We start from the raw sequence: 196,246 nt of genomic DNA, 5'->3' as shown, positions 1-196,246 counted from the left end.
AAAATATCCGGCGACATTGGGCGATAGAAAACAAGCTGCATTGGACGCTTGACGTTGTCTTTCACGAAGATGCCGACAGAAAAAGGAACAAACACGCAGCCCAAAACTTTTCCCTGATCAATAAGGTAGCTTTAAATATACTTAAAAATGATCAAACGAAGAACATCAGTATCCGAAGAAAAAAGAACATTGCCGCATGGGATCTTAAATATTTACTTATGCTACTGAAATTTTAATGCGTTTGCCCTGATAAACTCTTCCAGTTTATCTGATGGGACTTTAATAGTCATATCTTCGTTGGTATTGAATGCAGATACCCTGCGTACGGAGTCATCGCTAATACGGTAATCCTGGCTGCCCTGGGCCGATGACTCCATTTGATGATGCATTACCATGCCATTGTTTTTAACAGTAAGCGCCGTTATTTTTTCGGCCGTTTGCTGTACATTTTTTACTTTGAAGCGCATGTCGGCCGATTTTACAAGCTTGGGCTGTACAGATAGGGAAGTATCGGCCATCGTTTCTTTATCTAACTTAGCCGAATCGGCGCTGCTGCTGTTGTTAACTGCCTCGTAATTTCCCGACCTGCCTCCCTTACAAGCGCCCAGCAGCAAGACCCCCGCCGCAAGGGCAGTAAAAATTTTTGTTTTCATGATGTTAATTTGTTTTTTGGTTACTATTGATACCGGGAATGGCATTTAGGTAACCCTATAGGTGGGATAATCAGGGGATTAAAGTTGGAGTTGGTACGTGCCAGATGGAAGTACTGTAGAATATAGCTATAGTGGATATCGCAACCGCCACTAAGCACCGACCACTGGCGACCCACCAAACCTTAATGCTTCTTTTTAACCAGGAATTCTTTTTTTTCGTAGATCAGTCCATTGGACGACACACCCTGCACTATGATCGAGAAGTTCCCGGTTATGTCGCTGGTGTAAAACTCAAACACGGTTTCTTTTGAGCCGATTAAAGCGGCATGCTTCCAATAAATTGTTGATTGATATTCAGGTTCCGGAGGATTGAATACAGTATAGTCTGATCCATAAAACTCTTTGGGATAATTTAGGCCATAGAAGGCTATCGCTGTAGGTCCTTTAGGAATAGCGGTACAGCCTCTATAAACAATCCGTCTTTTGGATGATTCGCTGTAATATGCTTCACCAACCACCGGCGGCCGGTTTCTGGAATCATTTTTATCCTGGGTACAATTAAGAAAGTTAGCATGGCACACATAATCCCCGCATTCGTTTTTCCCGTTGAAGGGTTGTTGCTGAAGATTATAAGTATCATCCTTTCTTCCTGTAATTTTAACTTCCTTCAACCTGATTACATGGTCTAATCCCTTAATTGTGGAAGAGTCTGAACTTATTAACGGAACGGGTGTCAAGGTATAATTAACTGGTTTTAATCCGGTTATTAATGCTCTGGTAACCGCTTTAAAAGGGTCTTTCATTTTTATCTGGTAGTTATCACCGGATCCATCGCTCAGCCTTAAGTGAATTTTCCTTCCTTCGGTTGTAATGGCACTGCCATTGTTCAGCTCAAAGCCGCCACTTGCACCTGTAGTAATAATTTTTGTAGCAGAATCTGTACTTAATATTATTTTGATAGGTTTTTTTAATGGTTTTCCGTTTTTAGTTAACGAACCGCTGATAATCATTTGGTTTTCATCAGCAATACTGTCCCTGGCATTGTTTCGGGCCATATCCTGCCAGCTATATTTTCGCCAGCCTTTGATAAGCAATACATTTTCTAAATAATCCTTGTCATCGGCACTTTGCCCCATATAAACCTCTTTTACCGGGAGCGCCGCGAGATCCTGCTTCAGGTAGCGATAGCTTTCAATATCATTGTTTTTATTTACTTCGATTTTGCTGCTCTGTACACACGCTACAGTTACAACTCCCTTTAAAGAATCTGCCATGGCCGGCAGCATTTTTAATTTTATCTGTACCTTTTGCCGCGTGGTATATTCCGCCCGGTCGGTAGTTATCTCTAACGGACTGCGCCGGTTATAATGGGCAAAAAATATTCTTTCGGCGCATGGCCGCTGCAAACTGTCTAATATGGTAACGGCGCTTAACCCCTTGGGCAGATTGGCCAGGTTTACCAGCACCTTTTTCCCTGCCTGTGTTACCTCAACAGGAAGAGAATAAAATACCTGGCGGAAATTGTGAACCACAACCATGAATTTTCCGGGATTGTTGTTGGTTAACTTAAATTGGAGCGAATCATCAGCAATTGTCTTATTGGCAGTGATGGCAACACCTTTTGCCAATATGCGGGGGAATGTATAACTGAAGCTTTTGGAATAACCCATAAGCTTCAGCTCATATTTACTGTTTAAACGCGGCAGCAGCTTAAACCGGCCCATACCATAGCGGTCGGTGTGGATGGTATCAACAATCTGATTGTCCTGGTACAACACCCCGTTAACAGTTAGCGGGCGGCCATATGCGCTTTTTGCTTCCCAGCCAACAGTGCTCACCAGCCCGTCTGTCAGGTTACCGCCTTCGGGATAAAATCCAATGTTGGGTTTTTCGTCTTTAACCGGTAATAACATCTTAACATTCCTCACCTCATTTTTATAGGTTACCTGTACATTCAAAAAGTTACGGCCTGCCACAATTTGGTCGCGCGGGACCGATAACAGGTATTTTCCTTCGGCATCGGTTTTTATCCGCCCCGACGAAAGTTGACCGTTAAGGACCCCGATATCCCATGTAGCCGTTGCGCCTTTTATCGGCACATGGGCTTTCGTTTCAACGGTGAGTACTATCTGCTGGCTGTTATCGGCTTGTGCTTTAGCGGAATCGACCAGGCTCAGCGAAGCAAAAAAGGCTGTCTCCGATGCTGTTTTAATTGATATGGGCTGCAAAAACACATCTTTAGGAATTCCGTTCGTAAGGATGTTGGTATAAGTTATGAATGTGTAATCTCCCGGTGCGATAGAGTCGGGGATTATGGCATGCCCAAATGATAAACCGTTTGCCATATCATATTTTTGATCCAATGCGATTGAACCGGTTTGATCATTGACCAATATTGCAGAAAGTATTGTTGGTTCATGTTTCAGGCTGCTGTAATTTAACAGGTAAACAGTAAACCATACGTTCTCATTATTTACATAAGCGGTTTTATCAAAACAGGTAAACAAAGTAGCGGACGTGTTTTTGTTGCCGTATAAACCGATTTTTGCTATCAGTGAATCGATTGGTTTTTTAACGCCCTGCGCAAAAAGAGTGGTAAAATTGATAACACACGGCAGAAACAGAAATAAAAATCGGGTTATTTTGGGCATACTGACGGGTTCATTCATAAATCCTGGTCGTAATTGGCGCTTTATCGTTACCTTTTTAAGATGGACAGATTTGGTCTTTGGTGTTTTTTGCCAGTTTTTTTTTTGTGTGCTGAGCTATGCAGTCAGATAACAGCAGCAATAAGGGAAGGGAAAATTTGTATTTCATAAAGCAGGTTTAGCGATTAAATTTAACGCTTATAGTTAGTATATACAATCAAAATCGTATTTAAAAGCCTGTGTTTTTACCCTTTAATTAGGATTTTTTTTACTTATAGTTAGCGTTATCACCGGATTAGCAAAAGCCGTGCTTTACATTATATGTTATCGGAAACTTACACGGTAAGTGCATTGGCTCTCGCTATCCCAATTTGAAGTTGTGCTGTGAAGACATCGGCCGTTGAAATTACTACACAACTACGATTTTCTTCTCCCCTTAGGGTCCTTTTTCAAAGAGACCCAGAGGGGACAAAAAAACATTATATTGTACCAGAGGGATATTTACTGTATTTATGAATCCAACCATGCTCGGTATACAGCTCTCCTGAAATCCCATCGCTCAATTCAATTAAATCATCGTCTGGGTTAACCAAATTTTTATCTGTAATGGTGAACCGGGAGCTTTATTGTAACATCCATAACGCATTATGCAAAACCCGGTCGATTATATTAAACACAATTGTATCCGCCGATTCACGACTTTTATCGTCTAATGAGGAGTAAATTTTATGAATATTTTGGGCATCCAGAGAATTCATTTTTCCATTTTTTATGCTTAGATATTCTTCAATTGAAGCATCCCTTAAATTTTCTATTATTTCTTTTCCAAGTAATTCTAATTGTTCCATATAAATATTTCTTAGAGTTATTTCGTCGGATATGAGTGGGCGCTTACATCTTAGTCCCACAGATTTTCTAATAACCATTAACCAATTTGGCGTATACTTAAATACTTGCGATAACCGGATCTGCCAACAAACTCTTATTATTTCTTCTTAACCAGGAACTCTTTTTTTTCGTAAATCAGGCCATTGGACGACACTCCCTGCACTATGATCGAGAAGTTCCCGGTTATATCGCTGGTATAAAACTCAAACATGGTTTCTTTCGAGCCAATTAAAGCGGCATGCTTCCAATAAATTGTTGATTGATATTCAGGTTCCGGAGGATTGAATACAGTATAATCTGACCCATAAAACTCTTTGGGATAATTGAGGCCATAAAAAGCTATGACTGCGGGGCCCTTAGGAATGGCGGTACACCCTCTGTAAATAGCGGGTCCGTTGGGTCCGGCGTATGTGGTACCAATCACTGGTAACCGGCTTGCTGGTCCACTTGGATGATTTGGACAATTAAGAACACCGTAGATACACACCCAATCCCCGCATTCATTTTTTCCGCTTCTGCTCAGTTGAAGATTATAAGTATCATCCTTTCTGCCGGTAATTTTAACTTCCTTCAACCTGATTACATGGTCTAATCCCTTAATTGTGGAAGAGTCTGAACTTATTAACGGAACCGGTGTCAAAGTATAATTAACTGGCTTTAGTCCGGTTATTAGTCTGCTGATAACCGCTTTAAAAGGGTCTTTCATTTTTATCTGGTAATTATCGCCGGTTCCATCGCTCAGCCTTAAATGAATTTTCCTTCCTTCGGTTGTAATGGCACTGCCGTTGTCCAGCTCAAAACTGCCATTTGCACCTGTGGTAATAATTTTTGTAGCAGAATCCGTAGACAATATTATTTTGATCGTTTTTTTTAATGGTTTTCCGTTTTTAGTTACCGAACCGCTGATAATCAATTGGTTTTCATCAGCAATACTGTCCCTGGCATTGTTCCGGGCCATATCCTGCCAGCTATATTTTCGCCAGCCTTTTATAAGCAATACATTTTCTAAATAATCCTTGTCATCGGCACTTTGCCCCATATAAACTTCTTTTACCGGCAGCGCCGCGAGATCCTGCTTCAGATAGTGATAGCTTTCAATATCATTGTTTTTATTTACTTCGATTTTGCTACTCTGAATACAGGCTATGGTTACAACTCCCTTTAGGGAATCTGCCATAGCCGGCAGCATTTTTAGTTTTATCTGTACCTTTTGCCGCGTGGTATATTGTGGCCGGTCGGTAGTTATAGCTAAGGGGCTGCGCCGGTTATAATGGGCAAAAAATATTCTTTCGGCGCATGGCCGCAGCAGGCTGTCTGCTATGGTAACGGCGCTTAGCCCTTTGGGCAGACCGGCCAGGTTAACCAATACCTTTTTCCCTGCCAGTGTTACCTCAACCGGGAAAGAATAAAATACCTGCCGGAAATTGTGGACCACAACCCAGAATTTTCCGGGATTGTAGCTGGTTAACTTCAATTGGAGCGAATCATCAGCAATTGCCTTATGGACATTAATGGCGATACCTTTTGCCAATATGCGGGGGAATGTATAACTGATGCTTTTGGAATAACCTATAAGCTTCAGCTCATATTTGCTATTTAACCGCGGCAGTAGCTTAAACCGGCCCATGCCATAGCGGTCGGTGTGGATGGTATCAACAATCTGATTGTCCTGGTACAAGACGCCGTTAACAGTTAGCGGGCGGCCATATGCGCTTTTTGCTTCCCAGCCAACGGTGCTTACCAGTCCGTTTGTCAGGTTACCGCCTTCGGGATAAAAGCCAATGTTGGGTTTTTCGTCTTTAACCGGCAGTAACATCTTAACATTCCTTACTTCGTTTTTGTAGGTTACCTGTACATTCAAAAAGTTGCTGCCTGCCACAATTTGGTCGCGTGGGACCGATAACAGGTATTTTCCTTCCACGTCGGTTTTTATGCGGCCCGACGAAGTTTGATTGTTAAGTACCCCGACGTCCCATGTCGCCGTTGCGCCTTTTATCGGCACATGGGCTTTCGTTTCAACGGTGAGTACTATCTGCTGTTTGTTATCGGCCTGTGTCTTAATTGAATCGACCAGGGCCAGCGAAGCAAAAAAAGGTGTCTCCGATGCTGTTTTGATGGATATGGGCTGAAAAAAAACATCTTTAGGGCGTCCGTTAGCCAGGATGTTGGTATAAGTTATAAATGTGTAATCTCCGGGTGGGATTGAGTCGGGGATTATGGCATGTCCAAATGATAAACCGTTTGCCATATCATATTTTTGATCCAATGCGATTGAACCGGTTTGGTCATTGACCAGTATTGCCGAAAGTATTGTTGGTTCATGTTTCAGGCTGCTGTAGTTTAACAGGTAAGTCGTAAACCATACATTCTCATTATTTACATAGGCAGTTTTATCGAAACAGGTAAACAAAGTAGCGGAAGTGTTTTTGTTGCCGTATAAACCGATTTTTGCTATCAGTGAATCGATTGGTTTTTTACCGCCCTGCGCAAAAAGAGTGGTAAAATTGATAGCGAAAGGCAGAAACAGAAATAAAAATCGGGTTATTTTGAGCATACTGACGGGTTCATTCATAAATCCTGGTCGTAATTGGCGCTTTATCATTACCTTTTTAAGATGGACAGATTTGGTCTTTGGTGTTTTTTGCCAGTTTTTGTTTTTTGTGCTGAGCTATGCAGTCAGATAACATCAGCAATAAGGGAAGGGAAAATTTGTATTTCATAAAGCAGGTTTAGCGATTAAATTTAACGCTTATAGTTAGTATATACAATCAAAATCGTATTTAAAAGCCTGTGTTTTTACCCTTTAATTAGGATTTTTTTTACTTATAGTTAGCGTTATCACCGGCTTTAGCCAAAGCCGTGCTTTACATTATATATGTTATCGGGAACTTACACGGTAAGTGCATTGGCTCTCGCGATCCAATTTGAAGTTGTGCTGTGAAGACATCGGCCGGGTTGAAATTACTACACAACTACGATTTTCTTCTCCCTCAGGGTCCTTTTTCAAAGAGACCCTGAGGGGACAAAAAAACATTATATTGTTCCAGAGGGATATTTACTGTATTTATGAATCCAGCCATGCTCGGTATACAGTTCTCCTGAAATCCCATCACTCAATTCGATTAAATCATCGTCGGGATTAACCAAATTTTTATCTGTAATAGTGAACCGGGAGCTTTGTTGTAACATCCATAACGCATTATGCAAAACCCGGTCGATTATATTAAACACAATTGTATCCGCCGATTCACGACTTTTATCGTCCAACAAGGAGTAAATTTTATGAATATTTTGAGCATCAAGAGAATTCATTTTTCCATTTTTTATGCTTAGATATTCTTCAATCGAAGCATCCCTTAAATTTTCTATTATTTCTTTTCCAAGTAATTCTAATTGTTCCATATAAATATTTCTTAGGGTTATTTCGTCGGATATTGGTAGAAGTACTTACATTTTAGTCCAGCAGATTTTCTAATAACCATTAACCAATTTGGCGTATACTTAAATACTTTCGATATCCGGATCTACCAACAAACCTTATTATTTCTTTTTAACCAGGAATTCTTTTTTTTCGTAAATCAGGCCATTGGATGATACTCCCTGCACTATGATCGAGAAGTTCCCTGTTATATCACTGGTATAAAACTCAAACACGGTTTCTTTCGAACTGATTAAAGCGGCATGCTTCCAATAAATTGTTGATTGATATTCAGGCTCTGGCGGATTAAACATAGCATAGTCAGATCCATAAAACTCTTTGGGATAATTGAGGCCATAAAAAGCTATGACTGCCGGTCCCTTAGGAATAGTGGAACAGCCTTTGTAAATAACGAGTCCGTTGGGTCCGGCGTATGTAGTACCAACCACTGGTGGCCGGCTTGCTTGTCCACTTGGATGATTTGGACAATTAAGAACACCGTGGCTACACACATAATCCCCGCATTCATTTTTCCCGTTGAAGGGTTGTTGTTGCAGATTATAAGTATCATCCTTTCTTCCTGTAATTTTAACTTCCTTCAACCTGATTACATGGTCTAACCCCTTAATTGTGGAAGAGTCTGAACTTATTAACGGAACGGGTGTCAAGGTATAATTAACTGGTTTTAATCCGGTTATTAATGCTCTGGTAACCGCTTTAAAAGGGTCTTTCATTTTTATCTGGTAGTTATCACCGGATCCATCGATCAGCCTTAAGTGAATTTTCCTTCCTTCGGTTGTAATGGCACTGCCATTGTCCAGCTCAAAGCCGCCACTTGCACCTGTAGTAATAATTTTTGTAGCAGAATCTGTACTTAATATTATTTTGATCGGTTTTTTTAATGGTCTTCCATTTTTAGTTACCGAACCGCTGATAATCATTTGGTTTTCATCAGCAATACTGTCCCTGGCATTGTTTCGGGCCATATCCTGCCAGCTATATTTTCGCCAGCCTTTGATAAGCAATACATTTTCTAAATAATCCTTGTCATCGGCACTTTGACCCATATAAACCTCTTTTACGGGGAGCGCCGCGAGATCCTGCTTCAGATAGTGATAGCTTTCAATATCATTGTTTTTATTTACTTCCATTTTGCTACTCTGAACACAGGCTACTGTTACAATTCCTTTTAATGAATCGGCTAGGGCCGGCAGCATTTTTAGTTTTATCTGTACCTTTTGCCGCGTGGTATATTCTGGCCGGTCGGTAGTTATAGCTAAGGGACTGCGCCGGTTATAATGGGCAAAAAATATTCTTTCGGCGCATGGCCGCAGCAAGCTGTCTACTATGGTAACGGCGCTTAACCCTTTGGGCATATCTGCCAGGTTTACCAGTACCTTTTTTTCTGCCGGTGGTACCTCAACAGGAAAAGAATAAAATACCTGGCGAAAATTGTGGACTATAACCAGGAATTTTCCGGGGGCGTTGCTGGTTAACTTAAATTGGAGCGAATCATCAGTAATTGCCTTATTGGAAGCGATGGCAACACCTTTTGCCAATATGCGGGGGAATGTATAATTGATGCTTTTGGAATAGCCTATAAGCTTCAGCTCATATTTACTGTTTAACCGCGGTAGCAGCTTAAACCGGCCCATACCATAGCGGTCGGTGTGGATGGTATCAACAATCTGATTGTCCTGGTACAACACCCCGTTAACAGTTAGCGGGCGGCCATATGCGCTTTTTGCTTCCCAGCCAACGGTGCTCACCAGTCCGTTTGTCAGGTTACCGCCTTCGGGATAAAAGCCAATATTGGGGTTTTCGTCTTTAACCGGTAATAACAGCTTAACATTCCTTACTTCGTTTTTGTAGGTTACCTGTACATTCAAAAAGTTGCTGCCTGCCACAATTTGGTCGCGCGGGACCGATAACAGGTATTTTCCTTCCACGTCGGTTTTTATGCGGCCCGACGAAATTTGACCGTTAAGAACCCCGACATCCCATGTCGCGGTTGCGCCTTTTATCGGCACATGGGCTTTCGTTTCAACTGTAAGCACTACCCGCTGGCTGTTATCGGCTTGCGCTTTAGCGGAATCGAGCAGGCTCAGTGAAGCAAAAAAGGCTGTCTCCGATGCTGTTTTGATTGATATGGGCTGAAAAAACACATCTTTGGGAATTCCGTTCGTCAGGATGTTGGTATAAGTTATGAATGTGTAATCTCCGGGTGGGATAGAGTCTGGGATTATGGCATGCCCGAATGATAAACCGTTTGCCATATCATATTTTTGATCCAATGCGATTGAACCGGTTTGGTCGTTAACCAGTATTGCAGAAAGTATTGTCGGTTCACGTTTCAGGCTGCTGTAGTTTAACAGGTAAGACGTAAACCACACATTTTCGTTATTTACATAGGCAGTTTTATCGAAACAGGTAAACAAAGTAGCAGGCGTGTTTCTGTTGCCGTATAAACCGATTTTTGCTATCAGTGAATCGATTGGTCTTTTACCGCTCTGCGCAAAAAGGCTGTGAAAATTTATAACACATGGTAGAAACAGTAAGAAAAACCTGGTTATTTTGAGCCTACTGACGGTTGCTTTCATATAATTACTATTCGTAATTGGTGCTTGTTATTACCTTTTTAAGATGGGCAGGCTTGGTCTTTGCTGTTTTTTGCCAGTTGTTGTTTTTTGTGCATGGATCATGCAAGCAGACAACATCAGCAATAAGAGGAGGGATAATTTGTATTTCATAAAACAGGTTTAGCGATTAAATTTAATGCTTATTATTAGTGTTTGCAATTGCAATCATATTCAAAAGCTTTTTTTGCCCTTTGGTTATGATATTTTTCATTAATTATCATTCATTTGCAGTATAAAAACACACACTATGTCATTACAACCAGGCCAGGCGGCACCACAATTTACATTAGTATCATCAGCATTGAAATCTGTATCACTGTCCGATTTTAAGGGGCGCAAAGTGGTATTGCACTTTTTTCCTTTGGCATTTACCGGCGTTTGTACCACGCAACTGTGCACCATGCGCGATAGCTTTGGCTATTACGATGGTTTAAACGCCACCATCCTGGGCATCTCTGTTGATTCGCCATTCGCGCTGGCTAAGTTTAAAGAAGAGAATGGTTACCAGTTTGATTTGTTGTCGGACTTTAACAAGGAGGTATCTACCGCTTATGAAGCCATTTATGCCGATTTTGTGATGGGCTTAAAAGGCGTTTCAAAACGCGCCGCTTTTGTTATCGACGAAGAGCAAAACATCATCTACGCCGAAGTACTGGAAGTAGCTACCGACCTGCCAAACTTTGAGGCCATTGCCGAAGTTGTGAAATAAGGTTTTAAGACTACAGCACACCATGCCTGTCAAGCCGAAATGCCCGACAGGCTTTTTTATGCTTTTTTATCTTTGGCGAAACGTTTCTTAAACTTCAAAAAAAACTTTTCGTAATAAAAGTACGACAATACCGGCACCAGTGCCAGGAGCAGGAGGTTGATGGGATATTTGGTAAGCGGAAACCGGGTATCGTTAGATAAGAACAATTGCTGCCAGATGTAGATACTGTACGACAGTACCCCGATAAAACTCAATGCCTTTAAGTTCAAAAATTTATATATCAAATTGGTTTTAAGGCCGATATTATTGACAATGATAACGCCCACAAAAATGGATATCAACAAATTGATAAAGCAGGATTGCAGCGTAAAAAAAGCATCAAACTTTAGGTAAAAGATCATAAAAATGGATACCAGGGTTGCCGGCAGGCCCCATTTGCCAAAGTTTAGATAACCTTTAAATAACAAAACCGAAAACAGGCAGCCCACAGCGATGCCCTGGAATTTAACCAGGTAGCGTAAAGCGGCAGATAGCACGCCGTTATTTAAAATAGTAATTATTGTTTGAAGGTAAACCAGTACCGGCACCAGCAGAATGATTACCAACAAAATAGTTACGTATAGCTGAAACTTCTTTTTGATAAAAACCGGGAACAGCAGGTAAAACTGTTCTTCAACCGATAGCGACCAGTAATGGGCCAGGCTCCAGTCAAACTGTAACCGTCTGAAGTAGGAGAGGTTGGCGATGAACAGCGCCGACGAAATAAAGCTAAGCGCGCCTACCTGCAATTTGAAAAAATAATTAAGTATGGCAATTACCACTATGTACAGGTAGGCAACCGGAAGGATTCTTAATGCACGCCGGATGTAAAAGTTTTTGAGTGATAAATCGCCGGTTGTTATTTTCTCCTTAATGCATAAGGTGGTAATCAAAAAGCCGCTTATCACAAAAAATACATCAACACCCAGGGGGCCGATAAATACAAAGCCTTGAAAATAAGGGTTATAATTGAGGATGAAATGGTGGATGAGCACCATTATAATAGAAACGGCCCTCAACCCGTTCAGCGATGGATAGGTTTTTTGATCTAAAATAGCAGGCACTTCTTTTATCTCCGAAAAAAGATTGGTGCTTGTGTTAAACTTCACTTTTGGCTTGCTGTACAATTGAAAAATTTAAAGATATATAAAACAAACAAGTAAAACCGGGATGGCCTACAATGATTTATACGTTTTTTGAAAAAAAATGTGACAGATTAAAAAGAAATTCTATCTTTGCATTCCGTTTCAAAAAGCACTCGTAGCTCAATTGGATAGAGCGTCTGACTACGGATCAGAAGGTTAGGGGTTCGACTCCCTTCGAGTGCACACAAATACCCTTGATGGTTGCTATTCCATTCAGGTAGAAAATTAATCCCAAGCCTTTCTGTGTAGTACCGAAAGGCTTTTAATTTATAACGAGCATGCTAAACCTGGTATTGTTTGGTCCTCCCGGAGCCGGGAAAGGGACTCAGTCACATAAGCTTATTGAAAAATATGGATTGATCCATTTATCAACCGGCGATCTTTTACGTGGCGAAATTGCGCAAGGAACAACACTTGGGTTAGAGGCCAAAAAACTGATGGATGATGGCAAACTGGTTCCTGATGCGGTTGTTATCGGCATGATCAGCAATAAGCTGGACGGCAATAAAGACGGTAAGGGTTTCATTTTTGACGGTTTCCCCCGCACGGTTGCACAGGCCGAAGCTTTGGATAGCCTGTTAACCAGCAAGCATTCGGCAATAACCGGCATGATAGCCCTTGAGGTTGACGATGATGAATTATTACGTCGCTTATTGCTACGTGGTAAAGATTCGGGCAGGCCTGATGATGCCAACCCGGAAGTGATTAGCAAACGCATCCATGAATACAATGATAAAACGGCACCAGTGGCCGGTTTTTATAAAAACCAAGGTAAATTTAAAAGCATTAATGGCATAGGCTCGGTAGATGAGATTTTTGCCCAGATATATGCCATTATCGAAGCCTGGTTAAAAGATTAATGTTAAAGTCCGGAAGACGGGAAGTCAGTAAAGTCCGAAAGTTAGGAACGTCAAAACTCTTAAACTTTCGGACTTTACTGACTTTCGGACTTTCGGTCTCCAAGAAAAAAAGAAAAAATTATGTCGCAAGGTTCCAATTTTGTTGATTATGTGAAAATCTGTTGCCGCAGTGGCCACGGAGGGGCGGGCTCTGCGCATTTGCACCGTGATATATTAACCTCAAAAGGTGGCCCTGATGGTGGCGACGGCGGTCGTGGCGGCCATGTTATTGTTAAAGGCAATGCCCAGCTATGGACCATGCTGCACCTTAAATACCGCAAACACGTTATTGCCGGGGATGGCGATTCGGGCGGTAGCTCGTTGCGCAGCGGCAAAACCGGAAGAGATGAGATTTTGGAAGTACCCCTGGGTACCACCGTTAAAAATGCCGAAACCGGCGAGGTGATCTTCGAGATAACCCAGGATGGCGAAACCCGTATTTTAACACCCGGCGGTCGTGGCGGCCTGGGCAACTGGCACTTTAAAACCCCAACCCAGCAAACCCCGCGCTTTGCCCAGCCCGGTGAAGACGGCAAGGAAGACTGGAATATACTGGAGCTAAAGATCCTGGCCGATGTTGGTTTGGTAGGTTTCCCTAATGCCGGAAAATCTACCCTGCTTTCGGTAGTATCTGCTGCTAAGCCCGAAATTGCTGACTATGCTTTTACTACCCTGGTACCTAACCTGGGCATCGTATCATACCGCGACAACCGCTCATTTGTAATGGCCGATATCCCGGGCATCATTGAGGGGGCATCGCAGGGCAAGGGTTTAGGCTTTAGGTTTCTGAGGCATATCGAGCGCAACTCGGTATTGTTATTTATGGTACCAGCTGATACGCCGCGCACCATTAAAGAAGAGTATGAAATATTGTTGAACGAGCTGCAGGAATACAACGCCGAACTGATGCACAAGCCCCGCGTTTTAGCCGTAACAAAAATGGATTTACTGGATGACGAACTTCAGGCCGAAATGAAAAAGGAACTGCCGGAGGGTGTGCCTTCAATTTTCATCTCGTCTGTAGCGCAAAAAAACCTTACCGGGCTGAAAGATTTGCTTTGGACCGAGATCAATAAAGCGAGTGTTTAAAAGCTGAAAGTTTAAAGCAGCCTAAAGCAGAAGGCTGGTTTTCCAAAGAAGTTGTACACTCAACTAAAGCTTTAGGCTTTCAGCTTTCCGCTTTCCGCCTTTAGCTTTACTTAGCAGAATATAGCACATATTTGTCACTCAGCATATCCATATGGAAACCCTTATAGCCTGGGAAACATTTACGGATGATGTTTGATTTTGGCCCCATGTAACTTGCCGGAAGCATGATGAAAATTGGCCCGGCATGGCCGTAGTGCACGTAGTCATCAAACTCAATTTTTACGTCGGGGCCAATGGGGTCTAAAATGATATAACGGTTGTGGTTTATCTCCAGGCCCAGGTCGGGGCTTAAAAATACAAAGATGGCATTGGTGTTTTTCCGGTCGAGCTCCATGATCTGGTCTAACGAAGGCTGATCAATAAACAGGTGGGCAATGCCCGATGTTCCCCTGGCATTTTTTGTTGTATTTTGATAATAACTCGGAATAAAGTAGAAAAGGCTTAAAATGCTAATAAACAGGCATATAAAACCAAATGCAATTTTAACCGGCTGCTTACTTAAACTTACCAGGTATACAATCCCCGGTGTTATCAGTAACCCAATCATCCGCAAATGCCTTCCCTCGTAGGAGATATTGGCCTGCTTTAAAAAGCTATAACCAAAAAACAATATCGAAACCGAATAAAAAACGGTAAGCAGGAGGGTATAATTCTTATTTGGAACGATGCGAATAACCCGTATTACTAAAATTACACTCAATACCGCGGCTAACAACAGAACAACTAACGACCAAAGCGGATTAAGTACAGTGGCGTTGCTATGCGTTATCAGGCCATTAAATACATCATCTAAAGAGAAGCCCGTCAGTATTGGCGAAGCCAAAGGAAAGCTTAATGCCTCCCAGCTAAATTTAAAACCAAATGATATGCCGGCGGGGTTTGCCCCTTTAGATATGTATTGAAAATAAATTACAGCAAATGACAGCACAGCGGGAATACCAATCCAGGTACCATTTTTAACCCAATCAAGTACTGCTGTTTTATTTTTAGAAAGGCTGATCCACAGGTAGATACACCCGGCGCCGTACATCCATAAAAAGGATGATTTACAAAAAAAACCTATCCAGCCCGATAGTAGCAAAAATAAGGCAAGCTTCCAGTTGGCCCTGTCAAAGCTAACACAACCATACAGAAACCATCCTGAGAAACCGAAAAGTAAAACCTCGCCACCATTATAAAATATATAAGGTACAAAAAAAGCCCGCTGAGTAACAATAATCAGCACGCTTATAGCTGCCAATAGCTTTGTAAAGCCCACCTTTTTAAAAAAGGCATACAGCCCGGCTATGCCTAACAAACCACATGCAGCAGTAGTAATGGCCGCTGCACGCCCATCGTTAATACCAGGCAAGGATTTAAAAAAGTACGGAGCCCAATATTGCCCCGGCGACCACCACGATAAAAATTCGCTATAGTTTTTGCTGATGTCAGCAGGGTCTGGCTTATTTGTCATGTTAAAAGCCCCGCCGGCCTGCATTTTATGCATTACCTGCAAACCCCAGGCCGGATCTGGAAAGATGGCAGCCGGGGCTATAAATATCATTATTCCCAGGACGACAGTAAACAGGCTTAAAGCTATTAATATAATTTTGTGTGTATGTGAGTCTTGTTTGATCATGGTTAAGGTATGCGCTTATAGTTACAGGCTGATTTCGCGTTCGCGGACTTTTACCGCCGGGTTCCCCTGGTAAATACTGTAGGGTTCCATGTTTTTTGTGGCTACTGAGCCGGCGGTTAGTACAGCGTGGCTGCCAGCGGTTATACCCAGGTTTACCATAGCGCCGGCGCCTATCCAAACCCCATCCTCCAAAACAACGCTTTTGGTTATCAGGTTAAAGGATGCCGTTTTATAGTTGTGGCTGCCGGTTAGTAATATAGCTCCCTGCGATAAGCATACGTTTGCGCCAATGGTAATCATCACCAGGCTATCTATCCAAACGTTTTCGCCAACCCAGGTTTGGTCGCCAATTTGTAAAAACCAGGGGTACTTGATATTTACGCAGGGCTTTATAGTTACGTTTTTGCCTATCCTGGCACCAAATAGCCGCAATAAAAATACTTTAAAACCACTTGAAGGTATAAAGCTGGTTTTAAAGAAAACCGCGTTCACATAAAACCATAGCAGTCTTTTTAACGCATTGCCGCCCGGGTGAAAAGGATGGTTGTTATAAGTTGACAGGTTGGTTTTGTGCATGTTTGTTGGAGCGCTTATCATTTTGTTTAACCCAAAAATACAGGCTTGCCATTATAATGATGTACAAAATGATATTAAATACAGTATGATGATCAACTATCCGGCTTGAATTTTTATTCCAGAATAATGCCAACAGCACAAAACGTAAAATGTTTAAAAACTGGATAGCTAAAATCCCAGTGATTAAAAAGACAACTTTTTGCTTTGTTTTTTTAGGATAGGCAATAACAAATGCTGCAAAAAAACTCATCAGCCCAAGCCCGAGGCAGGAGTATACCAGCACAATAGCCCCTTTGCCTGCTACCAATAATTCGGTGCCATTATGAATAGCCGAAAAGCCAAACCAGCTAAGTACCTGGGCGCTGATACTCAGCAACAGCCAACGGAGGCCCTGTATGTAATTTAAGTGATTGGCCAAAAACGGGTAGTAGTGTTTGCCCGGATTGGTTATTCCAAAAAACAAAATGTTAAAGTAATAGAACATCAAAAACAGTGCAAGAAACTTGAAAATAAATTTCAAGGGCGAGAGCTGACCTGCGTCTGCCGGCCTGGTTTGTTGCCCGCTTTTCAGGATTTCGTCAATTTTAACATCTACTATCAGCCTGAACCAGAAACCTTGTAAAAAGTGAAAGATTACGCCTGTACGCCCCTCTAACACGCCCAATTGAAATATCATACGATAGGTAAAGTAAAGCATTGGCCTTACATAGCGGGGCAATTGCCACCACAACTGCTTAAGCCAGGCGGTACGCTCATCCGGCGAGCCAAATAATGATGGTTTAAGGGTTTGTTGCCGCGTTTTTTGCATGCGTTCCACCTCTTCCTGCGCCAGTAAATCGCTGTACCGGTTATGTTTGGCTATCCAGAAACTGATGCGGTTCTCTTTCAGGTTTTCTTCCAGGATATGCCCGTCTTTCCATACTTCGGTTTTACCGGGTACTATGAACCTATGATCCATGTTTTCATTCAAATCGGAATAACCTACACCAAAGCGGATCATTTTAAGCAGGTAAAAGGGATAATAACCGCCATGTTTTATCCAGCTGCCTTTAAAAAAATTCTTCCGGTTAAAGTAAATGCCGTTAACGCCCCGGTAATCCTGGTCTCTGAAATTTTCCAGTTTTTCTTTCAGTTCAGGGGTAACAACCTGGTCGGCATCTAAACAAATAATCCAGGGAGTTTTGATATCGAAGTTTTTAAGCGCGAAGTCCCATTGTTTAGGATGATTTTCAAAAGCGTGCTGCAAAACAGTTGCCCCGGCTTTTTGCGCTATGGCTATAGTATCATCATCGCTGCCCGAATCTAAAATAAAAACAGGCGCATCAAGCCCGTCGACGGATTCCAGCAAACGGGGCAGGTGCTGCCCTTCATTGTAGGTAATGATGATAAATGAATATGCCGTGTTCAATGCTGTGTGCTAATTTTAGTATACAAACCTATATATTTTTCAACTATGCTACCCGCGTTAAAATCGGTATAAATAATATTAGGCGCTTGTTGCCTGATGCGTTCCAGTTCATGCGGCCGGGCCACTATTTGGTCAATCATTCCGGCGACAGATATCGCGCTTGTTTCGCACAGCCAGCCAAGCCTGTTTTTATTGACATAATCAGCAAGGCCCACTTCCCGGCTAATGAGTACCGGCGTGCCAACACTTAAGCTTTCAATTACGGCGTTGCCAAAGTTTTCGTCATAGGATGGCAGTACAAAAAGATCATGTTTTTGTAATAGCTCAAACTTATCCTCATTTATAAAGCCCGCCCATGTTATTTTATCACTAACGCTTTTATCGGCAGCTAACTGTTTCAAGCTATCAACATAGCCTTCATTGCCGTTGCCTGCAATGGTAAGATGGAAGGCGGCTTTGACTAAAGACAGTGCGTTGATCAATATATCCAGCCCTTTTTTTTCTTCTATCCTGGAAAAGAATATGAGCTTAATTGAAGCTGTTGTTGCGTTTTGCACCGATGGATGATAAACAGGCAGCTTTACAAAGTTAGGTATGATAGCCGAACTTTTGGGGCTGATAATACTGTTGACAGCTTCATTTTCCCGTTGCGAAGTGGCATGGATATGGCAGCGTTTCAGTACGGGTTTACTCAGTAGGTTATGAATGAGTGATTTGATTGCCCGGTTTTTATTTTGAAAAGAGTAGGGGCTTAAAGTGCCCCTGGCCGATACCACCACCGGTACCCCACGTATTACCGCGATAAGGCAGGATAATACCGAAACCAAATTCCACCAAGCATGGATATGTACAGCGTCATAAGTTTTAGCGTTTTTCCAAACGGCTTTTAATAAGGCCGGCGATAAATGGCTATGGTCTTTAGTGATGCGCTTAAAATAAGTAACATTTACGCCATCAACCATTACGGTTCCATTGGGTTTTACATCCAGCTCGGTTACGCCGTTGGCGGTGGTTGTAAATACGCTAACGGTGCAGCCGGCATATACCAATTGTTCGCAAAGCATGGCTACAGACATGGTTGGCCCGCCATAAACGTAGGCGGGTTTGTACGCTGCCGAAATTTGTAAAATCCTCAAACCTCCTTTAAAATGTTAGATGCCGTGAGTATTTTATGGATGACCAGCATGCTGATATAGCTCCAGAATACCGTATTGATAAGGAACTCAAAACTAAGGCCGCGCCACATGATCTGGAACAAGCCGCTAAATACAAGCGCGGTTCCTAAAATATATCCGCCAAAAAGTTTTTCGGCTTTTACAGAGATAATTTGTGCCACTGCCCCATAAATAAGCATCATGACAAAAACTCCCCAGCCGCCGAGTGTAAGGTAGGCATCTACTATAAAAGCGGGTTTTGCCGATACCGACGAGGCCCTGTTAACTACGCCAGCATCATACACCCGTTCCATAATCAAATCTTCGGTGCTTGGTTTGCCCGGCCAAAAAATACGTGGAATGATAGCCATACCCGATTGGGCAAGCAACTTGGTGCGGTAAAAATCAACAGTCTTGGGCGTTGATTGAGTGAATTTGATGAACATATCAATTTCGCTTAACCTGTAAACCAAGAAACCCCAGTTTGAATCATCTTCATCGCCCGAATCACTATTCAGTGCGGCATCAAGCGCCAATTGTGTGGCTTCATCTGCCGAGGCATCGCCCGACCATGCGTTTTGCCTGAAAATGCGGTTATAAGTTGGCAAAAACATAAATAAAAGAAGCAGGGCAGGTATAAAGATGCCCGCCACCAGCTTTTTGTAATTGGGGTACAGGAAAACCCCCAAAACCAGCACACTAATGATAATAGGCTCCTTAAACCCCGATGTTAAGGCGGTGTAAAAGTTAAAAAAGTAAAAGGCGAGGCAAATAAGCGTATTGCCAATTTTTTTCAGCGGGATAGCGAAGGCAAGAGCCAGGGTACCGGCTATAAAACTCAATGAGCTAAACTGGTTGGCAAACTGTGATAAGCCCGGAATACGAATGAAAAATATAGAGGCGGGGAAACTGACAACTGCAAACATCATCAATAAATTGGCCAGCTTATCTTTGGAGATGTAGTATTTTGATTTGGCACCATAATCCATAAAAATCAAAATACCCGATACGAAAGCAGCATGCCCTAAGCAATAATAGCGCTGACATTGCGCGGTATACTGCAAGCGGTTTTGATCAACCAACGTGGTGCTCACTTTTGCAAAGTTTTGATAGCCCAATACATCCAAAAAGTAAAATATGGAGGTACAGGCCATGTACCCGGCGAAAATGATCTGTACCAAAAAAATCGGGCGCATCAATTGTTCGGCTACGCTCATATCATTTGGTATAGGCTTAACCCAGCCCGTTAGCGTCAGAAAAAATATCAGGAATGATCCAAGCCAGGCTATGATGTATGATAGCTGGGCATCGCTGCTTAACAAAGCAGCCAATGCCCAGGGGACATATAACATAATAATGCGTTCCATCGGGGCCTGTTTAGTTTGCATTGCTGTTATTAATTACGTTTAACATGGCATCTGCCTGTTTACTAAAACTCCAGGCGGCTATTTTAGCTTTGGCATTGCGGCCTGAAATTATTAGCTCATTTTTATCCCCGATGAGCAGATGCAGCTTTTTTGTTAGCGATGATACATTACCGGCTTCACATATTTCGCCGGTAATGCCCGGGTTTACCAGGTCGGCAGCGCAACCGCATTTGTTTGATACCAATACTGGTTTACCAGCCGCCATGGCCTCATTTACTGCAAGCCCCCAAGTTTCACCTGGGCCTTGTGAGGGCAGGCAAAACAGGTTGCAGGCCTGGTATATAGCCGGCATTGCCAATTGATTTTGAAAGTTTATAAAATGAACATTGCTGTTTTTACCGGCAGTTGTTTTTAAAGCTGTCTCCAAAATACCGTTACCAACAAATAATAAATGCGTGTTTGGCATGTTCAAAGTTAAAAAAGCATCCAGCAATAAATCGGGCGATTTCTTTTCTTCGAATTTACCGGCAAACAATATCAAAATATCGGCCGGCTTAATCCCTAAATCCGACCTGATTTTGGAAGCTTCCTCACCTCTTTCGGCAGCAAACCTGTCGTTATCTATAGCGTGCGGCGCAAAAGTGAGCTGCTTATCTTTCATCCCGTATTTTTTAAAGTAAGCGCCATTATCGCTGCCCACATAAAACGCATGATCAACGTGGCCATAAATCCATCTTAAAAAAATAGTCCGCAATAGCTGTTTAGCGCCTGGTTTAGCATCCAGCAGCGTCGAGTCGCCACGAAAATAAACCGGCATTTTGTTTTTAAAATGCCTCATGGCTTTTAAATGGCTATCATATGCCCAACCGTAAACCAAAACCGCATCGGCCTGCCATGATTTTATTTGGCTGATAAGACCGGGGTTTACAATGCCTTTAAAATGATGTGACCCCGGATGAGTAGATGTGTTTTTAACCCACTCGTAACTGTAGCCGTCAAGCAATGGGATATCCCATGAAATGGTTTTGCCAAAGCCGGGATCAAATTTTTCCTGTGCCTCATCGCCCCAGGTATAAAACACCTTAACATCGATTTTATCTGCCAGTAATTTAAATACCGGTGCGTAATACTGGATGGGGTGTGTAGTGATAATGGCTAAGCGCATTTTAAATCGTTTCGCCCATGATTTTAAATCCCCTTGCTGCTTTTACGCGTGCTTTTATAAATTCCACATCGCGGCAATAAATGGTATTATAACTGCCAAATGAATCCATCAAATGTAGTTCCCGTTTAAAAGGGTCATATTGGTAAGGCCTAAAACTATTTGATAAAAGTGTTTGGTGTATATCACCTTCATTAAAGCCATAGCGCAAACCACTACCATTCAGTTCAATAATGATTGCTTTGAGTGTGGGCTGCTTTAGGGTGTCATTCATCCCTTTCAGTACTTCGGTTTCAAAGCCCTCCACATCAATTTTTATGAGGGCCGGTTTATCATTAAGGCTGATAGAATCAACGCTGATCACATTTACCGTTTCTACATCCGTTGCCGGGCTTTCATCGGCACTGATAATGTGGTTAGTGGTATCTTCGTTTTTCGAAAAAGTTAATATGCCTGCCTTGGCGCCCGCGGCCGCGTTTATTAAAGTCGCTTTGTTTTCCAATTGATTCAGGCTGATGTTTTTTGCGGTTATGGCCGCAGTATTTGCCGATGCCTCAATGGCAAAAGTTTTGGCGTTACATACTCCCGAAGCCAATAAGGTGTACGAGCCCGCATTGGCGCCTATGTCGAAAAAAACATCGCCTGGCTTTAAAAAATGCAGCAAAAAAGCCATATCATTAAACTCATGCAAACCCGTATAAATATTGCCTGTAATACCTGTAAGGCCCTTGCGTGCATAAAAATTGATACCGGCAATATAGGGTTTCACTATAAATTTCGCCGGCTGCATGCTGCTTTGAAGCTGCCAGGTTAAAAAACGGATAAAGGCTTTAAGCGGATGCCTTTTACCTAAAGGATGGTTTAATATAAAACCAAATGTTCTTTTAATTTTCCCCACCGGTAACGCTGTCAAAAAGTTTGCATTGGTTTATAGTCATTTGCCTTGCCGAATATCTTTTTACAGCTTCGGCATGATATTGGGGCGGTTCCGGGCTGCCGTTGATAAGGGAAGATAAAAATGTGCTGATGTTGGCCTCGGTAACAGTTTCATAATCATACACCTGTTTAACGCCATATTCCTTCATTATGTTTATTGCCGAGCTTGCCTTGTTAAATATAGCTAATAATGGCTTTTGGGTAAGTAAATACGGATAAATTTTTGAAGCCGTGTATTTGGGATCATCCGAGCCCGGAATAAACAAAGCATCGGCCTGTTGTAGGGTAATTAAGGTGTGATAGTAGCTTATCCTATCGGTAATTTCAACTACACTATCTGCTACGCCCAATTGCAGGGCAAGTGGTAAAATGCTTGGCTTGCCTTGTCCGTTGGCTGCATAACTTGTGCCTATAAAGTAAAACCGCAATGATTTTAAGGCTTGGTTACCATTATTCAATCCTGATTTGAGCGCTTTAAACAGGGGAGTTATCGCCTGATGCATATCCGCACCGCCACGACCAACATATACCATATTGATGTATTTGGAATTGAGCAGGCTATTGAAGGTATCCTTGTTCTGTTCGGCTATCTGCATATCCGGCTCAAATGCCCCGAAGGTTATAGTTGCTGATGGAATGTGTTTAATTAACGGATAACGGTTTTTAAGATCGCTGATGTAATTATCAGATACACTGATGAGGCCATCCACACTATTCATAGCAATGGGTTCCAGGTATTTGTTCAGACGATAAGAGAACCAGTATTTGGGTGGCCTTTGTGCTTTGGGCTTATCCTCGTAATAATCAGAAAACCAGGGGTCCTGCATGTCAATTACGTAAGGAATGCCATAGCGCCTTTTAAAATAGGCCCCCAAAATGCAAACCGGGAATTGGGTGGTCGAAAAATAGATCAGATCGTAGGATTGTGTTTTTAAAAGCTCCTTTATTTTTTGCCTGTAAAACCACAGCGAACGTAAAGCAATACTGCCCAACCCGAGTTTGGATGTTACGCTTTTTTTTAACGCTTTAACTTTATGGATCCTGATGTGATCAGGAATGCTTTGCAAAAGCAGGTAGTCGGTAGGCAGGTCGGTGTATTGTTCATCAACCATCATCACCTCCGCTTCCCAGCCGTTAGCTGCAAAATAGGGCAGGCTCATGCGGATGCGCTGCATATCGGCCCCGTTTACGGGTGGGAAATAGGGAGATATGATAAGCAGTTTTTTCACAGGGTTATTTTATAGCCTTTTCCACCAGCGATTGTTAGCTATTTTTTCGCGCGCTGCCGACCAATCACACACTTCGTCGATGATATCATAAAAACCCTGCTGTTTTTCGGGCAGGTCATTGGATACAATCCTTTGGATAAGTTGCGGCAGCCCATCATAAAATGCTTTTGTGCGATAGGGCGGATGTAGCGACCATAACCCTTTGCCGCTGCCTAAAAAATCAATCCGTTTTAAATGATGGCAGTCTGTATAGGCCGATACCAGATGTTCGGGCAAATCGGCATTGGCGTTGCCTTCAATTATTGCCTTTACCTGGCCTCGTATCGGCGGTTTGGTTAAAACTAACTTATCGGTTTTAAACCGGCTTTTATCAAGCATGAAAATCCTGGTGCTCATGCCAGCCAGCTGCCAGGTGTACGGGGCAATTTTATTAATCACTTGTTGCCCGGTCAATATATCCGAATTATTAGGGGGGCCGGGTAAAGGGGCCGTAACAAAGCAAGCCGGATCTGTTTCAAAAAAGTGTGCTGCTTCGGTAATCCATTCGCCGCTTCCTCCACCTAAAAACATATCCGAATCTAAATGAAAAACAAGGTCATTAACGGCGGTATATATCCCAAAAAAATAAGCATAAAAAGGGCCGCCCCTGAAATCTTTATCAGGCATATCGTTTTTGCCAAAAAAATAGCCTGCAACCTTTTGTTTGGCTGCTGCGGTATAATCAACCGGAATAACTTTAACGCTGTACAGGCTTTCAATTTCTGCCGATAGGAATTGGTTTAACAACTCTTTATTTTCTTCCCACCCATCGGCAAAACGGCCTTTGCTGGGGCGGGTATCAACCGTTAATATAATCTCATCTACCTGCGTACTTAAAATAGCTAACTGATGTTTGAGGATATACCTAACATGCGGATAATCGCCGGGCGCCAGGTTTATTTGCAGGCTTACTTTATTCTTCAATGGCGTTTTTTACTAATGCAAGCAATTTTTTCGACTCATTTTCCCAATTATAAAATGCAGCTGCTTCAATAGCTTGTTTTCGGGCAATTTGTAATTCGCCGGGATTGTTAAGCCACGTTTCCAGTTTGCTTATCTCAACGGCTGTTGGACGTTGCGGTAATTTGAAACCCGGTTTAAAGTTATCAAAGGCTTCATTTTGGCCTTCTGTTTCGCTGGCGATAACAGGCAGGCCCGATTGGATATATTGGAAAAATTTATTGGTGATGGTATAGTTGCGGCTTGGTGGCATGTCCATTTCGAGGGCCAAACCAATATCAAAACCGGCTATTTTTGCGGCCAGTTTACTTTCATCAACAAGGGAATGAAAGTATAACCGGTGGTGTTTGGGTATTAAATCGGTTAGTGTTTCCCTATAATCTGTAGTAACGTTGCCAAGCAGGTGTAATTCAATGTCGTTTTTTATTCCGCCTAATACATTCATAAACTGCTCCAGCCCCCTGCCCGGGCCAATAGTTTGCGAAAACCAAAATAGCTTCAACTGTTTAGTAAACTGTTTTGTTTTATTGTGAATAATGCCGGTAGATGGGAAAACATTATAGATGACCTTTGGCTGCGGGCACAAATAAACGTGCGCTAATTGTTTAGCCAGTGCATTTGAAGTGGTAATACAATATATGCCCTTATTTAAAGCGATAGCCTCTATCCGCCGAAGCAGGTTGATTGGCCTTTCGGCACGGGCTTCGGGCAGCAGGTCCTGGGAGTACCAGTCTTCAAGGTCAAAAGCTACTTTGCACCCCGTATTTAACAGCTTGGTACCTATATGGGTGGCCAGTTCCTGGTGACAGATATACAGATCGGCTTTTACAGCTTGTGCTTTATTATAATAACGGATGGCGCCATAGCCAAGCGCCAGGCTGTTTTCTATTTTGAAATTACCGGCGAGCAGGCGGCCGATTTTATAAAAAAACTTATCGGTAAATGAATTAAAGCCTGGCGCCGAAAGATCAGATACTGCCCGTAAGTTAATATTGGGAAAGTTTTTTATAGCCAACAAATCCTGCTGGTAAAGGTCTTCAGAAATAATGTTTGTTAGGATGTGAACATCGTAACCCGCTGCGGCCAGGGTAGTAGCCTCTTTTAAAACCCTGGGGTTTCGGCAAAGGTGCGATTGGGTGATGATACAGATCTTTTTTGGCAATGGCCTTACTTATTTAACGAAATAACCGGGTTTTTATGAGTTGTAGCGATTGAGGGATGGAATGGGTGCCAAGCGCCCGTTGCTGCCCTTTTATCCTCAATTCTTTACGCCTGTTTTTGGATGCAACCAGTTCCTTGCTTTTGTAAACCAATTCATCGGCATTGGCATAGGTTTCTATATCGGTACCCAAATCATATAACTGCGGGAGCCCGGCGGTATATTCCGTTAGATAACAGGCCCCCAGCATAGGTGCTTCCAGATCGCGGAGCCGGCTATAGGTTATGACATCTTTGCCGAACGTATTGAATGTTGGCACCCGGTTGATGCCAAGTGTTACCATGCTTTCACGGCTAAGGCGGATGTATTCGTCGAAACCAGGTTTTTCAAATATGTTTTCAACAGGTATGTTCGCGGGTATTGCTTTTTTATTACGTTGAAAATGGTACGCTACAAACCCCTTGATCCCCGCATTACGCAGCAGGTTGAATTGATTTTTAATTTTGGACGAAGGTTTTGGCGACAGTTGCTGTACTGCAGGCTCGTTTGTATCATTCCAGCCATTTCCCCTGATCTGTATCGGGAGACCCACTGTAATCGCATCTGCCAAAAGCTGCGCGCGTAAATCATCTTTTGACCCGATGAAGGAGATGATGTCAGTTTCCTGCTCATTAAAATGGCGGTACTGCGGATCGACCCACATAGGCATAGGCAGATTAATGTACTGAACCCCCGCATTTTGATAAAGGTGCAGGGCTTCAAACTCAGGAACCCATACCAGGTCGAATACCTTAAATTGGTGTGGCAGTTTGGTAAACGAGCGCACATTATCGCAATAAAAGTTAACGCATGGTATTCCCATCGCTTTAATTCGTTTTATCGCCCCGGTATCTATTTGTTTGGGATATAAATAACACAAAAAAACATCTATTTGCCCGCGGTTTGCTTCAGTGTGCTTTATCGTTTTTTCCCATGCCTGCTGTTGCCATTGTTGCAGGGCCGGATCGTTCTCGTAGGGTACCAGGCCTGCTGCCCAGTCGAGGCCTGGTATTTCAGTCCATTGCATTCCGGCTTCTTGTATGCCGTTTTTGATATAGTATGTCCAAAAACGGTAAGCTGGTATGGGATGTGGCTGGCCGCCGTTATCCTGCAAAAATGAAAGGAGGATTCTCAATTAACGGATGTTAAATACTTGTTTAAAGCGCTTTGTGGTTTTCCAGCCAATTAAACCGGCAATTATTTTGGTAATGCCACCGGCCATAAATTTTAGTGTAGAGCCGCCAAGCTCGTTTACACGTTTTTGCGCTTCATTTGCCAGCTTGGAATGTTTTGGATAAGCAATATATACATAATGCTGCCAGGTGTTGGCGCAGGCCAGTTTGGCTTCGGGGCTTGCTTTTACGGCCAGCAGTTTTTTTGTGGCTTTATCAATAGCTGTAAATGCCGATTGCATAGCTTCCTGTTGTTTGCGATCGGACAGGCTACCGCTATTGCCCGAACGGTAGTATAATATAGAATTGGGATCAAACACCACCGATTTGCACTCCAGTATTACCTTGGTAAAAAAGTCCAGATCGTCAATTAAGGTAAGTTGTTCGTCCCAAAGTCCGGCGTTTTCAATAATTTGTCTTGGCAATAAAAAAATGCCTGATTGTGTCATAGAATGCCCGTTTTTCCATGATGAGCAGATCCAGTCATAGGCAGGCAGTGTCTGCCAGCAATCTTCGGGGCTCAGCTTAAAAGTATCCAGGTTGTTATCGTAAAACCGGCCCCATTTGGCCGAAACTATGCAATCCGGGTTTTCGACAGCCAGCTTAACCTGGCTTTCAATCATTTGGGGATTGATAAGATCGTCACCATCTAAAAATTTGATATACTGACCCTTTGATTTGCTGTACGCCAAATTACGGGCCGCCGCAGCACCACAGTTTTGCTGATAATAAATGCTAACATTTTGATGCGGCAGGTTTTTTAATACGGTTTTAGTATTATCAGTTGAACCATCGTCGACAATAATTATTTCAATGTTCTTGTAGGTTTGATTAATTACGGCTTCAATGGTTTGGTTGATATAGTTTTCACCATTATAAACCGGGATGCACACAGAAACCAAGGGAGCAGAAGCAGACATTTTATTTGATACCGTGTTTATGCTTTAACTTTTCGAACAACGAGCCCCTGTCGTATTGGCCATTTTTATCAAGTTTACCGGTATTCCATATTTCGTTCCAAAAATGTACAGTGTACGATTCCTGGCCTATTTTTCTGCCGGGCATGGTACCAGGCTTCAACAGAGGCCTGAACATCTCTTTGATTTTATTACTTGGACTCATTTTTCCTAAAATCAGTTCGCTTACATTTTTCCAGGCTATGGGGTTAAAGTAATGGTAGGGGAGTACGAGTTTTTCCAGTTTCAGCTCTTTTACTGCTTTTTGAAATAAAAACGGGCCGGCTAAACCGAACGACATCGTTTTAAGATCTATTAACGCAATCTGGTCGAGGCAGTATTGTACAAATTCGCTATCCTTTGGCGCTTTAAAAACGCAATTATTTACCAGCTGATCGTATTCACCTTCGTAGCTTGAGCAGAAAACGGTATCAGCTTTAAAATCGAATTTTTTGAGGCAAATAATATCCATATCAACCCACCAACCCCCATTTTTTTGAATCATCAGTAAGCGGAACAAATCGGCAAAACCCGAGACGGAGCCTGCGCCCCAACCTGTTTTGTATTTAAAAATAGCTTCTTCGCCAATAATACTTCGCGCATCGTGGATTTGGGTGTCCTTAGGTGCGTTGGTTATTTCTTCGTAAGCATATAGGTGGAATTCGTGCCCATGATCTATAAACGATTGGATGCATAATTGTTCAACCTTTGATAGCTGGCCGCCTATCCATAATGATTGGATATGTTTATTTATATCGCTTTCCATGCTTTTTTAAAGTATCCTTCTTTTGATAAATCTACGTAATGATGAAGTGCCCCAATATGATGGTCAATCTTGTTTGCATCCGGGTTCACAATGTATTCATCTGCCGGTAAAACTACTGCATCAACATTGGTTAATAACATAGCTGTTAAAGCTTGTTCAAGATAATATGAGGTGCCTTCTTTTTCCTCCAGCCCTTTTGTCCAGCTTTCTAAATTGTCCCAATTGATGATGGAGCTGTTAAGGCCGATTGCTCCTACGTTCAAGAGCGTTGGGATTTTGTTTTTGCAAAGCTGTTCCATCAATTGCCTGCTATAGCCGTATGATTCCTGGCAATCCTGCATATATATGGGCTTTTGAGGTTCTTTTAGCCAGTTAACCAGGGCCGATGGATTGTCCCAAAACATCATATCCGAATCCAAAACCAGTTTCCAATCTTTACCGGGGATGGTGTGTACATCTGTCAGTTTCTTAATATGCGGATAAACCTCGCGTTTGTGGTGTAAAACCGGGTATTGATGTTTTGGCAATATTTTATTAATGTTTTGATCTATCATTTGCCTGTCTATTATACCGGCCCCAGGCAATTGGGTGTTTATTTGTTTTATTAGCTGTTCGTCAAAACTGCCATCATCAATCAATATAAATTTAAAGGGAGTTTGGCTGACTTTTATTAACGATTGGATGCAAAACAGCGTTTGGTACAGGTACTTTTTCCCGGTTAAAAAGTAAACCTCCAGGCCATCCGCCGCCGATTGAACAGGAGGTAAATGAGCGGATGCCTGCTGCATCAGTTTTTGGCCGTGCAGCATTTTGCGGTAATTGAAATATCCCCCAAAACGCTTAAAGTGCTTTAGCCGGGCTTTTGGGTAACGATATAAAACGTTAATTACAGACTGTAACACTTATAAAACGCCGATTTAAGTAGGATAAAAGAAAATTTTTACTGCCTGGCCAGGCCATCAAAAGTGCCGCAGGCTCCCTGCCACCTGATGTAGTTTACATCGTTTTTCCAGGCTTTATAAGTAAACCACGCTTTTACTTTGCGCGGGAAAACTGTCCAGGCTGCAATTTGCGGCCATGGGTTTATTTCGTGGCTTTGCAGAAGCCGCACCCATGAATTGCTGCTGTTATTGATTAGCCGGGCCATGTAACCGGCTTCCATTCTTTGAGCCGGGATAATATGATGCAATACCAGGCCTGGCAAATAGGCCACATGCCAACCTGCTTTCAGTATTTCTAAAACAATATCATTATCACCACCCGAGCTTAGGGAGCCGCCTTTTCTATCGGTAATGACATTTTTTTGTGTTTCAATTTTTTTGATATAAGTGTTCAACGCCGCTTTCCTGATAGCTATCCCAGCACCAATTGGCGCGCAAGCGGGATATTTATGATCCCATGAAGCGGTTAACACTTCGTCGCCAAGGTCGCGCAAAGCTAAACTGGAATAGAACTCTGGTAGCCAATCCGGAGGCCTGCCTTCAAATACAGGAAGCGATTTACCTCCAATAGCACCAAGTTTGGGTTGATCCTGAAATGCGTTTAATACGTTTTGCAGATAGTTCTCTTTCAGTATATTATCGTCGTCAACTAATATTAGTACTTGTCCGTTGGCTTCATTAAAACCTTTTAGCCGGGCATAGGTTAAACCTTGTGCTGTTTCCCGGATGATTTTATGATTTGGGTGCCACGTAAGGTCTGCATTTATAGATTGGCTTGAGTTATTATCAACCAATATTAATTCCCATGCTTGTAATGGAAGGCTTTGCTTTTGTAAGCCGGCTAAAGTTTTGGCAAGCCGGTTTGCATCCGGGTTATAGGTAGGGATTATAACGCTGAGCATATCAGCCATTCCTGTAGCTAACTATTTTTGCAGGTACCCCCATGGCTATGGCATAAGGCGGCAGGCTTTTGGTAACCACCGCACCTGCACCAACAACGCAGCCATCGCCAATGGTAACGCCGCCTAAAATTTTAACCCCGGCGCCTATCCAAACGTCGTTGCCAATTTTAACCGGTAGTAAAATGTCGCCCTGCGAGCGGATTAGTGTGTCCCTATTAGGGATAGTATGGTTGGCGCTTACAATGCATGTATGCATGGCAATTAAGGTATTTTCGCCTATTTCTACACCTCCGTGGCCGTAAATGCATACATACTCGCCTAAAAAAGTGTTTTTATGTATGTTGACAGTGCCGCCGTATGCCTTGATAATTACGCCGCGCAACAGCTCGCATTGCGGGGCAATTGTGATAGTGCCCTTTTGGCCGTTCAGAAAACCCCGTGACAAAAAGGTATTGGGTTTTATGATTACAGGTTGATGAATAATTATGCCTAATAACCTAAAAAATATGGTATACAGGCTACTTATTAGTTTTGACATACAAAGTCATTCAATAATGTTTTCAAAAAGGCCAGGCCCTGTTTACTGTCGCTTTCATCTTCAAAATTGAGCCAAGCTACATGATGTTTCAGCTGGCATACCGACGACAGCCTGTGATAACAAGGCTTAAAAGACATCCCTTCGGGGTATAGCTCCAAAATGTGTGTATCCTTCTTGCATAGATAAATGTTACTTAAGCCTGCGCCATGGGGCGCAATAATGTGTGTGGCAGACTGCATCTTTTCAATAGTTTCGATAGTGCTCAGGCCCGAAAGATCGATGGTTTCGATTGACGGGAAATGCTCCAGCAATTTGCGGTCCCACACAACATCTCGTGACCCGGCCCCTTTCCGGCTGATCCAGAGAATTTTGCATGGAGCAGGGTGTTCTGTTGGGGTGATATCGAACAGCGCTTTTAGCGCGCCAATACTCCAGGGGTTTATCTGCTGATCGTTAACCAGCTTGCCGGTAAATAGCAGCTGTTCGCATTCGTAATGGGCGGTGTTATTGGTCCAGATTATTTTTGAGGTATCGATGTTTGCCCTTTGCAGCCACTTTAATTTCCAGGCGGTTGCCGGTCCGTTAAACAGGATATGGTCAACATGCTTTATTATCGGGATGGCAAAATGGATTTTCACTATCGATTCAAATAAAAAATGATAAAAACCACCGTCGGCGCCATTTGTCAGGCAGGAAAGGGCGGTGCCCTCCAGGAATGTTTTTTGCGGGAAATGGACAACATTGGTTAAAGCAGAATTGTTTAAATCAACCGTCCATTCCTTAGCAGATTCATCTATAAAACATCTCCGTTTGCCATCATATACTAACCCGATTGAACCCCAAACTGTACCATTTGATATACTATACAAGCACCTCTCGGGCTCCTTAAACACGCCATTGGTTTTAAACCTGGGTTGCCTGCCAGCAGTTTGCCGTGGCACGGTTTGGTCGTAAGTGATAAGCGGTAAATCGTAAACCACCGATTGACCCGCCTCATGCAGCAGAATGCCGGTAAGCGATTCTGGACGGTCAATAGCTTCGCCGGTTTTGGGGCGATACAGATCAGTAAAACTTTTAATTTGATATGGGTTGCCGGTGAAGCACCTGATCCATATTTTTTTTAAAAGTTTTGCGATCATTTTATAAACTGGCGTTTTTTAATTGTATTATCAAAGTTAACCTTTACCGATGAGAAGTTTTTTTACCCGTGGTTGAATAACGAGTTCGGCAATTGTTGCCAGGGCGCCGGTGATTAACACCGATGCCGATAAGCCTACTATTAATAAAGTAACACCCGAAAAATATTTTGTAAGGCAGCTATTTAAAAAATAAAGCACCGGGAAATGGAAAACATACAGGGCATATGAGATGCGCCCTAATTTACTTAACCGCCCTAAAAAGTCAATTTTAAAATTGATGGGCAGTGTGATAATTGCAAGGGCAAAATAAAATATGCCATAAATCCAATTAGTCTGCGAAAACAAGGGATGTTTGAAGTAAAGTAATAAAAATAAGTGGAATGCCGGAATGGAGTAAGCCAAAAGCTTTATCCAATTCATGTATTTTACCGACCTGTTGGTTAGTTCCATAATTATGATGAAGCAGACAGGTAAATAGATCAAATCCCCAAAGGAAACTTTAAAAGCAAAGTCAAGTTTTAAATGTACAAAGTGAGGGATAAGATCGCGGGTATCAAAACAATGGATTGCCAGGATAAGAGCGAAATAGCTGATCAATGAACGCCATTTTCTTTTGGTTGTGGCTATAATTATAGTTTTAGTTTGGGCTATGTAAAGGCCAAGCATCCAAAAAATTGCGCCAACCAACAGTGATTTTAAAATTGTAGCATCCGGATTTCTTAATACAAATGCAACTGATAAAATACTAACAGCTAAACACAAATGAACGTTGTATTTGCCTGCTTTCCATAACCCTAAAAAAAGTAAATAAAACACTACCTCATAGCTAAGCGACCATAAAGGTCTATTTGACGAAATGGTTGTTACAAGGAATTCCTGCGTAAAAAAAAGATGTCCTAACAGTTGCTGTACCGAAAAAGTTCCGCCTGTATAAACCAGGAACGAGATGATGATTGCTAAAATATATATAGGGTATAAACGGACGGCCCTTTTTTTTAGATAAGCAATAACATTTCTTTTATTAAAGGGCGTGTGGATATGATTTAAGCCGATTACGTAACCCGAAAGCACAAAAAATATGAGCACCGCTTCATGCGCAAATTCAAGGTGCACAAAAAAATCATAATACGGAATTTGGAATGAATGAAAAAAATCGAAGGTCAGGAAGTGGGATATAGCGACAACCAACGCGCATAGCCCTCTCAACCCTTCCAACTTATGGTCATAATCCGATTGCTGTTGTTTAGTCATCCGCGCTGTTTTTAAATACAATTTTGAGTTGGGTCATCCGCAGGTTGATCCTTAACCATGATGGTAATATAGCATTTATTATACCCCAAACCGGGTTTTTGCTATCCGGCACCTTTAATCCGCATAGCTCGCTTAGCCTTAAGGCAGATTTGGCAGCAGGGTATTGGCGCGAAAGAATAAGCTTACTGGCTGTCAGCTGGGCTTGTTTTCCTATCATGTGCATCACGTTTTTATCAGTATACTGTTTTTGATATGTTTTTAAAAGCGTAAGCCTGGTTAGCCAGCCAGATGTTTGATCTGCACTTGCAGAGTTTGAATATCGGATAGAAATAGAAAGTACCTCCTCAATAACATAAAACCTTGAGCCCGCGCCAGCCAGTCTGACATGTAAATCTGCATCTTCCCAAATGCGTAAGCTGGTATTAAAGCCACCTGCCGCTGTGAATTTTTCTTTTCGGTACAGACCGTTAATGCCGCCAATAGGGTGGCCAATGGTATATGAAACAGGGTCCTGATTTATTTGCTCATTCGAGTATTTCCAGCTAAGCAAAATGGTTTTTTGATCAGTGCTGTACCAGTCAACATTACAAAGTACAACATCGTAATTGCTGGTTTGCGCAATGGCCGCAGTCTTTACCAGGTAATCGGGATCTAAAAAGTCATCAATATCATGAAAGTGAAACCAATTGCCTTTTGCCGTCGATGCAAGGGTATTACGCGCAAAGCCGGGACCCTGGTTGGTTTCTCCTTTTATTACTGTGCAACCCCTTGCCTGCAGTACCGAAACTGTATGATCGGTGCTTGCATCGTCATAAAACAAAATTTCGTCAAATGCTTTGTTCAAATTATTGATGTTGGCTAAAAAGCCGTCAATAAATCGTTCTGAATTATAACAGGGGACTAATAAGCTATACACTGTTTAGTTGTGCAAAATTCGTTTTAATTTTTTGTAAGCCTTAACCAGCAGTGGCGGTTCTCTTCTGTCGAGCCCGGCAAAGTAGGGGTGGGCCGGGGGCAGGTTTAACCTGGACGGTATTGCGATTGTTTTTTTTTGCGTGCCTGCTAAATCGTTAAACAGCTCAAGCCAGCTGGCCAGGTTTTTATCTGACGAGAATTGGTCGGTTATTAATTTTTGACAGTTTAAAGATAGCTCTTCCCATTTGCCGGCATTGTGCTTTAGGTATTCAATTTTCGACAGCAGGCCTTCTGGCCCATTTGTAAACAGGCCGGTAAAGCCATCGTGTACCAATTCCGGTATTCCCGAATTGATCAATTTACAAACCGGTACCACACCACAACCCATCGCTTCCATTAAAGCTACGGGGATGCCCTCATAATCAGACATCAATACAAACACGTGACTGGAAAGCAGCACCTCTTGAACATCCTCAGGCAAGATACTGCCTACAAAAAAAACGTTTTCAGGGTTGTTATGTGCTTTTATAATGTTGTTCACCAACGCTGCGTCGGGGCCCGAGCCATAAATGTAAAAAACTACATCAGGCGAGTGTTGTGCGCAGTCGCAAAAGCAGGTTGCTATTTCATCTATCCGTTTTTGTTCCTTAACTATCCTGCCAATGTATACTACTTTAAAAGTTGTGTCGGGCTTTAATACAGCCTTCTGTTTGGGTACGGGGGCGCCGCAGGGTATCTTATATAGTTTGATGTTTTTGTTGCGCTCCCGTACATTTTTGTACAATGTTTCTGATACCGTTACAACTACACTGACATTGGTGCCGTTACCTTCGGTAACAAACTGGTCAATTATCGCTGCATATTCGGCGTCGTCATTGTGAAGTACTGCAATAGTTGGTACTCCCGCCTCTTTTGCCCATTTGGCGGCGTGCAGGGCTGGTACCATGTTTCCGGGTACAAATACATCAGCGTTTTCGGCCTTTAAATATTTCAGTATCCAGTTAACCTGCTTCCCGGTATAGTGCGGGGTGGGTATTATTGTGCATTTTATACCTTTTGCCCTTAGCTGAGGAATTGTGGTACAATCTCCCTCGGCCGCCCAGGCTATAAAAATTACGCTTATTTCAATATCGTTTTTTTGTAAAGCCGGCAATAATCTTATTAGCCAGGTGTTTATCCCGTTAATGATATCTTTTCCGTCGTAAGCGCAAAAAACAATTTTCACTTGGTTTATTTAAGGCTAATCTTGTCTAAAATGTTAATGATCCTGTTGTACGCCCGGTAAAGCATCATTTTCTTATCCCAATCATAAACCGGGCCATGGCCATCCTGGCCGCAAATGATCTGGTGGTCTTTTTCTCGCGCCACATCCAGGTAGGGGCTCGATGTTTTGGCATCTTCATGCACGTTGGCCACCGATAATGGTTGCTTAATTAAACGCCGTGTATTGCCTTTAACAATGCGAAGCCAAAGCTCATAGTCTAATGAGCATTGTAAGGCCTCGTTAATTGGCTGATGGATGCGGGCAGCCCAGAAGCACGAGGGCTGTGGCAGCGCAGGGATGCGGATAAAATAATCTAATAACGGATTAACTTTTAAAAGTTCAAATTGCGCTGTTTTAACGTGAAAATTATAGGCGTAGCCATATATAAAATCAACCTTGCCGGCAATAAAGCTGCGGGTTACTAACCAAAATACATCCTTCAGATAATAGTCATCACTGTTTATCCAGGCCATGTAATCGCCCGATGCCAGGCTAAAACCTAAATTGATGGCATGGCTTTGGCCCTTATCTTTTTCGCTTTGCCGGTAACTGAGCCAGGGCGAATATTTTTCGATGATATCTTTTGAGTTGTCTGTGCTGCCGCCATCAATTACAATATACTCCTGGTTAGGGTAGTTTTGTAACAGTACCGACCGGATGGTTTGCTCTAAAAACAGGCCCTGGTTATAGGATGGCGTAACAATAGTTAGCTTAGGCCATTTTGTTTTATCGTTGTAAATAGCCGGGCTGCTTTCTTCTGTCCAGGGCCAGCCGGTTTTACCGGCGGGCGGGGCAGGCAATAATTTTAATAAACCATTTTTTGCTGATGGCACCACGGGCACAGGATAGGTAACGCCTTTTTTTTGGAATGACGACCGGTATGCGGCAAGATCAGGAAGCGGGAGGTTCAATTTAGTGTTTGATGATGTTTTATTATCAGCGGCTTCCAGGTTTCCCATTCATGTTTTTCAAAAGCATGGCAGCCAAAGGGCAGTTCGCCATTTAGTTTTTTTAATGACAGCAGGGGAGATTCTTCTATCGAAAACCTTAAAGCCACTCCGTCGGCCGGTAATTTAAAAAATGGGTAAAAAACGTTTCCCCAATATTTAAAAAAGCCATCTTCGTTATGGGCCCCCCAGGCTTTAACTTTTCCTTTTAATATTTTAAGCAGCCAATAACAGGCTTTGGTTTTCCGTAACGAAAAGCCGCCGTTGCCAACATTGCTTATTTGGTGGTTTGTTTTAAAAAGGCGGTTAATAAAATTTATAAACTTTGTATAACCTTTCAAAAGTTGCATATCCCCGTCTCTGTTTTCATGTGGCATATGCGGCGCGCCAATGAAATCGTAATTTTTATTGCACCAGTAAGCTAGTTCATCTTTAAAAACATAGGCATCCAGCTGGTAAATAAGGATGAATTTATAGGCAAAAAATGATTTATAAAAGCTGGGTGACAACATCAATTGGTTATACCCGGCTATGCTTTCAAAATAACAATCATCAAAAGTTAACAGGTTAAACCTGGTATCAGCACAAATGCTTTTATATGCATCCGGATTTAGCTTGTTTGGGCCTACAAATATTATAGGATGTTTTTTTAACACCGATAAACATTGCTTTAACGAAATGGCCTCATTATCAGAAAGCTGCTGTTTGTATATTGGGATAACTACCGCGGCGAGCTTATCTGCCATTTTTTTGAACCCAAAGTTTACTAAACCTGCTGATAACAGATTTTAATTTATTGGTGTAATACCGCGCGTTTGAGCCTATCAATATATTGTATCGCTCATAATTGTCGGCTTGTTTATTAGCGATGATTTTTTTGGGATGATGAATAGCCATAATTGTATGCTGTTCCATCTGGCTTTGGTGCGAGTTGCTGTCAAAGGTATGCGTTGCGTGTGGGCCAAAGCCTATATTTGAAACCATGTTTTTCCATGGCACGGCACATAAGCCGTTGTTTTTCCAAATCCAGTACATCCACTGATAATCCCAGGCATCAAGCCCGTTGACGATCATTTTCAAACTGCCTTCCCAAAGCCGGCGCTCCCTGCTGTTGGTAAATGTGTTGTGTATCACATTGGCCCTTACTGCTTCGGTTTCGCCATCCAGCTTAAAGTTATAATTGGCCCAGGCCCGTTTCCAGGTGGCCCAACCCCAGGCATGCGGATATCGTGAAAAATAGTATGTATCGGCATTTAACGGTTTGGGCTGATAGCTGGTGCCACAAATCATCATAACGCTGGCATCATTATGATGTTTTTTTAACAGATCTTCGCAAAACTCAAAAAAACTCTGATTCGGAATACAGTCATCTTCCAGTATTATACCCTCATCCACCTGCGAAAAAAACCAGGTAATGGCTGTTGCCGGGGCTAACCCACAGCCAAGGTTTTTAGATTGATATAGTGTTTTTACCTCGCAGTTCCAATCTATTTGTGCTACTATTTGCTTGCACTCGTTACCCAGTTCGATGTCGCCTGGTTTATGTTCCCTTGGCCCATCGGCAGCAATGAACAAGTATTTTGGCTGTTGCTTTCGGATCTCAGCAAAAACCTTCTCCGTGGTGTCCGGGCGGTTAAATATCAGGAACAAAATAGGCGTACTTAACACGTTAGGTGAGGGCAGATTGAAGTTTTAATTTTGTATAGGCAATTAAACATATGGCCCGTTTCCAAATGTTTAGCGGCGAGTTGGCCGATAAGGCCGCTCTTTGTAAGTAAAGCCGCGAGTTGATAAATTCCTTGCCAAAAATCTTTTTACCAAAGTATTTCAAAAATAGTGCGCCGCGGTCTTTATGAAATTCATTGTCAGGAAAATTGGTGCTTTGGCCACCAACAAAAAAGTTTGCTATAATAATGTTTACATATTGAAATGCCGTTGCGGCATAGCATCGTAAATTAAAATCATAATCGGCATTGGTTTTATATTTTAAATTGTAAAAGCCGCACTTTTCAAACACTGTCTTATTGTAAAACATGGCCTGGTGGTTTATGGTAAGGTCGAGTAATTTTTCAAGATTGTATTCGCCGTTGAAAATTACATTGTCAAGGTTCCACTGATTTTGCCCCCGCATTTTTACGTTGCCATAAATAACACCGGCCGCAGTAGTTTTAGAAACATTTGCCACTGACGTAATTACGTTATCATTGTATAATGTATCATCGGCGCCCAAAAAATAAATCCATTGGCCCGTACATCGTTTAATACCCTTATTCATGGCATCATAAATACCGGCGTCTTTTTCGGATACGATATTTAAATTGGGGTACTTTGATTGATAATCCCTGGCTATATGCAACGTGCCATCTGTAGATAGTCCATCCATTAGCCATATTTCAGTATTGGCGTAGTCCTGGTTAACAATGCTATCCAGGCAGTTGGCTAAAGTGCCGGCTGCATTGTAGGTTGGAATAATAATGGAAAATTTTGGATTGTCAACAGACTTAAGCGCCATTAAACATGGTTGTTACGTAAAAGCAAATCAGCCTAAGCTTATTAACGGGTCTTAGCCTCCGGAAGGATCTTTTGCCCAGGGGCAGTAATACACTTTTTTGTTTATATGGATAGTAGGCCTCAAATATCCTGTTGTCCAGGTCGGCAGCGGTATTATTTAACAAGTAAAACTCCCGGTGATCTTCCATAAGCTTAACCATATCAAGCCGGTTAAAGTTCATATTCATGCCCGTTGCCGATTTATTCCAGGTGTAAATTGGCTTGTTTAAGTAAAAACCCTGGCTGCCACTTGTTATCACCCTGATCCAAAAATCAACATCCTGTACCGAGTAGGAGTATTTAAGGTTATAGCCGCCAACTTTTTCCCAGGCAGCTTTTTTGCATGGGCTTGTACCCAATAGTTTCCAATCTATCCCCAGTTTTTTAATGTCGACTGTTCCTGCCGTTGTTATACCGCTGCAATCCACAACCTGGGTTTGTCTGGCTTGTACATCATTGAGGTAGTAATTTCCAACTATAAAGTCGAACCCCGGGTTTTGGGTAAAGGTTTTATAAATATCATCTATGGCGTGTTCGGGGAAAATATCGTCGGCATCAAGTGGTAATATATACGGCGTAGTAGCGTTTGCAAAACCAAGGTTACGTGAGTTGGATAGGCCAAGGTTTTGCCGGCTGTAAATCACTTGGTATCTGGTAAGTTTTTCCAGCAAATGTAAAAGCCTTAATGTTACGGGGTTTGTTGAGCAGTCGTCGATAATAATTACCTCGGTTTGTTTATAAATATCGTTGTGGTGTAGTGATCTTAATGCCTCAATTAAGCACATTTCTTCATTAAACACGCAAATTATAACTGATAATTTATACATGATTTAATGATTAGGAATAGGGCCGGCTTGAACATAAAAATCACCCAAAAACAGAAACGAGTTTAAACACTGCCCTTTGCGATACAGGTTTGGGCTTTGCAAAAAGTTTTTTAATAATAAAGGCCACCATCTTCTTCCCTTTGTAATTAAGATGGGATATGATAAGCTTCAGACATTCAGCATGGAAGTCTTGATTGAAGATGTACCATTTTAATTTATCTATAAGTACCTGGCTGAATTTATCCCGTGCGTGTTCTTTTAGTAAATTACCATAAACGTGAAAGATAGGTGCAGCGATACCTATATTTTGAAAGGTTGATTGGTTGCTATGTACCCGGTAATAAAAAAGCCTGTCGGGAATTGATTTAAATATTTTATTGGCAATAAGCAATTTTAACCACAGGTGGTAATCTTCTGCGTTTTGGATATCAGCATCCTCTGTAAAGCCGCCCACCTGTAGTAAAGCTTCTTTTTTTACCAATACACCAAGAATAGGGATGCGGTTTTGTTGAACAAAATCGGCGAAATTATCGCTGTTCCAAACCGTTTTTACTTCTACATTATACTCTTCAACCTGGCTGCCGGTAAGGTTATAGCCTTGTGTAAAAAGCAGGTCGGTATTTTTTTCTGCGGATAGCAATTTAGTTTGGATGATCAGTTTATCTGTTGTCCATTTATCATCAGCATCTAAAAACGCTATGTATTTGCCCTTGCTGTTTGTTAACCCCAGGTTACGGGCTTTCCCCTGCCTGCCGTTTGGCTGATGCAGATATTTAACCCTTTGGTCGGTAACCTCAAACCGTTTTACTATCGCGGCCGTGTCATCTGTCGAGCCATCGTCAACAACAAGCAATTCCCAGTGAGGATATGATTGGTTGATGACGCTTTCAATACTTTCGGCAATATAAAGGGCCGCGTTGTAGGCGGGCATTATTACAGAAACTAAATCTTTATCCAATTTGACGGAACAATGTCTGCTTCAGCCGATACAAACCAGTTATCAGGTGCAATAACCACCTTATGGGGGTTGGTATTTAACCAGGCGCCCCACCAGCTGTAGCTGCTGTTGGCAATAATGTTGTGGCTGCACAGGCTCATCAAGTACATGTCTTCCCAGGTGTTGGCCGAAGCTTCTGAAACAATGGTAACCTTATCACCCAGGAAACCAAAGTTTAACCTGCACCATCCCGGGTCATCCGAAAAAACAAAATAATGAGGGTTGCTTACCTGTATTTCTAATTTATCTTTTGCCTGTTGATAGTAAGATAAAGGCAGTACGCCATGAAATGCGTTTACCTCGGGCCTCAAATAATCTCCGCGGCGTACGTGAATGCCTACCGGGTTCTTTGCCGCAAGTATGGCGTCCTTTTTTTCGATGTTTCCTGCCGGAAATTTAAAATCGTGTAAAAGCTGTTTCCTTATCGGTTTAAAATAATCTTCATTTTGAAAATAGCCATCTAAATAAATTGCAGGCGCGATTATTGCCTGAAGATTGATAAACTCATTATTTTCTGTTTGACAGACGAACACTGCCCGGGGCATCAGGATCCGTTTAAGATACCTGTAAAAAGCTTTCCTGCTTTCTATTAAAGGTTTCATAAACCTGTTTACCGTTTTAAAACGGATATTGTTAAAAACAGCCAGTTCAAAATGCCTTGCGGTAAGTGTATTTGTGCTTGTGGTATTGCTGCTTAAAAAATTCAGATCAAAATATACCGGTTTGTTGCCGTATATGCTCCTGGCGGCGGCATATTGAAACATTTGGTTACCAAGGCCGCCCTGTAGTTTTATAATGATCATTATTTTAGAAATACTTTGATCATCTCATCAGCCATGTATTATAGCGAAGAAATTTCCACCTGCATGGGATTGAGGAGGAACCCAACATTAGTCGTTCTGACAATGGAGCTATCTATGAACGTATCTGTTGCTTCTGATATGACAAATGAGGCCACATTTTCAAGGTAATGAACCGACCGTTCAAAGTTAGAAAGCCCAACTGTTAAGTTATAGTTGCCGGGCGCAAGTATTAAGTGCGTTTCTTTAAAAACGGCTTCATAATAGCCTTCATCCAAATCCGTTTTCGTACTCCAGGAGGTACTAATGTTAACGTCGATAAAGCTATTGATCCCTAATCCAATAATAAAATGTTGTGCCTTTTTATTGATTTTAAAAAATACGCGTATTTGCCAATTTTGGCCAACCGGTATCTCCTGGATAACATCGCCATAGCTATTTTCAATTTGTATTTTTGAGGTATAGCCAATCATTTCGTCGGCGTTATGGGGCAACGGGATTTCGAACACGGCCTTTTTTACCTTCGAATCCTGTAGGTACTGGTCAATAACGCTTTCTGTTTTTCCGATACACATCAGCTTCCCGTTTTCCAGCAACATGCCATGTTTACAAAGCTTTTGTATAGCTGCCATGTTGTGGCTTACAAATAATATTGTCCGTCCTTCGCCTTTGCTTACATCGCCCATTTTACCCAGGCATTTTTTCTGGAATTCTGCATCGCCAACAGCCAACACTTCATCAACTATCAAAATTTCCGATTCCAGGTGGGCGGCCACCGCAAAGGCCAGGCGCACATACATGCCCGACGAGTAGCGTTTTACCGGCGTATCAACATACCGTTCAACACCCGAAAAATCAACTATTTCATCAAACTTCCGTTTTATTTCGGCTTTTCGCATTCCCAGGATGGCGCCGTTGAGGTAAATGTTTTCGCGGCCGCTTAACTCGGGATGAAAGCCCGTCCCAACTTCTAACAGGCTGGCTATACGGCCCCTTATTTTTACCGATCCGGTTGTTGGGGCAGTAACCCGGCTTAATATTTTCAAAAGTGTGCTTTTGCCCGCTCCATTCCGTCCTATTATACCAATTGCGTCGCCTTGATAAATATCGAAGTTGATATCTTTTAAACTCCAGACAACATCACTATCGCCTTTTTTTGAGCGATCATTAACCTCTCCTATTTTTAAAAAAGGGTCTTCTTTACCACGGATCCTGGCCCAATAGCGTTCCAGATCGCGAGACAGCGTCCCGGTACCTATTTCGCCCAGCTGGTAAGCTTTTGAAAGATTTTCGACTTTAATTACCGGTGGCATATTTATACAGTATCAACAAAGGTGCGTTCAACACGATTAAAAATTATTATTCCAGCTAAAAGTATGACAGTAGTTATCAGGGTTGTTATACCCAGCGATAACATGGTAAATGTCCCCCTGCCCAAAAAGCCATACCTGAAAGCTTCTATTATGGGCGTCATCGGGTTGTACTCTACCAGCCAGGCATACTTGGGATACTTCTCTTTTACAGCAGATAAAGGATATATAACCGTTGTTAAATACATCATAAGCTGGATGCCGAAAGTGATTAAAAAACTAAGGTCGCGGTACTTTGTGGTTAACGCGGATATGATCATACCAAGCGCTAAACCCAGCATAGCCATTAACACAAGCAAAAACGGAAATAGCAACAGGTAAGCATTAGGATGAACGTTTGAACCTTTTATAGAATAAAATATCATGGTTAGCACAAAAAGCGCCATCTGCACCGCAAAACGGATGAGGTTAGAAACAACAATACTTAACGGAACAATTAATCTGGGGAAATAAACTTTACCAAATAAGCCGGCATTTGTTACAAACACTGCCGAGGTCTTGGTAAGGCAATCTGCAAAATAATTCCATGCGGTAATGCCGGCCATATAAAACAAAGGTTTGTCTAAATTATCGGCAGATATGTTGGCCAGGTTACCAAATACAAAAGTATATATGATGGTAGTAAATATCGGCTGGATAAAAAACCACAAAGGCCCAAGGATGGTTTGTTTATAAAAAGAAACAAAATCGCGCCGCACCAGCAGCATCAGCAAATCGCGGTAATGCCATATATCCTTCAGCTTTAAATCAAGCAGGCTGCCGTTGGGGCTTAATTCAATATCCCATTCTTTTTCTATAGGCATACTCATTCGTTTAATAGCAGGTGTAATTTTTGCATATAATCTGTTTCATTAAAATACATCAAACATTTTTTTTGTAAATTTTCTCGTTTTGCCGGTGTTAATGGGGTCTCTAAGTACCCGGTAATACAATTGTATAGCTGGACAGGATCATCGGCATTGATAGCTTTGCCCAATTCACCATTTCTGATGGCATCAATGCTACCATCGGCATTGCCGCAAATAACAGGCAGGCCGCAGGCCAGCGCTTCAATAAACACAATGCCAAATCCTTCTTTTTTGCTTGGCAGTACAAACATATCGGCCAGTAAAAAGTGATCAGATAGTTCATCTTCCTCAATAAAACCTGTTAAAATTACCTGGCCGGCTACGTCATGTTCTGCTATCAGCTTTTTTATTCTGACCTCTTCTTTGGCATCGTACTTTCCTGCCAGTATATACTTGATATCGGGATAGTTGCTTTTTATTTTACTCACGGCCTGTATAACATGCTCGTAACCTTTGTATTGCTCGGTAGATGCAAGGCGGGTGAGGGTGAAAATTACAGGCTGTGCCGGGTTTAATTTGTAGCGGGCCAATAAATACCGCGGTTTTTGAAAATTAACCGGCAATTTCATAAAAGGGTCAATAGCATTATTCAACACGTTACAAATGGCGGGGTTAAGGTTATGCCTTATTATCATTTGCCCACGGGTAAAATTGCTTACACATATAACCTTATCGCAGCGTTTTAACATGTATACTTTAACCAGCGACAGCGGCCGCCAAACCTCGATGCCGTGCGCAATAACCCATACTTTGCATTTGGGGTTAACTAATTTTATAAATAAACCGATAACTGCCAGGTTGATGTGGCTTAAAATAACTATATCGGGTTTTACAGATCTGCTTATGGCCTTTAAAACGAAGCCTATCCTATTTACACCGAAACCTTTAAATGCGCCGGGAGGCAGGTATTGCGGCATCAGGTCGTTGTTTTTATCGTAGGCCGACCATAATTCAAAATGCCAGTTAATGTTTTGCGAGAGCTGATATAGGGAGTGCCCCAATGTACGGGTCATTTTTTGAATGCCCCCTGTGCTGCTAAACGTTTGCAAGGTAAAAAGAATTACTTTTTTACACATAGGGTTGTATCTGGTAAAGTGCAAATGCTTTTGACCAGTGAATTTGATTGTTGGTGAATTTTTTGATGGTTTTTTTTGCCAGTTTGCCTTTATATAAATCACTATCGCTTATTGGTTTATATTGGCTCATCCAACGCTGTAAAGGAAAGCTAAAGCCCATTTTTGGCCGGTTCCAAACAGCCTTGGGCAACAGGCCGTTAAAACTATCGATAAGTACTTTTTTGGGTTGTTGCCGGTTAAAGCGTATTGCGGGCGAAATACGTTCGGCAAGGCTTGTAAAATCTTCGTCTAAAAAAGGTACTCTTACTTCCAGGCCGTGGTTCATACTCATTACATCAGTGTCTCTTAATAACTGATTTTTCATATAAAGGTTTGCCTCAAACCATGAAGCTTGTTCGGCGTCATAAGCGCACTTTTTTTGCACCTCCTGCCCGTCGAAAAGCACTTCTCGTACCTCTCCCTCGCCGATGTCGAGTACGCGTGCGATGTCGCCCGGCGAAAATAACCCACGTAGTAAAAGATAATCGGCTATGGGGTTGTCATTTGCCAAAAAAGTAAGCTTTTTGTACGGATCAGGCAATAATTCCTGAACGGCAGAGAGCAGAAAAGGAGGGATTTTTTTTAAATATTTTAAGTACCGGATCCTGTTAAATGAGGGGTAGCCGCCAAAGTATTCATCGGCCCCTATGCCAGACAATACCGCTTTTAAGCCATCCTCATGTGCATATTTACTGATAAACCAACTATTGATGCCATCGGTGGTTGGCATATCCATAGCGCTGATAACCTGCGGCAGGTGGTTTTCAAAATCCTGTTGCTTTACTAAATGCGAGAAGTTTTGGCCACTTACTTTATCCAGTACCAGGCGCTGAAAGGCCTGCTCGTCGTAGCTCTTTTCATTAAAAAAAATGGATATAGTTTTAAGCTGCTCTTTTTTTTGCTTATCGGCCAGTAAAGTAATCAGGCTTGAATCGGTACCGCCGCTTAAAAATACACCTAAGGGTGCATCGGCTATTAGCTGGCGCCCTACTCCATTTATCAAAGCTTGTTTAACCAGGTGCCGTGCTTCCTCAGGATCTGTTATCTGATTTTTGTACCCCCCTGTTATTTTGTAGGCATCTATAAAATGGGTGGATGATGCATGGTTCCAGCATAAATAATGGCCTTTGGCAAGGCTGAATACGTTTTTTAATGTAGTATAAGGTTCTGGTATATGTCCAAAAGCTAAAAAACGTATAGGCCATGCAGCATCGTTACCGTTGGTTATGCCGGCAGCAATGAAGGCCCTTGTTTCAGACGCGAAACTTAGCTGGCCGGCCTGGGCAAAATAATACAAGGGCTTTATGCCGGCTGTATCACGTACCAGGTAGGTGAGTTTTTTAATGCTGTCAAACAATGCAAAAGCAAACATGCCCCTAAACCTGGAGAAGGCATCAGTACCCCATTGCATATATGCGGCAATAATAACTTCGGTATCAGTAACCGAAGTGAACTGCACCCCAAGGTTTAAAAGCTCACTCCTCAGTTCCAGGTAGTTATAAATTTCGCCGTTAAAAGTTATCCATGTTTTTTGCCTTTGATCTGCCATTGGCTGGTGCCCGTTTGCGCTTAAATCGATAATAGATAGCCGGCGGTGGCCAAAAGCAAGGCTGTTTTGTTCATCAACAAACATGCCTTCATCATCAGGACCGCCGTGTTGCAGCGCCTGGCACATGGCCTTAACTTGTCCTCTGATTAGTTGAGGTTGTAAGTTGTTATTAATTACACCTGCTATCCGGCACATTTTATTTAGGTTTGTTCATAGCTTCGCCCCGTAAGTCACATGGTATGTTTGTAACTTATTATGCAACAGCTTATTGTATTTTTATTTCAGCTGCTGTTATTATGTTATCAGCCCGAAAATGGCCCTGATTTCACCTTTATTTTAAAATAAATAACTTTAGTTAAAACCTTTCAATGTATGAGGCGGCAACATGTACTATTATGGAGCAGCCAATACTTTCAAGCCTCAATATCAATTGCTTCTGTGATCGTTGTGATATTATTTCACCCGTCATCCCTTTTAACGGCCCGGCTTTTATCATGATTTTTTCCCCGGGTTGCAGGTCCTCTTCGGTTACCTCTAATTCATAAGGGCTGGCCATTAATAACTTCAGCTCGGTTATTTGGCGGTTGGGCATTGATGCAGGCTTTCCCATGAAATATAAAAATCTTGATATACCTTTTGTCATTAATATATCAGCCTGCTCATGTTGGGCAATGTTAACAAATATGTACGATTTAATAAAGGGTTCTTCAACCCATTTTTTGCGGTCGCTCCATTGTTTTAGCTGGCGGTGCAAAGGGAGGTAAGCTTCAAACCCTTTATCGGTAAGTGCCTGGTATGCTTTTTTTTCGGCACGTGGCTGAGTATAAACCGGATACCAGCTTTTTGTTGAACGTGCATTTAAATCCATTTTATAAGTAAGCAAATTTTATTTAAACCATCGCCGTATGTCCCACCATTTATTTTTGTCGTCTTCCAGGTAATATCCAGATCCTGAATAACCGTTATAATCCGAGTAATAGTAATACCGGGTTCCGGCGTTATCGCCGCTAAATTTGGTAGTGTAGTATCTTGAATGCAAAAGGTCCTCTTCAAAAGCGTTGAGCACTATAACTGTATTATCAAGATGATATTCCTGCGCAATACGCTGCGGTACACTGGCCGCATAAAATTTTGATTTGCCCGACCTGATTACAAAAACATTAATATCACTGATCCTGATCAACGGAATGGCGTCAGATACCAGGCCAATGGGGGCGGTATCAATCATTACGATATCATATTTTAATTTTAACTGGCTTATCAATGCCAGCATCCTGTCGCTATGCAGTAATTCAGATGGGTTAGGGGGTACTGGTCCCGAAACAATAAAATCGAGGTTCTGCTGGTCAGAATGTAGTATAATGTCTTCCATCTCGTTTTGGTGGGCAAGGTAATTGCTTAGCCCCAGGTCATTGGGCACATGGAAGGTTTTATGTAGTTTTGAGCGCCTTAAATCTGCGCCTATAAGTATTACTTTTTTGTCGATAAGCGATAAGGTGCTCGATAAATTTACAGCTACAAACGATTTGCCTTCACCGGCAACCTCGGATGTAATGCAAATTACCTTACTCAATTTTTCTGAGGCCAGGAAACTAAGGTTTGTGCGTACCGAACGTACGGACTCGGCAAAAATAGACCGAGGTTTGCTCAGCGCCAAAACCTGCTTGCTGTTTTCATCAATTATGTCGGGATATTTTCTTATAATACCCAGGATAGGTATGGCAGTAAGGCTTTCAATGGTCTCTTTATCGTAAATATAGGGGTTTAGCACGCGTATTAAAACAATAAGCCCCAGGCCAATAGCCAGGCCAAAAATAATTGCCGACCTGTGAATATCATGCTCATTTGGTGATACCGCGTTAAAGTTGGGCTGTGCAAATTCAATTACTGTAGCGCCCGGCAATATCCCCGCGCGACTTATTTGCGCCTCCAGCTTTTTTTCGGATAAGAAAGAGTATACTTTATCGTTAATTTCGAAGTCGCGTTGCAAGCTCACCAGGTCGCGCTGTGCGGCGGGTAATGCCATTATAGTTTGGTTTACCTGCGATAGCTGGCTATCTAAATAAGCTATATTTTTTTCGATACTGCTGCGAATGCCTTTTATATTATTTAAAGCGCTAAGCTTGGCTTGTAAAATTTGTTGGTTAACTTCCTGTAAAGGTTGCGAGTTGGGTGTAAATGTTTTTAATAGCCCCGATCGTTCAGATATCAGCGCATCTAACTTACTAATCAGGGCATTTAGCGCAGGTAAATCAGTTCCGCCGGCGCTGAAGTTCAATGTCACGTTATCTTTTTCTTTGGTAATTTGATCTTTAAGCTGATCGAGCGAAATAAGTTGAATTTTTAATAATGACTTGTTTGATTCAATTTCGGCAGCTTTTGATGCCGATGAGGTTGATGCCGAGTTTACATCAAGTATCTTATTTTTGTTTTTATATTTTTCTATTGAGCTTTCGGAACCTTTTACCTCATTTGACAGGAATGATAGCTGACTATCAATAAAATCGATCATTTGCGAGGCCGACTGTGCTTTTTGATTACGGTCGAATATCACGTATTCTTTCATGATATTGTTGAGTACATCGGCCGCAAATTGTGGGTTCGAGTCGGTTTCCTGGATGGAGATGATATTGGTGTTTTTTCCTGTTTCTCCTGCCCTCAGGCCACCCTGTACCCTGCCTATATAATCTTCGGGGATGTTGAAATTGAAAAGGTAGATAGTACTATTATCAATAGCTCCGGGGTATTTTATATTGAAGCTTGTATTGCCAATAGTTACAGGGCTGTTATACCCGTAATTATTTTTTATTTCTTTGTCGCCGGCTTTATAGCTTAGGCTAAACGTTTGCCTGTCAATCGGCCTGTAGCTAATTTGTTCATGAAAAAAATTTAAGCTGTCAAATTTTATTAGTTGAATGTTTAATGGTTTCGACGGATAGGTTTCTGTAGTACGCACGCGGCCCGAGAGGTAAAAACTTACCCGGTAATCCATGTCTTTAATAGCGCTAAGTATAACGTTGCGGCTTTGCAGCACCGATGTGATGCTTTGTATTTTTGAGGGGCCGCGCTCGGGCACCGCCATAACAGTAATCAGGTCAGATACTTCAGATTTTTTTTCTTCTATTTTAAGCGTACCGGATGTTGCGTAGGTTTTTGGGGTGTACCATAAATAGGCATATGAAATGATTACGGCAATACCTACAGATGTTGCTATCCAGTACCATCGGCTCAACAATATTTTACCTAACTTAAAATAATCAATTTCTTGATTGGGCAGTTTTCTTTGAAATTTTTCTGTCTCTTCCATTAGCGGCGTGAAAGCGATAAAACTAATAAGGCCGTATTCAATAAAAGTAATATGGGCTGTACAAGGGTTGATATATTTTGTAAATTATCGTTACGTATTGAGCGTTTGTTGGGCGATGCATAAACAATATCACCGTTTTGAAGTATGGCCCTCGGGTCGTTTATGGATTGTATATCCCTGAGGTTAATATAGGTTACCTGCGGGTTTTTTTGATCGCCGCGTATAATTTTTATGTTTGTTTCGTTTGCCTTATCTGAAAGGCCTCCGGCCTGCCCAATCATTTCAACCAATGTAGTCCTGTCTTTTACTAAGGGGAAGTTTCCCTGTCCTCTAAATTCTCCAAGTAGCGTCACTTTTAAATTTGTAATCTTTAATTCAATTATGGGATCTTTAAGGAGGTTTTTACGGTAAAGGTCTTCAATAAGTTTTGCCGCCTGTACACGTGTAAGCCCCGATACAGTTATATGGCCAATAACAGGGAGCGCTATGGTGCCATCTTCTTCTACCTGGTAAACCTGGCCTGTGCCGGCAACTCCGCCACCACCCGTGCCCGAAGGTGACGGACTTTCATCAACTACATACTTGATATTTTGCAGGTTTCTTATCTGTAGTATATCCTGTGGCTTTATATGGTAGTTGGTCAAATCATTATTGCTCCTTTGCGATGTATCAATATTGATATTAGTTGCCTTTTGCTCAAAAAGTATTTGGTATTGTTTACCCGAACACGAGGTTAAAACAAGAATTATTAAAAAGAAGGAAAAAAAGTAGATTATTATACGCATAGGGACGATAACTTATGCTTAATGTGTTTATAATTGTGCAATATCTCCAAAAATACATAATTTGCGGCTATTACTACGGTGTATTTTTTCAATTTTAGGGTTTGAAGGTATCGTTAATTACAGTTGTTTATAATGCCCAGGATACAATTGCCAGATGTATCGAATCTGTCATCAGCCAAAAATATCCCGATGTTGAACACATAATCATCGATGGCGGATCAACCGATAACACCCTTCAGGTCATCAATCAGTACCGTTCATCAATCAGTCATTTTGTTTCCGAACCTGATAAGGGCATATATGATGCCATGAACAAAGGCATTAAGTTGGCCACCGGCCAAATTATAGGAACGCTGAATGCCGATGATCGTTTGGCCGATGCTGAGGTTTTATCAGCAATAGTCAGGACGTTTACCGAAAATGACGCAGAGGCGGTTTACGGAAACCTGCTGATTGTGAGCCCCGGCGGCAAAATTATACGCAAATGGAATTCGAAACAATGCGGTGCCGGTTCCTTTAATCGGGGCTTTATGCCGCCGCATCCCACTTTTTACTGCAAACGGCAATTGTTTCAAAAACTGGGTTTTTACAGTCTTCAATATGGCTCTGCCGCCGATTACGAATTAATGGTGAGGTTTATGCACCGGCATAAGATCAAAAACTTTTATTTAAATAAAGTAATAGTAATTATGCAGGGTGGCGGAGTTAGCAACAGTAGTTTAAAAAACAGGTTTAAAGCCTGGGGCTTTGATTTAAAAGCGATGCATCAAAATAACGTCATGATTCCCCTACTGGCACTTGTATTAAAACCGTTGCGGAAAATTTATCAATATATTTAATTTCAAATTAAACTTTTGTTAGGCGCTTGCGTATAACGGTTTAATAATAAAAATGAACTGATCTAAATACCCCCCCAAAATGCTTGAACTTTTACATTCGTCTCATTTAACTTACAATATTTTAATAGTAGTGTTTTCAGCATTGATTACGCTGCTATGTATCCCTTCAATTTTACATGTTGCGCGTTCAAGGCACCTGTATGATGATGTTGGCCATTTCAGGAAACAACATGACCATGGCATTCCGCGTTTGGGCGGCGTGGCCATTTTTGTAAGCTTTACCATTACTACACTGTTATTCAGTATAATTGAAAAGGCGCTCCCTATTAGTTACCTGCTTATTTCGTGTATTATACTTTTTGCAATGGGGTTAAAGGATGATCTTTCCGGCGTAAATTCAAGCACTAAGTTTTTAATCCAGTTTGTGGTTGCGTTAATATTGGTATTGCTTGGCGATATTCGTATAACCAGCATGTATGGTGTGTTTGGCATTACGCAATTGCCTTACATACCAAGCGCAGCGTTTTCTGTATTGCTTATTATGCTTATCGTTAATTCCTTTAATTTGATAGATGGCATTGATGGTTTGGCTGCTATAACCGGCATTATTGTAAACGGTGCTTTTGCTTTTTTATTTATGTATATCAGTCAATATGAGCTTGCAGCTATTTCGCTGGCTATGGTGGGCGCTATCATTGGGTTTTTAAGATACAATATTACGCCCGCCAAAATATTCATGGGCGATACCGGCGCGTTACTTATTGGCCTGATATCGGCAGTAATGGCTGTTAAATTTATCGAGGTAACAAAAATCGAGCATGTAAATGTCCCAACTATAACCTGCGCCCCCGCATTAACCATCGCCATATTAATAGGCCCTGTATTTGATACTTTAAGGGTATTTACCTTGAGAATAGTAAGCGGCAAATCGCCTTTTGAGGCCGACAGAAACCATATTCATCATCGTATTTTGAGGTTAGGGCTTAATCACCTGCAGGCAACCCTGTGCTTATCAATAATAAATTTATTATCAATAGGCATGGTGTTTATGTTTGATGGCTTAAGTAATTCATTGCTTATCGTACTTATCCTGTTTATTTCGATAATAACTAACTGGATTATTACATTTAGCCTGCGCTCAAAAGAACGCGAACATTTTGCCCTTCGTAATTTCCTGGCTTAATCACATTTATTTTGCCATCTTTTGTAAAGTAGTTTTAGCGTCACTAAGTCAGCGCAGTTATAAATACCCGTTCATCTTCATTAACTTTGCGCCCTTTATAAAACACAAAAGAAGATGAAGATCGCTATAAATGGTTTTGGCCGGATAGGACGCATATTTTTGCGAAATATCCTAAACCGGCCAGGTATTGAGGTAATTGCCATTAATGACCTTACCGATACCCAAACCCTTGCCCACTTATTTAAATATGATTCGGTTCATCGCGGTTTTAAAGGGGAGGTAAGTTTTGATGCCGGTAATCTTTATATTGATGGTAAAACAATAAAGGTTTTGGCCGAAAGTAATCCTTTGGCATTGCCGTGGCAAAACCTGGATATAGATCTTGTGATCGAATCGACAGGTAAATTTACATCAAGGGAAGGTGCGCAAATGCACTTAACCGCCGGTGCAAAACAGGTAATCATCTCGGCGCCGGCAACAGATAAAAGTGTGCCAACAGTGGTGCTGACTGTTAACGACGGGGAGGTTGATTTATCGTCGCCCATATTATCAAATGCTTCATGCACCACCAACAATGTAGCGGCAATGGTAAAAATTCTTGATGAAAACTGGGGTATTATTGACGGCTATATTACTACTGTACACTCCATGACCGGCGATCAGAATTTACACGATGCGCCACATAAAGATTTAAGGCGGGCCCGTGCGGCTTCGGCTTCCATCATTCCAACTACCACAGGCGCCGCTAAAGCTATAACCGCCATATTTCCGCATTTAACCGGCCGTTTAGGAGGCGCAGGCATCCGGGTGCCGGTGCTTAATGGGTCGCTAACCGATTTTACCTGCAGTTTAAAAAAACAGCCAACTATAAGTGAAATTAATCTGGCATTTAAACAGGCGGCTGACGGGGATATGAAAAACGTGCTGGAATACACAGAAGACCCGATAGTATCTACTGATATTTTAGATAACCCGCACAGTTGTATTTTTGATGCCCAGCTTACATCAATAGTTGGCGGGCTGGTAAAGGTTGTTGGCTGGTACGATAACGAAATGGGTTACAGCAGCCGCCTTGCCGACCTGGTTGAAAAAATAGCTGGCCTTAAAAAATGATAACCTAACCTGTTTTTGGGTATACCGGGCTACAGTAGTTGTTTTAACAGCAATAACATCCGGCAAAAAAAATACCCGTCTGCATTTACTTTTAAAATGTTAGTTTTTTAAACATGATAAAATTTATTGAGGTTGAAGCATTATTGCCTATCAGGAATGAAATACTGCGCGAGGGGCGGCTTACCCCGGACGAATGCCGCTTTCCGACTGATAAAATGGCCGGAGCTTTTCATTTAGGGTACTACAAAAATGATGAGTTGGCCTGTATCGTATCTTTCCATCCCCAAAACTATGGCGAATTTGCAGGCACAGGCTACCAGTTACGCGGAATGGCCACTATCGAAAAATACAGGGGCCAGGGGTTGGGCAACCAGCTTGTTAATTTTGCGCTTACCTACCTGCGGGGCCAAAAGGTAAATTATGTTTGGTGTAATGCCCGCAAAAAGGCTGTACCGTTTTATCATAACACTGGTTTCGAGGTTGTTTCGGCCGAGTTTGAGGTTCCCGGAATAGGGCCGCATTTTGTGATGTATGTTAAGTTAACGTGAAATATTGGGCAGATTAGAACAGCTTTTTACTTTTTTAGTTAAGAATTAGGAATAAAATGCTGAATTTGCGCGCCTTACCATTAAACGACCCATATTTTATATGAAAACCGTAGATCAAATTAGTTTTGCAGGCAAAAAAGCTCTTATCAGGGTTGATTTTAACGTGCCTTTGGATAAAGATTACACTATTACCGACGATAACCGGATGACGGCTGCGTTGCCTACTATAAAAAAGATTTTGAAAGATGGTGGCAGGGTTATCCTGATGTCGCACCTGGGCAGGCCAAAAGATGGCCCTAATGAAAAGGATTCTTTAATACACGTAGTAGCTCATCTTTCGGATCTGCTGGGCCAGCAGGTACAGTTTGCTGATGACTGCATTGGCGAAGAGGCCGTTGAAAAATCAAAAAACTTAGGTAATGGCGAGGTGTTGTTATTGGAAAACCTTCGTTTTTATAAAGAAGAAGAAAAAGGCGACGTTGCCTTTGCCGAAAAGCTTTCAAAATTAGGCGATATATACGTAAACGATGCTTTTGGTACAGCTCATCGTGCGCATGCCTCAACATCAATCATCGCGCAGTTTTTTCCCGATGCAAAATATTTTGGTTACCTGATGGCAGGCGAATTGGCCAATGCCGAAAAAATCCTGAACGGTGCGGCCAAACCATTTACGGCTATTATGGGCGGATCAAAGGTTTCTGATAAAATTCAACTGATAGAAAAATTGTTGGATAAGGTGGATAACCTGATTATTGGTGGTGGTATGGCCTATACTTTTGCCAAGGCAGATGGCGGCAACATTGGCACATCATTGGTGGAAGCTGATAAACTTGACCTTGCAATAAGCCTGAGGCAAAAAGCCAAAGATAAAGGTGTAAACCTTTACTTACCGGTAGATAATGTTATTGCCGATGCTTTTTCAAATGAAGCCAAAACCGGTGTTGCCAAAACCGGCGAAATTCCGGATAACTGGATGGGACTGGATATTGGCCCCGAAACGGTAAAAATATTCAGCAAGGTAGTTGAAGAATCAAAAACCATTTTATGGAATGGCCCGATGGGCGTATTTGAAATGGAAACATTTTTGGTAGGTACCAAGGCTATTGCCGAGGCTGTAGTTAAAGCAACCGAAAACGGCGCATTTTCCTTAATAGGAGGGGGTGATTCTGCAGCAGCAGTTGCTAAATTTAACCTTACCGACGAGGTGAGTTATGTATCTACAGGAGGGGGCGCCTTGCTGGAGTATATGGAAGGTAAGGAGTTACCCGGCGTAAAAGCAATTAACGAATAACATTATAACTATAAGCTATTGGCGCCAACCCTAAACGGCCGGCACCAATAGTCTTATCTCCCCGAATTAACTTGCAGCAGATTGGGGTAAATCCCCGATGTCATAACGCTCAGGAAAAAAATGCAGAGGCGTGGCTGTTTTGCATAACCTTATCTGCACATCAGCATTCTGTAATAATTCTTACAACCTGCGCTTAACCTTATAATTGATTAAGCGGTTTTTAACTACATTTGTACCATGATTGAATTGCCGGTAGTTCCTGCAGCGGGCCAGATCCAACGTAAGCCCGATTGGCTTAGGGTGAAGCTCCCCATCGGAAAAGAATACGCTCACGTGCGCGGCCTGGTTGACGAGCACAAACTACACACCATTTGCGAAAGTGGCAACTGCCCCAACATGGGCGAGTGCTGGGGTGCCGGCACGGCCACCTTCATGATACTGGGCAACATTTGTACCCGCTCATGTTCATTTTGTGCGGTAGCAACCGGCAGGCCCCTGGCTGTTGATGTTGATGAGCCAAACCGTGTAGCCACGTCGGTAAAACTGATGCAGGTAAAGCATTGTGTAATAACTTCGGTAGATCGTGACGACCTTAAGGATGGCGGTTCCATCATCTGGGCCGAAACCATTAATGCCATCCGTCGCGAAAGTCCTGAAACTACTTTAGAAACCCTGCTGCCCGATTTTAGGGGCAACTGGGATAACCTGGCCCGCGTTTTGGAAACCCGCCCCGAGGTGGTATCCCACAACCTGGAAACCGTAAGGCGCCTCACCAAGGAAGTGCGCATACAGGCCAAATATGACCGTAGTTTAGAGGCCTTGAAACATGTATCGGCTGCTGGTTTGCGTACCAAATCGGGCATTATGCTTGGCCTGGGCGAAACTGAGGACGATTTACTGGAAGCAATGGATGACCTTTTGGCGGCAGGTGTGCATATATTAACCCTGGGACAGTACCTGCAGCCAACCCGCAACCACCACCCGGTTCTGGATTGGATCCACCCGGATCAGTTTGCCCGTTTAAAACAAATTGGCCTGGATAAAGGTTTTAAATATGTAGAAAGCGGCCCGCTGGTAAGGTCATCTTACCATGCTGAAAAACACTTATTTGAATTATAACATTTCCTTTATATATTCAACTCGTTGAGCAAGAAACACAAAATATCGCTTTCGGAAGATGAGTTGGTGCTTGCATTGAGGAACCATGAAAAAATTGCTGTCGAGGCACTTTATGACATGTATTCGGCATCGTTATATGGTGTAATATCCCGCATTGTTATTGATACCGCTATAGCTGAAGATGTTTTGCAGGAAACTTTCGTAAAAATCTGGCATTCCTTTTCGGGTTATAGTGCCGAAAAAGGCCGTTTATTTACCTGGATGGTTAACATAGCCCGCAACCTGGCAATTGACAAAATCAGATCAAAGGACTTTAAAAATCAAAATAAAAACCAGGATATTGAAAATAACGTAACTTTTATTGACGAACAAAGAAACACAGTTTATAGGCCTGATTTGGTGGGTGTTAAAGATTTGGTTCAAGCCCTGAAGCCCGACCAGAAATCAATTATCGACCTGGTTTATTTTAAAGGGTACACGCACATAGAAGCCGCCGAAGAGTTGGGTATCCCGCTGGGCACAATTAAAACCAGGTTGAGAATGGGGATCCAGGAACTCAGAAAACATTTTAATTGAAAGTGGAAGATTTAAAAGCATATATAGAAACAGGGATACTGGAACTTTACGTTTTGGGGGATGTAACCCCCGGCGAAAAGCGCCAGGTGGAAGAGATGGCTTCAAAACATCCGGAGATAAAGGCCGAACTGGATGCAATAGAGCGCTCGATGGAATTATATGCACAGGAAAATGCAGTTGAACCATCGGAAAATTTACGCGGCCGGGTATTAGGCAGCCTGCTCACCAACTTAGGCGATGACAGGAGTTTCAGCAAAGCACACCCGCAAAAGGACAATGAAACCGATGATGAGGATGAAGATAATATTGTAACCCTGCCTGTTCAAAAAAAGGAAAGCGATTTTTATAAATATGCTTTCGCGGCCAGCCTGGCGCTTTTGGTAGCAAGTACCATTGCACTGGTGAATGTTTACAGCAAGCTACAAGCCTCAAACGAGCAATTGGTTGCACTACAAGCCGATAAACAACATTTTGCCAACCAGGTTAAACTAATGGATGGCGAGCTGACTGTGTACCGCGATACTACCTACAAGCTGCTAAGGTTAAAAGGCACCGCCAAAACGCCCCAGTCGGCGTTAACCGTGGCGTTTAGCCCGGTTCATAAAAGGGTTATGATTGATATGGCAAACATGAAAATGCCAGTGAATGATAAGGCGCACCAATACCAGCTTTGGGCCCTTGTAGGCGGCAAACCTGTCAATCTGGGGGTATTTGATTCGCGGGCGGATACGCTAACCCATATTAAAGAGATGAAGTCGCTGGCCTCGGCAGATGCCTTTGCCGTGACGCTTGAGCCGCGGGGCGGCAGTATTAATCCAACCATGGATCAGATGATGGTTATTGGCAAATTCTGATAACAAGGTGCCGTTTCCCCGCCGTTTTTTATAAAAAGCGTCAGTTATGCCGCCAAGACGTGCTTTTTATGTTTAATTACTGTCATTTTTTACTGTTTTTTGGACGGGTTTGTTAAGGGAACGCCCGGCTTTTAAATTATTTAATGGTTATTTAACAATAAGCCAAACCATTTATTCGTTTTTTTGTAACTATTAAGATGTCACCGACGTCTTATAACCAGTTAGATTAAAACAGAGCCTGTGAAGTAACGAAAATGAAAGTGATAGATCTAACTCATAAACATGAGTATTTAGTTCTTTATAAGATCAGTTAATAGTTAATAAAAAAGGATGTATGATACTTGCATCCTTTTTTTATGCCATCAACTTTGCCATGGTAACCGGCAATTGCGCGGTAAGCTTGCCCGGCAGTACCACATGAAGCCGTTTTGGTAAAGCAAGCTCATCACCAGCCTTGCCGTGTATGTAAGTTCCAGTTAAACACGCTTCTAACGATGTGTATTTTTGGGCCAATAAAGCGGCAATAATACCCGTAAGCACATCGCCCATGCCCCCTGAGGCCATTGCCGCATTGCTTGTAGGGTTAAAATAACATTTACCATCCGGGCTTATGGTAATAGTATAATCGTTTTTCAATACTATATAAATATTCAGTTCCCTGGCTTGCTCCATGCCGGTTTGCAGCCGTTTCCACCAGCTTTTATGCTCGCCAAACAGGCGGTCAAACTCCTTCATGTGTGGCGTTAAAATGCTGCCCGCCGGCAGTTCCTTCAATAATTTTTTATCATCGCTCAATAAATTAAGGGCGTCGGCGTCTAAAACCAGCGGTTTTTTATAATTTTTTATAACGGCCGATAATAATTTTACAGCGTCATCGCCCTTCCCTAAACCCGGCCCCACGGCTATGGCGTTAAATTTTTCCCATGCTATCTCCGGCAGTTCATTTTTGTTACGCAGTATCGCCATAATTTCGGGCATGTAACTATTTAAAGCAGTTAATCCGCTTTCGGGTACGCAGGCAGTTGTTAAGCCTGCGCCGGCATATGCCGCGGCCGATGCGCTGAGTAACGCCGCCCCCATGGTTTTGGCCTGCCCGGCTACAATGAGTACATGGCCGTAAGTACCCTTATTGCTAAAGCGATGGCGTGGTTTTAGTATTTTGCGGATATCTTTCTCTTCGGTAAACTGGTATGCCGAGTTTAATGATTGTACAAAACTTTCGTTGATGCCAATATTTACCGCCTCCCAGCAATCAATATAAGTTGCAGATTCGGGCAGCAGGAAATTGATTTTGGGCTGCTGAAACGTAATCACCAGGTCGGCTTTTATAGCTGTTGCGCCCGGCAATATTTCACCTTCGGCAAAAAAGCCGGTTGGCACGTCAACGGCAACCACAGTTGTGCCCAGGTTATTAATATGGTCCACCAGGCGCTCATAGTCGCCGGTAAGCGGTTTATTTAGCCCGCTGCCGAGCAAGGCGTCAATTAATATTGTCCCTTCGTCTGGCGGCAGCGCAGCGCCTTTATTTATTTGAATGATGTTTATGCCGGCTTGTTTTAACCTTTGAAGGTTACTGCTAAAATCGCCGGTCTGCTTTTCGCTAAAGCAGGCTATTTTAACACTCAACTTTTTATATTGATGATCTTTAAGTAAGCGTGCAATAGCTAAACCATCGCCGCCGTTGTTGCCCGTACCGCAATAAAAGGATATAGCCTGGTTTTTATCCGGAAAATGGTTGATGAACCAGCCAACAAATGCCTTCGAAGCCCGTTCCATCAGATCAATAGAAGCTATAGGCTCGTTGGCGATGGTAAAAGCATCGGCCTGTCGTATCTGATCGGAGAGGAGTAAAGGCAGCATATAATTCTAAAGTTAGGAATTATATGTTTTGTTTGGATTGAAATGATAATTGAAAATTAGTTGCCTCAAAATAATCCTTTGGGCCAGCCTGAAAATAAAACCCGATGCCAATAAACGAAATGCCGACCGAACCAGAAGGCAAGCCGCCGCCGGGCACTGAAAACCGGGTTCAATTGATTTATAAATGCATAGCCCAACGGCCCGAGATTGACCGAATATATCTCGCTTAAGCAACGGGTTACATAGGCACAGCGGAGTAAATAGTTCTCACTTAAATCTCTTACCACTCTTTTGGCTTTTTGTACTAATTTTACCGCCGCAAAATATCGCCCCTTTATGATCCAGGTTTTCCGGTCTTTTAATCCTTTGAATGTTTTGTGGCTGGTGGTTGTGTTATTCATTACCCGGGTGGGCTATATTCTTCACGTGCCCGATAAACTGGAATTTGTATTTGTTGAGCCATTTGCACGCCTGCTGGTACCTGTTGCTTACGAGTATGCTTTATCGCCGGGGTTGAATATATTATTTGCCGGCATGTTGATACTGATACAGGCCTTACTGCTTAACTATTTAATAAACCACTATAATTTATTAAGCAAGCCCTCGTTTTTACCGGCTTTGATGTATGTAACGCTTTCGGGATTGTTTTCGCCTTTTTTGATACTAAGCGCGCCGCTTATATGTAACTTTTTGCTGATCTGGATGTTGTTTAAGCTGTTTAGCCTGTACAAAGGGGATAATGCCAAATCAATATCCTATGATGCAGGTATGATAGTAGCCCTTGGCTCGCTTATTTACTTCCCTTTTATTTATTTGTTTTTGGCTATTTGGATAGCGCTTATATTATTTAAACCGTTTAACTGGCGCGATTGGGTATCGGGCGTTTTAGGGTACATTACCATCTTTTTCTTTTTAGCGGTATTTTATTACCTTAACGATAAAATTTCTGTCTTCTATAAAATCTGGCTGCCGCTGGGTAAAAAGTTTCCGGATCACATCAGCATTAACTCTTATAATTACCTGCTGCTGATACCTGTTTTCATGATATTGGTGCTCTGTTTCTTTAAATTGCAGCAAAATTTCTTTAAAAGTTACGTGCAAACCCGTAAGTCTTTTCAACTTTTATTTTTTATTTTTTTAATTGCAGGTTTTTCATTTTATGTAAACGCCTCTTTCCACCTCAATCATTTTTTGTTATGTATTGCGCCCTCCGCGGTGTTTTTTGCCTATTATTTTTTATATGCAACCAAAAAATGGTTTTACGAAAGCCTGTTTTTATTGCTGTTAATCAGCATTATCTACTTTCAGTTTAACAATTTTTAACTTTTACATTCGTCCAAATTTCAGCGGTTATATTAGTTTTGTAGCGTGAAACTATTATTTGCTGTTGTTTAAACAAACAATGTGCCTATTGTAGCACCACAAAAACTTACACAAAAAACAAATCAGATGAAATTTGGCGTAGTTATATTCCCCGGCTCTAACTGTGATGAAGATATCATATATGTATTAGAAAAAATAATGGGCCAGCAGGTTGTAAGGTTATGGCATAAAGACCATGACCTGCAAGGTGTCGACTTTGTTGTTTTACCCGGCGGCTTTTCATTTGGCGATTATCTTCGTTCAGGTGCTATTTCGCGTTTTTCGCCAATTATGCAGGAGGTTATTCAATTTGCTGCAAAAGGCGGGTATGTAATGGGTATTTGCAATGGCTTCCAAATATTGGCCGAAGCAGGTTTGCTGGATGGCGCCTTATTGCATAACGAAAACCGTAAATTTATTTGCCGTAACATTTATCTTAAACCACAAACAACCCAATCATTACTTACTGTGGGGTTAGAGCAGGAACAGGCATACAAAATCCCTATTGCCCATGGCGAAGGTAACTTTTTTGCCAGTGCCGATGTGATTAAGCGCCTGAATGATAACGACCAGGTAATGTTCCGTTATTGCGATGAGGCTGGTAATATTACTGCTGATGCCAATCCGAACGGATCATTGGAAAACATTGCCGGCATTACCAATGCTACCCGTAATGTATTTGGTTTAATGCCTCACCCGGAGCGTGCAGCCGATGCATTGTTGGCTAACGAAGACGGACTGGCCATTTTTGAGTCAATACTATCAGTAGTTAGGGCCTGATGACCAACCTGGTTATCGATATTGGTAACACATTTACAAAAATTGCCGTTTTTGAGTTGGACGAGTTGCTCGCGGTTGAACAATTTGAAGATGTACCCTTAACCAGGCCTGATGAACTGATTAATAAGTATAACGTTAAGAGGGCAATAGTATCGTCGGTAAAAAAAAATGTGGAGCCCTGGCAAGCCGGTTTAACAGCAAAAATACCCCTGGTTACTTTTAATAACACCATGACCAGTGGAGTACAGAACCATTACCTAACCCCCGAAACGCTTGGTACTGATAGAATGGCCGCTGTAATTGGTGCAAGCCATATATACCCTGGGCAAAACAGCCTGGTTATAGCGGGCGGCACCTGCATAACTTACGACTATGTTGATGCCGGCCGGAATTATTTTGGAGGCAGTATATCACCGGGTTTAAATATGCGTTATAAGGCTGTAAACTATTATACAGCCGGTTTGCCGTTAATAAATGCCGATGCCGGGTTTACGCCAGGCTACGGAAACACTACCGAAACCGCCATACGATCGGGTGTGCAAAACGGTATAAAATATGAGTTAACGGGGTTTATTGAAAGCTATAAAGCCATTGATAACCAACTAAATATTGTACTAAGCGGGGGCGACAGTATTTTTTTTGATACGCTGTTAAAAAATAGCATCTTTGCCCCCTATATAAAAATTGAACCTTATTTGGTTTTAAAAGGATTAAACGCAGCTATACAAAAGCATAATGATTAAATATACCAGGTTTCTTTTAACACTTCTATTTTCTGCAGTATTTGTATTTGCAGCAAACGCGCAATCTACCACCAGTTCTCCATATTCAAGGTTCGGTTTGGGCGATATCAGCCCACAATCAACAGCTCAGAGCGCTGGTATAGGCGGTATTGGCGTTGCTACCAACAGGATCAGCTTGTTTAATAACATCAACTTCCTTAACCCGGCATCGTACGCGGCCATGAGTTTAACTACTATTGATGTTGGTATTTACAGTAATTTTTCAACCCTGAGCCAAACCGGGCAAACCAGCCAAAGCAACAAAAACTTCAGGTTAAGCCACATCGCCTTTGGTATTCCGGTTAGTAAGCACTCCGCACTAAGCTTTGGTTTATTGCCATATAGCGAACGAGGGTATAATTATAAAAAATCGGTTAGCAATTTAGGCACTTCATCGCCTGCTGATACCAATGTAACCAATTATAGTTATAATGGCGATGGCGGCTTATCAAAAGCCTATATAGGGTATGGTTTTACAATAGCCAAGCACCTGTTAATAGGGGCTAATGTGTCGTATATATTTGGTAACCTTAAGGATAACACTACCACCGAAACACCTGATCTGGCCGGATTTTTAAACACCAAAATTGAACAAACCAATTCAATCGGCGGTTTAAATTACGACTATGGCCTGCAATATTCCATCGACCTTTCTCAAACAAAACACGTTATTTTGGGCTACTCGGCTTCAGCAGGGTCAAAGCTTAACTCACAATCCAGTTTTATTGTAAGCCACTATACCAACGATGCTAATGGTAACCCTAACATAGCTGTTGATAGTGTTATTAACAGGCAGGGCGCATCGGTAAAACTGAAGCTGCCGCAAATAAACAGGTTTGGGGTATCGTTCCAAAATGATGGTAAATTTTTAGTTGGCGCCGATTATTCGATGGGCCAATGGTCAAATTACAGCATAAATGGTCAAAATCAGGGTTTGGTAAATAGCCGCACCATTAATGTTGGCGCGCAAATTACCCCAAACATTGGTACCATTCGCAACTACCTGGCTACTGTTGATTACCGTATTGGGGGTATTTATGATGAAACCTATATGGTTGTAAACAACACCCGGATAAAAAGAATGGCCGTTACCGCCGGTTTGGGTTTGCCTTTACGCCCAAACAACGGGAGTTTTTACAAAATCAATATATCGGCCGAGGTTGGCAAAAGGGGCACACTGGCCAATAGCCTGGTTAAAGAGAACTACATCAACCTGCGTTTAGGCTTTACGCTTAACGACAGGTGGTTTACCAAATATAAATTTGATTAATAACATGATGTACCAAGGGGCAAAATGTATAAAAGGCTTAGGCCTGCTGTTATTGCCGCTGCTTGCCTGTTCCATATCGTCCTGCGAAAACGACCTGAACAAGGTTAAAGAGATAGCATCTACCGAGATGGGCGTAGTAGTTGAACCAACAACCGGTGTTGACTTGATCATGAGCGACTCGGCAAAAGTAAAGCTGCACTTGTTGGCCCCGCTTATGTTGCAGTACCAAACAAAAGATCCTTATAAGGTAATGCCCAAAGGCGTAAAGGTTATACTTTACGATAAACAAACCCAGCAGGAATCGGGCAATATTGTTGCAGATACAGGTATTTCCCGCGATAGCAAAAAGCTTATAGAGTTTCATAAAAATGTTGTGGCAACCAATGCCAAGGGCGAAACCTATAAATCCGACGAGCTTTACTGGGACCAGACTACAAAAAAAGTTTATTCGCACAAGCCAGTACAGGTAACCATGAATGGCGGCAACGTGATGAACGGCGATAGCTTTGAAAGTGACGATGCCTTCCTGCACCCCACCCTTAAAAGCAGTACCGGTATATTTCACGTGGACGAAAAAGTGACGCAATAATGTTATTTTTTTCAGGAAAATTTTGTGTTATAGAATTTTACTAAAAATTGTATCTTGCGCCCTCTTTTAAAAGAATATAATAATTACAGAAGTATATGGGTATAATGGGTTTCTTGCGCGAACGGATGGGAAAAATCCTGGCAATCTTTATTGGGGTTGCACTTTTTGCATTCATCGTGAGCGAGGTAGTAAGATCAGGTGGGTCTTTTTTTAGAGACGACCGCAGCGAACTTGCCGAAGTAAACGGCGAAAAGGTTCAATTAGATGAGTTTAATAAAAGGCTCGACCAAAACACAAATCAGTTTAGGCAACAATCGGGGCAAAGTCTTTCGCCCCAGATATTAAACTATGTTCAGGAAACTACCTGGAACCAGGTGGTAAGCGAGTTGTTGCTTAATAAAGAGATTGAAAAATTGGGCTTAACTGTAGGGGATGATGAAGCTGCCGCTATGGTAACCGGTAATAACCCCGACCAGCAAATAACCCGTGTGCCACAATTTGCCGACCAGCAAACCGGCCAGTTTGATAAAAATAAGCTAAACCAGTATTTAAGCTTTATATCATCGTCAAAAGCTGATACCGCTGCAAAACGCCAGTGGGGAGAGTTTCTGAAACAGGTATTTGAGGCCAAACAAAAAACCAAGTATATGGCAATTGTTACCAACGGTTTGTACGTAAACTCACTGGAAGCCAATGATGATTACCTGGCAAAAAATAAACTGGTAAGCTTTAAATATGCTACGCTTGATTATGCATCAATCCCTGATGCTAAAGTTAGTTTGACTGATGCAGATTACAGCGCCTACTATGATGCCCACAAAGCGGAATTTAAAAATCAGCAGGAAACAAGAACATTTGATTATGTGGCCTTTAATGGCGCCCCTTCAAAAGAAGATAGCGCTGCCATTAAAACCGAGGTTAACAAACTGGTTGATAGCATTAAGGTAAGCACTAACGATTCGCTTTTTGTACAAATTAACTCCGAAACAAAAACGCCGCTTGTGTTTCAGAAAAAAGGTTCGTTTGAGCCTAAATTAGATACTTTGATGTTTAACGCTGCCAAGGGCTTTGTTTATGGGCCTTACGTATCAAACGGAAGCTATAAAATTGCTAAACTGAGCGATGTTAAAACTACTTTTGATTCGGTAAGAACAAGGCATATTTTAATTAACCCCCAGGCCGAAGGCGGTGTAGAAAAAGCAATTGCGAAAGCAGATTCAATTAAAAAATTAATTGAAGGCGGCAGGCCGTTTACAGATTTTGTTGCAACTTTCTCGGTTGATAAGGGCAGCGCTGTTAAGGGCGGCGAAATACCATCGTTTGATGTTAATGGCATGATGGCAGGTAGCCCGAACCCAATAGCCGCTGAATACGCAAATGCTGCTTTCAAAGTAAGCAAAGGCAGCCTGGTTGTTGTAACCTCGCAATTTGGGGTGCACCTTATACAGGTTGAAGATCAAAAAGGATCTGTAAAATATATTAAAGTTGCAGTTGTTGATAAACCAATTGTTGCCAGCAGTAAAACACAAACCGTAGCTTACAGTAAGGCCCAGGGATTTTTAGGCGCTTTAACCACAGATAATTTTGATGCTGAAGCTAAAAAAGAAGGCTTGAAAAAGCTTACTGCCGATGATGTAACAGGTACCGCAGCAGGCTTACCAGGTTTAGACAATGCCCGCGAGGTTGTAAGATGGGCCTTTAAAGCTAAGAAGGGCGACCTTGCGGAAAAAGTATTTTCAGTAGGCGATCAATATATCATTCCTCGTTTAACCGAAATTAAACCCAAAGGTATTTTACCGCTTGAAACCATTAAAAAACAAATTGAACCTGCTGTACGCAACGAGGTAAAAGCAAAGCAACTGGGTGAAAAATTTGCAGCTGCATTAAACGGTTCATCAACAATTGACCAGGTTGCCCAAAAGGCAGGTACTAAAGCTGTGCCTGTTCAAAACATTGTTTTTGCAAATCCAATTATACCGGGCCAGCCGGGTGCAGAATATAAGGTTGTAGGTTCTATTTTTGGTTCGCAACCGAATAAACTTTCAAAACCGGTTAACGGACAACAAGGTGTATTTGTGTTTGTTGTTGATGGATTTACAAATCCTGCCGCGCTTACCAATAACTTAAGACAAAAACAACAAATAGCACAAACTTTGATACAACGTGCCGACGGACAGGTATTGGAAGCCTTGAAAGATAATGCTAATGTAAAAGATAACAGGGCTAAACTGTTATAATATAAATTAAAGTAATTTTACATCCGGGAGCAGCGTTAAACCTGTCTCCCGGATTTTTTTTGCCTGTGGGTTTTTAAATTGTTAAAAAAAACTGTCATGCTGAGGAACGAAGCATCTATTCGCGAACTTTTCTATCAGCCATACACAACTGATAGATCCTTCGTACCTCAGGATGACAGTAGACTTGGATATACCAGGGACAGGTACGGTGTTTACAAGGGCAAAATCAAACTCATAACATTTTAGAGTTTAAAAATTAGGATTTAGAATTTAGTGAATTAGGATTTAGAATTCAACGTTATGGATATACAGGAAAACATAGTAAATAAAGTAGCCCAAAGCGGTTTGGTTACTTTAGATCCCGCATCGTTTTACCCGCCGGGCGAACGTGTTATTTACGACATTAAGGATAACCTGTTCCATGGCCTGATGCTGCGCGAAAAAGATTTACGCGATTTTATAAAGGAACACGACTTTACGCAATACCAGGACAAAAACGTAGGCATTACCTGCAGCGCCGACGCTATTGTACCAACCTGGGCCTACATGCTGCTGGCAAACCGGATGGCCCCTTATGCGCGCGAAATTGTTTTTGGCGATGCCGCTGTATTGGAAACGGTGCTTTTTGAAAAGGAGATAGCCAAGGCCAACCTGGAACAATACGCAGGCCAGCGAATTGTATTGAAAGGCTGCGGAGATATAGCGGTACCCGTTTCGGCCTATGTGGAGCTTACAAAAAAATTAACCCCAATAGTAAAAAGCATCATGTTTGGCGAACCATGTTCTACAGTGCCAATTTATAAACGTAAAGATTAATATTAACTATTTGCTTTTCATTGAATCCCGCTAACCAATAGTTTCCGGCTCATGCAATAAAAATGGGTTTAAACCATTTACAATATCGATTGTCCTATTCATGTGCTGGTTATAAACAGAAATTGGCAGCAGTTAAAAAGCAAATATTAATGAAAAAAATCTTCTCGTGCTCCTTGTTCTTTGTATTGTTTTACACTTCGGGCTTTGCACAGGAACTTACAAAAGTTACTGAGCCTGTATTTAAAGTGGGCGAAAAACTGAGTTATAAAATGCAATACGGCTTTTTTAAGGCGGCCGAAGCCAACATCAGGATTGAAGCCAGCGACAAAAAATTACCGGGCAACGCTTTTCATTTGATTGCCGAAGGAAAAACAGCAGGTACCTTTGATATATTTTACAAGGTGCGCAATCGCTACGATTCTTATGTAGATCAAAATACATTGTTACCTTACTTTTACAGTGAAGACCGGCACGAAGGCAAATGGAAGCATACCGACAAAGCTACCTTTGATCAAAAAGACAATAAAGTAACCGCTAATAAAGGCGAATTTTCATTTAAAGGCAATTCATTTGATTTTGTATCGGCTTATTATTTTGCACGTACTATAGATGTATCCAAACTAAAAAAAGGCGAGACATTTGACCTGCAATATTTTTTAGAGGATGGCTTTCATAAAATGAATATTACTTACGTAGGTACAGAAACTATTAAATGTGATATGGGTACTTTTAACTGTTTGAAATTTAACCCCACAATTATCCCTGGCCGTATTTTCCGTAAGGATAGTAAGTTGTACCTTTGGATAACTAATGATGGCAACAGGATACCTGTAAAGGCACATGTTGAAGTTATTTTAGGCAGTATAACAATGGAGCTTCAATCGGCAAGCGGATTGAAGTATCCGCTAAACCCCATAATGAATTAAATTAAAATATGATAGAGGTAGGTAACGTGTTGGTGCACGAGGATGTGATAAAGGAAAACTTTGTTTGCAATTTAAACAAATGCAAAGGCGCCTGTTGCCTGGAAGGCGACTCGGGGGCTCCCCTGAATGCCGACGAACTTGATATTTTAAAAGAAATATATCCAAAAGTAAAGCCTTACCTAACCGCCAAAGGTATCAAAACCATCGAAAAGGTGGGTACTTATGTAAAGGATTTTGAAGGCGATTACACCACCCCCTGTGTAGACACCAACAAAGAGTGCGCTTATGTGATTTGGGAAAACGGAATCACTAAATGCGGTATCGAAAAAGCTTATGAAGAAGGCGCTGTTACCTGGAAAAAACCCATCTCCTGCCATTTATATCCCATCCGCATTACTGCATACCCTGAATTTGATGTATTAAACTATGATCGCTGGAGCATTTGCAGCCCCGCCTGCACTTTTGGCGACGAACTAAAAGTACGTGTTCACGAGTTTTTAAAAGGCCCGCTGATCCGCAAATATGGTGCAGATTGGTACCAGGAATTGGAAAACGAAGTGGCAGGAAGGTAAGCGGGCTTACGGTTAGGGGTAAACTGCTTTGTTATGCTGTTTTAAGACGTTGAGGTCGATTTTAATTGCACTTTGCCTGGTTTCCCTTTTAAAAAGCCGACAATGTGTTTTAAGCGACTTATGGCTTTTGCACAAAATATTCTGTAAATTTGTTTGATACCAAAATGGAGGTTAAAATGAAACCCGAAATTACATTGCCACCAAATGGGCTATTCAAAACCCATAAAGCATATTCGCCCGAAGAAATACTTGCTGCGGGCGGGGCCACCGCTTTCGGTAAGAAATCAGGCAAAAACAATAAAAGTTTAATTAAGGCTTTGAAGAACGCCCCGCCGGCCGAGCCCTTCACCCAACAAGAATGGGATCAAACCATGCAGCAGCTAAAAGATTCTAAGTAGTAAATTTATTATTTGATACCAACATTATTTTAGCTCTAATCCGGTCAAATAATTACGATAATATTATAGGTTAAATAAATCCTGATAATGTGCCCGTTTATATTTCTGTGGTTTCAGAAGCTGAGATCAAATCAATTGCTATACAAAACAACTGGGGCATTAACCGGCGGAATAAACTTAACCTGTTTTTAGACAATATCAATATTGTTGAAATCAGCCAGATTTTTGTCAACACATACACGGAGATCGACAGTTATTCTCAACGTCGAAATCCTGCTTTTGTTGATTATCCTTTCTCTACCCATCGGAACATGGGCAAAAATGATTTATGGATTGCTTCATTAGCTGCGTTGCTTGGGTTACAACTTGTTACCACCGATGGAGATTTTGACCATTTAAACGGCGTGTTTTTTGATGTGCAAAAGCTAACACCTACATTGTAAAACAGTATAGTAAACAAGCACCGGCTTAATTTACTTAAAGTTGAAATCTTATGGTGACTATCAAAAATTTGCTAGGTCATACAAAAGCTTTAAAACATGCCCACCAACTCTTTCAAATGCCCTATCTGTACGGGTACATCGTTGGGCTTTGGTGCATTAAAAGGATTAAAATAAATAGCATCCATACCAAACCCTAAAGCGCCGTAAATATCGGCTTCCAGGCTATCGCCAATCATGACGCTTTCTTTTTTGTTGGCTCCTGCAAGGTCTATCGCATGCTGAAATATAGCTTTATCGGGTTTGTTGACACCTACATCCTCAGAAATGATAATGTTTTTAAAATAGCCCGCCAGGTTGCTGCCTGCAATTTTTATCCGGGTGGAGTCTTTAAATCCGTTGGAGATGAGGTGTAACGTATATTTTGATTGCAGATAAGCGAGGGTTTCATGGGCGTGCGGAAACAGGTTTGTTTTTGTAGGGCACAACTGCACATAGGCATCCTCAAAATCAACAGGCATCAGGTCGGGGTGCAGGCCAAGATCGGTAAAGGTGCGTTTAAAACGTGCATCACGCAGTTCGTCTTTAGTGATTTGCCCGGTATGGTATTGTGCCCAAAGCTGGTGGTTATTGCGCGTATAAGTTTCAATAAACAAGCCGGCAGAAGTAAGGCCGATACGTTCCAACTGGTGAAGGTGATAAAGTTCATGCAAAGCCTCCTCCGCATTTTTATCAAAATCCCAGATGGTATGATCAAGATCGAAAAAGATGTGCTTTTTGATTTCAGATTGATTTTTCATTTGGATATTATGCATTTGCGATACGAAGGGACAACATCCGCCAGTCAATTATCCGTCGCCCTGCAAAGTTCGTTATTAGATTGGTTGTCGCTACCTTTTTTTGTTTTTTTAACATTAACAGCTGATTCGCCCTCAAAATATAACCGCGGCAACCCGGGCGTAAATAAGCCTTCATTTCGCCGGCCATATTCTGTCTCAAATCTCATATCAACATCTCATATCTCCTTCGGCGATATCCAAAAGTTATTGTATCCCAACCCTATTTGAATATCGATGAGTTCCTGTTGCAGCATCTCCAATACGGCCAAAAAATTGTATACAAAATGTACCTTATTTTCCGACTCTTTGGCCAACGCCTTAAAATCAAGCATCTTGTTGATTTTAAGTAGATCGGCTACAGCCTGCTTTTGTTTTTCGATGGTGTAGGGGTATTGCACTACCGTGTGTTTTACCTCTTCGCTGCGGTTAAGGTAGTTGCGCATTAGCCGTTCATGCACCATCATAAGCTTGTACAGGCTTATTTCTGATAGCTCTTCGCCGGGGAGCACTACTTTTTCTACCTGCTCCAGGTCATGTTTAATATTACCCCGTTTTTCCTGTTTAAAACGCTCTTCTTCATATGGCCGTAGTTCGTCGCACAGTTCCTTAAACTTTTTATATTCTATCAGCTTACGAATCAGGTTTTCCTTGGTATCGGTATCATCTGCGGCATTTTCGGCCTCGTAGCGGGGCAACAGCATTTTGGCCTTAATGCGCATCAGGGTTGCGGCAACAAATATAAACTCGCTGGCCAGCTCCATGTTCAGGCTGGTCATCTGGTGAATATAGTTCAAAAAATCGTCGGCAATTTTGGCAATAGGAATATCGTGGATCTCAAGCTCATCGCGCTCAATAAAAAACAGCAGCAGATCAAACGGACCTTCAAACTGGGGTAATCGTATGGCAAAGCTGTCGTCGGTCATGACTGTAAAAATAGGGAAGGAGAATCAAGAATCAAGAATCAGGAATCAAGATTTTTTGAATAGGTAGTCAACGTATACAAAAGGCGGTTTTGTCTTGGCTCTTGATTCTTAACTCTTGGTTCTTTTTAAATTGCCGATTAAAGCTAACAAGGGTGCTTCTGTCTTGATTCTTGGCTCTTGATTCTTGACTCTAACTCCGGGCTCTTTTTAATACAAATCGATATGCTTTATTTATAAATAATTAGTTTACTTTGTAGGTTAAATACAGATTACAAATGTCAATGCAGGTACCGGCCGGAGATTTATTGTCGAAAATAAATTACCCTTCTGATTTAAAGCAACTTAGCGAAGATCAACTTGAACAAGTTTGCCAGGAGCTGCGCCAGTATATCGTCGATGTAGTATCGGTAAATGGTGGCCATTTTGCCGCCAGCCTGGGTGTTGTTGAGCTTACCGTGGCATTGCAATACGTTTTAAACACCCCTTACGACCAATTAGTTTGGGATGTAGGGCACCAGGCTTACGGCCATAAAATACTCACAGGGCGCCGCGAAGCATTTCACACCAACAGGATTTATAAAGGCATCAGCGGTTTTCCCAAGCGATCTGAAAGCGAATATGATACTTTTGGTGTTGGCCACTCGTCAACATCTATATCTGTTGCTTTGGGAATGGCCGTGGCATCGCATTACAAAGGCGAAACCGACAGGCAGCACGTTGCCGTTATTGGCGATGGCGCCATGACAGCAGGTATGGCCTTCGAAGCTTTGAACCATGCCGGTATCGAAAACTCCAACCTGCTGGTGATCCTGAACGACAATAACATGTCTATCGATCCTAATGTAGGTGCTTTGAAGGAATACCTTACGGATATTACTACTTCAAAACCCTATAACCGTTTCAGGGATGATATTGCACACGTGCTGGCCAAGCTATCGGCTATTGGCCCTGATGCATTTAAAATAGCCCAAAAGCTTGAAAAAAGCATAAAAGGAACCCTGCTTAAACGGAGCAACTTTTTTGAAGCATTAAAATTCAGGTATTTTGGGCCGATAGACGGGCACGATGTAAACCACCTGGTAAAAGTTTTAAAAGATCTGCGCGATATTCCGGGCCCTAAAATATTACATTGCGTTACCACCAAGGGTAAGGGCTACGCCCTGGCCGAAAAAGACCAGACCAAGTGGCATGCCCCCGGTTTATTTGATAAAATTACCGGCGAGATAAAGAAAGCCAAATACGATAAACCACAGCCACCTAAATACCAGGATGTGTTTGGCCATAGCATCATTGAACTGGCCGAGCAAAACCCTAAAATAATGGGTATTACGCCGGCTATGCCATCAGGCTGTTCATTAAACCTGATGATGAAGGCGATGCCTAACCGTGCTTTTGACGTGGGTATTGCCGAGCAGCACGCCGTAACTTTCTCGGCCGGCCTGGCAACACAGGGTCTGGTTCCGTTTTGTAATATCTACTCCAGCTTTATGCAAAGGGCGTATGACCAGGTGATACACGATGTGGCCATACAAAAACTAAATGTCGTGCTTTGTCTTGACCGTGCCGGTTTTGCAGGTGCCGATGGCCCAACCCACCACGGCGCTTATGATCTGGCCTATATGCGTTGCATCCCGAATATGACGGTATCGGCGCCAATGAACGAGGAAGAGCTGCGTAACCTGATGTACACAGCCCAGCAGGAAAACATGGGCCCCTTTGTAATAAGGTACCCGCGTGGTAACGGGGTGATGGTTGATTGGCAACGCCCGTTCAAAGCGATACCTGTGGGCAAGGGCCGAAAAATTTGCGACGGCGAAGATGTGGCGATACTATCTATCGGCGCCATCGGGAACGAGGCTGTAAAAGCTATAGCCGCGCTAAATAACGAAGGCTACTACCCGGCTCATTACGATCTGCGTTTTGTAAAACCGCTTGACGAGGCCCTGCTGCATGAAGTATTCAGGAAATTTGATAAAGTAATTACCGTTGAAGACGGTTGCCTTGAAGGCGGTATGGGTAGCGCGGTACTGGAGTTTATGGCCGATAACGGCTATCAGAAAACCCAGGTGAAACGCTTAGGCATACCCGACAGGATAGTTGAGCATGGCGAGCAGCCCGAGCTTTGGGCCGAATGTGGTTTTGATGCAGACGGAATTGCCAGGCAGGTTAAAAACTTAGGCGCACAGCGCAACGCGCATACAATAGCATCGTAAAAAAATAAAAGTATAATTTACGCCCCCTTTATACAAGCGGTATGGTGTGGAATGATCTTTAAAATGGCAATGTCCACACCTCAAAGGCCCGGGCCGGCAAGAGCGGGGAGCGAAAGGGGAACTATTTCCTGAGCGTAGCGAAAGATCTTCGGCACGCTATAACTGCGATTAGCCTATCGGAATGCTACGATCGGAGATTTCTCTTCGATTGTTCGACAGTAGATATATTTACACGTTTACATGCATATGCTGAAGCTTTATGATATGTATAGGGCGCATGTATTGCTTTTTACTTTAAAATGCCAAAACCATAGCAATCTTATAAAAAAATTGAAGTTATATTAGCTGCAATTATATGAAAACATCTGTTACCTCATTGCTGCTGATATTTTGCCTGCAAACCGCTTTTTCACAAACGCAAATCCTTCCAAAATTTTTGCGTAAAATGTATTTAAACAAGGATAGCACAAAAAAAAGCAGCTTTGTGATTTTACCTGTACTGAGCTCCGCGCCCGAAACCGGCCTTGAAGCAGGAGGTGCGGGTTTATATTCTTTTTATACCGATTCGTTAAAAAGCAGCACCCGGGTATCAAATATTTTTGGTTACGCCACGATTACCACAAAAGGACAAAGCCGCTTAAGCTTAAATACCAGCTACTGGACTCCCAACAATGGTTATCATTATACTGCCGGTATTAGCTTCATCAACTTTCCGGTTAACTTTTATGGTATTGGCAATAATACCCGTAGTACCGATGTAGTACGTATAGGCTTTAAACGGACTAAGGCATATTTAGGGGTCGAAAAAAAACTGACTGATAACTTATATGCGGGTATAGTAGCAGGCGCTATTCAATACAGAATCCCTCCGGAACCAACCAATACTATTTTTTACACCGACCGGAGGGTTGAAAACCACGGCGGCGGCAGCAATATCTATCTTGGCCCAAGCATCACATTTGACAGCCGCAATAACAATACCTATACTACAAAAGGTATGATAATTACAAGTTCGTTTGAGATAATTAAGGGCTTTGGCAATAAAGGTTATGACGGCGGCTTTTTAAATATAGAGTACTCGCAGTTTTTTGCTTTAACAAAAAAGCTGGTTTTAGGTGTAGATATACAGGAGCAAAGCCTTACCGGCCGTAGTTCGCCGTTTTATTGGTTGCCGGCGTTGGGGAATGACGAACTCATGCGCGGCTATTACAACGGCCGTTACCGCGACCGAAACCTGCTTGCCGGCCAAACTGAACTGCGCTACCGCCTAAGCCAGCGCATTGGTGTTGTAGGTTTTGTGGGCACCGGCGAAGTTTTTAATAAAAGCTTCAGCTGGGCACAATTAAAACCTAATTATGGCGGTGGTGTACGCTACTTTTTCGATATTGAAAAAGGTATCAGCGTGCGTGCCGACTACGGAATAGGCCAAAAAAATCCGGGCGAAAAAAGGCAAAGTGGTTTTTACGTAGCATTGGGACAGGCGTTCTAACATCATAACGTATTTCGGTTTACATAAACATCGTTTTGAACACCGGCTACACAACTTTTTCAATTTGTTTCAACGTCCGAAGTTGACATGCCACTCATCGTGAGTTTCATTTATTCAACAAAAAACCCGGCGTTAACCGGGTTTCTGTGTCTTTATTTCTTTGTCCAAACATTATTGTCCGGGTTGTAATCCGGTAAAACTTTGTCGGGATCGTAGGTAACAGATTCTATTTCTTCTGTCGATGGATATTTAAACGTCCAGGTAGCATTGCGTTCCCAAACTTCGACAGGCAGTTTCAGCCTATCTACTTTACCGCTTTTTGTTTTTATTTCCAGTATAACCGGCATTGCCATTTTACCAAGATTATCAACGGTTATCATGGCTCCTTTTGAGGCATCGTTATCAACATACTTGACATCGCTCACGGCAACATCCAAACGCCAGTTGTTCAGGAACCAGCCTCTCCAGAACCATTGCAGGCTCTCGCCGGATGCATTTTCCATGGTGCGGAAAAAGTCATCAGGTGTTGGGTGTTTAAATGCCCAACGTTTGATATAGGTTTGGAATGCGAAATCAAAACGTTCGGGGCCTAAAATTTGCTCGCGCAATAAGGTAAGGCCGGCACCTGGTTTTGAATATAGTAATGTACCGGTGTTCCTTTCTTTAAGGTTAGCGGGCTGGCTTAGCATCGGCTCCAGGCCGGGCCGGGTATAGGTATCGCCAATTTTATGCATATCGCCAGGTTTGCGGGCATACTCCCCGTTGTTAAAATCAGCAGTCGAAAGAGTATTGATAAAAGTATTGAAACCTTCATCCATCCAACCGTATAAACGCTCATTTGAGCCCACAATCATCGGGAACCAGGTGTGGCCAAACTCATGGTCGTTAACGCCCCAAAGGCCGGCTTTTTTGGCCCTGTACCCGCAGAACACAATACCCGGATATTCCATACCACCAACAATGCCTGCAACTGCGGCGGCGGCAGGATAAGGAAATTCAAACCATTTTTTGGAGTTATATTCGATAGATTTTTTTACATATTCTGTTGAGCGGGCCCAGGCATCGATTCCATCACTCTCAACCGGGTATGCCGAAATAGCGATAGACTTTTTACCGCTTGGCAAATCCATTTTGGCGGCATCAACAATAAACGCGGCCGATGAAGCCCATGCAGCATCCCTCGCGTTTTTTATTTTAAAGTGCCATGTAAGTGTTGATTTACCGGCTGGCCGCGATTTAGGATCGGTAACCTCAGCTGCCGAACGGATAACTACCGTTTTTTCGCTCGCGGCGGCTTGTGCCCAGCGTTTTTGTTGTTCGGGTGTGTAAACCTCGGCTGGGTTCAATAATTCGCCAGAAGCCACTACAATGTGGTTTGCCGGGGCGGTAATGCTCAGGTCAAAATCGCCGTATTCCAGGTAAAACTCACCCGGGCCTGTGTAAGGCTGCGTATTCCATCCCATTACTTCATCGTACACACACATACGCGGGTACCACTGGGCTACGGTATAAATTTTGCCGTTTTTTGACGCTTTATCATCCAGGTATCCCATACGGTCAGATCCGTAGTTAGGAGATACAAATGAATATTCAATCTTCAACTTTACAATACCACCATTGGCAGTTACCTGTTTTGGCAAAAATACTTGCATGCGGGTATCACTTACCAGGAATTTAACATCGGTGGCAATACCTTTTGCATCAACAGCTTTTACAGATTTTATTTTATAACCTGCTTCAAATGCTTCGCCACGGCCCCAGTTACGGCTGCCGGTTGGCGGAACGATTGCCGTACCGCGCGAATCTAACTTAAACAAATTCTGATCCAGCTGCATCCACAAAAAGCTTAAGTTTTGCGGGCTGTTGTTGGTGTAAGTTAAAATTTCGGAGCCGGTAATCAGGTTGCTTTTGTCATCCAGTGTGGCGGCCAAAGCGTAATCAGCACGATTTTGCCAATATTTTGGACCGGGCTGCCCATCGGCTGCGCGGAACTCGGTACCATTTTTAGTATAAAATGGAGGGCCAAAGGTTTCATGATAACTGTAATCAGATGCCGGCGCGGCTGTTGGAGGAGGGGTTGGCGCCTGTTGTGCGTTAACGGCAGCAAAAGCCATCATAAAGGCCGTACTTAAACCGGCCATTAGTTTTAAATTCATTTCAGTCAATTTTGAGAATACAAAGCAAGTATACACAAAAAAGCTTTTTTAAACCGCCCGTAAAATGATTGTTACGCGTTTGTTAATTAGTAAATGACTGAATTAGTGAATTATTGATTTTTCTTGCAATAACCTATTAATCAGGTAGATTTAATTTAGTTTGACTAACCCTACTTCCCCAAAAAATGATCTTCATAAACCTTCTCATCAAAGCCAAAAAACAGGAAACCGCCATCTTCAATAACCGGGCGTTTAATCATGCTGGTTTTTTGTTGTAATAATTGCAGGGCGTCGGTATTTGTTTTAACGCTGTCTTTTACTTCCGGGTCAAGCTGTTTCCAGGTTAGGCCTTGCTTGTTCATGAATTTTTCATATCCGGCTTTTGTGTCCCATTCCTGTAGCTTTTGGGTGCTAACGCCCAGTTTTTTAAAATCCTGGAAATCGTAATCTACTTTGTTTGCTTTAAGCCAGTCGAGGGCTTTTTTTACTGTATTGCAATTGGTAATTCCGTAAACTTTCATACCGCAAATCTATTGATTTCCGCCGCCACTTTTGCTACCGCCGCCTTTGGTATCATCATTATTGATACCACGCTGGTTCTTTTTAATATCACCATTAAGTTTACCAAATTTATAGTTAAGCCTTATGGCAAAATTACGGTAAGGGTTGGTGCCGCTGTATGTATTGTAAAAATCATTGGAGCGGGTATAGCCATGATAGGTACGATATTTACTGTAGGGATTATTAGCAACCAGCGACACGGTAAACGTCTTCTTGAAAAATTCCTTCGAGGCCACATACGAGTTAAATATAAAATTGCTTGATTTTCCCTGCAGCGTTACATCGCCGCTAAAGAAACCCGCGTCAAGCGCCAGCCGGTAGCCGCCATCAAATTTATAGGCAAGGTTTCCGAAAGCACGGCCGGTATAGCCGTCGTTGGTATAAAAGCTGCCATTATAGGTGCCTTTCAGCCAAATGTGCGAAATTTCGCCATTAATGCTAACGGTAAACTTTTTAGTAATATTAAAATTGGTATTCAGGTTTAAGCCAAGGGTACGATTGCTGCCTAAGTTTTGATAGGTGGTATAGGTAACGGTATCAATCAGGGTACTCACATTTTGGATGGAGTTATTGGAGAACGCGTAGCTTAACCCGGCGTTAATTGATCCTTTTGAAAAATTACTGTAAGTAAGCTCAAACGTATTGTTAAGTTCGGGCCGCAACTGCGGGTTACCGGTAGTTACAAACTTAGGGTTTGAATTATCAACAAAAGGATTAAGCTGGTATATGCCCGGGCGCTGAATGCGTTGGGTAAATCCAAAATTGAAACTGCTTGTTTTAAAACTGCGTTGTATGGATACTGATGGGATAAGGTTGTTGTATCCCCTGTCCAGCGGTGTGCCGGTAAAATCGGCGTTTACTTGGGTATGCTCCAGGCGTAAACCGCCTTTGGCTGTCCATTTGGTAAATTTAACCTGGTAGGAGTTGTAGGCGCTGTATACATCCTGGTGGTAATCAAATGTATTGGTTTGACTGGCATCAATAACATAATCTCCGGTGCCGGCATCCTGGTTCTCGCGCCTGTAATCGCTAAAATTATTGCGCAGGATAACTTTACCGCCGGCTTCCAGGTTCACTTTTTTAAAGGGGTAAACATAATCTAACTGAAAGGTATGCTCTTTATTACCCGCGTTATTATACTGCCTGAAATTTGGATTATTGGTGGCATCAAAATTCACTCTTTCGCTAAAACTATTGCTATTGTACTGATTACTTGGCGAGTAGCTGTATTTATAGGATGCAGTAAGTAACTCGTCCTTTTTGTTTTTGAAGCCTAACTGGTAATTAACAGATATGTCTGTTCCCTTATCGTGGTTTACCCCGTCATTTAAGCTGCGGTAAGCCTGGGCAACACTACCATCGCTTTTTATTTGTGTAGATGCCTGATCGCCTGCCTGGTTAAAATTCCCCCTAAAAAGTTCAAACGAACCGGTAAGCAGGTTCAAACTATCCAACTCGTAACTTAATTCGGCATTGGCATATTTGTATTTACCCTCAAACGAACCATTGCCATTTTGATTCAATACCGATTGTGTAAGATTTTGCGTTTGCGAACTTTGGGTACTATTGCTAACCCGGTTTTGATTACCAAAACCTGCATAGCCCGACAAACCGAACTTGCCTTGCTTTACTGTAGCATTTAAGTTATATCCCGGCCCCCAAATGCTGTTAAAGCGCGAATTGATACTGCCATTATAACCCTGGTCGGCATTTTTTTTGGTGATGATATTGATAATGCCCGATAAACCCTCCGCGTCGTATTTTGCCGGTGGTGTGGTAATCACTTCTATCCTTTCAATATTGGTAGCTGGCATCGCTTTTAACACATCCGACGGATTTTTAGCCATCAGGGCTGATGCTTTTCCGTTTACCAATATCTTGTAATTACCGCTCCCTTTTAGCTTGATCTTGTCGTCACCATCAACCGATAGCAAAGGTACCTTACGCATCATATCCAGTGCAGATATCGCTTTACTTTCAGGGTCGGCCTGTACATCATAAGTAAGCCGGTCAACCTCCTGTTTCATGACAGGCCTTACAGCGGTAATGCTCACCTCGCCCAATTGCTTGCTGGCTGCCGACATATATATCTTGCCCGCATCAACGGAAGGCCCGGCAGATTTTACAGGAAACGTTTTAGTGGCAAAGCCAACAAATGCTACTGCCAGCTGATAGGTTTTACCTTCGGGTGCTTTAAGCTCAAAGCTGCCGTCGTCCTTTGTAAGGGTGCTTTTTACGGAGGCCTTTGTGCCTGCATCCTGTAAAACAACGGTAACATAACCCAACGGCTTATTTGCGGCCGAATCAATAACAACACCTTTAAAAATGATGTTGGCGGGGCCGGGGGCTTGCGCTATCGCCAGTATGGAGAAACAACAGCAAATTACTGTTAGTAAAAATTTATACATAAGGAATTTAGGTGATATGACGCGGCAAGATACCCATGTGTTGCAACACGGGACAACTATTTAACACTTTTTAACTAATTGGTTAGTTGTCAGCCGGTAAATTTTTTATTTGTTAAACCTGGTCATGGTTAGTTCGGTGCCGATGGTACAAAAACTCTTAACCATTTCTATCGACCGGTCAACTAGCGCAGGCAGTTCGGGTTTTTCGTCATCATCAAAACCACTCAAAACATAATCAACCTGCCTGCCTTTCGGGAAGTTATCACCCACTCCAAAACGCAGGCGCGCGTAATTGTTATGGCCAAGTGTAGCCTCAATATGTTTTAAGCCATTGTGCCCTGCAGCGCTGCCTTTAGGTTTTAAGCGCAGGGTGCCTAAAGGCAGGGCAATATCATCAACAATAACCAGCACATTTTCCAGCGGGATCTTTAAGTCTTTCATCCAATGGTTCAGCGCTTTACCACTTAGGTTCATGAAGGTAGTAGGTTTAATGAGGCAAAGGGTACGGCCTTTGAAAGATACTTCGGTATAATAGGCCAGCCGCATATTATAAAACTTAGCCCCTTCCTGTTTAGCCAGTTCATCAAGTACCATAAAACCGATATTATGCCTGGTATCTGCATATTCGGGCCCTATATTTCCAAGTCCTACTATTAAGTATTTCATTTGAGGGGCAAAGATAAAAGATTTTTAGATTAAGGATTTGATGGGCTGAAGCATGGGCAGGGAAATCGCGTTTAAAATCAAGAAAAAAAGGAGGCACCTACGGAGCCAAAAAAAGAGACACTTTTCACTATAAACACATAACTCCGCTGGAGTTGAAAATAGTCGGCGAATCATTGACTCCAGCGGAGTCTCGTGTTTATAGTAAAGGAAAGCTAAAAGCCAGGTTCCGTAGGTGTCTCCTCTTTAAAAGCGATTTCGCTGGAAGTGCGGGCAGGGACATCGCTTTTAAGCTCACAAAAGAGTAATTTGTTTTGCGCAAAGATGCTGAAGGTGCTAAAAAAGTTATGAGTTGTTTTATTTAGCAATCTTCGCCAAAAATCCGTTTACTGTACAGCTTTTCTACCGGCTATAACCTGGTGGGCCATTTTGGGTAGGTTTACATTGCCGCTGTGGCTTTCAAAATTGATTTTATGATAGTTAATTAACCAGGTATCGTCATGCTTTGCCAGCTTGGTGTGGTAAGTTGCAGTAACGGTCCAAACCTGGTCGTCAAGAAAATGATCGGTTACTGTACTATAAAAAACATCGGCTGCCTTACCATTAAGCTGAACCCTGAATGCCGAAAGCTGGTGATGGGTTTTATCGAAACCGGGCAAAAACGAAGCCCAGTTATCTACTACCTGTGCCGGGGAAAGTTCGATTGGGCCTAAACCGCTCATTGATGAGTAATCGACCATAACCACAGGGGCCAATGTGCTTTCTATCAGCGCCCAGTCACGGTCATCCGCACCTTTAAATAAATTAGTAACCGTATTGATTATTTTATTGCCTTCCATGGTATTTAGATGTAAAGCTATCGAATTTGTTTCAAACCAATAGATAAATCAATAAATACCCTTAAAAACATGCATACATGAGGCAATTAACAAACTGATACTACCTGGCGTATTGCTTTACCAACCTATCAACTATTTGCGCGGTTTCGTCCGGAAAATCTACAATGATCTTTTTATCGTCGTTAATCCATTTAGTTAAGTGGCCTCCAAAGGTATCATTGATTTCGGCAACTACCGGAACGCCCAGCTTCGAGGCCGACAGGGCGTTGCATTGCTGTTCGTATTGGCCTTTCATGGGTATCATCATTACCTTTTTTCCAAGGAATAGCGCCTCGGCAGGGCCTTCAAACCCTCCACCGGTTAGCAGGCCTTCGCAACTGGCCAGGCTTTTGTTAAAGGCTTCGTTATTTACCGGGAATATTTCTACGTTGCCGGCTTGCATGGGCGTTTTTTGCCGCTTTGAAAACACCTGCCATTTCACATCTTTTACAGCACCTAAATGTTTCAATAGTGTTTTATCATCATAAGCGGGCAGGTAAACACTGTAATGCCCCAGGTTGCTGGTTTGCATCTGGCGAATCTCGCTGCGGATAACCGGCGTATTTATAAAGGTATCGTAACGCTCAAAATGGAAGCCTACATGATAGGTAGTGGGCGAATAATTTTTTAACAGCCATTGCGCAAAGGGATCCTTTTTTTCGGGCCGGGGCGTATTTGGCGATACAAAGGAACACTGATGGCTTAACGATACTGAGGGCACACGCTGAAATTTACAGGCCCAGGCGCTTACTGGTTCAAAATCATTAATCACCAAATCGTATTGTTTTAGGGGGAGGTGGCGCAAGTCGTGCCAAAACCGGCGCAGGTTCATAATTTTCCAGGTTGCCCAGTTGTCAACCCCGCCATTGGTGCCAAAAACAAAACTAACCCCATGAAACCTGTATTTCAAAGGTTGTGATAATGATACCTCGGCCTCGGTACCGCTCACCAGCAGGTCAACCTCGCCATACTGCTGTAATAAAGGAACAATTTCGCGGGCCCGGCTTATATGCCCGTTACCGGTTCCCTGTATGGCAAACAAAATTTTCATGTATATAGAATTGGGGGCAATTTAGCAAAAGGAAATGTTTTGGTGATATTAAAAAAGAAGCTAAAAGCAGAATGCAAAAAGCTTAAAGCTAAATAATGGATTTTCTATAAGATAAAAGAATGTTATGTGAAATTAATTAATAGATCCTATATAAATAACGAAAGATTTGATGGCGTTATCCAACGGGTTGATTTTGGGGTGAAGCATTTGCATAAGCGCCAGCATTTTTAAATTCGTAGCTTCCTGTAACTTAAATCCGTAGTAAGCATCTTATTGGGCATAAAAACATACCCATGTCCTTAGTCATAAAAAATCTTACTAAACAATATAACCAGCATAAAACCGGCCTTACCGATTATTCCGTTACCATCGAAAAAGGCGTACTGGGCCTGCTTGGCCCTAACGGCGCGGGTAAATCAACGCTGATGAAAATTATTGCCACTATTAGCAAACCTACAAAGGGCACTTTATTTTTAGATGGTGAGGATATTGTTGCCAATCCGGATAAAATCCGCAAAATATTGGGCTACCTGCCGCAGGATTTTGGGGTTTATCCCAACCTTAACGCCTACGAGTTTTTAGAATATATAGCAGCTATGAAAGGCGTAGGCGGCAATGGCTTACGTAAACGGATAGATATGCTGTTAGAAGGCGTTAATTTAACAGCCGATGCCAAACGCCCGATAGGTTCCTACTCCGGCGGGATGAAGCAAAGGATTGGTATTGCACAAGCGCTGCTGAATGATCCTAAAGTACTGATATTTGACGAACCCACCGTCGGGCTCGACCCCCGAGGAGCGGGTAAGGTTTCGCCAGCTGATATCTGACCTGGCCGACGATTGTATCATCATTCTTTCATCGCACATTGTATCAGACATTGAAACCATTGCCGATGAAGTTGCCATCATGAAAAACGGCATGCTGCTTAATAAGGCCGCGCAGCCGGATATTATTAAACTGGTTGATGGCAAAGTGTTTGAGGCGCTGGTGAACAACGACGAAGTTGCGGGCATCCGTACCAGGCACCAGGTTATTGATACCGGCCGGCAAAAGGATAAAACCCGGGTACGTTTTATTGACAGGGCCCCCCAGCCAGAGCCGGGTGCGGTAGCAGTAAATGCCACATTAGAAGACGCCTATTTGTTTTTAACACAAAATAACAATTAAGCGCCGTGAGATACATTTACAGTATTATTAAAGCCGATTATCTACAGCGCACACGCAGCTATGCTTTCCTGATTACCCTGGCTATTACTTTTTACGCGGCTTATTCTTTTGTACCGCCGCCAACGGCATCCTACACCACGTTAAACGTTGCCGGTTATAAGGGCGTTTATAATTCGGCCTGGGTAGGTTATGTTTCCGGGATGATGACAGCCATTATGCTTTCGCTTTATGGTTTCTTTTTGGTGAACGGCGGCATTAAAAAAGATATTGATACCGAGGTGGGCTTAATTATAGCTACCACGCCCATTACCAATTTTGGCTACCTGCTTAGCAAAATGCTGAGTAATTTACTGGTGCTGCTCACTATTGCCGGCTGCACTTTTGTGGTGAGTATCATCATGTTTTTTGTGCGCACCAGCGGATCGCCTTTTATCATCGGCAACTTTATTACCCCTTACCTGCTGTTTGTGGTGCCGGCCATATTTTTTGTATCGTCGCTGGCAATAGTGGCCGAGGTATTTTTAGGACGAAAAAGCATCTTACAGTACATCGCGTTCTTTTTCTTTTTTGGGGCCTTGATGGCTAATATTAATGGGCAAAAAAACGAGACCTTGTCTGTTCTTATTGATCCCTATGGCATCCGGACCATGACAACCAGTATCAAAAACCTGGTAAATACACAATATCATGAACATATAGAAGGTGTTAGCCTTGGCTTTACCTTTGGCGGTAAACGTGGCTTCCGGGTATTTGAGTGGAAGGGTATAACTATAACCGGCCTGTTTTTAGCAAGCCGCTTGCTGTGGCTCATGATATCATTAGGTTTGGTTTACCTGTCATCATTCTTTTTTCACCGTTTTGATTTTAAACAAGCTATAAGTAAAAAGAAAAAAGTGCTTGCCAATGAGCAAAAGCTTGCTATGCCTGCATTTGCAGCTACCGGCATCAGCCGCGCGCTGATGCCGCCTTTGGTTACAGATTACAGCATAATCCCGTTCATCAAAACCGAATTGCTTTTGTTGGTACGTAAAGGATCTAAATGGCTATGGCTTATTACTGCCGGAGCATCCTTAAGCATGTTGTTTGCTCCGGTGGCTGTTTCGCACCTGTATATATTGCCTGTGCTTTGGTTTTTACAGGTAACCCGCCTATCAGAACTGGCTACCAAGGAAGAAGCCAACCGCCTACATTATTTTACCTATGCATCCTACAAACCTTTACAGCGCATACTGCCTGCACAAATGTTGGCAGGTATTTTATTGGCTGTTGCATTAGCATTCCCGCTGATACTGCGTTATTTAATTGTTTCAAATGGCTATGCCATCTTCAATATCATCAGCGGGGCCGTTTGCATAGTTTTATTGGCTGTTTGCATTGGAATTATAAGCAAGGGTAAAAAACTGTTCGAGGTTATCTTCTTTTTGCTGACTTACATAATTACCCAGGCATTACCAGTTGCCGATTACCTGGGAGCGATGCCGCATGATAACCGGATAGTTTATATGGCTGTTATTTTGGGGTTGAACTTGTTTTTGGCATTGGTTAGTTTTGTGGTTAGGGGATACCAGTCGAGGCATTTGTAGATCACAAGGAAAGCCAGGCTTTATCTTCTGATGTTTTGAGCCAATCTTTAGATAAAACCTGTTCACTTAAAAGGTGAATTGAAATATGTTTTATTTCTTTATTTTCAAATTGGGTATAAGATATTATTGCTTTCTCCGGTAACTGAGGAGAGCCTTTGGACGGATTGACATCGTTGGAAAGCTTAACTACTTTTCTCATTCTATTAATGCGCCTTATAGCTCGCTATATCGTTATATATACTCCTGAACGAGCTGCGGATACCAAAACTCAGCATAGCTGTTTTATCATGAAACCGGTCATTCTTTTCGCTGCGGTAAAGGCCACCAAGTTCAATGCGCAGGTTATATTTGGGATTTAATAAATAAGCTATTTTGCCTTCCAGGAAAACCATGTTGGTGGTTAAACCCTGGCCGGTGTAGTTGCCATACTGTCTTGATGGGTCGAGGTATAGCTGAAAAAGGTCCTTACCATAATTTTGGCCGTTGATATCTAATCCATAATGTCCGTAATCAAGTTCCCCGCTAAAGTCAAACCGTTTGTACGAGTAATTTAGCAAGCCCGCAACCTCGCGCAGGTTTGCTCCCCATGGATGTGCTAATGGTTCGCCGTTATCGGTAAAATTTTGTACCGAGCTACGTTCTGAATAGGTGTATGGCTTAACGTTATTGGTTTCAATTAAATAGTTAAGCCCTTTAACGCTAAACAGGTTTGCTCCCCTGAAACCAATTTGCCAGGCATATTTGTTACGGGAACTGCCATTACTGGAGAAAAAGTTTTTACTTTCAAACTCATCTAACGCAAACTGACCATAAGCGGTAATGCCATCGGTAATTTTATACCTTGCGGTAAAACCCAGCAAAGCATTATCCGGCGATCCGTTTGAGGCCTCTACAGGTCTCAGGAATATCAAAGGGTTAATATAGGTAAAATCAAACCCGCGCTGGTGGCCGGCATCATCCTTGGCACCCCATATAATTGAATCAAAAAATCCGAAAGCAAAATGGTCGCTTACATTCCAATCTAAATAATGAAACACTGCGAATTTTTTTCGGTCGTTATTATCAACACGGGCAGATAAAGGATCATCCATATAAGTCCACATGGCCATGTACCTCACGTCGCCCAATGTGGCCGTTACTTTAAAAAACGGGTAGGGCGATGCATAATCAGATAAAAGCACCGACCGGTAGCCGTCACCAATAAACGTTTTATCGCGCCCGGCGCTTACATTTAAATATTTATTTGGCGTGTAAGATACCAATGCCGTAATGTACGACCAGCGGTACTCACTGCCATAAAGGCTGCCATACGCCTGGCCGCGTACTGTGCCTACCTGGTTGGTGTAAGTAGCAAGGTATTCTGGCAGCTGGGCCCGGTTTTCATATCCGGTTATGTTATAGGATAACTGGCTCCCCACTGTACCACCCAGTTGCAAGCCCAATGAGCCGAAACTTGTATTTTTTTTACCCGAAAAATCGCGGCTCAAATTAAAATCGGGCAGCAGGTCTGCATAAAAGGTAGCCTTATTGCTTTTTACGTCTATTTGGTGCTCGCTAAAAAAACGGCCTTTAAAACCACCTGCACTGTTCATCAGTGAATCGTAATGATGTTTCAGCAATGAGTCGTCCAAAAAAGGCTTTAAGGAACTATGCACACGGGTTTTGGTGGAGTAAACATCTTCGTTAAGTTTTTGATAAAACTGGTACGAATAGGGTTGATATTCAGACTGGGCTTTTACAATTCCACCTGTTAAAACAAATAATATAATGGCAGTAAATATTTTCTTCATATGTAGAATTGATAAATCAATTTTTGTTATTCAAAATAATTTAGCGTCGCAAAGCCGCCCTTTTTCAAATACTCGTCCTTTTTTACCAAATGCAAATCAGACTGCATCATATCGGTAACCAGGGCCTGCAAATCATATTTAGGTTTCCACCCTAATTTTTCGAATGCCTTTGTGGCATCGCCAATTAACAGATCTACCTCGGTAGGCCTAAAATACCTGTGGTCAACCTTAACTACGGTTTGCCCAAACCTTAAAAAATCGAGGTTTAAACCAAGTTCAAAAGCACGTTGTTCATCAATATCAATAATCACGCCGCGTTCGTACTCGTCCCGGCCGCTAAATTCAACTTCGATGCCTAATTCGTTAAACGCCATTTTTATAAAATCGCGCACGGTAGTGGTTACACCAGTAGCTATAACAAAATCCTCGGCTTTGTCCTGCTGCAGCATCAGCCACATGGCCTCAATATAATCTTTGGCATGCCCCCAGTCGCGTTGCGCCGATAGATTGCCCACATACAGGCAATCCTGCAAACCTAATGCAATTTTTGAAGCCGCACGTGTAATTTTACGGGTAACAAATGTTTCGCCCCGTATAGGGCTTTCATGGTTAAATAAAATGCCATTGCAGGCATACACGCCATAGGCTTCACGATAGTTTACGATTATCCAATAGGCATACATTTTGGCCACCGCATACGGCGATCTTGGATAAAAAGGTGTGGTTTCGCTTTGTGGCACGGCCTGTACCAGGCCATAAAGCTCGGATGTGGACGCCTGGTATATTTTTGTTTTTTTGGTAAGATCAAGCAGCCTTACCGCTTCTAAAATACGGAGTGTTCCTATTCCATCAGCATTAGCTGTATACTCGGGGGTATCAAAACTTACCTTAACATGGCTCTGCGCAGCCAGGTTGTAAATCTCATCAGGTTGTACCTCCTGAATCAGCCTGATCAGGTTTGTAGAATCGGTAAGGTCGCCGTAATGAAGTTTAAATTTCACATTAGCCTCGTGCGGATCGGTGTATAAATGATCAATCCTGTCGGTGTTTAATAACGACGATCTTCTTTTTACGCCATGTACTTCGTAGCCTTTTTTTAGCAAAAACTCAGCTAAGTATGCGCCATCCTGACCAGTTATGCCCGTTATTAAAGCTTTTTTCATCAATATTAAAATGCTGATACTTCTATATTACAATATTATCCAATTTAATTGTAAAAACAGCCATGGGGTACAAATCAAATTGTCGCTAACGGACTATTTGGGCTAAAGCCCTTAACTTCCAATTTATGCTTATCCGCCCCTTAAAAGGGACGGCAGTGAATGATTTAATTCATTGCCGTTGGCTTCAGCCAACGGACAAAAATCCAACAGAAATGGGGCTTTAGCCCAATTGACAGATATAAATCGGTAACCTTCGGCATTATTCGTTTAGCGACAATTTGATTTACGCCCAGCCATTGGAGCCATACATAAGTTGTTTTGATTAAAGTGTTATATGGGTTTCCCCGCGGCGTTATGAGTTATCCCTGTACTTCATAGTGGTCAATTTATTAGGCTTTAGGTACAGGTAATCGTTTTTAAAATCAAGGATCATATTAAAACGTTTTAACAAATCATTGCCCAAATAGTTTATCTCAAAACCTGACGGATTTTTAGCGCCTAATATTAGCGTAGGGATATCTGTAAGGTTAAAGCTGTTTAAATTAAAGGCCGGCGATAATACTGTCCTTGTTTCATATTCTGTTCCTCGCGGATCGTGGAGTACAACGGTGCGAATGAGTTTTAAATTGGCGGCAAATTTTTCTGTCGCGGCCCACGTGCTATCTAAAATGATGGCTTGTTCGGAGCCGATGTCCATGCTGAAATTACCTGTATGCTTTTCGCCGTTTAACACAAACGTGCCTTTAACATAGGGGAACGATCGCGCGAACATCATTTTTGATTTAACATACCCTTTTAAAGCCGGGGGTAATACAGAATGAATAATCAACAAATTACGATCATAATCCACCTCTACCTGTTTGCCTTCAAACACATTCCAGCCAATACGGCCATCCATTTCATGTGCCGTTATGTTGGTGGTAAGTACCTCTGGGTTGTTAACAACCAGGTTACCCATTTGCAGCTTAAAAACCTTATTAAGCTTATTGTAATTGGGCTTGGTTTTACCGGCCAGGGCATCGGGCTGATTTGATAATAATTTTGTTTTGTGCAATATGGCATCCCTGGTTAAATGAAAATCAAAAGAGCTGATATCAAAGTGCAGGTTTAATGTATCGGTATTGTTGATAACGGCAACTACCTTAATGGCGTTAAAACCGGTAAGTGTAAAAGGGATGGTATCATGTGTAACTGCCTTATTTTTTATTTTATCATCGGGCGGTATGGCACTGGCAATTTGGGTGTAGCAGGAATCTTGACCATTTAACAGGATAATAAAATTGAACCTTGTACCCGGTTTTACTTTTACACTGATGGAATCAATATCGGTATAAAATGTAACCCATTTGGTTTTCCGGGTTCTATCAGCAGTAAAAATATCGGGCCTGGCTGTTGGCGAAAGCGACCATACATTTTTATCAAAGTAACCACCATCGTTTATCGATACACTTTTAGATGTAGCTTTTATAACAGGCAATTTTGATTGCGCCAGGGTTTGTTGGGCAACAAGGAGCGATAGAAAAAGGCAAATATATTTCATGGTTAGGTTGAATTTCGTTAAAACGCGACAATTCAAATATACGTATACTTGCTTATAACCGAACAATGCGACAGCCCGGGTTTGTTATGGTACATCATTTAAAAGCGTTACCTTTAACATCATGAGCACCGCCAAAGAAAGCCGCTATATTAACGCTGCCCTTGATAGCTATCGCGAAAAGCTGGATACCATTCCCGATGAACAGTTTGCCGAAACGCCGCCTGGCGGAGGGTGGTCATATGCCGAAGTTTACAGCCATATATTACAGGCTACTTTAGGTTCGTCAATAGCGTTGGAAAGGTGCGCGCATGGCAGTTGTCCGCCAACTAAAGATGGCGTGACATGGGGAGGCCGGATTTTATTGCTGTTGGCCCGGTTTCCGAAAGTAACAGCGCCTGCAATGATCAACGAAAAACTGCCGGCTGCAAAAATAACCAAAGAGGACGCCAAAAACCTGATCATCAAATGCCGTAAGCGAATGGAAGCTACCGCACCGCTTATTGATGCATCGTCGGCAGCAAGCCGCTATAAACATCCACGGCTGGGTATGCTTAACGCCAGGCAATGGTTCAGGTTTATCCGGATACACCTGGAGCATCATTTAAAACAGTTGGAACGTATCAAAAATAAATTATCGCAGGCTTGAAACCTTTTACATTTAACAGAGTCTTAACGGTATGATAATGTTAGGTTTCTGATATTTGTAAAAATCATTGTGATGAATTTTGAATACACTTATTTGGTTGTTATAGCTTTGCTGTTGTTGGTAGGTATCTTCTATATCAGCCCATATGAATTAAATGTTAATGAGGACGAAGACGACGAATAATCGTTTTTTAAATATTTATTTAAAATTCAATAACCGGCAAAACCTGCCGCCTGTGCAATTAACCCCCTAATTTTAATGGCAAAACGTGAAGTAGATATTGTAGTAATATCCGATGTGCATCTTGGTACTTATGGATGTCATTCAAAAGAATTGCTTAAATATTTAAAAAGCATTAAGCCTAAGATACTTATCCTAAACGGCGATATCATTGATATCTGGCAGTTCAGTAAATCGTACTGGCCCGAGGCGCACATGAAAGTGGTTAGGCGCATATTAAAATTTGTTACCGAGGGTATCCCGGTATATTACCTTACCGGTAACCACGATGAGATGCTGCGCAAATTCGCCGATTTTGACCTCGGTTCTTTTCAGTTGCTCAACAAAGTAGTACTAAATATTGATGGTAAAAAAGCCTGGATTTTCCACGGCGATGTATTTGATGTTACCATGCAGCACTCCAAATGGCTGGCCAAACTGGGCGCGGTAGGTTATGACACCCTGATACTTATCAACAGCTTGACCAACTGGTTTTTAACCGCTTTGGGCCGGCAAAAAATGAGCTTTTCGCAAAAGGTGAAGGCCAGGTTTAAGGAAGCTGTAAAATTCATTAATCAATTTGAGCAAACCGCTGCCGACCTGGCCGTTGATAAAAATTACCAGTACGTAATTTGCGGCCATATTCATCACGCCGAGATCAGGGAGATAGAAAATACCAATAAAACGGGCTCTGTACTTTATCTTAACTCGGGCGACTGGGTTGAAAGCCTTTCTTCGCTCGAGTATCAAAATGGCAGCTGGACGATTTTTAAATACAATCCCGAAGAATTTAATACCGATGCCGATGAAGACGATAAAACCGATGCCGAAGATCTTGATGCCAAAATGGACGTAAAAAATCTTTTAGATCGGTTCAGGCAAGAGACGGAGTAGGGGGGCAGCAATTTTTTTCGCGTTATTAAGTTACTGTATGTACACATTTGCTAATTAAACCGAAGGTCGAACTAACCGGGAGGGGGAATGTGCGCAAGTGGCGGGGATAAATTGTGCACCAGCTGCATTTTGAAGCTTGTTCGACACTAAAATCGTTCAAGATTTTTTGCGGCACCCAAAAGATGGTTTCCCTTCGCGGTACCACTCTTTATCCTTTAGCTCAATTTCCCTTTTTTTATTAATACTATAATACGGGGTGTTAATTGCCTTAGTTATTCTCTGTTAAAATGGTAACAAACGTTTAACATCAATAAAATTTCATTTAAAAATCATAATCCATCAAAATTCCTACTTTTGCAGCTGAATTTTATTGATACATTATGAGCATCACACGAGGACCAATTTCGCAGTTTATTGAACGCAACTATCTGCATTTTAACTCCGCAGCATTAATGGATGCCGCCAAGGGATATGAAACCCACCTTGATGAAGGCGGTAAAATGATGGTTACCCTTGCAGGCGCAATGAGCACCGCCGAACTGGGAATTTCATTGGCCGAGATGATCCGCCAGGATAAAATTGCCATTATCTCCTGTACCGGGGCTAATCTTGAAGAAGACATCATGAACCTGGTAGCGCACTCGCACTATAAAAGGGTGCCCAACTACCGTGATTTAAGCCCGCAGGAAGAATGGGATTTGCTGGAGAACCACTACAACCGTGTTACCGATACCTGTATTCCCGAAGAGGAAGCTTTCCGCAGGCTGCAAAAGCACATCCATAAAATATGGAAAGATGCTGATAACAGTGGCGAGCGTTATTTTCCGCACGAGTACATGTACAAGATATTGTTAAGCGGCGAGCTGGAGCAATACTATGAGATAGATCCTAAAAACTCATGGATGCTGGCCGCTGCCGAAAAAAACCTGCCTATTGTAGTACCCGGCTGGGAAGATAGCACCATGGGCAACATTTTTGCATCATATATTATTAAAGGAGAGCTTAAGGCCTCGACCATGAAAAGTGGTATTGAATACATGGCCTGGCTTGCTGATTGGTATACCAAAAATTCATCGGGCAAGGGCATAGGCTTTTTCCAGATAGGAGGGGGCATTGCAGGCGACTTCCCGATATGTGTTGTACCTATGCTTTACCAGGATATGGAGATGCATGATGTGCCTTTCTGGAGCTATTTTTGCCAGATTTCGGATTCAACAACATCATATGGTTCTTACTCGGGCGCAGTACCCAACGAGAAGATAACCTGGGGCAAGCTGGATATTCATACGCCCAAGTTTATTGTTGAGAGTGATGCCACTATTGTAGCCCCCCTGATATTTGCCTGGATACTAAAACAATAAAGATATTTATAATCGATTTTGATGTAAAACCATCAAAAGATTTTCAAAATGATATAAATATGCTTTAAAGAGTATTTAAATGGCATTTTTCTATTTATTTAGAACGATTATAAATTATAGGTTACTGTCATTTATGTGTCAGCGATACTGTAATAAATTTTACTTTTGTGGCTGTAAAAAGCAGATGGATCATACATCTTTACAGCAGAATAAAACATTAATATAAAAATTATTTAGCATAAATACACTTTATGAGAAGTTTCTCATTGATTTTTAAACAATTCTCAAGGTCGGTTTTACTGATTGTTGGGTTTGCTTTCTGGGGTTTTTCTGCTGCTTACGCGCAAGCCGATGCTGCTAAGGGCGAAACCATTTTTAAATCCAAATGTACAGCCTGCCACAAGATCGATCAGGTAATGGTTGGCCCGGCCTTAGGTCCCCAGCTTACCCAGGAAACAGATGATAAGTATCTTATCAAATGGATTCAAAACAACAAAGCACTTATTGCAGCCAACAATCCGAAAGCTGTTAAGGTGTTTAACGAGTTTAACCAGGCAAACATGACCGTGTTTGCAGAACTCAGTGACGCGGATGTAAGCAATGTTATTGCTTATGTGCGTGCCGATTGGAAAACAATGCAGGACGAAAAGGCAAAAGCCCCTGTTGGTCCTGTTGAAGCAAAAGGCCCGAGCGAATTGGTTGTTTGGGGCTTAGTTGGTATTGTTATTATAGCGTTCATTTTAATACTTGTATTAAACAGGGCTGCCGGTTCGTTGGAGCGGGTGTTGGCCAGCAACCCAAACATCGTTGTTGAAGAAGAGCCAACCGCTGCTGATAAAAACGTACTGCTTAAAAAAATCCTTAAAAATAAAAAACTGGTATTCTTTATACTGGTTTGCGGCACCATTGCTATGGGCAGCTGGGGATGGGTTACCTTGTGGAACACTAACGTGCATACAGGTTACCAACCGGTACAGCCAATAAAATACTCGCATGAGCTGCACGCCGGTACTATGAAAATAGATTGCCAGTATTGCCACACAGGTGCATACAAATCAAAAAATGCTTCTATCCCATCATTAAACGTGTGTATGAACTGCCACAAGGTTGTTAAAACCGAATCGGCAGAGATACATAAAATCTATGATGCCTTAGGGTACGATCCAAAAACTCAAAAATACGATAGCACTGCAGCCAAGCCTATCCAATGGATCCGCGTTCACAACCTGCCCGATCTGGCTTACTTTAACCACTCGCAACACGTAAAGGTTGCCGGTATTAAATGCCAGGCTTGCCACGGTCCTGTTGAAACCATGAAAGAGGTTTACCAATACTCGCCGCTTACCATGAAATGGTGTGTTCAGTGCCACAAACGTACCGAAGTTAACGCCAAAGGCAACGCTTATTACGACAGCATACTTGCAGCACATGATAAGATTAAAAAAGGCGAAAAAGTTACTGCCGCTGTTTTAGGTGGTATCGAGTGCGGTAAGTGCCACTATTAATAAATAAGAATTTAGCATTACAGTTTATATAGCTTAAATGGACAGCAATAAAAAATACTGGAAAGGTTTAGAAGAACTAAACAAAACCCCAGAATTTGTTGAGAAAAATAAAAACGAGTTTGCAGAGCCTATCCCTATCGAGGATGTGTTAAGCGGATCTGGTTTATCGGCTAAAACCCCACGCCGCGACTTTTTAAAGGCGCTTGGCTTTGGTGTTGGCGCTGTTACGCTGGCCGCTTGTCAAAAAGTGCCTGTACACAAATCAATCCCTTACCTTATAAAACCTGAGGAAGTTACACCTGGTGTGGCCAACTACTACTCTTCATCTTATGAAGGCCAGGCTATTTTGGTAAAAACCCGTGAAGGCCGCCCTATTAAGGTAGAAGGTAACCCTAACGATATTTTTGCAAAAGGTGGTTTAAGCGCGCAAGGCCAGGCTTCGGTGCTTGATTTGTACGATGTAAACCGTACCAAAGATCCTAAGATCAATGGCGACGACGCGGCATGGCCGGAAGTGGATGCTTTTGTATTACGCGAGCTTGCCGCTGTTGCAGCGTCAGGTAAAGGCATTCGTATCATTACTTCAACAGTACACAGCCCATCTACCTTAGGTGTTATTGCCGATTTTATTGCAAAATACCCAACTACAAAACATATCAATTACGATGCGGTATCATACACCGGTATTATCCAGGCTAATCAAAATAGCTTTGGTAAAGCGGTATTGCCACATTATAACTTTGATAAGGCAGAGGTGATTGTAAGCTTCGGCGCCGATTTCCTTGGTTCATGGATCTCGCCCGAGGAGTTTACCCGCCAGTACGTATCAAACCGTAACAGCAAATCGCTTGAAGCAAAGAAAATGTCCCGCCACATTCAGTTTGAGGCAGGAATGAGCTTAACCGGTACCAATGCCGATAACCGTTTCCCGATTAAACCATCTGAAGAAGGCATTGCTTTATTAAGCTTATACAATGCAATTGCCGGTACAAGCCTGGCAGGTGCAAAAAAATTAAGCAATAAAGCGGCCGATACTGCCATCACTTTGGTTGCTAAAGAATTATTAGCGGCAAAAGGTAAAGCGCTGGTTGTTGCAGGTTCAAATGACGTTGCTACACAAACTTTGGTGAATGCTATCAACTCATTATTGGGTAGCTACGGCAGCACTATTGATTTAGATAACCCATCAAAACAATACGCCGGTAACGACCAGGATTTTGTTGGCTTTGTAAACGAATTAGCAGCAGGCTCAATAGGAGCAGTATTTTTCCTGAATGCCAACCCCGCTTATGATTACTTTAAAGCAAAAGAATTTACCGAGGCACTTAAAAAAGCACGTTTAACCGTATCTTTTTCAGATCATGGCGACGAAACCGCTTTGCTATCAAAAGTAGTAGCGCCAAATCACCATTATTTAGAGTCATGGGGCGATGCCAACGCTGTTGAAGGTTACTATACCGTTATACAGCCAACCATCAACCCGGTTTATACTACCCGCCAGGCCGAGCATAGCTTATTGGTTTGGGCCGAGAACCCGGTTAAGGATTACTACACTTACGTACGCAATACCTGGGATAAAGGCTTATTAGCAAAAGGTGGCTTATCCGGTCAAAAAGGATGGGAAAGCTTATTGCAGACAGGAATGGTGAAAACTGCCCCTGTAGCTGCCGGAGCATATACTTTCAGCCATGATTTAAATGCGGTAGCGCAGACTATTATCGACCATAGCAACAGCCTTGTATCGGGCGATAAATTTGAATTACAGGTTTACCAATCGGTAGGTATGGGCGATGGAAAACGCGCCAACAACCCATGGTTACAGGAGTTGCCAGACCCGGTATCTAAAGTTACCTGGGATAACTTCGCGGCCATGTCGATGACTGATATTCAGAAATTGGGTTTTGAAGAAGGTGATGTAATCAAAGTAGAAGCTAACGGCTATTCGGTTGAGGTTCCTGTATTGGCACAACCAGGCCAGGCACAGGGCACTATATCCATTGCTGTTGGTTACGGCCGCGTTAGCGCAGGCCCTGTTGGTAACAACGTTGGTAAAAACGCTTTCCCTTTCTACAGCTACCGTAACGGTACCTTCCAGACTACCGCGGTTATTACCGACTTCAAAAAAACAGGTATTATATCGCCGCTTGCGCAAACACAAACCCACCACTCATACGAGGGTAGGAGCGTTATCCGCGAGGCCTCATTCACCGCATACAAAAAGAACCCTGCTGCCGGTAGCGGTAACGAGGGCGAACATAAAGAATACGACAAAACATCGCTTTGGGATGATCATGACCGCCCTGTTTATAACTGGGTTATGGCTATTGACCTTAACGCCTGTACCGGTTGCGGCGCCTGCGTTGTAGCTTGTAGCGCCGAGAATAACATCCCGGTTGTAGGTAAAGACGAGGTTAAACGCCGTCGTGAAATGCACTGGATTCGTATTGACCGTTACTACAGCTTTAACGATCATGGCGACAGCGAAGAAGCGATAACCAAAGAGAAAGATATTGCCAAACTTACCAACTTTGATAACGTATCGGTTGTTCACCAGCCAATGCTTTGCCAGCACTGCGACCACGCACCTTGCGAAACAGTTTGCCCGGTATTAGCAACCGTTCACTCATCAGAAGGTTTAAACCAAATGGCTTACAACCGTTGTATAGGTACACGTTATTGCGCAAATAACTGCCCTTACAAGGTACGCCGCTTTAACTGGTTTAACTACTGGAACGATTCACGTTTTGATAATTACCTGAACAACGAGCACACTCAACTGGTATTAAACCCGGATGTTACTACCCGTTTCCGTGGGGTAATGGAAAAATGCTCTATGTGCGTTCAGCGTATCCAGGCCGGTAAGTTAAAAGCCAAAATTGAAAAACGTCCGCTTAAAGATGGCGAGATCAAAGTTGCCTGTCAGCAAACCTGCTCGGCAAACGCTATCGTTTTCGGTAACGCGAATGACCCTAACTCTGAAGTTTCAAAAGCATTAAAGAGCGAAAGAACTTACTACGTACTTGAAGAGTTAAACGTACAGCCAGGTATCGGTTACCAGGTTAAGGTTAGGAATTTATCAGAATTAGAGGCTTAAATTTTTTATATACAGATAACAAAATATATGTCATCTCATAGTGAATCAATAATAAGGGAACCGTTAATTACGGGTGAAAACATCACCTACGGTCAGATTACTGACGATGTATTACGCCCCGTAGAAAATATGCCAGGTAAAGCCTGGTGGATCGGTTTTAGTGTAGCATCATTAGGCGCGCTGCTTTGGGTGGTTGCTATCAGCTACACATTTTGGTTTGGAATCGGCGCCTGGGGTTTAAATAAAACAGTTGGATGGGCATGGGACATTACCGGTTTCGTGTGGTGGGTAGGTATCGGTCACGCCGGTACGCTTATCTCGGCGGTATTGCTGTTGTTCCGTCAAAACTGGCGTAACTCTATCAACCGCTCGGCCGAGGCGATGACCATCTTCGCGGTAATTTGCGCCGCCACCTATATCGGTGCGCACATGGGCCGCCCTTGGATGGCTGTTTATTCGTTACCATTGCCAAACCAATACGGCTCATTATGGGTAAACTGGAACTCTCCGCTTATCTGGGACGTATTCGCGATATCAACTTACTTCTCGGTTTCATTGGTATTCTGGTACACAGGTTTATTGCCTGATATCGCTACCATCCGTGACCGCGCAACTGGTTTACGCCGCCGCATATACTCTGTGTTGTCATTTGGTTGGACAGGTTCAGTTAAAACCTGGCAGCGTTTCGAGACCGTGTCATTAATTTTGGCAGGTATCTCGACACCACTGGTACTATCGGTACACACCATTGTATCCATGGACTTTGCAACATCACTGGAACCAGGATGGCACACTACCATCTTCCCTCCATACTTCGTTGCGGGTGCTATCTTCTCGGGTTTCGCCATGGTGCAAACCTTGTTGTTAGTTGCACGTAAAGTATTAGGATTAGAAAACTACATCACCATGTTCCACATCGAATCGATGAATAAAATCATCCTTTTAACAGGTTCAATTGTAGGTGTGGCTTACTTAACCGAACTTTTCATCGCATTTTACTCGCAAGCCGAGTACGAGCAATACGCGTTCATGAACCGTATATCGGGACCGTACTGGTGGGCATACTGGAGCATGATGACTTGTAACGTAATTACGCCGCAATTATTCTGGTTCAAAAAAATCCGTACCAATATTCCATTGGCCTGGACACTATCTATCGTAGTAAACATCGGTATGTGGTTTGAGCGTTTCGTAATTATCGTAACCTCGCTGCACCGCGATTATATCCCTTCAAGCTGGGCTATGTTTTATCCAACCTGGGTTGATGTGAGCATCTTTATCGGTTCAATCGGTTTATTCTTTACCATGTTCCTTCTGTTTGTAAGGGTACTGCCTTCAGTGGCTATGGCCGAGGTAAAACTGATCCTGAAAAGCTCAAGCGAGCAAGCTAAGAAAAAATTACTTGCAAGTGGCCATGTTGAACCTGCCGAGGCTGAGTTCTACATCAATTCATTAGGCAAGTTTGATAGTGTTGACCAATCATCATACGAAAAAGTATAAAAATGAGTAGCACCAAATATATATTAGGAATTTTTGATGATCCCGATGATCTGATGCACGGTATCGACAAATTACAAAAAAATAGCGTCCCTATTTACGATGTTTATTCGCCATGCCCTATTCACGGTATCGATGCTAAATTAGGCATTAAAGATTCGCGCCTGGGTTATGCAGCTTTCATGTTTGGCTGTTTAGGCGGCACCATCATGTTCAGTATGGTTTATTACATGCTGGTACACGATTGGCCTATCAACATCGGCGGTAAAAACTTTTTTGCCATCCCCGATTTTGTACCGGTAACCTTTGAGTGGACAGTATTATGGACCGCTTTTGGTATGACATTTACCTTCTTTTTTGCCACGCACCTTTTCCCGGGCCGTGCGCCAAGAGTAATGGACCTGCGTGCCACCAACGACAAATTTGTTATTGCCATTGATGCAAAAGGTAACACACCACACGCAGATATTGATAGTTTATTAAAAGAAGCAGGAGCTGTAGAAGTTAAGCATAACGACAGAAAATATGTTAGCTATGAATAAGATTAAAATAATAGGAACATTAGTTATGATTATCGCTGCTTCGATAATTGTAACATCATGCAAAGATAAAAGGAGTACAGGTTGGGAATATGCGCCTAACATGTATGAGCATACCGCTTACGATCCGGATCAAAAGAACAATCAATTTAAGGATGGTAAAACAGCACAGGTACCACCGGCCGGAACAATCCCGGTAGGTTTTACCAAATTTGACTATCCTAATACCAAAGAAGGTTATGAACTGGCAAGTGTTGAGGTTAAAACTGTAATTGCACAAACCCAGGCAAACTACACAGAAGGTAAATTACTGTTTACGCATTTTTGCTCACCATGCCACGGCGAAAAAGGCTTGGGCGATGGTGAAGTTGTAAAACATGGTTACCCACCTCCGCCATCTTATTCGGGTGGTCAGTCATCACGTGGTGGTGCCATGAAGGATTTAACAGACGGTAAAATTTATCATACCATTACTTACGGTGTAAACGCGATGGGATCTTATGCTTCGCAGCTTAGTCCCGAAGAGCGCTGGAAAGTGATCATGTACGTTCACCATTTACAAACTTTATAAGAAATAATATTTAATGAGCACTCATAATAGTTTCGACGAGCAATTTGTGTTTACCGGTAAGGTAAAGACATTGAGCCTTGCTGCGATAGCAGTGGGGGTTGTAACCATAATTGCCGGATTTTTAACAAATGGTGAACGTACCTTTGCAAACTTATTGCTAATGGGTTATTACTTTGCCTGTGTTTGTATGGCCGGTGTGTTTTTCTGTGCATTGCAGTATGTTGCGCAGGCTGGCTGGTCGGCATCATTAATCCGCATACCGCAGGCATTCGCAAAAACGTTACCAATAGCAGCTGCGATATTGCTTGGTATTGTAGTAGCAGGTTTATTTATAACGCATACTACCGAAATTGAAGGCAAGGAGGTTGTTGCACCTTATTTATATAAGTTGTGGGCAATAGCCGGTGTTGAGATAAAAGGCAATGCTAATTTTGATCCTATCATAGCCGGAAAGCACGTATTTTTAAACAAAGGGTTCTTTTTAACCCGTATGGTGGTTTTCATGGGAAGCTATGCCATTTTTGGTAACCTGCTGGTGAAATATTCAGAAGGTGAAGATGAACTGGGCGGTATGTTTTACTACAAAAAGAGTTTTACTATCTCTTGTTTGTTCCTGGTAATATTTGGTTTCACTACACCGATATTTGCTTTTGATACTATCATGTCGTTAGAAGCACATTGGTTTTCTACCATGTTTGGCTGGTACAATTTTGCAGCCATGTGGGTTAGCTGTTTAGCAATTATTACTTTAACAATCATTTATTTAAGGCAAAGCGGTTACATGCGGTGGATTACGCAAGATCACCTGCATAACCTGGGCCAGCTGATGTTTGGTTTCTCTATCTTCTGGACTTACGTATGGTTTGCACAGTTCCTGTTGATCTACTATGCCAACATTCCCGAAGAGACGGTTTATTTTGTACGCAGATGGGAGCCTGAATTTAAACCATGGTTCTGGTTAAATATTGTAATTAACTTTTTAGCGCCGTTGTTGATCATCATGTCGCGTGATTCAAAACGTACTACCCAGGTGTTAAAGGTTACTTGCTTTGTTTTAATCATCGGTCACTGGTTAGATTATTTCCAGATGGTAATGCCGGGCACCGTTGGCCCAACATCACACTGGTATACCGAGATCCTTTGGATCGAAGCAGGGGTGGCTATTGGCTTTGCGGGTTTGTTTGTATTTTTGACGATGAACGCGTTAAGCAAGTTCAAATCAATAATACCTAAGAAACACCCTTTCCTGCAGGAGAGTCTTCATCATCACATATAATAATTGTTATTTTTGCATCAAATACAGAATACCAAACAAACATTAAAATGGCATTCAAAAAATTAATAAATTCTAAAACCATACTATCGTTTTTTGCGGCGTTTATGCTTTTTGGCACAAACCTGCTGATGGCGCAAACTCCGGCTGCCGCAGCCGGTACAGGCGAAGATGCCAACCAGGTTGACTGGACGGGCGTTGCCTATTATGTGCTGATATTTTTTCTGATATGCCTTGGTGTAGCTGTAATAGGTAAAATTTTAAAGATCTATGATCTTTCCCTTAAAATTCAAGGTAAAAAAGGTTTAAAGTGGAACAATGTGATGGGCGTTATTTGCCTTATATTCCTTATAGCAGGTATATACGGCTCCTATTGGTCATTTACTGTTCAGGGCAGCATGACATTGCCCGAATCTGCATCTATCCACGGGGTAAAAATTGACGAAATGTTCACGGTTACTACTATTTTAACCATGATCGTGTTTTTTATTACCCAGATTTTGTTGTTTGGCTTCCTGTTTCAATATCGCCACTCCGACAAACGCCGCGCGCACTTTTTGCCACACAACAACACCATTGAAAAAGTATGGACAATTGTACCTGCTATAGTGCTTACTATCCTGGTGGTGTTTGGTTTCTTTACCTGGCAGAAGATTATGGATGATACCGATGCCAAAGGCGAGGTAGCTTCAATAAACATTGATATTACCGGCCACCAGTTTGCGTGGGAATTACGTTACCCTGGTAAAGATGGTAAATTAGGGCCTAAGAGATTTAACTTAACGACCGCAGCAAACAAACTAGGCGTTGATTTTACCAAGAAAAGCAGCTTTGATGATTTATCAGCCGATACCATGTATTTGCCGGTAAACAGGGCGATAAAATTAAACATACAGGCACAGGATGTAATCCATAGTGTTTATATGCCACACTTCAGGGTTCAGTTAAACGCCGTACCGGGATTACCAACCTACTTTAAGTTTACCCCAACTATTACTACTTCAGAAATGCGTCACAGGCTTGATGACCCGAAATTTGAATATATAGTATACTGTAATAAAATATGTGGTGGCGGTCACTACAACATGCAAAAAGTTGTACGTGTAGTTTCTGAAGCCGAATACCTGGAGTGGTTGTCGCGCCAAAAACCTTATTTAACCGATGGCTTAAAAAAGGAATTGCATTTCGCTGATGCGGAGCCGCAAAAAGCAGTGTCACAAAACAGGTTAGCGTTAAATAATTAATATAAGATAAAAGAGCGATTATGTCAACAGTAGCAGTTCACGATCACGTAGTAGCACACCACGACGAGCACGGTCACGAACATCACCATAACGAAACTTTCGTGTCTAAATACATATTTAGCATGGATCACAAAATGATCGCCAAGCAATTCCTTATTACAGGTATTACTATGGCGGTTATCGCAATGATATTATCCATCCTTTTCAGGATTCAACTGGCTTATCCAGATAAAACATTCCCATTATTAACTACATTACTGGGTCACTTTGCACCTAACGGACGTATAAGTACTGAGTTTTACCTGTCGTTGGTTACCATTCACGGTACCATCATGGTGTTCTTTGTATTAACAGCCGGCTTAAGTGGTACTTTTGCCAACTTATTAATTCCATTGCAGGTTGGTGCGCGTGATATGGCTTCGCCGTTCATGAACATGCTATCGTACTGGTTCTTCTTCATGGCCAGCGTAATTATGTTATCGTCGTTTTTTGTTCAAAGCGGCCCCGCAAGTGGTGGCTGGACAATTTATCCGCCGCTATCAGCATTGCCAAAAGCTATGCCTGGCTCGGGTATGGGTATGACGTTGTGGTTAATCAGCATGGTGCTGTTTGTGGCGTCCTCATTAATGGGTGGTATCAACTACGTAAGTACCATATTAAATATGCGTACAAAAGGGATGGACCTTTGGAAGATGCCTTTAACTGTATGGGCTTTATTCCTTACCGCTATATTGGGTATCCTTGCATTCCCCGTGCTTGTTGCAGGTGTGGTGTTGCTGATATTTGACCGTAGCTTTGGTACCAGCTTCTATTTATCTGATATTGTATTAAACGGTGTGCAACAACCTTATGAAGGTGGTAGCCCAATCCTGTTCCAGCACTTATTCTGGTTCCTGGGCCACCCCGAGGTGTATATCGTAATTATGCCTGCGATGGGTATTTCATCCGAGGTTATGTCAGTAAACTCACGCAAACCAATCTTTGGTTACCATGCAATGGTTTACTCATTAATCGGTATCACTGTATTATCGTTCATCGTATGGGGCCACCACATGTTTGTAACCGGTATGAACCCGTTCCTGGGTGGTGTGTTCATGATCACTACATTGATTATCGCGGTGCCATCGGCAGTAAAAACATTTAACTGGCTGGCTACACTCTGGCGTGGTAACATCAGGTTTACGCCTGCCATGTTGTTCGCCATCGGGATGGTGTCATTCTTTATCTCTGGTGGTTTAACAGGTATCTTCCTGGGTAACGCTGCTTTGGATATCAACCTGCACGATACTTATTTTGTTGTTGCCCACTTCCACCTGGTAATGGGTTCGGCAGCTATATTTGGTATGCTTGCTGGTGTTTATCACTGGTTCCCTAAAATGTTTGGCAGGCTGATGGACGAAAAGTTGGGTTACCTGCACTTCTGGTTAACATTCATTGGCGCTTACCTGGTATTCTTCCCAATGCACTTTATGGGTTTGGATGGCGTGCCTCGCCGCTATTACGCGTTCACCGAGTTTGTTTCTATGCAAAAATGGTTAACTATAAATACATTTATTACATGGGCGGCTATTATGGCAGCCTTGGCGCAGGTGGCTTTCATATATAACTTTATCGTATCGATATTTGCAGGTAAAAAAACTACTCAAAACCCATGGGAGTCAAATACCCTGGAGTGGACAACACCTGTTGAGCATTTACACGGTAACTGGCCGGGCGAAATTCCAACTGTTTACCGTTGGCCATATGATTACAGCAAGCCTGGCGCCGAAGAGGATTTTATCCCTCAAACGGTTCCTTTCTCTCAAACAATGAGTTCAAACTTACCTCATGATTTTGAAGATAACCCGGCTGGCATGGATGAGTTAATTAAGTTTAATGCCCTGCCGAAAACACAAGACGGCGAGGAGCCAAAAATATCTTAATACTGATCTGATCTTTTAGGGTACCGTGTTAAGTCTTAAGTCGGGAGTCTTAAGTTCTCAGTAAAACTCAGAACTCAAGACTTAAAACTTCCGACTTGACGAGGTACCCTAAATTTTTAGAAAATATTTTAAATGAATACAGCCGCACCCAACAAACGTTTTCAAAAAACAGGCCTCATAACAATCGTTTTACTTTTTGTTTTGATACTTGCGGGCGGAGTTGTACGTAGTTCGGGGTCGGGAATGGGATGCCCCGATTGGCCTAAATGTTTCGGCCGTTATATCCCGCCAACAAGCAGTGCCGATTTGCCTAAAGATTATAAGCAAACCTACGTTGAAAAACGTTTGGCCAAAAACCAGCGCTTTGCCAAAACATTGGATGTATTTGGTTACAGCGAATTGGCCCGCAGAATTCGTGAGGACAGATCGATCCTGGTACCCGAAGAATTTAACGCCGGGAAAACCTGGACCGAGTATGTGAACCGGTTAATCGGCGCTGTATCGGGGATATTTTTGCTGCTATCGGCCATTTATTCATTGGGATATTGGAAAATTGATAAAAAAATAACCGTACTAAGCATATTAAATTTAATACTGGTTGTTTTGCAGGCCTGGCTTGGCTCTATCGTTGTATCAACCAACCTGGTGGCCTGGATAGTTACTGTGCACATGTTGCTGGCGCTGGCTATACTTGCCATATGTATTTATACTTACCATTTGGCCCGCGTTTATGGCAACAGTAAATTAAATACAAGCCCGGTTATTTACATTATAACATTGGCGGCATTGGTGTTAAGTGTTTTGCAGATAACATTTGGTACCGAAGTACGCGAGAAAATAGACGCGGTTGCGGCTCATTTTCAGGGCGGTTATCGTAATAACTGGATAAAAAGTGCCGGGGAGGTTTTTACGCACCACCGGGATATGGCCATTTTAGTGTTTGTTATCAATGTAGTATTATATGCATTGGTTCGCAAGCAATTTAACAGGCATTCCATCCATCAGCAGTTAATGAGTTTTAACTTTTTGATGATCATGCTGCAAATAGTTACCGGTATCCTGCTGTCCTATTCGGCATTACCGCCCGTGGCGCAGGCGGCACATATTTTATTGGCAAGTTTGATTTTTGGAGCACAGTTTTATTTGCTGTTGAATTTATATAAGGCGGTTAATGTTAGGGGGCTAAGCAAATGAAATGGAGTGATTATTCGAAACTGATTAAATTAAGGCTTACCTTTTTGGTTACTTTTTCGGCCTCGATATCGTTTTTGATAGGCAGTAAAGCCAATGGGCATATTGATTGGATCAATTGGGTAAAGTTAATCATCGGTGGTTTTTTAGTGACGTCAGCCGCTAATGGTTTTAATGAGATCATCGAAAAAGATCTGGATAAATTGATGAAGCGGACGATGGATCGTCCGTTGCCGTCTGGAAAAATGACCAACGGGCAGGCATTGGTATTAAGCCTGGGTATGGGTATGGCTGGTACATATCTGTTGGGCAGCTTAAATCTGCTTACAGGCTTACTGTCGGTATTTTCGATATTGCTGTACGCGTTTGCTTATACGCCGCTAAAACGTAAATCGCCTATCGCGGTGTTTGTAGGCGCTATACCAGGTGCATTGCCGCCACTTATTGGTTATGTAGCCGCTCACGGTAAAATAGATACTATTGCTTTAATATTGTTCGGTATCCAGTTTGTATGGCAGTTTCCGCACTTTTGGGCCATTGCGTGGGTGCTGGATGATGATTACAAGCTGGCTGGTTTCAGGCTGTTGCCTACGGGGAACCGTAATTTAGGAAGTGCGGTAATTACCTTTATATTTACACTGATATTGGTACCGGTAAGTTTATTGCCAACTATTTACCACTATGGCGGTTATTATGTTGGGGCAGTATCATTAGTGTGCAGTGTGATTTTTTTATACCAGGCTTATAACCTGTTGCGTACACAGCAAATAGAGGCGGCCCGTAAATTGATGTTCGGCTCGTTTATGTATTTGCCCATAGTACAGTTAATGTTTTTATTTGATTTTATAGGAAAGTGAAAGTATGATGGCTTCGATTCAAAAAAATCCTGACAGGCTTGACCTGGAACCTAAAAAATTTAACATGTGGATTTTTATATTCACATCGTTTATGTTTTTTGCGGCCTTAACCAGCGGGTTTATTGTTTATAGTGGTGGTAAAGGGCACGGGCTAAATGTTATTATGCCGGCCGCCTTCCTTTACAGCACGGTAATTATAGTGCTTAGCAGCGGCACATTGTTTTTAGCATCTCAGGCGGCAAAAGGCCTGCAAATTGCAAAGCAGCGCGCTTTTTTATGGCTTACATTTGCATTGGGCGTAGCATTTTTTGCCATGCAGGTTTACGCCATGTACATACTTACCTACAAAATGCAGGTTTACTTTGTAAACGACAATGCATCACGTTCGTTTGTTTATGTGTTTGCAGGCGCACATTTGGCACACATATTTGCAGCAATAGTTTTGCTATTAAATACACTTACAGGTGCATACAAGAACATTCCGCAGGTACGTAACCTATATAAAATGCAAATGACTTCTATTTTTTGGCATTTTCTCGGAATTATATGGATTTATCTGTATGTTTTTTTACTTTTGAACCAAAATTAACACACCATTATTTAAGTACAAATGAGTACAACAGTATCACAAATTGATGAAATAAAAACAACTCCGTGGTCTGGAGGGAGGTCTCCCTTCAATGTTGAGTACGGAAAAATTATGATGTGGTTTTTTCTCCTTTCGGATGCATTTACCTTTTCGTCATTACTAATTTCTTACGGCTCGTTGCGTTTCAGCGCAAGTACATGGCCTGCGGCAGATAAAGTTTTCCAATCAGTACCAGGGTTAGTTGATAGCGGTTGGCCGTTAGTGTTCGTGGGTATAATGACCTTTATACTCATCATGAGTTCGGTTACCATGGTATTGGCAGTAGAGGCCGGCCATCGTAACTCTAAAAAAGAAGTAATCTGGTGGATGATAGGCACCATCATTGGCGGCTTTATGTTCCTGGGTTGCCAGGCATTGGAGTGGGGCCACTTACATCACGAAGGTTTTTGGTGGGGAAGCATACCCGGACCCGAAGAACTGAAGCATTTATTTAACGGCGGTACCGAAGCAGCACAGAAAATGACTGCCCAGGAGTTTGCTAACCTGTTTTTTACTATCACAGGTTTCCACGGTTTCCACGTATTTACGGGTGTTATCATCAATATCATTATTACCGTTAACGTATTATTAGGCACCTACGAGAAACGGGGCAGCTATTTAATGGTTGAAAAAGTGGGTCTTTACTGGCACTTTGTAGACCTTGTTTGGGTATTTGTGTTTACCTTCTTTTACTTAGTTTAAAAAGATTTATATATGTCAACAGAATCACACGAAGTTCACCACGAAGGTGGTGATCACGAAACAATGACCAAGGGAAGGATTTGGAAAATATTTTTCATTTTGCTTGCCATTACAACAATAGAGTTTATTATAGCATTGGTGTTGGTACCCAAGGGTTTGATGCCAATACGTTTTGCTAACCCTGTTTACATTGTATTAACCCTGCTTAAAGCATTTTACATCGTTGCTTACTTTATGCACTTAAAGTTCGAAAAGCTTGGTTTGGCTTTAGCAATTATTGTCCCAATTTTATTTATAATCGGCTTAATCCTGGTGCTTACTAACGAAAGCCACCACTGGATTGATCTTCGGGGTTAATGAAAGCTACCATCTGGAAAAAAATTACAGTCCTGGTGCTCATATTAGCAGTACCAGGATTTTTGTATTATTTACTAACCGCTAAAGGCAAAAACAGGTATAAACCGCTTGCTCATTTTGGCCCAAAACAGGTAGCTAAAACAAGCCACAGGTTTCACGGCAAGGATATTCCCGATACCAATTACTATCAACTGCCCTCATTTAAACTGACCGGCCAGGATGGTAAACCCTTTACAGAAGCCAACCTTAAAGGAAAGATATTTGTAGCAAGTTTTTTTTATACCCATTGCCCCACCGTTTGCGGTACCATCAATAATAACTTAAGTTACCTGGTAGGTACTTACTGGAAAAACAAAATGGTGTATTTTACATCAATCACGGTTGACCCCGACCGGGATACACCGGATGTTTTAAAAAAATACCTGCAAAGCTTTAAGCCCGAATCAAACCGCTGGGTGTTTTTAACAGGCGACACGGCATCGGTATACAACCTGGCCCGCAAAGGTTTTTTGGTTGATGCAGTACAAACAGGCAAAGACGATTTTATATACAGCGATAAGCTGATCCTCATTGACCAGGACAAGCATATCCGGGGCTACTACTCGGGCGCCAATACAAATGACGTAAACCGCCTGAACGACGAAATAAAAGTGCTGATAGCCGAAGAACTGCGCAAAGTTGATAAAGCCTTATATTAACAGATATGACCGATAAATTTATACTCCGTTTTGTAGCAGCCGTTACCATATTTGTAATAGCCGTAGTTGTTGTGTTAAACAGGCACCTTATTCCCGGGCCGGCAGTCGCGCCAGCATTTACACCATACCTGCCTATGCTTAACGCAGTACTTAACGGCACCTGTACCGTGCTTTTATTGCTATCGTTATACTTTATTAAGCAGGGTAATATAACAGTGCATAAAAGGCTTAATATCCTTACGTTTTGTTTGTCGTCAACATTCCTGTTGTCCTATATCCTGTTTCATTACCTGATGCGCCATGATACCTTATATGGCGATGCCAATTTTGACGGCATCCTGTCCGATTCGGAGCATGCCCAGGTTGGCGGGATGCGTACCCTGTACCTTGCTATCTTGACGCCACACATCATATTGGCCGCTGGAGTATTGCCACTGATATTACTAAGCTTTTATCGCGGCCTGCAAATGCAGGTAGAAAAACACCGCAAACTTGTACGCTGGACATTCCCAATATGGTTGTTTGTGACTGTAACAGGAGTTATAGTTTATTTTATGATAAAACCGTATTACCAGTTTTAAGGGAAGATATAGTCCAGTGTGCTTATTGGGGCGATGCCTTTGGCCCGGGCTGTCCATTCATACGCCTGCAGGCGTTGCGCTCGTGGCCGGTATCCATTTCCATCCCTATCGCGTTTTTCTGAACCCGAATTGCTTATCGAATTAACCGAATTAAAGAATTTTAAAATTCTGAAAATTCTTTAATTCGGTTAATTCCATGAATTTCGGTTCAGACAACATCTATCTTCCTAAGCATACAATACCATTTATCCCAATTTATTACTTAAATTTGCCTTCATGAAACGGGTTTCAAAAATTATTCTTTTCGTAATAGCCCTTGGGCTAATGGTGGGCTTAAAGCAGCCTGTAAAGGCCCAGTGCGCGCAATGTGCTGCAACTGTAGAAACCAATACTAAAAGTGGCGGTAACGCCGCTAAAGGCCTTAATAAAGGCATCCTGTTTTTACTGGGCGCGCCGTATTTTGTGGTTGCCGTTGGAGGTTATGTATGGTACAAAAAATACCGCCGCAAAAACGTAAACCTGAACGATATGCATCGCGAAAGGCTTAACCTTAATTAACATACAGAAAAAGATCGTCATTGCGAGGTACGAAGCAATCCCCGATATGCATGGTGATGTGCATGTAGGGGATTGCTTCGTACCTCGCAATGACGGAGAAATGTGTTAGGATAGTAATAAAACAAAGAAGGCTTTACGTTAACAATCCACCTATCACCCACTATGCCCGAAACGCCAAAATCATGGGCTATGCTCAACTGTAAATGCCCGCGTTGCCGTAGGGGCGATATGTTCCAGGGCGGGCCGTATAGTTTTTCAAACAAAATAAATTTAAACTGCCCGCATTGTAACCTGTACTTTGAAATTGAGCCCGGCTATTTTTACGCGGCCATGTATGTAAGTTACGCGCTTAATGTGCTGGAGGCGCTGGGCCTTGCCTGGCTTACTTATTTGGTAACACACAATTCCGATTCGCCCTGGTTGTACCTTGGTGTACTAATAGGGGGCTGCATTTTACTGGCACCTATAAATTTCAGATATTCGCGGGTACTGTTGTTGTATTGGTTATCGCCAAAGATACATTACCAGGCTTATTTAGATACCGATGATTTACCAGGAAAGTCTTGATTTTTTAAAAGATCTGGCCGATAACAATAACCGCGAGTGGTTTTCGGCCCACAAAGAACGCTACGATGCCGCACGTGAAAACGTGATTGATTTTACAGGCCAGCTACTTACCAAACTGCAAAAGATAGACCCGGCCATTGACGAAACCATGGATGCCAAAAAAAGGGTGATGCGTATTTATCGCGACATCCGTTTCAGCAAAAACAAAACACCTTATAAAAACAATTTCGGGGTAAGTATCCCATCCGGTGGTTCAAGAGGCGGAACTGTTGAATTTTATTTACAAATTCAGCCGGGCAATTCTTTTATAGGCGGTGGTTACTGGATGCCCGAGGCTCCCCACCTGAAAGTTATCCGCCAGGAAATTGATTATAATGCTTCGGAGTTGAAGAATATTATTGACGATAAGGAGTTTGTAAAGCTATTTGGTGATTTCAGAAAACAAGAACAGCTAAAGTCTGTTCCTCGTGAATATAGCGCCGAAAACGAAAACATCGACCTGCTTAAACTAAAAAGTTTTGTAGCCTGGCATAAAATAACCGACGAGGAAATAACTGCAGAAGGCGCCGTGCAATTGGTAGCCGACATTTGCAGCAAAATATACCCCTTGAATGTTTTTCTGAAGAATGCGCTTGCGTAACAATACCACTTAATACCTGTTTTATGAAAATCAAATATCTTTTATTAGCCGCAATTTTTTGTACGGTATTCAATTCATGTAAAATATTATCGCCAAAAGAGTATAAATCATTAGTTGCACAGCGCGATTCGTTGAATACCCGTACGGGTAACCTGGAAGAAGAGCTTTCGCGCCTGCAAAACGATACCGCGCGCCTGCACCGCCAGATTAACGATTTGCGCGACAATAACAACGCCCTGAATAACAACCTGGACGTTACATCAACCAAAGCAAACCAACTGGCCGCCGATTTGCAAAAACGCGAGGCACGTTTAAAAGAGGTAGAAGAGATTCTTAAAAAACGCGACGAGGCTACCAACGCGTTAAAAAACAAATTGCAAAAAGCATTATTGGGCTTTCAGCAAAGCGGCTTAACGGTTGATATTCGTAACGGGAAGGTATATGTATCGCTTACAGATAAACTATTGTTTCCGTCAGGGAGTATCATTATTGATGACAAAGGAAAAGAGGCCCTAAAACAACTGGCAGCTGTACTGAATAAAGAACCAGACATCAACATGGCGGTTGAAGGCCATACCGACGATAAAAAAGTAAAAAATCTTGGCCAGATAAAAGATAACTGGGATTTGAGCGTGCTGCGCGCAACATCAGTAACCCGCTACCTTACCGAAGTGGAAATGGTTGACCCGCACCGCCTCACCGCTACGGGCAAAGGAGAATTTCAACCTATTGATACAGCAAATACCGACGAAGCCCGCACCAAAAACCGTAGGATTGAAATTGTACTCACCCCAAAGCTGGATGAACTTTACAACCTGATAAGCAAATAAATAAAAAAGCTACCGCTGCCGCGGGTTTTCAACCCGTGGTGGACATAGGTTCAGCTTTCAGCTGAAATTAGGCTAAAGTAAATGAGCAACTGGAAGTTTGCGTTAGGGATAGCAGCGGATACCGGCCAAGTGAATAAAGCCTGTGTAGTATGAGCGGATAGCACGGCCGCAGGCAACGCCCTGATCATAAAAAAACTACTCCATCTCTTCCATCAGTGTATTAAAAATCACAAACTTTTCATCAAACTTTTGCTGATGGTCGGCCTGAAGCTTATGCAGGTGGTTCATATAGTATTGCTGAAATTGACCAATGCTATCGGCATTGTACTGGATGCAGTACGTAACCCCCTCGTTTGGAGAATCGATGACCCTTAAAATGCGGTGTGAGCTAAAATTCCCGGTAGCCATTACGGCGGGGATATGGATAGTTTTCATGTAATGAAGCCATTCGTCATGGATAGCTTCGTCCAATATTATGGTATCGTTGTATATAATCATAGGGCGAATTTAGTTAATTAGGTTGATTGGTTGATTAGGTTAAGTGGTTGATTGGGTTGATTAGGTGAGTAGTTGATTGGGTTGATTAGCGATAGCGTGGTTTAACTGGTTAACCGTTCTAACTTAATCAACCATTCACCTAATCAACCGCTCACCAACCTAAGACTCCGTTTTATCTCCTCTAAGCAACCTAAACCTTTTACGTGCTTCGTTGATCCAGAGGCTGCCGGGGTAATCGGTGATGATTTTTTGGTACCAGGTTTTGGCATTGGTTTTATCGTCGAGGTGGTTTTCGTAAATATCGCCCAGCATAAAAACCGCATCATCGGCCCAAAGCTCGGTAGGGTGGTCGTTATAAATTTTTTTGAGCAGCGGCACCGCGTCATTATAGTTTTTTTGCTGAATGAAAATGCGCGATTTGGCCATCAGTATATCGTCGCTGAGGCTGTTGCCCGGAAATTTTTTGTCGATGCTATCCAGGGTCATTAAAGCTTTTTCTGGTTGCCCTGCAAAAATCAGCAGATCGGCCCGGGCATAAACTTTCAAAGCGTTGCCGGCGCTATCCGCCGCCGTATTGTCGTTTATCAGCAATAGTAAATTTAAGGCATCATTGGCTATAAGCTGCGATGTGGCAGCCTTTAATATATCAAGCTGGCCCTTAGCCCAGGTAAAATCGCCGGTATAGTAAGCCATTTTAGCGTTGCGAAATTTGGCATCCTGTGCAATATTTGTATTCCGAAAATCTTTTTCGACCTGGCTGTATAACAGCGTAGCCTCCCATGGCAAATTGTTCAACATGTAAACATCGCCCAGGTCAAGTTTGCAGCCCGCCAATAATTCGGTACGGATGTTGGGGATGGCTACCGCGCTTTCCAGTAGTTTTTGGGCATCATTAAGCTTATGAAGCTTAAAAGCTTGCAAGTTGGCCAGCTTTTGCATGGCAAAAACAGTGTTGTTGTTACGGCCAAATTCGGTAAGCAAGGCCATATAATCCTGTTCAAGGCCCTGCAAATCTGCGGGGAGGTATTTACCGGTGGTAATTTTTAAGTTTTTGGTATTGATGAGTTCAATCTTAGCCGGGATATAGAGCGGGTTGCTTACCCCTTTGGCAATAATATATTCGTAACCGCGAATGGCGGCATCATAAGCCTCGTTGTTGGTAAGCGTATGGCATAGCTCGTAAATATTATTGCCATCATCATTTTGCCTGCGGCTAAGCGCCAGCGCCTGGTTAAGGGCCAGGTCGTACTCCTTTTGCTGTATATATTGCCAGGTTAGCAACTCTATATAAATGGTTTGCTGCGGATCTTTTTGAATTCGCCTTAACAGTGCCGCCTTAAGCAGGTCATAATCTGCAGCACCCTCAAACACGGTGGCAAAATTGGTCTCGGCCTGGGTAATAAAGCTTGGGTTGGCCGGCAAAAAGTTAAGGTACTCATCGGTAAGCGAAACCTTATCGCGCTTAAAACGATAAAGGTTTATCAGTTCATAGGTAAAAGCTGCATCATTTTTAAGCAGTTTGCGGCCTTGTGTAAATATTTTTATAGCATAATCAATGTTGGCGTTTTGATAAAACTGGTTGGCCAGGTTAGCAATTTCCATCTGGTCGGCAGGCAGGTTTTTCAGCAGGTCGTCATATATGCTGTTTGCTTTATCAAGCTTGCCCTGCTGGGTGTAAATGGCCCCCAGCATAACCTGGTACTGGTTTACATCGGGATGCTTACGCTGTAATTTTTTGGTGATGCTTTCGGCCTCATCAAATTTTTTGAGGCTTAACAGGATATTTATGTAGTAGGAATAATAAGTTTCGTTGTTTTGCTTGAATAGCTTTTGATAAATTTCAAGCGCTTTTTGGGTTTCGCCATTGGCATTATATTGCATAGCCAATTGAAGCTCGTTATCCTGTGCAAACAGGGTGCATGTACCCAGCAAAACAAAAATAATAATTGCAAATAAAACCCTCATCCGATCAAAAATAGGTAATTAATACGAATGACCCGGCCATTTTTAGTTAATATCCGTATAAAGGTTATACAGGGTAAAATTGTAGTGACATTTTGATAACGTTAACTAATTTTCTCTAATTTGACCTGATTAATAAAATGGCATAAGCAAATATGTTGGGGCGCTTGAGGATTTTTCTTTTTATTGTATTTTTCACAGTTATATGCTCATGCAAAGAACATATAAAGCAAATTCCACTTGCCGATTTTTTTAAAACTCCTGAGAAAATCTTTTTTAAAATATCTCCCGATGGTAAGTACTTAGCATACTTAAAGCCATACAAGGATAAGCAAAACCTGTTCATTCAATCGCTGGCGGATGGTACCGAACATATGGAAACATCGTTTGAGGATTATCCTGTAAGCGGCTGGTATTTTTGGACCTATAATAATCGACTGGTTTTTTACCAGGATATTGTGGCAAACGATGGGTTTAAAATGTACGCGCTTGATATATCAACACATAAAATACGTACCGTGCTCTCGCTCGAAAAAGTGAAAGTAAACCTGATTAACCGCAATAGGCAACAGCCGGACATTATCACCATCAGGATGAACAAGCGCGATCCGGCCAATTTTGATATCTATCGTCTGAATATTAAAACAGGAGAGCTGTCACCTTATCTCATAAACCCGGGCAATATAACCGAATGGTTTCCGGATGCCGATGGTAAAATCCGGCTGGTAAAATCGTCAGATGGGGTAGACGAAACTATTTTATACAGACCCGATGATAACGCGCCTTTTAAACCAATTATTCAAAACAATTTTAAAAACTCGGTAAGGCCAATTGCTTTTACCGGTGTCAAAAATTTTTTTTATGCCCTATCAAATGTAAACAGGGATAAAATGGCGCTGGTTGAAATTAATGCCGAAGACGGAAAAGAGCAGCGCACCATTTTTAGCAACAGCAATGCCGATTTGATGTATGTAGAATATTACAAAAACAAGCACCGGCTTGAGTTTGCCAGTTGGGACGAAGCTAAGCCACGCAAATATTTTTTATCGGCCGATATCCGGAACATTTACAATAAGCTGCAGGAGTTGTTGAAAGGCAATGAAGTAAGGGTTGTTGACCGGGATAGTTCGGAAAACAAATTTATTTTATACACTTATACAGATCGCAGCCCGGGTACTTATTATTTGTATGAGGCCAATACCCGTAAATTAATAAAACTAGGCGATACCAATCCTTCGCTGGTTCCGGCTGAGTTATGCGCTATGCAGCCTATAGCGTACAAAGCAAGTGACGGCTTAACTATAAATGGTTATTTAACAATGCCATTGGGGAATAAAAAAACCAATTTGCCAGTAGTAGTGATGCCGCATGATGGCCCCTGGGCTCGCGATACCTGGGGGTACGATGAACAGGTACAGTTTTTGGCCAATAGGGGGTACGCGGTTTTCCAGATGAACTACCGTGGATCTACCGGGTATGGTAAGGCCTTTAAGCGCGCGGGCTATAAGCAGGTAGGCGGTAAAATACAGGATGATATAACCGACGGGGTACACTGGCTGATTGATAAAAAAATAGCTAACCCCAAAAAGATAGCCATTTTTGGCGGTCGCTTTGGCGGCTTCTCGGCTTTGTATGGCATATCGTTCCATCCCGAATTATATAATTGCGCGGTTGTGCAATATGGGCTCATCAACTTTTTTACTTACATTAAAGATGCGCCACCATTTTTTAAGCCGTATTTAAAAATGACCTATGAAATGGTTGGCAACCCCGAAACTGATGCGGATCATCTGCGGGCTATTTCGCCGGTGTTTCATACCGATAAAATTAAGGTGCCTTTGATTATTTTCCAGGGTGCTAAAGACCAACGTGCCAACATTAGCGAACTCAACCAGTTTGTGCACGAATTACGCAAGCATAATGTGGATGTAAAATATTTTTTGAAACCCAATGAACGCGCTTTTTTCAGGAGTGAGCGCAATCGCTTTGAAATGTATAACGAGATAGAAAAATTCCTGGATAACAATATGAGGGTTAAACCATAACGGTTATGCCAGCACAAAAAACTGCTTACCGGAAAAACTTTTTGTTGATCATCATATTCCTGGTGCTCATATCCATAACGTTTGTGGTGGCGCTTTTTATATCATACAGCCTTACGTCTAAATACGTTGAAAACGAGTTTTCGTCAAAAAAGGTAGATGTGCTGGAGCAAACCTTAAAGCCATACTACGATTTTTTCCAGAATAAGATCCCCGAGATACAATTTTACGGTGGCTTTTTGGATTCCGTTTCGGCCCGTAAATATGCTTCAACGGTTTTTAAAGAATACCGGTTTGTAAAAAAGATTATTTTTTATGATGTGCAGATAGGTACCCGGAAGCCAGTGGTGCCGCGTGCCAATAACCTGGATATCTCGGTAAAAGCAGTTTACCTGTACGGTCATGGAAAAGGTAAAATATGGGGCGCAAGGCAACAGCATATCGGCGATGAATCGGATTTTACCGCGATGGCGTCTAAATTGCGTAACTATATTGCCTTTTCGGATACGGCTCGCCTGCCCAGCCAGGATGAGATGTATAAAACCTTCTGGGATGTAAAGCCTAATAAAATAACCTATACCAATACTTTACGCCCCCTTGATGTTAAAAACTATCGCGAGTTGCTGAGGGGCAAAACGGTATCGGAACCGTATAAACAAAATATGATGACTTTTTATCTTGAGCCGCTTTTGCTCAGGGTGAAAAATACGCATCCCGAACTTTACCAAAATGTATCTATACAGCCGGTTGTGTATGATCCTATTGATAGCGACGGGAACAAATTGATAACAGAAATACCTTTCGGTGCTTTTTCTGATTATAAACTGTTCTTTAGCTCTGAGCAAGGATACCTAACCGCCGAAACTAACCGCCGCTTTATGCCTATCGGGGCTGCGGTATTGGTTATAACGCTTTTTTTGGTGGCCATAGGCTGGCTTATTTATCGTAACCTGAACGTAAATATTAAGCTGTTTAAGCTGCAATATGATTTTATAAACAACTTTACCCATGAGTTTAAAACACCGGTGAGTGTTATAAAAATTGCCGGTTCAAATTTAAAGGGCGATGGTGAGCTTACCGAGCGGCAACGTAAACATTATGGAAAAATTTTGGATGAAGAGGCAGATAAGCTAAACGATTTGATGAACAAGTTGTTATCATTCACCCAGTTGGAAAATAAATCGATCAATATTAAGAAAGAAGAAATTGTTGTGGCCGATTTTGTGGAGCGCTATATTGATACTTTTAAAATTAAATATCCTGATTTTAAGCTGAATTATACCACTAACGGGGTAAATACTTTTTATACCGATCCCGTGCTTTTGGGCAGTGTTTTTCAAAACCTGATAGAGAATGCCTATAAATATTCGCACCCCAAAAGAAAGGAACTCAACATCAACATTATACAAAAAAAGGGCAACATCATGTTCTCTTTTATAGATAAGGGGATAGGGATCCCCAGGAATGAACAACACCATGTATTTAAAAAATTTTACAGGATTGAGAACCAATATAACCAAAACGGAAGCGTAGGTTTGGGTTTGGCATTCTGTAAAGAACTGGTTAATTTTATGGACGGCGAGATAACGGTGAACAGTAAAATTAATGAGGGATCGGAATTTATAGTTACGCTTCCAAACGAAAATTAAAGTATGAACAAAGAAATCAAAATTGCGCTGGTTGAAGACGATGAAAACCTGCGTTTCCTGGTTGCCGAGCGTTTGCAAACCGAAGGTTACAAAGTGTTGGAAGCCGACAACGGCGAGGATGCGGAAACCATGATACTGGCAGAACAACCCGATATTGTATTGCTTGACTGGATGCTACCCGGCAAAACAGGATCTGAAGTTTGCGGCAGTATCAGGGAAAGCGGGTACGACAAACTGGTGATTATGATGACCGCCAAGGCACAGGATGTTGATAAGATCGAAGCTTACAATTTTGGAGTATCAGACTACATTACCAAACCGTTTAATATGGATGTGCTGGTAGCGATGATTGACAGCAAAATTAAATTCAGCCTGAATAGTGAGAAAGCCGAATCATATAAGTTTGCCAACATGGAGCATCTGCCCAACACCCACCTGCTCATTCGCGATGGCCGTAAAATTGAGCTTACCATATTGGAGAACCGGATATTACTATACTTCCTTAAAAACAAGAATAAGGTTATTAACCGCGAAGAACTGATGATGGAAGTATGGGGCTACAATGCCGATGTAAATACCCGCACGCTTGATATGCACATTGTACGCCTGCGCAAAAAGATAGAAACAAATGCCGATTCGCCACAGTACTTACAAACGGTGCGTGGGATTGGGTATAAGTTTGTGTACAATCAGTAACGAAGAGTTAAGTAGTTCTACATATGTCATTGCGAGGAACGAAGCAATCGCACGCGTGCAAGATCTGCACAATTCGCGATTGCTTCGTTCCTCGCAATGACATATGTACTGATGATCATTAAAGGCGAATACTATTTCCTATATACCCTCGCTGCCATAAAATCTCCAAAAAAAGTTCGTTCATTTATTTTGGAATAATCGTTCCAGTTAAACCAAGCCTCAATCTGCGGTAGCTCGCTGGCCTCTATCTTATCAATCGTCCTGAAAAATAAAAACATGCTTTTCAACAATAGAGCCTGCCACCATTTGCCTGTTAATTGAAAATCGCAATTGAGCCAAAGCGCCCCCGGTTTTAACAACGAATCAATTTTATTGAATACCGTTTTTAATGTTGCTTCAGTAAAATTATCGAATAAAAATGGGGTTAGCACCGCATCAAAATAGGCCGGGAGGTTTACGTTTTCAATAACATCGTTTATGAAGATAATTTCATTGCCACAGGTATTCCTCTTTTGGGATAGCTCCATCATTCGCTCTGCAGCCTCTACATAAGTTATCTTTAGCCCCGTTGGGTGTAATCTTGAGATTTCGTCAAGAATCCAGCCTGTACCGCCGCCAACTATGAGTATATTACTGTTGGGTTGGATGTAACCTAACAAAAAAAGCTGGGTATTTACTATAGTCTTGCCATATACCAGGCGCGACAAACGATCATAAAACCATGCCGAATTATTAAAACTGGCGGCCATATCAATGGCCTTTAAAAATGAGGTTAACAGCTAATAATACAACGTACTGAAGGATAAGTACGCCATCCATAAAAAAGAAATAATAGTACTCGTCTTTTTTCCAGTCCGATTTAAAGATAAGCCAGCCGGTTAAAAACACAGTAAGCGTTAGCGCAAAAAAATCGAGGCTAAAGCCGTTATTTCTGAAAATGAATAATAACACCACATAACCGGCTAATAACACCTGGCAAAACAGGTATGCATTTTTTTCGCCCCACACTACCGGGATAGTTTTTAAGTTCATTTTGCGATCGTCAAACAAGTCGCGGATATCAAAGGGGATAGTAAGCGCCCCTATGAATAAAAAGCGTTTGGCTATCAGTATAGTGGTATCGCGCATGGATACGCTGGCGGCATGGAAATGCATAGCCTCCAGTATTGGAAACAGCACGCAGCTCATTGTCCATACCAGGGTGATAAGGAATGGTTTTAACCCGGGTATATTGCGCAGCCCGAATTTTTGCTCGCCTACTGCAAACAACGGCAGGCCATAGGCAAACGATAAAATACCCAGAAAAATCAGGAGGATTTTTGATTCAGTTGTGATCAGAAAAAATAATGGTACCAGTGATAATAACGAAACGATGGTAAATGTAACCATGAGCCGATAGTGCGAAAAAAACCAACGTACACGTTTGTAGGGAGATGTTTGCGGGCTTTGAGGCCTGGTAATAATGATACAGAAGTTGTAAATGCCTAAAGTGGAAGTAAACAGCAAACCCAACACCGGCAACACCGGTTTTGATCCTATTAAATGAAATGTTACCAATGCCTGCGCCACCGCGCAAAGCGACATGAAGATATTACTGAACAGCAGGAAATCAAAAACAGACTGAAGTGCTTTTTTCATTGGTAATGAATCTGCCTGGGAGTTGATGTTACGTAAGCTTACCCGAAGGAGCATGCCCGGCTTTTAATGTAAATATCGTAATCTCCGGTAATATTCCAACTCTGCCATACAAACCAACAAAGCCAAAACCTACATTTACATATAATTGTTGTATTCCCTGCTGATAGTGGCCCGCCCATTCGTTGTAAACGTATTTTATCGGGCTCCACTGAAACTCTTTTGTACGCACGCCAAACTGCATGCCATGGGTATGGCCCGAGAACATGACATCTACCTGGGGATAATCTTTTAAAACCTGTGCCCGCCAATGCGACGGATCATGCGATAGCAGGAGCTTCACTGGCATGTCGTCCGTGTTTTTGGCGGCCAGTTCCATACGGCCATATTTAGGGAAGCGGCTGTGCAGGCTCCAGTTTTCGATGCCAAGGATGCCTATTTCTTCGCCATTTACTTTAAGGCGGCGGTTCTCGTTACGCAATAAGTCCCAACCCATATTTTTGTGGGTGAGTATAAGGTCTTGGTGGTCTTTTATTTTATCTGCCGGGTTTTGCCAGTCGCCATAGTCGCCGTAGTCATGATTACCTAACGATGAGTAAACGCCAAGCGGTGCTTTTACTTTGCTAAAAATATCCTGGTAATCTCTCATTTCGCTGGTTTGCCCGTTAACCAGGTCGCCGGTAAAAAATATAAAATCAGGTTTCTCTTTCAACAGCATTTCTACACCGCCAAGCACCGCTTTTTTATTGTAGAAACTCCCCGAATGGATATCAGAAATTTGCCCCAGCTTTATGCCATCAAATGCTTTTGGCAAATTGGGCAGATATAGAGTTTGATAGCGCACATGGTAATCATACAAACCCTTTGGCATATTAATTTTTATGGCGGCCAACGGAATGGCGCCTGCCAGCAGCCCCGCCTTTAACAAAAATTCTGACCGGGGGATGGCATCCGGCGGAACCAGGGTATTGTGCACGGTCGATTGGTCTTTAAACCTGTTTTTACGCCAAGCCAACAACCGCTTGATGTCATCAATCAACAGGAACAGTAAAAACGTTAGCTTGCCTATAAATAGCATCGAGAATATGAGCAGACCCGCTGCGCGAATACCTAGGCCCGCAAAATGAACATATACACCGGTAAGCAATCCGCAAATAACACCAATACTTGTTGCCCAATATAAAAAGGTAAATACTGTTTTATGCAGAAAATGCCACTTTTGAAAAGCCCCGCGAATGCCGTTTAATACATAAAGGTCAATTAGCAAAAGTGCCGAAATGATTAAAATGATATTAAGCGCAGTATCGGTCATTTACACAAATGTACCAAATTAATAACGGTCATCATCTAAATCAAGGTCGTCTTCATCAGGCTGCAGGTTAAACAAGCTGTTAAACATATCCGAGAATGCAAAGCCATTATCTAAAAAGCCTTTATTTAATTGCGAAAATTCGGATAGGCCATGTAGCACAAACTCCATCAATAAAAGTTGTTGGTTTTCGGTAACACGGGGATGCAGTTTTTTAACCAGGTCTTTTAAGCCGGCAACCTCTGATAATTCTCTTTTATAGTCAATTGCCGACATGTCATCAACCAAAGCCAGGTTATTGCCTTCGCCAAACCAATTGATAATGCTGGCATAAGGGTTTACGCCTTTAGCTTTTTTAGCCTTTTCAGGGTCGGGGAAAAAGGTTAGCAGCAAGGTTTTAATAGCTTTACCAATCAGGATATTGGCCACTTTGCCCGGGCCTTCCAGTTCACCTTCATAAACCAGCTCAATTTTGCCGGTAATAGCGGGGATAACGCCTAAAAAATCGGTAATGCGAACAAAAGTGCCGGGCTCATGGTTCATGATCATGCGGCGCTCTGCATTGCTCACCAGGTTTTCATAGGCTGATATAGTTAAGCGTGCCGATACACCCGATTTTTTGTCGATATATTCGGAGTTACGGGCCTCAAAAGCAATTTGCTCAATAAGATCTTTTACCAGGTCATCGGCTTCAACCGCATTGCGTTGCTCGTCGGTCAATGATGCTTCCTGCTGAGTGATCTTCCTTGAAATTTCGACTGTACGCGGGTAGTGTGTTAATATCTGGCTTTCAATCCTGTCTTTCAACGGCGTAACAATGGAGCCGCGGTTGGTATAATCTTCGGGGTTGGCTGTAAATACAAACTGGATATCTAAAGGCAATCGCAGTTTAAAACCGCGTATCTGGATGTCTCTTTCCTGTAAAATATTAAATAGCGATACCTGGATCCGGGCCTGTAAATCGGGCAATTCGTTGATCACGAATATACCGCGGTGTGCACGCGGAATTAATCCAAAGTGGATAACACGCTCGTCAGAATAGGTGAGTTTTAGGGTGGCAGCTTTAATAGGATCAACATCGCCTATTAAATCGGCTACGGTAACATCGGGTGTAGCCAGTTTTTCGGTATACCGTTCTGAGCGATGGATCCAGCCTATTGGCGTTTCGTCACCTTTTTCTTCGATAACACTATGGCCGTACCATGATATCGGATTATAGGGATCATCAAACAGATCTGATCCTGTAATATAGGGCACATATTCATCCAGTAAATTGATTAGCAAACGCGCTATGCGGGTTTTTGCTTGTCCACGTAAGCCAAGCAACAAAATATTGTGGCGCGATAAAATGGCCGTTTGCAAATCGGGTATTACTGTATCCTCAAAACCGATGATACCTGCAAATCCACCTTCGCGTTTTTTAAGCTGTTCTATAAGGTTAGCACGTAACTCATCTTTAACCGAACGGCTTTTATAACCAGTTTTTTTAAGCTCACCGAGGGTTTTTATATCTAATAATTTACTCATGTTTTATTTTAATTTCATCGATTTATAAGTGATTTCACCGATGGAAATGATTTCATAGATAAGTGTGATTTGTTTTTTTGTCTTGATTCTTGACTCTAAACTCTTGATTCTTATCTAACCGTTTTTCTTCTATTCTTAATATAATCTTCAAAAATGTATTCGCCTAAACCATTCAACGAACTGTAAAAAGCTTTGCCGCCGTTGGTTTCTGTAAATTTACGTACAAACTGCTGCAAGTAAGGATCTTTGGCTATCATAAATGTAGTTATCGGTATTTTTAAACGCTTGCACTGTGCAGCCATGTTAAGGGTTTTGTTAACCACTTTCCTATCCAGCCCGATGCTGTTTTTATAATATTTGGTGCCTTCCTTTAAACAGGTAGGTTTACCATCGGTAATCATGAATATCTGCTTATTATGCGTTTTACGGCGGCGCAATAAATCGGCGGCCAGCTCAAGCCCTGCATAAGTATTGGTATGGTAGGGGCCAACCTGTAAATAGGGCAGGTCCTGAAGCGTTATAGGCCAGGCATCGTTGCCAAAAACAACGATATCCAGCGTATCCTTAGGGTATTTGGTGCGGATCAGCTCGGCCAGTGCCATGGCTACTTTTTTGGCCGGAGTTATCCGGTCTTCGCCGTAAAGGATCATGGAGTGCGAAATATCTATCATCAGCACGGTAGAGGTAAGGGTTTTATAATCCATTTCCTCTACTTCCAGGTCGCGCTCGGTCATCATAAAATCACCTATGCCATGGTTAACCTGGGCGTTATGGATAGATTGGGTCATATCTATCTGATCCAAACTGTCGCCAAATTCAAACTCCCGGCGTTCGGCATTTTTTTCATCGCCCTGCCCCGACTGCGGCGAGCGGTGATTCCCTTTCCCCGATTTTTTGAGCTTGCCAAAAATTTCTTCCAATGCCGATTGGCGGATGCTTTGCTCGGTTTTAGCTGTAATATTAAAACCACCGGTTTGCTGATCGTCGCTTAAATACCCTTTTTGTTTAAGTTCATCAATAAAGTCGCCAATACCATAATCATCGTTGGTAAGGTTATATTGTTTATCAAGCTCATTTAGCCAGGCCAATGCTTCGCCTGCATCGCCCGATGTATAGTTGAGCAACTCGAGGAATAATTTCAATAATTCTTCAAATCCGCCTTTAGGGATTTGGTTCGGTGTAAATCTTGAAAATCCAAAACCACGCATATCTTGTCCTTTCTGTACTATAAAGGAACGGATAATTATTCTGAAAAGTTTGGAGCTATGAGGATTAAAACAAATTGTTAGGTAAGAATGACAATTTGCAGATGTGTGGATGGCTGATCCATAGTATAACTGTCATGCTGAGGTACGAAGCATCTATTTGCGAACTTTTCTGGCGGTTTTGCATGGTGTAGAATAGATGCTTCGTGCCTCAGCATGACAGACAAATAGTGTTTGAATTAAATATACACCAAACTATTCAACAACTCTGTAGGATAAATAGGATTGGCGCCGCGCTGGCTGGCAACATAGGCACCTACAGTACAGGCCTTATCAACAACCATTTGCATAGGGTGGTTAGCCAGCAACCCTGCCACAAAAGTTGCCAGGAAAGCATCGCCCGCACCTACCGAATCGCCAACTTTTACGGGACATCCGGGGCTTTCATAAAACTCATAATCGTGCCATACTATGGCGCCGTGTTCGCCGCGGGTTACACATATGGTGCGGTTATGGTACTTGGAGCGGAATTCGGTTATCTGGTCGCGTAAGGAGCGGCTACTGCCACCAATTAACAAGTTAGCCTCTTCTTCGTTCATTTTCACCACATCAGCACGGGCCACAAGAGTTTCGATGGTAGATAGGGTATAATGTGGCGGGCGCAGGTTTACATCAAATATTTTGAGTGCATCAGTTTCGTCGAGCAGGTTGAGTAGTGTTTCGCGGGTTTTGCCGGAGCGGCAGGCCAGGCTGCCGTAAACAATGGCTGCCGAATTTTTAGCCGCGGCGTTAAGCGCGTCGGTAGTTTCAATGCAATCCCACGAAACGGGCTCGGGAATGATATAGGTGGCCTGGTTGTCCTTGTCTAACTGCACGGTAACCTCGCAGGTAGGGTATTCATCATCTTGCTGAATAAGGTCGGAGTACAACCCGTTTGATTTCAGGAATTCAATCAGCATATCGCCGCTGTTATCCAACCCAACCGAGCTTGCAAAGGCAACGTTTACGCCTTGCTGCACCAGGTGCCTTGCCACATTCATAGGCGCACCGCCCGCTTTTTTACCATCGCCAAAAGCGTCCCATAAAACTTCGCCGAAGCTTAATACCTGGTTTTTCATAAAAGAGTTTTTTGTTAAGGCAGTGAAATCAAAGATAACAGGATTTTTGACACGATTTTCAAGATTTAGCAGGATTAACAGGATTTTAATGTAAGACGATCAATGAAGTTATACAAAACAAAATCCTGTTAATCCTGCTAAATCTTGAAAATCGTGTTTATATTCAAATTATGAAAAAACTTACATTTTCTTTTCTTCTCACCCTAACGGTTTGTTTGTGCTACGCGCAGGATAGGCAAGCCATCGTAAATTTAATGCACACCCAGGAAAAGGCCTGGAACCGTGGCGATGTTGAAGGCTTTATGCAGGGCTACTGGAAATCAGATTCGCTGGTGTTTGTAGGCAAAAACGGGCCCGATTACGGCTGGCAAACCACGCTTGATCATTATAAAAAGCGGTACCCGGGCAAGGCAGCTATGGGACAACTTAAATTTACCATTTTGCAGGTAAAGGTACTTGATGCCACTAATGCATTTGTTTTAGGCGGGTGGCGCCTTAAGCGGATTAAAGATGACCTGGGTGGTTATTACACCCTTTGGTTCCGCAAAATTAAAGGCGAATGGAAGATAGTTTGTGATCATACGAGTTAAATATCTGATTTGAGATTTGCTTAAAACCTTTTTACATTTGGCCCTGGGGGCTTAATGGATGAAAAGAGGTTTGGTTATAGGCAAGTTTATGCCTTTACATAAAGGGCACATCGCGTTAATTGATTTTGCTTTACAGCATTGCGATGATCTAATTGTTTTGGTAAGCGCCAGCTATGACGAGTCTATATGGGGAAGTCAGCGGCTGGAGTGGGTTAAGGAAACTTATAAAGGGAACGATAAAGTGAGGCCGTGGCTGTTAAACTACGATGAAGCCGTTTTGCCAAACACTTCCGCATCCTCTGAAGGAGTATCACGTATCTGGGCCAATTATTTGCAAAAGGAATTACCTCCTATTGATATCATATTTGCATCAGAACCTTATGGCGCTTATATGGGGCGGTTTTTGAATTGCGAAAGCATGATATTTGACGAGCCTCGGAAAATAGTGCCCGTTTCGGCTACGCAGATCAGGGACAAACCGTTTGCCTTCTGGAATTTTTTGGCCGATGCAGCCAAGCCTTACTTTACCAAAAAGATATGCCTGCTGGGAACCGAGTCTACAGGCAAAACCACCATGGCGAAACGGTTGGCGCATCATTTTCATACAATCGAGGTAGCCGAAATGGCCCGCGATATTTTGGAGCATACCAACGAATGTACTGAGGATGATTTGCAGCGGATAGCCGAGCTGCACGCCAAAACCATCAACGAAAAGATAAAAGACGCCAACAAGATTTTGTTTGTGGATACCGATCTGAATACCACCCGGTCATACAGCCACTTTTTGTTTGATAAGGATTTAGAGGTGCCGGAATGGGTTGAGGCGGCCAATCATTTCGATTTGTATATATACCTGGATGTTGATGCCCCATATGTGCAGGACGGCACCCGGCTTAACCAGGCAGACAGGAACAGGCTGGACGAAAGCCACAAACAGGAATTGGCCAATCATGGTATTCAATATGTTTTGATACAGGGTGATAGCTGGGACGAAAGATTTGAAAAAGCTGGCAAAGCGGTGGTGCAGTTTATAAAAACAGGAACTGTTTAATTGCCCGGCACATTTTGCCTGCCTGCTGGCGGCATTCCCAAAGCCGGCCATCGTGCTAAATAATTCACTTATTTACTGCTTTACTGCATCCTGTTGAAACAGGGGCCTGATTATTACCATAGCGTATCCAAACCGGGGTATATCACGCTTCTTTAGTCGCGCCGGGGCAATTATTGGGGTATTTTAGCTTAACGGTTAATAATACTTACATTCACATACAAGTTTGTGTTACAAAAGGGACTAAATTGCAGAACAAATTTGGCCCATAGCTGTTTCCTCTAACAACTAATTATGAGCATAGAAAGATTCCAGGTTTCAGGTAAATTTAGTGATGTTAGTAAGGATCTGCAGGCATCCGATGTCCTGGACGATTTGCCGGTAGCTGTTTATGCATGCGATAGCCTTGGATATATTACCGACTACAATAAATCTGCCGTAAAGTTATGGGGCCGCGAGCCGGAAATAGGAAAAGATTTATGGTGCGGATCATGGAAAATTTTCAATAACAATAATGAGCCAATTGCACCCGATGAATACCCTATGGCCATTAGCCTTAAAGAGGGAGTTGCCATTGAAGGCGAGCCAATAATTATTGAAAGGCAGGATGGCACAAGGATAAATGTGCTGGCATACCCCGTACCTCGTTTTGACTTAAGCGGGACATTAATTGGTGGGATAAACACCTTGATTGATGTAACCAGGCAGGCAAAAATGGATCAAAAGCAGGCCATGCTGGCTGCTATAGTTGATACTTCGGACGATGCCATTATCAGTAAAACCCTCCAGGGAATTATTACCAGCTGGAATAAGGCAGCAGAAAGAATGTTTGGATATACCGAGGCCGAAGCCGTTGGCAAACATATATCGCTGATTATACCGGCCAACCGGATAGCCGAGGAAGAAATAATCATTAATAATATAGCCAGGGGAAACGCGATGATCCACTTTGAAACTTACCGGGTAACAAAGTATGGAAAGGAAATCCCTATTTCGCTTTCAGTTTCGGCGATAAAAGATCATAATGGAAAAATAACGGGTGCTTCTAAGATTGCCCGTGATCTTACCGATGTATATGTTGCTGATGAAAAAAAGGCAGTATTATCAGCAATAATTGACACCTCTGACGATGCCATCATCAACAAAAACCTGCAGGGCATTGTAACCGGCTGGAACAAATCTGCCGAAAGAACTTTTGGTTATTCTCAGGATGAAGCCATTGGCAAACACATTTCTTTAATCATCCCGCAAGACAGGTTGAATGAAGAGGACATGATAATGCAGAATATTTCTGCAGGCAACCGTATCGACCATTTTGAAACAATAAGGTTAACAAAGCAGGGGAGTACTGTCCCCATTTTACTTTCGATATCTCCTATTAAAGATAAAAGCGGCAATGTTATTGGCGCATCAAAAATTGCCCGTGATATAAGCGAAAGAAAAATTGCCGGCGCAAAGCAGGCTATGCTGGCAGCAATAGTTGATACATCCGACGATGCCATCATCAGCAAAACGCTGCAGGGCATTGTTACCAGCTGGAATAAAGCCGCCGAAAAAACTTTTGGATATACCGAAAACGAAGTAATAGGGAAACATATATCATTTTTAATCCCGGAGGACAGGCTAGAGGAAGAAGAAGTTATTATAGGGAATGTGGCCAAAGGTATCAGGATAGATCATTTTGAAACGGTGAGGTTAACCAAGAGCGGACAGCCCATACCAATCTCGCTTTCTGTGTCGCCAATTAAAGATGATAAAGGTGTAGTGATCGGGGCTTCAAAAATAGCGCGCGACATAAGCGCTTTAAAAACAGCTTTACTTAAAACGCAGCGTTATGCCGAGCATCTTGAAGTAATCAACTCTTTGAGCAGGACAATTTCGGAAGATCTTGACATGGAGGTTATTTTGCAAAAAATTACGGATATAACTACACGGTTAACCGGCGCGCAATTTGGCACCTTTATTTATAATGATCGTAACCCCTCAACCGGCGAAGTTTACACATTGCGTACATCATCCGGTGCATCAAAACAGGTATTTGAACAGTTCGACTTTATGGCAAATTCGCCCTTGTTTAATCCTTTATTTACAAACAAAACTATTGTACGTATTGACGATATTAATAAAGATGAGCGGTACCAGGTAAGCCTGCCTAATAAAGTTTTACCCGGTGGGCATCCGCCTATAGTAAGTTACCTGGGCGTGCCGTTAATTGAAAGTTCTGCAAATATTGTTGCCGGCCTTTTCTTTGTGCATGCAGAGGCTAATATGTTTACCGTGGAGCATGAAGTTATTTTACAGGCCATATCCCTTCAGGCGGTAATTGCCCTGCAAAATGCCCGGTTATATAAAGAAGTAGTAAACCTGAACCTAAAAAAAGACGAATTTATTGGCATGGCCAGCCACGAATTGAGGACACCGTTAACCAGTATCTCGGGATACCTGCAGATTTTGGACAGGTTAGAAACCAATGAAAAAAGCAAAAGGTTTGTATCCAAAACTGTGCGGCAGGTCAGAAAGCTTTCGTCCCTCGTGTCTGATCTGTTAGATGTATCGAAAATTGAAGCCGGGAAGCTGGAGCTTAACAAACGCCATTTTAATATTAAAAAAATTGTTGAAGAGGCGATCGAACTTATTCAAGACGCGCAAATCAGCCATCAAATCAATTTTAAATCAAACGCAGATGTTTTTAATATAATAGCCGACCCTCAGCGGATTGAGCAGGTGATTATTAACTTACTAACCAATGCTATCAAATATTCGCCTGCCGGAAAAAATGTTGATGTGATACTGGAAGACCTTGGCAACCAAGTTAAGATTGGAGTTAAAGACCGGGGAATTGGCATAAAAACAGATAAACAAAAAAATATTTTTAATCGCTTTTACCGGGTCGAGGACCTTAATCCAAGTATGGCCGGTTTAGGGATAGGGCTTTATATTTGTAAAGAAATTACCGAACGGCACGGCGGAAAACTTTGGGTTGATAGCGTATATGGGGCTGGCAGCACCTTTTGGTTTTCATTGCCCGTTAAATAAGTTATGAAATCTGCGGTTACATATAGGCCCAACACGGCCGTAGTGACACACACAGTCGGCTAAACACAACAAAAATAGCGATGAAGAAACCTCACCGCCATAAAAAGTCTTTAATAAAACCCGAACCTGGCAACCCGAACCCGGCAACAGAAATCAAAAAGGTTTGCCCGCAGCCAACTCCTTATCAGCCCATTTAACAGCCAGCCCTTCGCGAAATTTGGCATATTTCTCTTTGAAAGCCATTTTAAGCAGACTATCTACACCACCTTTAATTGCCAGGTTGTACAAGCTGGCGGCTTTGCGGGTCATGGACGCATCCCAGGCACGCAGACTTAATGAATATGACCCATCAATGTATTTCATCCAGTGCCAGTAGCCGGTGGGCATAAACAGGGTATCGCCATGCTCTAAAAACACTTCAGTGCCTTCCACACCATCCAGTGCCGGGAATTTTTTGATATCGGGGTTTAGTACATCATAATCCTCCAGCGCGTAGGTAGCGTTAGGGATGCAGTACAGGCGGCGTTTCCATTTATTTTCAAACAATATTACATGCTTACGGCCACCAAAATGGGTGTGGAAAATATGTGGCAGGTCGATATCGTAATGTAAAAACGTTACGGAGTTTGATCCGCCGAAGAACATGCCGGGCATGCTTTCCAAAAAGCCGCCCATGAGGTCTTTAGGCAATACAATGTCATTTAATAATTGCGGTGCTTGCTTAAAAATATTAAAAAAGAAAATGCGCAACTCCGTTGGTTTACTGCGGATGAGATCAATATATTGGTCAAAAGGCATTTCGGTAGCCGATGAATTAATGGGTTTTGATGGATCGGCTTTGGAATTATCGTACAAAGGCACCACCTTGTTGCCAACAACCTCCTTAAGGTATTCGGGAGTCCACTTTTCGCGGGCAGGCCAGTTTTTGGTAAGGCCTTTAATCACTAACGGGCGGCGCGGGTTTAAATAGTTTTTCTTGAAATCCTCCGGAGAGATATTTTCAACAGTATCAATCGGCTTAAGTATAAAACTCATAAATGTTACCTTCGGGCTGTGTTAAATTTAATTAGGGATACTATAGTATTACCAAAAAGTAAACAAAGGAACGAAATAAAACGCCAAAAGGTAACTTGCAGATGTCAAAAAAAATGAATCCGCCTTATTGAAATAGCTTGCAGTTATCAGTTATCAGTTTGCAGTTATCAGTTTGCATTTTGCATTTTGAATTGTTTTTCGATTGAAAGTTCAAGTTACCAAAAATGATTGTGTTTGATAGGGGTTAAAAGAATAAGCCGGCGGCAATATTATCGGCGTAAAGCTTGCCGTTAGCTGTAAGGTAAATGGTGTTGTCTTTTTGAGTTATCCATTCCTTATCAAAAAACTCGCGGGCTTCAATTTGCAGTTGGTCTGCTGCGCCTTTTGCAATGGCGTTAAGCCTGTTTAAATCAAGTCCCCACATGGTGCGGATGGAGGTCATGATGTATTCGTTCAGGCGGTTTGCCTCGGTAAGGGTTTCCGTTTCGGCGGGTATTTTGCCACCTGTAATAGCCTTGGTATATTTAGCATTGCTGGCAATGTTCCATTGCCTTACCTCGCCGTTATAGGAGTGGGCCGAGGGGCCAATACCCAGGTACTTTACACCCTGCCAGTAATTGGAGTTATGTTTAGAATAGCGGCCGGGCTGCGCAAAATTTGATATTTCGTAATGTTCAAAACCGTTGTCGGCCATGGCTTGCATTAAAATCATAAACTGGGCCGCACTTTGCTGATCGTTCATGGGCGGCTGCTTTTTTTTGCTGATAAAGGCCGCCAGCGCTGTTTGCGGTTCTACCGTCATGGAGTATGCCGATATGTGCGGGATGGAGAGTTCAAAAATCTTGTCCAGGTTTTGTTTCCATTTGGTATCTGTAAGCAGGGGGTAGCCATAAATAAGGTCGGCTGTTATGTTTTCAAAGCCGGCGTCCTGCACCCGTTTTACGGCCGACTCGGACTCGCGGGCGCGGTGGGCGCGGTTCATCCAAACTAAATCATCATCAAAAAATGATTGGATGCCAATACTGAAGCGGTTTACATCTGTTTGGCGCAAGGCTTTTACTTTGGCAACATCCAGGTCATCCGGGTTGGCTTCCAGCGTAATTTCGGCGTTGGAGGCAACTGTATGTAGTTCGGTAATGGTGTTAATAAGCAGGTGGATCTCGTCGGCTTCCAATACCGATGGCGTACCGCCGCCAAAGTAAATCGTTTCTACGGTTTCGCCATCCAGGTAACTTTTTTGAAGTTTAATTTCGGTTACCAGCGCTTGCACCAATTCATCTTTATACTGTGGCGAGGTACTAAAATGAAAATCGCAATAATGACACGCCTGTTTGCAAAAAGGAATATGAATGTAGATACCGGCCATGCGGCAAAGGTAAGCCTAAATCATTTATGAATAAATAAGAAGTAAAAAGGCTGCCCTTTTAAGACAGCCTCTGCGATGCAGTATAACGTCACCGATAAATTGATGGATATTCTTTAGCCCAAAGTCTTAAGTTCTAAGTCAAAAAAGAAAAAATTCAACTTTAGACTTGACCTGGTACTGTAGCCTTTTTTATTGCGCAATAAGTGTCCATTGCTGGTTGTAGCTCGAACCGCTTGTCCACTGTTGCATAACAGATCCATTGGTTGTCAAGCCTCCCGTATCCAGGCACTTTCCTGTAGCAAGGTTAATTATCTTGTAATAACCGCTTCCGGCCGAAACTATTGACCAGCGCTGGTTAGTACTGGTGCCTACTGTGTATTGTTTAACTGATGATCCATCGGTGGTATTGCCACCGGTATCCAGGCACTCTTTCCCGGTAACACAGCTTAGCGTATAATAACCATCGGTATAGCTTATGTTCCATTTTTGGTTGGCGCTTGATCCCGATGCCCATTGAGCTACGGTAGCGCCATCGGTTGTGCTGCCCAAATTATCAAGCATGAGGCCCGATGCCCTGTTTTGCAGCTTATAACGCCCGTCGGCAATAGCGCCAAGCCATACCGGAGATGCGGTAAGTTTCCAGGACCACCTGAACATGTTCGCGGCGCCGGGGCTAACCTCTACCAGGTTATTATTTGCCTTATACCAGCGGTAGGTATCAATATCATTAACGCCCGACCATGCTATAGTGCCCATAGAGTTATCCCTGGCATAGGAAAGCGTCCCGGTTAAAAATGCCTGATCAACATATACACCGGTATCCCATTGCCACCAGAAGCTCATGTTCCTGAATGTTTCGATACCAATTTCGGTAACCACCGTACGGGCCGCGTAAGATCCGGTCCTGCTTGACATATCGCTGTAATAGCCCGACCAAACATCATGCGAGCCCCAGAACCACCAGTAGCAGTGCAGGCCGAGGTATTGATTAACCAACCTTGAATCGGCGCCAACTGCAGTTACGTCAGCAGCATAACCAGTGCCGTCCAGGATGCATTTCCCATCGGCCGTAGTAAATGTGGTCAGGAAACCGGCATATAAATTATTTAAATCGGTACCTGAATAATCAACAGGCTCGTTAATAGGCTCATATAAAACCGATGTGTTGTTTTTATAAACATTATTTACAGTTGTCCACATGGTGGTCCATTGCGTAACATCCGGTACATGATGCACGCCTACCGGCCAGTAGCAAAGTATTACCTTACAGCCATTTGATACAATGGCATTAATTGCAGCCTGGTACACAGGCCAATAACTGGAGCTTGAAGCCGTCCATGGGTTTATGGGCATCCTGATAGTAGTACCGCCGCTTGTTTTAACGGCGCTTGAAATACTGGTGGCTAAAGCGGCAGCCTGGGTTGCGGTGAGCGAGGTAGTCATACCGCTTGGCAATACAACCCTTCCGTCGCCCTCGTTGCCGTTGGGGTCGGCCCAGTTTATACCACGAAAGCCATTGGTATTGGTAGTTGAAAGTGCAAGGTTTTGTTTTGTCGACAAGCCCGAGATATCAGGGCTCTTTTGAATTGGATTTTTAGAACAGCCCATCATAAAGGCTAACAGGCAGCATAGTGCCTGGGTGGTTAAATTTTTTCTCATAAGTTTTATAGTAAAATATTAGATAATTAGTTCTTTATAATCAATTGGTTTTGACTTTTAAACATGGCGGAGATCTCCCCGGCGTCGGCACGAAGCAGGTAATGACATCGATTAACTGCAAAACAACCGAATGTTTATGCAGTAACAATTTAAATATTCTCATGGTAGATGTATTAAAACATCCAGGTTTCCCGGCCGGCAATTACCCCTGATCACTGCCGGATGTTACGGTCAGCAATTTGATTAGCCATTGAAAAATGACTGTGAGCAATAATGGAAAACGGGAAAACTGTGTTTATATGGTTGACATAAATTTCCCTTTAAAAGCAGAAACTAAAAAGGGGGCAAAGCCTCAATATTGCGGGGATAAAGTGTCATTTCAACTGGTTTTTTAAGTAATCACCCTCTTTTTTAACCGGTCATTGTCTCAATAGTGCATGTTGGTGCTACCTTCTATATTTAGGCATTTGGAATTATTGTTATAAATACAATTAATATTATATAAATTTGAGTGCCTTATAAACTTAATGTTTCAACATCACACGAGAGGTTCGATTAATATTTAAGAGGCTGCCTAAAAACAGACCGTCATTGCGAGGTACGAAGCAATCCCCGACATGCTAAGTCCCAAATAGTTCGGGATTGCTTCGTGCCTCGCAATGACGCATGGATATGTGCTTCATAAGAAGTATAAAAGCATTCATAAATCAAATTTAGACAGCTTCTAAGAAGACTAATGAATTATTCAATTCGGGTTAAATGAAGTTTAATTGCCGTTGTTCCGAAAGGTAGATGTGTAATAAACCAAGATTTATACCTCAATAAAAAGATTATTTGTCTGCATTTGTAGTATGGCCAACAGGCTGCGTTCCTCCCTCCGTTGAAATTATGTTATCCAGAAAATTAGTGTATTAAGTACAATATTTTTATTTACTAACCGGCCAAAGATGCTTGTGAAGCTTATTGTTATACCGGTACAAATTACCGGTGATAATGAGGTGTAATATTTAACCTAAAATTGACAACGGATTTATGTATAAAGCTGTCTTGTTCTTCCTGATTAATTTCGTGTGCGTAACTACCCTAAATGCACAAATCCCAACGAACTTCCCAGCCAACGACACCAGGAATTTTGCGTTAAAATCATACAATACTCACGATGGGCTGCCATCAGAAAATGTAACAGTAGCACTTAAAGACAGGCGCGGATACATGTGGATAGGTACAGACAATGGCCTTTGTAAGTTTGATGGCTACTCCTTTGAAAATTTTGTGAACATTCCTGGTAACACGGCAAGCATGAGCTCAAATTATATTAACGCGCTTGCCGAAGATAAAAACGGGAAAATATGGGTGGGGACAATGGACGGCTTAAATGTTTTAGATCCCAACACCGAAAAATTTGAACGTTTTTATCACAGCGATAAAATCAGACAGTCAATAAGTAACAACAAGATTTTTTCGATCTTATGTGATAGCGAAGGAACTATCTGGATAGGAACAGACGATGGTTTTAATCAATATGTGGCAAGCCGCCAATCATTTATTACTTATAAACCCAATTCACAAAACAAGTTTTCAATAAAAGGAAAGTCGGTAAATGCCATTGTTGAAGATAATGAGAAAAACCTTTGGTTGGGGAACTGGAACGGCGGGTTGAACAAGTTCGATAAGCTTGGTAAGCGTTTTACCAATTATCCGCAAGCCGAGTCTCTGCATAAAAAAAGCCCTAATGATATTTGGAGCCTTTTATACGATCAAAAAAGCGGCTGTATTTGGGTAGGCACCTATTGGAGCGGACTTTTCTGTTTTGATCCTAAAATTCAACAATATACCGCATTCCCAAGTCATGATAATCTTAACATAGGTGCTTTTTGCATTGATAATGCTAATGACTCCACCTTAGTTGCCGGAAGTAATGCAGGGTTCTATTTTATAAATAAGGAGAACGGTCAATGGCGAAAAATTGGCGATGTTAATAGCATTGCCGATGGCTATGTTTACAATGATAAGGCCGGAATTATGTGGCTTTGTGGTAAAGATGCTTTAACGAAAATCGATTTTACACAGTATAAATTCCATTTCATTCCGTTATCAATCAACCCGCGCGAAGTAAAAAGCATGTTGCTACAAGGGAACATGTTGTGGCTGGCAACAAACAACGGACTTTACCAGTTTGATTTAATAAAGAAAACCTCAACGCTATTTAATCACACAAATGATCCTTCAAGCATCAGCAGCAACCAGGTTGGCAAAATATATTTAGATAATGATGATGTGTTATGGGCCGCTACCGAAAATGGTTTTGATAAGTTTGACGTTAAGAATAACCGGTTTATACACCACTTTCATCATTCGGCCCTGAGCAATTTTTTTAATGAAGATGTTTTTAGAGATATTCTTGAAGTAAGGCCCCATGAATACTGGCTCGCTACCGACGCCGGCCTTAAGATATATAATGAAGAAAAACAGCAATTCAAACATTATTATAACGACGATAAAAATCCTAATTCAATTGCCAGCAACCACATTTATAATCTTTTAAAAGACAAAAAAGGCAACGTGTGGATTGGAACAAATGGAAACGGTGTTGATCGTTTTGATCAAAAAACGGGCATTTTTCATCATTATAGTTATAATGACAAAAATGCCGGTAGCCTCAGCAGTAATATTGTACACTGCTTATTTGAGGATAGTAAAAGGAATATCTGGATCTGCACGGCCGACGGCCTAAACAAATATGTTCCGGAAAATGATTCGTTTACAGTTTACTCGCGTAAAAATGGATTTGCAAGTAACGTTTTCAATAACCTTGTTGAAGATAGTTTTGGGAATCTTTGGATTAACTCCGCAACGGGAATATCAAAATTTACTCCCCAAACATTAACAGTCACCAATTTCGATGAAGGCGACGGTGTGTTTTCCCACTCGCTTATTTACCAGTCTGCAGCTGGTCAGATATATTTAGGCGGAAATACTGGTGTAGTTGTTTTCGATCCGGCAAAAATCAAATTGAACAATAAAATCCCCCGGATTTATCTTTCCGATTTCCAGGTGTTTAATAAATCGGTAAGGCCGGGTAAAAATTCGCCGTTGAAAAAGCCGGTTAGCATAGCCGATACAGCATTGCTTAATTACGACCAAAATGTATTTTCAATTGAATTTGTTTCACTCAACTATACCCATTCAGAGAAAAATGGCTATCGGTATAAGTTAGAAGGCTTTGACGAAAAATGGAATTTTAACAGCAGCCAGCGAAAGGTTACTTACACCAACCTTAATCCGGGAACTTATACATTTAAAGTTATTGCAAGTAACAATGACGGTGTGTGGAACAGAACGCCGAAATCCTTGATCATCATTATTTCCCCACCATGGTACCAAACCTGGTGGGCGTATACAATTTACGCCATATTTTTTGGTGGGTTGGTTTATCTGTATCTGTTATACAGAGACCATCAGGCTAAACTAAAATACAAAATTCAGATTGCACATTATGAAAGTGAAAAGGAAAAGGAGCTAAGCGAACGAAAGCTTGCTTTTTTTACCAATATCTCTCATGAGTTCAGGACACCATTGACATTGATCATTAACCCCATCAAAGAACTCTTATATAACGAAAAGAAGGCTATGGATGCCTCCAATTTAACCATCGTTTACAGAAACGCGCGCCGGCTATTAGGCCTGGTAGATCAGCTGCTTCTTTTCAAAAAATCAGAATCAGAATCAGACCACCTGAGAATAAGCGTTGTTAATATAATTGATTTATGTAATGAGGTTTATTTATGTTTTGTACATGAGGCGAAAAGAAAACAAATTCATCTGGAGTTCGTATCATCGGCCGATTGCCTGAATATTTATGTAGATAGAGAAAAAACAGAAATAGTATTATTTAATCTGCTCTCGAATGCTATAAAGTTCACTCCTAAGCATGGAAAGATTCGCATCTGTGTAGAAGAAGATGAACAGGTGGTGTCAATAATTGTTGAGGACAACGGTTGTGGGATCCCGGCCGAAGTTGGCGACAAACTTTTTAGCCGTTTTTACCAGGTGCCTGATTTGGCCGGCACCCCTGCCGGGGGATTTGGTCTGGGACTATACCTCGTCAAAAATTTTGTAGAACGCCAGGCCGGGACAGTTGAATACCACAGTAAGATTGGAAAGGGCACATCGTTCACCATCACTTTTAAAAAAGGCAGATCGCACCTTAAAGACCAGGTTATTTTAGAGCAATCAACCGCTACTTCCGGGTTTTTAAAGGAACTTATTGATGCTGAAACTACAGCCAATGATATGGTGTTAGCAGCAGACCCGGTTGAAGAAAAATTATTGTCTGACCTCAAAACGTTATTAATTATTGATGACCATGAGGATATGAGAGAATACCTGCGCCAGATATTTAAACTTGAATATAATGTTCTTGTTGCATCAAACGGCGAAGAGGGAATAAAAATAGTAAACGAACAATGGCCGGATATAGTTATATGTGATGTAATGATGCAGGGTATTACCGGCATTGAAGTTTGCGCGGCCATTAAGGGGAATATGACAACCTCACACCTTCCCGTGATTCTTTTAACGGCCAGCGCATCAAATGAGATCAAGTTAAAAGGTATAGAAGGCGGCGCTGATGATTATATCGGGAAACCTTTTGACAAAGATATCCTGAAAGCAAGGGTTAATGGGCTGCTTAAAAGCAGGAATACCCTCCAGCAATATTTTTATAACGAAATTACGCTTAACAATAACCCGCATAGCATTTCGATAGAGTACAAGCGATTTCTGGATTCATGCATCCGTATTGTTGAGGAGCATATAACCGACCCGGATTTTAATCTTCAATCCTTAGCCTACGAATTAAATATGTCCTATTCCGGCATCTATAAAAAAATCAAAATGATTTCCGGGCAACCCGCAAATAGCTTCATAAGATCTATCAGATTGCGAAAAGCGGCACAGTTATTTGTACATAGCGATTTAAATATATTGGAAACCGCTTATGCTGTCGGAATAAAAGATATCAAATATTTTCGGGAGCAGTTTAAAAAAGTGTTCGACTTAAAACCTTCCGAATACATTAAAAAATTCAGAAAGTGTTTTAAAAATTCGATGGTCAACCAGGTTGCTGAAGTAAATAAAGGGCCAATGCAAACCGGGGCAAAAGTAAATGTGCTTATTGACCTCTCCTGAAGAATTTGGTTTACAGCCATAAAACTGTTGGTTATTAATCTATTTTGTTTTGGGATAGCAATTGCTGCCTGGTATTAATGCAGGAATATGTCATGATGTTAAATTCCTGACCTTTTGCGGCTTGTCATTCATAATGATACGTTGTGCCGGCAGCATTGCCCGCAATTATTTTGATCTCTTTGTCACTAATCTTCAAATATATTTTCACCCGTATTAAATTGCTGTTCCCCTGGTTTTTTGATTCAAAATAATAAATTTAAATAAAAAGCTATCGAATGGGAATGTTTTTTTAATCCTTAGGCATCTGTCTTCATCCAATCCCGCTTTATATATATTGATTTCTCATGAAGAAAATATTTTCTTCCTTAAAATCAGGTAAAAGCAATTTTTATGGTAATTTTAAATGAAAATATCGCTGCAAAAGAAACCTTATTACCAAGGTTTTACGTATCAAGGTTATTGTACGCACTTTAAAAAAATTGCTGCAACCCCGATTTTACAATGACTTTATTAATTATACTTATATGAAAACAACTTTACTTAAATCTTTATTGATTGGCTGTTTTGTTTTCATTGCCGATATGGCCGTTGCGCAGGAATACTACGATGGAACTAATACCCCGAGGCAATATTATTATAACAGTTTAGAGTCTGCCACTGCCGGTACACCGTCAACATTTTTACCGGCAGCGGGCTCTACGCGAAATTCTTCATCGGCTACTATCGACCTGGTTTCAAGTTCATCGTTAAACTCGAGCAAAAGCTTATCTTCATTAGCCCTGGGAGCTGTTGGTTATCTTCGTTGGAATTTTATGAGCAGCGGAAGTTCGGCTGCCGCACTAAGCATGTCGGCCAAAACTTACGAGTGGGAGTTTGATTACAAGAATGTAACCGGTGCTGCAACAGCTGATAACTCTGTTACCATGGCTGCAAGCAGTTCATCGGCCACAGATTCCTGGCGTTATTGGCTCATTGCAAATACTTACACCGCTAACGGCGCCACCGATTACACAAAAGGCTTATATGTTACCCAATATAATGGTAACCTATATTTGAGGCTTAAATACGGTACAGCCAACAACCAATACACCAATTATGCAACCGTATCCATGCCAAACAGCAGTACAACTACCTACCAGGTACGTATTGTAAAGTCGGTTATCGGTTATTATTACATTTATATTTTAAACAGATCAACAGGCGTTACCACTACTTCGGGGCCAACTAACGTGGGCACCACAGTGAGTAGCATCGATTTAAATACATATAATTTTTCGTACCTGGAATCTTCAACCTCCGCTGCCAACCGCTTCCAGTGGGACAACTTTAACTTCTACCAGCAAAAAGTGGAGTACATCCCCATTACAAGCACAGCCAACGGGATTTCATCCTCTATTTCGCCAAGTCAGGTCAATGTGATACCTTATGGCGTAAACGCGAACATCAGGGGGGATATCAATTTTGGGATGCTCCGTTTTAATTCAACAACAAACGGACAAGCCATATTTTCGGGTGGTACGCTTTACAAAACTACCAATAGTGTGCTTTCTGCCGCAACAGGAACATCACTGGTAACAGGGGTAGCTATAAATAGTACGAATACTTCGCAAATGACATTGCCCACTTCCGAATATTATTATTCGGCCGGTAATACCGATGGTACTACGGTAAATGTAATAAATTACTTCCTGGTTACACAGGCACTAAGTACTTTTAGCGGATCGGCACCCTCCACCATAGCCTACTCTGTAAGCACAGCAGCTGCCGATAATTTTCAAAGCTTTTATACCAGTGGATTTTTTCCTTATAACGGCGCATCCACAACGGGCGCTACGATTGGGGTAGTTAAGACATATGACTGGACGGGTAGCGTAAGCACGGATTGGAATACTACGGGTAACTGGAGTTCAAGCACTGTCCCAACGTCAATAGATATTGCACGCATTGGTGTTGTCGCTTTATCAGGGAGTAAATTTTACCCGACAGTCTCATCTCCCACAACCGCTGTAGGAAGCATAATTATAGGAACAGATAACTCACAATACACAACCTTTATTGTAAACACGCCCTTTACCGTTAACGGCGATGTTACAGTAACCGCATCGCTTGGCGTTAATAGCACCAATGGCAGCACCTATTCATTAACGTTATCCGGAACGGGCACATTAACGGTAACAGGTGCATTGAATATTGGCGAATACAGCATACCAAAAGCCAATAACACCCCTTTTTCATTCGTAACATCTTTACCCCAGGTAAATATAACAGGCAATATTAATCTGATCTCAACCTTAGATAACGGCCAAAGAAACTTTGATGCTAAAATAAGTATTATAAGCGGTATAGTAAGTGCAAACAGTATCGCATCGTCTAATCAAAATGCGGGTAATGGTACCCAGGTTGATAATGTATCAACGGTCAGCGTAAGCGGTACAGGCACATTGAAGCTGATCGGGTCTTCGCCAATAAGCGCATTATCCTCCTTAGGATCAAACGTAATGTCATTTAATAATGCCGGGGCAACGGTTGAGTATGCCGGGGCCAACCAAACTATTTATACCAGTGCAGCCATCACCGGGTTACCGGGCGGTGTTTCTTATTATAACCTAAAAACATCGGGCTCGGGCATCAAAACGGTGCTTGGGAGCACCTTGTCGGTCAGCGGCGATTTTACCACATCTAATGCCGGGGTTGATTTAGCAGCTAATGACCCCACCATAAATGTTGCCGGTAACTGGACAAACTCTACAACGGTAACGCAAGACAGCGGGCCGATAACTATTGGCGGCAATGTTACCAATAACAGCGGCGGTACACTTGCCTTAGGCTCTGCCAGTTTGAGCATAGCGGGCAACTATACCAATAATTCGGGCGCTGCATACACCCAGGGTACCGGTACCACTTATTTTAACGGCTCGGCCGCGCAGGCGCTAAGCGACCTAAGCTCCACCGGCACCGTTTTTAGCAACGTGAATTTTAGCGGAACATCGTTATCTAATGCCAAAACCATGTCTGGTTCGGGTGGTTTTGGTGTAGCCAGTACAGGCACGCTTACCATGGCCAATGCCACCACAAAGCTTGATGCCGGCGGTGTGTTAACTTTATTGTCGAATGCATCCTCAACGGCTACCGTGGCGCAAATACCTGCCGGGGCTGTTATTACGGGTAATGTAAACGCGCAACGCTACCTTACAGGCGGTGCCGGGTTCAGGGGCTACCGCCTCATGTCGCCCCCGGTTAATATCAGCTCAAATATTTCGGGTGCGGGCAACATCGGCCTTAGTTATATCAGTACATCGCAAACTTTTGGCGGTGTTACTTACCGGGGCGCTTTAACAGGCGGGCAGGGCACCGGGTTTTTTGTTTTCAATGGCAACCCTTCATTATATCTTTATAATGAAGCCTTAATTACCAATAATTCTAATTCCTATGTTTCGGGCAAAAACGTAGGCGTATATTCTATTACAGCAACCGGGGTAACCACCAGTTCGGGTTATCCGTTTGTTTTAACCACCGGGGTAACCATCCCGGTGGGTAACAGTTTTTTATTCTTTTTTATAGGCGACAACAGCAGCACAGTAACCGCATCGGCAGCGCGCACGCCCGAAAATACAACTGTTACGGCAATAGGCTATTTAAACCAGGGAGATGTGCCCGTAAAATTCTGGAATACCAACAGCACATCAATCCCCTACCATACCGGCACCGGCGCCATATTGCCGGGCTATAACCAGGTGGGCAACCCCTACGCAAGCACCATCAGCCTTGATGTGCTTTACACCGATAATTATGATGCTTTTACCAACGCTATAAGCCCGATTTTTTGGGAAATGAGCCAGCCCGCACAAACTTATATCTCCTATAATGCTGTAACCCATACTACATCAAGCACCAAGGCGGGTAAATACATTGTGAGCGGGCAGGGTTTCATTATAGATGCCACTGCAACAGGGCAAACGGTAACTTTTAAGGAAGACCAAAAGGTGAGTTACCCGGCTATCACTAAATCAACCACTCCGGCTTTACTGATGAGCACTAAAAATGATATCAGGATGCTGAAAAAATCTTTTAGCGCCCCGGTACAGGAAACCGTCCCCACGGGCATGCATTTACAGCTTATGAAAGACAGCATCATAAATACCCAATGTGGTATATACTTTGCCAAAGAGTGGGACGATAAGTATCATAATACCGAAGATGCCCTTGATTTAGATGGGGCTTCGCCCAAGGTATACCTTTCCAGCTATTCTGCAGATGGCGTAAGGACGTCGATAAACCAGCTTGCAGATTATAAGGAGACCGGGAAAAAGGTCAGGTTGTTTGTAAAAGCGACTGCAAGCGGCCTTTATAACCTTAACCTGGTTGACATTAATGCCGACACGGCCCGGTATAAATTTTATTTGATTGATCATTTTAAGAAAGACTCGCTTGATATAGGTAGATACAAATCATATGCTTTTAATATCGTAACCGCCGATACGGCTACTTTTGGGGCCAACCGCTTTGAACTATCCGTTCAGCAGCTATCGGCATCAAAATATAAGCTGGTTACCCTCACCGCTCAAAAAGCTACCGATGGTGTTTTAGTTACCTGGCGAACATATAACGAAGCCAGCAATTATTTTTTCACGTTAGAAAAACAGGAAGCCGATGGTAGCGGTTATACTCCTGTTTACCAGGTACAAAGCAATGGCGGTACCATTTATAAATACACCGACAAGTTACCTAACACGGGCAATAACGTTTACCGGTTAAAACAGGTTGATTTATTTGGCAATATTTCCTACTCAAGCCCGGTAAGCATCTATTTTGATAAGAGTGGAAACTCGGATATGTTTAGTGTTTATCCAAACCCTACAGCCGAAACTTTAAATGTAAATGTTACCAACGGTAAAATTACAACAGCGGCATCAAGCTATAAATTAAATATCTACGATATAACCGGGGCGCTTGTAGTACAAAAAACATCTGCTAATAATAGCTGGAGCGAAAACGTATCGAAGTTTATACCTGGCGTTTACATTGTTGAATTAAAAGATGCCGGCGGTAATTCGTTAGGCAAAGCAAAGTTTGTGAAGAAATAAAATTTATAAATGAAGATGGAAAGAGGCAAATTTAGCTCAGGTAGCTTAAAAAGAACATTAATATTTTTATTTCTGTTAGTAAGCCCACTCATCAGCATGGGGCAAGCCGACGAAGGTTGTGGCGGCCAGGACCCTTATGATATAGCCTGCCCGCTTGATACCTGGGTATTTCTACTGGTTATAGTGTCATGCTTATTTACCGTAATTTATTTGCAACGCAAAGCTAAATGCGCAGGCGTATACGATAATGTTATTAGTAGCAACGAAAATTAGGCTCAGAATGCCGTAATAATACAGGCCATGCTTTTTTTTGAGGCCTGAGAGACTGTCTAAAATAAAAAACAGACCGTCATTGCGAGGTACGAAGCAATCCCCGACTATGCAGATCGGACTTGCAAAGCTACCCGGTAAGTAGGGGATTGCTTCGTACCTTATAATGACATGTTTGTAAATAGCTGACTTTCAGCTCTATATTTTTTAGTGATTTATGTCATTGCGAGGAACGAAGCAATCGCGAACTATGTATGGCGGACCTGCACAGTCCGCGATTGCCACGCTATCGCTTATAATGACGTGTTTTTAAGTTGCTGATTGTTAGTATTATTAATTATGTCATTGCGAGGAACGAAGCAATCGCGAACTTTGTATGGCGGACTTGCACAGTTCGCGATTGCCACGCTGCGCTCGCAATGACATAGTTGTTGTGTGGCGCTAAAGCCAATACGTCATCCCCGTTTTTTTCAGGATCATCCTGATGGTTACTCGCAATGACATAGTTGTTGTGATGCTCTGGAACCAACACGTCATCCCCATTTTTTTCTGGTTTTACCTGATACTCACTCGCAATGACGCGTGTATACGTGCTTCATAAGAAGTATAAAAGCATTCATAAATCAAAACCAATACATAAACACAACGGCAATACCTACGCAGGCATACGGTAAGCATTATTTTTAATGATCTTCCGGCAGAACAGCCGCACCGCCTGCCTGGTTTGGCGGGGCCTGGTTGCCAAAGCCGCCCGGAAAATTAACCTGGATGTCTTTTGGTCCCTTTGGTATTTCTATTCCCTCTTTGTCAAATTCAATATAAATGGCGCGCATTACGCTGCTTTTTAAGTTGAGCCATTTTGATATTTCGGCGGCCCAGAACCAGGTCCGGAATTCGATGGCTGTATCGCTGAAATTATAAAGGAAAACCGAAGGCGCCGGGGCTTTCATAATGTCGTCATTGCTTTCAATAATGGTTTTAAGTATTTGCTCGGCCTTTACCACGTCTGTTCCGTAAGCAACCCGGATGTTTAACTCAACACGGCGGTTATTGTTGCTCAAAGTCCAGTTTACCACGTGTTGGGAAATAAGGTCGCCATTTGGAACAATAAGCTCAGATCCATCGCCACATTCAATTTTGCTCGATCGGATACCAATTTCTTTAATTGTGCCCGATTTGCCGCTTACTTCAATAATATCGCCCACCTGAACAGGCTTTTCAAAAGCAAGTATTACGCCCGATACCAGGTTATTTACTATGTTTTGCAAACCAAAGCCTATACCAACGCCCAAAGCGCCAATAATAATGGTTACCCTATCCATGGGTATACCGGCAGCGGTTATAGCCACAAAAAAGCCCACAACAAAAATGGTTAACCTGATGAGCAATATAGACGACCTGGTTTTTTTAGCCTGCGGCGTTAGTTTGGTTTGCTGGCCGGCAAAATCATAAAAGTAGCTTATCACCCGGGCTATCAGCCCCGAAATCCAGATTACAATTACAAACACCAGTATGCTGCGAAAGGTGAACGCCGTACTGCTTACCTGGTGTGGCGAGTTTAAAAAATCATTAACCTGATCGTATATATAATCGTCGATGGTTAGGTTTTTAGCTAAAGCCACAAGCCATAATATCCCGGTTATTTTAATCAAAAAGCCTTTTGATTTTTTCTGCAGCTCTTTAAAATCAAGAAAAGAGGTGAGGCTGTTTTCGGTCTTTTTATTGGCTTCCAATTGTAAAAAAAAGCTTTCCATCAATATTTGAAACAGCAAATAAAAGCCCATGGCCAGGCACAGGTTTAAAGTGGCGGTTACAGCTACCAATTTGGCCAGGCTAAACCGCCCGGCAATGTTTAACAGTATCGAAAAAATATGTAAGCCGATAAATGCCTTTATAATCAGCAACGTGTATGGCGGGTACCCTTGGTTATCTTTTTTTGTCTCCTTCAGAAACTGTAACGAGTAATATATAACCAGCGACGATACAATCAGCAGTACAATCCTGTCGGGATAAGTAATAAGCACCATTAAACTGCTGGCGCACAAAAATAGGGCAGCTACAAATAATACTTTATAAAATTTATATAACGGCTTTGGCCAATTGTTTTTAATTAAAATACCAATGCTTGCCATCGTAATCAAAAACATGGTATGTGCAAATGCCAGCGTAGCATGATCATACAGGTAAGGGGATATGATGGCAAAAACGGTTATTGTTGATAGATAAGGGTGTTTTACAATATAATTTGTTTGCTCAAAAATGCCGTTGTGCCCGCTGTTTAAACTGGCAATTTTTTTTCGGCTGTTATATATCCATGCAAAAAAAGCAGCCAATATCAACAGGTTTACCATATGCCCCACGTAGTTGGATTTGTTGGTTATAAAGTAAACGTACAGCAGGGAAACCAGGCGGCTGGTTTTTGTAAAAGCCGTGCCCAGATCATTCGGGGTTTTACTTTTATGGGGGTTCCAGATAAAGCCATATTCGTTTGTAAGCGCTTTAACGGTAAAGTCGTGAATTTTTAAATCTATCCTGTCGTCAAGGTCGATGAGTAAAATAGATAAGGCCGATACCCTGTTTTCGAGCAGGCCAATCCTGATCATCGATTTTTTGGCATTGCTATCCAAAGTTTGCCATTTTGCATCCAGGTCCTGCACCTGGGCAATTGTTTTAACCCTGAGGCTGCTATCGGAAGGGGCATTTCGCAAAACCGTATCCGATTTAAAGTCGGCTATTTTGCCACGGATGGCATCAAGCTGGTTATTGTAAATGGTTACCCGGTCTTCCCATGAATCCATCTGGTTTTTAAGGTGATCAATGATATCCCTTATGGTAACCAGGTTGCCCAGGGTAGATGAGCGGTCAATAGCATTACGCATTAAGGTCATCCGTTTTTCTAATGTCGGCAATTCCTCGCTAATCTCTAAAGTGTCAAACCCGCGCGCAAGGTCAGAATTGGTTTCCACGTATGAAGACGTATAATCTTCAATTTTGCCAAGCAGCATATTTACCGAACCATCTACATTCTTGAACGATCGGATTACAGAGTCCCTTCGCAAAACCTTTTGCCTTAAAGAATCCCTTACCGATAGGTGGCCCTTCTTTTTTTTAACCTGGGCAGGGCATTCCTGGTTAAATGCCAGGGCGGCAATCAAAAGTAGGCAGATGGTTTTAAATAGGTTTTGCATTTATAATGATACGTAATAGCTGTGGTTGAAATATTGCCGGTAACCAAATTGTTTTAATGCTGCAGGTAATTTTGGCAATTATAATGATAACGTTATTAACAAAGCAATTGTGTTTTTTAGACTATCTTTATTATTTTTAGCCGAATGCCAAATTTATATATTATAGCGGGCTGCAATGGCGCGGGTAAAACAACAGCCAGTTACACTGTTTTACCCGAACTGCTTAATTGTTACGAGTTTGTTAATGCCGATAATATTGCAGCGGGGATTTCGCCGTTTAACCCCGAAAGCGTGGCTTTGGGGGCAGGTAGGATTATGTTACAACGCATTGATGAACTTTTAAAACAGCAGGTTGATTTTGCCATCGAAACAACATTATCCACCAGGAGTTATGTATCGATGGTAAAAAAAGTTCAGCAAAACGGGTATAATGTAACCCTGCTATATTTTTGGTTAAAATCACCTCAAATGGCCATGCAGCGGGTAGCAAAGAGAGTGAGCAAAGGCGGACATAATATACCCGAAGCTGTCATCATCCGCAGATATTACAGGGGAATAGAAAACTTGATGAACTTATATATTCCAATCTGCCATACGTGGCTGCTTGTAGATAACACCAATGTTGAACCGGTATTTGTTGCCCAGGGTGGATTTCAGTTTGAAACAAGTATAATAAACGCCGATATTTGGAGTACTATTTTAAAGCAAAGCTATGACAACGAAAGCAAATACTAATATGGATATTGATGAATTCGCATCAAAGGTCATGGAAGGCTTGAAAAGGGCAAATCGTAAATTGGTTGAATCTGCGGCGGCCAATGGCGAAAGCCTGATTGTTGGCGACGATAAAGACGGTTTTAAAGCTGTTCCAGCAAAAGAGTTGTTAAAAAAACTGCCTAAATAATTAGTTCCGGCGCTGTATTAGTTTTACCCTTTTTGCCAAACCCCGACCGTATTTAAACGCGTCATCGCTAAAAAAAGTAAACCCAGGTTCCTGTTTTTTTTGGCTGCTATGGCTACGATTAAGTAACGTTTATCTTTAATTAACCGGCATTACAAAACAACCAATTATTACCTTAATTTTGCAGCGAATTTTAATGGGTCGATTTTTAGATGCGTTTAATTGCCTTAAGTTTTTTGATGATGTTGTGCGTTGTTTTTGCTGCCTTTGGCCAGCAGGATACTTCGGCGGTTCGCAAAGCCCCGTCATACAGGCATATCGGCACTAGTGGCAATTCCCTGCTCGATTCCGTGGCCAACGCCATGCAGGCCCGGAAACTTTTTGTGGCCGATTCCATAGCTATGCGCTTCATCCAGATACCCGATTCAAGCACCACAAGCGAATTTACTGATAGCCTACTTGCCCGCACCCAATATAAAGGGTATGGGTTTTTAGATATTCACTTAAAAACAAAGGGCAAGGTAAGGGATGGCCTGGGCCGCCCGCAGCGCGATCCCTGGGTTGTTGCAGTTATCATTTGTTTGTTGTTATATACAGCAATGCTAAATATCACCCTCCATAGCGATGTGAGTTTTGTTTGGCACTCTTTTTATAGCAAGCGCGTTTTATCGCAGGCAGGCAAAGAGGAGGGAGTGGTAAGCCTATGGGCCTTTTTGGGATTGTTTTTGCTTTTCTGCTTAACTTTTAGCTTGTTTTTATACCAGTTGGCCGCTTATAAAGGGGTTTACTATGTAGTAAGCGGCAGCAGGCTTTTTGTGTTGCTTACCATTGGCGTTATCGCTTTATTTGCCCTTAAATTTGTAGTGCTTAAACTGCTGGGGTTTGTATTTGATATCAATAAACTGGTAAACGAGTACCTGAACATATTGCACCTTACTTATTTTAATATAGCATTTGTGTTTTTACCGGTGGTAATATGTTTCAGCCTGCTGGGCACGCAGTATATCCATGTATTGCTCACCCTTACAATCATCATTGTTATTGTAATTTTTTTATGGCAGTACCTCAGGAGCAGCGTAAGTATAATTTCTACTTTTAGATTTCACAAATTTTATTTATTTACGTATCTTTGTGCCCTCGAAATTTGCCCTATTTTAATTTTGATAAAGGCATTAAACATTAGGATTTAGGTAGTTAAAAGAATTGACTTGGAAGACAGAAAGAAAAAGGTTAAAAGTATATTAGTTACTTTATCAAAACCCGAAAACGACAAAAATCCGTACGCCGAGCTGGCAAAAAAGCTAAACCTGAAGATTGATTTCAGATCATTTATTCATGTTGAGGGCGTACCGGCAAAGGATTTCAGGAAGGAAAAAATTAACCTGGGTGATTTTACCGCGGTTATTTTTACCAGCCGCAACTCTGCCGACCATTTCTTCCGCATTTGCGAAGAGATGCGTTTTGAGGTGCCGGTAGAAATGAAATACTTCTGTTTGTCAGAAACTATTGCGCTTTACCTGCAAAAATATATCCAGTACCGCAAACGCAAAATCTTTTTTGGTAAACAAACAGCCGCCGATTTGGCCGAGGTATTAAAAAAGCATTCTGCCGAAAAATTCCTTTACCCGTGCTCGGATGTGGCCGCCGAAGAAACCCAGCGCTTTTTGCTGGAGAATGGTTATAACTTTACCCCGGCGGTGCTTTTCCGTACCGTTTGCAGCGACCTTTCAGACCTGGCCGAAGTGTTTTATGATGTTATCGCTTTCTTCAGCCCGTCAAGTATCCAGTCGCTTTATAAAAACTTTCCCGATTTTAAACAGAACAACACACGGATAGCTGCCTTTGGCGCAACTACCCACAAAGCAGTACTCGAGGCAGGTTTAATCCTTGATATTCCGGCCCCAACACCGGCCGCTCCTTCCATGACAATGGCTATCGAACAATATTGTAAATTGGTAAATAAATAAAAAAAAGGAAATTTATTTATCAATTTGAAACATTTTTGTCGATAATAGCGTATTAGTGACATCTAATTTACACTTAAGTAGTTAGTCAGTTCATTGTTTTTTACACTGTAATTTATTGATAAAACAATGCTGTTGGCATTTTAAAGGGCTTTTTATTGCTTAATTCAAATGTTTTTTGGCATGGTAAACCAAATTTGATATATTCGGGGGTCTTATAATGTTATATTTTTATAACTGATTTTTGATTTTAAAATGAAGCAGATATACTTTTTAATAGTTGTTTTGGCTGGTGGTTTATTAAGCGGTTGCGGCGGTGGCGGCGACAGGGGGGAACTGACGGGTGTACCGCAGCGTTCCTTTAAAGCCGAAGTACCTTACGGAATGGTTTATATACCAGGCGGCTCGTTCATGATGGGCCAAACCGATCAGGACGTAACCTTTGCGCAAACAGCACAGCCCAAACAGGTAACCGAGGCCCCGTTTTTTATGGACCAAACCGAAATTACCAACAGTCAATACAAAAAATTTGTATTTTGGGTACGCGATTCTATCGCTATTACCAATTATGTAAATGATAATAAATATTACATGCAGCCAAAAGGCGGCCGTCCGGCCAATGCAAGCGGCAAAAAATATATCAACTGGGCTTATGTAAAAAAGAACCCGGTTTGGAGCAGTAAAAAAGGCGCTGCAGGCAACAGATCGAAACTTCAGGGGATGTTTTACCAGAATGAAGACCGTGTTTTTGACCGCGACGAACTTGACGTACGCCTGCTAAAATACAATTACGCACTAATGGTGCTGCGTGATGCTGCAAACCACCGTAACGATCCAAAATCAAGGCGTTCGGATTTCATTCTGCGCGATACCGTTACTGTTTATCCCGATACATTGGTATGGTTAAGTGATTTTTCGTACGCGGCCAATGAGCCAATGGTCGAGGCTTATTTCTCGCACCCCGCTTTCCGTAATTATCCTGTAGTAGGTGTTACCTGGAGGCAGGCAAGGGCTTTCACCGTTTGGCGCACCCGCTACAATGAGGCCTATAAAAATTCAAGACATTTACCTCCGCGTGCCGATTACCGCTTACCTACCGAAGGCGAATTTGAATATGCCGCCCGCGGCGGCAGGTTAGGTACCGATTATCCATGGGGCGGTCCTTATATCAAAAATGCTAAAGGTTGTTTACTGGCTAACTTTAAACCAGGCCGTGGTAACTATACCGATGATGGCGGCGCTTACACCGTAAACGTGCGTTCATACTTCCCTAATGATTACGGCTTATATAATATGGCCGGCAACGTGGCAGAATGGACTTCATCTGCCTTTGACGAATCGGCTTCAACATTTGTACATGACCTTGCACCAACCTTTGCCGTTGAAGCAAAGTCTTCTGATCCTGAAGTGCTAAAACGTAAAGTTGTACGGGGCGGATCATGGAAAGATATCGGTTATTTCCTTCAAAATTCTACCCGTACCTACGAGTACCAGGATACCGCAAAATCATACATCGGTTTCCGCTGCGTTACAAGTTACCTGGGTCGGGACATCAAAGACAAACGATAAACAAAACAATAAACGTAAAATCATCTAAACAAAGTTATTTCTGATTATTATGGCTGGAACTGGAAAGAAAAAACCATTTGGAATAGGAAACATTATTTCAATCGGTGCAACAGTAGTTATCATTGGTTTGTTATTTAAAATCCAACACTGGAAATTCGCTTCTGAATTTATCACCGCGGGCTTAGGCACCGAGGCTATACTTTTCTTTATTTTAGGTTTACAACGCGACGATAAAGAGGTTGACTGGGTACGCGTATACCCGGAGCTAAATGAGGATTTTCAGGGCGAATTGCCGAAATCATCATCGCATCCGGTTGCTATTGGAGCAACAAACACCACGGCAGCCCTGGATAAAATGCTTGAAGATGCCAAGATAGGCCCCGACCTGGTTCGCAGCTTAGGCGATGGTTTAAGAACCTTTGGCGATAAAGTTGCAGCAATATCAAGGGTGACTGATGCCGGCGAAGCTACTATTGCTTTTACTGCTAAAGTTAAAACAGCAACCGCAAGTTATGATAACCTTAGCGCCGCATTCGAAAAAGCATCTGCCAACTTAACCGAAATGGCTGATACCAATGTAGATTCAAAGGCTTACCATGAGCAGGTAAACAAATTAGCCAAAAACCTGGGTTCGTTAAACGCGGTTTATGAACTGGAGTTACAAGATTCAAACGCGCATTTAAAATCAATGAGCAAGTTTTACCAAAATATGGCCTTAACCATGAACAACTTTAACGAATCGTTAGATGATTCAAAACAGTTTAAGGAAGAGGTTGGCCGTTTAGCTAAAAACCTGGGATCATTGAATGCTATTTACGGCAACATGCTTACTGCTATGAACCAGCCGCGTGTTAGTTAATTATAAAACAGAATTTTTTAAAAGCTAAGATTTATATAGATGGCCGGAGGTAAGGAAACCCCAAGACAGCGAATGATAGGTATCTTATACCTGGTGCTTTTAGGCTTAATTGCACTAAACGTACCAGAGAACCTGTTAGATGCTTTTAAAAATATTACCAAAAGTTTGGATGCATCTACCAAGAATGTAAACTCCAGCTTACAGCAAACTTATAATTCATTCGAGACAAAAATAAAAGCTCAGCCCGATAAAGCTAAATACCTTAACGCGGCAAAAGAGGCGAGTAAAATGACCGATGACTTGAATAAGTACATCGAAGATTTGAAAGTTGAATTGACTGAAAAGGGCGGCGGTATCAATAAGGAGATTGATGATATCACTGCACGCGATAATTTAGATATATCATCAGAAGTGATGATCAATGGCAAAAAGGCCGATGTTTTAAAGGAGAAGATAGAAGCTACCCGTACCAAACTACTGCAATTGTTAGGCAAAGACGCCGAAGGTGTAAACTTTTCTTTAAATGCGGATGCTCCAAAGGCAAATACCGGGATGCAGCAAAAAACCTGGCAGCAAGCTTACTTTGGCGAAGGTATCCCATTGGGAGCGACTATAACTACCTTGGCCAAAATACAGGCTGATACAAAAAACGCCGAAAATGAAGTAGTTAAGAAATTATACAGTAACGTTGATAAAGCCGAAGTAACGCTGAATGCATTCAGGGCAGTAGCCGTATCGCCAAGCAGTTATATTTTGGCCGGCCAGCAATTCAAAGCGGAAATTTATCTAACTGCTTATGATTCGCACACCAATCCAATTATCACGGTAGGTGGATCGGCAGTTCCGACTAAAGATGGCATCGGCACCTATACCACAACGGCAAGCGGTGAAGGTAAGCATAGCCTGACCGGCGAATTGGTTGTTAAAGCGGTTGATGGCGGTCCGGATAAAAGATATTCATTTCCGCTCGAGTATATGGTAGCAAGGCCATCGGCTGTGGTATCGCCCGATAAAATGAATGTATTGTATATAGGTGTTCCCAATCCGGTTACAGTATCGGCGCCAGGTGTGCCTACTTCAAGCCTGAATGTAAGCATGAGCGGTGGCTCAATTAGCGGGTCAGCAGGTCATTATACTGTTAGGGTAAATAGCGTTGGAGGTGCAAAAATAACGGTTACCGGCGAAAAGGGTATGGTTTTAGGCACATCTGATTTCCGTGTAAAAAGGATCCCCGATCCTAAAGCCCAGTTTGGTGGCAAAAGTGGCGGTACAACCAGCGCTGCCAACATCCGGGCGCAGGACAGAGTTTTTGCAAAGCTGGACAACTTTGATTTTGATGCCAAGTTTAATGTTACACGTTTTACAATATTAATTATAAAACCACGCCAGGATGCCATTATATATTCGGGTTCAAGCGGCGAACTTACCGGTGCAATGAAATCGGCATTAAATACTGTTACACCAGGTACAACAGTTGTTTTTAAAGATGTTGTGGCCGTTGGCCCGGACGGTACGCCACGCGGACTGGACGCTATTGTATTATCCGCAAATTAAACGCGTATGAAAAAGAGAATTTTAATTGTTTTACTTTGTGTTGCCTGCGTTGGCGCTTATGCGCAAAAAAAGCAACCAAAGAAATCCACCAGGAAAACAAATACTGCCGCTGCTGCAAGACGGAGGGCTACCCCGCCACCGCCTTCAAATACAGTAACAAGCCAGGCTGTGCCTATGGACACAACCAAAAAGCCAATGAAGCCTTTTGAAAGGCCGCTTGATGGCTATTATAAAAAGAGTAATATTTTAAGCGCAAAAGTAACCCCGTACCCCAACCTGCGCGAAAGCGATGTAGCATTTGCAAAAAGGGTATGGCGCGAAATTGATGTACGCGATAAAATGAACACATACCTTGCATCGCCAAAACGCCGTTTAATTGATGTTTTGCTGGATGCTATTACGGCAGGCGAATTAACAGCTTATGACCCAACACCTGGTAAAAAGGATGATATTAATGGCGATAGCTTCAGCACGCCGCTAAATGGGGCACAGGCCAAAGGCCGTTTATCCGGCGCAGATAGCAGCGTGGTGAAGAAATTTGATGCCAACGGTAATGAGATTGGATCTACAATGGTAGCCAGTGAATTTAATCCCGATAGCGTATTAAAATATCGTATTAAAGAAGATTGGGTGTTTGATCGCCAACGTTCTATTTTTGAACCGCGCATTATTGGGATAGCGCCGCTTGTTAAACCAAAGGGTGTAGGTGCCGCAGATGTGGATTATCAGCCGGCTTTTTGGATTTATTTTCCCGAAGCCCGCCAGATACTTGCAACCAAAGAAGTTGTTAGCCGGGCCAGCGATGCAACAGGCTTAAGTTTCGACGATGTTTTCATGAAGCGTATCTTCACCAGTTATATTGTGAAACAAAGCAATGATAAAGATGAGCGTGTAAAAGATTACGCCCAAGGGATAGATAAACTTTACGAATCGGAAAGGATAAAAAAGACATTAATGGATTGGGAGCTTAACCTTTGGCAATACTAATTGTTAAGTGAAAATTCAAAAGTAAAAAGTCAAAACTGTTCTGGTTTTGACTTTTTGCATTTATGAAAATCATGTCCAAAACTACCGTCATTGCGAGGCACGAAGCAATCCCGAACTATTTGAGACTTAGCATGTAGGGGATTGCTTCGTGCCTCGCAATGACGGATATTTGATATAGATGGTCAATAGCTTAATTTTGACTTTGATCAAAGTATCCCAATATAGCCTTCGCCTGTTTTAGATTAACTACTTCAAGCAATAATTCCTCATTTGCTTCGCGGATCTTTTTTACGGATTTAAAATATTTCAGCAGCTTTTCGGCCGTGGTTTTGCCTATGCCTTCTATCAGTTCAAGTTCGGTAGCAAGGGTGCCTTTATCCCGGATTTTGCGGTGAAAGGTGATGCCAAAACGGTGCGCCTCATCCCGCAGGTGCTGGATCACTTTAAGTGTTTCAGACTTTTTATCCAGGTACATCGGGTACTGATCATTAGGGTAATACAGCTCTTCCAGACGCTTGGCGATACCAATTACTGTCACCTGTTTATCTATACCCAAAAGTTTTAAACTATGCATCGCGCTTGATAGCTGCCCCTTGCCGCCATCAATGATAATAAGCTGCGGTAGCTCTGTGCCTTCGTCCAGCATTCGGCGGTAGCGGCGGTGTACGGCTTCTTCCATTGTGGCAAAGTCATTAGGCCCTTCTACCGTTTTTACATGGAAGTGGCGGTAGTCTTTTTTTGATGGCTTGCCGTCCTTGAAAACTACGATGGCCGAAACAGGATATTTACCCTGGAAGTTGGAGTTATCAAAACATTCAATATGGCGCGGCAACTGGTTCATCCGTAAATCCTTCATCATCTGCGTTAGCAAGCGCTCTGTGCGGATCTCAGGGTTCAGTTTTTCGTACTGGTCTATCTTCTCCTTTTTAAAAAACTGCACATTCTTTTGCGACAGGTCCAGCAACTTACGCTTTTCCCCTAACTTCGGCACTGTAAATTTAATGCCGGGGTGGTCCTCCACATCAATATCAAATGGTACAATCACTTCTTTTGAAGTGCTGTTATACCTGCTCCTGAATTCGATGATGGCCAGGGTAAGCAGCTCCTCGTCGCTTTCATCAAGGCGCTTTTTAAGCTCGATGGTTTGCGTTTGGATGATAGTGCCGTTCATCACCTTTAAATAGTTTACAAAGGCCAGCTTCTCTTCTGACGCGATGTTGAACACATCCACATCGGTAATAGACGAGTTAACGATGGTGGATTTGCTTTGGTAATTCTCCAGTAAATCGAATTTACGTTTCAGCCTGTGGGCAAGCTCATAGTTGTATTCGGCCACGGCGGCTTCCATCTCACCTTTAAGGCGACGCAGTATGGCGCCTATTTTACCATTCAGGATATCGGTGATATCGGCAATACTATTGTTATAGTCCTCTTCTGTTTGGTAGTTTTGGCAAGGCCCTTTGCAGTTGCCCAACTGGTATTCCAGGCAAACCTTGAATTTACCTTTGTCAATATTTTCGCGGGTTAGCGCGAGGTTACAGGTGCGCAGGGGATAAGTTTCCTTTATCAACCCTAAGATATTATGCATCATGCTTATTGACGCGTATGGGCCTAAATATTTTGATCCATCTTTAACAATACGCCTGGTCCAGAAAATGCGGGGGAAATTCTCGTTTTTGATAATCACCCATGGATAGGTTTTATCATCCTTAAGCAGTACATTATACCTTGGCTGATGTTTTTTGATCATGCTGTTTTCCAGCAGCCAGGCATCCACCTCGGTATCAACAATGGTAAAAGTTATATTGCGGATTTTGGATACCAAAACCCGTGTTTTGGCATTAATGTTAATGTCTTTGTTAAAATAAGACCCAACACGGTTACGCAGGTCTTTAGCCTTGCCGATGTATATCAATTCTTTCTCCTCATCCCAATATTGATAAACACCGGGTTTGTGAGGGATGTTTTTTAAGGCTTCTCTGTAATCAAATTTATCACTCATATTCAATCGTCACTGATTGTTTTGGCCTGGTTATGCCACAAATGTCATTGAAGAAACGATGGAATCGCATGATGTTTAACTACAGCATTGAAGAATTCCAGACTTACGAAGTTTTTAAAACTTCGTAAGTCTTCGCCGTTTGATTCGCAAAGTTCGCGATTGCTTCGTGCCTCGCAATGACATATTTTAATTGTCGTTTTGAGATGACAATTATCTTTAAAAATCTAATTTCTTATCCACCTCATTGGTTCCCTGCTGTTGCTGGTTGTACTGGCCGCAATCTAAAACAATGCTTACGCCGGTTTTTGGAGCATCAAAATCAACCGTTTTTTTAATGCCAAGGGCCGGGTTGGCGTATACTTTTTTCATATATAACGCAAATATAGGCAACGCGCTATTGGCGCCCTCGCCCAGGCGGGTTGACTGGAAGGCGATGTCCCTGTCTTCGCAACCTGTCCACAGGCCGGTTACCAATTGTGGGGTAATACCTATGAACCAGCCGTCGGAATTGCCGTTGGTTGTACCGGTTTTGCCGCCTATTGGGTTGCGCAGGCCATATTTATAAGCCAGCCTTGATCCTGTGCCATCTTCAATAACACCTTTTAACATATAGGTCATTACGTAGGCGGTTTGGGGGTTCATGGCCTGTACTACCTTTGGGGTATGGCTATATAAAACGTTGCCGTTTTTATCTTCAATACGTAATATATAGGTAGGCTCTGTCCATAGGCCATGATTGGCGAATACAGAGTAGGCTGCGGTCATTTCAAATACCGATGCATCAAATGTGCCCAGGCAGATGGATGGGTAGGCAGGTACGGCGCTGGTTATCCCCATCTTTTTAATCAGTTCAACCACGGGCTCTGGTTTTACCTCGCTCATTACGTGGGCGGTTACCCAGTTTTGGGAGTGTGCCAGCGCCTGGCGCAGTGTTATAAAGCCCGGCAAGGTTTCGGAGGGCGACGAGCGCGGGCACCAGGGCGCGCCGTAACCACGAATGGTATCAGGTACGTTATTAATTTTTAAACATGGCGAGTAACCATTATCAATAGCCACAGCATAAGTAAACGGTTTGGCTGTTGAACCTACCTGGCGGGTACCGTTTTTAACCTGGTCGTACTTAAAATGCTCAAAGTTGGTGCCGCCCACCCAGGCTTTAACATAGCCGGTGGTAGGGTCCATGCTCATGAGGGCATTACGCAAAAGCATTTTACAGTAAATGATGGAGTCGGTTGGCCTCATTAACGTATCGATATTGCCGTGCCATGTAAACAGGTTCAGCGTATCTTTGGTATTGAAGTTTGTTTTAATTTCCTCATCGCTCAGGCCCTGCATTTTCAATTGTTTGTACCTGTCGCTTTTTAGCATTCCCTGGTTAACCAGGAACTTAAAGTTGTGGATGCTTTTTGCCAGGTTTTTCCCACGCCAATGATCATTAAACTGCACCTGCAGGTTTTTCATGTATTCCTGCTGAGCTTCTTCGGCGTATTGCTGCATAGTGGCATCAATAGTGGTGTAAATTTTCAGGCCATCGAGGTCAAGGTCATAGGGCGTACCATCGGGGCGGTTTATATTTTGTTCTTTAAAAATCTTTTGTATCTCTTTTTTTAATACCGACCTGAAGTAAGGGGCCGGGCCATCAAAATGGTTATTCTGGTGAAAATCTAACCCAAGTGGTTTTTGTTTAAACTCGGCAACCTGGCCATCGCTTAAAAAGCCTTGTTCCTGCATACGGTTAAGTACAAGGTTGCGGCGATTTATAGCATTTTTCGGATGCCGGATAGGAGAGTAAATGCCAGGTCCATTAACCATCCCGATTAATAAGGCAGCCTGATCTGGCGTCAATTTATCTGGCGTGGTATTAAAATAGGTGTGCGCGGCCGATTTTATGCCATATGTATTGTAAGCACCAAAATCAACGGTGTTTAAGTACATAGTTAATATTTCTTCTTTGGTATAATGGCGCTCTAATTTAACGGCTGTTATCCATTCCTGCAGTTTTTGGGTTATCCGCACAAACGGGTTGTTTGATTTTTCGGTAAATAAATTTTTTGCCAGTTGTTGGGTTATAGTACTGCCACCCTGTTTTTGGCCGATAAGTAAGTGCAGGAATATGGTAAAGCTGCGCCCGAAATCAATCCCTGAATGTTCGTAAAAGCGTTTGTCTTCGGTAGCTACCAATGCATTGATAACATTAGGCGATAGCTCTTTATAAGTAACGTTTGATCGGTTTTGAATGTAATAGGTACCTAAAACCTGCTTGTCAGATGATATCACTTCAGATGCAAGGTAGCTTTTGGGGTTTTCCAGGCGGTAAAAAGGAGGCAGCTGCCCAAAAACATCAAAAACCGTGAGCGTTATCATCAGCCCAACAAAAACAAACAAGGCTATTACGGCGCGCCATATATACCAGTTGTAGTGTCGTATTTCCTGCGGACTAAGGGCTGGCTTTTTATTGTAGATTTTCATTTTTTTTTCAATAATATTTTTGATAGTAATCAATATAACTATCTAAAGTTTTTTGGTTGGCTAATTTATCCAGATTTTCCCGGGTAATGATAAAAAAACTGTATTTATCCTTTGGCACCTTCATGATATCGGGCATTAACGGGATAATGGAACGGGCGTAATTTTTAACGTCTTCCAGGCTGTAAAAACGCCCCACAAATATCAGCTGATTATCGTTGCCCACAGGTTTCAGATCGTGCTTAATAACACTGCCCGAAAAACGGGTCCGGTTAAATTGCCCTATACCAAAACGTGATGATGACAGGTTAGTTGTACCGGTACTTACATTTACAACAAAATAGTAATTTGTGCTATCGCGAAAGCTAAATATATACGTTACCGGTGCGGCGGTTATTACCGGCGGAGTATTTGCAGGTGGTGGTTGCTGTTGGGCTTGCTTGGCGGCGGCAAATTGGTCAAGTAATTTCCTTACCGAATCAACGCTTGGCGCTGTATTGGTGGTAACCTGTTGTTTGGGTAGCTGAACAACTGTTTTAATCGAATCTTTGCGCGAGATAACTACGGTACTTACCGATGTTTTAACGGAATCTTTACGGGATACAACCACAGCGCTAACCGGCGGCTTAACAGGTTCTGTTGTTTTAGGCTTTTCGGCCGGCGGAGTTGGTTTTGCTACGGCTGCCGGCGGCGTTATGGGTTTCCGTACCTCGGGTATCAACGCAACCGCGGCCGACGGATGATACTCGGGGCGATACTCGGTTTGTTTTTGGTAAGCCACCGGCGGGGTAAAAGGTATATCGTTAACATCATTGCCGGTTAATACCACCGTGCGCGTTTCCATCTCTACCTTATTTGAGTCGATATAAGTTAAATGCTGGGTCGCTAATGGGGTTACCAGTTTATCATCGGGGTACCTGGCTACTATCTGCTGCAGGTCGGTCATAAACGGGGCCAGTTTTTCCTGGTGGCCGGCTGCTATAGTGCGCAAATAAAATAGCTGGGCCGCAAAACGGTTGTCGGGATATTTGGTCAGCAAATCGTTTGCACGGGTAATTACTTCGGTATATTTTCTTTGTACATACAGGTCATAAACTCCGTTGTACAAAGCGGTAAACCCGGCATCGGCATCGTCAAGGTGTTTACTATATTCAGGATCGAGGATGATTTTGGCAAAAACACTTTGGCTGAATTCTTTCAGGATCATATGCTTATAAGCCTCAGATTTGGTTGCATCCACATCGGCATAAAGGCGGTACAGGTTATAATAAACAGCCGCTTTATCGCTGCTTTTAGGGAAGCGTATTAGTATGGCTTCGTATGTTGCAATAGCTTCTTTTTTGTCGCCCAATAAATCGCGGTAAAAATTGGCCATATCCATGTAGGCGTTGTAAACGCGAATGTTTGACCTGTTAAGCAAATCGGGTGTTAATGGCAGGTTTTTAATCAAATCCTGACGGTAGCTGCCCGCATCGCCATTGTTTTTTGTAGCTGCGTCCTGGGTTGTTGGTGCAAAAGGGTCTTCCGCAGGCGACGACATCACAGCGGTACCATTTGCAGCTATATATGTGGCCGACCGTTTACTGCGGCGCCAGTTATCTTCCAGCTTGCGGTTGCCCCACTGCCTTTTAAAATCATTTACACCAAGGCTTATGGCTGCCGGGTTATAAAAATAAAATGTGCTGCCACCACTTTTGTTTGCCTGCTGGTTATTAAGGTTATTGCCGCCGCGGCTATTTTCAAACTGGCCGTTGTTGGCCGCCGTGGTTACAGACGCCACTTTATCCTGTAATATTTTATGGCTAACCATGGCATCAATGCGCGCGGCCCGTGTTTGCTCGTCAAGCGCGGCCAGCATTTGCAGGGTATCCTCGCGGCTGATGGTTTGCAACAGGCCTGTTAGTATTTGCAGGTTATTGGCCTTTTTGCGGATGATTTGGTAACCCGGATAGCTTGGCGCCAGGTAGGTAAGGGTGCTATCGTAATAAAGTTTGGCGCCGGCATAGTCAGCCTTGTTTTTAAAATCGATATCGGCAATGCGCAGGTACGAGAGGCCTTTTTGATTTTGGTTTGTAAGGCTGCTGCGTACCGATAGACTATAGTTTTTTATGGCGCCGTCAATATCGCCGGCGGCATAAAGTTGCTGTGCCACTTGGTAATAAATCTGATCGGTAAATTCTTTGTTGTTTTGATTTTTAAGAAGCTTGCGCAGGCGTTCAATTTTATTTTGTTTGATGCCGTTTTCCTGGTCTTGCAGGCGGATGCGGTTCAGGTTGGCGTTAAAGGCCATCTCGAACGATGCATTGCTTTTAGCGATACCCGCGTAATTAATTATGGCGTCATCGGGTTTTTGATTAAGCTCCTGTAGCTGGGCCAAAATAAATGTCCAGCGGAGTTTAAGCTCACCGTCGTGGCAAAGTTTTAGCGCTGTTTTGGCGCTTTCCTCGGCGGCAGGGTAATCTTCGGTATTCATATAGTATTGCAGCTGTGTGGCATAAATGCCTGCCGGAATACTTTTTTTAGGGTTGATGTTTTTGATGGCGGTATCTATAGCCACTTTGGCTTCGGACGGATTATTGAGATACAGTAGTGCCCGGCCTTTCCATATCAATGCTTCCTGCTTAAGGTTAGCCTGCTTGCCGTATGATGCAATTACATAGTTAAAATATTCTATCGCATCAAAATAACTGCCCTCCAGGAAGCGGGCTTTGCCCATAACCAGGTAGGCATCGCCTAAGTAATGGCTTTGCTCTTTAATATTGATGATCTTGTTGGCCTTGCTAAAGGCCAGTTCCAGGTCTTTATCGGGCGTACTGCTTTGAGATACGGTATCGGGGTAAACATTCAGCAACTCGTTATAGGAATCAACAAAACCTACCGCATAGCTTTCCTGCTTGATGCGTAATATCTCGTTTGCGTTAAACAGGATATTGTAATGCGCGGTAAGGTTTTGCATCTGGCGGTTAAAGCCGCTTTCTTTTTCGAGCGAGCAGCCTGCTATGATGAATAATAGCGCGGGCAATAATAATTTACGTGTTTTAGAAAGGGAAAATATGCTCACTCGCATCAAAATATGATCTGGTTATAAAAGCATTGCTAAAATACTAAAGATTATACAATAGGTTTAATAAATTTGCGCATGGCCCCAAATGAAAAAGACGACGATAAGGATAATGCAGGCAAAGAGATAAATAGCTATGCCAAATTTAGCGGCGTAGCTTTCCAAATGATAGCCGTTATTGGGGTGTTTGCCTTTGCCGGTTACAAAATAGACCAGGCCGGTAACCATCAAACCAAATGGGCCACGGCCGCTTTATCGCTTGTTGGCGTATTTATTTCATTGTACATTGTTATCAGATCCGTAAAAAGTTGAAACTACTTCCTACCGTATTATCATTCGTTATTTTTATTGTTATCATTTCGTTACCTCCCATAGTGTTGGGTTACACAACTTATGCCAATTTGGTTACGCCAAAGTTCTGGTTGCTGTTTTCATTCATTGGTGGCCTTACTTTTCTAACGGTAATATCAATTGTAATTGTAGGCCAAATTAACCCTGAATTGTACGCACAGGCCTTTTTGGCTGCTACTACCGTTAAAATATTGGCCTGCTTATTTTTCGTGCTAATTTTTGTGATGAAAAACAGTATAAACAGATACATTTTCGCGGGCGATTTTTTTTACATATATTTCTTAAATATGGCCTTTGAAATTTATGGTTTGTTGCGTAACTTGCGCAACCAAAAATTAAGGTAGAAAACTTCATTTAGATGTATAACAGCTCGATTTTGAACTCAAAAATATTTAAACCATTCCTGATTTCCGCGCTTTTTTTGTTGTTAGGTGTAATGCCTACACTTTCATTCTCGCAAGAAGAAGCTAAAAAAGATGAGTCAAAACCAATTGATCCGAAAGAAGCCGTATTTGAACATATCGGCGATTCGCATTCCTTGCACATATTTGGCGAAGCGGTAATTCCGTTGCCGATTATACTTTATACCGATAAAGGTTTGGAGATATTTTCGTCGTCAAAATTCGAACATGGGCACGCTGATCACACGGGTAAATACTATACCTATAGGTTGGTAAAAGAAAAAGTGAACATTGTTGAAGGAAAAGATAGTTTACTGGCAGCTGCAAGTGTGTTGAAATTGAATAAACGCCTTGTTGACTTTTCAATAACCCGTAACGTGGCCAGTATGTGGATGGGCATGATTATTCTGCTTTTCATATTTTTAAGTGTGTCATCGGCCTATGGCAAACGTGGAGGCAAAGCCCCTAAAGGTTTACAGGCCGTTATGGAGCCATTGGTTTTGTTTGTGCGTGACGATGTTGCCATACCAAATATCGGTGTTAAGTACGTTAGGTTTATGCCCCTGCTGTTAACGATGTTCTTTTTTATCTTAATAAATAACTTATTGGGCTTGGTGCCGTTTTTTCCGGGAGGTTTTAACCTTACGGGTAATATAGCGGTAACTTTAGTGCTTTCGGTTGTCGTGCTTTTCGTTATTAATTTTAGCGGTAACAAGTATTACTGGAAGCACATATTTTTACCAGATATCCCATTCTGGTTATACATTATCATGATTCCGGTTGAAGTTATCGGTATTATTTCTAAGCCTTTCGCTTTAATGATCCGTTTGTTTGCAAACATTACCGCAGGCCACATTATAGTACTGAGCTTGATATCATTGATTTTTATCTTTAAAACCGCATGGATGTCAACAGTTTCTGTTCCGTTTGTGGTGTTTATGGATGTTATCGAATTGCTTGTGGCATTTTTACAGGCATTTATTTTTACGATGCTTACAGCCTTGTTTATAGGGATGGCTGTTGAGGAGCATCACCATTAATCTCGAATTAATTATAATTAATATACACGTTTAAATTATCAAACAATGATTGGAATGATTGGAACAATTGCACAGGCTGTAGCTGCAGCAGGCGTTACAGGTAAAATTGGTGCAATTGGCGCTGGCTTAGCCGTTATTGGTGCTGGTATCGGTATTGGTTCTATCGGTGGTAAAGCCGTTGAAGGTATCGCTCGTCAGCCAGAAGCTGCCTCAAAAATTCAAACTAACATGATCATCGCTGCAGCCCTTGTTGAAGGTGTTGCTTTGTTTGCCGTGGTAGTAGCTCTTATCTAATTTAAAAGAGCAAAAAACAAAAACAACCCGGAACGATTGGTTTCGGGCTTGTTTTGATCACTAAAGGAATATAATATAAAGTAAATAGTTATACATAATTATGGATTTAGTTACACCCGAAATAGGTTTGGTTTTTTGGACAACGGTATCATTCTTGATCCTGTTGTTTATATTAGGAAAATTTGCCTGGAAACCAATCTTGGGCGCATTAAGCGATCGTGAACGTTTTATTGAAGATTCGCTTCAGAAAGCCGAAGCTGCCAAAGAAGAAATGTCCCGTTTAACTAACGAGAATGAATCGTTATTGAAACTAGCCCGTGCCGAGCGCGATCAGATCCTTTCTGATGCCCGCAAGGTTAAAGACCAGATGATTGTTGATGCTAAAGAACTGGCACACAAAGAGGGCGCGCGCATGATTGAACTTGCCCGTGTTGAAATTAACAATCAGAAAGCTATCGCGATGGCTGATGTTAAAAACCAGGTAGCCACCTTATCGCTGCAAATTGCCGAGAAAGTATTGCGCAAGCAATTTGAAGATCAGCAAAAACAAGATGAGCTTGTAAGCCAGTTATTAAAAGAAGTGAAATTATAGTAGTGAGTGGAGAGTAGTTAGTGGTGAGTTTTTTTGCTCACGGCTTATGAATCGCATTTGCAGCTTAGAATAATAGTTTAAAAAGGTATTGAGTAGGGTACTGAGTTTTAAAACTCACAACTGCCAACTCACAACTCACAACTAAAAGAAATGTCAGAATTAACGGTAGGAACCAGGTACGCTAAATCCCTTATTGATCTTGCACAGGAACAAAACAGTGTTGACGTGATTAAGGCTGATATGGATCTTTTTATCCATACCTTAAAGGCAAGCCCGGAGCTTAAAGCTGTTTTGAGCAACCCAATCATCGCCCACTCTAAAAAAACTAAGATTCTTGATGCCGTATTTTTGGGTAAGGTTAACAAGATGACCATCGCGTTTTTTAAATTGATGGTTGATAAAGGCCGTGGCGAGGTTTTATATACAACCGCTCATGAGTATATAAACCAGTTTAACATTAAAAAGCACATTACTAAAGCTAAAGTTACATCGGCTACTGAGTTATCAGCAGCTAACAAAGCTGTGCTTACCGCCGAAGTGCAAAAGGCTGTTGGCGGAACGGTTGAACTGGAAGCTAAAGTTGATCCGTCGCTGATTGGCGGCTTTGTATTAACCGTTGGCGACAGGCAGGTTGATACCAGCATTGCTGCAAGCTTGAAAAAATTGAAAAAAGAATTTGCCCTGAAGGTGATTCAATAATAGTAAAAACAAAACTCTAAATAAATTTAAACAATGGTAGAGGTAAGACCAGACGAAGTATCGGCAATTTTGCGTCAGCAATTGGCAGGCTTTAAGTCAGAATCTGAATTAGAAGAAGTGGGTACTGTACTCCAGGTAGGTGACGGTATTGCACGCGTTTATGGATTAACAAAAGTACAATCAGGTGAGCTTGTTGAATTTGGAACAGGATTACAGGGTATTGTACTTAACCTTGAAGAAGATAACGTGGGTGTAGTATTGTTAGGTAAATCTGACGATATTAAAGAAGGTGATACCGTTAAACGTACCAACCGTATTGCATCAATCAATGTAGGCGAAGGCATGCTTGGCCGTGTTGTGGATACTTTGGGTACCCCGATTGACGGTAAAGGACCAATCACCGGTACTACTTACGAAATGCCTTTGGAGCGTAAGGCGCCGGGTGTTATCTACCGTCAGCCGGTTACCGAGCCTCTGCAAACAGGTATCAAAGCTATCGATGCGATGATCCCTATCGGCCGTGGCCAGCGTGAGTTGGTTATTGGTGACCGCCAGACTGGTAAAACTGCGGTTTGTATCGATACCATTATCAACCAAAAAGAATTTTATGATGCCGGCAAACCGGTTATCTGTATATATGTTGCCTGCGGCCAAAAAGCATCAACAGTAGCAAACATTGTACGCACGTTGGAAGAAAACGGCGCTATGCCATTTTCTATCGTAGTTGCTGCAAATGCTTCTGACTCTGCTACCATGCAGTTCTTTGCTCCTTTCGCAGGTGCTGCTATTGGCGAGTACTTCCGCGATACTGGTCGCCCGGCGTTAATCATCTATGATGATTTATCAAAACAAGCTGTTGCTTACCGCGAGGTATCGTTGTTATTGCGTCGTCCACCGGGCCGTGAGGCTTACCCTGGTGACGTGTTTTACCTGCACAGCCGTTTATTAGAGCGTGCCGCAAAAATCAACTCAAACGATTCTATCGCTCAGCAAATGAACGATCTTCCGGAGTCAATCCGTGGTATCGTAAAAGGTGGTGGTTCGTTAACCGCTTTACCTATCATCGAAACACAGGCTGGCGACGTATCTGCATACATCCCAACCAACGTAATTTCGATTACCGATGGCCAGATCTTCTTAGAGTCTAACTTATTCAACGCTGGTGTTCGTCCGGCCATTAACGTAGGTATCTCGGTATCACGTGTGGGTGGTAACGCGCAAATCAAATCGATGAAGAAAGTGGCTGGTACTTTGAAACTTGACCAGGCACAATACCGCGAATTAGAGGCTTTCTCTAAATTCGGATCGGATCTGGATGCATCTACCAAAAGCGTGCTTGATAAAGGTGTGCGTAACGTAGAAGTATTGAAGCAAGGCCAGTACTCACCGGTATCTGTTGAAAAACAAGTTGCTATCATTTACTTAGGTACCAAAAACCTGATGCGTAGCGTACCTGTAAAAGATATCAGGAAGTTTGAATTAGAATACACCAGCCAGTTAGAAGAACGTCATCCCGAAGTATTAGCTGCCCTTAAAGCAGGTAAATTCGACGACCAGCTAACAGGCGTACTGGAAACAGTAGCTAAAGAGCTGGCAGGAAAGTATTAATTTAGTAGCAAGTAGTTAGTATCAAGTATCAAGTATTTTTGCTTCAGATATTAAGAACTAACTACTTGTAATCAAAAAATATAGCATTGGTAGGGTAGCTTATACAAGTCTTGATACTTGATACTAACTACTTGATACTCAAAAAAGATGGCTAATTTAAAAGAAGTAAGAAACAGGATTAAGTCTGTATCGTCGACCCAGCAGATTACCAAAGCCATGAAAATGGTTTCGGCTGCCAAGTTGAAACGTGCTACAAACGCTATTGTTCAATTGCGCCCGTATGCCAATAAGTTGAAAGACCTTTTGGCCAACCTTTCGGAAAGTTTGGAGGATGGGTCATCGCCTTATTTGCAGGAGCGCGAGCCCGTGCGTGTATTGGTGGTTGTGGTATCGTCAAACCGTGGTTTGGCAGGTGCTTTTAATGCCAATGTTATTAAAACGGCCAATAACCTTATTGCCGAAAAATACAGCAAGCAATTGGCAGCCGGTAACGTGTCGATAGTAGCAATTGGTAAAAAAAGCCAGGAGTTTTACGAAAGGCGCAAATACAATGTAATTGGCAACAATAACGACCTGTACCTTGACCTTAACTTCGAGAATGCTTCAAAAATTACTGAAAGCATTATGGAAGGTTTTGTGAATGGCAAGTACGATAGGGTGGAGTTGGTGTATAATCATTTCCGTAATGCCGCCGTACAGTTTTTAATTGCCGAACAGTTGTTACCTGTTCCAAAGCCCGAAAAAAAGGAAGCTATTAAGGCAGCTAATGTTGATTACATCCTGGAGCCAAGCCAACAGGAAATTGTTGAGCAACTGATCCCTAAAAACATCAAGATCCAGTTATACCGTGCCGTATTAGATTCAAACGCATCTGAGCATGGGGCCCGTATGACAGCTATGGATAAAGCGACCGAAAATGCCGGCGAATTGTTGAAAGCCTTAAAACTTTCATATAACCAGGCCCGCCAGGCAGCCATTACTACCGAGCTTACCGAGATTGTGAGCGGTGCGGCAGCGCTGGCCGGATAAACAAAGCCCATCATAAACTTATTTTATATAGCCTCCTTGCAAAAGGGGGCTTTTTTTTGTGCTTATTCGGGTTTTTGGTTGGTATGCGTGATTTTATTGATCTGCATGAACAACAACGATTTTAATTTATACCTGTTAGGTTGAAGAAATATGTTGTAAAACGCAAACGCCAAACGTGGCAATTTATATTGTGTTTTTAATGTAAAAAGAATAAGGTAAAACGATTTATGCGAAGAATTCGGACACAAACAATAATGCCCATGCAAAAAATGATTGTTGTTATACTTAATTGAGGTTTAAATGGTGTGCGAAAATTAACGCATAGTTAATTGTTTTGAGGGACTTTTGCTCATTTTTTGAGTAAATATTTAAAGTTTAGGCTCATTTAAAGGTAAAATGATCAATAACGGGGTGAAATGGTAAATTATGTCCTTTCAAATCGTCATTTAAGATGAATTTACTATGAATTTTTGATTTTTTGTGAGATTTTGAATTTATTGTTTGAGAAATGGCTTGAAATTAACTTATTTTTAATAAAAATAGGGTGATATTAAAAATTTTATTTTATTGTTTGCTCATTGGTATGAAAGTCATAATTTAGGATATTAACTTAACTGATTTTATACAATGAAAAAACTTCTATTCACAAGTTTGTGTTTTCTGTTGTTATGCTTAACGCAGGCGCACGCACAAAATCGTACCGTTACCGGTACGGTTACCGCCAAAGACGATGGCCTACCCATCCCGGGGGTAACAGTAATTGTAAAGGGTACAACTTCGGGTACCCAAACCAATGCCGCCGGTAAATTCTCATTAAGCGTTCCTGCAAACGCTACACTTGTTTTCAGGTTTGTTGGGTACCAGGCAGTTGAAATGCCTGCCAGTGCAGATCCAATGACCGTAGTCCTCACGTCAGTAAGTAACCAATTGGGCGAGGTTGTGATCACAGGTGCATTCAATACCAAGCAAACTGCGCGCTCTGCTTCTTACGCAGCACAGGTTGTAAAGTCCGACGCCTTAAACACTATTCGCCAACCAAATGTTAACAATGCGTTGGCAGGCAAGGTTGCCGGTGTTCAGGTTCGCAGCCAGTCGGTAGGAGCCTTGGGCCGTAACACACAGGTTAGGCTTCGTGGGGCTACAGGTTTTGGCAACAGCCCTGGTGCACTATACGTTGTTGATGGTACTATTCTGCCAAATTCGGACGATGTGAACCCTGATGATATTGATAACATTACTGTATTGCAGGGCCCTGCTGCCTCAGCACAGTTTGGTTCGGCCGGTGCAAACGGAGCTATCGTTATTACTACAAAAAAGGCGGGGAAAGTTAAAGGAGTTGGTATCGAGTTGAATGCCGGCGTAAACTTTGATAAGGTTTACATACTACCTAACTATCAAAATACCTATGCCGGTGGTGCCGCAGCAGATTTAATGCAATATCACTATAAGGCAGGCGACCCGGAAGGATGGAAAGCTTTAGATGGTAAATATTATCCTGATTATACAGATGATAGCAGTTGGGGCCCCAAAATGGTTGGCCAGGAGTATATTCCATGGTATGCATGGGCTCCGGGCACCAAATACTCGTTTAAAACAGCTAAGCTTGTTGCCCAGCCAAACAACGCACGCGATTTCTTCGAAACAGGTACTGCGCTTAATAACGGTATTGCGTTCACAAAATCTGCTGATGATTATAACATCAGGATATCTTACAACAATCAGTATGTAAATGGTATCGTTCCGTATACTGATTTGCAGAAAAACGTATTTAACTTAAACGCTAACTACGATTTAGGCAAACATTTTACAGTTGGCGCCAATGTTAATTTTGTTAGCCAAAAGGTACATGGTAACATAAGCGATGGTTATGCCAACGCTTCTACCGGTAACTTTAACCAGTGGATGCACCGCGACCTTGATATGGGTATTATGAAAGAACTGAAAGATCTGACAAGCCCCGATGGTACGCTGGTAAGCTGGAACCACCAGAACCCAACTTCCTACACTGCCGACGATCCGGGTTATTTTTATGGCGGTAACTATTGGTACAACATGTACAAAATAGCCGAGTTGAATACCAGGGACAATCAGCGTGACCGCTTTTATGGTAACGTATACTTACAATACAAATTAAACAAAGATTTTAGCATTAAAGCGACTTACCGTAAAAACGCAAGAAGCGAGTGGCAAGAAGAATTCATTCCTGCTATCCTGCAAAAAAGCGGTTCGCAAACAGGTTTAAAAAATTACTATCGTAGTTACAACGTTTACGAGAACAGGGAGAACTATGAGTTGTTGGCAAATTACAACAAGCAAATCTCTGATTTTCATGTTGATGTAACTGCTACCAGCGATATTTATAACAGGAATTATAAAGATAATGGCGGTAACACTGTTGATGGTTTAAGTATCCCCGATCTGTACAATATAACCAATTCGGTTAGTGCTCCGTCTGTATTTAACAGCCGCGTAAATGAACAATACCGGGCAGTGGTTGGTAAGGCAAATTTGGGTTACAAAAACTTCATATTTGCCGATGTTACCTTCCGTAACGACTGGTTCTCCACGTTGTTCCCTCAGGATAACAGTGTATTATCAAAATCATTTGGTGGTTCATTTGTATTCAGTGAGTTGACGCCGCAATTTAGCAGCTGGTTAAGCTTTGGTAAAATAAGGGTATCTTATGGTGAAACCCCCCAGGCCCTGCAAACCGCAAGCGATAACTACGGCGCATATAGGAATAACACTCTTTACGGCGTAAGCCAATTCAAATTTGGCCCCAATTTATTAATGAGTACTCCCGACCAAAGCGTTGACCCAGAACTGCATGGAGCGGTGTTTAAGCAAACGGAGTTTGGTTTGGATTTGAGGTTCCTTAACGATAGGTTAGGTTTATCAGCTACATACTACGTAAGTAATGACTCAGATTTCCCTGCATCGGTTACTGTTAACCCTGCCAGCGGTTTTACAACCATATTAACCAATTTTGGTAAAATGAAAAGGAGGGGCCTTGAGCTTACCTTAAGCGGTACGCCTGTAAGGATCAATAACTTTAGCTGGGATGTAACAATCAATGGCGCACGCCAGTTGGAGAACAAGGTTATAGAGGTTAGCAAGAAGTATGGCGTAACACGTTATGCCAGCACGGAAGACCACGTTTGGGGAAATGATATGCCTTATATGGTATTCCAGGAAGGTAAGGAATGGGGTCAGATATTTGGTAACGGCATAAAACGTAATGCCGCAGGTGTTCCGATTATTGCTGCTAACGGCATGTATGCTAATGATCCAAACGTTTATTTTGGCAGTGTACTCCCAAAATGGACTGGTGGTATCCAAAACTCGTTCACATTATTTAAAAGCTTTGTGGTTAATGCCAATATCGATTACCAGGTTGGCGGTAAATTTGTATCCTTATCAAACAGGTGGGGCCAGTACAGCGGTTTAACGGCTGCAACTGCTGCGCTTAACGATAAAGGTGTTCCTGTTCGTGACCCTGTTGCTGATGGGGGTGGTGTTAAGGTTAGTGGTGTTGACGATACTGGTAAAGCTGTTTCAAGCTACGTGGACGCTAAAACGTATTTCCAGGGTTTAACCAACAACAAAACCTATGATCCATATATCTACGATTTAACATTTGTTAAACTTCGTGAGGTATCTATTGGTTATAAGATACCGGTAGCAAAATTGGGTTTAGGAAAAGTTATCCAGTCGGCAAGGTTTGACATAACCGGCCGTAACTTGTTGTTGATCTATGCTAAATCAAAGGATTTCGATCCGGCCGAAATTAGCTCACAACAAGGTGAATCAGGTCAGTTACCAGGCACAAGGGGTATAGGTTTTAACCTTAAAGTAACTTTCTAAGCAAACACAAATTAGATTCAAAGAAAATGAAAAAGAGATATATTTATACACTGACAGCCGCGTTTGTTTGGTTAGGAACGGGCTGTAATAAGTTGAAAGACTTTGGTGACGTTAACCAAAACCCAACTCAAACAACAAAGCCGATCATATCTGCCCTGTTGACAAATGCTGAAGTGAGTATCACAGGTCTGTCAACAACAGGTACACCCGCTATAGCAGGCGGCCAGTATGCCCAGTATTTTACAGAAACCCAATATTCCGGTACATCGTTATATACACTGCCGCAAAATGAGTTTAGCGGTTATTATTCGGGTACCTTGTATGATTTGCAGAATATCATTAACCTTAACCAAAGCAAGGCTTCAACTGCAGTGGCTAAGATTTTGCAACAGTATATATATTGGGTAATAACCGATTCGTGGGGAGACGTTCCGTATAGCGACGCCTTAAAGGGATTGGATGCTATTCAACCAAAATATGATACGCAGGAGACTATTTATAAGGGTATTATAGCGACCCTAACATCTGCACAGGCCGAGCTTGACGGCTCGTCATTAGCTGGCGATGTAATTTACAATGGCGACGTTGCCTCATGGAAACGCGCAGCAAACTCCATTAAATTGTTGGCTGCCCTGCAACTATCAAAAATTGTTCCGGCTGCCGGCGGCTATGCCGCAACCGCTGTTAAAGAGGCAATTTCAGCTGGCGTTATCGAACAAAACAGCCAAAATATGGAAGTAAACTTTCCTGGTGGTAGTTTCAAAAGCCCTTGGTATAACCTGTACGATGGCCGTAAAGATTTTGCAGAATCGGCTACGATGACCAATATACTAAAAGGGCTTAATGATACCCGGCTTAGTGTTTACGGCGGTAAAAGCGAGTTAAACGGCAACGCTGACCCATCTGATATCGGTGTTCCTTACGGCTTGGCCCGTAACAACGTGCTGGCCTTTATTGAAGCTAACCCGAATTGGGCACGTGTATTGCGTGGCGACTTCCGTACAGCTGCAGGTACCGCAACCATTATTACTGCGGGTGAAGTTTACCTTGCAAGGGCAGAGGCTGCACTTTTAGGATGGGCTACCGGTACTGAAAAAATTGCACTAATAGACCTTTACAAAAATGGCATCAAGGCCTCAAACGCGCAATGGGGCTTAGGAGAGGCAACCACATCTTATATTGCCAACGTACCTCCAACCATTGCAAACATTACTATTCAAAGGTGGATTGCAAGTTATCCTGATGGCCACCAGGCATGGAATATCTGGAGAAAGTCGGCTACTACCAGTCTCGTTAATCCAAAAGGTTACCCTGCGTTGAACCCTGCGCCGGATGCTGTTAATGCTTCTAAAAAGATCGTAAGCCGCTTTGTTTATACGCCGAACGAGTATAGCTCAAACGAAAAGAACGTTAAGGCCGCGGTTGCCAGGCTTACAGGCGGCGACAGCCAGGACGCTCACGTATGGTGGGATGTAGACTAATCAATTGTAACTATTAATAAAAAAAGACATGAAAAGGAATAAATTTTTAAATCATATTCTTCTTGCCTGCTCTGTTTTGGTATTGTTTTCTGCCTGCCGTAAGGTGCCGGCGGGCGATTTATCAAATGAGAACCCAACGGCAGGAAAATCATACATCGGATTTCCAAACGGGCTTGAACAAAATTTGTATTTTGACCCTTTTACAACAGTAAAAGCTATTGACGTTTTTGCTATGAAGAAAGATGCTGCAAGCCCTGCTGAATTGCAAAAATCACAAACTATTGTTTTAACACCTCTTCCTGCAGCTATTGACAAATACAACCAGGATAATGACACAGAGTATGAACTACTGCCAAAGTCATTGTATACTATAAGCGCTGCCGGGGTTACCGCAGCTGCTGATGGTAAATTGTCATTCAATTTTGCTCCAGGCGACTTTCAAAAGTACTTTACTATAAAACTTGACGGAAGTAAATGGGATTTGAGCATTAAATACGCGGTTGCATACAAAATAACAAGCGCTGGCAGTTTGAGTATTCATGCGGCAAGCAAAGATACGCTATATGCATTTTTTGCTATTAAAAACAAGTACGATGGCGAGTATCACTCAACTGGTAATTTCGATCACCCTAATGATGCTAATGACAGAGCTATTGATCGTGATAAAACTTTGACCACGGCCGGCCCTACTGCTGTAAGTACTGAACTTGCCGACTTAGGTGGTAGTATGACCCTTACCATTAACGAGGCTACCAATAATGTAACAGTAACCGGTAATGTAAGCGCAACTCAGCCGTTGGAAGCAGTTCCCGGTTTAACCAACACTTATGACCCGGCAACTAAAACCTTCCACTTAAACTACCGGTACCTTGGTGGCGGCGGTTATCGTGTTATCCAGGAAGATATTGCTCATAAATAAAACCTTGTTCTATAGTTAATTAAAAGGGCTGCCCGGTTTGGGTAGTCCTTTTTTATTTTGGGGAGATTTTGCGCCGTTTTTTGTCCTTTAATCCATAGCGTAAAAATCAGCTACCCTGCCAGGTGTTTTTCACCTTACCCGTTTTATTATACCTTTACGCTATCAAATAAAATAGCAGCTGATGCAGGATACCGCCATAAATAATGTACAGGCCACCGGTAAGCAAAACAAGCTTATTATTTATTTTTTATTGTGTTGGACGGCCCTGAACATCCTGCAAGCCGCCACGCTGGAGGTGCACGCCGATGAGGCCTATTACTGGCTTTACTCGCGCTTTATGGATTGGGGCTATTATGATCACCCGCCGATGGTGGCTGTGTTTATCCGCGCGGGCTACGGATTAATCCATAACAGTTTTGGCCTGAGGCTGCTTACCGTTATATGCAGCAGTTTATCACTTTGGTTTATCTGGCTCACGCTTAAGAAATATAGGGTAGATGCATTTACATTTATCCTGGTAGTATCCGGTATTTTTGTGTTTCATATTTATGGCTTTATTACCACGCCCGATGCGCCGCTGCTTATTTTTACGGTACTATTCCTGTTTTTTTTACAGCAATACCTTGAACAGGACAGCTGGAGGCTGGCGCTGATATTGGGCATTATTGCCGCGTGTTTATTGTACAGTAAATATCATGGCATATTACTATTGGGCTGTACCGTTATAGCAAGCCCCAAACTGTTTAAACGGGCTTCGTTTTATGGCATTATGGTGTTGGCGCTGGCGTTGTATATCCCCCATATTTTATGGCAGGTTAATCACGAATATCCCTCAATAAGCTACCACCTGTCCGAGCGGGCAGACAAGCCCTATGATCTGTCATTTTCCTATAACTATCCATTAGGACAATTGCTGATGGCCGGTCCTTTAATTGGATGGTTGGTGTTTTACAAAGGCTTTACCTTGCGTATAAAAGATGCTTTCACCAGGGTGCTGCTGGTAAATAGTATTGGCATCCTGTCGTTTTTTTTCCTTACATCGTTTAAGGGCGAGGTGCAGTTGCATTGGACGCTTATAGCCTACGTGCCGCTGTGCATGCTGGCGCTAATCCATTTTACGCAGCCGGGTGGCAAACCAGCCTGGTTTAATCGTTTGGCGATGATTAATATCGGGCTGATTGTTTTTGTAAGGCTGCTGATTATAACCGGCCTGCCTGTTCTGAAACAAATGCACGCGCTGAGGATTTTTTACGATTTTAAAGATTGGGCAAAACTGGTGCATGATAAAGCGGGCGATAACTATGTTATTTTTAACGAGGGCTTCCAAAACCCATCAAAATATAATTTTTACAATAATACCTTAAAGGGCTTTGATTACGACCCACGCTATTACCGTCGTACACAGTACGAGTTTTGGCCGATAGAAGACAGCCTGCAGCACAAACGCGCGTATTATGTATTAGAGCATCCTCAGCCGGGTTTTAGTACTGATACTATTAATACTCCTGCGGGCAACTGGTATGGCGGCTGGGTAGATGATGTGCGCACCTACCAGAAAATAGAATTTGAAACCACTGAGAAAGAAGAAACTGTAGCCCCCGGCCAGCAAAAAGAATTCAATCTTACGTTTAAAAACCCCTACAAGGTGCCTGTTAGTTTCAGCAACAAAGGCCAGCGGCACCAGGTTATTTTCGAAGCCAGCTTTATTGTAGATACCGACGTATTCAGCAGCCAAAGGGCCGACAACAGCTTTTATAACATCAGCCTTAAACCTGGCGAAACAACCCACTTTAAGTTTAACGTAACGGCACCAACCAGGCCGGGTAAGTACCAGCTGGTATTTTCGTTACTTACCGATCCGTTTAACGGCGGGCGCAACAGCAAGGCGATAAGTTATACGGTAAGATAACCACAGATTACTTAGATTTTGAATACACCGGATTGGTATCCTGGTAAGTTTTGGGCAGATAGGGCGTATAACTAAGCGCCCGGAACAAGGCCTTTGTTTTTTGTAAGCCGGCTTTGCCATTTACCGCGAAATACCAGAAATCTTCCACATCGCCGTTGTTCATGGTCATTTGGGTAACGCCTTGCGATTTGTGCTCGGCAATTTCCCAGTTGGCTATCACTTTGTAATTTACCCTGTTTTTGTAGCTGAAGGATGCTGTGCGGTCTACCTTAAAATTTGCCGTATCCGTCAACGGTATGGTTTGCGCATAACTGCTGTAGCCCTTGAACCGGGTAACAGTATCGGCCTTGTTGCAGGTTGCCGCGCCTAAAATAACAGGCCTGTTATTGGCCGGCAATGTTGCTATTGCATTTAAGGCAATCAGGGCGGCGGCTTTATGGGCGCCGTGGGTGTCGGCCTCGGGCAATAGGGTAAATATAAAATCGTAATGGTTGTTTGTTAAAACCTGGTGTAAGCGGTTGTTTACGGTATTAACATTCCAGCTGGTATCAAGCGGTTCCTTTTCGTTTAAGGTATAGTGGGCATCTTTTTGATCGATGAAATAATAATTGTTTACGCCCAAAATATGGCCTGCGTTTACCAGTTCGCGCTTGCGGATGCGCGGCAGGTTGGCACGGCCGGTTTTCTCGTCGGTAAGTTCAAGTCCATAATAGCTTTCGGCAAGCGTTGCGTATTTGTAACCGGCCTCGCCGTTGGTTATTACAAACAAATCTACAATACCATGCTGCTCTTTGGCAATTTTGTATAACGTTACCGAAAATGTACTCTCATCATCGGGATGCGCCATAACTACCAGTACACGCGGCCCTACAGCTGTAGCCTGGGCGTTGCCCTGTTTTAATTCTCCCCAATAAAATACAACAGTTAATAGTACAGCCAGCTTTTTCATCGCCTATTTTAAAGTTAAACCCGGAGGCGTGAGGGTGGATTCGAACCACCGTAAAGGGTTTTGCAGACCCCCGCCTGAACCACTCGGCCACTCCGCCTTTTTGTATAAAGCCCATCTATTAATTTCAATAAAAGCCAGTTAGCTTTAAGCTTTTAGCATTCTGCTTTCGGCTTTAAAAACGGCCATGCCGGGTGTTACCCCAATACATGGCCGCTAATTATTTTTAATTTACATCAAACCATAATTTGGTGGTCAGTACATCGGCACCCTGGCTGGCTACGGCAGCGCTGTAGCTGGCGCCGTTAAGTGATTGCTCGGTTCCCGGGTATATAAACCGGACCGGCAGCTTACCGCTTAAAGTTCCTGCCACGGCAGGTTGCAGCTGCGGATAATCAAGCCTGCGCCATTCGGTAAAAGCTTCCAGACCCTGGCCAAAAAGGGCTATCCACTTTTGCTCGCCAATTGATTTTTTGTAATTGGTAGCATCGTATTGCACGGCCGGCAGCGCGGTATAGGTAGCAATAGCCGCATCGGCAATGCCATATTGTTTTAATGAAGCTGTTACCGCCTGTTTGTATAAACCTGCCGCGTCGCCGGTAATAAAGCCGCGTGCCACAGCTTCGGCCTGGTCAAACAGGGTTTCGGCATAGCTGATGATCACCGCCGGTGCATGCGGCGCTAAAAAGTAAGCGCCCGGTTTTGATGTTTTGGTAAAGCCCAGGTTACTGGCATCGCCAACCAGCAGGCCGTTGGGTATGCCCACATAGGTTTGCGGCGTGGTATCCTTGGTTTTGCTGGCGTATACAGGCAGGCGCGGGTCGTTAAGCGCAAAAAGTTTATCAACAATAGTTTTGCTGATGCGGTAATCGTCCCTGGTATCAAACAAATTGCTGATTGGGTTCTGGTTGGGCGAATCTAAATAAGTGAATTGTGCTGTTTCGGCATTGGCGCTGATAAAGGCGCCACCCTCGGCCTGTATATCGGCCAAAACCTGTTTGGCTTTTGCAGGCTCCCTATCGGCAATGCGCAAGGCAATGCGCAGGCGCAACGAGTTGGCAAACTTTTTCCACAGGGCTATATTGTTGCCATAAATAACATCGCCGGCAATGGCTTTGCCCGATGGGTCAAGCGCGGTTTGTGCCGTTTTTAAATCATCAAGGAGGGCAAAATAAACATCCTTTTGGGTATCATAAGCAGGGGTAAGGTACTGATTTATATTGGTAGCCTGTTTATAAGGGATATTGCCATAAGCTTCGGTAAGCAAAGTAAATACCCAGGAGCGCAGCACCAGCGCCACGCCTTTGTAATTGGTATTGCCCTGCGCGTCACCCAGTTTAATGATCTGGTTAAGGTTAACTATACTTTTTGAGTAACCTACCGTCCATAGCTCCTGGAAAGCGCTGTTGCTGTATATATACCTGTCGGGATCGGTATATTGTATTTTGGCCCAGTATTGAACAAATAGCAAACTGGCATCCATGTTGTTGGCTGTACCCCAGTAGGTATCGGCAGTAACTTTGCTGGCCGCGGTTAGCAGGTAATCGGGCTGCGCGGTTTGTGAGCTATTGGGGTTTTTGTTGATATCTACCAGTTCGTTTTTGCACGATGTTGCCGATAACAACAGTGCGCCTGATAATATGATGGTTGTATATTTAAGTTTCATGGTAAATTAAAATTTAAGGTTAATGTTAAAGCCAATGTTGCGTACAGTTGGCAGGGTCAGATCTTCTAAACCCTGGCCATTGCCTGTATTAAAAGCAGTTTCAGGATCGATGTTTGGCGCGTTTTTATGGATGATCCACAGGTTGCGGCCAACTAAAGATAATGTTGCCGATTGCAGGCCGACACTCTTTACCCAGCGTGACGGGAAGGTATAGCCCAATTTAACCTCGCGCAGTTTAATGTACGATGCATCGTAAACAAAAGCTTCATCAACATTAGTAAATCCTTTGTAATAGGATTGGGCAGGCAATATGGTGGTATTAGCTGTGCCATCGGCCTTTACGCCTTTAAAAATCATCCCGTCATTGTAAACAGTTACACCTGCAGGGGCGCTGCCTGTTACCTGTACCGCGCCGGCAGATGCATTGTTGCCCGGGTAATAATAGCTTATGCCACCGTTTGCGGCGCCACGCCCCGGCAAGGTAGATGCCAGTACGCCGGTATAGGTGCCTGTACGATTGGTGTTTGAATAAATAGAACCGCCAAACCTGGCATCAACCAAAAAGCCCAGGTTTATGCCTTTATAGGTAAAGCTGTTGTTGATGCTACCCAGCCAGTTGGGGGTAAATTTACCAAGGTACTGTTTGGTTGGGTTAATAACCGGTGTACCATTGGCTCCTATCACAATTTGGCCCGAAGCGTCGCGGGTGTAGGCATTGCCATATAAAGTACCGTAAGGCCGGCCAAGCGCTGCTAATACCTGTACGGTACGGTCGGTGCCTAATATGATGCTTTGCAGGCGGCCCTCATCATCAAGCTTGGCTACCTTACTGCGGTTAAGCGAGTAGTTGGTGGTAATATCCCAGGTAAAATCTTTTGATTTTATGGGTGTAATTCCCAGCTGTACTTCAACGCCTTTGTTATTGATACGGCCGCCATTGATCAGTTTTTGGCTGTAGCCTGTAGTCGGGCTTACATCAACATTAACTATTTGGTTAATACTGTTGGTATTGTAAACACTTACATCTAAATGTAACCTGTCCTGGAAAAAGCCTACCTCAAAGCCTGCTTCTCCGGATGTGGTAATTTCTGGCTTCAGGTTTGGGTTAAGATCAATACTGCTCAGGTTTTGTTGCGGGTTTGCACCAAATGGCGCAGTAAAATTATACGTATTGATAAGCTGGTAAGGTGTGCCGGGCTTACCCACTTTTGACCATCCGCCCCTCAATTTTAAATATGTAAGTACATCACTCCTAATATCAAGCGCTTCTGAAAGCACTAAACTTCCATTCACCGAAGGGTAAAAGTAGGATAGGCTTGCCCTTGGCAGGGTAGACGACCAATCATTACGGGCGGTTACGTTTAAAAACGCGTAGTTTTTGTACCCTAACTGGGCAGATGCAAAATAGCTGTATATTTTATACTTGTAAAAATTATTTAATGACACCAGCGGATCGCGGGAATTGCTTAAGGTATATAAGCCGGCTACGGCCAGTTTAGGCGCGATCTGGTCGTTTTGTTCGGTTTGCTGCGTGCTGATGTTGCCACCGCCCATCAAATCTAAGGAGAAATCGCTGTTTAACTTCCTGGTGTATTGCAACCGTCCCTCGGTATTGGTTTCATTGAAGGTGTATGCATCCTCCTCGTATGATCCGAACGGTGTGCCATTGGTGCCATAGGCTATTTTTATCTTGCGGCGGTCGGTATAGTAATCTGTACCTGTACGGAAGTTGGCCGATAAGCCGTCGACGATCTTATAATTCAATTCCACACTACCGATTAAACGATTTTTGTGTTGCCCTACGGTGTTTTCATAAGCCAGCCAGTAAGGGTTGCTGTAATAGCTGTTATTCCAGTTAAAGGTATTGCCGTTGGCATCTTTATAGTTTTTTAACTGGTTAATATCAACCTGGCGGCCAAACCATGTGAATTGCAGCATGGTACTGGTTGCCCGCCTGCCGCCCGCGCCGGGCAGATTATCGGCATCGTCCTTAATATAATTTGCAATTGTAGTTACCGTTAATTTGGGGCTAAGCTTAAAAGTAGAATTGAGCGCGAACGTGTTGCGGCCTTGCGATGTGTTAGGGATAATGCCGGTTTGATGCAGGTTATTGTATGACAGGCGATAATCGGCCTTATCGGTACCGCCCGCTAAGGCAATGCCGTTATTGAGCGTAACACCGGTTTTAAAAAAATCCTTAACATTATCAGGATGGGCCACAAAAGGAACCGCCTGGCCGTTTGAGTAAAACTGCGGGATAAGTGTTCCGTCTAATGCAGGTCCCCAGCTTTCGTCAACACCATCGTTAACGCCCCCGCCCTTGCCATCTACATAGCTAAACTTCCCGTTTGATCCCTGGCCATATTCGTTTTGATAATCGGGCAAAATGTTTACACTGGCAAAGCTGGTGTTTGAGTTAATGGTTACACCCAACCCTTTAGCGCCCCTGCCTGTTTTGGTTTTAATGAGGATAACACCTGCCGCGGCGCGATAACCATAAAGAGCGGCCGCGTTTGGCCCCTTTAATACAGTTAAAGATTCAATATCTTCGGGATTAAGATCGGCTATGCCATTGGAAAAATCCCTTGAACCATTGGTGCCCAAAAATTGCTGATTGTCGATAAAAACACCATCAACAACAAAAAGTGGCTGGTTAAAGCCAGCGATAGAAGTTTCCCCGCGGATAATGATGCGTGACGAACCCATATCACCCTGGCTGTTGGTAACTGTAACACCGGCAATTTTACCGGCCAGGGCATTTACCAGGTTGCTTTCCTTAGCCTCGGAAATATCTTTTGACTTCAGGCCTTGTACTGCATAGCCCAGGGTCTTTTTATCCTTGGAGATATTGAGTGCGGTGATCACCACTTCGTTAAGTGAGTTGGCTGCTTCCTGCAGCACAATTTGTAAACCGGTTTCACTCTGTTTAACCGTAATTTCCTGCGATGCAAAACCTATGTAGGAGATTTTAAGTACATCATTAACATTGGCGTTAAGGCTAAACTTACCATCAGTTGTAGTTTGCACGCCATTTGCGGTACCCTTAACAGCTACGCTTACACCGGGCAAAGGCAAACCATCGGATTTGGCGGTTACCACACCGCTTATTTTAACAGATTGCGCCGCAACTGTTTGGATGAGGAAAAAGGGCAACAGGATTGCCAGTAAAATTTTGTAATTTTTAAACATGACGATTATTGATTAATAGTTTTATTGCCGGCATAGCAAAGCCAGATAGCAGCGTTTTTGGGTATGGCAATGCCCTGCTGTATGTTTTAAAATACCGGTAAATTAATTTTGATAGTGTTGGTTATAAGCAAAGGACGCCAGCTAAAACAATGGGCCTGCAAATAACCGCTGCCGTTGAGTTAACAGCAACAACGCATACCCTGCATATAATTATGGACAGGAGCGGAGGAAAGGAATACACATTTGTTGGTAGGGTGTGCGTTTTGTAAAGGTGTTCTTGTTGTTTTCATAACAATTTTAGATATAGAAGATAACAGGGTCAGTGTAGATGCAGGGTGAACTCAATTTAGCTTTTAGCTTTAGGCATTGTGCTTTAAGCTTTATTTTACAGATGTGGTTTTGTTGTTTACCAGGGCGTCGACAGCTTTGAGCATCGATGCAAATTCCTGGGTATCATAAAGGCGGGTGAGGTAAACTATTTTACCATCTTTATCAATAACCACATTGCGGGTTACGCCGCTTTTTTTATTGGCAAAGCGCCCAAAAATATCAGCGCCCGGATCAAGCGCCAAGGGGTAGCTGATGTTCATTTCCTGCTGAAAATGCTGCACTTTTTCAAGCGGCTCATCCCTGTCGACCCCGATAAGCACCAGGCCTTTGTTTTTGTAGGCCTGCCAGACTTCTTTTTCAAGATGGGGCATTTCCTGGCGGCATACGCTGCACCAGCTTGCGGTAAACTGCAGGATAACTACTTTGCCCTTGAGTTGCTTTAATGACGTTTGGGTGCCATCGGCCAGCACCAGTTTAAAATCATCGGGTGCCTGGTCGCCGGTTTTAACAATATAACCACGATCTGTTGATGTAGGCAGAGGAGCCGGCGGTGCGGTTTGTGCATGGGCGAAATAGCCGGTAATTAATAACGAGCAGGTAATGATTAGTAGATGTTTAATTTTCATAGCTGTATTTTTTAACCGTGTTTGATGCGGTGTAAAAGTTTATGAATTTAATTAAACAAGAAATTGGGATGATAGTGATACTGCATACAGCCCCTGGCTGCGTACAAATTGGCATACATTATCTTTTCTGCTGATAAAAGCAGACAGGAATTAGCACCTTTTTTTAACAATTGGGTTACAGGTTGCTAAGACATCATAGGGCCTTTCCCTCCGTCTTTCTTGATAATTAAATTAAAGAACTGTTTAACGATGCAAATGTATAAATATATTCTACTAAATACATAGATATTGTATAATTAAATTGTCATGAAATAAAGAAGGGGGGAAATTGGGTGTATAAAACGCGCTGGCGTTGAACGCTGGCTACGACTCACCGGGCCGCCGCTGCGCTGGGCCACCCTCTCTCCGGCTGACGCCACAAAGAGGGTTGAGGAAAGAAAAACAATTTTTTGCCCCTCTATGCGCGAAGTGGAGAGAGGGGCGACGGGCGTGGCCTCGTCGGGGTGAGTCGTCTCCGGTGTGCGTTTTTAGCCCATCCCCATCAAATAATTTTTATATATTTATTCCCGAAAATGAATAACCTTGATGCCTTATAAACCCGGATTACATTTATTATCTGAATTCAGTACAGATAAACCTAACCTGTTACAATCAAGCGCCCCCTGCAGGCAGTTGTTTGATCAGCTCATCGCTACCTATCAGCTAACCAAAGTTGGCGAAGTTTACCACGATTTTGATGGCGGTGGTTTTACCGCTATGGTTTGCTTAACCGAATCGCACATGTCTATCCATACCTGGCCCGAATATGCTATGGCCACTTTTGATGTGTTTTTATCCAATTATCAAAAAGAGAATGATGATAAAGCACGTGCCATTTACCAGGGGGTTATAGCTTTTTTTGAAGGTACCGAGATGCAAAAAAACGAAATTAAAAGGTAATGGCAGCCACGTTAAATCCCAAAGCTTTTCCGTTTTCGAGTGAGCTTGTTTGTCCCGCTTGTCAACATAGTATTACGCTTTATGATCAGGCAGGCTGCGAAGCCGTGGTTTGTCCTCAATGCCGGTCTTACCTGCTTTTTAATGATGCGGGCAGGCCTTATGTTGAAGAGAAAATTCACGTTTTAAAATTTAAGCCTGTTATGCCTTTAGGCACTACCGGTACATTAAAAGGGATAGAGTACAAATTGATTGCTTACCTTGAAAAGAAGGAGGGGTCAACCAGGTACGAGTGGCGCGAATACATGCTATACAATTACGCCAAAGGCTATGCCTTTTTATCGGAGTATGATGGCCATTGGAGCTTGATTGCCGGCGCCAATTTTTACCCGGATTTGGCAAGCGTAAATAGTATTTATGGCAACGAGGCAGAGTATGAGGGTAATACCTATCTTAAATATAACGCATATACCCCGGTTATAACGGCTATGATAGGTGAGTTCGACTGGGATATATCCTCCGAAAAATTAAGGGCTAAAGAGTTCATAGATCCCCCTTATATGCTCACCAGCGAGGAGAACATCAAAAAGCACGTTACCGATTGGTACCTGGGCGAATACCTGGAAGAGGCGGAAATAGCGGCGGCTTTTAATATCCCTGTTGAAAGCTTTCCCGAAAAAATCGGCATCGGTGCAAACCAGCCATCAAAACATAAAGCCAGGTGGCTGGCCGCTTATAAAATAAGTGGCGTTGCCGCGGTTGTGTTCCTGCTGGTGCAACTCTCGGTTATCTGGCTAAGGCCCGAAAAGGTATTGCTATCTGACACATATGCATTGGCCATGCCGCCCCATATGCCGGATACTTCAAAGCATGTAAGTACCGCGATCGATTCGTTAAGAAACATTGCAGGGGCTGTGCCGGTTGATTCCTTAAACTCATTTGCCCCCGACGCTAATGGCAATTATGAGTTTAAGTCCTTTAAAACACCCACATTTACAATACCCGATGGGCCTGTGCCGGTAGAGTTTGAGCTGGGCTCGCAGGTTGATAACAACTGGCTATCGGCAACGGTCGAACTGGTATGCGAAAAAGATAACCAAACCTGGAGTCTCTCAAAAGATATTGAATACTATCATGGTTATGAGGATGGCGAAAGCTGGTCAGAAGGTTCTTATACCCAAACCGTGCTGTTATCAGAAATTCCGGTGGGCAAATACCACATCAATATTTACCCTTATGCGGGCACAAAGGATGTTTCATCACTATCTGTTAAAGTTACCGAAAGTGTTACCCTATGGCGCAATGTATTGGTTACGCTGCTGCTGCTTTGCCTTTATCCTTTATACTGCTGGTACCGGATGCGCAAATTTGAAACAAACCGCTGGATGAACAGCGATTTTTCACCCTATCAAAAAGATGACGAATAATGAAAACAGGAACCATGAAATCAAACGCTATATACATAGCCATTGTGGCAGCCATTGTAGGCTATTATTCATACGCGGCTTTTGATGGCTTAGCTTTTTGGGAAAGTAACGAGGTACAGCGGAACGCGGGTTACAACGGGCCGGTAGCGCACTCGGGTTACGGGGTTAGGTTTTATCATAAATAACAGCCATGAACAAAAAACTTCCCGTTCTTTTACTCGTATCGGTTTTTATTATTGCCACCTGCGGACTTATTTATGAACTGATAGCAGGTACACTGGCCAGCTACCTGCTGGGCGATTCGGTTACCCAGTTTTCTACCATTATCGGGGTTTATCTGTTTTCGATGGGGCTGGGCTCATGGGTATCCAAATACTTTGATAAAAACCTGCTGGCCTGGTTTATCCGCATCGAAATACTGGTTGGCCTGGTGGGTGGTACAAGCTCATCAATCCTGTTTTTAGTGTTTGAGAATGTGAGCTCGTTCCGTATTATTTTATATGGGTTGATATCCCTTACCGGCATCCTCGTTGGCCTGGAGATTCCGCTGCTGATGCGTATTTTGCAAAATCGGTTTGAGTTTAAAGACCTGGTATCAAAGGTGTTCACTTTTGATTATATCGGCGCTTTAATAGCCTCGTTGGTATTCCCGTTGTTGCTTATCCCTTACCTGGGTTTGGTCCGCACGGCCTACCTGTTTGGTATGCTGAATGTGCTGGTGGCTTTAATAACCTGTATCAATTTCCGGCACGAAATTAAGGGGGCAAAATACCTGCAAAGCGCATCCATCATCAGTATGCTGGCCTTGTTGGTTGGTTTTGTGTATGCCAATACCATCACCAGTTTCTCGGAAAGTTTAACGTATAGCGATACCATCATTTTTTCGAAAAGCACGCCATACCAGCGCATTATCATCACCAAAAAAGGCCGCGACCTGCGCTTGTTTTTAAACGGTAACTTACAGTTTAGTTCGGTTGATGAATACAGGTATCACGAGGCGCTTATTCACCCGGTATTGCAAGCCCTGCCCGATGCCAAAAATATTTTGGTAATGGGCGGCGGCGACGGACTTGCCGTACGCGAAATTTTAAAATATCCGCAGATTGAAACCGTTACTTTGGTTGATTTGGATAAGGAAATGACCAAACTGTTTCGCACCAACGATATGCTGCTGAAGCTGAACCGCCGGTCGTTGTTATCGCCCAAAGTAACGGTGATGAATGCCGACGCCTTTTCATGGGCCCGGGCGCAGCATAAAACTTACGATGCCATTATTATCGATTTTCCCGATCCTTCCAATTACTCGGTTGGCAAACTATATACCAATACTTTTTATGCCATTGTAAAGCATTTGCTTAACCCCGATGGCATTATGGTAATACAATCCACATCGCCCTATGTAGCGCCAAAATCATACTGGACGGTAGAAAAAACCCTGCAATCAGTTGGCTTGCATACTGTACCTTATCATAACTATGTGCCCTCGTTTGGCGAGTGGGGCTATATTATGGCCATGACCAAGCCGGTATATAAAGTGCCCGGCCATTATTTGCCCGGTCTGCGGTTTATGTCGAAAGCCTGTTTGGAGCAGATGTTATATTTTCCGGCGGATATGGCCAGGGTAACGGCGCAAGTTAACAAGCTGAACAACCAGATACTGGTAAAATACTTTGAGGATGAGTGGTCGACCGTTTTATAGCCGCAGCAGCGGGATGAAGCCGACCAGTCGCCGCGCGTTTATTTTGCAGGCGGGTTTGGTTACCGGGGCCATATTGCTTAACGGCTGCATCCGTAAGTTAAGTGGGGGCAAAGCGGAGTATGCCCATATTAAAGGCAAATTGGCCGGCCCCAATGCCAAAGCCGGCCATGCCCTGCGCGATAAACTGCCTATGCCGGCGCCGACAACACAACAAACGGTTAAGACCTTGATCATTGGCAGCGGTATCTCGGGCCTATCGGCCGCGCGGTGGCTGTTAAAACAGGGCGAAACAGATTTTCAATTGCTGGAGCTGGAAGATCATGTTGGCGGCAATGCTTACTTCGGGGCGAATGAGGTATCGGCCTATCCCTTAGGTGCGCATTATATTCCCATTGTAAATAACGAAGATAAACTGCTGGTTGATTTTTTGCAGGAGCACCAGGTAATCACCCATTTTGACGAAAAAGGGCTGCCCTTTTACAACGAGTTTTACCTGTGCTTTGACCCCGAAGAGCGGCTATTGATAAATGGCCATTGGCAGGAAGGCATAGTGCCCGATTTTGGTGTAGCCGACAGCGACCGTAAGCAAATCATCCGCTTTTTTGCCCTGGTTACCCAGCTAAAAAACGCGAAGGGCAACGATGGTAAGTATGCTTTTGATATTCCGTTAGATAATAGTTCGGCTGATGATACCTACAGGAAGCTAGATAAGATTACATTTAAAGATTACCTGGAAGATAACGGTTTCAATTCGCCTTACCTGCTCTGGTATTTAAACTATTGCTGTAAGGACGATTATGGCACGGTGGCCCAGAATGTAAGCGCCTGGGCGGGACTGCACTATTTTTCGGCACGCAAAGGTACGGCATCCAACGCCGATCCAAACGCCGTAATTACCTGGCCCGAGGGTAATGGCTGGCTTATGAAACGCCTGCGCGAAACCGTAAAAGACCATATTAAAACGGGCCACCTGGCTTATGATGTTCAGGTAGCGGCAGGTGGCAAGGTGGCAGTAAAGGTGCTCAACCTGAAACAAAATACATCCGCAGTTATTTATGCAGATAAGGTGATCATGGCATCGCCGCAGTACGTTAACCAAAAGCTATTAAAAAATACTGCCAGGCCGGGCTTTGATGTGAGTAAGCTGCATTATTCGCCCTGGCTTATTGCCAATATTACGGTTAATAAATTACCCTCGGCAGCCAAGGGCATGGTGCTATGCTGGGATAATGTGGCCTACAACACGGCATCAGTAGGATACGTAAATGCCAACCAGCAGGACCTGAAAGTGGTAGAAACCCAAAAGGTACTTACCTACTATTTACCCCTTTGCCACCTGGAACCCCGCCTGGCCCGGCTGGCGGCCTACACCCGCACCTATGAACAATGGATGGATATTGTATTGCCCGAAATGGAGCAGATGCATCCCGGCATAACACCCGATATTGAGCAAGTAGAACTATGGCTGTGGGGGCATGGCATGATCAGCCCGGCGGTAAATTATATCTGGGGCGATAACCGGCAGCAGGGCCGGTCGCCCATAGCCGACAGAATCTTTTTCGCCCATACCGACCTGAGCGGCGTCTCTATTTTTGAAGAGGCTTTTCACCAGGGCGTCAGGGCTGCCAAACAGGTTATAAATGGACATGCAAGGGCTTAACATCAAACAACCATGGATAAAAAGCCGCCTTGTAGATGGCATTTTTATCCTGTCGCCGCCGTTTATTGCCTTGCTCATTGTGGCGCTGTTCCCGGCGCAGTTTAAAAACTCAGGCCTGATGCCGTTGCAATACTGGGTGGTGCTTATTGTGATGATAGATGTAGCCCATGTGTACAGCACGCTTTACCGTACTTATTTTAACCCGGTATCTTTTAAACAACAGCGGCATTTGCTATTGGCCATCCCCTTGTTTTGCTACATAGGCGGGGTGATGCTGTATGTTGGAGGCGGCATTTATTTTTGGCGGGCACTGGCCTACCTGGCTGTGTTCCACTTCATCAGGCAGCAGTACGGCTTTATGCGCATCTACTCGCGCCAGGAAAAACAGGGTTGGGTGTGCAGGTATATTGATAACGCGGCCATTTACATCGCTACCATTTACCCCTTATTGTACTGGCATTTTACCGGCTACAAAAAAAACTTCAACTGGTTTGTCGATGGCGATTTTGCGGTGTTCAGGTTTGATAGCATCCTGATGGTTTGCAAGGTAGTTTACCTGCTCACCATTGTTTTATATTTTTTTAAAGAAACCTGGATTTTTATTGCCACAAAACAGTTTAATTTACCCAAAAACCTGGTGGTTTTTGGCACTTTTTTATCCTGGTATTTTGGCATCATTTACTACAACGGCGATATGGCTTTTACCACCCTCAACGTGGTTTCGCACGGCATTCCCTATATGGCTTTGGTATGGATTTACGAGCAAAAGAAATTTACCGGCGAGGCTAAACCCAAAACAACTTTCCTTAAAATTACCTTCAGCCGGTATGGTGTATTATCTTTTGTGGGCCTGCTTATCCTGTTTGCCTATTTTGAAGAAGGCCTGTGGGATGGCCTGGTATGGAAGGAGCATGCCTCTGTCTTCAAACCCTTTGCCGTGCTGCCAACCATCAACGGGGATATGCTGCTGGCGCTCATTGTACCCCTGCTGGCCTTACCCCAATCCACCCATTACGTACTGGATGGCTTTATCTGGAAGATGAAGAAACAGGATAATGGAAATAAAGCAGTGTTTTACGATAAAGAGTATCCGGATTAAAAATAATCCGGACACCTGAACTTACTCCTTCGGCATAAACTTCTTTAACGACATGATATACCCGGCATGCAAACCCTCATGAAAAGGCAAAAACGCCACCGCCGTATCTATCGAATCAAGCTCGGCGCCGTAGCGGGTGGTCCAGGCAGGGTAGTTGGTAAAGATGCCCTTATCCAGGTCGGTTTCCAGTTGTTCTATGGTGGATATGAATAACTCTTTGATGGTAGCGATGTCTTCTTCGCCTACAAAATCAGTGGGTTTGGTATCGGGGCGGTAGGGGGTATAAAATTTATCCTCGGTAACAATAGGCAAACCCGCGCGGGTATAGCAAATGCCCTGCTGCGCCGATATCATGTGTGCTAAGTTCCAGATAATGTTGTTGTTAAATCCCTGCGGTACCAGGTTTAATAGGTCGGGGGTAAGGTCTTTAATTGCATTAAGCACCATGAGGCGCGGTTTCAGTACAATTTCTATCGATTTACGCATGTGAGCTACTTTTAGTTGATTTATAGCGCGGCTAAAGTATGAAGATTTGATGTAATATTTTGTCAAATTACTTGATGGTGATAGTGTAGTTTTAGGTGTTTAGGCTTTTATTATACCTTTGCGGCTTCTGTTACGTTAGCTAAATACCGCTTGATTTACAACATCAAAAGATATGATTAAAAAGATTTACATACTCGTCATCTTCACTATAGTTACTACAACCGCCGCCCTGGCCCAGGAACAAACCATCGATATTCATTTTAATGCCCTTGGCTTTTTGGATAACCGTGAATACAAGGCTTTTATCCCCCGGTCGCGCACCTATAGCGGCATGCGTACCGAGCTCGATCTGGGCTGGAACATTGATAGCTTAAACCACTTTATTGTAGGTGCCAATGGCATTCACGAGTTCGGCGCCAAACCTTACTTTTTAAAAGTTAACCCGGTGGCTTACTATAGTTTTACAGGTAAAAGCTGGTTGTTTAACGCCGGAGCCTTCCCCCGCGAAGGTTTGCTTGACGATTATCCACGAGCCATTTTAAACGATACCCTGCGCTATTACCGTCCCAATATTGAGGGCCTTTTGGCGCGTGTGCACAACGAACACTTTACCGAAACCGGCTGGATTGACTGGGTAAGCCGCCAAACCCAAACCGACAGGGAGCAGTTTTTATTTGGTTTTTCGGGTAAGTACAAGCCTTCGGTTAAAGGGCCTTTTTATGTATCACATTATTTTATGCTGGAGCATGACGCCGGCGCCGAAATTACCTATCCAGATGATAATATAAGGGATAACGGAGCCGGGCAAATAAGGTTAGGTTTAGACTTTAGTCATAAAACGTTCCTGGATTCGTTATCAATTGAAGCGGGTGGCATGATGTCGTTAGAACGGGTGCGTGGCGTAGACGGGTTTCAAAAGCCTGCAGGCTTTGTAGCCAATGTTTATTTAAGCTATCACCGTTTTGCTTTATTTGATGAATTTTACAAAGGCCAGGGACACGAGATTATGTACGGCGATTCGTGGTTTGAAAAGAAAACGTATAACCGGATGGACATCATCTGGACACCCTTTTTATTTAACCGTGTAAAAGGGCAGTTTATTTTGAGCCTGCACCAAACACCTGGTTTTAGGATGAGCAACCAGGAGGCCTTCAGGATCACCGTTGATTTGGGCCGCAAAACATTGATCAGGATAAAAGATTAGTGAGTGGTTTGTTTTTGATTTTTTTATATAAATATACATCTATGCAGTTGAAGAAAAAGTTAGTGATTTTTGTTGTGTTATTGTTTATTGTACCTGCCCGTTTATTTGCGCAGGATAACCAGTTTTCGGCGTGGGCTGCGGTGTTCCACTCGCAAAAACTATCCGAACATTGGGGCTATTCGTTTGACGGGCAGCTGCGCTCACATGACGAGCTGAGTTACCTTAAACATATTTTGCTGCGCCCATCGGCCAATTACTACTTCGCAAAAAATAAGGTTGGCGCTTTGGGTTATGCCTACATAGCCACCTATGGCCGCACCACTGCCGGCGACCAAACCTTTCGCCCGGAACACCGCATTTGGCAGCAATATACTTATACCCATAAACTGAGCAAAAACATTAACCTGGCGCACCGTTTGCGTTTGGAGCAGCGTTTTTTGGGTAATACTGCCGCTACCAAGAATGACCATTATTTTGCACAACGCTTCAGATATTTTGCGCGGGCTATTGTGCCCTTGAAAAAGGATTCGGCCGTGTTTGCGAAAGGGCCGTTTGTAGCCCTACAGAACGAAGTATTTGTAAACATCCAAAACAAAAACAAGGTAAACAAACACTTTTTCGACCAAAACCGCGCCTATGTAGCTATTGGTTATCGCATTAACAAAATGATTGATGTGGAAACCGGCTACCTTAACCAATACATTAAACAAGCCGAAGCGTACACAATTAATCACGTAGCACAGCTGGCTTTTTATACGAGGTTTTAAGCCTCACCTAAATCCTCTCCAAAGGAGAGGACTTTAAAAATAATGTTTCATAAAAAAAGCGATGAGTTCAATTTCATCGCTTTCTCTATTAAGTCCCCATGCAAATCAAAAAGCCCTCTCCTTTGGAGAGGGTTGGGTGAGGCTCTACATCCTGCTCACATCGCCACTTCCTATCTTAGAGCTGCTCACACTTTTAACGCTGCCGGTATAGTAAACATCGCCCGATCCTACTACCGATGCATCCAGTTTCTGGCTTACATTGACCCTGGCATCGCCCGAGCCGGCTATGCGTACCGAGGCGGTATTGGTTGTTAAATCTCTTGCGGTGTAATCGCCCGAACCAGCTACACTGATGTTTGAATTATCGGCGCTGCCGCTTACTTTGATATCGCCCGAACCAGCAAGGGTTACATCTAAACTTTTCACCCAAAGTTTGCCGTTTATATCCCCCGAACCTGTTAACCTCAATTTAAAAGATCCTCCGCGCAAACCTTCCCTGAATGATACATCGCCCGAACCTGACAGTGACACCCCGTTCACTTCTTTGATAGAAACGTAGATCATGATCTTTTTGTGGCCGCCATCAAAAAGATGCCAGTCGTTATCATTTTTGGTGTAAATTTTAAGGGTGCTGCCTTCAACTTCGGTAATAATGCGGTTAATTACATCAGAAGGCGCCTGTACCTTAACAGATTCTGCTGATCCTTGGGTAATAACCACGTCAAACGAACCGGCGACGCTTACCGATGTGAAACCAGATAAGTGACGGTCTTCTGTGTTTTGGGTAACCTCGTCGGTTGGGGTATTTGTTTTTGCAATTGTATAGCCTGCAGTACCTGTTATTAAAGCAGCAATCAGTAATATTTTGCTTAATGTTTTCATCTTAATTATCTCTTATGTAGCTATATGACGCAAGTTATTTGGCGAGGTTGCATGATTTGAAAGAAATAGTTTAATATGTCATTATAAGGAACGGAGCAATCGCAAGGATGCAATGCGGACCTGTACAGTTCGCGATTGCTTTGTTCTTACTCATCTATTCTGTTATCCTTCGTACCTATCCATTACCTATCCAATTTTCCTGTCATCCTGAGGAACGAAGGATCTGTCAGCTGTGCATGACCGATAGAAAAGTTCGCSAATAGATGCTTCGTWCCTACCCATGACATATMCAATTTCCCTGTCATCCTGAGGWACGAAGGATCTATCAGCTSTGCATGRCCGATAGAAAAGTTCGCGAATAGATTGTATGTATGAAATTGGTTGAGTGTAAGTAAAAAGAGTTCTTGAAAAAAAGGTTGTAGATTAATTGTGAAAAACAGTTACAAACACTTTAAAACAAGAACTCATGAAACAAGGTACACAATTAGATTTTAGCGGTCAAAAGATTTTTGTAGGCATAGATGTTCACAAAAAATCGTGGAAGGT

At 42.6% G+C, this 196,246-nt stretch carries 161 protein-coding genes, 2 tRNA genes and 1 riboswitch; of the genes, 87 read left to right on the top strand and 76 right to left on the bottom strand.

Features of this window, described 5'->3' with window-relative positions:
- On the top strand, positions 1 to 236 hold a 236-nt coding region (locus AC1DXF_RS13520), incomplete at its 5' end, for a transposase (protein ID WP_477449266.1).
- Here the strand turns inward: AC1DXF_RS13520 and AC1DXF_RS13515 are convergent.
- The 6 genes from AC1DXF_RS13515 to AC1DXF_RS13490 form a co-directional block, all read right to left on the bottom strand.
- Positions 222 to 653: a hypothetical protein gene (locus tag AC1DXF_RS13515; protein WP_477449265.1), complete on the bottom strand. Its 432-nt coding sequence runs from the start codon at positions 651 to 653 to the stop codon at positions 222 to 224. The genes AC1DXF_RS13520 and AC1DXF_RS13515 overlap by 15 nt on opposite strands.
- A gap of 182 nt (positions 654 to 835) precedes the next feature.
- On the bottom strand, positions 836 to 3,304 hold the full coding sequence (locus AC1DXF_RS13510) for a hypothetical protein (protein WP_477449264.1): 2,469 nt from the start codon (positions 3,302 to 3,304) through the stop codon (positions 836 to 838).
- Between the two features lie 620 nt (positions 3,305 to 3,924).
- Positions 3,925 to 4,149 (bottom strand): hypothetical protein, encoded by a 225-nt coding sequence (locus AC1DXF_RS13505; RefSeq protein WP_477449263.1) that lies wholly within the window; start codon positions 4,147 to 4,149, stop codon positions 3,925 to 3,927.
- 137 nt (positions 4,150 to 4,286) lie between these two features.
- Complete coding sequence (locus AC1DXF_RS13500) at positions 4,287 to 6,743, bottom strand: hypothetical protein (protein WP_477449262.1); 2,457 nt, start codon at positions 6,741 to 6,743, stop codon at positions 4,287 to 4,289.
- A gap of 479 nt (positions 6,744 to 7,222) precedes the next feature.
- Positions 7,223 to 7,591, bottom strand: coding sequence for a hypothetical protein (locus AC1DXF_RS13495; RefSeq protein WP_477449261.1), 369 nt, complete (start codon positions 7,589 to 7,591; stop codon positions 7,223 to 7,225).
- A 138-nt stretch (positions 7,592 to 7,729) separates the two neighbouring features.
- Entirely contained in the window at positions 7,730 to 10,207 is a 2,478-nt protein-coding gene (locus AC1DXF_RS13490) for a hypothetical protein (RefSeq protein WP_477449260.1), read from the bottom strand.
- Positions 10,208 to 10,493: 286 nt separating this feature from the next.
- Between AC1DXF_RS13490 and AC1DXF_RS13485 the strand changes: the two genes are divergently transcribed.
- On the top strand, positions 10,494 to 10,955 hold the full coding sequence (locus AC1DXF_RS13485) for a redoxin domain-containing protein (protein ID WP_477449259.1): 462 nt from the start codon (positions 10,494 to 10,496) through the stop codon (positions 10,953 to 10,955).
- Positions 10,956 to 11,011: 56 nt separating this feature from the next.
- Here the strand turns inward: AC1DXF_RS13485 and AC1DXF_RS13480 are convergent, their stop codons facing one another.
- A complete protein-coding gene (locus AC1DXF_RS13480; RefSeq protein WP_477449258.1) occupies positions 11,012 to 12,103 on the bottom strand; it encodes an acyltransferase family protein in 1,092 nt (363 codons plus the stop codon).
- A gap of 145 nt (positions 12,104 to 12,248) precedes the next feature.
- On the opposite strand from AC1DXF_RS13480, the gene AC1DXF_RS13475 reads away from it, so the two are divergent.
- From AC1DXF_RS13475 to obgE, 3 genes are all read left to right on the top strand, one after another.
- Positions 12,249 to 12,322 (top strand) — tRNA-Arg (locus AC1DXF_RS13475).
- Between the two features lie 95 nt (positions 12,323 to 12,417).
- On the top strand, positions 12,418 to 12,999 hold the full coding sequence (locus AC1DXF_RS13470) for an adenylate kinase (RefSeq protein ID WP_477449257.1): 582 nt from the start codon (positions 12,418 to 12,420) through the stop codon (positions 12,997 to 12,999).
- 120 nt (positions 13,000 to 13,119) lie between these two features.
- On the top strand, positions 13,120 to 14,127 hold the full coding sequence (gene obgE, locus AC1DXF_RS13465; protein WP_477449256.1) for a GTPase ObgE: 1,008 nt from the start codon (positions 13,120 to 13,122) through the stop codon (positions 14,125 to 14,127).
- A gap of 106 nt (positions 14,128 to 14,233) precedes the next feature.
- Here the strand turns inward: obgE and AC1DXF_RS13460 are convergent, their stop codons facing one another.
- The 34 genes from AC1DXF_RS13460 to AC1DXF_RS13295 form a co-directional block, all read right to left on the bottom strand.
- Positions 14,234 to 15,805 carry a hypothetical protein gene (locus AC1DXF_RS13460; protein ID WP_477449255.1) on the bottom strand — a complete coding sequence of 524 codons (1,572 nt, stop codon included), beginning with the start codon at positions 15,803 to 15,805 and terminating at the stop codon, positions 14,234 to 14,236.
- Between the two features lie 21 nt (positions 15,806 to 15,826).
- A complete protein-coding gene (locus AC1DXF_RS13455; RefSeq protein ID WP_477449254.1) occupies positions 15,827 to 16,381 on the bottom strand; it encodes a WcaF family extracellular polysaccharide biosynthesis acetyltransferase in 555 nt (184 codons plus the stop codon).
- The gene (gene xrtY / locus AC1DXF_RS13450) at positions 16,353 to 17,789 is read right to left on the bottom strand and encodes an exosortase Y (protein ID WP_477449253.1); all 1,437 of its coding nucleotides are present in this window, start codon (positions 17,787 to 17,789) and stop codon (positions 16,353 to 16,355) included. Before xrtY ends, AC1DXF_RS13455 begins: the two co-directional genes overlap by 29 nt.
- On the bottom strand, positions 17,786 to 18,925 hold the full coding sequence (locus AC1DXF_RS13445) for an XrtY-associated glycosyltransferase XYAG1 (protein WP_477449252.1): 1,140 nt from the start codon (positions 18,923 to 18,925) through the stop codon (positions 17,786 to 17,788). Before AC1DXF_RS13445 ends, xrtY begins: the two co-directional genes overlap by 4 nt.
- A complete protein-coding gene (locus AC1DXF_RS13440) occupies positions 18,922 to 20,331 on the bottom strand; it encodes an exosortase Y-associated Wzy-like protein (protein WP_477449251.1) in 1,410 nt (469 codons plus the stop codon). The genes AC1DXF_RS13445 and AC1DXF_RS13440 overlap by 4 nt, the downstream gene beginning before the upstream one ends.
- Positions 20,321 to 21,475, bottom strand: a complete 1,155-nt coding sequence (locus AC1DXF_RS13435) for a glycosyltransferase family 4 protein (protein ID WP_477449250.1) — start codon at positions 21,473 to 21,475, stop codon at positions 20,321 to 20,323. Before AC1DXF_RS13435 ends, AC1DXF_RS13440 begins: the two co-directional genes overlap by 11 nt.
- Position 21,476: 1 nt before the next feature.
- A complete protein-coding gene (locus AC1DXF_RS13430; protein ID WP_477449249.1) occupies positions 21,477 to 22,370 on the bottom strand; it encodes an FkbM family methyltransferase in 894 nt (297 codons plus the stop codon).
- Positions 22,357 to 23,637: a glycosyltransferase gene (locus AC1DXF_RS13425; RefSeq protein WP_477449248.1), complete on the bottom strand. Its 1,281-nt coding sequence runs from the start codon at positions 23,635 to 23,637 to the stop codon at positions 22,357 to 22,359. The genes AC1DXF_RS13430 and AC1DXF_RS13425 overlap by 14 nt, the downstream gene beginning before the upstream one ends.
- 9 nt (positions 23,638 to 23,646) lie before the next feature.
- The gene (locus tag AC1DXF_RS13420; protein ID WP_477449247.1) at positions 23,647 to 24,600 is read right to left on the bottom strand and encodes a hypothetical protein; all 954 of its coding nucleotides are present in this window, start codon (positions 24,598 to 24,600) and stop codon (positions 23,647 to 23,649) included.
- Positions 24,590 to 25,798, bottom strand: coding sequence for a glycosyltransferase family protein (locus AC1DXF_RS13415; RefSeq protein ID WP_477449246.1), 1,209 nt, complete (start codon positions 25,796 to 25,798; stop codon positions 24,590 to 24,592). Before AC1DXF_RS13415 ends, AC1DXF_RS13420 begins: the two co-directional genes overlap by 11 nt.
- 13 nt (positions 25,799 to 25,811) lie before the next feature.
- Complete coding sequence (locus AC1DXF_RS13410; RefSeq protein ID WP_477449245.1) at positions 25,812 to 26,969, bottom strand: glycosyltransferase family protein; 1,158 nt, start codon at positions 26,967 to 26,969, stop codon at positions 25,812 to 25,814.
- Positions 26,970 to 27,926: a glycosyltransferase family 2 protein gene (locus AC1DXF_RS13405; RefSeq protein ID WP_477449244.1), complete on the bottom strand. Its 957-nt coding sequence runs from the start codon at positions 27,924 to 27,926 to the stop codon at positions 26,970 to 26,972. It lies immediately after the preceding gene.
- Position 27,927: 1 nt separating this feature from the next.
- A complete protein-coding gene (locus tag AC1DXF_RS13400) occupies positions 27,928 to 28,728 on the bottom strand; it encodes a glycosyltransferase (RefSeq protein ID WP_477449243.1) in 801 nt (266 codons plus the stop codon).
- Complete coding sequence (locus AC1DXF_RS13395; RefSeq protein ID WP_477449242.1) at positions 28,713 to 29,630, bottom strand: hypothetical protein; 918 nt, start codon at positions 29,628 to 29,630, stop codon at positions 28,713 to 28,715. The genes AC1DXF_RS13400 and AC1DXF_RS13395 overlap by 16 nt, the downstream gene beginning before the upstream one ends.
- Before the next feature lie 38 nt (positions 29,631 to 29,668).
- Positions 29,669 to 30,571, bottom strand: coding sequence for a glycosyltransferase (locus AC1DXF_RS13390; protein WP_477449241.1), 903 nt, complete (start codon positions 30,569 to 30,571; stop codon positions 29,669 to 29,671).
- Position 30,572: 1 nt separating this feature from the next.
- Complete coding sequence (locus AC1DXF_RS13385) at positions 30,573 to 31,109, bottom strand: acyltransferase (RefSeq protein ID WP_477449240.1); 537 nt, start codon at positions 31,107 to 31,109, stop codon at positions 30,573 to 30,575.
- On the bottom strand, positions 31,097 to 32,248 hold the full coding sequence (locus AC1DXF_RS13380; RefSeq protein WP_477449239.1) for a glycosyltransferase family 61 protein: 1,152 nt from the start codon (positions 32,246 to 32,248) through the stop codon (positions 31,097 to 31,099). Before AC1DXF_RS13380 ends, AC1DXF_RS13385 begins: the two co-directional genes overlap by 13 nt.
- A gap of 36 nt (positions 32,249 to 32,284) precedes the next feature.
- Entirely contained in the window at positions 32,285 to 33,499 is a 1,215-nt protein-coding gene (locus tag AC1DXF_RS13375) for an acyltransferase family protein (RefSeq protein ID WP_477449238.1), read from the bottom strand.
- Positions 33,492 to 34,415: a glycosyltransferase family 2 protein gene (locus AC1DXF_RS13370; protein ID WP_477449237.1), complete on the bottom strand. Its 924-nt coding sequence runs from the start codon at positions 34,413 to 34,415 to the stop codon at positions 33,492 to 33,494. Before AC1DXF_RS13370 ends, AC1DXF_RS13375 begins: the two co-directional genes overlap by 8 nt.
- A gap of 3 nt (positions 34,416 to 34,418) precedes the next feature.
- Positions 34,419 to 35,639: a glycosyltransferase family 4 protein gene (locus AC1DXF_RS13365; RefSeq protein WP_477449236.1), complete on the bottom strand. Its 1,221-nt coding sequence runs from the start codon at positions 35,637 to 35,639 to the stop codon at positions 34,419 to 34,421.
- 5 nt (positions 35,640 to 35,644) lie between these two features.
- The gene (locus tag AC1DXF_RS13360) at positions 35,645 to 36,637 is read right to left on the bottom strand and encodes a glycosyltransferase family 2 protein (protein WP_477449235.1); all 993 of its coding nucleotides are present in this window, start codon (positions 36,635 to 36,637) and stop codon (positions 35,645 to 35,647) included.
- A complete protein-coding gene (locus tag AC1DXF_RS13355; protein WP_477449234.1) occupies positions 36,586 to 37,371 on the bottom strand; it encodes a DUF5672 family protein in 786 nt (261 codons plus the stop codon). The genes AC1DXF_RS13360 and AC1DXF_RS13355 overlap by 52 nt, the downstream gene beginning before the upstream one ends.
- The gene (locus tag AC1DXF_RS13350; protein WP_477449233.1) at positions 37,361 to 38,293 is read right to left on the bottom strand and encodes a nucleotide-diphospho-sugar transferase; all 933 of its coding nucleotides are present in this window, start codon (positions 38,291 to 38,293) and stop codon (positions 37,361 to 37,363) included. Before AC1DXF_RS13350 ends, AC1DXF_RS13355 begins: the two co-directional genes overlap by 11 nt.
- 1 nt (position 38,294) lies before the next feature.
- The gene (locus tag AC1DXF_RS13345) at positions 38,295 to 39,137 is read right to left on the bottom strand and encodes a glycosyltransferase family 2 protein (RefSeq protein WP_477449232.1); all 843 of its coding nucleotides are present in this window, start codon (positions 39,135 to 39,137) and stop codon (positions 38,295 to 38,297) included.
- Complete coding sequence (locus AC1DXF_RS13340) at positions 39,127 to 40,002, bottom strand: glycosyltransferase family 2 protein (RefSeq protein ID WP_477449231.1); 876 nt, start codon at positions 40,000 to 40,002, stop codon at positions 39,127 to 39,129. The genes AC1DXF_RS13345 and AC1DXF_RS13340 overlap by 11 nt, the downstream gene beginning before the upstream one ends.
- Positions 40,003 to 40,042: 40 nt before the next feature.
- Positions 40,043 to 40,960: a glycosyltransferase family 2 protein gene (locus AC1DXF_RS13335; protein WP_477449230.1), complete on the bottom strand. Its 918-nt coding sequence runs from the start codon at positions 40,958 to 40,960 to the stop codon at positions 40,043 to 40,045.
- On the bottom strand, positions 40,945 to 41,802 hold the full coding sequence (locus AC1DXF_RS13330) for an alpha-1,2-fucosyltransferase (RefSeq protein WP_477449229.1): 858 nt from the start codon (positions 41,800 to 41,802) through the stop codon (positions 40,945 to 40,947). The genes AC1DXF_RS13335 and AC1DXF_RS13330 overlap by 16 nt, the downstream gene beginning before the upstream one ends.
- 38 nt (positions 41,803 to 41,840) lie before the next feature.
- Positions 41,841 to 43,112, bottom strand: a complete 1,272-nt coding sequence (locus tag AC1DXF_RS13325; RefSeq protein ID WP_477449228.1) for an ABC transporter ATP-binding protein — start codon at positions 43,110 to 43,112, stop codon at positions 41,841 to 41,843.
- A gap of 2 nt (positions 43,113 to 43,114) precedes the next feature.
- The gene (locus AC1DXF_RS13320) at positions 43,115 to 43,972 is read right to left on the bottom strand and encodes an ABC transporter permease (protein ID WP_477449227.1); all 858 of its coding nucleotides are present in this window, start codon (positions 43,970 to 43,972) and stop codon (positions 43,115 to 43,117) included.
- A gap of 2 nt (positions 43,973 to 43,974) precedes the next feature.
- Complete coding sequence (locus AC1DXF_RS13315) at positions 43,975 to 45,093, bottom strand: glycosyltransferase family 4 protein (RefSeq protein WP_477449226.1); 1,119 nt, start codon at positions 45,091 to 45,093, stop codon at positions 43,975 to 43,977.
- Positions 45,086 to 46,876: an asparagine synthase (glutamine-hydrolyzing) gene (gene asnB / locus AC1DXF_RS13310; RefSeq protein ID WP_477449225.1), complete on the bottom strand. Its 1,791-nt coding sequence runs from the start codon at positions 46,874 to 46,876 to the stop codon at positions 45,086 to 45,088. Before asnB ends, AC1DXF_RS13315 begins: the two co-directional genes overlap by 8 nt.
- Positions 46,877 to 47,036: 160 nt before the next feature.
- Positions 47,037 to 47,549 carry a UpxY family transcription antiterminator gene (locus AC1DXF_RS13305; protein ID WP_477449224.1) on the bottom strand — a complete coding sequence of 171 codons (513 nt, stop codon included), beginning with the start codon at positions 47,547 to 47,549 and terminating at the stop codon, positions 47,037 to 47,039.
- A gap of 18 nt (positions 47,550 to 47,567) precedes the next feature.
- Positions 47,568 to 49,988 (bottom strand): GumC family protein, encoded by a 2,421-nt coding sequence (locus tag AC1DXF_RS13300; RefSeq protein WP_477449223.1) that lies wholly within the window; start codon positions 49,986 to 49,988, stop codon positions 47,568 to 47,570.
- Positions 49,988 to 50,773, bottom strand: coding sequence for a polysaccharide biosynthesis/export family protein (locus AC1DXF_RS13295; protein ID WP_477449222.1), 786 nt, complete (start codon positions 50,771 to 50,773; stop codon positions 49,988 to 49,990). The genes AC1DXF_RS13300 and AC1DXF_RS13295 overlap by 1 nt, the downstream gene beginning before the upstream one ends.
- A 101-nt stretch (positions 50,774 to 50,874) precedes the next feature.
- Between AC1DXF_RS13295 and AC1DXF_RS13290 the strand changes: the two genes are divergently transcribed.
- From AC1DXF_RS13290 to AC1DXF_RS13255, 8 genes are all read left to right on the top strand, one after another.
- The gene (locus tag AC1DXF_RS13290; RefSeq protein ID WP_477449221.1) at positions 50,875 to 51,612 is read left to right on the top strand and encodes a glycosyltransferase family 2 protein; all 738 of its coding nucleotides are present in this window, start codon (positions 50,875 to 50,877) and stop codon (positions 51,610 to 51,612) included.
- Between the two features lie 79 nt (positions 51,613 to 51,691).
- Positions 51,692 to 52,795: an MraY family glycosyltransferase gene (locus AC1DXF_RS13285; protein ID WP_477449220.1), complete on the top strand. Its 1,104-nt coding sequence runs from the start codon at positions 51,692 to 51,694 to the stop codon at positions 52,793 to 52,795.
- 114 nt (positions 52,796 to 52,909) lie between these two features.
- Positions 52,910 to 53,908: a type I glyceraldehyde-3-phosphate dehydrogenase gene (gene gap / locus AC1DXF_RS13280; protein ID WP_477449219.1), complete on the top strand. Its 999-nt coding sequence runs from the start codon at positions 52,910 to 52,912 to the stop codon at positions 53,906 to 53,908.
- 113 nt (positions 53,909 to 54,021) lie between these two features.
- Positions 54,022 to 54,456 carry a GNAT family N-acetyltransferase gene (locus AC1DXF_RS13275; RefSeq protein WP_477449218.1) on the top strand — a complete coding sequence of 145 codons (435 nt, stop codon included), beginning with the start codon at positions 54,022 to 54,024 and terminating at the stop codon, positions 54,454 to 54,456.
- Between the two features lie 100 nt (positions 54,457 to 54,556).
- Complete coding sequence (locus AC1DXF_RS13270) at positions 54,557 to 55,747, top strand: phosphoglycerate kinase (RefSeq protein ID WP_477449217.1); 1,191 nt, start codon at positions 54,557 to 54,559, stop codon at positions 55,745 to 55,747.
- Between the two features lie 237 nt (positions 55,748 to 55,984).
- Positions 55,985 to 56,866 (top strand): lipoyl synthase, encoded by an 882-nt coding sequence (lipA, locus tag AC1DXF_RS13265; protein ID WP_477449216.1) that lies wholly within the window; start codon positions 55,985 to 55,987, stop codon positions 56,864 to 56,866.
- A gap of 24 nt (positions 56,867 to 56,890) precedes the next feature.
- Positions 56,891 to 57,442 (top strand): RNA polymerase sigma factor, encoded by a 552-nt coding sequence (locus tag AC1DXF_RS13260; protein WP_477449215.1) that lies wholly within the window; start codon positions 56,891 to 56,893, stop codon positions 57,440 to 57,442.
- A 2-nt stretch (positions 57,443 to 57,444) separates the two neighbouring features.
- The gene (locus AC1DXF_RS13255; RefSeq protein ID WP_477449214.1) at positions 57,445 to 58,296 is read left to right on the top strand and encodes an anti-sigma factor; all 852 of its coding nucleotides are present in this window, start codon (positions 57,445 to 57,447) and stop codon (positions 58,294 to 58,296) included.
- 354 nt (positions 58,297 to 58,650) lie between these two features.
- Here AC1DXF_RS13255 and AC1DXF_RS13250 read toward each other — a convergent pair whose 3' ends face one another.
- Positions 58,651 to 60,156 (bottom strand): NAD(P)H-hydrate dehydratase, encoded by a 1,506-nt coding sequence (locus AC1DXF_RS13250; protein ID WP_477449213.1) that lies wholly within the window; start codon positions 60,154 to 60,156, stop codon positions 58,651 to 58,653.
- A gap of 336 nt (positions 60,157 to 60,492) precedes the next feature.
- Here AC1DXF_RS13250 and AC1DXF_RS13245 point away from each other — a divergent pair, with 336 nt between their 5' ends.
- The 11 genes from AC1DXF_RS13245 to AC1DXF_RS13195 all read left to right on the top strand — a co-directional run bounded on the left by AC1DXF_RS13245 (position 60,493) and on the right by AC1DXF_RS13195 (position 70,331).
- Entirely contained in the window at positions 60,493 to 61,479 is a 987-nt protein-coding gene (locus AC1DXF_RS13245) for a DUF6427 family protein (protein WP_477449212.1), read from the top strand.
- 126 nt (positions 61,480 to 61,605) lie between these two features.
- A complete protein-coding gene (purQ, locus tag AC1DXF_RS13240; protein ID WP_090642276.1) occupies positions 61,606 to 62,298 on the top strand; it encodes a phosphoribosylformylglycinamidine synthase subunit PurQ in 693 nt (230 codons plus the stop codon).
- Positions 62,298 to 63,041, top strand: a complete 744-nt coding sequence (locus AC1DXF_RS13235) for a type III pantothenate kinase (RefSeq protein WP_477449211.1) — start codon at positions 62,298 to 62,300, stop codon at positions 63,039 to 63,041. The genes purQ and AC1DXF_RS13235 overlap by 1 nt, the downstream gene beginning before the upstream one ends.
- Complete coding sequence (gene bamG, locus AC1DXF_RS13230; RefSeq protein ID WP_477449210.1) at positions 63,034 to 64,350, top strand: BamG family beta-barrel-assembly machinery protein; 1,317 nt, start codon at positions 63,034 to 63,036, stop codon at positions 64,348 to 64,350. The genes AC1DXF_RS13235 and bamG overlap by 8 nt, the downstream gene beginning before the upstream one ends.
- A 4-nt stretch (positions 64,351 to 64,354) precedes the next feature.
- Positions 64,355 to 64,939 carry an LPS export ABC transporter periplasmic protein LptC gene (gene lptC, locus AC1DXF_RS13225; protein WP_477449209.1) on the top strand — a complete coding sequence of 195 codons (585 nt, stop codon included), beginning with the start codon at positions 64,355 to 64,357 and terminating at the stop codon, positions 64,937 to 64,939.
- A 95-nt stretch (positions 64,940 to 65,034) separates the two neighbouring features.
- Positions 65,035 to 67,176 carry a peptidylprolyl isomerase gene (locus AC1DXF_RS13220; RefSeq protein WP_477449208.1) on the top strand — a complete coding sequence of 714 codons (2,142 nt, stop codon included), beginning with the start codon at positions 65,035 to 65,037 and terminating at the stop codon, positions 67,174 to 67,176.
- 300 nt (positions 67,177 to 67,476) lie between these two features.
- A complete protein-coding gene (locus AC1DXF_RS13215; RefSeq protein WP_477449207.1) occupies positions 67,477 to 67,992 on the top strand; it encodes a DUF2480 family protein in 516 nt (171 codons plus the stop codon).
- Positions 67,993 to 68,141: 149 nt separating this feature from the next.
- Positions 68,142 to 68,918 carry a DUF3108 domain-containing protein gene (locus tag AC1DXF_RS13210; RefSeq protein WP_477449206.1) on the top strand — a complete coding sequence of 259 codons (777 nt, stop codon included), beginning with the start codon at positions 68,142 to 68,144 and terminating at the stop codon, positions 68,916 to 68,918.
- A gap of 8 nt (positions 68,919 to 68,926) precedes the next feature.
- On the top strand, positions 68,927 to 69,490 hold the full coding sequence (locus tag AC1DXF_RS13205) for a DUF3109 family protein (RefSeq protein WP_090642297.1): 564 nt from the start codon (positions 68,927 to 68,929) through the stop codon (positions 69,488 to 69,490).
- A 176-nt stretch (positions 69,491 to 69,666) separates the two neighbouring features.
- Entirely contained in the window at positions 69,667 to 69,888 is a 222-nt protein-coding gene (locus AC1DXF_RS13200) for a hypothetical protein (protein ID WP_477449205.1), read from the top strand.
- Positions 69,889 to 69,995: 107 nt separating this feature from the next.
- On the top strand, positions 69,996 to 70,331 hold the full coding sequence (locus tag AC1DXF_RS13195) for a type II toxin-antitoxin system VapC family toxin (protein ID WP_477449204.1): 336 nt from the start codon (positions 69,996 to 69,998) through the stop codon (positions 70,329 to 70,331).
- Between the two features lie 89 nt (positions 70,332 to 70,420).
- On the opposite strand, the gene AC1DXF_RS13190 is transcribed toward AC1DXF_RS13195, so the two are convergent.
- Positions 70,421 to 71,128: a YjjG family noncanonical pyrimidine nucleotidase gene (locus tag AC1DXF_RS13190; protein ID WP_477449203.1), complete on the bottom strand. Its 708-nt coding sequence runs from the start codon at positions 71,126 to 71,128 to the stop codon at positions 70,421 to 70,423.
- 215 nt (positions 71,129 to 71,343) lie between these two features.
- Positions 71,344 to 72,090 (bottom strand): segregation and condensation protein A, encoded by a 747-nt coding sequence (locus tag AC1DXF_RS13185; protein WP_477449202.1) that lies wholly within the window; start codon positions 72,088 to 72,090, stop codon positions 71,344 to 71,346.
- 281 nt (positions 72,091 to 72,371) lie between these two features.
- Here AC1DXF_RS13185 and dxs point away from each other — a divergent pair, with 281 nt between their 5' ends.
- Positions 72,372 to 74,303, top strand: coding sequence for a 1-deoxy-D-xylulose-5-phosphate synthase (dxs, locus tag AC1DXF_RS13180; RefSeq protein ID WP_477449267.1), 1,932 nt, complete (start codon positions 72,372 to 72,374; stop codon positions 74,301 to 74,303).
- Between the two features lie 355 nt (positions 74,304 to 74,658).
- A complete protein-coding gene (locus AC1DXF_RS13175; RefSeq protein ID WP_477449201.1) occupies positions 74,659 to 75,792 on the top strand; it encodes a BamA/TamA family outer membrane protein in 1,134 nt (377 codons plus the stop codon).
- Positions 75,793 to 75,944: 152 nt separating this feature from the next.
- Here the strand turns inward: AC1DXF_RS13175 and AC1DXF_RS13170 are convergent, their stop codons facing one another.
- From AC1DXF_RS13170 to AC1DXF_RS13145, 6 genes are all read right to left on the bottom strand, one after another.
- A complete protein-coding gene (locus tag AC1DXF_RS13170) occupies positions 75,945 to 77,948 on the bottom strand; it encodes a M1 family metallopeptidase (protein WP_477449200.1) in 2,004 nt (667 codons plus the stop codon).
- A gap of 170 nt (positions 77,949 to 78,118) precedes the next feature.
- Positions 78,119 to 78,469 carry a Spx/MgsR family RNA polymerase-binding regulatory protein gene (locus AC1DXF_RS13165; protein WP_477449199.1) on the bottom strand — a complete coding sequence of 117 codons (351 nt, stop codon included), beginning with the start codon at positions 78,467 to 78,469 and terminating at the stop codon, positions 78,119 to 78,121.
- Between the two features lie 9 nt (positions 78,470 to 78,478).
- On the bottom strand, positions 78,479 to 80,917 hold the full coding sequence (locus AC1DXF_RS13160) for a TonB-dependent receptor (protein WP_477449198.1): 2,439 nt from the start codon (positions 80,915 to 80,917) through the stop codon (positions 78,479 to 78,481).
- Between the two features lie 105 nt (positions 80,918 to 81,022).
- A complete protein-coding gene (gene pth, locus AC1DXF_RS13155; RefSeq protein ID WP_477449197.1) occupies positions 81,023 to 81,583 on the bottom strand; it encodes an aminoacyl-tRNA hydrolase in 561 nt (186 codons plus the stop codon).
- 383 nt (positions 81,584 to 81,966) lie between these two features.
- Positions 81,967 to 82,419: a nuclear transport factor 2 family protein gene (locus tag AC1DXF_RS13150; RefSeq protein ID WP_477449196.1), complete on the bottom strand. Its 453-nt coding sequence runs from the start codon at positions 82,417 to 82,419 to the stop codon at positions 81,967 to 81,969.
- A gap of 100 nt (positions 82,420 to 82,519) precedes the next feature.
- Complete coding sequence (locus tag AC1DXF_RS13145) at positions 82,520 to 83,509, bottom strand: glycosyltransferase family protein (RefSeq protein WP_477449195.1); 990 nt, start codon at positions 83,507 to 83,509, stop codon at positions 82,520 to 82,522.
- A gap of 293 nt (positions 83,510 to 83,802) precedes the next feature.
- Between AC1DXF_RS13145 and AC1DXF_RS13140 the strand changes: the two genes are divergently transcribed.
- From AC1DXF_RS13140 to AC1DXF_RS13130, 3 genes are read left to right on the top strand one after another with little or no spacing between them, the layout of a single operon-like run.
- Positions 83,803 to 84,336, top strand: coding sequence for an ATP-binding cassette domain-containing protein (locus tag AC1DXF_RS13140; RefSeq protein WP_477449194.1), 534 nt, complete (start codon positions 83,803 to 83,805; stop codon positions 84,334 to 84,336).
- Positions 84,272 to 84,676, top strand: a complete 405-nt coding sequence (locus AC1DXF_RS13135) for a hypothetical protein (RefSeq protein WP_477449193.1) — start codon at positions 84,272 to 84,274, stop codon at positions 84,674 to 84,676. The genes AC1DXF_RS13140 and AC1DXF_RS13135 overlap by 65 nt, the downstream gene beginning before the upstream one ends.
- A gap of 5 nt (positions 84,677 to 84,681) precedes the next feature.
- Complete coding sequence (locus AC1DXF_RS13130; RefSeq protein WP_477449192.1) at positions 84,682 to 86,259, top strand: hypothetical protein; 1,578 nt, start codon at positions 84,682 to 84,684, stop codon at positions 86,257 to 86,259.
- Position 86,260: 1 nt separating this feature from the next.
- Here AC1DXF_RS13130 and AC1DXF_RS13125 read toward each other — a convergent pair whose 3' ends face one another.
- From AC1DXF_RS13125 to AC1DXF_RS13110, 4 genes are all read right to left on the bottom strand, one after another.
- A complete protein-coding gene (locus AC1DXF_RS13125; protein ID WP_477449191.1) occupies positions 86,261 to 86,458 on the bottom strand; it encodes a hypothetical protein in 198 nt (65 codons plus the stop codon).
- 4 nt (positions 86,459 to 86,462) lie between these two features.
- Entirely contained in the window at positions 86,463 to 88,049 is a 1,587-nt protein-coding gene (locus tag AC1DXF_RS13120; RefSeq protein WP_477449190.1) for a gliding motility protein RemB, read from the bottom strand.
- Positions 88,050 to 88,075: 26 nt separating this feature from the next.
- Positions 88,076 to 89,212 (bottom strand): GDP-mannose 4,6-dehydratase, encoded by a 1,137-nt coding sequence (gene gmd, locus AC1DXF_RS13115; RefSeq protein WP_477449189.1) that lies wholly within the window; start codon positions 89,210 to 89,212, stop codon positions 88,076 to 88,078.
- Positions 89,213 to 89,564: 352 nt separating this feature from the next.
- The gene (locus tag AC1DXF_RS13110) at positions 89,565 to 90,752 is read right to left on the bottom strand and encodes a hypothetical protein (protein ID WP_477449188.1); all 1,188 of its coding nucleotides are present in this window, start codon (positions 90,750 to 90,752) and stop codon (positions 89,565 to 89,567) included.
- Positions 90,753 to 90,873: 121 nt separating this feature from the next.
- On the opposite strand from AC1DXF_RS13110, the gene AC1DXF_RS13105 reads away from it, so the two are divergent.
- From AC1DXF_RS13105 to AC1DXF_RS13000, 22 genes are all read left to right on the top strand, one after another.
- Positions 90,874 to 91,398: a DinB family protein gene (locus tag AC1DXF_RS13105; protein WP_477449187.1), complete on the top strand. Its 525-nt coding sequence runs from the start codon at positions 90,874 to 90,876 to the stop codon at positions 91,396 to 91,398.
- A gap of 258 nt (positions 91,399 to 91,656) precedes the next feature.
- A complete protein-coding gene (locus tag AC1DXF_RS13100) occupies positions 91,657 to 92,511 on the top strand; it encodes a UDP-2,3-diacylglucosamine diphosphatase (RefSeq protein WP_477449186.1) in 855 nt (284 codons plus the stop codon).
- Positions 92,512 to 92,891: 380 nt separating this feature from the next.
- On the top strand, positions 92,892 to 93,872 hold the full coding sequence (locus AC1DXF_RS13095) for a deoxyhypusine synthase family protein (RefSeq protein WP_090642359.1): 981 nt from the start codon (positions 92,892 to 92,894) through the stop codon (positions 93,870 to 93,872).
- 251 nt (positions 93,873 to 94,123) lie between these two features.
- Positions 94,124 to 95,377, top strand: a complete 1,254-nt coding sequence (locus AC1DXF_RS13090; protein WP_477449185.1) for a c-type cytochrome — start codon at positions 94,124 to 94,126, stop codon at positions 95,375 to 95,377.
- 37 nt (positions 95,378 to 95,414) lie between these two features.
- Positions 95,415 to 98,471, top strand: coding sequence for a TAT-variant-translocated molybdopterin oxidoreductase (locus AC1DXF_RS13085; RefSeq protein WP_477449184.1), 3,057 nt, complete (start codon positions 95,415 to 95,417; stop codon positions 98,469 to 98,471).
- Between the two features lie 27 nt (positions 98,472 to 98,498).
- A complete protein-coding gene (gene nrfD / locus AC1DXF_RS13080) occupies positions 98,499 to 99,971 on the top strand; it encodes an NrfD/PsrC family molybdoenzyme membrane anchor subunit (protein ID WP_477449183.1) in 1,473 nt (490 codons plus the stop codon).
- Between the two features lie 2 nt (positions 99,972 to 99,973).
- Complete coding sequence (locus tag AC1DXF_RS13075; protein ID WP_477449182.1) at positions 99,974 to 100,510, top strand: DUF3341 domain-containing protein; 537 nt, start codon at positions 99,974 to 99,976, stop codon at positions 100,508 to 100,510.
- Positions 100,494 to 101,078: a c-type cytochrome gene (locus AC1DXF_RS13070; protein ID WP_477449181.1), complete on the top strand. Its 585-nt coding sequence runs from the start codon at positions 100,494 to 100,496 to the stop codon at positions 101,076 to 101,078. The genes AC1DXF_RS13075 and AC1DXF_RS13070 overlap by 17 nt, the downstream gene beginning before the upstream one ends.
- A 13-nt stretch (positions 101,079 to 101,091) precedes the next feature.
- Positions 101,092 to 102,354 carry a quinol:cytochrome C oxidoreductase gene (locus AC1DXF_RS13065; protein ID WP_477449180.1) on the top strand — a complete coding sequence of 421 codons (1,263 nt, stop codon included), beginning with the start codon at positions 101,092 to 101,094 and terminating at the stop codon, positions 102,352 to 102,354.
- 47 nt (positions 102,355 to 102,401) lie between these two features.
- Positions 102,402 to 103,595 (top strand): cytochrome c oxidase subunit II, encoded by a 1,194-nt coding sequence (locus tag AC1DXF_RS13060; protein ID WP_477449179.1) that lies wholly within the window; start codon positions 102,402 to 102,404, stop codon positions 103,593 to 103,595.
- 20 nt (positions 103,596 to 103,615) lie between these two features.
- On the top strand, positions 103,616 to 105,517 hold the full coding sequence (locus tag AC1DXF_RS13055; RefSeq protein WP_477449178.1) for a cytochrome c oxidase subunit I: 1,902 nt from the start codon (positions 103,616 to 103,618) through the stop codon (positions 105,515 to 105,517).
- 132 nt (positions 105,518 to 105,649) lie between these two features.
- A complete protein-coding gene (locus tag AC1DXF_RS13050; protein ID WP_477449177.1) occupies positions 105,650 to 106,711 on the top strand; it encodes a COX15/CtaA family protein in 1,062 nt (353 codons plus the stop codon).
- Positions 106,708 to 107,565 (top strand): heme o synthase, encoded by an 858-nt coding sequence (gene cyoE, locus AC1DXF_RS13045; RefSeq protein WP_477449176.1) that lies wholly within the window; start codon positions 106,708 to 106,710, stop codon positions 107,563 to 107,565. Before AC1DXF_RS13050 ends, cyoE begins: the two co-directional genes overlap by 4 nt.
- 4 nt (positions 107,566 to 107,569) lie before the next feature.
- Positions 107,570 to 108,154 carry a cytochrome c oxidase subunit 3 gene (locus AC1DXF_RS13040; protein WP_477449175.1) on the top strand — a complete coding sequence of 195 codons (585 nt, stop codon included), beginning with the start codon at positions 107,570 to 107,572 and terminating at the stop codon, positions 108,152 to 108,154.
- 21 nt (positions 108,155 to 108,175) lie between these two features.
- Complete coding sequence (locus AC1DXF_RS13035; RefSeq protein ID WP_477449174.1) at positions 108,176 to 108,895, top strand: cytochrome c oxidase subunit 3; 720 nt, start codon at positions 108,176 to 108,178, stop codon at positions 108,893 to 108,895.
- A 12-nt stretch (positions 108,896 to 108,907) separates the two neighbouring features.
- Positions 108,908 to 109,252: a cytochrome C oxidase subunit IV family protein gene (locus AC1DXF_RS13030; protein WP_477449173.1), complete on the top strand. Its 345-nt coding sequence runs from the start codon at positions 108,908 to 108,910 to the stop codon at positions 109,250 to 109,252.
- The gene (locus tag AC1DXF_RS13025; RefSeq protein WP_477449172.1) at positions 109,252 to 109,950 is read left to right on the top strand and encodes an SCO family protein; all 699 of its coding nucleotides are present in this window, start codon (positions 109,252 to 109,254) and stop codon (positions 109,948 to 109,950) included. The genes AC1DXF_RS13030 and AC1DXF_RS13025 overlap by 1 nt, the downstream gene beginning before the upstream one ends.
- A 5-nt stretch (positions 109,951 to 109,955) precedes the next feature.
- Entirely contained in the window at positions 109,956 to 110,531 is a 576-nt protein-coding gene (locus AC1DXF_RS13020) for a DUF420 domain-containing protein (RefSeq protein ID WP_477449171.1), read from the top strand.
- Between the two features lie 276 nt (positions 110,532 to 110,807).
- Positions 110,808 to 111,089 (top strand): hypothetical protein, encoded by a 282-nt coding sequence (locus AC1DXF_RS13015; protein ID WP_477449170.1) that lies wholly within the window; start codon positions 110,808 to 110,810, stop codon positions 111,087 to 111,089.
- A gap of 162 nt (positions 111,090 to 111,251) precedes the next feature.
- The gene (locus tag AC1DXF_RS13010) at positions 111,252 to 111,656 is read left to right on the top strand and encodes a DUF983 domain-containing protein (RefSeq protein ID WP_477449169.1); all 405 of its coding nucleotides are present in this window, start codon (positions 111,252 to 111,254) and stop codon (positions 111,654 to 111,656) included.
- A complete protein-coding gene (locus tag AC1DXF_RS13005; RefSeq protein ID WP_477449168.1) occupies positions 111,634 to 112,296 on the top strand; it encodes a DUF2461 domain-containing protein in 663 nt (220 codons plus the stop codon). The genes AC1DXF_RS13010 and AC1DXF_RS13005 overlap by 23 nt, the downstream gene beginning before the upstream one ends.
- A 23-nt stretch (positions 112,297 to 112,319) precedes the next feature.
- Entirely contained in the window at positions 112,320 to 113,126 is an 807-nt protein-coding gene (locus AC1DXF_RS13000) for an OmpA/MotB family protein (protein ID WP_477449167.1), read from the top strand.
- Positions 113,127 to 113,321: 195 nt separating this feature from the next.
- Here AC1DXF_RS13000 and AC1DXF_RS12995 read toward each other — a convergent pair whose 3' ends face one another.
- Together AC1DXF_RS12995 and AC1DXF_RS12990 are read right to left on the bottom strand one after the other, a co-directional pair.
- A complete protein-coding gene (locus tag AC1DXF_RS12995; protein ID WP_477449166.1) occupies positions 113,322 to 113,624 on the bottom strand; it encodes a DUF4286 family protein in 303 nt (100 codons plus the stop codon).
- Between the two features lie 159 nt (positions 113,625 to 113,783).
- Positions 113,784 to 115,589, bottom strand: coding sequence for a tetratricopeptide repeat protein (locus tag AC1DXF_RS12990; protein WP_477449165.1), 1,806 nt, complete (start codon positions 115,587 to 115,589; stop codon positions 113,784 to 113,786).
- Positions 115,590 to 115,753: 164 nt separating this feature from the next.
- On the opposite strand from AC1DXF_RS12990, the gene AC1DXF_RS12985 reads away from it, so the two are divergent.
- From AC1DXF_RS12985 to AC1DXF_RS12975, 3 genes are read left to right on the top strand one after another with little or no spacing between them, the layout of a single operon-like run.
- The gene (locus AC1DXF_RS12985) at positions 115,754 to 117,631 is read left to right on the top strand and encodes a S9 family peptidase (protein ID WP_477449164.1); all 1,878 of its coding nucleotides are present in this window, start codon (positions 115,754 to 115,756) and stop codon (positions 117,629 to 117,631) included.
- A gap of 5 nt (positions 117,632 to 117,636) precedes the next feature.
- Positions 117,637 to 119,277, top strand: a complete 1,641-nt coding sequence (locus tag AC1DXF_RS12980) for a sensor histidine kinase (RefSeq protein WP_477449163.1) — start codon at positions 117,637 to 117,639, stop codon at positions 119,275 to 119,277.
- A 3-nt stretch (positions 119,278 to 119,280) separates the two neighbouring features.
- A complete protein-coding gene (locus AC1DXF_RS12975) occupies positions 119,281 to 119,973 on the top strand; it encodes a response regulator transcription factor (RefSeq protein ID WP_477449162.1) in 693 nt (230 codons plus the stop codon).
- A gap of 131 nt (positions 119,974 to 120,104) precedes the next feature.
- Here the strand turns inward: AC1DXF_RS12975 and AC1DXF_RS12970 are convergent, their stop codons facing one another.
- The 6 genes from AC1DXF_RS12970 to AC1DXF_RS12945 form a co-directional block, all read right to left on the bottom strand.
- Entirely contained in the window at positions 120,105 to 120,722 is a 618-nt protein-coding gene (locus AC1DXF_RS12970) for a class I SAM-dependent methyltransferase (RefSeq protein ID WP_477449161.1), read from the bottom strand.
- A gap of 1 nt (position 120,723) precedes the next feature.
- Positions 120,724 to 121,611, bottom strand: a complete 888-nt coding sequence (locus tag AC1DXF_RS12965) for a UbiA prenyltransferase family protein (RefSeq protein WP_477449160.1) — start codon at positions 121,609 to 121,611, stop codon at positions 120,724 to 120,726.
- Positions 121,612 to 121,639: 28 nt separating this feature from the next.
- Positions 121,640 to 122,920, bottom strand: coding sequence for a metallophosphoesterase (locus AC1DXF_RS12960; RefSeq protein WP_477449159.1), 1,281 nt, complete (start codon positions 122,918 to 122,920; stop codon positions 121,640 to 121,642).
- An 18-nt stretch (positions 122,921 to 122,938) separates the two neighbouring features.
- Positions 122,939 to 124,444: a sigma 54-interacting transcriptional regulator gene (locus AC1DXF_RS12955; RefSeq protein WP_477449158.1), complete on the bottom strand. Its 1,506-nt coding sequence runs from the start codon at positions 124,442 to 124,444 to the stop codon at positions 122,939 to 122,941.
- Between the two features lie 110 nt (positions 124,445 to 124,554).
- Positions 124,555 to 125,652, bottom strand: a complete 1,098-nt coding sequence (locus AC1DXF_RS12950; protein ID WP_477449157.1) for a vWA domain-containing protein — start codon at positions 125,650 to 125,652, stop codon at positions 124,555 to 124,557.
- A gap of 236 nt (positions 125,653 to 125,888) precedes the next feature.
- Positions 125,889 to 126,767, bottom strand: a complete 879-nt coding sequence (locus AC1DXF_RS12945; protein ID WP_477449156.1) for a carbohydrate kinase family protein — start codon at positions 126,765 to 126,767, stop codon at positions 125,889 to 125,891.
- A gap of 170 nt (positions 126,768 to 126,937) precedes the next feature.
- Here AC1DXF_RS12945 and AC1DXF_RS12940 point away from each other — a divergent pair, with 170 nt between their 5' ends.
- From AC1DXF_RS12940 to AC1DXF_RS12930, 3 genes are all read left to right on the top strand, one after another.
- On the top strand, positions 126,938 to 127,357 hold the full coding sequence (locus AC1DXF_RS12940) for a YybH family protein (RefSeq protein ID WP_477449155.1): 420 nt from the start codon (positions 126,938 to 126,940) through the stop codon (positions 127,355 to 127,357).
- A gap of 58 nt (positions 127,358 to 127,415) precedes the next feature.
- A complete protein-coding gene (locus tag AC1DXF_RS12935; protein ID WP_477449154.1) occupies positions 127,416 to 128,408 on the top strand; it encodes an AAA family ATPase in 993 nt (330 codons plus the stop codon).
- 291 nt (positions 128,409 to 128,699) lie between these two features.
- Positions 128,700 to 131,441 (top strand): sensor histidine kinase, encoded by a 2,742-nt coding sequence (locus tag AC1DXF_RS12930; RefSeq protein WP_477449153.1) that lies wholly within the window; start codon positions 128,700 to 128,702, stop codon positions 131,439 to 131,441.
- A gap of 153 nt (positions 131,442 to 131,594) precedes the next feature.
- Here AC1DXF_RS12930 and AC1DXF_RS12925 read toward each other — a convergent pair whose 3' ends face one another.
- The 3 genes from AC1DXF_RS12925 to AC1DXF_RS12915 all read right to left on the bottom strand — a co-directional run bounded on the left by AC1DXF_RS12925 (position 131,595) and on the right by AC1DXF_RS12915 (position 135,501).
- Positions 131,595 to 132,476, bottom strand: coding sequence for a cupin-like domain-containing protein (locus AC1DXF_RS12925; protein WP_477449152.1), 882 nt, complete (start codon positions 132,474 to 132,476; stop codon positions 131,595 to 131,597).
- A 244-nt stretch (positions 132,477 to 132,720) separates the two neighbouring features.
- Positions 132,721 to 133,842, bottom strand: coding sequence for a radical SAM family heme chaperone HemW (gene hemW / locus AC1DXF_RS12920; RefSeq protein ID WP_477449151.1), 1,122 nt, complete (start codon positions 133,840 to 133,842; stop codon positions 132,721 to 132,723).
- Between the two features lie 189 nt (positions 133,843 to 134,031).
- Positions 134,032 to 135,501, bottom strand: coding sequence for an RICIN domain-containing protein (locus tag AC1DXF_RS12915; RefSeq protein WP_477449150.1), 1,470 nt, complete (start codon positions 135,499 to 135,501; stop codon positions 134,032 to 134,034).
- Positions 135,502 to 136,533: 1,032 nt separating this feature from the next.
- Between AC1DXF_RS12915 and AC1DXF_RS12910 the strand changes: the two genes are divergently transcribed.
- From AC1DXF_RS12910 to AC1DXF_RS12900, 3 genes are all read left to right on the top strand, one after another.
- Positions 136,534 to 140,691 (top strand): two-component regulator propeller domain-containing protein, encoded by a 4,158-nt coding sequence (locus tag AC1DXF_RS12910; protein ID WP_477449149.1) that lies wholly within the window; start codon positions 136,534 to 136,536, stop codon positions 140,689 to 140,691.
- 524 nt (positions 140,692 to 141,215) lie between these two features.
- On the top strand, positions 141,216 to 145,775 hold the full coding sequence (locus AC1DXF_RS12905; protein ID WP_477449148.1) for a T9SS type A sorting domain-containing protein: 4,560 nt from the start codon (positions 141,216 to 141,218) through the stop codon (positions 145,773 to 145,775).
- Between the two features lie 9 nt (positions 145,776 to 145,784).
- Positions 145,785 to 146,048, top strand: coding sequence for a hypothetical protein (locus tag AC1DXF_RS12900; RefSeq protein WP_477449147.1), 264 nt, complete (start codon positions 145,785 to 145,787; stop codon positions 146,046 to 146,048).
- Between the two features lie 680 nt (positions 146,049 to 146,728).
- Here AC1DXF_RS12900 and AC1DXF_RS12895 read toward each other — a convergent pair.
- On the bottom strand, positions 146,729 to 149,233 hold the full coding sequence (locus AC1DXF_RS12895) for a mechanosensitive ion channel family protein (protein ID WP_477449146.1): 2,505 nt from the start codon (positions 149,231 to 149,233) through the stop codon (positions 146,729 to 146,731).
- A 144-nt stretch (positions 149,234 to 149,377) separates the two neighbouring features.
- Here AC1DXF_RS12895 and AC1DXF_RS12890 point away from each other — a divergent pair, with 144 nt between their 5' ends.
- From AC1DXF_RS12890 to porN, 8 genes are all read left to right on the top strand, one after another.
- Positions 149,378 to 149,968 (top strand): ATPase, encoded by a 591-nt coding sequence (locus AC1DXF_RS12890; protein WP_477449145.1) that lies wholly within the window; start codon positions 149,378 to 149,380, stop codon positions 149,966 to 149,968.
- Between the two features lies 1 nt (position 149,969).
- Positions 149,970 to 150,137: a hypothetical protein gene (locus AC1DXF_RS12885; RefSeq protein ID WP_477449144.1), complete on the top strand. Its 168-nt coding sequence runs from the start codon at positions 149,970 to 149,972 to the stop codon at positions 150,135 to 150,137.
- Positions 150,138 to 150,346: 209 nt separating this feature from the next.
- A complete protein-coding gene (locus AC1DXF_RS12880) occupies positions 150,347 to 151,324 on the top strand; it encodes a DUF4271 domain-containing protein (RefSeq protein WP_477449143.1) in 978 nt (325 codons plus the stop codon).
- Between the two features lie 12 nt (positions 151,325 to 151,336).
- Entirely contained in the window at positions 151,337 to 152,101 is a 765-nt protein-coding gene (locus AC1DXF_RS12875) for a uroporphyrinogen-III synthase (RefSeq protein WP_090642486.1), read from the top strand.
- Positions 152,102 to 152,353: 252 nt separating this feature from the next.
- A complete protein-coding gene (porK, locus tag AC1DXF_RS12870; protein WP_477449142.1) occupies positions 152,354 to 153,667 on the top strand; it encodes a T9SS ring complex lipoprotein PorK/GldK in 1,314 nt (437 codons plus the stop codon).
- 49 nt (positions 153,668 to 153,716) lie between these two features.
- Positions 153,717 to 154,526, top strand: a complete 810-nt coding sequence (gene porL / locus AC1DXF_RS12865; protein WP_477449141.1) for a type IX secretion system motor protein PorL/GldL — start codon at positions 153,717 to 153,719, stop codon at positions 154,524 to 154,526.
- A gap of 39 nt (positions 154,527 to 154,565) precedes the next feature.
- Positions 154,566 to 156,080 carry a type IX secretion system motor protein PorM/GldM gene (gene porM, locus AC1DXF_RS12860; protein ID WP_477449140.1) on the top strand — a complete coding sequence of 505 codons (1,515 nt, stop codon included), beginning with the start codon at positions 154,566 to 154,568 and terminating at the stop codon, positions 156,078 to 156,080.
- Between the two features lie 6 nt (positions 156,081 to 156,086).
- The gene (gene porN / locus AC1DXF_RS12855; RefSeq protein ID WP_477449139.1) at positions 156,087 to 157,067 is read left to right on the top strand and encodes a type IX secretion system ring subunit PorN/GldN; all 981 of its coding nucleotides are present in this window, start codon (positions 156,087 to 156,089) and stop codon (positions 157,065 to 157,067) included.
- Positions 157,068 to 157,257: 190 nt separating this feature from the next.
- Here the strand turns inward: porN and uvrC are convergent, their stop codons facing one another.
- The 3 genes from uvrC to porW all read right to left on the bottom strand — a co-directional run bounded on the left by uvrC (position 157,258) and on the right by porW (position 164,596).
- On the bottom strand, positions 157,258 to 159,069 hold the full coding sequence (gene uvrC, locus AC1DXF_RS12850) for an excinuclease ABC subunit UvrC (protein WP_477449138.1): 1,812 nt from the start codon (positions 159,067 to 159,069) through the stop codon (positions 157,258 to 157,260).
- Positions 159,070 to 159,285: 216 nt separating this feature from the next.
- A complete protein-coding gene (locus AC1DXF_RS12845; RefSeq protein WP_477449137.1) occupies positions 159,286 to 161,538 on the bottom strand; it encodes a transglycosylase domain-containing protein in 2,253 nt (750 codons plus the stop codon).
- A gap of 7 nt (positions 161,539 to 161,545) precedes the next feature.
- On the bottom strand, positions 161,546 to 164,596 hold the full coding sequence (porW, locus tag AC1DXF_RS12840) for a type IX secretion system periplasmic lipoprotein PorW/SprE (protein ID WP_477449136.1): 3,051 nt from the start codon (positions 164,594 to 164,596) through the stop codon (positions 161,546 to 161,548).
- A 78-nt stretch (positions 164,597 to 164,674) separates the two neighbouring features.
- Between porW and AC1DXF_RS12835 the strand changes: the two genes are divergently transcribed.
- The 11 genes from AC1DXF_RS12835 (at position 164,675) to AC1DXF_RS12785 (ending at position 178,783) form a co-directional block, all read left to right on the top strand.
- On the top strand, positions 164,675 to 164,908 hold the full coding sequence (locus tag AC1DXF_RS12835) for an AtpZ/AtpI family protein (RefSeq protein WP_477449135.1): 234 nt from the start codon (positions 164,675 to 164,677) through the stop codon (positions 164,906 to 164,908).
- 415 nt (positions 164,909 to 165,323) lie between these two features.
- Complete coding sequence (gene atpB / locus AC1DXF_RS12830) at positions 165,324 to 166,388, top strand: F0F1 ATP synthase subunit A (RefSeq protein ID WP_477449134.1); 1,065 nt, start codon at positions 165,324 to 165,326, stop codon at positions 166,386 to 166,388.
- Positions 166,389 to 166,433: 45 nt separating this feature from the next.
- Positions 166,434 to 166,682 (top strand): ATP synthase F0 subunit C, encoded by a 249-nt coding sequence (atpE, locus tag AC1DXF_RS12825; RefSeq protein WP_477449133.1) that lies wholly within the window; start codon positions 166,434 to 166,436, stop codon positions 166,680 to 166,682.
- Between the two features lie 100 nt (positions 166,683 to 166,782).
- Positions 166,783 to 167,274 (top strand): F0F1 ATP synthase subunit B, encoded by a 492-nt coding sequence (gene atpF, locus AC1DXF_RS12820; RefSeq protein WP_477449132.1) that lies wholly within the window; start codon positions 166,783 to 166,785, stop codon positions 167,272 to 167,274.
- A gap of 150 nt (positions 167,275 to 167,424) precedes the next feature.
- Positions 167,425 to 167,973 carry an ATP synthase F1 subunit delta gene (gene atpH, locus AC1DXF_RS12815; RefSeq protein ID WP_477449131.1) on the top strand — a complete coding sequence of 183 codons (549 nt, stop codon included), beginning with the start codon at positions 167,425 to 167,427 and terminating at the stop codon, positions 167,971 to 167,973.
- A gap of 33 nt (positions 167,974 to 168,006) precedes the next feature.
- Complete coding sequence (gene atpA / locus AC1DXF_RS12810) at positions 168,007 to 169,581, top strand: F0F1 ATP synthase subunit alpha (RefSeq protein ID WP_477449130.1); 1,575 nt, start codon at positions 168,007 to 168,009, stop codon at positions 169,579 to 169,581.
- Positions 169,582 to 169,728: 147 nt separating this feature from the next.
- Positions 169,729 to 170,610, top strand: coding sequence for an ATP synthase F1 subunit gamma (gene atpG, locus AC1DXF_RS12805; protein WP_477449129.1), 882 nt, complete (start codon positions 169,729 to 169,731; stop codon positions 170,608 to 170,610).
- Between the two features lie 627 nt (positions 170,611 to 171,237).
- The gene (locus AC1DXF_RS12800; protein WP_477449128.1) at positions 171,238 to 174,474 is read left to right on the top strand and encodes a SusC/RagA family TonB-linked outer membrane protein; all 3,237 of its coding nucleotides are present in this window, start codon (positions 171,238 to 171,240) and stop codon (positions 174,472 to 174,474) included.
- Between the two features lie 26 nt (positions 174,475 to 174,500).
- Positions 174,501 to 175,955 carry a SusD/RagB family nutrient-binding outer membrane lipoprotein gene (locus AC1DXF_RS12795; protein ID WP_477449127.1) on the top strand — a complete coding sequence of 485 codons (1,455 nt, stop codon included), beginning with the start codon at positions 174,501 to 174,503 and terminating at the stop codon, positions 175,953 to 175,955.
- Positions 175,956 to 175,983: 28 nt separating this feature from the next.
- Positions 175,984 to 176,874, top strand: a complete 891-nt coding sequence (locus tag AC1DXF_RS12790) for a BT_3987 domain-containing protein (RefSeq protein WP_477449126.1) — start codon at positions 175,984 to 175,986, stop codon at positions 176,872 to 176,874.
- A 181-nt stretch (positions 176,875 to 177,055) separates the two neighbouring features.
- Positions 177,056 to 178,783: a glycosyltransferase family 39 protein gene (locus AC1DXF_RS12785; protein ID WP_477449125.1), complete on the top strand. Its 1,728-nt coding sequence runs from the start codon at positions 177,056 to 177,058 to the stop codon at positions 178,781 to 178,783.
- Positions 178,784 to 178,790: 7 nt separating this feature from the next.
- Here AC1DXF_RS12785 and AC1DXF_RS12780 read toward each other — a convergent pair whose 3' ends face one another.
- From AC1DXF_RS12780 to AC1DXF_RS12760, 5 genes are all read right to left on the bottom strand, one after another.
- Positions 178,791 to 179,732 carry a PIG-L family deacetylase gene (locus tag AC1DXF_RS12780; protein ID WP_477449124.1) on the bottom strand — a complete coding sequence of 314 codons (942 nt, stop codon included), beginning with the start codon at positions 179,730 to 179,732 and terminating at the stop codon, positions 178,791 to 178,793.
- A gap of 24 nt (positions 179,733 to 179,756) precedes the next feature.
- A tRNA-Cys gene (locus tag AC1DXF_RS12775) sits at positions 179,757 to 179,829 on the bottom strand.
- Positions 179,830 to 179,955: 126 nt separating this feature from the next.
- The gene (locus AC1DXF_RS12770; protein WP_477449123.1) at positions 179,956 to 181,395 is read right to left on the bottom strand and encodes a SusD/RagB family nutrient-binding outer membrane lipoprotein; all 1,440 of its coding nucleotides are present in this window, start codon (positions 181,393 to 181,395) and stop codon (positions 179,956 to 179,958) included.
- A 6-nt stretch (positions 181,396 to 181,401) separates the two neighbouring features.
- Positions 181,402 to 184,584 (bottom strand): SusC/RagA family TonB-linked outer membrane protein, encoded by a 3,183-nt coding sequence (locus AC1DXF_RS12765; protein WP_477449122.1) that lies wholly within the window; start codon positions 184,582 to 184,584, stop codon positions 181,402 to 181,404.
- A gap of 380 nt (positions 184,585 to 184,964) precedes the next feature.
- Entirely contained in the window at positions 184,965 to 185,540 is a 576-nt protein-coding gene (locus AC1DXF_RS12760; protein ID WP_477449121.1) for a TlpA family protein disulfide reductase, read from the bottom strand.
- 115 nt (positions 185,541 to 185,655) lie between these two features.
- A riboswitch (SAM riboswitch) is annotated at positions 185,656 to 185,769 on the bottom strand.
- 356 nt (positions 185,770 to 186,125) lie between these two features.
- On the opposite strand from AC1DXF_RS12760, the gene AC1DXF_RS12755 reads away from it, so the two are divergent.
- The 6 genes from AC1DXF_RS12755 to AC1DXF_RS12730 are packed head-to-tail and all read left to right on the top strand — an operon-like array spanning position 186,126 to position 192,361.
- Positions 186,126 to 186,479: an S-adenosylmethionine decarboxylase family protein gene (locus AC1DXF_RS12755; protein WP_477449120.1), complete on the top strand. Its 354-nt coding sequence runs from the start codon at positions 186,126 to 186,128 to the stop codon at positions 186,477 to 186,479.
- Positions 186,479 to 187,903, top strand: a complete 1,425-nt coding sequence (locus tag AC1DXF_RS12750; RefSeq protein WP_477449119.1) for a DUF4178 domain-containing protein — start codon at positions 186,479 to 186,481, stop codon at positions 187,901 to 187,903. Before AC1DXF_RS12755 ends, AC1DXF_RS12750 begins: the two co-directional genes overlap by 1 nt.
- Positions 187,903 to 188,088, top strand: coding sequence for a hypothetical protein (locus AC1DXF_RS12745; protein WP_477449118.1), 186 nt, complete (start codon positions 187,903 to 187,905; stop codon positions 188,086 to 188,088). The genes AC1DXF_RS12750 and AC1DXF_RS12745 overlap by 1 nt, the downstream gene beginning before the upstream one ends.
- Before the next feature lie 5 nt (positions 188,089 to 188,093).
- Complete coding sequence (locus tag AC1DXF_RS12740) at positions 188,094 to 189,602, top strand: polyamine aminopropyltransferase (protein WP_477449117.1); 1,509 nt, start codon at positions 188,094 to 188,096, stop codon at positions 189,600 to 189,602.
- Positions 189,580 to 191,262: an FAD-dependent oxidoreductase gene (locus AC1DXF_RS12735; protein ID WP_477449116.1), complete on the top strand. Its 1,683-nt coding sequence runs from the start codon at positions 189,580 to 189,582 to the stop codon at positions 191,260 to 191,262. The genes AC1DXF_RS12740 and AC1DXF_RS12735 overlap by 23 nt, the downstream gene beginning before the upstream one ends.
- Positions 191,243 to 192,361 carry a hypothetical protein gene (locus AC1DXF_RS12730; RefSeq protein WP_477449115.1) on the top strand — a complete coding sequence of 373 codons (1,119 nt, stop codon included), beginning with the start codon at positions 191,243 to 191,245 and terminating at the stop codon, positions 192,359 to 192,361. The genes AC1DXF_RS12735 and AC1DXF_RS12730 overlap by 20 nt, the downstream gene beginning before the upstream one ends.
- Before the next feature lie 21 nt (positions 192,362 to 192,382).
- Here AC1DXF_RS12730 and AC1DXF_RS12725 read toward each other — a convergent pair whose 3' ends face one another.
- Positions 192,383 to 192,847, bottom strand: a complete 465-nt coding sequence (locus tag AC1DXF_RS12725; RefSeq protein ID WP_477449114.1) for a DinB family protein — start codon at positions 192,845 to 192,847, stop codon at positions 192,383 to 192,385.
- Between the two features lie 172 nt (positions 192,848 to 193,019).
- On the opposite strand from AC1DXF_RS12725, the gene AC1DXF_RS12720 reads away from it, so the two are divergent.
- Together AC1DXF_RS12720 and AC1DXF_RS12715 are read left to right on the top strand one after the other, a co-directional pair.
- Entirely contained in the window at positions 193,020 to 194,051 is a 1,032-nt protein-coding gene (locus AC1DXF_RS12720) for a hypothetical protein (protein WP_477449113.1), read from the top strand.
- A gap of 41 nt (positions 194,052 to 194,092) precedes the next feature.
- Positions 194,093 to 194,818, top strand: a complete 726-nt coding sequence (locus AC1DXF_RS12715; RefSeq protein WP_477449112.1) for a DUF2490 domain-containing protein — start codon at positions 194,093 to 194,095, stop codon at positions 194,816 to 194,818.
- 144 nt (positions 194,819 to 194,962) lie between these two features.
- Here the strand turns inward: AC1DXF_RS12715 and AC1DXF_RS12710 are convergent, their stop codons facing one another.
- Positions 194,963 to 195,700: a head GIN domain-containing protein gene (locus AC1DXF_RS12710; RefSeq protein ID WP_477449111.1), complete on the bottom strand. Its 738-nt coding sequence runs from the start codon at positions 195,698 to 195,700 to the stop codon at positions 194,963 to 194,965.
- Between the last annotated feature and the right edge of the window lie 546 nt (positions 195,701 to 196,246).

The organism is Mucilaginibacter sp. P2_A5, assembly GCF_056404995.1.
The sequence above is the reverse complement of the archived record's forward strand: the minus strand, read 5'-3'. Positions and strand labels throughout refer to the sequence as shown.

What these genes read in the sequence shown, in the direction of transcription:
- AC1DXF_RS13515 (WP_477449265.1), bottom strand. Translation starts at nt 653, where the DNA reads ATGAAAACAAAAATTTTTACTGCCCTTGCGGCGGGGGTCTTGCTGCTG.
- AC1DXF_RS13510 (WP_477449264.1), bottom strand. Translation starts at nt 3,304, where the DNA reads ATGCCCAAAATAACCCGATTTTTATTTCTGTTTCTGCCGTGTGTTATC.
- AC1DXF_RS13505 (WP_477449263.1), bottom strand. Translation starts at nt 4,149, where the DNA reads ATGGAACAATTAGAATTACTTGGAAAAGAAATAATAGAAAATTTAAGG.
- AC1DXF_RS13500 (WP_477449262.1), bottom strand. Translation starts at nt 6,743, where the DNA reads ATGCTCAAAATAACCCGATTTTTATTTCTGTTTCTGCCTTTCGCTATC.
- AC1DXF_RS13495 (WP_477449261.1), bottom strand. Translation starts at nt 7,591, where the DNA reads ATGGAACAATTAGAATTACTTGGAAAAGAAATAATAGAAAATTTAAGG.
- AC1DXF_RS13490 (WP_477449260.1), bottom strand. Translation starts at nt 10,207, where the DNA reads ATGAAAGCAACCGTCAGTAGGCTCAAAATAACCAGGTTTTTCTTACTG.
- AC1DXF_RS13485 (WP_477449259.1), top strand. Translation starts at nt 10,494, where the DNA reads ATGTCATTACAACCAGGCCAGGCGGCACCACAATTTACATTAGTATCA.
- AC1DXF_RS13470 (WP_477449257.1), top strand. Translation starts at nt 12,418, where the DNA reads ATGCTAAACCTGGTATTGTTTGGTCCTCCCGGAGCCGGGAAAGGGACT.
- obgE (WP_477449256.1), top strand. Translation starts at nt 13,120, where the DNA reads ATGTCGCAAGGTTCCAATTTTGTTGATTATGTGAAAATCTGTTGCCGC.
- AC1DXF_RS13460 (WP_477449255.1), bottom strand. Translation starts at nt 15,805, where the DNA reads ATGATCAAACAAGACTCACATACACACAAAATTATATTAATAGCTTTA.
- AC1DXF_RS13455 (WP_477449254.1), bottom strand. Translation starts at nt 16,381, where the DNA reads ATGCACAAAACCAACCTGTCAACTTATAACAACCATCCTTTTCACCCG.
- AC1DXF_RS13440 (WP_477449251.1), bottom strand. Translation starts at nt 20,331, where the DNA reads ATGCAAACTAAACAGGCCCCGATGGAACGCATTATTATGTTATATGTC.
- AC1DXF_RS13435 (WP_477449250.1), bottom strand. Translation starts at nt 21,475, where the DNA reads ATGCGCTTAGCCATTATCACTACACACCCCATCCAGTATTACGCACCG.
- AC1DXF_RS13405 (WP_477449244.1), bottom strand. Translation starts at nt 27,926, where the DNA reads ATGTCTGCTTCTGCTCCCTTGGTTTCTGTGTGCATCCCGGTTTATAAT.
- AC1DXF_RS13400 (WP_477449243.1), bottom strand. Translation starts at nt 28,728, where the DNA reads ATGGAAAGCGATATAAATAAACATATCCAATCATTATGGATAGGCGGC.
- AC1DXF_RS13390 (WP_477449241.1), bottom strand. Translation starts at nt 30,571, where the DNA reads ATGCTCAGCGTTATAATCCCTACCTATAACCCGGATGCAAACCGGCTT.
- AC1DXF_RS13385 (WP_477449240.1), bottom strand. Translation starts at nt 31,109, where the DNA reads ATGTCAAAACTAATAAGTAGCCTGTATACCATATTTTTTAGGTTATTA.
- AC1DXF_RS13380 (WP_477449239.1), bottom strand. Translation starts at nt 32,248, where the DNA reads ATGATCGCAAAACTTTTAAAAAAAATATGGATCAGGTGCTTCACCGGC.
- AC1DXF_RS13375 (WP_477449238.1), bottom strand. Translation starts at nt 33,499, where the DNA reads ATGACTAAACAACAGCAATCGGATTATGACCATAAGTTGGAAGGGTTG.
- AC1DXF_RS13360 (WP_477449235.1), bottom strand. Translation starts at nt 36,637, where the DNA reads ATGGGAAACCTGGAAGCCGCTGATAATAAAACATCATCAAACACTAAA.
- AC1DXF_RS13355 (WP_477449234.1), bottom strand. Translation starts at nt 37,371, where the DNA reads ATGGCAGATAAGCTCGCCGCGGTAGTTATCCCAATATACAAACAGCAG.
- AC1DXF_RS13345 (WP_477449232.1), bottom strand. Translation starts at nt 39,137, where the DNA reads ATGGCGCTTAAGTCTGTTGACAATCCAAAATTTTCCATTATTATTCCA.
- AC1DXF_RS13340 (WP_477449231.1), bottom strand. Translation starts at nt 40,002, where the DNA reads ATGTATAAATTATCAGTTATAATTTGCGTGTTTAATGAAGAAATGTGC.
- AC1DXF_RS13330 (WP_477449229.1), bottom strand. Translation starts at nt 41,802, where the DNA reads ATGATCATTATAAAACTACAGGGCGGCCTTGGTAACCAAATGTTTCAA.
- AC1DXF_RS13325 (WP_477449228.1), bottom strand. Translation starts at nt 43,112, where the DNA reads ATGCCACCGGTAATTAAAGTCGAAAATCTTTCAAAAGCTTACCAGCTG.
- AC1DXF_RS13320 (WP_477449227.1), bottom strand. Translation starts at nt 43,972, where the DNA reads ATGCCTATAGAAAAAGAATGGGATATTGAATTAAGCCCCAACGGCAGC.
- AC1DXF_RS13315 (WP_477449226.1), bottom strand. Translation starts at nt 45,093, where the DNA reads ATGTGTAAAAAAGTAATTCTTTTTACCTTGCAAACGTTTAGCAGCACA.
- asnB (WP_477449225.1), bottom strand. Translation starts at nt 46,876, where the DNA reads ATGTGCCGGATAGCAGGTGTAATTAATAACAACTTACAACCTCAACTA.
- AC1DXF_RS13305 (WP_477449224.1), bottom strand. Translation starts at nt 47,549, where the DNA reads ATGGATTTAAATGCACGTTCAACAAAAAGCTGGTATCCGGTTTATACT.
- AC1DXF_RS13300 (WP_477449223.1), bottom strand. Translation starts at nt 49,988, where the DNA reads ATGGAAGAGACAGAAAAATTTCAAAGAAAACTGCCCAATCAAGAAATT.
- AC1DXF_RS13295 (WP_477449222.1), bottom strand. Translation starts at nt 50,773, where the DNA reads ATGCGTATAATAATCTACTTTTTTTCCTTCTTTTTAATAATTCTTGTT.
- AC1DXF_RS13285 (WP_477449220.1), top strand. Translation starts at nt 51,692, where the DNA reads ATGCTTGAACTTTTACATTCGTCTCATTTAACTTACAATATTTTAATA.
- gap (WP_477449219.1), top strand. Translation starts at nt 52,910, where the DNA reads ATGAAGATCGCTATAAATGGTTTTGGCCGGATAGGACGCATATTTTTG.
- AC1DXF_RS13275 (WP_477449218.1), top strand. Translation starts at nt 54,022, where the DNA reads ATGATAAAATTTATTGAGGTTGAAGCATTATTGCCTATCAGGAATGAA.
- AC1DXF_RS13270 (WP_477449217.1), top strand. Translation starts at nt 54,557, where the DNA reads ATGAAAACCGTAGATCAAATTAGTTTTGCAGGCAAAAAAGCTCTTATC.
- lipA (WP_477449216.1), top strand. Translation starts at nt 55,985, where the DNA reads ATGATTGAATTGCCGGTAGTTCCTGCAGCGGGCCAGATCCAACGTAAG.
- AC1DXF_RS13250 (WP_477449213.1), bottom strand. Translation starts at nt 60,156, where the DNA reads ATGCTGCCTTTACTCCTCTCCGATCAGATACGACAGGCCGATGCTTTT.
- AC1DXF_RS13245 (WP_477449212.1), top strand. Translation starts at nt 60,493, where the DNA reads ATGATCCAGGTTTTCCGGTCTTTTAATCCTTTGAATGTTTTGTGGCTG.
- purQ (WP_090642276.1), top strand. Translation starts at nt 61,606, where the DNA reads ATGAAATTTGGCGTAGTTATATTCCCCGGCTCTAACTGTGATGAAGAT.
- AC1DXF_RS13235 (WP_477449211.1), top strand. Translation starts at nt 62,298, where the DNA reads ATGACCAACCTGGTTATCGATATTGGTAACACATTTACAAAAATTGCC.
- bamG (WP_477449210.1), top strand. Translation starts at nt 63,034, where the DNA reads ATGATTAAATATACCAGGTTTCTTTTAACACTTCTATTTTCTGCAGTA.
- lptC (WP_477449209.1), top strand. Translation starts at nt 64,355, where the DNA reads ATGATGTACCAAGGGGCAAAATGTATAAAAGGCTTAGGCCTGCTGTTA.
- AC1DXF_RS13220 (WP_477449208.1), top strand. Translation starts at nt 65,035, where the DNA reads ATGGGTATAATGGGTTTCTTGCGCGAACGGATGGGAAAAATCCTGGCA.
- AC1DXF_RS13215 (WP_477449207.1), top strand. Translation starts at nt 67,477, where the DNA reads ATGGATATACAGGAAAACATAGTAAATAAAGTAGCCCAAAGCGGTTTG.
- AC1DXF_RS13210 (WP_477449206.1), top strand. Translation starts at nt 68,142, where the DNA reads ATGAAAAAAATCTTCTCGTGCTCCTTGTTCTTTGTATTGTTTTACACT.
- AC1DXF_RS13205 (WP_090642297.1), top strand. Translation starts at nt 68,927, where the DNA reads ATGATAGAGGTAGGTAACGTGTTGGTGCACGAGGATGTGATAAAGGAA.
- AC1DXF_RS13200 (WP_477449205.1), top strand. Translation starts at nt 69,667, where the DNA reads ATGAAACCCGAAATTACATTGCCACCAAATGGGCTATTCAAAACCCAT.
- AC1DXF_RS13190 (WP_477449203.1), bottom strand. Translation starts at nt 71,128, where the DNA reads ATGAAAAATCAATCTGAAATCAAAAAGCACATCTTTTTCGATCTTGAT.
- AC1DXF_RS13185 (WP_477449202.1), bottom strand. Translation starts at nt 72,090, where the DNA reads ATGACCGACGACAGCTTTGCCATACGATTACCCCAGTTTGAAGGTCCG.
- dxs (WP_477449267.1), top strand. Translation starts at nt 72,372, where the DNA reads ATGCAGGTACCGGCCGGAGATTTATTGTCGAAAATAAATTACCCTTCT.
- AC1DXF_RS13175 (WP_477449201.1), top strand. Translation starts at nt 74,659, where the DNA reads ATGAAAACATCTGTTACCTCATTGCTGCTGATATTTTGCCTGCAAACC.
- AC1DXF_RS13170 (WP_477449200.1), bottom strand. Translation starts at nt 77,948, where the DNA reads ATGAATTTAAAACTAATGGCCGGTTTAAGTACGGCCTTTATGATGGCT.
- AC1DXF_RS13165 (WP_477449199.1), bottom strand. Translation starts at nt 78,469, where the DNA reads ATGAAAGTTTACGGAATTACCAATTGCAATACAGTAAAAAAAGCCCTC.
- AC1DXF_RS13160 (WP_477449198.1), bottom strand. Translation starts at nt 80,917, where the DNA reads ATGTATAAATTTTTACTAACAGTAATTTGCTGTTGTTTCTCCATACTG.
- pth (WP_477449197.1), bottom strand. Translation starts at nt 81,583, where the DNA reads ATGAAATACTTAATAGTAGGACTTGGAAATATAGGGCCCGAATATGCA.
- AC1DXF_RS13150 (WP_477449196.1), bottom strand. Translation starts at nt 82,419, where the DNA reads ATGGAAGGCAATAAAATAATCAATACGGTTACTAATTTATTTAAAGGT.
- AC1DXF_RS13145 (WP_477449195.1), bottom strand. Translation starts at nt 83,509, where the DNA reads ATGAAAATTTTGTTTGCCATACAGGGAACCGGTAACGGGCATATAAGC.
- AC1DXF_RS13140 (WP_477449194.1), top strand. Translation starts at nt 83,803, where the DNA reads ATGTCCTTAGTCATAAAAAATCTTACTAAACAATATAACCAGCATAAA.
- AC1DXF_RS13125 (WP_477449191.1), bottom strand. Translation starts at nt 86,458, where the DNA reads ATGAGAAAAGTAGTTAAGCTTTCCAACGATGTCAATCCGTCCAAAGGC.
- AC1DXF_RS13120 (WP_477449190.1), bottom strand. Translation starts at nt 88,049, where the DNA reads ATGAAGAAAATATTTACTGCCATTATATTATTTGTTTTAACAGGTGGA.
- gmd (WP_477449189.1), bottom strand. Translation starts at nt 89,212, where the DNA reads ATGAAAAAAGCTTTAATAACGGGCATAACTGGTCAGGATGGCGCATAC.
- AC1DXF_RS13110 (WP_477449188.1), bottom strand. Translation starts at nt 90,752, where the DNA reads ATGAAATATATTTGCCTTTTTCTATCGCTCCTTGTTGCCCAACAAACC.
- AC1DXF_RS13105 (WP_477449187.1), top strand. Translation starts at nt 90,874, where the DNA reads ATGAGCACCGCCAAAGAAAGCCGCTATATTAACGCTGCCCTTGATAGC.
- AC1DXF_RS13100 (WP_477449186.1), top strand. Translation starts at nt 91,657, where the DNA reads ATGGCAAAACGTGAAGTAGATATTGTAGTAATATCCGATGTGCATCTT.
- AC1DXF_RS13095 (WP_090642359.1), top strand. Translation starts at nt 92,892, where the DNA reads ATGAGCATCACACGAGGACCAATTTCGCAGTTTATTGAACGCAACTAT.
- AC1DXF_RS13090 (WP_477449185.1), top strand. Translation starts at nt 94,124, where the DNA reads ATGAGAAGTTTCTCATTGATTTTTAAACAATTCTCAAGGTCGGTTTTA.
- AC1DXF_RS13085 (WP_477449184.1), top strand. Translation starts at nt 95,415, where the DNA reads ATGGACAGCAATAAAAAATACTGGAAAGGTTTAGAAGAACTAAACAAA.
- nrfD (WP_477449183.1), top strand. Translation starts at nt 98,499, where the DNA reads ATGTCATCTCATAGTGAATCAATAATAAGGGAACCGTTAATTACGGGT.
- AC1DXF_RS13075 (WP_477449182.1), top strand. Translation starts at nt 99,974, where the DNA reads ATGAGTAGCACCAAATATATATTAGGAATTTTTGATGATCCCGATGAT.
- AC1DXF_RS13070 (WP_477449181.1), top strand. Translation starts at nt 100,494, where the DNA reads ATGTTAGCTATGAATAAGATTAAAATAATAGGAACATTAGTTATGATT.
- AC1DXF_RS13065 (WP_477449180.1), top strand. Translation starts at nt 101,092, where the DNA reads ATGAGCACTCATAATAGTTTCGACGAGCAATTTGTGTTTACCGGTAAG.
- AC1DXF_RS13060 (WP_477449179.1), top strand. Translation starts at nt 102,402, where the DNA reads ATGGCATTCAAAAAATTAATAAATTCTAAAACCATACTATCGTTTTTT.
- AC1DXF_RS13055 (WP_477449178.1), top strand. Translation starts at nt 103,616, where the DNA reads ATGTCAACAGTAGCAGTTCACGATCACGTAGTAGCACACCACGACGAG.
- AC1DXF_RS13050 (WP_477449177.1), top strand. Translation starts at nt 105,650, where the DNA reads ATGAATACAGCCGCACCCAACAAACGTTTTCAAAAAACAGGCCTCATA.
- cyoE (WP_477449176.1), top strand. Translation starts at nt 106,708, where the DNA reads ATGAAATGGAGTGATTATTCGAAACTGATTAAATTAAGGCTTACCTTT.
- AC1DXF_RS13040 (WP_477449175.1), top strand. Translation starts at nt 107,570, where the DNA reads ATGATGGCTTCGATTCAAAAAAATCCTGACAGGCTTGACCTGGAACCT.
- AC1DXF_RS13035 (WP_477449174.1), top strand. Translation starts at nt 108,176, where the DNA reads ATGAGTACAACAGTATCACAAATTGATGAAATAAAAACAACTCCGTGG.
- AC1DXF_RS13030 (WP_477449173.1), top strand. Translation starts at nt 108,908, where the DNA reads ATGTCAACAGAATCACACGAAGTTCACCACGAAGGTGGTGATCACGAA.
- AC1DXF_RS13025 (WP_477449172.1), top strand. Translation starts at nt 109,252, where the DNA reads ATGAAAGCTACCATCTGGAAAAAAATTACAGTCCTGGTGCTCATATTA.
- AC1DXF_RS13020 (WP_477449171.1), top strand. Translation starts at nt 109,956, where the DNA reads ATGACCGATAAATTTATACTCCGTTTTGTAGCAGCCGTTACCATATTT.
- AC1DXF_RS13015 (WP_477449170.1), top strand. Translation starts at nt 110,808, where the DNA reads ATGAAACGGGTTTCAAAAATTATTCTTTTCGTAATAGCCCTTGGGCTA.
- AC1DXF_RS13010 (WP_477449169.1), top strand. Translation starts at nt 111,252, where the DNA reads ATGCCCGAAACGCCAAAATCATGGGCTATGCTCAACTGTAAATGCCCG.
- AC1DXF_RS13005 (WP_477449168.1), top strand. Translation starts at nt 111,634, where the DNA reads ATGATTTACCAGGAAAGTCTTGATTTTTTAAAAGATCTGGCCGATAAC.
- AC1DXF_RS13000 (WP_477449167.1), top strand. Translation starts at nt 112,320, where the DNA reads ATGAAAATCAAATATCTTTTATTAGCCGCAATTTTTTGTACGGTATTC.
- AC1DXF_RS12995 (WP_477449166.1), bottom strand. Translation starts at nt 113,624, where the DNA reads ATGATTATATACAACGATACCATAATATTGGACGAAGCTATCCATGAC.
- AC1DXF_RS12990 (WP_477449165.1), bottom strand. Translation starts at nt 115,589, where the DNA reads ATGAGGGTTTTATTTGCAATTATTATTTTTGTTTTGCTGGGTACATGC.
- AC1DXF_RS12980 (WP_477449163.1), top strand. Translation starts at nt 117,637, where the DNA reads ATGCCAGCACAAAAAACTGCTTACCGGAAAAACTTTTTGTTGATCATC.
- AC1DXF_RS12975 (WP_477449162.1), top strand. Translation starts at nt 119,281, where the DNA reads ATGAACAAAGAAATCAAAATTGCGCTGGTTGAAGACGATGAAAACCTG.
- AC1DXF_RS12970 (WP_477449161.1), bottom strand. Translation starts at nt 120,722, where the DNA reads ATGGCCGCCAGTTTTAATAATTCGGCATGGTTTTATGATCGTTTGTCG.
- AC1DXF_RS12965 (WP_477449160.1), bottom strand. Translation starts at nt 121,611, where the DNA reads ATGAAAAAAGCACTTCAGTCTGTTTTTGATTTCCTGCTGTTCAGTAAT.
- AC1DXF_RS12960 (WP_477449159.1), bottom strand. Translation starts at nt 122,920, where the DNA reads ATGACCGATACTGCGCTTAATATCATTTTAATCATTTCGGCACTTTTG.
- AC1DXF_RS12955 (WP_477449158.1), bottom strand. Translation starts at nt 124,444, where the DNA reads ATGAGTAAATTATTAGATATAAAAACCCTCGGTGAGCTTAAAAAAACT.
- AC1DXF_RS12950 (WP_477449157.1), bottom strand. Translation starts at nt 125,652, where the DNA reads ATGCGTGGTTTTGGATTTTCAAGATTTACACCGAACCAAATCCCTAAA.
- AC1DXF_RS12945 (WP_477449156.1), bottom strand. Translation starts at nt 126,767, where the DNA reads ATGAAAAACCAGGTATTAAGCTTCGGCGAAGTTTTATGGGACGCTTTT.
- AC1DXF_RS12940 (WP_477449155.1), top strand. Translation starts at nt 126,938, where the DNA reads ATGAAAAAACTTACATTTTCTTTTCTTCTCACCCTAACGGTTTGTTTG.
- AC1DXF_RS12935 (WP_477449154.1), top strand. Translation starts at nt 127,416, where the DNA reads ATGAAAAGAGGTTTGGTTATAGGCAAGTTTATGCCTTTACATAAAGGG.
- AC1DXF_RS12930 (WP_477449153.1), top strand. Translation starts at nt 128,700, where the DNA reads ATGAGCATAGAAAGATTCCAGGTTTCAGGTAAATTTAGTGATGTTAGT.
- AC1DXF_RS12925 (WP_477449152.1), bottom strand. Translation starts at nt 132,476, where the DNA reads ATGAGTTTTATACTTAAGCCGATTGATACTGTTGAAAATATCTCTCCG.
- hemW (WP_477449151.1), bottom strand. Translation starts at nt 133,842, where the DNA reads ATGGCCGGTATCTACATTCATATTCCTTTTTGCAAACAGGCGTGTCAT.
- AC1DXF_RS12915 (WP_477449150.1), bottom strand. Translation starts at nt 135,501, where the DNA reads ATGAGAAAAAATTTAACCACCCAGGCACTATGCTGCCTGTTAGCCTTT.
- AC1DXF_RS12910 (WP_477449149.1), top strand. Translation starts at nt 136,534, where the DNA reads ATGTATAAAGCTGTCTTGTTCTTCCTGATTAATTTCGTGTGCGTAACT.
- AC1DXF_RS12905 (WP_477449148.1), top strand. Translation starts at nt 141,216, where the DNA reads ATGAAAACAACTTTACTTAAATCTTTATTGATTGGCTGTTTTGTTTTC.
- AC1DXF_RS12900 (WP_477449147.1), top strand. Translation starts at nt 145,785, where the DNA reads ATGAAGATGGAAAGAGGCAAATTTAGCTCAGGTAGCTTAAAAAGAACA.
- AC1DXF_RS12895 (WP_477449146.1), bottom strand. Translation starts at nt 149,233, where the DNA reads ATGCAAAACCTATTTAAAACCATCTGCCTACTTTTGATTGCCGCCCTG.
- AC1DXF_RS12890 (WP_477449145.1), top strand. Translation starts at nt 149,378, where the DNA reads ATGCCAAATTTATATATTATAGCGGGCTGCAATGGCGCGGGTAAAACA.
- AC1DXF_RS12885 (WP_477449144.1), top strand. Translation starts at nt 149,970, where the DNA reads ATGGATATTGATGAATTCGCATCAAAGGTCATGGAAGGCTTGAAAAGG.
- AC1DXF_RS12880 (WP_477449143.1), top strand. Translation starts at nt 150,347, where the DNA reads ATGCGTTTAATTGCCTTAAGTTTTTTGATGATGTTGTGCGTTGTTTTT.
- porK (WP_477449142.1), top strand. Translation starts at nt 152,354, where the DNA reads ATGAAGCAGATATACTTTTTAATAGTTGTTTTGGCTGGTGGTTTATTA.
- porL (WP_477449141.1), top strand. Translation starts at nt 153,717, where the DNA reads ATGGCTGGAACTGGAAAGAAAAAACCATTTGGAATAGGAAACATTATT.
- porM (WP_477449140.1), top strand. Translation starts at nt 154,566, where the DNA reads ATGGCCGGAGGTAAGGAAACCCCAAGACAGCGAATGATAGGTATCTTA.
- porN (WP_477449139.1), top strand. Translation starts at nt 156,087, where the DNA reads ATGAAAAAGAGAATTTTAATTGTTTTACTTTGTGTTGCCTGCGTTGGC.
- uvrC (WP_477449138.1), bottom strand. Translation starts at nt 159,069, where the DNA reads ATGAGTGATAAATTTGATTACAGAGAAGCCTTAAAAAACATCCCTCAC.
- AC1DXF_RS12845 (WP_477449137.1), bottom strand. Translation starts at nt 161,538, where the DNA reads ATGAAAATCTACAATAAAAAGCCAGCCCTTAGTCCGCAGGAAATACGA.
- AC1DXF_RS12835 (WP_477449135.1), top strand. Translation starts at nt 164,675, where the DNA reads ATGGCCCCAAATGAAAAAGACGACGATAAGGATAATGCAGGCAAAGAG.
- atpE (WP_477449133.1), top strand. Translation starts at nt 166,434, where the DNA reads ATGATTGGAATGATTGGAACAATTGCACAGGCTGTAGCTGCAGCAGGC.
- atpF (WP_477449132.1), top strand. Translation starts at nt 166,783, where the DNA reads ATGGATTTAGTTACACCCGAAATAGGTTTGGTTTTTTGGACAACGGTA.
- atpH (WP_477449131.1), top strand. Translation starts at nt 167,425, where the DNA reads ATGTCAGAATTAACGGTAGGAACCAGGTACGCTAAATCCCTTATTGAT.
- atpA (WP_477449130.1), top strand. Translation starts at nt 168,007, where the DNA reads ATGGTAGAGGTAAGACCAGACGAAGTATCGGCAATTTTGCGTCAGCAA.
- atpG (WP_477449129.1), top strand. Translation starts at nt 169,729, where the DNA reads ATGGCTAATTTAAAAGAAGTAAGAAACAGGATTAAGTCTGTATCGTCG.
- AC1DXF_RS12800 (WP_477449128.1), top strand. Translation starts at nt 171,238, where the DNA reads ATGAAAAAACTTCTATTCACAAGTTTGTGTTTTCTGTTGTTATGCTTA.
- AC1DXF_RS12795 (WP_477449127.1), top strand. Translation starts at nt 174,501, where the DNA reads ATGAAAAAGAGATATATTTATACACTGACAGCCGCGTTTGTTTGGTTA.
- AC1DXF_RS12790 (WP_477449126.1), top strand. Translation starts at nt 175,984, where the DNA reads ATGAAAAGGAATAAATTTTTAAATCATATTCTTCTTGCCTGCTCTGTT.
- AC1DXF_RS12785 (WP_477449125.1), top strand. Translation starts at nt 177,056, where the DNA reads ATGCAGGATACCGCCATAAATAATGTACAGGCCACCGGTAAGCAAAAC.
- AC1DXF_RS12780 (WP_477449124.1), bottom strand. Translation starts at nt 179,732, where the DNA reads ATGAAAAAGCTGGCTGTACTATTAACTGTTGTATTTTATTGGGGAGAA.
- AC1DXF_RS12770 (WP_477449123.1), bottom strand. Translation starts at nt 181,395, where the DNA reads ATGAAACTTAAATATACAACCATCATATTATCAGGCGCACTGTTGTTA.
- AC1DXF_RS12765 (WP_477449122.1), bottom strand. Translation starts at nt 184,584, where the DNA reads ATGTTTAAAAATTACAAAATTTTACTGGCAATCCTGTTGCCCTTTTTC.
- AC1DXF_RS12760 (WP_477449121.1), bottom strand. Translation starts at nt 185,540, where the DNA reads ATGAAAATTAAACATCTACTAATCATTACCTGCTCGTTATTAATTACC.
- AC1DXF_RS12755 (WP_477449120.1), top strand. Translation starts at nt 186,126, where the DNA reads ATGCCTTATAAACCCGGATTACATTTATTATCTGAATTCAGTACAGAT.
- AC1DXF_RS12750 (WP_477449119.1), top strand. Translation starts at nt 186,479, where the DNA reads ATGGCAGCCACGTTAAATCCCAAAGCTTTTCCGTTTTCGAGTGAGCTT.
- AC1DXF_RS12745 (WP_477449118.1), top strand. Translation starts at nt 187,903, where the DNA reads ATGAAAACAGGAACCATGAAATCAAACGCTATATACATAGCCATTGTG.
- AC1DXF_RS12740 (WP_477449117.1), top strand. Translation starts at nt 188,094, where the DNA reads ATGAACAAAAAACTTCCCGTTCTTTTACTCGTATCGGTTTTTATTATT.
- AC1DXF_RS12735 (WP_477449116.1), top strand. Translation starts at nt 189,580, where the DNA reads ATGAGTGGTCGACCGTTTTATAGCCGCAGCAGCGGGATGAAGCCGACC.
- AC1DXF_RS12730 (WP_477449115.1), top strand. Translation starts at nt 191,243, where the DNA reads ATGGACATGCAAGGGCTTAACATCAAACAACCATGGATAAAAAGCCGC.
- AC1DXF_RS12725 (WP_477449114.1), bottom strand. Translation starts at nt 192,847, where the DNA reads ATGCGTAAATCGATAGAAATTGTACTGAAACCGCGCCTCATGGTGCTT.
- AC1DXF_RS12720 (WP_477449113.1), top strand. Translation starts at nt 193,020, where the DNA reads ATGATTAAAAAGATTTACATACTCGTCATCTTCACTATAGTTACTACA.
- AC1DXF_RS12715 (WP_477449112.1), top strand. Translation starts at nt 194,093, where the DNA reads ATGCAGTTGAAGAAAAAGTTAGTGATTTTTGTTGTGTTATTGTTTATT.
- AC1DXF_RS12710 (WP_477449111.1), bottom strand. Translation starts at nt 195,700, where the DNA reads ATGAAAACATTAAGCAAAATATTACTGATTGCTGCTTTAATAACAGGT.